Raw genomic sequence first — 230,686 nt, forward strand, 5'->3', positions numbered from 1 at the left:
TTCGCCATCGGCGTAGGTGCTGGACTGGCCGTTGCCGCCCGCTGCGCTGTTTGCATCGGTCGTATCGCTTGCATCGCTCGCATCGCTGGCCGAGTCCGGCTGCTTCTGGCCAATGTCGATCCAGCCCGAGAAGTCGTACAGGAACGGCACGATGAGCCGGTTCGGAAGGTCCGCGGCCGGGACCGTCTTCGGGTCCGGAAAGACTTGCGCGAGCTTGCTGCTCTCGGTCATCAGCAGCATCGCGTTGATACGGGTGTCGTTGCCGGGGCTGAGGATCGGCACGCCCCCGCACGAGTAAGCCGGCTGCCTGAGCGTGGCGTTGGGGTAGCAGCCCATGTCGCCGCTTGCCCAGGCGGGGGCGGCGGGCAGCAGGGCGAGCAGGCTTGCCGCCAGCGTGGCGGCCGGCAGCGGGCGCAGCAACGGGGTTCTTCGCATTGTTCTTGTGCCGGAGTGGAGTTGAGCGAATTCGCTTGTTCCAGCCACCGGCGCGAAGCGGCCCGACACGCCTGGCCGTTGGGATTGCCGTGGCGGGAAAAACGGCGCTCCGTACTATAGCCAAACGGCGAATCGCGCGGCTGCAAATAGCCCGATGTGGGCCGAACGGCGGCCGAGTGCCGGTCAAATGCGACGATTCACGTCACGTCTCGTCTCGCACGGGGACCGCGCGCCCGGCACGCGCGTCCTACACCGCCGCAAACTCGATCCGGTCGCGTCCCGCACGCTTCGCGTCATAGAGCATCGCGTCCGCGCGCAGATACATGTCCCACGGGCTAGCCAGCGCTTCGGGACTGCGCCCATCGTTGCCGCGCCATGCCACGCCGAAACTGATCGTGAGCGCTCGGCGCGCCATCTCGCGTTGCGGCAGCAGCAGCGCCTTCACCGCGCGCTGCATGCGCTTGACGATGCGCAGCGCCTCGGGCGCGGCGTTCACGAACAGCAGCACGCAGAATTCGTCGCCGCCCAGCCGGAAGAGGAAGTCGTCTCCGGCGCGCAGGCATCGCATGACCGCTCGCGCGACGGCGCGCAGCACCTGGTCGCCGGCGCTATGGCCGTAGGTGTCGTTGAAGGCCTTGAAGTTGTCGATGTCGAAGACGCACAGCGCGGCGCTATGCGTGCGCTCGCGCAGGCGCGCGTCGCTCGCCAGCACCGCTTCGAGATGGCGGCGGTTATAGGCGCCCGTCAGCGAATCGGTAATCGTCAGTTGCGCAAGCGCCGAATTCTCGGCCTCCAGCTCGCGAATGCGCCGGATCAGGCGCAGCCGCTCGCTGCGGGCGAGCGGGCGCGGCGGCACGCGAATGGCGCGCGCCTTGCGGCCGATCATCGGCGGGGAATGCGATCTTGCGCGCGCAACAAAGCTCGCGCGCCTTGGCTGGGCGTTGTTGTTGGACATGTGGTCTCAGCATGTGGCGATGAAGCCTGTTTCGGCCATCCGGCCAGCCCTGTTGTGACAGCGGGGCCTCGGCGGACGGTCCGTCTTTTATCTCATTATGTGTCGGTATTTCGTCGGCTACTGTCAGACATTGTTAATTTTGCGTTGACGATTCCCTGACGCCCGCTTGAGACCCGGCTGAGACACGGCCGACACCCACGCTCACATCGGAATCTCGGAAGTGAGCTTGATTTTCTGCATCGGAATATCGGTTTTCACGCTCTGCACGCCGGGAATGCGCGTGAGGTACTCCATCTGGAAGCGCCGGTATTCGTCGAGATCGGCGGCCACGATGCGCAGCAGGAAATCGCAGTCGCCGGCCATCAGATGGCATTCGACCACGTCGGGGAACTGACGCACGGCCTCGGCGAAGCGGTCGACCGTCTGGGCGTCCTGGCCCTTGAGCCAGACGCGCGCGAACACGGTTAGCGCCTTGCCCACTTTGGCCGGATTGAGCACGGCCACGTACTTCTCGATCACGCCCGCTTCCTCGAGCAGACGCACGCGCCGCAGGCACGGCGAGGGCGAAAGACCGACCTGCTGCGCGAGGTCGACGTTCTGCAAACGCCCGTCGCGTTGCAGGGCGTTGAGGATGCGCCGATCGATGGCGTCGAGCTTCATTTGGTGTTCCATACCGAAATCCGTGGGGTTATTGGCACCGAATGCCAAATTCTCTTTACAAAATGGCAACAACGCAACCCGATTCGAACGCATTGGGCAGAAAATAGGCGTCCTTTGCAGGAGTCGTAAAGTCAATGAGCAGTATCCCTGGACAGTCCGCCGGCGCGCGGCAATCGTATAACTCGTCGGAAGTCGCGCGCGGCATGCGCGCGGCGCTGCCCGTCATGATGGGCTTCGTCCCGTTCGCGCTGGTGCTGGGCGCGCAGGCCACCCAAAAGGGCATGAGCCTGCTCGAGGTGCCGATGATGACGGGCATGAACTTCGGCGGCGGATCGGAGTTCGCGGCGATCCACCTGTGGACGTCGCCGCCGCATATCGCGCTGATCGTGGCGATGTCGTTTCTCGTCAATGCCCGCCATATCCTGATGGGCGCGGCGTTCGCGCCGTACCTCCGGCACGTGCCGTTGCGGCGCGCGCTGGCCTCGCTCTTCCTGATGTGCGACGAAAGCTGGGCGATGGCGATGGCCGACGCGAAGGCGCGCGGCGCCGATCGCATCAGCATGGCGTATTACCTGGGCGTCGCGATCAATCTGTGGCTCACGTGGGTCTCGTTCACGGCGCTGGGCGCGGCGCTCGGCCCCGTGCTAGGGGACGTGCAGCAGTATGGCTTCGACATGGCGTTCACGGCCGTCTTTCTGGTGCTGCTGAAAGGCATGTGGAAGGGCGCGCGTGCGAGCCTGCCGTGGTTCGTGAGCCTCGCGGTGGCGGCCGTCACCTACCTGTTCGTGCCGGGCGCCTGGTACGTGGCGGCGGGCGCCTGCGCCGGTTTGGCGGCTGCCGTGCTGATGGAGCCGCGCGATGCTTGACGCCAGCACCGTGGCGATCATCGTGCTGATGGCGGCCACGACCTACCTCACGCGCATTCTGGGCTACGTGGTGCTGCGCGATCGAACGCTGAGCCCGCGCATGCGCGCAGTGATGGAAAACGTGCCGGGCTGCGTGCTGATCTCGGTGATCGCGCCGGCTTTCGTGTCGCGCCATCCCGCGGACCTGCTCGCGCTTGCGATTACACTGTTTGCTGCGACGCGGTTCTCGCTGCTGCCGACGGTGATCGTCGGCGTTGCGTCAGCGGGCATCCTGCGGCACCTGATCGGATAAACCATCGAGCACTGAACGAGCATGAGCGAGACGCAAGCCACTACCCAGAACCCGCAGGACCATTGGATCGAGACCGCAACGGGCCGGCTGTTTGCACGCAGCTGGGAGCCCGATGGTTCGCGGGACCTGACCGACGACGCGCTCGCGCACCGTGCGCCGATCGTGCTGCTGCACGACTCGCTGGGCTGCGTCACGCTGTGGGGCACCTTTGCGCAGACGCTTGCGCGCGCAACCAAACGGCGCGTGATTGCCTATGACCGCGCCGGCTTTGGCGCTTCCGACGCGCGCACGGACCGCGTGGGCGCCGAGTTCGTGCGCGACGAGGCGCAGCATTTCTTTCCGGCGCTGTGCGAGCAGATGGGGATCGACCGCTTCGTGGCGTTCGGTCATAGCGTGGGCGGCGGCATGGCGATCGAGTGTGCCGCGCAGCACCCGCAGCGTTGCGTCGCGCTCGTGACCGAGGCGGCGCAGACCTTCGCGGAAGACCGCACGCTGGCGGGCATACGCGAGGCGCGCGAGCAGTTTCGCGATCCCGCGCAGTTCGCGCGCCTCGCCCGTTACCACGGCGAGAAGACGCAATGGGTGCTCGACGCGTGGATCGAGACGTGGCTCTCGCCCGAGTTCGCCGACTGGTCGCTCGATGCAGTGCTGCCGCGTGTGCAGTGCCCCACGCTCGCGATCCACGGCAGCCTGGACGAGTACGGCACGCGCGTGCATCCCGAGACGATCGCGGCGCGCGTGAGCGGCCCGGCGCGCGCGGCGATCATGGAAGGCGTGCGCCACGTTCCGCACCGCGAGCAGGAGGCGAAGGTGGCGGAGATGGTGGCGGAATTCCTGCGCGAGGTTGATGGCTGAGGGCGCATGCGGGGCACGTTTGCGTGTGTGTCATTGCACAGGTGCTTGCGTGGCCGATGTGCCGCGAGATAGCGGTGCCAGATCGATCGGTGCGAAGACGCTTCACGAGCCTGAAAATTTTTTCGATGCAGGTCTTCAAAAATCTGCAATGAGTCGCTACAATCCCGTTCCTCTTGCTCAGGTGGCGAAATTGGTAGACGCACTATCTTGAGGGGGTAGCGCCGAAAGGCATGCGGGTTCGAGTCCCGCTCTGAGCACCAAGATCTGTTCCGGCATCCTCCGCCGGAATCCTGAAACCCGCGTTGGCGTTAGGCCGCGCGGGTTTTTTGTTGCTGGGGTGGGCGGCCCCACTTTCCTCAGACGGCGACCCCGATATCAGGGTGCGCCTGACGATTGCAGCCGTGCCGTTGTGCCTGCATCTGTCGCGCAGGTCTTCATATCGATTCAGGTCTGCCCGGTAGCGTGTTCTTGCCAAAGCGCTGTCGATCGACCTGGCATCAATGGCTGATGTCGACGAAGCGTCCCTGCGCGGCAGGCGCAATCTAGAATTTCATCTGTAGCCCGACTCGTGCAAGCACCTGGGTCTGGTTGCTCGAACCGCCGTCTGGCTGGTTGAGTCCGTTGATCCATGCTTGCGCGGTCAGACCGTCGCCGGCCGCTCGTTGGTAGATACCTTCGACATAGGCGAGGGTGCGCTTTGAGAAGTTGTATTGCAGCGCTGTCGTGACCTGCTGGGCCCGATTGTTTTCGAGTACCGCATTGCCTTGCATGTACTGATAGTCGAGCCCGAGTGTCCACGGCCCGGCCACGTGCCAGAAGGCTCCGGCTTTATAGACATTGATTTCGGCACCGCTCGCGGTATTCTTCGTATTCGTGTAGAGCAGCATCGCCAGCACGCGCGCAAAATCGTAGTGCGCACCAAAGCCGAAATTCCGGATGCCGTCGTGGCCATTGCCCAGTTGTGGATATTTCACTTCGACGTAGGCCGCCCCCACGCCTAGCGGCCCGCGCTCGTAATTGACACCGGCACTGACCGTGGAATCCTCGGAGAAGGAGCCCGGGACGCCGCCGAACCCGTACAGCAACCCGAACGTCAATCCCTCGATATCGGGACTACGGTATTTGACAGCGTTCGGCACGCGAGTGGCCCCCGCCATGCGGTCGAAATCGAACGCACCCGTGGGGTTGTTCGGCACGCCGAGTGCCGCGAAAGGCCCTTGCCGGAAATCGTAGAGGCCACCGAACAGCAAAGCGCCGTCGTATCGTCCGAGTGCCAGCGTCTCGAACATGAAGTCATACTGGTTGCCTAGCGTGATCGAGCCGAACTTCGTGCTGGATAGTCCGACATAGGCGCTGCGGTTGAAAATCTCGCCGCTCGCCGGTATCGTCGCGCCGCTCCCCAGGTCGAATTGCGATGTCAGTTCGAACAGCGCCTTGAAGCCGTCCCCGAGATCTTCACCACCACGAAGCGTCCACGTCGTGGGGGTCAAGATGCCGCTATCGAACAGCGTAGTCGCACCGCCATGCTGGTTGCTCACATAGGTCATACCGCCATCGATCACGCCGCTCAGGCTCACACTGCTTTGAGCCAGTGCGCAGCGGCTGGCTGCTTGAGTAACGGTCCAGATCACCAGAATGGCTGTACGTGCGGCGGTTTTGTTCATGACGACCGGTCTTGACACATTGAGGTTGGGATTTCCGTGCGCAGTTCGAAACCTGCCCGGTATCGGCGCTTAGTGGGCCTGAAGCCATCGCGTGAGAAAAGGCAGAAGGATCGGCACGACGATCGCCGTGAACACGCCGTTCAAGCCCATTCCGAGCCCTGCAAAGGCGCCCATTTGCTCACTGACCTGGAATGCACGTGCGGTCCCTATGCCGTGCGACGCCACGCCGAGTGCAAAGCCGCGAACCTCGGCCTCCGTGACGCGAAGGAGGTTGAGGATAGGGCGCGCGGTGACCGCGCCCAGCACACCGGTGGAAATCACCAGTACCGCGGTCAATGAAGGCAGGCCACCGAGTTCGGATGCCACCGCCATCGCAATGGGGGTGGTCGCCGATTTCGGAGCCAGCGAAGCGATCGTTTGCGTGGAGGCGCCGAGTAGTTTCGCGATGGCGACAGCGGAGACGATCGCCGTGAGGGATCCCGCAACGAGGCCAGCAAGCAGGGGCCATGCCGCTTGCTTCAGGTTCGACCACTGCCGATAGAGCGGCACTGCGAGGGCCACGGTTGCGGGGCCGAGTAGAAAGTGAATGAACTGCGCCCCCTGGAAATAAGTGGCATAGGGGGTATGCGTGACTTCAAGAAGCGCGACGACGAGCGCAACGGTGATCAATACCGGATTGGCGAGCGGGTTGTAGCGTGCCTTCGCGTACACCGTCATGGCGAACAGGTAGGCCAGCAGCGTGAGCGTCAGGCCAAGCAGAGGCGTTGCCTCGAGGTAGACCCAGATGGCGCCGATCTTTGGGATCGAGGTCATGGCGCGACTCCGTTCGTGGCGGCGGTGCGTTGCTTCCGGCGCAGGAGGGCGCGGGTCACCAGCGCGGTTACGACGATCGCGAGCGTCGTGCTGATCACGATAGCGGCGACGATCGCAGTGACCTGCCCGCTCACCGATCCCGCGGAAGCCATGATGCCGACTCCAGCAGGGACAAACAGCAGAGACAGATGACGCAGCAGTTCGAGCGCGGTGGGTTCAATGACGCCAGCCGCTCGCGGGCGAATCGACAGAAAGCCGAGCAACAGGAGCATGCCGATGACGGGACCGGGTATGGGCAGGTTGAGCACGTACGACACGCCCTCACCGAGGCACTGAAATACCAGCAGCGAAGCAAGGGCACATAGCGTGTCCATGATCGGACTCCAGGATCGATGTGAAAGCCAGAGCCCACGTTTGAATTGAACGCGTTCTCCTGGTTGAGGTCCGCAGACTGCGTTGACCGAGTCGTCGAGCCAATAGCCAGTGAGCCAGCTCTTCGCAAAGTCATTGTATTGAACCAGTTCTAAAAAATCCTTAGGAAAGCTGAGCGGACCCAACTTGTTTTCGAGTGCAACCGACGCCGGTCGAAGGGGGCCGGACGGCTCGAAGACGCATGCTTTGAACGAAAGAGATCAAGATGCCGCGTTACATCCGGTTCCTCGACGAGCTGCCGATGACGGTAACGGGGAAAGCGCAGAAGTTCGTAATGCGCGAGCGGAGGATCGAAGCGCTGAAATGGTGCGATCAGAAGACCGCATGAACAGCGGATTTCGGTAGCGCAATTCAGAATAAAATCGTCGACCAGCAGTGGGTCAATCGATCTCGATCCGGCAAATCATCATAAAAGTCCCAGATCAATTTTGATCGAGAGAAATTATTCTCCGGGTGCAGGATAGTCCAGTGGGCCGGCACAGGCAGATTGAAAGCGATGAACACTGTCACCAACGTGTTATATCGCTATTGTATAAACCCCGTTCGGTGAGTTCCAGGGCACATTCATGACATCAGCGACTGAAAACAAGACGACGTTGAAGCCGGGCGTGCATGCCCAGACTAAAACCGTCCAGGAATATATCGACGAATTGCCGTTGTGGGCTGACGGAACCCGGCTCAAAACCAAGCCCATGACAGGCATGCAGTGGCTGATCTGGACGCTCGCCGCGTTCGGTAAGTTTTTTGAAGGGTTCGTGGTGTTCATGGGCGGCGTTACCGTGCCGCTGATCACGCGTCAATTCCATCTCGACGCTTCGCAAGCGGGCCTGGTGACTTCGGCCAGCCTCGCGGGCATTCTGGTCGGTACGATCCTGCTCGGCGGACTGTCGGACTATTTCGGCCGCAAGCGCATGTTCATTGCCGAAATGATCATCTTCTGCCTGTTCCTGGCACTGCTGATCATGGTGGGCAATTTCCTCTCGCTGGTGATCTGCCTGTTTGGCGTGGGCATGGCGCTCGGCTGCGATTATCCGACCGCGCACATGATCATTTCCGAGAGTATTCCGAGCGCCTCGCGTGGACGCCTCGTGCTCGGCGCTTTTGCCTTTCAGGCGATCGGCGCCATGTCGGGCATCATGGTCGGTGCCGTCGTGCTGATGGTTTACCCGAGCCTCGACGCCTGGCGCTGGATGTATGCCACTGCGCTGGTGCCGGCCATCCTGATCACCGTGGGCCGCTTCTTCATCACGGAAAGCGCCAACTGGCTGGCCATTCGCGGTCATCACGAGAAAGCGGAAGAAGCTGTCGCGCGCCTGCTCCACCGCACGCCGGCCTATCCGGCGAAGATCGCGCTGAAGCGTCATGAGGCAGCCAGTCACGCCGCACGCAAGCCGACGCTGCTGGCGCTCTTCAAGGGCAAAAACCTGCGCGCCACGCTGTTCTCGTCGTTGCCGTGGCTGTTGCAGGATCTCGGCACTTACGGGATCGGCGTGTTTACGCCGACCATGATCGCCACCGCGCTCGGCAAAGGCCCGGACAAGATCCGCAGCCCCGCCGACCTGATCGCGAGCGGCATCCATTCCGCCCAGGCCGCAGCGCTCACGACGTCGCTGCTGATCGTCGGCATCATTTTCGCCATCGCACTATCGGACAAGCTGGGCCGCATCAAGCTGCAGATCTTCGGTTTCATCGGCTGCGCGGTCGGCCTGGCTATCGCGTCGATGTCCATCGGCGCACCCGAAGCGCTCCGGCTCAATCTGATCATGGCCGGCGTGATGCTGTTCAACTTCATGACGAATCTGGGACCCAACGCACAAACCTACCTGCTGGCGGGCGAGGTGTTCCCCACCGAGGTGCGTGGCATGGGCGCCGGCTTCGCGGCCATGATCGGCAAAGTGGGCGCAGTCGCCACCACCTATGGCTTCCCGCTCCTGCTCGTCAGCATCGGTACGAAGTCGCTGCTTTATGGGCTTGTCATTTCCGCGCTCCTGGGCGCCGTCGTGACGTGGGTGTTCCGCATCGAGACGAACGGCGTCAACCTTGACAGCATCGGCCACTAAGCCAGTCAGCGAGAAGACTCCTTAACATGACGAACCCATTTTTCCGCGGTCTCGCCGGTGGCGTCCTCGCCCTGGCGCTGACTGCCCCCGTCGTGCAGGCGGGCACGATCGCGCTGCCGGAAAGCGGCTCGACCCTGCTTTATCCGCTGTTTCAGTCGTGGATCACCGGTTACAAGAGCGTCGCGCCCGATACCGCGTTGACCGCGTCCGCCACCGGCTCCACTGCCGGTATCGAAGCAGCGATCAAAGGCACGGTACGCATCGGGACGTCCGATGCCTACCTGTCCGACGAAGAGGCGGCACAGCATCCGGATATCCTGAACATCCCGCTGGCGATCTCCGCGCAGACGATCAACTACAACCTGCCGGGCGTGAAGGCCGCGAACCTCAAAATCGATGGCCCGACACTGGCTGCGATTTATCTCGGCAAGATCACCGCATGGGACGATGCGGCGATCAGGGCCATGAATCCCGGCGTGGCGCTCCCGCACCACGCAATCATTCCGGTCCGCCGCGCCGATGGCTCGGGCGACACCTTCATCTTTACCCAGTTCCTCGATTTTTCCGCCGATACCTGGGAAAACAGTCCTGGCTACGGCACGACCGTCGCGTGGCCGAACGTCGACGGGGAAAAGACCGCGACCGGCAACGAAGGCATGGTGCAGACGCTGGCGACCACGCCTTATTCGATCGGTTACGTCGGGATCAGTTACGCTGACAAGATCGCCAGGGCAGGTATCGGTACGGCCATGATCAAGAATCAGGACGGCAAGTTCCTGCTTCCCACGCCGCAGTCGATTTCGGCCGGCGCGACCGAACTGGGCAAGCGTACGCCGGCCTATGAGCGTATCAGCCTGATCTACGCGCCGGGCGCCGGGAGCTATCCGCTGGTGAATTACGAATATGCGCTGGTCGCGGCATCGCAGCACGACGCCGCCACGGCCGAAGCACTACGTTCTTTCCTGCGCTGGGCGATCTCGGCAACGGGCGGGAACGCTGCAAACTATCTGAAGCCGGTCGGCTTCATTCCGCTGCCGGATTTCATCCGCGGACTGAGCGAGGCGCAGATCGAGACGATCAAGTAAGTCGCTTTGTGGACGGCTGACGAACCCCATGCGCTTCGGTGCATGGGGTTTTGTTTTTCGGGCGAAGCCGCTATCTGCGCGCGCGCATGGGTAGCTTGAACGGCCCTGTATTGAAACGTCATCTCCTGATGCACAGGATAGCTGATCATCAAGATTGCGCTAGGGTGCGCTCGGACAGGTCTTGTCGCCGGTCTCCTGCGCCGCCGGTTTTCGTGCCGGTGGCAAGCTGAAGCTGAAAGTCGCGCCGCAGTCCGCATTATTGGCTGCCCAGATGCGTCCGCAGTGCGAGACGACGATCGAACGGCAGATCGAGAGCCCCATGCCCATTCCCGCCGACTTGGTTGTATAGAAAGCCTCGAATAGCCGCTGCAGATCATCGGTGTGAATGCCCGGTCCCGAATCCCGAACTGCGACCGTTACGTGGCCGCTGTCGTCCAGACGCGACTCGACCATAATGTTGCGCTGTTCGCCTGCTGATCCGGACATTGCCTGCATGGCGTTCACGAGCAGATTCATCAAGACCTGCTGCAACTGGATGCGGTTGGCCAGTATCGGAGGAAGGCTCTGGGCGAGTTTGAACTGCAACTCGATGCCGTGGCGGGAAAGCTCCCAGCTGAGCAAGGCGGCCATTTCGTCCGCCACGTCATTCAGGTTCAGCAGTTCGCGCTGTGCGGTGGTGCGCGAAGTCATGTCGCGCACGCGTTGCACAATGGAGGACGCACGCGTGGCGCTCGCAATGACGCCATCAAGACATCCGTGCACTTCATCGAGCTCCGGCGGCTCACGCACGATCCAGCGCTGAGCGGTTTGTCCAAATGTCATGATCGCAGCGAGCGGTTGACCTACCTCGTGCGCAATAGACGCACTCAGCACGCCGAGAACGGTCGCCCGCGAAATACGCTCCAGTTCGGCCTGAGTCGAGCGAATCTGCTCCTCGGCCCGCCGTGCGGCGCTGACGTCCATGACCGCACCGATGTACTGCACGCCAGCCGGTGCGGTCTCCAGCGCGTGCGCCACGACGTGCACATGCTTGATCGCACCATCGGGCATGAGCAATCTCGTATCGAGGTCGAGGTGGCGCTTCGCTGCCACAGCGGTTGCGAATGCGGAACGAGCCGATGTCGCATCCTCGGGGTGCAGTCGAGCAAAAAACAGCTCGATCGACGGGGGCACCGTTGCGTCATACTCGAAAATACGGAACGTTTGCGCTGACCATGAAACCGCTGAGGTTTGGGTGTTCCAGGCAAAACTGCCGGTCTGGCTCAGCCGTTGTGCTTCAGCCAGAAATTCGGCTTCGCTGCGACGCAGCGCCTCTTCGGCCTGTTTGCGGCGGGTAATATCCGTATTGCTTTCGAGTATCGCGCACAACTTGCCATTGGCGTCGATTTGCACGGACCAGCGGCTCGCAAGCACGAGCTTCGCACCGTCGCGTGTCGTATGAACGAGTTCCCCTTCCCAGTGGCCCGTTTGGAAGAGAGCGTGGTTGATCTCTTCCAATGAACAAGGAAAGACTGTCGCAAGAAGGGTGTATGCGTGCTTGCCGATGGCTTCCGAGCGTTTCCAGCCGTAGAGGGATTCGGCAGCGCGATTCCAGTACCGGATAATGTCGCCGTCGTCACGAACGAAAATACTGTCGTTCGTGAGGTCCAACAGGCGGGCCTGTTCACGCTGCACGTTCCCAAGCAGACGGATATAGCGGATGAGCGCGCTGACGACGAGCGTGGTTATCGTGAAAGTCAGGAGCGCGACGACATCTTCCCGACGATAGACACTCAGATGAAAGAGCGGCTTCGTGAAAAAATAGTCGAGGAGTGTCGCGCCGAGGATGGCGAATAAAAATGACGAAAAGAAACTGGTGAACAATGCCAGCACGACGACAACCAGCCGCAAGATCAGGCTCGCGGTAGAGATATCGACGTGCGACTGAAAGCATACCCACGTTGTGCCCGCAAGCGCCAAGCTGCCGGCGATCCAGACTAGCGCCGTGTACGCAAATTGCGTGCGCGTAATGTGCCGCCGCTTCCAGTAAGGATGTGCGTGAGCAAGAATGTGTGGCAAGCGTGCCGGGCGATATTCTGGCCCCAGGAATGAGGTCATGTTGGACGAGATGCCCTGTCGAGCGCAATGCAGAGGTCAACATGCGACGTGTTCAGGGGGACGCGCATGAGTATTGGCCCTGCGGGTTATATGAGGACGTGGGGTGACCGGGTGTCCGTTGGATTTTCATCATACCCCCGTGATCCGGCTTTTGCTCCAATCATATAGTTTTATCGATCGGCGCGTCGTGAATCGTTCTGAGTGGAGGAAGTTAAATGGCGTATTAAGGATTTTTAATAACTTGCCTTGTGTTCAAAAGATGAAAGCCGGATATTAATCTTTATGAAAGCGCCTTTGATTCACGCCGCCCGCCTCGGCTTTGCACCAGAATGAGTATTCAGCGCTGACTGCCGATAGCCGGACAGCGGGACACATGAGCGCCAGGCACGGTCCGGATCCCAGGCCGACTTGTGTTTAGACTTAAGCATAATGGTTCAGGATCCGTTTGCGCATTAGCATACGCTTGAGCCCGGATGCAACGTCGCCTTCCGATGAACGGCGTGGCGAACCTGGCAGGATGGCCGTGCCGCAAGGCGCCGGTGGACGTGTGGAGAGCGAGGCAAATGTACAATTTTCGAGGCAGCGGACATTGCGTGCGACCATCGGGCAATGGCGGCCGCCCGGCGATCCTTGCCGATGGCGTGACACTATCGGCACCGCCAACCGCGAGCTGCATGTAGTCGGCGCCGTATCGCGACCCACATCTGGTTTAAATTAAATGGCCATTGTCTGCATCATTGACGACGACGCATTGATTCGCAAGAGTTTGTCGAGCCTGCTGAAATCCGCGGGACATATTGCAGCGCCGTTTGCTTCCGGGGAGGACTTTCTCGCCACTGGCCAGCCGGACGCCGCCGCCTGCATCCTGCTGGACCTGGAGTTGAAGGGAGTGAATGGGCTCGAAGTGCAGCGCAAGCTGCTCGAGCGGGGCGTCGCCGCGCCCGTGGTTTTTATCTCGTCGCATGGCGACGAAGAGTCCGTTGAGCGAGCGCTTGAACAGGGCGCGCGTGCGTTCTTGCACAAGCCCTTTTCTTCCGATGAGATTCTCGAGTTGATCGAGGGCTTCTCTACAGGTACTGCTTCCTGATGTGGGAGCAGGCGTGGCGCCGAGGATGACCGATCACACGATCGCCGCGTGGTCGCCCGCCGGTGTTTCGTCGCGTGACGGCGCCGGGCTGCGCCGGCGCGGGAGCGAAGCCGTTGCCGGCCTCATGCAGTCTTGCGTCGAACGCTAGGACGCATTCGGGCGTGCGATCTTCGCGCCCGCCCACAGACCGCGCTTGCTGCGTTCATATTGAGGCGGATAGGACACCGAATCCTCAGCGCCAAGCTTCTCGGCGGCATGCCATACCCAGCGTGGATTGTCGAGCAAGGCGCGGGCGAGCGCGACCGAATCGGCGTTGCCTTCGGCCACGATGGCCTCTGCCTGCTCGGGCTCGACGATCATGCCGACCGCGCGCGTGTGCATGGCCGTGCCCGCTTTCACCGCGGCCGCGAAGGGCACCTGGTAGTTGGGCGCGACCGGAATGCGGGCGTGCGCGATGCCGCCCGTGCTCACGCAGACGTAGTCGGCGCCGAGCGCCTGCAACGCCAGCGCAAGGGTGGTCGTTTCCTGCACGTCGATGCCCTCGGGCAGCCAGTCCGATCCCGTGATTCTCAGGCCCAGCGAGACCGAGGGCGGCAGCGCCTCGCGCACGGCGGCCGCCACTTCCAGCGGAAAGCGCATGCGATTGGCCAGGTCCCCGCCGAACGCGTCGTCGCGATGGTTCGCCACGGGGGAAAGGAACTGGTGAAGCAGGTAGCCGTGCGCCGCGTGGATCTCGACGACGTCGAAGCCGAGGCGCGCGGCGCGTTTCGCCGCCGCCACAAAACTGTCGCGCACGCGCGTCATGTCCTCGCGCGTCATCGCGGCAGGCGTGTGCCAGCCTTCGCCCCCGGCCAGTGCGGAGGGCGCTTGCGTGGGCCACGGATCTTCGTGTGGCTGTAGCGCGCCGCGGCCTTCCCATGGGCGCTGCGCCGAGGCTTTGCGGCCGGCGTGATTGATCTGTATGCCCCAGCGCGTGTCTTCGGACGCGACCTTTCGCGCCGCGGCCATCACGCGTGCCAGCGCGGCTTCGTTGCTGTCGTTGTACAGGCCAAGACATCCATGCGTGATGCGCGCGTGACGCTCGACGGCGCTCGCTTCGAGTACGACCAGACCCGCCCCGGAGATGCCGAGCTGCATGAGGTGCATCAGGTGCCAGTCGTTCGCGCAACCATCGTCGGCGCTGTATTGGCACATCGGTGAAACGACGATGCGGTTCGCAAGGCGGACCGGGCCGACAGATACTGGCGAAAAGAGCATGGAATTCATTTCGTTTTCCTTCGGAGGGACTTGGGCGGGACGATTCGCGCGCTCGTTCAGGAGATTGTGGTTTTACGGCAGGCGCGACACAACTGAAGAGATGTGAAGAGATCTGGCCAGAACGCGTTGACGAACTCAAAGGCGAGACCGCATTGAGTGCGACGCAATGGGGAACGTTGGGGCGTTTGAATTCCGTTCAGCACTCGTCAGACCGATTAATCCGGCCATTGACGACTTTTCAGGTATTGCCGCGAATAATGCTCTCAGGTCGCTATGTGCCACGCACCACCGCTCTGCGGGCAGGGTGCGGGAACCGAGGCGTGCGGCCTTGACCTGAAACGGAGCACGATCATGAATCTGGAAGACATTCAACCTGCCTTGACTGGCGACACCAGCATTCCGGATTTCGGGAGCGCTTTGAGCGCCTATGCAGAGCCGCTTCGTACCCATAGCGCGTGGAAATGGAACTGTGTTCCACGGCTGCTTATTCTCGCCGTGTGCATGTGGTCGCTGGCACTGGCATGGATCGAGCTGAACATAGCGAGCCCGGATTCGACTGCAATGTGCGCGGTCGTTGTTGCGAAAGCGATATGGGTCGGTGCGGGCATCCTCGCGATCCTCGCCAAGCGATATTGGCGAGGGATTTTTGCGTTTCTTTGCTGCGCGAGTGTGCTGGCGGTGGGGCCGGCGCTCCCTTCGGCCCTTGCGATATCCAAACCGATTTTTATGGTGTTGCTCACCGAGTGCGTGCTCAAGACGCTATGTCTGATCTCGCTATTGAGCAGGCGCTTCGCACGGCAGGCAAGGAATTAAGAACAATTCAGACAGGCTTTGGCAAACGGGCATTCTGATTCGCCATACGCTATGGCTTTCGCGCCGTGCAGGGTGCGTTTCGACAGGCTTGTTTTCAAGGAGAGGGAAATGTCAGGGCAAACGATCGCAGGATATCTCGCGCGAACCCTCGCGGCGGCTGGCGTAGAACGCATCTGGGGCGTGACCGGCGACAGCCTCAATGGACTCGCCTACAGCCTCGACCAGGTGGGCACGATCCGCTGGATGCATACGCGCCACGAGGAAGCCGCGGCTTTTGCAGCAGGCGCCGATGCGGCGGCAAGCGGGCGCCTCGCCGTGTGCGCGGGGAGTTGCGGACCCGGCAATCTGCATCTGATCAACGGGTTGTTCGACTGCCATCGCAACCATCAGCCTGTACTCGTGATAGCAGCCCATATTCCGTCGACCGAGATTGGCCTGGGCTACTTTCAGGAAACGCATCCGCAGGAGCTGTTCAGGGAGTGCAGCCATTTCGCAGAACTCGTGACCAACGCGTCGCAATTCCCACGCGTGCTCGAACGCGCGATGCGCACGGCCGTGGAAGAGCGTGGCGTGGCGGTCATCGTGCTGCCCGGCGACGTTGCCTTGAGCGAGGCCGCCGATGCGGTGCCGCGATGGAGCCCCGGCGGCACGTCTGCCATCGTGCCCGCGGACACGGAAATCTCCCGGCTTGCCGCGCTGCTCAACGGCAGCGAAGCAGTCACGCTCATGTGCGGAAGCGGCGTGGCAGGCGCTCACGATGAAGTCGTCGCGCTGGCCGATGCGCTCGGGGCGCCGATCGTCCATGCCCTGCGCGGCAAGCCCTTCATCGAGTACGAGAATCCGTTCGACGTCGGCATGACGGGACTCATCGGCTTCAGTTCCGGCTATCACGCGATGATGTCGTGCGACACGCTGCTGCTGCTCGGCTGCGATTTTCCGTACCGTCCGTTCTATCCACCCAACGCGAAGATCGCGCAGATCGACCGCAAGGGCGGCCAGCTCGGACGCCGCGCGCCGCTCGATCTGGGGCTCGTGGGCACGGTCAAGGAGACACTTGCCGCGCTGCTGCCGAAGCTGCAGCGCAAGACCAGCCGCGGCTTCCTCGAGAAGGCGCTGGCGCACTATGTGTCGGCCCGCCAGGGCCTTGACGACCTGGCTCGACCGTCTGCGCCGGGCGAGCCCATTCATCCGCAGTACCTCACGAAGGTGATCGACACGCTCGCGGCCGAGGATGCGATCTTCACGGCCGACGTCGGGACGCCGACATTGTGGGCCGCACGCTACCTCACGATGAACGGCAAGCGGCAGTTGCACGGATCGTTCAATCATGGGTCGATGGCCAACGCCATGCCGCAGGCGCTGGGCGCGAAGGCGGCCCAGCCGCAGCGCCAGGTGATCTCGCTCTCGGGTGACGGCGGCTTGTCGATGCTGCTCGGCGACCTGCTCACCGCGCGTCAGCTCGACTTGCCGATCAAGGTGATCGTCTATAACAACAGCCTGCTCGGATTTGTCTCGATGGAGTTGAAATCCGCCGGCTATCTCGACACCAATGTCGACCTGAGCAAGACCGACTTCGCGGCCATTGCGCAGGGCGCCGGCATCTACAGTTTTCGCGTGGAAGAGTCGGAGCAACTCGAAGCGGCCCTCGAGAGCGCGCTGGCTCACCCCGGCCCGGTGCTTGTCGACGTCGTGACCGCGAAGCATGAGCTCGCCATGCCCCCGAAGATCGAGCTCGCCCACGCCAAGGGGTTCAGCCTGTACATGCTGCGTGCCGTGCTGAACGGCCGGGGCGACGAGATCATCGAGCTCGCGAAGACCAATCTGCGTTAGACCCGGAGCGGGCGATCGTTCACGGAGGAGCGAACATGCATTTCATTGTCTATTGCATCGATCATCCAGGCATGGTCGAAAGGCGACTCGCCAACTATGACGCACATAAGGCGTGGCTCGAGACTTCGCCGTTGCGCACGCTGATATCGGGGCCTTTGACCGAACTCGACGGCACGATGATCGGCAGCTTTTTTCTTTACGAGGCGGACGATATTGAGAACGTCCGCGCATTCGCTTCCCGCGACCCGTTCAACGTGGCAGGCATCTGGGAGACGGTCGATATCCGGGCGTTCTTGAAGCGTGTTGACAACCGCTGATTGCGGATCATTGACTCAAGGCGCCAGGCCGCGCATGTTCGCGCGACCGCGACCGCGACCGCGACCGCGACCGCTGGCGATGTCCTTCTGCCTTTTAAGAACGATTCAGGCTTTAGCCAAGACTCTTATGAACCCACATCCTATGATCGATACTGGATGTGCAGGGTGAGCATCGGATCTGACGAATGACGGCCAGGCGCAGGGAGGCCAGAGTCTTGCCGAAAATCGATCGGGATCACCCCGAGCCACTTGCAAGCGGGGAGTTTGTTTGCAATGGCGGTGCGTAAGCCCCTGAATGTCCAGAAAGTAGTGTCGAGCAGTGTCTCCTCGTCTTGTCGGTCGCTTCGGCCTCCCCCGCCGGAGTGACCGATTTTTTCATGAGCATGGCTCGGCCAGGGCGCGCTCCCGTTTCAACAAAACCGGTCAATTTGGTAAGTGACGCGATTGATCGTCAATAACGTAAACGTATCCTTATCTTAAGCTTCTCTTAAGCTCCACTTCACCGGAGCAGAGGAGGCGGGTCAATGAGGAGAAGCGCATCGGCGCGGTACGCAATCGCGCTTGCATGGGGCACGGCTGCGGTGCTCGCATCACTTGCGGCCATGGTGACGAACGCGCGTGCCGACGAAATGCAGGCTCGGGTACACGACCTCGTCGTGAACCGGTGCGCTGCATGCCACGGCGTGGACGGCAACAGCGTCGCTGAAATCTACCCACGGCTTGCCGGACAGTATCCCCCCTACCTCTACAAGCAGCTCACGCAGTTCAAGGGCGGGCCCGATCTCAAGCCGTTGCGTCACAGCGCGGTCATGCAGGCCATGGTAACGGATCTCAGCGATGCCGATATGGAGGCGCTCGCGCAGTATTACGCTGCTCAAACGCCCACCCAGGGCGCGACGTCACATACGGATTTGGCCGAGGCCGGCAAGGAGATCTATACCCACGGCGGCGCGGGAGGCGCACCTGCGTGCATTTCGTGCCATCGGGCAACGGGCGGTGGTATCGCGCCGGACTTCCCGCGCATTACCGGGCAGCACGAAGCGTACGTCAACGAGCAGCTCCACGCCTGGAAGGACGGCCAGCGCGGAGGCAAGGGCAAGCTGATGAGCCTGATCGTGCCGCTCCTGAGCGACGACGAGATTGCTCAGGTCTCGGCCTATGTGGCCTCGCTCAAGCAGTGACCGCGAAGTACGCCGAAGCCGACTATCGGGGACCTGGGCGCAGCTTGCGGCCAGGTCCCGCACGTAAGCGCCACGTGTATTAGGTCCAGTCGAAACACAAAGTTTCGACAGATTGCTTGGAAAATAATCAGGAATACGAATTTACTTAACTATTTGAACGCCCCGTGCGAAATCGCGGGCAGTGTTCAAACACGCTCAGAAATGGAGACCATTGATGTACAAGAAGGTATTGGCTGCCTCGGCCCTCTCGCTCGCGCTTGTGGACGCGCATGCGCAATCCAGTGTGACGCTCTCAGGCATTATTGACAGCGGCATCAGCTACAAATCCGGTGCGAACGCGGCTAACAACAGTCAATGGGCGTTCGGGTCGGGCAATCTCGTGACGAGCCGCTTCATTCTTTCCGGCGTGGAAGATCTGGGCGGCGGCACGCAGGCACTGTTCAGGCTCGAGTCGGGCTTTCTGTCCGGCACGGGCGCGATGACGAACGCGCGCCTGCCCGCCACGGCTGGCAGCTATCTGTTCGACCGCGGCGCGTGGGTCGGGCTCAAGCAGGCGAACCTCGGGCAGTTGTCGTTCGGTCGCCACTACACGCCGTTCGTCGAGGTGCTCTACCAGTCGGACGCGAGCGGTTTCGAGAATTTTGCTTCGGTCGCGAACACGATCTATCAGACGCTCACGGGCTTTACCGGCGTGCAATACACGTGGGCCAACAATTCGGTGAAGTACACCTCGCCGACGTTCTATGGCTTGACGGCGAGTGCGCTGGAAAGCTTTGGCGGCGTGGCTGGCGACTTCGAGAACCAGCGCGTGCGCTCGGCGGCGCTCTACTACACACTCGGACCCTTCTCGCTGAACGGCGGCTACATCGACGGCAACGACCCGACCGGGCTGACCAACAAGACTGTCGCGCGCGCCTATACCGTATTCGCCGACTACACCTTGTCGAAATTCAGGGGCAGCCTGAACTTCATGAACTTCAAGAACCCGGCGACGGGCTCGAGCCAGGACTACTACTCGGTTGGCGCGCAATACCGGATCACGCCCGCCGTCCAACTGGTTGCCGACTATACGTATCTGTCCGATCGCGTGAACAGCGACCGCAACGGCTATTTCTACAAGCTCGGTGTGCATTATTTCCTGTCGAAGTCCACGAATGTTTATAGCGAAGCCGGCCTCTCGCACAACAATGCGCTCGGCACGACCGGCGTCGCGAGCGTGTTCCCGTCGGCGCCGGGCCTCAAGCAGCGTTCCGTCGTAGTGGGGATGGAGCACTTCTTTTAACGAGCGCTGGATCACTCGACTTTGAGGATCGAGTTCATTATCTCCATCTGACCGGGTGAAGTGCGCGCATAGCGGAAATCCTCGAAACCCGGCTTAGGCCGGGTTCGGCGCCTGGTCGCGAGCCTTTACGATCTCACGCAAATGCGTTCCGATTCGCCACCCGAAATCGGCAACGCTCGGCGCAACACGTAGCGTTTGCTGCTGTGCGATTTTCTGCTATCGCGGTCATTCCATCAGGACATGACCCGGTGCCAAATCATCTCTGTTGCGCCCGAATCTGAATCGGTATGCTCCTCAACGAGCATACCGCTATCGCGCCACGTCATATCGTCGTACGAACCGCGTGCAGCGCATTTTCGTCCAAGACGCCTCTTTTTACCTTGTGTAGACTGCGCGCTGCGCAAGGTCGTAGATTAGATACGAGTTATCGAAGTCACTGCGATCTCGCCAAGTCTTTGGGAGAGGACCATGATTCGGATCGGCTCATTGCTAGTCAACTTCGAGCAGCGAAGCATTCAGCAAAATGGCCTTTCGAGGCGGGTCGGCGCGCGCGCATTCGATATCCTGGAGGAGCTTTATCGTGCCGAGGGCGCCATCCTGTCGAAAGACGAGATCATGGATAACGTCTGGCCTGGTCAGATCGTCGAAGAGAATTGCATTCACGTCCATATCGCATCGTTGCGCAAGCTCCTTGGCGCGGATCGCGATCTGATCAAAACCGTACCTGGCCGGGGCTATCTTCTTGTTGTCAGGCACGCCAGTACGGTGGAGGAGCGTGCGCCTGTCAATCCGGCGCCCCAGATCGAAATGCGGGCGCCGCCCGTTTCGCCGCTGATCGGACGCGACGCCGAGATCGAACAGCTCATCAACCAGATCGATCGGAATGTGGTCACGACGGTCGTGGGTGCTGGCGGTATCGGCAAAACGGCGCTGGCCCTTCACGTCGCAAACGTTACGCGCGGCCGTTATGGTCGTTCGGTATGCGTCGTCGATCTGACTAAATCGTCCTCGGACGAGGCAGTCCTCGCAGCTCTCGCCGATGCGCTCAAAGTGCCCCCGGAGGACGCACAGGGGGATGCGCAGCGCTGCACGGACGCGTTGTTCGATGTCCTCGCCGCGTCGCAGTGTCTCCTTGTGCTCGATAACGCCGAGCATGTGATCGACGCCGTGGCGCACCTCGTGGAAACGCTCGTCTCGCGCATTGCGTCGGCGCGCGTGCTCGTGACCAGCCGCGAAGCCCTGCACATCCGGGCCGAGTCGGTGCTGCGCCTCGAACCGCTCTGCGTGCCCGAGAGCGGGCTTTCGGCCGGCGCGATGCTTGAGTATTCGGCGGTTGATCTGTTCCTGAGCCGTGCCCGATCGCTCGCCACGGACTGCGCAACCGACGGCAATAGCATCGCAATGGTCGCCGATATTTGTCGGCGACTCGATGGCCTGCCGCTCGCCATCGAGCTCGCCGCCGCGCGGGTGGCGACCCTCGGCGTCGAGGGTGTCGCCTCGCGGCTCGACGACCGCCTGAACCTGCTCACGGGCGGATTGCGCTCGGCGTTGCCGCGGCACCAGACCTTGCGTGCGACGTTCGAGTGGAGCTACGGGCTGCTCGACGAGCCTTCGCGCGTTCTCTTCAGGCGCCTCGGGTGCTTTACGGGAACGTTCATGTTCGACGCCGCCTTCGCTATTGCAACCGAACCTGGCATGTCGGTCGCAGCGGTGGTATCGAGCCTCGGGGAACTGGCCAAGAAGTCGCTTTTGAACGTAATGTTCGACGGCCCCATTGCGACTTATCGGCTAACCAAAAGCACGCGCGCCTATGCGTTGGAGAAACTGCACGACGAAGGAGAGTTCCATTTCGTCGCGGCCCGGCACATGCGCTACATGAAAGAGCGGATCGAGGAGAATGGCCTCGTCCTTGCCGAAGCGGGCCGTGCCGGCGCCCCCTTCGACGCTCGCCTTTCGCTGGACGACGTCCGCACCGCATACGATTGGGCGTTCTCCGAGAACGGCGACCCTGCACAGGGTGTTGCTTTTGCGGGGGCGCTGGTGGGGACGCTGCTCGACGCATCGCTCTTGTACGAATGTTGCGAGCGCGCGCGACACGCGTTGACCGTGCTCGAAACCCTGCCTGCCGGATCTGTCGATGCCCTTTGCGAAATGCGGCTCTGCGCGGCCTATGCCTCCACGCTCGTCCATGTAGGCGATAACGTGGATGCCGCGATCACGCATTGGCAACGCGTATTGCGCCTGGCGCAGCAAACCCGTGACGACACCTTCGCGGCGCGCGCCCTGTGGGGACTCTGGAACACCACGTTGGCCACGGCCGACGTTCACGCATCGCTGCGCCACGCAACGCGCTTCGAACAGGCGGCGCTGCGCAGCGGATCGAACTGGAAGCAGCAGCTGGCGGGTGCGATGGTAGCCATTTCGCTCCATTGCTTCGGCGAGCACGAGCAGGCCCGCGCGCGCCTCGAGGAAGCCGTCACGGCGCTTGGCGAACTGGACGCAGCGGACGCCTCGCGCGGCATTCTGTACGCCGAGCCACGGGCGTTTTGCAACTGCACGCTCGCGCGCATCGCCTGGCTGCAGGGCAAGCCGGCGCAAGCCATGCAGCTCGTCGAAAGCTCGCTCGACCCTATCCGCAGGGACGTGCTGGAGCCTTCGCTGAGCCATCTGCTTGCTGTCGTGGCGGTGCCGGTCGCACTGCAATGCGGCGATCTGCAAGCTGCGTCGTGCTATCTCGCTCTGTTGCGTTCGCAGGTGGCGAGCCACCGCTTCGCCGTCTGGGAAGACTACGCCGAATGCCTCGCCGTCCAGATCGATTTTCACTCGGGCGAGGAAGCATCGGTGCTCGCCAGATTGGAGCCGGCGCTCCAGCGGCTCGCTGCGCGCGGCTTGCGGCGCGTGATTGCGCCGTTCATCGTCCTGTGGGCCGAAGCGCTCGCACGAGCCGGCCGTTTCGCGGAGGCGGGCGCGAGACTCGACGCTGCGATTGCCTGCAGCAAGGCGCATGGCGAACATTACTTCGTGCCTGAACTTCTGCGAGCCAAAGGCTGCGTGGAACTTCAACAGGCCCGCGCGCATGACGGCGGCGCACCTGAGCTGAGCACGCATTGCGAAGCGCAAGGCCGGCGTTTTCTCAACGACGCCATGGCGCTTGCAAGCGAACACGGCGCTTCGATCTGGGAACTGCGCGCCGCGCTCGATCTCGCCACACACTTGCTGGAACGCAACGAGACAATCGAGGCTGCGGCGCTAGTCTCGCGTTTCGATGGCCGCTTCGACCTGAATTCGCAGGCTCCCGATATCCGGTCGCTCGCCGGAATCCTGCGCAGACTGAAAGGCGCAACCGCGGCGAGCACCCATGCGGACGCGCTCCCCGGCAATGGCCGCTTCTAACGCTATTCGTCAATCCATCACGTCGTATCTGTGGCCCTAAAGCGCTTGCGCGGCCAATGCTTCGGGACTTTCCAGGACGCAAGCGAGAATCGAGTGCTCGGCGTTGACGGGGCGAAGCCCGCGTACACAGGGGCGGTAGATCGCGTCTCCGCGTTCGACGGGCCTGCCCGACAGGGAGCAAACCGTCTTGCGGCGAGAGTGGGAGCGCCTCCAGATCTGATCGGCGTAATGGCCGCATGTGGCGTCGTACCAGCAGATCGAGACAGCGGTGCTCGAAAGGCGCTCGAGTACGTGAACATAGCCGGGATGTGCGCTAACCGATGCCGACTGCGACGTTCTCATCAACATCGACGCTGGCGTTGCGCGGCGTTTTCTGTTCCCCAGCTGCGAGGCATCCGCGGCCGCAGATGAACACGAAGCATGCTGCAGCGCGATGATGGTTTGCTTCCACGCCTCGTTGTTTGCACGAGAATCCATTGAGTCGCTCCTTGGCAAATGGGCGCGACAGGCTCCAGGCGCTGTCACGCGGACACGCTTGCTCTTCGGGGAGGTGCATGAAAGAACATCGCGTCGGGGTCGAACGGATGCTTCCATTGTTCATCGTGCTTCCTGAAACGTCCTTAGTTTGAGGATGAAGTTTCCTGAACGAAGCGGGTCGGGAGGCGTCAACAAAGCGAAAGTGACCTTTTCCCGTGCGTCGCCCTGGCTTTCATGATGATTAAGGTGGCGGTCAGGACTTTCAGCTCATGCCTGCGTAAACTGGGCGCTCTGCGGTGCCGGGCCATTTCCCCATGCGCGCGGCGGCGTCGCCGTGCGCGATTCCGAAGCGACCGGCGCAAGCAAACAAGGCAAGGAGAGCGAGGACATGAGCGCGCCCATCGAACCGGCCCGCATTGCCGATCTGGTGATTTACAACGGCAAGATTGCGACTCAGGACGAGCAGCGCTCGTTCGTGACGGCGCTCGCCGTCGCCGACGGCCGGATTGTCGCGAGCGGCAGCGACCGCGATGTGATGCAATGGACGGGCACAGGGGCACGCTGCATTGACCTGCATGGGCGCACCGTCATTCCGGGTCTCAACGACTCGCATCTGCATATCATTCGCGGCGGCCTGAATTTCAACATGGAACTGCGCTGGGACGGCGTGCCCTCGCTTGCCGACGCGCTGCGGATGCTCCGCGAGCAGGTTGCGCGCACGCCAGCGCCGCAATGGGTGCGGGTGGTGGGCGGCTGGAACGAGTTCCAGTTCGTGGAGAAGCGCGGCCCGACGCTCGAGGAAATCAACGCGATTGCGCCGGATACGCCCGTCTTCATTCTTCATCTTTACGATAGTGCGCTGCTCAATGCGGCGGCGCTGCGCGCCGTCGGCTACACGAGGAACACGCCCAACCCGCCTGGCGGCGAGATCCAGCGCGACCGCCGCGGCAACGTGACGGGCATGCTGATCGCCAGGCCGAACGCGGGAATTCTCTACGCGACGCTCGCGCAGGGGCCGAAGCTCCGGTTCGACGATCAGATGAATTCCACGCGCCAGTTCATGCGCGAACTGAATCGTCTCGGCGTGACGAGCGCGATCGATGCGGGCGGCGGATACCAGGCGTATCCCGACGACTACTCGGTCATCATGGAACTCGCGAAGCGCAACGAGATGACCGTGCGCATTGCCTATAACCTGTTCACCCAGAACGCGAAGCGCGAGATCGAAGACTTCGCGAAGTGGGTGAGGGACACCCGGCCAGGCGACGGCGACGACTTCCTCAAGGTCAACGGCGCCGGCGAGATGCTCGTATTCTCCGCCGCGGATTTCGAGGACTTTCTGGAGCCGCGGCCGGATTTGCCAGAGGACATGGGGCGCGAGCTGGAAGCCGTCGTGCGGCTGCTCGTGCAGAACCGCTGGCCGTTCCGCCTGCACGCGACCTATGAAGAATCTATCAGCCGTTTTCTCGATGTCTTCGAGCGTGTGAATCGCGATACGCCATTCGACGGGCTGCGATGGTTCTTCGACCACTGCGAGACGATCTCCGAGCGGAACATCGAGCGGGTCGCGGCGCTTGGCGGCGGCATTGCGATCCAGCATCGCATGGCGTTTCAGGGCGAGTACTTCATCGCCCGCTATGGCATCGAAGCCGTTGGCCGCACGCCGCCGGTGCGCAAGATGCTGGAGGCCGGCTTGCCGGTGGGCGCCGGAACGGACGCCACACGCGTTGCGAGCTACAACCCGTTCGTGGCGCTTCACTGGCTCGTGTCGGGGCGCACGGTGGGCGGCACGCCCATGTATGCGCAGCGGGATCGCCTCGACCGCATGGAAGCGTTGCGGCGCTATACCCTCGGCAGCGCATGGTTCTCGAATGACGACGGGAAAAAGGGCGCGCTCGTGCCGGGACATCTCGCGGATTTCGCAGTGCTGAGCGAAGACTATTTCACGATCGACGAAAGCGGAATCAAGCAGCTGACTTCTGTCCTGACGGTGGTGAACGGTCGCGTGGTCTACGCCGATGCGGAGTTCGAGGCGCTCGCGCCGCCCGCGTTGCCGGTCAGCCCGGACTGGTCGCCGGTCGCGCAATTCGGCGGCTACGCCCGCTACCGTCCGGCAGCAGCGCTGCAACAGTCGTGCGGCGATGCCTGCGCGAATCTGTGCGGCATCCACCGGCATGCGCATGCGTGGGCCTGGCGCAGCGCGGCACCCGTCAGCGATGCGAACGGTTTCTGGGGCGCGCTCGGATGCAGTTGCTTTGCAATTTAGGCTGCATGTCAGCAGCGATCATACGGAGTACGCAATGAGACCTGCACTTGCGGCGTCGTCGGACGAAGTGGCGGGCGTGCGGATTCCAAAGACCGCGTTTGCGACGCGCGCCGCCGAATATGCCCGCGCTGCGCTCGAGCCCGTTCTGGTCGGGCACGCCCACCGGGTCTTCGTGTTCGCGGCGCTCGCTGCCCGCCGCGAGAACCGTGCCTGCGACGCGGAAAGGCTCTTTGTGGCGGCGATGTACGCGAACATGGGACTCAGCGCGGCTTATGCCCGCTCGACGGAGCGCTACGAGGTGGACAGCGCCAATGCGGCGCGCTCGCTGCTTGCCGGCGCCTCCCCACGGGTGGCCGAAGATGTGTGGCGGGCCATCGCCTTGCACACCACGCCCGGCGTTCCGGTGCACGTATCCGCGCTCGCGCATTTGCTGGCGCAAGGGGCCGGGACCGATCTCATCGGCATGGACTACGACGCGTACACATGCGCCGAACGTAATTCGATTCTCGCGGCCTGGCCGCGCGGCGAAACGTTCGACGAAGACATGATCCGCGCGATAGCCAGAGGGGTCGCGCATCGTCCGCACACGACGAGCGGAACGTGGAGCGCCGACATTCTTGCGCGCACGGATCCCGACTATTGCCGACTGAACTTTTGCGGGCTGATTCTCGGCTCGCGCTGGAACCAGCCGGGCCAGGGTAGCGCTTTTCACGGCTGAACGACGACGGCCGCCCGGCTTCGGCGATGGCCGAATCGCCGAGCGGCTGCTCACGCAGGCCACGTCGCGTCAGTCTGACCAACGTCGAGCGGCAGGCATTGGGCTAGGGTCTGTTCACATTAGAAACAGGCTTGCGCTGGCCACCAGAAGGGCCGAGCGCGAGGATTGCGACGAAGCGAATACTCGATGTATTCGTGAGGAGCATGACGCGGCGATCGGCCCTTCTGGTGGCCAGCCCCTGGATGGAAATGGTAAAGATTGGGGAACGTACCTTGCCGGGCGCATTGCGGCGTCGCGCGTCGCTTGTTTGGCTCGGCCAAACGGCGCGCCGCCCTCCTTGCACTGCACCCGGCAAGGCACGTTCGCAAGCCTGTTTCTAATGTGAACAGACCCTAGGGCGCCGCGTGCTTCGCGGGATCGGCATCGTAGTTGAGCGGTATCCACCGGTAGCCACCCCCTTCCGGCCGCACATGTCCGAGGCCGGGAAACGCAATATGCGCCGCCGCGACGAGATAGTGCTGCTTTGCGGCGAGCGCCAGCATGTCATAGCGCGTTTGCTGCGCGGTGGCCTCGTTCCAGTCGTACTCGACGGTCACGGACGGATCGCGCAACTGGATCGACGCCACATGGATCACGTCGCCCCACACGAGCAGCGTCTGGTTCCCGCTTTGCACGACATAGGCCGTGTGCCCAGGGGTATGGCCAGGGGCCGCAAGGGCGTGAATGCCGGGCGCGAGTGTTGCGTCGCCGTCGAACGGCTGGAAGCGCCCGGTGGCGACGTAGGGCGCGACGGACTGCACCGCCGCGTCGAAGAACGAGCTCAGGAAGGCCGGCGCCGTGCTCTTGTTGCGCGAGTCGAGCCAATAGGTGGCGTCCTCGCGCGAGACGCGCACGACCGCGTTGGGAAAGGCTGCCTTGCCGTTGACGTTGACGCCGCCAACGTGGTCCTTGTGCATATGGGTGAGCAGCACCAGGTCGACCTGCTCCGGGCGATAGCCGGCCGCGCGAAGATTCGCGAGGAGGCGGCCGCAGCAGTCGCCGTACAGCACGCCCGCGCCCGTGTCGATCAAAATGAGCTGGTTGCCCGTATTGATGAGGTAGGCGTTGATCGATCCTTGCAAGGGCAGCGAGAGGTCGTCGCTGGCCAGGTCGCGATCGATCTCGTCGCGCGTCACGTGGGTCATCACCGTGTCGACGGGGAAGTCGTGCGTACCGTCGAGCAGGGCGGTGACTTCGTAAGAACCCAGCATCACGCGGTAGAAGCCGGGACCCTGCGTACGGATCTGCGGTGCGGCCGCGTGCGCCGACGAAACGTGCACGAGCAGCAGCGGCACTGCCGCCGCAAGGAAAATCGCACATGCCGCGAGCCTGCGCAGCGGCGTGAGTTGGCGCACAACGGGATGGCTGATCTGCATGGCGGACATGGGTCGGGGCATCGTTGAGGGAAGCGGGTCAGGCCAGGAGAACCGTGGCAAGCGTGCACTGATCATTTTGGCGTCCGTTGACGCCCGCACCTAGTGAAGCGTTCTTAAAGATTCTGTCGAACGCATTCCGCCACTTCAATTATTCGCAAATCCCGAATGGCGTAATCGCCTTCGGGCCGGTTGTGTCGAACGTCAGACAATCTCTAGAATCGCTACCCTAAGCGCAGACGCATCGCCGCGTCGTTATGGCGCGCCGTGCCCGAGCGATGCTCTACCGTTTCTTCGACAACAACCTGCTGGCTCGACCGGCGTACGGAGACATCCGCATGCATCCTTCCCGCGTGCTCGACATCCAGAAGTTCATCGACGCTCAGCGCCTTTCTCCCTGTCAATGGCTGATCTTTTGCCTCGGCTTTCTCGTGATGGTCGTGGACGGCTACGACACGGTCGCGATGGGTTTCATCGCGCCGTCGCTCGTACGCGAGTGGGGTATCGGTCGATCCGCGCTAGGGCCGGTGATGAGCGCAGCACTGGTGGGGGTCGCAATCGGCGCGCTCATGACGGGACCGGTCGCGGATCGTTTCGGGCGCAAGGCCATGCTTGTCCTGTCCGTAGCCTGGTTTGGCGCGTGGACCCTGGTGTCCGGGCATGCACAGACTATCGGCGAATTAACGGCGTTTCGCTTTCTGACCGGGCTAGGCCTGGGTGCCGCGATGCCGAACGCGGTGACCTTGATGTCGGAGTACGCTCCCGCGCGGGTGCGTAGCCTGGCGGTCAACGCCATGTTCTCGGGCTTTTCGTTCGGGCTGATGGCCGGCGGCGTGGCGGCGGCCTGGCTCATCCCGCATGTCGGCTGGCGCAGCGTGCTGGTCGTTGGCGGGGTCGTCCCGATCCTGCTCACGGTGCCTCTCGCGCTTCTGTTGCCGGAGTCGGTGCAGTTCCTGGCTGCACGTCCGGGTACGCACGCAAGGGTGGTCCGGATTCTCAAACGTATCGCACCGCAAGCGTCGATGGACGATGGCACGTCGTTCGACGCCGCTGCGCCGGGCGTGACCACACCGAAAAATGCCGCTCTGGGCCTCGTTCTCTCTGCCCGCTACCAACGGCCGACGCTGATGCTGTGGGTCGCGTACTTCATGGCGCTGCTCACGTGGTATCTCCTGGCCGGCTGGATGCCGATGCTGTTTCAGGACTCGGGCTTCGGCGTAAAGAACAGCGCGTTGATGGCTTCGCTGTTACCGCTCGGCGGCGTGCTCGGCAACCTGTGCGCCGGCTGGTTGATGGACCGCTGGACCGCTCAGCGCACCATCGTCGCTGCGTTCTTGCTGACGGGCGTACTCGTGCTCATCGCGGGGCGCTGCGCGGGCCATCCGGTGCTGTTGGGGGCACTGTTGTTCTGCTGCGGCATTGTCGTCACCGCACCTGTCACGTCAATGGCCGCCTACGCCGCCATGCTGTATCCCACCGAAGGCCGCGCCACGGGCGTAGCCTGGATGTTTGGCATCGGGCGCTTCGGCGGCGTCGCGAGTGCCTTCGTGGGCGCTGCCTTGCTGGGACTCGGCTGGCATATCGACGCGGTCTTCAGCCTGCTCGTCGTGCCATCGCTGGTCGCGGCGGGCGCGCTGTGTGCGATCAAACCCAATCGAGCCGATCGCACCGTAGGCGCAGAGACGACTCAGGAGACGGCCGGGCAACGCTGACCTCGCATTCCCGCGCGACCCTTATGGACTGCCATAGATTCCTTCCTCAGATTTCTTGCGGGAAATTGAATCTTTGAATCTCCTGTACAGGTCGGTGTTTATATATCTTCAGATTCGGAAAAGGAATTCGAGGCACATATCTTGTACTCTCGACTCACGCACCTTGCGCATGTCATGAGGTGAAGTCACCGGGTCATGCACTCTCGACTCCATGCTGCGTTGCTGGAAACCGGCGTGCTTTCGGGAAATGGATGAACCCTCTTCTTAAGTTAAAAAGGAGAAGTACATGAGCTTCCTCGAATCCCTGGACGGGACCCGCCTTTACTACAAAGATTGGGGCGCGGGTCGTCCCGTTGTCTTTATTCATGGCTGGCCGCTGAATGCCGACATGTGGGATGCCCAGATGCTGCATTTCGCGGAGAACGACTTCCGTGCAGTCGCATACGATCGCCGGGGATTTGGGCGTTCGGATCAACCCTGGGACGGCTACGACTACGACACGCTGGCGGACGACCTCAATGCCGTCATGACGCATCTGGATCTGGAAGACGCCGTGCTGGTGGGCTTCTCGATGGGCGGCGGCGAAGTTGTCCGCTACCTCTCGAAGTACGGCAGCCGTCGCGTGGCTGGCGCGGTGCTGATGGGCTCCGTTACGCCCGGGCTGATTAAAAACGGTGTGCCCCCGAGTGTCTTCGAGGGCATGCGTGCCGGCGTTCTCGGAGATCGACCGACCTTCCTCGAAAACTTCAATCGTCCCTTCGCAGGCGCGAACCGGGAGGGTTCGACCGTCACTGCGGCGACGCTCGGATGGCTCCAGACCATGGGTCTGCAGTGCAGCCTCAAGGCCATGGCCGAATGCGTCACCGCGTTTTCAGAAACGGACTTCGAAGAGGATCTGCGAAAGATGTCGGTTCCCGCACTGATCATTCATGGCGGCGACGATCAATCCGCGCCTTTGGAGCTGACTTCACGTCTCGCGGCGCAACGCATTGCGGGTTCAACGCTCGTGGTTTATGACGGTGCGCCGCATGCGCTCACGTTGACGCACGAAGAGCAGTTGAATCGCGACCTGTTGAAGTTCGCGCAGGCATTGCGCAATCGCGCCGTTTAGCGGCAAGACAGGGCAAGTGACTCAGGAGCCGGTGGCCGCCACGCCCGTTGATCGGGCGTGGTGGTCATCCCGGCCGGCTCGCTCGAAAAAGACCGTGGCGCAAGCAGCTACGGTCCCGTGCCGGCTTTAGCCCTTCCACCCTTTCAGGAAATCGAGCAGCAAAGCGTTGACGCGCTCGGGCTGCTCTTCTTGCGGAAGGTGTCCGCATTGCGCGATGGGTTCGGCGCGCAAATTGCTCGCCATGCCTTCCCAGACGGCCTTCATGTCGAACATTTCGCCGACCGCATAGAAGTTCTCGCCCCAGATGGCCATGGTCGGGCAGGCGATCTTCACTTCAGCGTCCACGAGATCCTGCTGCACGTCTTCGGCATTCGCCCGGTAGTCCGCCATCGCACCGCGAACGGCGCCAGGCCGCTGATAGGCCCTGACGTAGGTGTCGAATGCTTCGCCCGATATCGCGTGTGGGTTGTAGCACCAGTCGGTGAAGAAGTGCTGCAGCCATTGCGCCTCTCGTCCCTGAATCAGGACTTCCGGCAGGTCGGGCACGAGGTGAAAAAGAAAAAACCAGTACGCGCGCGCGGTTTGCGGATTCAGGTTTTGGGCCACCACCCGCGTGGGCACGTTGTCGAGGACGACGAGCCGGTCGAGGCGCGCGGCGTGATCCTTCGCGAAGCGCGTCGCCACGCGGGCGCCGCGATCGTGACCGACGAGTGCGATTTTATCGATGGCGAGATGGTCGAGCAGCGCGACGAGGTCTTGAGCCATGTTGCGCTTGTCGTATCCCGATGCGGGCTTGTCGGTTTCGCCGTAACCCCGCAAATCGGGTGCGATTACACGATACTGCTGCGCAAGCACCGGTATCTGATACCGCCACGCATAGTTCGTTTCCGGAAAGCCGTGAAGCAGAACGACGGCCGGGCCGGAGCCGGCGTCGAAATAGTGCTGGCGTATGCCGTTGGCTCGAACGGTATGACTGGTCGCCGACTCAACGATGGTGTTCATATGCGAGTCTCTTGATGGGTTTGAATTGCGTGGGAACAAGGCGCGGATCTGGCCCTGGGAGAAAGGCTGCGTTGACCATTAACAGTCCAAAGGAACCGTATCAAACCTGCATAGGGCATAGTGCTGTCGGTCGATGCCTCCGTCCAGTAAAGCGTTCTTAAAATTTCTGTTGAGCGGATTCACTACAATTCAGCCGTTGTTAATGCCAACGGGTGCCAACCGTGCCACGATGTATCAATGCCACGTCGGTATTGGAACGCACTCTGGATTGCTGGTACGAGCAACGGGAAACCGCACATGAAAATGCCTGCCGTCAATACGTCGCTCATTCAACGGCGCGAGTCGATCGCGTCCATGCTGCGCCAGATTGTTGGCCACGAATGGGTGCTCGATGACGAAGCCGAGCGGCGCCCTTACGAAAGCGATGGACTCGCGGTCTATCGCGCGCTGCCGCTGCTGGTCGTGTTGCCGCAAAGCACCGAAGAGGTCCGGCAGGTGCTGGCGTACTGCCACAGGTCGGGCATCAAGATCGTGCCGCGCGGTTCGGGCACGTCGCTATCGGGCGGCGCGTTGCCGATCGAGGACGGCATCGTGCTCGGCACGGCGCGCATGAACCGCATCGTCGAGATCGACGAGCACAATCGCGTCGCGCGGGTTCAGCCCGGCGTGCCGAATGTGCGCGTGACCGAGGCGGTCCGGCATCTGGGGCTCTGCTACATGCCCGATCCATCGAGCCAGGTCATCGCCACCGTAGGCGGCAACGTCGCGGAGAATTCCGGCGGCGTGCATTGCCTCAAATACGGCGTCACGGCCAATCATGTTGTGGGCGTCGAGGCCGTGCTCATTACCGGCGAGGTGGTGCGATTCGGCGGTGGCTTCGTCGGCGCGAACGACGGCGAGCTCGATCTCTTGGGAGTCCTGATCGGCTCGGAGGGGCTCCTCGCCATGATCACCGAGATCACGGTGCGCCTCACGCCGCTACCTCCTGTTGCGCGCGTGCTTTCAATGGGCTTTGCGAGCGTGGATGACGCGAGCCGCTGCGTCGGCGCGATCCTTGCCGACGGCATCATTCCCGCGGGACTCGAGTTCATGGACCGCAAGGTGGTGGACGCCGTGGCGTCGATGCTGGGCGAGCCGCACGCCGCGCAGGTCGACGCGCTGCTGCTCTGCGAGCTGGACGGCACGACAGTCGAGGTCGATATGCTCGTCAAGCGGGTCGAGGCGATCGCAGCGCGGTTCAATCCTGTCGAGGTGCGCGTGAGCGAGAGCGAAGCGGAGCGCGAAAGGCTATGGCGCAGCCGCAAGGTCGCATTCGGCGCGATGGGCAAGATCGCGCGGGACGTCTATGTGACGGACGGCACGATCCCGCGCGCGCAACTGCCGGAGATTCTGCGCCGCGTCGACGCGCTGTCCCGGCAATATGGGCTCCAATATGCGAACTGTTTTCACGCCGGGGACGGCAACCTGCACCCGATGGTGCTGTTCGATTCGGCGAACCCCGGCGAGCTCGAGAGGGCCGAGCAATTCGGCGCCGATATTCTCAAGGCCTGCGTCGACCTCGGCGGTGTGCTGACGGGCGAACACGGCGTCGGCGTGGAGAAGCGCGACTTGATGCCTTATCAGTTCGGGGAGTCGGATTTGGCCCAGCAGCAGCTGCTCAAATGCGTCTTCGACCCTGACGAACTGCTCAATCCAGGCAAGATGTTTCCCACGCCTTGCCGATGTGTGGAGACCGGGCGCCTGCGCATCAGCGGCGGTCACCTTCGCTTCCCCGATATTCCGCGTTTCTGAGGCGCTGCGATCATGTCGACTTCCATCGAAAGGAGCCCGCCGGCGATTGCGCTGCGTCCCGCCAATCCGGCCGAGCTGGCCGGGCTCATCGTCGATGCCAATCTGGCGGGTCATACGCTGGAGATTGTTGGCGGCGCAACGAAGCGCGGCCTGGGCGACCCGGTCAGCGCCGACGCCGTGCTCGATCTTTCCGCGCTTGCCGGCATCGTGTTCTACGAGCCGGAGGAGCTGGTCGTCAAGGTCCATGCGGGCACACGGCTCGCCGAGCTGCGGGAGACGCTGGCGGCACAGCGACAGCATCTGGCTTTCGAGCCGCCGGGCTATGCGGCTTTTTTCGGTGCGGAGCCGACGCTAGAGACCGTGGGCGGTGTTGTGGCCTGCAATCTCGCGGGGCCGCGCCGCGTGCTCGCCGGCTCCGCGCGCGATGCCGTGCTCGGCGTCGAAGGCGTCAACGGCCTGGGCGAGCCGTTCAAGGGGGGCGGGCGCACGGTCAAGAACGTCACCGGGTACGACATTCCACGGCTGATGACCGGCTCATTCGGCGTGCTGGCGGCGCTGACCTCGGTGACGCTGAAGGTCCATCCGATGCCGTCGTTCGAATCGACGGTCGTGGTCGAAGGGCTCGACGACGCGCAGGCGCTTTACCTTTCCAGCGAGCTTTTGCGCGCGCCACTGGAAGTGAGTGGGGCCGTGCATCTGGGTGGCGCGCGCGACACACCTTCGCACACGGCATTTCGTCTTGAAGGGTGGCGCGAGTCGGTCGCCGCGCGCCAGCAGGAGATCGTTCACCGCGTGGGCAGCAGCGCGGCGATGCGCGTGATCGTCGAGGACGAAAGCCGCGCGTTCTGGACAAGGCAACGCGATCTTGGCGACTTTGCCTCCGTTGCACAGACCTGCGTGTGGCGTCTCGCGCTGCCGTCCAACTACGCGGCGCAAGTCGTGGCGGGCCTCGGTGCCGAAGCGCTTTACGACTGGGGTGGCAGCCGTGTTTTCGTCGCGATGGCGGCCGATGCGGCGCGCGAGTGCGCCGCCGGTTTGCGGGAAGCGGCGCGCGACGTGGGCGGCACGGCAACCCTGCTGCGCGCGCCCGACGCCTTACGCCGCGAAACCGGCGCTTTCCAGCCGAAATCAGGGGGACTCGACGGGCTTGCCGAGCGGGTCCGCCATGCATTCGACCCGAACGGCGTGCTCAACCCAGGCAAGCTGGGCCGGGCCGCCAGTGGAGACACCTGAAGTGAGAACTGATCTCTCTCCGGAAGCGCTGGCTTCCCCGGACCTCGCGCTTTCCAACGACATCATCCGCACCTGCGTGCATTGCGGCATCTGTCTATCGCATTGTCCGACCTATCAGGTCCGTCACGACGAAAACGACAGCCCACGCGGGCGCATCGTGCTGATGCGCAACATGCTCGAGAAGGGCGGCACGCCCGACGAGATGACCGTAAAACATCTCGACCGCTGCCTGAGCTGTCTCGCGTGCGAGGCGATTTGCCCTTCGGGCGTCAAGTACTCGAAGCTGATCGGGCAGAGCCGGGAGCATATCGAGGCGCACTACCCGCGCCCCGCGGTGCAGCGGGGCATGCGTCATCTGCTGGCGAAGCTGGTCCCGAGTCCCGGGCTCTTTCGCATGGCGCTGATTGCGGGCCGTGCCGCGCGCCCGATGCGCAGCCTCTTTCCCGGCACGCTGCGCGCCATGCTCGATGCGCTTCCCGGTCATGCGGCGCGCCGCCCGAGTGCGGTGGACCGGCCGCAGGTCTTCCCGGCGCAAGGGCCGCGCCGCGCGCGCGTCAGCATGCTGAGCGGCTGTGTGCAGAAGGTGCTCGAACCCGGCATCAACGAAGCGACGATCCGGCTGCTGCAGCGCCACGGCGTGGAAGTGGTCGTCGCGCGCGGCGCCGGCTGCTGCGGCGCGCTTTCGGATCACATGGGCATGGCCGAGCAGGCGCAGCCGATGATGAAGGCGAATATCGAGGCCTGGCTGCGCGAAGCCGGGGCGGGCGATTCGATCGATGCGATCATCATCAACGCGTCGGGATGCGGCACGGCAGTCAAGGCCTATGGCCATGCGCTGCGCCACGATCCGGCATGGGCGGAGCGGGCCGCGCGCGTGAGCGCGCTGGCGAAGGACGTGACCGAGTTCATGACGGATATCGGCCTGAATGCCGATCTCGTGCGTCCCGAGCGCACGGCCTCGATGCGCGTCGTCTATCACGCGCCGTGTTCGATGCAGCACGGCCAGCATATCGTGCACCAGCCCCTGGATCTGTTGCGCAAGGCGGGCTTCGAGGTCGCCGAGCCGCCCGACAGTTTCATGTGCTGTGGTTCGGCGGGCATCTATAACCTGCTTCAGCCCGAGATTGCCGGCGAGCTGAAGCGGCGCAAGGCATGGTCCATTCGTTCGGTCGACGCCGCCGTTGCCGCCACCGGCAACATCGGCTGCATGACCCAACTGGCCGACGCCGTGGGGATTCCTTTCGTTCATACCGTCGAATTGCTCGACTGGGCGACGGGCGGCCCGGAGCCGCAAGCCTTGCGCGGCTCGAAGCCGCCGGGCAGCGCCCAGCTCGAAAAGGCCGTGTCCGAAAGTGCGTCCGGACCGGTAGCGGGCAGCAATCCAACGATCTGAAGTCCTAACATTCATGCTGAGGAGAATGTCATGCGTTTTGCCGCATTTGAACTGAATGGACGCCGCGGCCTCGCGGTCGAGCGCAACGCCCACTGGACCGGCCTGTTTGCCGACGAGGAGGGCTACCCAGGGAATCTCGATCGGCTGATCGCAGACGGGGCCAATCTCGAAGCCGTCGCGAAAACGGTGGAGCAAGGGCATCCGGTCGATATCGCGAAGGTCCGCGTGCTCGCGCCGTTGTCGCGGCCCGGGAAGATCGTTTGCGTCGGGTTGAACTACCGCGATCATTCGGCTGAAGCCGGCTTCGAAGAGCCCGACTATCCGACGGTCTTTGCGCGCTTCGCCACCAGCCTGACGGGCCCCTACGATGCGATCGCCGTGCCGCCCGAGTCGTCGCAGCTCGACTACGAAGGCGAACTGGTCGCGGTCATCGGCAAGGGGGGGCGGCATATTCCCGTCGAATCCGCGCTGGACCACGTCGCCGGATACAGCGTTTTCAATGACGCCACGCTGCGCGATTTCCAGTTCCGCACGCCGCAATGGACGATGGGCAAAAACTTCGACGGCACCGGCGCGCTCGGACCGTATTTCGTGCCTTCCGTGGCGCTGCCGCCGGGCTGCAAGGGCCTCAGGCTGCAAACGCGCCTGAACGGCGAGATCGTGCAGGACGCCGACACCGCCGACATGGTGTTCGACGTGGCGACGCTGGTCTCGCTGCTGAGCGTGACCTTCACGCTGGAAGCTGGCGACGTGATCGTCACGGGCACGCCCGCGGGCGTCGGCATGGCGCACAAGCCGCCGCTGTGGATGAAGCCCGGCGACGTGTGTGAGGTGGAAATCGAAAAGATCGGCATCCTGCGCAATCCGGTCGTTGGCGGCAGCACGAACGCACGCTGACATCTTCGCGATGGCGTGGCCGGTTTGGCTTTTCTGACCGAGCCCATGCCATGGACATCCACCTTTTGACGAGCGCCATTCTTTCGGATCGACGGCGATCCGCAAGAATGGCTGCCGTCACTTTCGCAGTCGAACGTTTCCAGATACCTGCCGGATGGGATGGTTAGATATCCGTAGCAAACGGCTTAGCGCCACGACGCCATCGTCCGGAATACGCCGTCGCGCCTGACCAGCGCGTGAAGCAAGGCCGCCGCGATATGGAGGACGATCAACGCGAAGAGGCTGAATGCGAGGAAGCGGTGTGCGTTCCACAAAAGCGAATGCAGTGCGTTGCTATGCGGCAGGATCGACGGTAGCCGCACGCCGCACAGCACGACGGGGTAGTCGGCAGCCGACAACATGCCCCAGCCGATCAGCGGGAGCGCGATCATCAGGAAATAGAGCACGACGTGTGATAGATGCGCGGCCAGCTTCATCGCTTCAGGCATCTGCGCCGGCAGGGGCGGGGTGCCGCGCAGCAGCCTGAGCATCAGGCGAAGCAGGGCGAGCGCGAGGATCGCGACCCCGAGCGCTTTGTGAATCGACACTAGCCGAAGATAGTCGGGTCCAATGGTCGACACCATTCCAACGCCGATGAACAGCATCGCCAGGATGCCGGCCGCCATGAGCCAGTGCAAGGTACGCTGGAGCGGCGTGAAGCGACTGGACTTTGCACTCATGGTTCGGCTCCTTTTTCCGCTGCGTGTGGGTAGTACCGGTCTTCTGCCGCCCTTCGATTGAACGACACCGAGTAGGCGGCCGAGCGTGCCGACGGGAATGGATCGTCGGAGACGCTGATGCCGGAGGGCAGTACGGTGGGGTCGAAATTGATGTCGCGGCACGGCCCGCCTGGCTCGGGTTCGATGGCTTTGACCACCAGCGTGCCGGCGTTCACGGTGTATCGATCGTCCGGCCAGGGTTTGCTCGGGTCCGCAGTGGGGTCGCCTGAATTCGCGACCGTGACGATCATCGTCCAGCGTTGTGGTGCGGCGCGCACGCGCTCGGTAATGTCAGTCTCGAGGAAATCGGGCGCCCGTTTTCTGATTGCTTCGGCGCTTAGCGTTTCTGCCGGAACGGTCGGCAGAAAAGACCAGCGCACCGTGCGAGCGCGTCCCGCAGCGTTGGTGAAGACAAAGCTGTTGAGACTGTTGTAGCGATCCTCGGAGAAGGACGCGCTGTACGGCGCGTGAGACGCCCACGCGACGTAGTTGGCGAACTCGGGGTGAGCGGCGGCAAACGCTTTCATCGCGTCCGGGTCGTCCTTGCGCGCAGCCGCGCTCAGCAATTCGTAGAGAGCGTTTGGCGTCGACACGGCGAAGAAGGGCGCGTTGATCATCGCGGAGCGCCATTCGCTTCCACCCGGTGTGACAACGCGAATGCTGAACCCCCGCACGCGAACAGCCGGGTCGGGCGTATGCGGGTCAGGCGTAGACAGGTTGAATCGACCGGTGACCTGCCAGGAGCCGGCCGCGAACATCGGCGCTTTTGTGAGCGCCGCTGCGTTGCCGTTGGACTCGAAGCGGCCCGTGAAGCAGATGCCTTTTGCGTGATTGCGCCGGAAGCCCGGTATTGCGCCGCCGGGAGGCGCCATTTTGTCGACGAGCCTGGCGGGCGTGAGCCGTTCGGAAGAAAGCCAGCCGGCAGTGCCCGCGAACGCCACGATGAGTGCGAGCACGACGACGGCAATCAATATGAGAGAGCGGACGGGGTTAGTCGCACTGTCTGGGCGGTCTGTCATCGGCCCCTCCTGTAGCTGGCATTCGTCATGCGGCCAATCTAGCAGCAGTCGTGGAATCTTGCCGGTTGGCTGCTGATGGTGCGCCTGCTTCGATCCGTGCTCTTAGTTCTGAGAACAAATATTCACGCTCGCTTCAAGACTTTTCAGGCTTAACCGGGGCAGGCTGTCTGGTATTCGCTCGTGAATGCGTTATCCAATCAATCAGGAGAAGTCTCATGAAGATCACTGGCGAAATGCCGGTTGGGAAGCGTTCGCGCTTCGGCGGTGCCGGTACGTTCAAGGCGTTCGATCCGCGTCGCGGCGCGGAAATCGAGCCGCCGTTCGGCATCGCGTCGCACCAGGACGTGGACGATGCATGCAAGCTAGCGCTGCAAGCCTTCGAGTCGTATCGCGAGACATCGCCGGCCTCGCGTAGTGCCTTCCTCTCATGTGCAGCCGACAATCTCCTGGCGCTGGGCGACGTGCTCTACGAACGCGCAGCCAGCGAAACGGGACTGTCTGTCGAGCGCATCAAGGGCGAGACCGCACGCACGGCCGGTCAGCTGAGACTGTTTGCGGAGGTGGTGCGCCGTGGACACTGGCGCCATGCCACCATCGACTCGGGCGACGTCGATCGCCTGCCGCTTCCGAAGGCCGACCTGCGCATGCAGAAGGTGCCGCTCGGTCCGGTTGCCGTCTTCGGGGCGAGCAACTTTCCGATCCTCTATTCGGTTGCGGGCGGCGACACGGCATCGGCGCTCGCGGCCGGTTGTCCGGTTGTCGTCAAGGCTCACGGGTCACACCCGGGGACCTCGGAACTGATCGGCAAAGCGATACAGGCGGCGGTAGCGCAATGCTGCCTGCACGAAGGGGTATTTTCCATGTTGATCGCGGCGGGCAACGCGGTTGGCGAGGCGTTGGTCGATCATCCGGCCATCCGGGCGGTTGCGTTCACCGGTTCTGAAAGCGGCGGCATGACACTGGTGCGCCGCGGCGCGGCGCGTCCAGTGCCCATCCCTGTGTTCGCCGAAATGACCAGTGCGAATCCGAACTTCGTACTGCCACACGCGCTGCGCAAGCGGGCGCATGATTTCGCGGCGATTTTTGTCGAGCGCATGACGGCCGGTGTCGGCCAGATGTGCCTGAAGCCGGGACTGATCGTGGCGATCGAAGGAGAAGGATACGGCGCGCTGCGCGACGCATTGGGGGAGGCACTAAGCGGCGTTGCGGCGGAACCGATGTTGAGTCCGGGTATCCACGACCATTATTGCAGCGAGGCCGAGCGCAGCCGCGTGGCCCCTTCGAGCACGTCGATTGCGAAAGGACGTGCACCGCAAGCACGCTTTGAAGGGCAATCGGAAATTTTCGAGCTCGCCGCGGCGGAAGTGCTCGCCACGCCCTCACTCGCGGGCGAGATGTTCGGACCGGCTGCCATGCTCGTGCGCTGCCGGGATGCCGAGCAGATGCTGGCGGTCGCTGCGAGCCTGCGGGGGCAACTCACTGTCGCATTGCATCTGGAACCGGAAGACATGGACCTGGCGAAGCGATTGCTGCCCGTCGTCGAAGACAAGACGAATCGCATCCTCGCGAATAAATTCTCGAACATGGTGGAGATTGGCTACGCCACCGTGCACGGCGGACCTTTCCCCGCGACGTCCGACCCGCGTTTCACGTCGGTGGGCGCGACGGCAATCGACCGCTTCCTGAAGCCCATCTGCTACGAGAATCTGCCGGAGGCACTGCTGCCGCCTGCCTTGCGTGACGACAATCCGCTCTCGCTATGGCGTGTGCGGGACGGAGAACTCGAACTGCGCTAAGCGGATCGGGGGCCATTCTTGCGGCCCCCGATCCGCGCAGACGGACCCGACACTGCGCGGTGCAGCATCGGGTCGTGCCTGCTTAGTTGCCCGCTTCCTTGACGCTCAGGGCATTCGCTACCGATTTCACACGCGGTACGCCTTGTGCGGTGTCTTGCGCGAGCTGGATCTGCGAAGCGTCGGGGACCGTCCCATCGAGTGTGACCGCACCATTCCTGGCGACGACGACAATGTTGGCCGCGTCCAGGCCCTTGGTCCTGCTCAGTGCCTTGTGGACGGCATTTTCCGTTTGCCAGTTCTGCTTGTGCAGCGCCTTCTTCGTCGCGGCCGTGGCCGGCGGGGTCGCGTCACTGGCCTGTTGTGCATAGACCGGTGCGGCGAGAAGCACGGTGGTCGCGATGATTGCGCTGAAATACTTGATGATCTGCATGATGCTCTCCAGAAGAAATCGGTTCGATGTGAGTGGATGGAAAAAGCATGGGCTCGCTGACGTGATCTCTTTTTTTTTGCGGTAATGCTAAGGAGGGCAGCGCATGAGGCGCAACTTAATCGATCTAAAAATCGCCTGAGGACAATCGCGGCTTTGATTGGCGCAAAGCGCCTTTTTGAAGGGCTTTCGAAGGTCTTGCCGGCCTATAAGAACGATTCAGGTCTGGCCCAAGACCTGACGGGATCGAGGCGCTATGATCGGACATCGACTCCACTAATGAATTAGCGGGTGGACTCGGAAAGCGTCTCCTTTCTCGGTCACGCCGGACCGTCCTCCCCGGTGTGACCGATTTTTTTCGCGCTATGCGAATACCGCCTCGCGTGCGCGAGGGCAGGGGTACGCGCCGCGGCGCTCATCCCCTTCCAGACTGTCGCCCTGGCGAACAGCTCGCCTGCCGCATGGAACGCGGCGTCCGAGCTGGCAGCTTGCTATTTCCGCTTCGCGGGGCGCTTGCGGGCGGTCCCGGCCACTCGCTTCGGCGGCGAAGCCGGCGGCGCGGTTGCATCGCCGGTAAAGGTTTCGACGATTTCCATCGCATTGGCTAGCGCCGGCGAGAGCGTTGCGCGCAGATGCTCGAGCAGCGTACGGACCTTCGCATCGAGATAACGCCGCGAAGGGTAGACGGCGAACACGGTGAACGGCCGCAGATGATACTGAGGCAACACCCGCACCAGCGCACCCGAGGCGAGGTCGTCGGCCACCGTGTACGTCGGCAGCGTGCCGATCCCGACGCCTGCAAACAGTGCTGCGCGCAGTGCATCCGGCGTATTGACGCGGAACGGCGTGCGCGTGATGGTCCACAGGTGCGTGTCGTCTGCGCTCTGCAGATGCCATTCGTCGGCTGCGGAGACGGGGCTTTCGAGTTGCAGCAACGCGTGATCGGCGAGATCGGTCAGCTTGCGTGGAAGGCCGTGGCGTGCGATGTAGTCCGCCGAGGACACCAGTACCGAGTACGCAGCGCCCAACGCCTGGGAGATGTATGCGGAGTCGGGTAGTTGCGTCGCCGAGACAACCGAGAGATCGTAGCCTTCCTCCACGAGACCCGGCATGCTCTGCTCGATCTTGAGCTCGACCGAGACAGCAGGGAAGCTTGCCTGATAGCTTGCCAGCGCGGTCGCCACTTCGCTGTAGGCGAGTCCTGGAGAGGAATGCACGCGGATGCGCCCCACGGGCGATTCGGTGGCGTTGCGTGCTTCGTCGGTGGCACTGTCGATGTCGGCGAGAATGACCTTGGCCCGTTCGTAAAACCGCGTGCCCACATCGGTCACCGACAGGTGACGCGTCGTGCGGTGCAGGACCAGGGCCTGCAACTCCTCTTCGAGCGAGGTCACCGCACGCGAAACCTGACCGGGCGTGCAGTCGCTTTCATTCGCGACAGCGGTGAACGAGCCCGCTTCGACCACGCGGACGAAGGTACGGAGATTGTTGAGGAAGTCGGCCATGGTGTTTGCGGCCCCCTCGCCGCCCGGTAGATGCCTGTCGGTTAGCCAGTCCCGGACACGCTAGATTCCCTGCAGCGCGAGGTCCAGAGCGAAGTACGTGAAAATCAGGTCTGCGCCGGCACGCTTGATGGCGCCGATGCTCTCACGCACCACATTATGCTCGTCGATCGCACCAGCCTTCGAGGCAAATTTGATCATTGCATATTCGCCGCTGACCTGGTAGGCCGTGAGCGGAAGATCGGAAGCGTTGCGAATGTCGCGGATCAGGTCGAGATACATGCCGGCTGGCTTGACCATCAGTGCGTCCGCGCCCTCGGCTTCGTCGAGCAACGATTCGCGCAACGCTTCGCGGCGGTTCATCGGGTCGACTTGATACGCTTTGCGGTCGCCCTGCAGCGAGGATCCCCCCGCTTCGCGGAACGGGCCGTACAACGACGAAGCCAGCTTGGTCGAATACGACAGGATGGCGGTCTCGTGCAGTCCCTCGGCATCGAGGGCCTGGCGTATCGCGGCGACCTGACCGTCCGTAGCGGAAGACGGCGCGATGAAGTCGGCGCCGGCGCGCGCGGCCTGAACGGATTGTTTGCCCAGGTTGACGAGCGTGGCGTCATTGTCGATCGCGTGATGATGCAGTACGCCGCAATGACCGTGATCCGTGTACTCGCAGAAGCAGGTATCGGACATCACGATCATCTCGGGCACCGCCTCCTTTGCCGCGCGTATCATGCGGCTGACCAAGCCGTTCTCCTGCCAGGTATCGCTGCCCACGGCATCCTTGTGATGCGATACGCCGAAGGTCATGATCGCTTTGATTCCGGCTTTGGCGTAGCGCTCGATTTCGTACGGAAGTCGCTTTTCCGCGATGCGCATGACGCCGGGCATGCTCGAAATCTCCACATTTTCGTCGATCCCTTCATCGACGAAAATGGGCAGCACGAGATCGTCGATACCGAACGAGGTTTCTCTGAATATCGAGCGGGTAGCCGGAGTGCGTCGGAGACGCTTCAGTCTGATAGTCGGGATGGGGTTGGGCACTTGGGGTTCCAGCGTGGATGATGGGATCCCGCGCGATTCTATTTCTTTGCTGGGCGCCGTTATAGAGAGCGAATCGCAAAACAGACTTCCTGTGTGTCCCGGAATGCCCTGATCTACCTGACGGCGGCCATGTCAATGCAAAGCTCTCTCGCGTATGAATCGAGTTGACACCCTACGTGCATTTTCAGCGCATCCACAAAGCACTTGATTTTCGCATCCACGAACAGGCGGGACGAATACACGGCATAGACATTGCGCTGATGGGTGTGATATTGGGGCAGGACCCGCACAAGCGTGCCTTTGCGCAGATCGTCGATCGCGGAGAAGGCCGCTAGCAGCCCAATACCCGCGCCGTCGCGCAATGCGACGGCCATGGCGTCCATGTCGTTCACGATGAAATGCGCGCCCGCGTGCTGATACTCGACGCTACCCGAGGAACATACGAGGTGCCATTCGTCCGGAGCATAGTCCACTGTACTGAGCAGCACACAGGTATGACTGGCGAGATCTTCGGGCCGTTCGGGCGCCGGGTGCTGCGCCAGATAGGCGGGCGAAGCGACCAGCACGCAATGGCTGGCGCCGATCATCTGGCTCACATAGGCCGAATCGGGCAGCGTGCGGGCGATCACCACGGCAATATCCAGTTGCTCTTCGAGCAGATTGGGCATGCGCTGCGAGAGCATTAGCTCGACGCTGACGTCGGGATAGGCGTCGCGATAGGCAAGTATCGCGCGCGTCACCAGGCTGCGCCCGACGCCGGGCACGGCATGGACGCGAAGCTTTCCGCGCGGCTCGAGCAGTGCGTCGCGTGCCTCGGCTTCGGCTCGCTCGATGTCGGCGAGAATCGAGATGCTGCGATCATAGAAGCGGCGCCCCGCATCGGTCACGAGGAGGCGCCGCGTGGAGCGATGCAGCAGGCGGGCATTGAGCGCATCTTCGAGGATCGATACGGCCCGCGAGACATTGCCGATCGTGGTGTCGAGATGATTGGCGACGGCGGTGAAGCTGCCCATCTCGACGACCTTGGCAAACACCTGCATGTTGTAGAACTTGTCCATTAGCTCGATCTCAGATCATCCCTTCGTTCGTCGTTCAATCGGCACGGACGACGTACCACATGATGACGATTTTCCCTCCGGCGGAAAGAGTCATTCTCTGGCGCGCATCTAAAAGCGCGGGGCCTTCGAGGCTAGACTTTATTTCGTATCCGAACCGGACCATTCTTTACCCATTCTAGCGACGCAATTCCGGGGTATCCGACTCCACAGAACTATTCACATCGTTTCAGAATAGACGACGAAAGAACGGGTGACCGATGCCTTGGCGCGCGGCGCGAAGGCGCTCGCAGGGGGAGACGCTGGATTGAGGGCGAAGGCTATTTATTCGAGCTGGCGTCAGGCCGCGCGTTTTTTTTATTTCTGGAGCGGTGCTGCTTCAGGCGACATGGCGAGCGAGTATCCAGTACGGCCGGCCGGTAATCTCTTCAAAGCACTGCCGCTCTTCCACGAAGCCAAGCCGATGGTAGAACGGCAGGCTCAACCGGTTGAAGGTCTCCAGGAAGCAGGTGGCGCCCTGTTGATCGGCACGGTTCAACGTCAATTCGAGCAGATCGTGGGCGAGTCGCCGCCCCCTTGCGGCAGGCCGCACACCTAAAATCGACAAATACCAGGCGTTGGCTAGACGAGCGGGAACGCGTGCCGCCATCGCATCGCAGATGCAGGTGTAGTTTGCATAGCCGTTGGCCCCGAGCAGTGCCGCGAGAGCTTGATTCCTCGCGGCGCCTTGCAATGCGACCTCGGTGTCGCTGGCCTGGCCGGTTATCCAGATGGCTGCGCCGTCTGTCCCGGCATACTGAACCTCGCCAATAACGTTCCCTTCCGCGATCGCCAGCTCGAAGTATCGGGCGAGCACTCGTTGCCGCCGTACCTCGTCGAGCGCCGATTCGATCGTGACCGCTCTATAGAATGGGTCGTCAATGAAGGCCTGCGCAAGGACGACGCAAACGGATGCAGAGTCCGCTGGGTCGCGCGACATCGGGTGGGGCGAAGCAGATGGACACATGATTCAGGAACAGGTCGAGTTCGCGAGCGAAAGCGTTAAGGTACTTGACGCCGGCGCAAACGGCTAGTTTCTCTGAGCAGTCGTTTTCACCACAACCGTCTTCAACCTTCCTTCGCGGATGACTTCCGCCGTTCGCGCTGCGCCAGCACTGGCATTCCCGCTTCAACACCGATCCGGCCAATGTATGGCTGCGCCATCTCATCAAAGAGACGTTCGAGCACTACCCGGATTTCCCGGTGCACGAATGAGCGCCGGCGGCCCCGGCGCAGGGGTGCCTTTCCCCGATGATTAGGTGATCTGGCGGACCGCTATTGCAGACCGGTCCCAGGCAGCACGAGCGCGAACAGCTGCTTGTGATCTCGCACGGACAGTTTCGCGTACGCATTCTTGCGATGCTCGGCAACGCTCGTCGGCGCAATGCCCAGCTCGCGCGCAATTTCCTTGGCCGTGAGGCCTTGCACGATCCTGCAACAGACCTCGAACTCGCGTTTGCTGAGCCTCGGACCCAGGCGGGCGAGGCGCTCCGCCACCGTCGCGGCCTCGATCCGTGCGCTTGAGGGCGGGGAGCCGATCGCGCGGATGAGCTGCAAGTGCTTGCAGGCGGCCGTGGTCAGCACCGGCGCGATGGCCATCAAGCGCGAATACTCCCAATGGTCAAAGCACCCCTGGGATGCGTCCCGGTATAGATTCACGGCGATCCAGTGGCCGTCGTCGAACGAGCGCGACAGCGATACGCGATCGACGATGCCGGTCGTCTCGTAGCACGAGGCGCGGTACTCGGCGTCCTCGACCTCTTCGGCACGCTGCCGCTGGACGTACACAAGACCATCCCATTGGCGCGCCGAAGCGCCAATTCGGCAGACGGGATCGGCTTGATATTGTCCGCCGATATACCGTGACGACACCTTGATCACCAGGTCACGAGCGATCAGGCTTTCGGTCCCTATCAGTTGCGGCGGGGAATGTCTCGAGAACGACAGCAAACCGACGTGCGCATATTTGACGACCTCCGCCACCGATTCGCGCAACCGCTCCACGTAGAGCGCATCGCCAATCTGCTCGATCAGTTGAACGGACAGCAGGGTAGCGGGGGACGGGTCCTGACGAACGTCGATGGTACGAATTTCCATGTCCCCTCCCAGGGCAGCCCGGTTGCACGACCGCATTATGCGCCGGATCAGCGGCCCCCGGGTTACGCCGCCGCGCTACGGGTTTCCCCAAATGCCTCCTGCCGAGGGAGGGGGTGGGCCGATGCCTGCCTCCGGCCATGAGGGGGTGTTGCGGGCTGTTTTGCAGCGATAGCCTGTAGTCACCAAAAAGTGCCCCCGAGGGCCGATCTGGAGACAATCCCCATGTGGAATCACCCTGCCGGCTCTCCCGAAAGCGGCGCCCGGCTCCCGGCCGGAGCGATCGAGCGCTTGACCCGCGCGCTTGGCTCGCCCCGATTCGGCCAGCAGATGCTCGATGCGCTGGGCGCGTTTTCCCGTGTCGATCACTGCTCGGTGTTCATCCGGTCGGTGCAGGGCGCGCTACGGACGCTCGCAACGGCCAGCCGGGTGCAGCAGCGCAACGGTGCGCGAGCCGCACTTCGGTACATGAGCGAGATGCATTGTTATGACGTATCCGCAAGCATCGGCGCTGCCGGTCAGGGCCGCGCGATTGTCGCCGAACGCGATAACGGTACGGTGCGCGTGACTTACCGAACGCGCGATCAAATCGTCAACGCAGCCTATCGCCTGGCCTGTTACGAGCAGGTCGGCATCGAAGATCGCTTGTCGATCATGCGCAATCACCAGAACGGAACCGCGACCGTCATCAACTGCTATCGCGATACGAATACGGGACGCTTTTCCGCGGCCGACATCGAGACGATAGCGGATGTGGCATCGCTGTTCCTGGCGTTTGCCGATGTCCACGCGCGACTCTCCATTCCCCGATCCACGTCGGCTTCGGATTGGAAGGAATCGCTCGATGCAATCAGCGTCACCGAGCTGTCGGCACGCGAGCGAGACGTATGCGCGAGTCTGCTAAGCGGCATCACGCTCGCGGACACGGCGCGCAAATTCAATCTCAGCCTCAACACGGTCGTGACTTATAGCCGCCGGGCGCACGCCAAGCTGGGTGTCAGCTCGACGCGTGAGTTGCACACGCTGCTGATCGACGCCGGCACGCAGGCCACACTCGACTGACCGGGCGGATTCCCCTGCGAATCCGCTCGTCCCGATCACACCCGTGCAGCTTTCCCGAAAGCGGTCCGCACACGCAGGGTAACGCGCGTGCGCCGGTTGCCGCCGGACTCCTCAAACGTCAGAGACAAAGGATGGCATGAAACTCAAATTAGTCGGACTACTGATCATCATCCCGGCGGCAAGCCATGCCCAGAGCAGTGTCACGCTCTACGGCCTGGTTTCGGCGGGCATCGAAGTCGTCAACAATACGGGCGGCAGCCACGCGGTAGAGATGCTCGGCGGTGCGCTGCAGCCGAGCAGATTGGGTTTTCGCATTCGCGAAGACCTCGGTGGCGGCAATGCCGTGGTCGCGGTTCTGGAAAACGGCTTTGACAATGTCACCGGGAGCCTGGGGCAGGGTGGAAGGCTGTTCGGCAGGCAGTCGTGGATCGGCATTGAAAGCGCCCGATGGGGGACGCTCAGTGCGGGCCGGCAGTATGACGCAATGTGGGACAACTTCACGTCGACGACGACGGCGGTCGGCAATATCGGCTTGCTCGATCATCCCGGTGACGCGGACAACCTGGTCGGAACCTGGCGATACAGCAATGCGCTGAAATATCGGTCGCCCAGCATCGGAGGCTTCAGCACCGAGGCGATGTACGCAGCAAGCAATGCAGCCGGGGAGTTCTCGTTCAATCGCGCCTTCAGTTTCGGCCTCAGTTACCAGCAAGCACGCTGGCGGCTTGCGGCGGCCTATGTCCAGCTCGATCATCCTGGAACGGCGAACGAGAACGGTGCGGTGTCCAACGACTACGGCGGCGCACCATTCCTGCTGTTTCGCAACAGTCCATTGAATGCGAACGTGGGCGTACGCCAACAGCGGAATTACGGCGTGGGTGCGTACTATGACGTGTCGTCGAAGTTGCGCTGGTCATTGCTCGTCGACCAGGCCCGCTATAGCTATCTCGACAGCACGGGCTTCACGCTCACCAACTACGATACGGCGCTCGTTTACCGGATCACGCCGGCGATAGACGCGACCGCCGCCTACATATACTCGCGCGGAAGCTACAGCGGCATCGTGGAAACCGATCACTGGAACACGGCATCCATCGCGCTGGGTTACCACCTCTCCAAACAGACCGACGTGCGCATTATTGAAGCCTTCCAGAAGGGCTCCGGACAGCGCGCGGCGGCGAGCTTGTACCTGAACGCGCCCTCCACGTCATCCACGCAGAACGTGGTGATGGTCGGCATTCGCCACCTTTTCTGAAGCACACCGAAGTTATCGTCCGCCATCAAGAGGCACTTGTCACCAACAGCAGGTGACATGGGTTGACGTTCAAACCGATAACCTTCAAACGTCGTCAGCACAAACAGAATCGGAGACTCCATGAACGAACCGGAAACGCGGGCCACGCCGCCGGCGCTCACCCTCTATTACAGCCCGAAGGCCTGCTCGCTGGCTTCTCACATCGCGCTCGAAGCGTCCGGCCTGGCCTACCGCGCCGTATCGGTCGACATACGCGCGGGACAGAACAGGCAGGCCGCATATCTGAAGATCCATCCCGGTGGCATTGTTCCCGCGCTCGAGGCGGGGGGCGAGGTCATTACCGAATCGCAAGCCATCCTGACCTATGTGGCGGACCTGGCGCCGGAAAGCGAGCTGATTCCGCGTCCCGGCACGCGGGCCAGAGCGAGGGCGCACGAATGGATGAACTGGATTTCCAGTACGTTGCATGTTCGCTACCGCTCGATTTTCCGTCCGCAGACCTACGCGGGCGAAAGTGCGGCTGCTGCCGACGCCGTGCGCGAGCATGCACGCCTGAAACTCGCCGATGCGCTGATCGAAATCGAAGCGCGGCTCGGCCAGCAGCCCTACGCGCTGGATACGCAATTCTCGGTTGTCGATGCCTATCTGTTCGTGTTCTATCTGTGGAGTCACGACGAGCGTATCGCCACCGAGCTGCCGCAACGGCCCCGCTACCAGGCTCTCGCCGCGCGTCTGTTCGAACGGCCGGCGGTGCGCACGGTGCTGGCGCGCGAGCGAGCGGTGCGCGCGTACGACCTTCCGCCTGAATTTTCGATTGCGATTCCGGAGTGAACATGAGCCTCTACGCGTTGCAGAAGGCGATCTATATCCTGAATCGCGATCCTGCGGTCATGAAGCGATATCTGAGCGACCCGGCCGAGTTTTCCGGGCACTACGCGCTGACCGACGAGGAGTCGCGCGCGTTGCGATCGACCGACATTGGCCTCCTTTACGTTCTAGGCGTAAACGGGCAGTTGCTGATGCATTACGCGGCGGCCTGCGGCTACGAATGGAATGCCTATATCGAAGCGATGAAGGAGGGCATCACCCATTACGGTCCGGTGCGAGCGGGTCTGTATGCCACGATTGGAGAGCCGCGATGAGTCTCGTATTCCTGGGCGTTTGCAGCCATGGCCCCGGCATCACCGCACGCAGCGAGCGCGCCGATCCACAACAGTATCAACGCGCGATGGAGGCTTACGGCCGCATGCGCGACGCCCTGCATGCGGCAAAGCCCGACGCGCTCGTGGTGATCGCAGCGGAACACTTCGCCAACTTCTTCATGAACAACATGCCGTCGTTCGCGATGGGCATGTCCGATGGCTACGAAGGTCCGATCGAAGATCCCGAATGGCTCAGGATCGCGCGCCGGCGCGTGCCCGGCAGCGCGGCGATCTCGCGCAAGCTGATCGATGGCGTGATGCAGCAGGCCGACATTGCTTATTGCGAGGAATGGAAGTTCGACCACGGAATCATGGTGCCCTTGCACCATCTCACGCCCGCGTACGACCTGCCGGTCATCCCCGTCAACATCAACTGCCAGTGTCCGCCGATGACGCCCTTGCATCGGGCCTACGCATTTGGCCAAGCGCTGCGCGAGGCCATCGACCGGATGCCGGAGCGCATCGCGGTGGTCGGCACGGGAGGGATTTCGCATTGGCCGTGCACGCCCGATTCGGGAACCATCAACGTCGCCTGGGACCAGGCGTTCCTCGCGCGCTGGTGCGAGAACGATCCGCGCACGCTGCTCGACTATACCGACGAGCAAACGTATCGCGACGGCGGGCAGGGCGGCTATGAGATTCGCACGTTCATCGCGGCGGCGGGCGCGGGCCATGGCGCCCGTGGCGAGGTCTGGTGCTATGAGCCGATTCCGGTTTTTGCCTGCGGCGTGACCGTGGGCGTGATGGATGTTCAGCCCGTTTTGCGCAAACCAGAAGGCGTCGTCGGGTGACGACCGATTCATGCATAAAGGAGATCAAGCATGTTCATGAAGAATTGTTGGTACGTTGCGGCGTGGAGTCACGAGCTTATCGACGACAAGCTGCTCGGCCGTACGTTGCTCAACCAGAAGGTGCTGCTGTACCGCGGCGTGGACGGACAGGTCTGCGCCATCGAGGACCGCTGCTGCCATCGCGGGGCGCTGTTGTCCAAGGGGCGTCTCGAAGGCAACTGCGTGCGCTGCATGTATCACGGGCTTTTGTTCGACGCTAGCGGCGCCTGCGTGGAAATTCCGGGCCAGGAAACCGTGCCGCCGGACCTCAAGGTGAAGACGTACAAGGTCGTGGACACGGGACGACTCGTCTGGATCTGGATGGGCGAGCAAGCGCTCGCCGACGAGTCGAAGATTCCGCCGTTCCCGTATCTGCACGACCCCGAATGGCATGGCTATCCCGACTACCTGCATTACCAGTCCAACTACCAGCTGATCGCGGACAACCTCGCCGACATCAATCACATCGCCTACGTGCACACCAACACGCTCGGCGGATCGGAGCGATACGTGCTCGAGCAGAAGGCCAGCCCGCTCGAACGGCTCGACGATGGATTCCGGCTGACGAAGTGGCACATGAACAGCGATCTTCCGCCGTTCGTGCGCAAGATCGAGAAGAAGATGGGCAAGGTGGACCGCTGGAATACCGTCGAGATGAAAGTGCCGGCGTTCTTTATTCTCGAGTCGGGCTTTTCGCCGGCCGGCACGGGGATCCGGGAAGGCAACAAGGCGGGCAGTCTCGAGTTTCACAACTTTCAGGCGATGACGCCCGAGACGGAAGATACGACGCACTTCTTCTGGGTGTATATGCACAACCAGAAGACCGACGTCGAGCTCATTTCCCATTCGCTCCACGACAGCATTCTCGAAGGCTTTCACGAGGACAAGGACATCATCGAGGCGCAGCAGCAGGTGCTGAAGGACGATCCTGAATTCCGGCTGCGCGCGATTGCGTCGGATGCGCCGCTGTCCCATCTGCGCTGGCTCGTTGCGCAAAAGATCAAGGAGGAGAACGAACGGGTCGCCGTGCAGGTTTGATACGCACGCTTGAAACGCATTGGCGCTTTCATGTCGGCTGCCTGTACGCGCTAAACGCGCCGCAGGCGCCGCCAGACAATTTTTCCGAAGAGGTATGGCGTGGCAGAAGTGCTCAAAGTCGTCGTAACCCGACGCACTGAGGAAGCGGCAGGGATAGTCGGACTGGAATTGCGCGCAGCCGACGGCGAGCGCTTGCCGCCGTTCGCGCCCGGCGCTCATATCGACGTCATGCTTCCAAACGGTCTCGTGCGCCAGTACTCGCTGGTCAATGACTGCGAGGAACGCGACCGGTATGAGATTGCGGTCTCCAACGTGGCGAACGGCCGTGGTGGATCCGCGTGCGTGCATTCCACCCTGGTCGTGGGCACCGCGCTGGAGATAGGCATGCCGCGCAATAATTTTCCGCTCAGGAGCGAGCACGCGCGTTTCTTCTTCATTGCTGGAGGCATTGGCATTACGCCCATTCTCTCGATGATCCGGTACTGCAATCGCCACGGGCTGAACTGGAATCTGCTCTATCTGGCGCGCAGCCGCGCTCATGCCGCGTTTCTGGAGGAATTGAGCGAGTACGGTGCGGATCGCGTGCGCATTCACTTCGACGCCGAGGCCGGCTGCAACTTCGACATCGGTAGCTGCAGTGGCCTGATTCCAGCGGGCGTGCCGATCTACTGCTGCGGACCGGCGCCGTTGATGCAGGCTGTCGTGGACTTTTCGTCCCGCCATCCTGAGAACCCTGTCTTCCTCGAATGGTTCGCTCCAGCGCCGGAGAACGCCGACCAGCCGCCAGCGGAAGGATTCGAAGTCGTGCTCAAGCGCAGCGGGAAGGCGTTTTACGTCGAAGAGGATCGATCGATTCTCGAAGTGCTCGAGAGCCACGGCTATAACATCCCGTGCTCCTGCCGTGAAGGCATGTGCAGGACGTGCGAAACTGGCGTGGTGGACGGCGTTCCCGACCACCGGGATTATGTGCTTTCGAAGGCGGAGCGCGAAGAAGGACGCACGATGATGATCTGCGTGTCGCGCGCGCGAAATTCAACGCTGGTACTCGACATCTGAGGGCTTGCCTGGGGCATTCATATGGAATTCGACTACGATCTCTTTGTCATTGGCGCTGGCTCGGGCGGCGTGCGATTGAGCCGCCGGGCGGCCGCGTTTGGCGCGCGGGTCGCCGTGGCGGAAGAGGGCCGCATTGGCGGCACCTGCGTCGTGCGTGGCTGCATACCCAAGAAGTTGCTGGTCTACGCGTCCCGATACCGTGACGAACTCGAGGATGCCGCCGGATACGGCTGGCGGTTCGGCGAGGCGCGCTTTTCGTGGAGCGATTTCAGGCGCGCCAAAGACCAGGAAGTGGCACGCCTTGTTTCGATCTACGCGAATCTGCTTGCCCAGGCCGGCGTCGAGGTCGTCCAGGGCAGGGCGGTCGTTGTCGACCCGCATACGGTGGAGGTGGCGCATCGACTCTATACGGCGCGGCACATCGCCATCGCTACCGGTTCGACCCCCACGCTGCCCGCCATTCCCGGCATCGAGCATGCGCTTACGTCCAACGCGATGTTCGAGTTGCCCGAGTTGCCGCAGCATATGGCCATTGTCGGCGGCGGGTACATCGCAGCCGAATTCGCCTGCATTCTCGAGGGGCTGGGCTGCCGTGTGGACATGTGGTATCGCGGAGACCAGATATTGCGCGGCTTCGACGACGACGTGCGCGACGCCGTCGCCGCCCAGATGTCCGCCAGAGGCATAGGGATCCATGTCCGCAGTGATATTTCGGCGCTCGAAAGACACGCGGGTGGCGTCGCGCTGAATTCGCGAGAGGGCCTGCTCGGTCAATACGATGCCGTCCTCTATGCGACCGGACGTATTCCGCAAACGCGTGGTCTCGGCCTGGAGGAAGTGGGGGTGGCACTCGATCAAGACGGCGCCGTCGAGGTCGACGCCTGGTCGGCAAGCTCCGTGCCGTCGATTCACGCGATTGGCGACGTCACGGCGCGGCCGCAGTTGACGCCGGTGGCTACCCGCGATGCCGGTCTGCTTGCGTTGAGGCTCTTCGGGGAGACGTCGCGAGCCGCCGATTACGACTACGTCCCTACGGCGGTATTTACGACGCCCGAAGTGGCCACGGTCGGCATGACCGAAGCGGAGGCGAAACGGTGTTACGGGCAGCCGGAAATATTCCGGACTTCATTCCGGCCACTGTTGCACACCTTGTCCGGCCGGAGCGAGCGGACGTTCATGAAGCTCGTGGTCGACCGCGAGAGTCAACGGGTCGTAGGGGCCCATATGGTCGGCAAGGACGCGGCGGAAATCATTCAAGGCATTGCGATCGCGGTCGGCGCCGGTGTTACGAAAGCGCAGTTTGACGCAACCATTGGGATACATCCGACGGCAGCGGAGGAGTTTGTCACCATGGTTTAGCGGGTTGACGGTGGCCTGCTTAATAGAATCATAACTAGCGCTTAACGGCGCATAAGGCATCCGTAATCATTACCGCGTTTGACATTCGTTTCGCACGACGCGCACGCCGGAGCGCGTCACGCCTTTATCAGCAGGATTTTACAGAATGTGACAGCAAACGGATCAAGGGTTTCTGGTCCGTTGAAGCCATTTGTAAATTCGATGCATAGACAACGTTATTATTACGCGCACACCTTGCCGAAATAGCCGGTAAACACCGCCGTTGCATATTACCAACTGAGCAGATATTGCGCCGTGTCTTAATGGCGAATCCCGTTTTCACCAAGAAATTGAACGACGGGATAACGGAAATTTGAGCGATATCTGTGGAGAATTCAGATGAAAAAACTCGTTGGTAAAACGCTTGCGGCAATGGCCTTGCTCGGCATGTTCAGTGCCGCGGCGCGAGCGCAGAGCAGCATCACCCTGTACGGCATCATCGACGAATCGATTCAATACACGCACAACGCCACGCCTACGGGCGGCAATCAGATCGGGCTCTATTCCGGCAATATTTCGGGTAGCCGTTGGGGCCTGAAGGGTTCGGAAGATCTCGGTGGCGGCCTGAAAGCGATCTTTCAGCTCGAAGATGGTTTCGACGTCAACAACGGCAAGATGGGCACGTACAACGGCACGTCGTCGCTGTTCGGGCGGCAGGCCTATGTCGGCCTTGAAAGCGACCGGTATGGCACCGTCACGCTCGGGCGGCAGTACGACCCGCTCGTCGACCAGGTGCAGGGCCTCACCGACGACGCCTACTTCGGCAGCTCGTTTGCCACGGCCGGCGACGTAGACAACTATGACAACAGCTCGCGCACCAATAACGCCGTGAAATATGTCTCGCAGAACTATGCGGGGCTGCAGGTCGAGGCCATGTATGCGTTTGGCGGCGTCGCGGGGCAGACGGGTTCCGGGCAGACATGGTCGGCAGCCGCTTCGTATAACAATGGCCCGTTCTCCATTGCCGCGGGTTACTACGTGGCCGACAACACCAGCACCACGGCAGCCGTGCGGACCGGCTGGTCGTCGACTTCGGATGGCACCTTCGACGGCCCGGTCAACTCGGGTTACGACACGGCGAAGTCGATCAACATCGCGCGTGTTGCTGCGAACTTCAGGACTGGACCTTACACCTTCGGCCTGTCGTATAGCAATTCGAATTACAAGGCGGATGCACAATCGGCGTTCCTGTCATCGGAGATCTTCAACACGGGGCAGGGCTTCTTCAACTACCAGGTGAATCCGGCGCTGCTGCTCGGCCTTGGCTACAGCTATACGCACGCGAGCGGCGACACCAACGCCTCCTATAACCAGATCTCGCTGGGCGCCGATTACAGCCTCTCCAAGCGCACGGATGTCTATCTCGTGGGCGCGTGGCAGCACGCGAGCGGCTCGCAACTCAACGCCGACGGCACAGTCTCGAGCGCCGAGGCATCGATTGGCTCTTATGGCGTAGCAGGAACGAGTAGTCAGGATATTGTCAGTCTGGGCATCCGGCACAAGTTCTGATTGAGTCATTCACCGGCCGTTGCTTAGGGAGCCACGGCCGGTTTTTCTTCGACTGGAAATCTGGTTGCCCAAGCAGCGGCTTTTAACACGTGGAAATAAACATGAAATTCGGATCTGATCAGTATGAACTAACCTGTCAATACGGCGTGTGTCTGAATGACATAATGCGGCTGGCATTTCAGCTGTCGAACGAAGAAAGGTTTGCTCATGTATCACGCGTTGCAACTGGATGTCACTAGCGAAACCGGAACAACCGTAGTCAGATTCACGATTGCCGGCGAATCGTCGATACTCGGCGTGCAGGATATCGAGGCGATGATCGAACAACTGGCCAACATTCGCGCGGCGATGCAGCCGGCCCGGCCACTGACTCCGCCCTCCGGCACGTATCCCATGGAACTCGACCCTTGCTGGCGCGTGGACCGCCTGAGGGACTTTGACGGCGCGGTATTGTCGCTGCGTCACGTCGGCAAGGGATGGACCGCCTTCGCCCTGCCGGCATCGAGCCTCGCCAGCCTGTTTGAAGCGCTTTCAACGCTGCCCCATACGATGCCCCACGGGGAACGGACCCTGCTCAACTAACGCACGGTCCGGTTGCACGTCTTTCTGTTCCGGCAATGCGCTTCCTCTACGCAGATTAATACGCATTACTAAAAATATAAAAACGCATGCACCGTTCCAGCTAGCCGATTTAACTCTCAATGCCTGATTCAGGAGAACCTGAGCAATGGAAAATACTTATCTGGACACCACCAGCGCGTGGTGCAACTCGTCACCCGAAACGACTGACGAGGACTTTCGCTCGGCCGGTCTGCCGCATATCGAACACGATTCTGGACAGCATCCGGTCGCGCGCGCGCTGACGCGATCGCAATGGACCGCACTGCGGTATCGGACGAGATTCTCCGTCTGCTCTCAGGGCCGTTACGCGGCGGCTTTCCCGCCTGCATCGTCCCCAGTGGGCGGCTATGCTTCGGTTCATCAGATCGCGGCCTCCCATGTTTGCGCGGTGCTGAGCATGCCAACGGTGGCTTCGTGCGGGAAGGCATGGCCGAATTCCGCGGTATTCGGCCCGATCGTGAATTGGGATCGCGCATGCGCGCGTTGAGGTTGAGGCTCCGCGGGTTTGCCAGGCTCAGCCTGGCGGCGCCGGTGATGCTTTCGCTCAACGCACCTGTCATCGCAGTCGCCCAGACGTCGGCAGGCGTGGTGATTCGCGACATCCGCGTCGACGGACTGCATCATATCGAGCCCGGCACGGTGTTCGCGAATCTCCCGTTCAAGCCCGGTGACACCTTCAACGACGACAAGGCCTCCGAGGCGATTCGCGCGCTCTATGCGACAGGCTTTTTCAACGACGTGCGCGTCTCGATTGAGGGCGACGTGGTCGTGGTCAGCGTGGATGAGCGGCTCGCGGTCGGTTCGATCGATTTTGCGGGCATTCACGAGTTCGACAAGGACAACCTGACGAAGGCGTTGAACTCGGTGGGGTTGTCGATTGGGCGCTACTACGACAAATCGCTGGTCAGCCGGGCCGAGCAGGAGTTGAAGCGGCAGTACCTGACGCGCGGCTATTACGCCGCCGAGGTCAGCGTGACAGTGTCGCCGATCGACCGCAGCCGCGTTGGCCTGCTTTTCTCGGTTGTGGAAGGGCCGAGCGCAAAGATTCGCCAGGTCAACTTCATCGGCAATCACGTGTTCGACGACGCGACCCTGCACGAGGAAATGCAGTTGTCCACGCCGAACTGGTTCTCGTGGTACACGAAGGACGATATTTACTCGAAGGACAAGCTCACCGTCGATCTCGAGCACTTGCGCTCGTACTATCTCGATCGCGGCTACCTGGAGTTCAACATCGATTCGACACAGGTATCGCTTTCGCCCGACCGCAAGGACATGTATCTGACGCTGACCGTACACGAAGGCGAGCAGTACACCATTACGAGCGTGGGCTTGACGGGTGACTTGCTGGGCCGCGAGGTCGGGCTACAGAAACTGGTCGGCATCCGCGCGGGCGAGCTATTTTCCGCTGCGAAACTGAAGTCGACCACCCAGGCGCTGGTCGACAGACTGGGCGAATACGGCTACGCGTTCGCGGCGGTCAACGCGGAGCCGCAAGTCGATCAGGTCCACCACACGGTCAAGCTGACGCTGCGCGTCGACCCGGGCCGACGCGTGTATGTGAGACGGATCAACGTCATCGGCAACACGCGTACGCGCGACGAGGTGGTCCGCCGCGAGATGCGTCAGATGGAGAGCGCGTGGTTCGATTCGCAAAAGCTCGCGCTTTCGAAGGACCGCATCAACCGGCTCGGCTACTTTACCGACGTTGAAGTGTCGACGGTTCCCGTTGAAGGCACCAAGGACGAGGTGGACATCGACGTGAAGGTCACGGAGAAGCCCACCGGCACCATCTCGCTCGGGCTCGGCTACGGCTCGGGGGAAGGCCCCATCATCTCCGCGGGCATCTCGCAGGACAACGTGTTCGGCACCGGCAACACGCTTTCGCTGAATGCGAATACGTCGACCACCGCGCGCACCTTGAGCGTGACACAGATCGACCCATACTTCACGATCGACGGCATCAAGCGCATTACCGACGTTTTCTACCGCACGAACGAGCCGCTCTATTATTCGAGCACGACCGACACCAGCTTCCGGATCATTTCGTACGGCGCGGACATGAAGTTCGGCATTCCGTTCTCGGAAGCGGACATGGTGTACTTCGGTCTGGGCATCGAGCAGGACCGCCTGGACGTCGACGCCTCCACGCCGCAGAGCTATATCGACTACGTGAACACGTTCGGCCGCGTCTCGAACATCGTGCCGTTGACGATCGGGTGGTCCCGCGACGCGCGCGACAGCGCACTGGTGCCGAGCCGCGGGTATTTCGCGCAGGCGAATGCGGAATATGGCACGCCTGCGGGCGGCGTTCAGTACTACAAGACCGATATTCAGGCTCAGTACTACTACTCGTTTTCACGCGGCTTTGTTCTGGGGCTCAACTTCCAGGGCGGCTATGGCAATGGCATCGGCAGTGCGTATCCGATCTTCAAGAATTACTTCGCGGGCGGCATAGGGACCGTGCGCGGGTACGAGCCGGGTTCGCTCGGGCCTCGCGACGTGACGACGGGCGACCCGATCGGTGGATCGAAGATGGTGGTCGGCAACATCGAATTGACGATGCCGCTGCCCGGTACGGGCTATGACAAGACGCTGCGCGTGTTCACGTTCATCGACGGCGGCAACGTCTGGGGAACGGAGGGCAACAGCGTCGGCGCGAACGGATTGCGCTACAGCTACGGCACCGGGCTCGAATGGATCTCGCCAATCGGCCCGCTCAAGCTCGACTTCGCGCTGCCGATCGTCAGGCACGCCGGCGACCAGTACCAGAAGTTCCAGTTCCAGATCGGGACATCGTTCTGATTCCCTGAGCGATCCGGCAGGAAGCGGGCGCCTCCCGCCCGCTTCGCTCTATCAACCCGCATCCGCGTATTTCACTTTGCAACCCACGACTGCACGATTCGGCCGGCTCAAGGCGCGGACCATCACGTTGACCGTCTATCTGATGCTCTCGCTGCCGCCAGGCGGGCGCGGCTATGCCCAGGCGCAGGAGCGGGGAGCGGCGGAGCAGTCTGCACAGGCCGACGACGTTTGGGCGCTGCAACTCGCCCCCCAGCTTGACGAACATCCGCTCACCAACGGCCAGGCGCCAGCGGTGTTTGGCGAAGGCGACTCATCAACGGGCACGGCGAATCAGGATCTCGCGCTCAAGGGCGCAGCGCAACTGCGCCGGGCCCAGTCGGTCGTGAAGGCCGACGCGATTCACTACGACGCCGATACCGACATGGCCGACGCCTACGGGCACGTCGAGCTGACCAACGACGGGAATACCTTCATCGGTCCGGAAGCCCATTACCAGCTCGATAGCGGCACGGGCACGATGACATTGCCGCACTGGCATTTCACGGTGACGAACGGCTCCGGGAGCGGCATGCGGGCCGACCTGCTCGGCGACCAGCGGGAAACGGTATACGACGGGACCTACACGACGTGTTCCTGCACCGCCTCGCCCACGTGGTATCTGAAAGCCTCGCGGCTGGATCTGGACAGCGGCGCCAACGAGGGCGTCGCACATGACGGCGTGCTGTTCTTCGGCGGCGTGCCGATCTTCGCTTCGCCGTGGCTCTCGTTTCCGATGAACGGAGACCGGCGCAGCGGACTGCTGCCGCCGACATTCTCCATCAGCTCGACGAACGGCTATGACCTTGCCGTGCCGATCTATTTCAATCTCGCGCCCAACTACGATCTGACGCTCACGCCCCGGCTCCTCAGCAAGCGCGGCGCCATGCTGACGACCGCATATCGCTACTTGAGTCCGACCTATGCGGGTTCGTTTTCGGTGGCCTTCCTGCCGGATGACGCGCAGACCCATACCAACCGGTACTCGATTTCGTTCCAGCACCGCGAGACCCTGGGCGACGGATTCGCGGCCTACGCAATCTACAATCGCGTTTCGGACGCTTCGGTGACCACCGATCTCTCGGATGCTACAGCCTTCGTCAACGGCTCGCAGACGCTGTTCCAGCAGGAAGCCGGCGTGACCTACAGCCACGGGCCGTGGTCCGTGCTGACGCGCGTGCAGAACTGGCAGTCGTTCACGACCGCGCCACCGTACAATCGCGAGCCCGAAGTCGATGTGAAATACTCGCGCTACAACGTGGACGGATTCGATTTCGGCGCCGACCTGAATGCCACGCGTTTCACGATCCCCACCGCCGATTCGACGGAAGGGCAGCGCCTCACGTTCGATACCTACCTGGCTTACCCGATCGTGGCGCCGGGATGGTTTGTGACGCCCAAGGTGCAATGGCATGCCGCGTCGTACGACTTGTCCTCGATCGGCAGCGACGCACCGGCAGGGCAGCCGCGTACGTTCAACTACAACGTGCCGACGCTGAGCCTCGATACAGGCGCGGTATTCGAGCGACCGGTCAAGCTGTTCGGCATCGCCATGACCCAGACGCTCGAGCCGCGGCTGTACTACGTCTACACGCCTTACCGCAACCAGACCTACGCGCCGATATTCGACACGGCGCCCGAGGACTTCGGGCTGGCCGAGATCTACACGAGCAACCGCTTCGTGGGTGGCGACCGCGTGAGCGACATGAACCGCGTGACCGCCGGTGTCACCTCACGCTTCATCGATACAGCGAGTGGCGCGGAGCTGGCACGTTTCGTCATTGCTCAGGATTACTACTTTCGTGAGCCGCAAGTGACGATGCCCGGCGACACGCCGCCTTCGGTCGGCCCCGCCGACCTGATCGTGGGCGCGAGCCTGCACATCGGCCGCGACGCGCAGATCGAGCAGGCGCTCGAATACAACCAGTCGAGCGAGGTGCTGACACAGGCCACGACGGGTTTCAGCTGGAAGCCCGCCGAGGGCAGGGTGATCAATGCGGCGTACCTGTATGCGCGGGCGGACGCGACGCTCGACGACGAGGCGATGAACCAGATCATCTTGTCGCTGCAATGGCCGCTCACGCGCCGGCTATCGGGCGTGGGGCTGATCGACTACGACGTGGTGAGCCACCGGATCATTTCCGGACTCGCCGGATTCCAGTACGACGCGGATTGCTGGTCGGTCAGCCTCGCGTTCGAGAAGTACACCAACGACACGGGTACGACCACCCCCAGTACAGGCACGCGCTTTTTGATGCAGTTGCAGCTCAACGGCGTGAGCCGGATCGACAATGGGCTGCTGCACCAGTTCCAGGCGAATGTGCCTGGCTACTCGACACCTGAACCGCCATCGCTGCCTTCACGGTTTTCGGACTATCCCTGAGCGGCACGTCGCTATTGGGCACGCCAATTTGCAGCCGCTTTTAATGCGAGCCAGCGTTGGCGTAATGCCGCGTAAAACTCGGCTTTCCCCGCCATTTTTCTTTGTTGGCACAATCGCCGCATGGGCAGACTTCACGGCAGGATCATCGTCTTCGCGCGCGCGTTGCCGAAGCTCGCTTTCAAGGCGCTGCGGCGCAAACCTGCGCAGCCGGCGCGCATTCTGATCGCGCATCAACTGTTGCTCGGCGACGCGTTGCTCCTGACCGCGTTGATTGCGAAAACGCGCCGGCAGTATCCGTCTGCGCAGATCGTGCTCGCCTGTCCAAAAGGGATTGCGCCGCTCTATGCGGGTCGGCCGCTCGGTGTGACCGCGCTCGCATTCGATCCGCGCGACAGGGCATCCATCCAGCGGCTGACCGATTCCGGGCCGTACGATCTTGGCATCGTCGCGGGCGACAACCGTTACAGCTGGCTCGCGCTAGCCGCAGGGTGCCGCTGGATCGTGGCGCACGGCGGTGACCGGCCGGCATGGAAGAACTGGCCGGTCGACGAGCGCATTGCCTATCCGGATGCACCCGCCGCGTGGGCAGAGCTCGCGGCGGGGCTGGTGGAAGGCGCGGCGCCGCCGCCATACCGTCTTGCCGACTGGCCGACACCACCGGCGAGCACACCGTTGCCTGCTGGATTACGCGAGCGGCGGTACGTCGTGCTGCATCCCGGCGCAAGCAGCGCCGTCAAGCGCTGGCCGGCGCAGCGCTGGCGCGAGCTTGCGCAGCGAGTCGAGGCGCAGGGCTACACGATCGTCTGGAGTGGCGGGCAAGGTGAGGCCGCAGTGGTGGCAGAGGTCGCTCCCGGTTCGGCCCACCTGAATCTGGCGGGCCGCCTGGACCTGGCCGGGATGTGGCATCTGTTGGCGGGGGCGCACGCGGTCGTGTGCCCGGATACCGGTATCGCACATCTCGCCCGTCTGGTGGGCGCGCCAACTGTCGCGCTGTTTGGCCCAGGCAACCCTGCCATTCACGGCGCGGGCCGCTACTGGCAGGATGCGCCGTTTGTTGCGCTGGCTGTGGCGGACCTGCCGTGCCGCGATCAGACGACGCTGTTCCGCCGTCGTGTGCCCTGGGTGCGCCGTTGCAGCCGTAGCGCGGCGACCTGCGTCGCCTGGCGAGACGGTCACGCGGACTGCATGACCGCCCATTCAGTGGATGCCGTTTATCGTGCGCTACAAAGCGCTATGGCGCTCGCGCGAGCGCGATGAGGGGTGGCAGCAGCGCATGGATAGGCGGGCTATTTTCAGGCGTCGTGCTTGACTGCCGGCGCCTTGCTCGCCCGCGCCAGCTCCTGCGCGAGAAAAGGCGCGGTTCGGCTACCGGACGCCCGCGCCACCTGATGCGGCGTGCCGGTCGCCACCACGCGGCCGCCCGCGTCGCCCGCGCCGGGTCCCACATCGATCACCCAATCGGCTTGCGCCACTGCGCGCATGTCGTGCTCGATCATCACCACCGTATTGCCCGCATCGACCAGACGCTGCAACTGCACCAGCAGCCGGTCGGCGTCCGACGCATGCAGTCCCGTCGTCGGCTCGTCGAGCACGTACAGGTTGCGGCCGCGCTGGCTGCGCTGCAACTCCGTGGCCAACTTGATGCGCTGCGCTTCGCCACCGGACAGCTCGGTGGCCGGCTGCCCGAGGCGCAGGTAGCCGAGCCCGATCTCTCGCAGCAATTGCAGCGGGCGCGCGACCACGTCCTCGTTGGTGAAGAAGTCGCGGGCTTCGTCCACGGTCATCCCGAGCACCTCGGCGATATTGCGCCCGTTCCAGAGCACCTTCAGGGTGGCTTCGTTGTAGCGTGCACCGTGGCAAGTCGGGCAGGGCGCATACACGCTGGGCATGAACAGCAGCTCCACGCTCACGAACCCTTCGCCCTCGCAGGTTTCGCAGCGCCCCTTGGGCACGTTGAACGAAAACCGGCCCGCGTCGAAGCGGCGGCGGCGTGCATCGGGCGTGGCGGCAAAGAGCTTGCGCACGTGATCGAACAGGCCGGTATAGGTGGCCAGATTCGAGCGTGGGGTTCTGCCGATCGGCTTCTGGTCCACCTGCACCACGCGCTGTACCGCGTCCACATCGCCAGTCAGGTGGCCGCCAGTGGTTTCGATCACGGCCGGACCGTCGCTCGTGGCTTCGGAGGCATCGTCCTCGGGCTCGTGGCCCAGATGCAGCAGGACCAGCTCGGGCAGGGCTTGCGCGAAGAGGCTGGACTTGCCGGAGCCCGAGATACCCGTGACTGCAGTCAACACGCCCAACGGCACGCGTGCGTCCACGCCGTGCAGATTGTGGCGATGAATCCCCTGCAGCTCGAGCCATCCCGTGGGTTCGCGTTTGCGGCTGAGCGGCGCGGGAATCTCGTCGAACAGGTAGCGCGCCGTGCGCGATTCGGCGATCTCGCGCAGGCCCGCCGGTGCGCCGCTGTAGAGCACGCGGCCACCGCGCTCGCCGGCTTCCGGTCCCACGTCGACCAGCCATTGCGCGCGGCGCATCAGGTCGAGGTCGTGCTCCACCACGAACACCGAGTTGCCCGCGTCACGGAGCTTGTCGAGCGCGTCGTACAGGGCATGGCTGTCCGAAGGATGCAGGCCGGCCGAGGGCTCGTCGAGGACGTACACGACGCCGAACAGCATCGAGCTCAATTGCGTGGCCAGCCGCAGCCGCTGAAGCTCGCCGGCCGAGAGGGTTGGCGTGGCGCGATCGAGCGTCAGATAACCGAGGCCCAGCCCTCGCAATTGGCGCAGCCGCGCAACCACACCTTCGGCGAGGCGTTGTGCGGCCAGGCGCTTTTCCTCCGACAACGCGGAAGTGCGGCGCACGTCCGGAGTGATCGCGTGCGTGGCGCGGCCCGATGCGGCGCGCTCGGCGCGGTCGCGCTGGGTCGCTTGCTTGTCGGTGCCGGCGCCGGCGGCATGGGCGCGGAAATCGCCTTGAGCGATCGGTTCGAGCAGGCTCGCCAGGCGGTCCAGCGGCATCTGCATGAATTCGCCTATGTCCATGCCCGCGAAGGTCACCGAGAGCGCCTCGGGCTTGAGCCGCTTGCCGTGGCAGGTCGGGCATAGCCTGCCTTCCATGAAGCGCGACACGCGCTTTCGCATCAGCGCGCTTTGCGTGTTGGCGAAGGTATGCAGCACATAGCGCCGCGCGCCGGTGAAGGTGCCCATGTAGCTCGGCTCCAGCTTGCGCTTGAGGGCGAGGCGGGTTTCAGCGGGCGAGAGGCCCGCATAGACGGGCGCCGTGGGGGTTTCCTCGGTGAACAGGATCCAGTCGCGGTCTTTCTTCGGCAGGTCCTTCCACGGCCGGTCGACGTCATAGCCCAGCGTCACCAGAATGTCGCGCAGGTTCTGCCCATGCCAGGCCGGCGGCCAGGCGGCGATAGCGCGCTCGCGGATGCTCAGCGATGGGTCCGGCACCATGGTGGCTTCGGTCACCTCATACACGCGGCCCAGGCCATGACAGGTCGCGCACGCGCCCTGCGGCGTGTTGGGCGAGAAGTCCTCGGCATAGAGCATCGGCTGGTTCGCCGGATAGGCGCCCGCGCGCGAATACATCATGCGCACGAGGCTCGACAGCGTCGTCACGCTGCCTACCGACGAGCGCGCATTGCTGGCGCCGCGTTGCTGTTGCAGCGCCACCGCCGGTGGCAGGCCGTCGATGGCATCCACGTCCGGTACGCCCACCTGGTCGATCAGGCGCCGCGCATACGGCGCCACCGACTCGAAGTAGCGCCGCTGCGCTTCGGCATAGATGGTGCCGAAGGCCAGCGAGGACTTGCCGGAGCCGGAGACGCCCGAGAACACCACGAGCGCGTCGCGCGGGATGGAGACGTCCACGTCCTTGAGGTTATGCTCGCGCGCACCGCGCACTTCCACGAAGCCGCTGGCCGCAGCGGTACGAGCAGATTCACCGGAAGACTTTCTTGGCATTATTTTCCCTGCAGTTCTTGATGGCGCTGATCCCGCGCGAATTCCAGACAGATCGTACAGGACGCGCTCGTCTGCAAGGGCACGAGCGCGTCGAGCGTGACGGCGCGCGGCTCGCTCAAGCCCTCAACTGTCGTCCACGTTGTCGGCGTAATGATCGACCGCGACTTTGCATTCGTCGACGACGACCTGGAGCGCGTCCGGGTCGAGCGATTCCACCCAGCGCTCCACATGCAGGAAGCGGTCGGTGCCGAGGTCGGCGATGCGCGCGGCGTCCGTGGTGGTGATGGTGACCGTTGCGAGCCCGCGGTTGTTCGGGAGCGGCGCGAGCGTCGTGGCGATCTGGAACCGGCGGTACATTGTGCTGGGAGACATGGCGATGGACCTCGTGTACGGAGTTTGCGGGAGCGCGGCAGGGGCATTGCCTGCCGCCGCTGCTTGCCACGATGCATGCTTCGCTCGAAGCGCTGTGCCAGTTTAAGATAGGCAATGGCCATGCACATGCCAGCACGAATCGTCCGATATTAACTATCGGTCCACGCCCGGCCGCAACGGCCAGGCATGATTGATGCAGCTATCGCAGTGAAGACGAAGACAACGAGTCTTTCTGCGCGCTTCAAGTGGCTGGCCCGCCAGTGTCGGGCAGGCCCAACGTCGATGTCACTGGATGGAGGAACATGATGTCTGATCAGAGTGCGGGTCTGGGCGAAGCCTTCATTGCGAAGCAGCGTGATCGTCTCGAAGCGTTGCAGCGCGCGTTGCTGGGCGGCGAGGAGGGCACCATAGCGAACGAGCGCGCGTTCGAGGAAGAGCACGGCGAAGAGGCGCACGAGTACGAAGACGAAGGGCAGAGACTGGAGCAGGACGTCGCCAACCAGGCGCTGCGCAATACGAACGACCAGCGCATCGCCGACATTCAGCGCGCGCTCGAGAAGATCGCCGAAGGGACTTACGGCTACTCCGACGAAAGCGGTGACCCGATCCCCGTCGCACGGCTCGAGGCCGTGCCTGAGGCGATTTTGACCGTGCAGGAGCAGGCGGCGCGCGAAGCGCATCGTTGAGGCGCGGGCAGCGTTGCGCGGCGGCGCTTTCCCGAGATTGCGCGACCCGTGATAGAGCGGCTCGCGCTGAAGGCGGGCGCGGTGTTCGCGGCGCTCGCGAAGCCGCTGACTTGAGTCAGGACTCAGCGTATCTCCACCTCGATAAAGACCACCTCATGGTCGGTCGCGTTGACGACGTTGTGTTCCACGCCCTTCAAGCCAGCGTAACTGCGCCCGGCGTGCAGTTGCGACTCCCGGTTGCCCTGCGCCGTCTCGATGAGCAACTGGCCGTCGGTTTGCGGCACCACGACATAGTCGTGCCCATGAACATGCCAGCCGGTCTCGGCACCGGGTGCGAATCGCCACTCGGTGACGATCACGCGTTCATTGATGAGTTGCTGCGTGGGCACTGCCTGCGGGCGATTCATGGGTGTTTCCTGAGCGAAGTGGCGATAGGGCGAGTCGGGAGCTATTGGGCCGCATCGAGGGGCGCGCGATCGCCCGTTTGTGGCGACTCTGGCGCGCGTCAACGGGCCTCGATGCATCGATCAGGCATTTTGCCGGCGCAGCCCTTCGTTTGACATGGACAGTGCCCTTGCTTTTGCCAGCACAGTTGACGCGTCTCACGGAGGCAGGCAGCGTCGGCGTCAACGTCGAAGAAAGGCCACGCGTCGCATCGAACGCCGCGCACGCCTGCGCGCCTGCCCACTCACTGTGGCTTCGCGAGGACGTCCAGCGGCGCCGGCCGCGTGAGCGTCTCGGGCCGCAGGATCCGGTCGAGCTGCTCCTTCGAGAGCAACCCCTTGCGCAACACGATCTCATAGACGCTGCCGCCGGTGGCGTGCGCTTCCTGCGCGACGGCTGTCGCGTTCGCGTAGCCAATGTACGGATTGAGCGCCGTCACCACGCCGATCGAATTCTCCACGGTGGCGCGCAGTTTGTCCGCATTGGCCGTGATGCCTTTGACGCAGCGTTCGGCCAGCGTCAGGCAGCCGTTGCGCAGGTGGCTGACGCTCTTGAACAGGCTGTGCGCGATGATGGGCTCGAACGCGTTGAGCTGAAGCTGCCCGGCCTCGGCCGCGAAGCTGACGGTGACGTCGTTGCCAATCACCTCGAAGGCGATCTGGTTCATCACCTCGGGTATCACGGGGTTAACCTTGCCGGGCATGATGCTCGAGCCGGCCTGCATCGGCGGCAGGTTGATCTCGCCAAGCCCGGCTCGCGGTCCGCTCGCCAGCAGACGCAGGTCGTTGCAGGTCTTGGAGAGCTTGACCGCCACGCGCTTGAGCACGCCGGAGAGTTGCACGAACGCGCCACAATCTTGCGTAGCCTCGAACAGGTTCGGCGCGGTCTCCAGCGCGATACCGGTGATGTCGCGCAGGCGCCGCAGCACCACCGGCGCATAAGACGGATGCGCCGTGATGCCGGTGCCGATGGCGGTCGCGCCGAGATTGATCTCGCAAATCAGCATCGCGGCTTCACGCAGGCGCTGCTCGTCTTCTCCCAGCATCACCGCATAGGTGCTGAACTCCTGGCCGAGCGTCATGGGCACGGCGTCCTGCAACTGCGTGCGACCCATTTTGATGATGTCGGCAAACTCGTCGGCCTTCGCTTCGAAGGCGCGTCGCAGTACCGCCATGGCATCCACGAGGCCGGCTATCCCGAACCACGTGGCGATCTTCAGTGCGCTCGGATAGACGTCGTTGGTGCTCTGCCCGATGTTGACGTGCTCGTTGGGGTGCAGATGCTGATACTCGCCCTTCTGGTGGCCAAGCAACTCGAGCGCGCGATTGGCGATCACCTCGTTGGCATTCATGTTGGTCGAGGTGCCGGCGCCGCCCTGGATCACGTCGACGACGAACTGCTCGTGGAGCTTGCCCGCCATCAGCTCCTGGCAGGCCGCCACGATTGCGTCGCAGCGCGGTTTGTCGAGCAGGCCGAGCTCGTGGTTGGCGAGTGCGGCCGCTTGCTTGATGGCGGCGAGGGCCTTGATCAATTCCGGGTAAATGGAGATCGGTGTGCCGGTGATCGGGAAATTCTCGATCGCACGTAGCGTGTGTACGCCGTAGTAGGCCTCGGCAGGGACCTCGCGATCGCCCAACAGGTCGTGCTCGCTTCTGAAGTGTCCGGCTTGCATGGCTACGCTCCTCGTGTTGTGGGTCCCGGCATCGCCCGTGCTTCGGGCGATGCAAAGAACGTATCGGCGATCACGATCAGGCCGGCGGCTGCCCCGGCGTGCCGTCCAGGATGCGGAGCTTGTCGGTCATATCGGGAAAGTTGTGACCCGCCGCGCGAAGCTCGCTCACGAGCCGGTGTGCAACCGCCCTGCAGTGCGCCAGCGTCTCGTGCAAGCGGGGCTCTGCCTGCAGGCCGGTCACCGCCTTCTCCAGCTCGGCCGGAGACTCGCTCAGCAGCGCGGGCACCACTTCCTCGGGCGGTATCAGGGAGCCGTGACTCAACAGTTGAGCGGTCCAGTCGCATCCGAACAGCAGGGCACGCCGCTGGGCTTTGCGCGCTTCGTCCTGATCGAGCGTGGCGAGGCTGTGCCGGTTCTTCTGAATCTCAGCGCGCCACGTCGCGAGAACGTCCGCACGCAGCGCCGCTATCGCGTCGCCGAGCGACGCGTTCTGCCCGGCCGCCACGAGGCGACGCTCATCGAGTCTGTCGAGATGGTCCAGATAGTTTTCGAGGTACGACTGCCAGTTCAACGGCAGCGCCGGCTTTTCGAAGAACGCACGGCTGACTTCATTGAGTTCGTTGCGAATATCCTGCAGCGCCTGGTTATCGGCAAGACGCGCTTCATGAACGTCGTGGGCCGTCACCATCTGCCGGTGCAGCGGGAACAGCGGATTGCTGTGGCGGCGTTGCAGATGTCGTTCCGCCGCGCCTGGCCGGCTGCTCCATTTCCAGTTCGGCAGCGATTTCGCGTCGAATTCGACCGCCTCGATCATCGGCCGGAAAACCGCTAGCGCTTCCTCTGTGGCATGGCGAAAGCAGTCTGCCAGTTTGTAGTCATTGCCTTGCAGGGAGACGTCCGCATTCCCCGCATAAGGCGAGTCGGGCCTCAGCCTGAGGGCGCCGGTGGCCAGAAAGAATTCCATCGGGAGTTCCACGGACAGCCCTTCCTGCCTGTAGGTGCGCTGCTCGGCGGAAATGGCCTCGACAGAATGCGCGAGGCGGTTTTCGAAATCGAGGAGCTCATCGATGGCGTCCCCCGACGACGGCTGCGCCGCATCGGCAAGCAGGCAAAAACTTTCGCGTGTCATCCTCGCCGCGATGGTGCCGTGCTTCTCGGCAAACAGCCAGAACCACAGGGCGAGCTGGTAGCCCTTGACCACGTTTTGGGCGGTCGCTTCGACCTCGGGCGCGAACGCAATGCCGGGCGCGGCCCAGCGCGCGAACGGCGGGGCTCCCGCGCCCTGGTACATGCCCAGCAGTTGCCGTATCGACTCATGCGTATCGCTGGGCCAGTTGCGCGCCTCCTCGGGGCGCTTCTCTGTTTTCCAGAACCTCCAGTCCATTCTCTACCTCGCAAGAGAGCCAGCGTATTGGTGCAACGCGCTGCGAGGGATACTTGCACACTCCGCTGAGGGCGTAAACCGGTGATGTCCTTCGTCGCCTGCTGTGTCCCCAATGGAAAGGCAGAACCGATAGCCCGCCGCCTTGTGCGCCGTCCATATAACAAAGCGGCCAGGCGCGCCGGCCGGCATGGATTATTTCATCTGACCTGATTTCGGCTGGAGCCGACCGCGCATGATCGCAATGACCGGAGGCGCAGTGTGCCGCGCGTTGTTCACCAAAGGCTTCGCATAGGTCTGCGAGTCTCCTGTGTCAAGCCGAATCAGCAAGAAATTGGCGCCTGTGGAACTCACGCCGATCATGTCGCCGTGGTTGTTCAAGTCCGAGATTAAATACAGGTCTTGTCCCGCAGGAAGATTCACGACCAGACTGCTCAAATCCAGACGCACGCCAGGTTGCGGAACCAGGTAACTCACATACGTGGCGGATATGGCTGTTATGACAATCAAGTTATTGTCATTGAAAAGCAGGAGATTGCTCGAGTCGCTCTCCACCAGCCAGGTATAAAAAACGCCATTGGCTCCCCACACGCCGATGCGCTCATGGTAAGGCGACCCCGCGGTAAATGAGTAGCCGAGAACATTGCCTGCCTGATTAATGGCCTGGCCCCACGCGAGCGTTTCACTCGGATCCCCTGGGAACGGCGCGAGTATCGTTGCGTTGCCATTGCGCGGGTCGAAACGGAACCCTCTGGCGCCGTTGTAGAGACCCGGGCCCTCGATTCCCTCGATCAACCCGGTGTTGTTGATGCACCTGCAACTTCCAAAGAACGTGAAGAAGGGATTCGAAATACTCGAGCCGAAGTTAATGGGCGCAGCCGTGCCGTTGCGATATAGCACGTAGGTTAAGTTACCTGACGCATCGATTGACGCCACGAGCGCCGTGTCGTTGTCATTGAGCGCGAGCACCGATGCCGACACCTCTCCGGGCTGAGGCGGAATGACAGTGACGCGGTCGCCCTGGAATAACGCGGCGCGAAAGTAGAAATTGACGGGATCGACCAGAATGCTGCCGCCAATCGTGCCGCGTGAGTTGACGGGACCGCTGAAACTGCCCGCAGGGGAGGGCAGCACCGACAACTGCCCGTCTTTGACATAGGCGAGCTGGGTTACGCCGCACACTGCATCGCAAAGCGTGCCGTAGACCCGGCCGTTATCCGCGATCGCGCTGGGAAGAAACTGCGTAAATCCAGCGGGTAGCGCAATCTGGTCCAGCGAGACATAACGGAAGCGCGCTGCTTGCGCATGGCCTCCCACTTGCCAACAACTGAGGATTAGCGCCAGCACGATTGCGCGCCAATTCGACAGTCGAAATATCGAGGCTCGGCATGCACCGGCAATGCCGACCTGCGCGAGCCGATTCCACATAGGTGCGTTTTTCATTGCTTCACTCCTTATGACCTGGGCCTGCGCGGTCACAGGACGGCTTCGAGCCGGCCGTGTCCGGGCAGAAGGCACATCGCGTCAATGAGGCTGGGGATAAAGCGCTTACGGGAAGAAAGTGTTATTGCAACCGTTTTAGTTTTTCTTCTCTTGGTAAATTAACAACTATCCCCGGACATAAAGGAGGTCCCACCACTGTGAGTGGGAAGGTCGTACCTGTGATTATTGATCGAAGATAGACGGACGCTTCGCGGATTACAAGCTAGGAGTAATGGCGCACGCTCTCATTGCCTTGTTTGCGTCGCAAGAATCTGCGCAGCACCCACGCGGCCGCAAGCCCTGGAAAGAGCACGGCGAACGGCGGCGCCAGCACGAACAGCGCATCGCGGCCGATGGGTGCGTACGAGGTCTTGAGGTCGTCCTCGGTAAACTGCCTGTGAAGCTGGTCCGCCACTTCCCGCGCGCTGACGTTGCGCGGCACCCCTTCAATCCGCTCGCCATCGCCGAGGCTCAACGTCAGCGAGCCGTCGCTGGCGGTCTGGATGGCGATATCGAGGCGCGCGTCTTGACCAGGTGAACTGGCGCTGGCGGCGCACGTCCCTTGAGGCCGCGGCTCGACCGCGCTCCCGGCGTCGCCATGGCCAAGACAGTCGAGCTGGTTCTGGACGGCCCGCTGAATCTCAATCGCGCTCGGCGTTAGCGGGGCGGTGAAATAATGAGGCACCAGGACCCATAGCGTGCCGACGATCCAGAATAGTGTGGCCACGGCCCAAAGGCGCAGCAGCGCGCGTCCCCATGCGATTCGTCCTGGCATTGGTCTGTCTCCTGGCTCCATTGCCGCCGCGCCCGCCGTCGATGAGCCGTCGCCCAGCGCAATGCGTCCAGGATGGCATAGCGCCGGGGACGAAAATTCCGTCCTCTTTCGCACACTCATTCCCGCAACGAGCAACTACAGTTTAGGTGTTGGGGACAATCCTGCACGTTGGACCAGCCGTCATCTGATCGCTGTCCCACGGTGTAAACGCCATGAAAAATCTCGTCAGCGCGCTTGTGCTCGCGTCTGCGCCGTTCGTCGCGTGGGCGGATCCGCCATTCCTCTATTCACACAGCGCGATTGTCTACGATGTCGGGCGCGGCCAGGTCCTGCTGGAAAAGAACGCCGACGACGTCCAGCCGATCGCCTCGCTCACCAAGCTGATGACGGCGATGGTCGTGCTGGACAGCGGCCAGTCGCTGGGCGACACGGTGAGCGTCGACGACGACGACATCGACCGGCTCAAGCACTCGGGCTCGCGCATCCCCATTGGCGCGTCGCTCGAACGGGGCGAGATGCTGCGCCTGGCGCTGATGGCGTCCGAGAACCGCGCGGCGTCCGCGCTATCGCGTGCGTTTCCGGGCGGCCAGCCAGCGTTCGTCGAGAAGATGAACCAAAAGGCGCGCACGCTGCATATGGCCGATACGCACTTCGACGATCCGACCGGGCTCTCGCCGGACGATCGCTCGAGCGCACGCGACCTCGTGAAGATGGTGGGCGCCGCGTCGCACTATCCCTTGATCAGCGAATACACGACGCTGCCGCGCTACGAAGAGGAGATCGGCGCGAGGACGAGGTTCTATCACAACACCGACCCGATAGTGCGCTCCACCGATTGGAACGTGCTGGTCGCCAAGACCGGCTATATTCGCGAGGCGGGGCGCTGCATCGTGGTCGATGCCTACATGCCGAATGGGCAGGTGATGATCGCGCTGCTCGGCTCGCAAACATCGTGGGGGCGCTCGACCGATCTCGTCACGATCCGGCGGTGGTTGAACGGCGACGACACGCCGGTTGTCGCGCCGCCGCACTATTACGCCAGCACCCGGCTGCATCATCACCATGCGGTGCTCGCGCATTCGCATCGCGTCAAGGTGCGGCTCGCCTCGTACCGGACAGGCTCGGCGTCCGGCGCGCACCGGCAGACCGTCAAGCACCATGCCGGCAAGCGGGAGCACCACACGCCTGTTGCCGCCTGAGCTGAACCTGGGGAGGCATTGTGAGCACTACCCCGACACCCGGCGCGGACCCGTGCGCCGAGCCCGCGCGCAGCGGCCTGGGCATCGACGCGCTGCGGCGCGGCGTGCTCGACAATCTGGTCTGCCTGCAGGCCCGCACGCCGGGCATCGCAACGCCGCAAGACTGGTACATGGCGCTGGCCTACAGCGTGCGTGACCGCATGCTGGCGCGCTGGGCGGCGACGATCCAGACCTATGCGGCACGCGATTTGCGCGTGGCGTGCTACCTCTCCGCCGAGTTCCTGATCGGACCGCAACTGGGCAACAATCTCATCAATCTCGGGATCGAGGACAACGCGCGCGCCGCCATGCGCGCGCTCGGCCAGGATCTCGACGAACTGCTCGCGCTCGAAGAAGAGCCGGGGCTCGGAAATGGCGGCCTCGGCAGGCTCGCGGCCTGTTATCTGGATTCGCTCGCGACGCTCGAGATTCCGTCCGTGGGCTACGGCATCCGCTATGAGTTCGGGATCTTCAATCAGGTCATCCGCGATGGCTGGCAGGTCGAAGTCACCGACCTCTGGCTGCAAAACGGCAATCCCTGGGAGATCGTGCGCCCGAACGTGAACTACTACGTCTCGTTCGGCGGGCGTACGGAAATGTGGCACGACGAGCAGGGGCGCCTTCGCGTGCGCTGGCTGCCCGCGCGCATGGTCAAGGGCGTGGCGTGCGATACGCCCATGCCCGGCTTTCGGGTCAATACCTGCAACACGCTGCGTCTGTGGAAGAGCGAGGCGATCGAGTCCTTCGATCTGCAGGACTTCAACGCCGGCGACTACTACCAGGCCGTGCAGGAAAAGGTGATCTCCGAAACGCTGTCCAAGGTCTTGTATCCGAATGACGAGCCCGAAGCCGGCAAGCGCTTGCGCCTTGCGCAGCAATACTTCTTCGTCTCGTGCTCGCTGCAGGACATGCTGCGTCTGCTCGATCTCAAGGGCGAACCCATTGCGCGTTTCGCCGACATGTTCACCGCGCAACTGAACGATACGCATCCGGCCATCGCCGTTGCGGAATTGATGCGCCTGCTCGTGGACGAGCGGCTGCTCCCCTGGGACGAGGCATGGGACATCACGCGCCGCACGCTCGCGTATACGAACCACACGCTCCTGCCTGAAGCCCTGGAGACGTGGGGGCTGCCGCTCTTCAGCCGGTTGCTGCCGCGTCCGCTCGAGATCATCTACGAGATCAATCGCCGCTTTATCGACGAGGTGCGGCAGACCTTTCCCGGCGACGAGGCGCGTGTGGCGCGCATGTCGATCATCGACGAAGCGGGCGAGAAAAAAGTGCGCATGGCCAATTTGTCGACCGTCGGCTGCCACGCGGTGAACGGCGTGGCCGCGCTGCATTCCACGCTCCTCACGCAGACCGTGCTGCGCGACTTCGCGCAGATGTGGCCCGAACGTTTCCACAACGTCACGAACGGCGTCACGCCGCGCCGCTTCATGCTGCTCGGCAATCCGGGCCTTGCCCGGCTGCTCGACGAAACGGTGGGCGAGGGCTGGGTCACCGACCTCACGCGGCTGCGGAAGCTCGAGGCGCATCTCGACGATCCGGCGTTTCTGGAACAGTGGCGTGCGGTCAAGCGTGCGAACAAAGCGGTGCTGGCGGAGCGGATTCGTCACGTCACGAATGTCATCGTCGATCCCGACACGCTGTTCGACATTCAGGTCAAGCGTATTCACGAGTACAAGCGGCAGCATCTGAACGCGCTTTACATCATCACGCTTTACCAGCGTCTGCGCCGCAATCTCGAGCAAGGCAGCGTGCCGCGCTGCTTTATCTTTGGCGGCAAGGCGGCGCCTGGCTACACCATGGCGAAACTGATGATCCGACTGATCACGGGCATCGCCGAAGTCGTGAATAACGATCCCGTCACCGAGGGCAGGCTCAAGGTCGTGTTCTATCCCGACTTCAATGTCAAGAACGCGCAATGCATCTATCCCGCCGCGGATCTGTCCGAGCAGATTTCAACGGCCGGCAAGGAAGCGTCCGGCACCGGCAACATGAAATTCATGATGAACGGGGCGCTCACGATCGGCACGCTGGATGGCGCCAATGTCGAGATCCGCGAAGAAGTGGGGGATGAAAACTTTTTTCTGTTCGGCCTGACCGCGGAACAGGTGGAACGCGTCAAACGCGAAGGCTATCGGCCCGCGCATTATGTCGAAGGCAATGCGGAACTGCGCGAGGTGTTGGACCTGATTGCCGGCGGCCACTTTTCGCGTGGCGACTCGCAGGTGTTTCGTCCGCTCGTCGAGAACCTGCTGCACGCCGATCCCTTCCTCGTGCTCGCCGATTACGCCGACTATGTGGCGTGTCAGGCGCGCGTGAGCGAGGCCTGGACAGACGCGGCGCGCTGGACGCGCATGTCGATTCTCAACACGGCGCGCTCGGGGAAGTTCTCGTCGGATCGCGCGATTGGTGAATACTGCGAACGGATCTGGAACATCGATCCCGTAAGCATTGGCCTTGATCGCGAAAGCGCGGAGTGACACCGCCGCAGCGATGCTCGCTGGCCGGCGAGCGAGCGCTCGCCGCTTGATGCGTTCACGCGCGAAGCGCTTCTATGCCGAACCACGTGGGCACGCACGCCATCGCCTGATCGAGACTTTGAAGCATCGTCATGCTCACGCCGATGACCTCTTGCGTCGGCGGCTTCAGGTCGGGCACCGTCACGACGCGTATCCCCGCGCGATGTGCGGCAAGCACGCCGTTCTCACTGTCTTCAAACGCGAGGCAATCGCCCGGCGATTTCCCCAGACGCGAAGCCGCAAGCTCATAGACGGCCGGATCGGGCTTGCCGCGGGCGACTTCATCGCCCCCTGCAATCGCATCGAAGAAGTCGAGCACGCCAACGCGTGCAAGCCGCGCCCGAATCTCCTGCCCGCCCGATGACGACGCCACGGCGCAGGGGATACCGGCATGGGTCAGCGCGCTCAGCAGGCCATGGACGCCCGTCTTCAGTGGGTACACCGGCGGATTCGCTGGAGAGTGCAAGCGCTCGCGAACGCGCACGAGCGCTTCCTGAAAGAGCGGCTCGGCGCCGATCATTTTGGCCAGCATCGCGTGGCACTCGGGCAGCGACCTGCCGATGATCTCGGCATAGTCGACAGGGCGGATCTGCACCCCAATTTCTTGCGCGACGGCGATCCACGTGTTCATGATCGTTCGCTCCGAATCGATCAGTAGCCCGTCCATGTCGAAGATTGCAGCAGAGAACATAGTCAAAGAATCGAAGTGCTTGAGTTAGCTGCCACTATAGCCGCACGACGGAGCGCCATGTGGTCAATTACGACGGGAATCTGCCTTGCCGCGCAAGGATCGCCGACACGCCGAGGAACGCCGGATAGTCGGCGGTGATGACATAGGTGGGCACGTTCGCGAGCCAGGCGTCGAAGCGGCCCTTGGCCTCGAAGCGCTGGCGAAACGACGAGCGCATGAATAGCTCGCCGAGTTTTGGCACAACCCCGCCGCCGAGGTAAATGCCGCCCTGCGCGATGAGCGTCACCGCGAGGTTGCCCGCGAAGCTGCCGAGCATGCCGCAGAAGCATTCGACGGTCTCCGCCGCGAGCGCCTCGCCGTCGTGCGCGCGCTTGACGATTTCGGCCGGGTCGATGGTCGCGGCCAGCTTCTTCTCGTCGCGCGCGGCGAGCGCACGATAGATCAGCTCGATGCCGGGGCCCGCGCACACGCGCTCGAACGACACGTGCGGCCACTGCTTGCGCGCGAACTGCAGCACGATGTCCTCGCGCTCGTCCTGCGGCGAGAAGCTCGCGTGGCCGCCTTCGCTGGCGAGCGCGATCCAGTGGCCGTCGGCGGGAATCAGGCCCGAGACGCCGAGGCCCGTGCCCGGCCCGAGCAGGCCGATCACGCTGTTCTGGCGGCGCTGCCCGCCGCCCACCTGGGTGCGCTGCGTGTCGGTCAAGCCCGGCAGCGCCATCGCGAGCGCGGTGAAGTCGTTCACGACCAGCAGCGTGTCGAAGCCGAGCGCGCGGCGCGTGGCCTCGATCGAAAAGGTCCAGTCGTGATTGGTCATGCGCACCTGGTCGCCGTCGACCGGGTTGGCGATGGCGATGGCCGCGTGGTTCACGCGGCCGACCTTCGTGTCCTGCAAGTACTGCTGGATGACCTTGGCGACGCCCGGATAGCCGGCGCACGGATACACGCGCACCTGACCGATCGCGCCCGGGCCCGTCTCCAGCGCGAAGCGCGCGTTGGTTCCGCCGATGTCGGCGAGCAGCCGTGGTCCGTCGGCGTGCGGGCCCGCGCCAGGGGCGGGATTGTCAGGTGCATCAGAAGACATCGAGTCTCACTCCTTCGTCGTTCGCCAGCTATGAAATGGCGTTGTCCCGTTCAATCCCTTGCTTCGAGGCGGCAGGTGCCGCGCAGCCTTGATGGCTGCGTAGTGAAAGGCAAAATAAGATTGACACTGCGATGTAGTTTAACTACAGTCGAGCGCCATGAACAGGACCGAGGCGAAGAAAAGCTGAGCGATGCCGCTCACCTGACCATTCGCCCCCCAGGAGACAAGACTGTGGCCGATATGATTTCAAGCAGCGCGCGCGCTGGCAGCCGCCGCCCGGCAATGGCGCGCAGCTACACGACCCCGCTGGTTATTCTGACTTCACTGTTTTTCATGTGGGGTTTCATTACTTCGCTCAACGACATCCTGATTCCGCATCTGCGCGCCGTCTTTACGCTCAGCTACGTGCAGTCGATGTTGATTCAGTTCTGCTTCTTCGGCGCATACCTGATCATGTCGTTTCCCGCAGGCTTCCTGGTCGAGCGGCTTGGATACAAGGCGGGCATCATCCTCGGCCTGTCCACAGCGGGGACCGGCTGTCTGCTTTTCTACCCCGCCGCGGAGCACGTGTCGTATCCGTTCTTTCTGGGCGCGCTGTTCGTGCTCGCCTCGGGCATCACGCTGCTGCAAGTGGCGGCCAATCCCTATGTCGCGATCCTCGGGGCGCCCGAGCTGGCATCGAGCCGCCTCAACCTGACCCAGGCCTTCAATTCGCTGGGCACCGCACTCGCGCCGTTTTTCGGCTCGGCGTTGATTCTCTCGGTGGCCATCAAGACGTCCGAGGAGTTGCAGAAGTTGAATCCCTCGGAACTGGCCTCCTATGGCGTCTCGCAGGCCAGTGCGGTGCAAGCCCCTTATATCGCGCTGGCGGTGGTGTTCTACGTGCTGGCTTTCGCGATTGCGATGCTGAAGCTGCCGACGATCGCCGAGCCCGAAGCGCCGGCTGAGGTGTCAGAGGCCCATGGCGTCTATCGTGCCCACACGAACGTCTGGGGCTATCGCCACCTGGTGCTGGGCGCGCTCGGCATCTTCCTGTACGTGGGGGCCGAGGTCAGTATCGGCAGCTTCCTCGTGAACTTCATGGGACAGCCGCAGATTGCCGGCCTGCGCGAGGAAATGGCGGCCCGATATCTGTCGCTCTACTGGGGCGGTGCGATGGTGGGGCGCTTCGTCGGCTCGGCATTGCTGAGCCGGATTCGCCCCGGCTACTTGCTGGCCTTCAATGCGGTCGTGGTCGGCGCGCTGCTCGTGATCGCCATGCTGGCATCGGGCGCGATGGCGATGTGGGCCGTGCTCGCGATCGGCCTGTTCAATTCGATCATGTTCCCGACGATCTTCACGCTCGCGATCGACGGGCTGGGCAAGCATACGAGTGAAGGCTCGGGGATCCTGTGCATGGCGATCGTGGGCGGTGCGATCGTCCCGCTCATCCAGGGCTTCATGGCCGACCACATCGGCATACAGCTTTCGTTCTGCGTGCCGGTCGTGTGCTACCTGTATATCGCCTGGTTCGGGCTGAAAGGTCACTACGCCGACTTTGCGGCCCGCTGAGCATCAGGAGGCGCGCGATTTTGCGGCTGAATTGCGCGCGGCGGGCGCCAGCACGTTCTTGAGCGCGGCGGGCGAGCCGTTGAGGAAGGCATCGACCTGCAGCGCCACATGCGCGTCCAGATCCTTCGGCACCGGCAGGCCGTATACCCATTTACGCACGCCGATATAAAAGATGCTCGCGTGCAAGCTCCAGATCAGTTCGAGCTCGGCTTCCTTCGCGGCGGTCGTTGAAGGTATCGGGAGACCATAGGCATCGCGTATTTCCGCCATGACCGGGCGGAAGATGCGCTCCCGCAATTTGTCCAGATAACGCCGGTTGATGCCCTCGCGCGTGAGGCCCGCAAAGATGAAAGTGCGAATCCATTCGCGTTGCAGGATCACGTGAGAATAGGCCGTGTAGAGCGCGCAAAGACGTTCTCGCAGCGGCACACTGCGGTCGGTGATCAGCCGCTCCCAGGCCGGATCCCACCGGTAGACCTCGCTATAGACGCGATCGATGAGGGCTTCCTTGCTGGGGAAATAGCGGTATAGCAGCGGCTGCGTGACGCCGATCTGCTTGGCGAGCTCGCGCGTGCTGCCCGAGAAGCCATGCGTTGCAAAATGCTCGATGGCCTTTTCGACGATTTGCTGCTCGCGCTCTTCGGGGGCCAGGCGCCGGGCCGTGGGCGGGGCGTCGGCGGGCGTGTCCTTTTTTCGCTCGGCCAGTGGCGAGGTTGCAGGGCGCTTCGGCGGTGGCATGCGGGGTCTCTTAGCGGGCGATAATGGTCGATCGATAAATTATAGGGGATCGGCGCATGAACGCGGGCCACGGGGCATCGGTGTTTACCCGCCTACACGCCCATCGCGGGAAGCGGCTGCGCGGCGCGCGCGAGCGGGCGTCTATCCAGCGCGGTCGCGCCGGTGGGCGGGGCGAGCAACTGTCCGCCGACGTAAAGCGCGTGGCGTTCGGCTATGACGCGAATTTCGCCGGCCGCGAGCAGCTTTTCACGGCCAAACGCACGTGCCGGCGCCGACAACGCGTATTGCAGCTCCGCCCGGTCGAATCGCATCTCGACCAGCGACTTGTCGACGAGCTCGCTGACACAGTCCATCACGGCCGTGCTGGAGAGCACCGCATCGCCCGCGATCTGGCAAGCGGCCACGCGAGAGAAGGGGCGGTCGAAGATGCAAAGGCGTCTAAATACGGTCTGCTCGCGATTGTTCAGGATATCGAAGCTCCAGTCGAGCGTGGAGCGCAGGTTCTGATGTCTGGGCTGTGCCGTTCTATAGCCGCTGCCGAGGTACAGCAAAGGCTCGTCGAGCCCCTGGCGGATCCCTTCGAGGCCGAGCACGGCGGCGCGGCTCGCAGCCAGCTCGAGGGCCAGCGGAACGCCTTCGAGGCGGCGGCAAATCTCCCTGACGACGCTCAGCCGCTCGCCGTTCATATCGACATGCTGACCATTCGAGAACAGCCGCCGCAGGAACAGGCGCACGGCGGCCGAGTACAGCGTGGTTTGCGCGTCGCTGTCCGCATCGGGGAGCGCCAGCGGGCCGACTCGGTAGACGACCTCGAAAGACACGCGCAAGCGGAACCGGCTCGTGACGAGCATCCGGACCTGGGAATGGACGGCACGGCTGATCGAGCCGACGATCTCGGCCACGTGCGCGCTGACATGCTCCGCGTTGTCGATCAGCAGCAGGCCCGGCATGGCGGCAAGCGTCTGCGCGAGACGCCGGACATCGGGCCCATCACGTTCGTCGAACTGGAGGCCGCAGCAGCGGGCGAATGCGCGGATCACGGCAGCGCGCGTGCAATGCTCGGCCAGCTCGACCACGCGGACCTCGAGCGCCTGCTCAGTGGCCAGCCGGTGCGCGACTTCCCGCGCAAGCGAGGTCTTGCCGATTCCGCCGGCGCCCACGAGCGTGAGCACACGCGTCGAGTCCATCAGCGCGCGAATTTCGGTGATCGCGGCTTCGCGGCCGATCAGGGCGTCATGAGCGAGCTGCGTGAGGCCGGGCATGGCCTCGGCTTCGCGCTGCGGGGCCGGGACCCGCGCGCTCGTGGCGTCACGGCGGGAGACGGCCAGTTGATAGCCGCGTCCGGGCACCGTCACGATCAGCTCGCGGTCGGCGCCCAAGGCCTTGCGGATCGCCGAAAGCTGAACGTGAATATTGTTCTCCTCGACGACCGTATTGGGCCAGACGGCCTCCATGAGCTCGCTTTTCGACACGAGCCTGCCGGCGGCCTGGGCGATGGTCGCGAGGACATCGAACGCGCGCGAACCGAGTTCGAGTGCTTCGCGGCCGCGGCGCAGGGCGCGCCCGCCGAGATCGACCTCGCATTCGCCAATCGGGATGATTTGCGCGTGGGAGGCGAACGTTGCGAAGTCGGCTGTCGCTTGATTCATGGCTGTCTCGTCCGACGTTAATCTGTGGGCAGTGCGCGCCAATGTGTTGTGGCTTGAGCGTTCTGGTCGCGCGGGCACGGTGTTGAAACGCATAATAGCCAGGCCGTGTTATCCCCCCGTTACCCGCAAATTAACTTTAGTTAATCTGCCGCTGCCGTAGTATCGCGGGGCGCGGCTTGGCAAGGGCCGGCGGGAGGAAAGCCGTATTGAAGCCCGGCGCCGAAGCGAACATTAATTAAATTTAATGAGCCGCGAAAAACGGATCGCGGTCTGCGGGCGGATAATTGGAGGCTATTTGCCAGGGGTGGGGGGACAGGGTGATATGCGCCGCGCTCCTTGCATATCGCGTAGGTCGGGAACCGTGAGCAGCTTAGATGAAGATCTTGTTAGTGGAAGACAACCAGCAGGTCGCCAGTTTCCTGAGGAAGGGACTCGCGGAGGCGGGGCACGTGGTTGACTTCGCCGATAACGGCCGCGACGGCATGTACCTGGCCATGGGCGGCGCCTATGACGCGATCATTCTCGACCGCATGCTGCCGGGCGGCGTAGACGGCCTGAGCATCGTGGCCGCGCTCAGGGCAACGGGGAGCAAGGTGCCGGTGCTGATCCTGAGCGCGCTCGACGCCGTGGACGAGCGCATTCGCGGGCTGAAGGCCGGGGGCGACGACTATGTCGTCAAGCCGTTCGCGTTCGGCGAAGTGCTCGCGCGGCTCGAAGTGCTGATGCGCCGCTCGCAGAGCGACACATTCGAGACCACGCTCAAGGTGGGCGACCTCTGCATCGACCTGCTCTCGCGCCGGGTGACGCGTGCCGGCAAGGCCATTGCCCTGAAGCCGCGCGAGTTCAAGCTGCTCGAATACATGATGCGGCATGCCGATCAGGTCGTGACGCGCACGATGCTGCTGGAGAATATCTGGGAATACCACTTCGACCCGCAGACCAATGTGATTGACGTGCACGTGAGCAAGCTGCGCCAGAAGATCGATGCGGGCTTTGACCGTTCGCTGCTGCGTACCGTGCGTAACGCCGGGTACATGCTGTCGGCCGACACTTGAGTTGCGATTGCTCGTGAAGCCGCGCATGGATACGACTGCCGCCATGAACCTCGAAGTATCGACCACTCAAACGCTCTGGGACGACGGCGCCTTCGTCCTTGCGCGGATCGCGACGCGGGACGCGGCGAAAACACGCCTCGCGGTGAGTCCTTCGGCCAGTCAGCCCTCCGCCGACGCCCTCGCCTGGCTCGAGCAAGCCTATGGGCTGCGCGCGCGGCTCGACAGCCCGCGCTTCACGCAGCCCATTGCGCTCTTGAGGGAGGAACGCCGCACGTCGCTGATCCTCGACGATCCAGGCGGCGTGGTCCTGTCCTCGATCGAGACGCAGAGCTTGCCGCTCGCTCAGGTGCTCACGCTCGCGGCAAGCATGGCGGGCGCGCTCGATGCCTTGCATCGGCGCGAGCTCATCCATCACGACATTCGGCCCGCTCATTGGCTGGTCAACCTGAAAGCCGGCTCGGCCGCGCTCACGGGCTTCGGCCTCGCGTCGTCCCTCGCGCCGGAAGGCAGCGAGATCGGCCAGCCCGTGCTGTTCGCGGACGCGCTGCCCTACGTCGCGCCCGAGCGCACCGGGCTCGTCAACCGGCGTGCCGATGCGCGCTCGGATCTGTATTCGCTCGGTGTCGTGATCTACCGGATGCTCAGCGGAAAGCTCCCCTGGCAGGCCAGCTCGGCGGCGGAATGGCTGCATTGCCATACCGCGAGGCGCCCCGTCCCGCTCAGCGAATATGTGCCGGCGATTGCCGCGCCGCTCGCCGCCATTGTCGAGCGGCTGCTCGCGAAAGCCGCCGAGGACCGCTACCAGAGCGCGCGTGGCGTCGAGCACGACTTGCGCCTGTGCGCCGAGGCATACCGGCGGCGCGGCCGCATCGAGCCATTTGCGCTCGGCGCGGCGGACGGCCTCGACCGCCTGCTGATTCCCGACCGGCTGTACGGGCGTGAGAAGGAACTGCAGACACTGACGAGCGTCTTCGAGCGGGTCGCGCGCGAGGGCTCAACCGAATTCGTCCTCGTGTCCGGCTATTCGGGCATCGGCAAATCGTCGCTCGTCGAGGACTTTCATCAGGCGATGTCCTGGGCCGGGGGCCGGTTTGCGTCGGGCAAATTCGACCAGTTCCAGCGCGACATTCCGTACGAGACGATCGCGCAGTGCATGCAGACGCTCGTCCAGCAGATCCTCGACGAAGGCGAGCCCGAGATCGGCAAATGGCGCGCGCGCATGCAGGACGCGGTGGGCGCGCACGGCCGTCTGGTGCTCGATCTGATTCCTGAGCTCGCGCTCGTGATCGGCCCGCAGCCCGACGTGCCGGACCTGCCGCCGCAGGAAGCGCAGACCCGCTTTGTCGCCGTGCTGACGCGATTCGTGGGTGCGTTCGCTCGTGCGGAGCAGCCGCTGGTGCTGTTCCTCGACGACCTCCAGTGGCTCGATTCGGGCACGGCGTCGGTCCTCGAGGCGCTGGCGAAAGGGCCGGACGTAAAGCATTTGATGCTGATCGGCGCCTGGCGCGACAACGAGGTCGACGCCACGCACCCATTGACGCGCGTGGTCGCCGCGATCCGCGCGGGGCAGGTCCGCGTTCATGAGTTGTTGCTGGCGCCGCTCGGCGAGCGCGACGTGGCGCGGCTCGTTCGCGACGCCACGCACGGCTTGATGGAGCAAACCGTGGAGCAAGCGGCGCAGCATGGCGCGCAGCTCGCGCGGGTCGTGTTCGACAAGACGGGCGGCAATCCTTTTTTCGCCGTGCAGTTTCTGCAGATTCTCGCCGACGAAGGCTACCTCGCCTTCGATCCGGCGCGCCGCGAATGGGCATGGAACGCGGACCGGATCGCGCGGCGCGGCTTTCCCGATAGCGTCGTCGACCTGATGGTCGGCAAGCTCGGCCGCCTGTCCGGATCGACGCGCGAGGCGCTCGCCGATTTCGCGTGCCTCGGCGCCAGTGTCGCGACCTCGGTGCTGGCGCGCGTGAGCGGCCAGCCGGCCGAGGCCGTCGACGCCGCGCTCGCGGAGGCGGCGGCGCAAGGCATCGTCTACCGGCGCGCCGATGGCTACGCGTTCGTGCATGACCGCATCCAGGAGGCCGCCTACGCGCTGATCACCGAGATGGCGCGCGCGGCAGCGCATTTGCGCATCGGGACGAGGCTCGATGGCGGCGATGGCGACCCGGCGCTGGCGCCCAATATCTTCGAGGTCGTCAATCAATACAATCGCGCGCTGCACGTGATCGGCGATAGCCAGGTGCGCATGCGCGTGGTCGCGCTCAACCTGCGCGCCGGCCGCCGTGCGCGCGCCTCCGCCGCCTATGGTTCCGCGCTCGCGTATCTGAGTGTCGGCAGCGACATGCTCGGCAGCGCGGCCTGGCAAACGCATTACAGCGAAAAATTCTCGCTCGAGCTCCTGCGCGCCGAATGCGAATTCCTCACGGGCAACGCCATGCAGGCCGAAGCGCGCCTGCGCGATCTTGCCGAACGCGCCAATACGATCCCCGACCGGGCGGCGGTGGCCTTTTTGCGCGTCACGCTGCATACGGCGCTCGACCAGATGCAGGCGGCGATCGATATCGGCCTCGGCTATCTGCGCCATGTGGGCGTCGAATGGGTCGCGCACCCGGCTCGCGAGGCCGCCAAGGCGGAATATGCGAGCCTGCTCGGCCGGCTTCAGCAACGGCCGATCGAGTCGCTCATCGAGCTGCCGCTGCTGCAAAACGAGGCGCTGGAGGCCACGCTCAACGTGTTGACCGCGGTCTTGCCGCCGGCCTTCTTTACGGACGAGAACCTCGTTTGCCTCGTGCTGGCCCGCATGGCGAACCTGAGTATCGAGCATGGCAACGCGGATGCCTCGTCGCTGGGCTTTGCCTACCTCGGCATGGTGGCCGGCCCGATTTTCGGCGACTACCGCGCGGGCTTCGAGTTCGGCCGGCTGGGGCTTGCGCTCGTGGACGAGCGCAAGCTGGCGCGCTTCAAGGCCCGCGTGTACATGTGCTTCGCCTATCACGTGATGCCCTGGACGCAGCCGATGCACGCGGGGCTGCCGCTCTTGCGGCGCGCCTTCGAGGCGGCGCAGCAAAGCGGGGACCTCACCTATATCGGCTTCAGCAGCTGCTGTCTGGTGACGAGCCTGCTGGCGGCGGGCGAGCCGCTGGCCGAGGCCGAGGACCAGGGCGTCGAGCGCCTGCGCGTCGTGCGGGCCGCGGGGTTCGGGCTGATCGTCGACATCATGACCGCGCAACTGTCCTTGATTCGCGGGCTGCGCGGCTTGCCGCCGTGGCTCGGCTCCGCCGAGGCCGATCACGCCGACGAGCGCGCGCTCGAACAGCATCTCGAAGGCAATCCGGCGCTCGCCATCGCGGCGTGCTGGTACTGGATCCGCAAGCAGGAGGCGCAGTATTTCGCGGGCGACTTCGCCGGCGCGCTGAAGTCGGGGGAGCGCGCCGCGCCCTTGCTATGGACGTCGTCGGGCCATTTCGAGCTGGCCGAATACCATTTCTTTGCCGCGCTCACGCGCCTGCAAAGCCATGACGCGCTGGCGCCGGACCTGCAGGCCGCCAACGAGGCGGCGCTGGCGGAGCACATCGAGAAGCTGCATGGCTGGGCCGGGCATGGCCCCGCGAACTTCTCCTCGCGTGCGGCCCTGGTGGACGCCGAACGGGCTCGCACGCAGTCGCGCGAGTTCGAGGCAATGCGCCTCTACGAACGCGCGATCGAGCAGGCCCGCGAGCAGCGGCTGCGGCATATCGAGGGACTCGCCAACGAGCTGGCCGCACGCTTCTACCTGGCGCGCGGGTTTGCGACCATCGGCATGGTTTATGTGCGCAATGCCCGGCAGGCTTACCTGAGCTGGGGGTGCATGGCCAAGGTCCGCGCGCTCGACGCGCGGCACCCCGAGCTGGCCGTGCAAGCCGCGGCGAGCGCGCCGCACGGCCCGGTGGCGCATCGACTGGATGCGGAGTCGGTCGTGCGGGCCTCGCAGGCGATCTCGAGCGAGCGCGTGCTCGAACGCCTCATGCATACGCTGATGTCCATCGTGCTCGAGCACGCGGGCGCGCGGCGTGCCGTGCTGATCCTGCCGCATGCGGAGCAACTGTGCATCGAGGCGGAGGCCAGCGCCGCGCGCGAGGGCAGTGCGGTCCAGGTCGGCCGCCGGCCGGGTTCGCCCGACGCCGTGCCGCTCGCGATGCTCCATCACAGCCTGCGCACGCACGAAGCGGTCCTCGTGGACGACGCCTCGATCGACAACCCGTTTGCCGCCGATGAGTACTTCATCGGCCGGCACGCGCGCTCGGTGCTGTGCCTGCCGCTCGTCAAGCAGACCCGTTTGATCGGCGCGCTGTATCTCGAGAACGAACTCGCGCCCGGCGTCTTCACGCCCTCGCGCATGGCGGTGCTCAAGCTGCTCGCCTCGCAGGCCGCGATCTCGATCGAGAATGCCAGCCTGGAAGAGATCGAGGCGCTGCTCGAAGAGAAAGAGGCGCTGCTGCATGAAGTGCATCATCGGGTCAAAAATAATCTGCAGTTGATCAGTAGCCTGCTCAGCTTGCAGGCGGCGCGCGTGGACGACGCCTCGGTGGCGGAGCTTTTCCTCGACAGCAGAAACCGCGTGCGCTCCATGGCGATGGTTCACGAGAACCTGTACCGGGCCGGCAATTTCGCCCGCATCGACATGGCGCCGCATATCCGCAATCTTTGCGCGCATCTCTCGCGCGCCTATGAGTTGAGCCGGCTCGACGTGTCGCTGGACGTGCACGTCGACGACGTGCAGCTCGACATGAATCGGGCGGTCGCGTGCGGGATGATCATCAACGAGCTCGTCTCGAACGCGTTGAAGCATGCGTTTCCGCAGGGGCGCAGCGGGCGGCTGCGTGTCGAGCTGGTGTCCAATGGCGAGCGCGCGTGCAGGTTGAGCGTGTCGGACGACGGTATCGGGCTGTCGCCCGAGTATTCGATCGAGCAGGCCGAATCGCTCGGACTGCAAATCGTTTCCGACCTCTCGCGCCAGCTCCACGCAACGATCGCCCTCGGCCGGGACAGCGGCACGAGTTTCGACATCCATTTCAAACTCTGAAAATCGGACAGGCTTGAACATGGCGCCGGCACGCATACTCATAGTGGAAGACGATCGGGTGGTCGCGCGCGACATCGCCCAGCAAATGGTGCGTTGCGGACACACGGTCGTGGGCAACGTCGCGAGCGGCGAAGAGGCGCTCGCCATGGCGTCGCGGGCGCTGCCCGACCTCGTCCTCATGGACGTGCGCCTCGAAGGCGAGCTCGACGGCATCGACGCGGCTCGCCAGTTGCGCGAGGTGCTCAATCTGCCCGTGGTGTTTCTCACGGCCTACGCGGACGAAGAGACGGTCCGGCGTGCGACCGTGACCGAGCCGTTCGGCTATCTGCTCAAGCCCTTCGACGACCAGCAACTGCGCACGGTCGTGGAGATGGCGCTGTACAAGCACGGCGCCGAGCGCCGCCTGCGCGAGAGCGAGCAACGCTATGCGGTCACGCTCGCGAGCATTGGCGACGGCGTGATTGCGACGGACTGCGATTCGCGCATCACGCTGATCAACCCCGTTGCCGCGGCGTTGACCGGCTGGACGCGCGAAGAGGCCGTGGGCCAGCCGCTCGACAAGGTGCTGGTGCTGATCGACGAGGACACGAATACGCCCCTCGGCGACGTGGGGGCCGCCGTCCTGCGCAATGTCATCCCGGCGGGCTCGCCCGCGCGGATCCGGCTGGTTGGCAGACAGGGCCGCGAAGTGCCGGTCGAGAACCGCGTGACGCCTATCGTCGACGAAACGGGGCAGGTGGTGGGCGTGGTGCTCGTGATCCGCGACGCCACCGAGGCGCGGCGCGCGGCCCAGGCGGAAATCCTGCGCGAAACCAACGAGCGGCTCGGCGTGGCGATGCGCGGATCGAACGTGGGCGTCTGGGAGCTGGAGGCGTCGAGCGTGGCGGGCCGCCAGGGAACGCTGCGCTGCTGGAATATCCGCGAATGGCTCGGCTACGGCGAGCATGCCGGCGCGAGCGGCTTCGACCGCTTCATGGAGCTGATCCACCCCGACGACCGCGACCGCTTTGACACGGCGTTCAAACGACACTGCACCGATGCCGGCGGCGTGTTCGAGGTCGAGCACCGCGTGTTGCACCGCGACGGCTCGTACCGTTGGGTGCTCACGCGCGGCACACCCCAGCGCAACGCGTTGGGCGCGCCCGTGCGCATGAGCGGCACGCTCGTGGACATTACCGAGCTCAAGCGCGTGGAGCAGGCCTTGCGCGCCAGCGAAGAGCGCTTTCGCGGCACCTTCGAGAATGCGGCAGTCGGGATCGCGCACTGCGGCGTCGATGGGCGCTTCTTGCGCGTGAATCAGCGCTATTGCGAGATCGTCGGCTATACCCGCGAGCAACTGCTGACGATGACGTTCAGGGACGTCACGGAGGAAGGCTTCGTGCCCGGCAGCGAGAGCCGGTTCAAGCAGCTGTTCGACAAGGAAATCGCGCACTACACCGAGGACAAGCTGCTGATCCGCGGCGACGGCTCGCGCGTGTGGGTCAACGTCTGCGTGGCGATGCAATGGGATTCCAGCGACCAGGTGCACCATACGATCGCGATCTTGCAGGACATCTCCGAGCGCAGGGCGCTCGAGGCCACGGTGCGCATCGCGCGCGACGAGGCGCAAGCCGCGAACAAGGCCAAGGATCAATTCCTCGCCCATATCAGCCACGAGCTCAGGACGCCGCTGAACGGCATTCTCGGCTACGCGCAGATCCTGCGCCGCGACGACGAACTCGCCACGCGCCAGCGCTCGCATGTGGCGGTCATCGAACAAAGCGGGACGCACCTCGTCACGCTGATCGACGACCTGCTCGAGTTTTCGCGCATCGGTGCGGGCCGGGTCGAGCTGCAACTGAGCGACGTCCTGCTCGCGCCGTTCCTCGAAATGCTGGCCGAGATGGTGGGCGTGCGCGCGCGGGAGAAAGGCCTCACGCAGACCTGCATGGTTTCGCCTTGCCTGCCGGGCATGATTCGAGTCGACGAAAAACGTCTGCGCCAGGTGTTGCTGAACCTGCTTTCGAATGCGGTGAAATTCACCGATGAAGGGCAAGTGACCTTCGCGGTGACGCAGGTCAGCCAGGGGACGTTGCGCTTCGAGGTGCGCGACACGGGCCTCGGTATCGCGCCCGATCAACTCGAGCGGGTTTTCCAGCCCTTCGAGCAGGCCGGCGACTCCGAACGGCGCAGCGCCGGGCTAGGGCTGGGGCTTTCCATCAGCCAGCAACTGGTCCGGCTCATGGGCAGCGAGATCCATGTGCAGAGCGAGTACGGGCGCGGCAGCCGGTTCTGGTTCGATCTCGACGTGCCCGGCGAATTCGCGGCGCAGGTGCTCGTGTGCGCAGACTCGACGCCGCAACCGGAGGGCGCAGGCGAACCGCAAGCCGCGGCGACGGTGGTCGTGCCGGGGCACGAGGACATGGCCTTGCTGCATCGCCTGGCGTTGCGAGGGCAGATGCGCGATGTCATGCGCCATGCCGACGCGCTGCTCGACGACGACGAGCGCTATCAGGCATTTGCATCGAGGGTGCGCCGGCTGGCGGAGAATTTCGAAACCCGTGAATTGCTCTCCTTCATCGAGCAACAATTGAATGGACGATAGTTGGCATGTCAGACGAGTTCGACAGTAATCCCCCGCTCGTTCTGGTCGTGGACGATACCGCCTCGAATCTGGGGCTGGTGGTCGACTTTCTGGAAGGCAACGGGCTGCGCATCTCCATCGCGCGCGACGGCGAGGAAGCGCTCGAACGCGCGGAGCTCGTGTGTCCGGACTTGATCCTGCTCGACGTGATGATGCCGGGCATCGACGGGTTCGAAGTGTGCCGCCGCTTGAAGCATCGTCCGGCCACGCGCGAGATTCCCGTGATCTTCATGACCTCGCTTTCGCGGACCGAAGACAAGACGGCGGGCTTCCACGTGGGCGGCATCGACTACGTGACCAAGCCGCTGCAAATGGAGGAACTGCTCGCGCGCGTCAAGACGCACCTGAAGCTGCGGCGCCTGCAGCAGGCGCTGCAAGCGCAGAATGTGCGCCTGCAGGAAGAAGTGCACAGCCGCGAAGTGGCGCAGGAAGCGTTGATCGAGATGATCAACAGCGTGCGCAACACATCGAATGCGATCGCGCACGATCTGCGCACGCCGCTCGCCGAGCTTCGCGCGAGGATGGAGGTGATGATCTTCGACCTGAAGAGGAAGGTCGATGGAGAGACGCTCGAACGGCTCGAAACCGCATTGACCGACATCGACCGCGTCATCGGCATTTTCAATGCGCTGCTGCGCCTCGCCGAAATCGATGCGGGCGTGCGCAAGGCCGGCTTCGTGACGAGCGATGTGGCCGATATCGTCGCGGAGGCCGTGGAGTTCTATCAGCCGCTGGCCGAGCTGCGTGGCCTCAGCTTGACGCTGGCTTGCGCGGACAGCCTGCCGGCGTGGGTGGATCCCTTGCTGATCGCGCAGGCCGTCGGCAATCTCATCGACAATGCCATCAAGTTCGCCCGGACCGAGATACTCGTCTCGGTGAGCGACCACGTCGGGCTGATCGAAGTCATCGTCGCGGACGATGGCCCAGGCGTGCCCGATTCGGAGAAGACCAAGGCGACCGAGCGCTTCTATCGCGGCGACGCGAGCCGCGGAACCCCGGGCGTCGGTCTGGGGCTCGCGCTCGTCAAAGGCGTGGCCACCTTGCATCGCGGCGAGCTCCGGCTGGAAGACAACCATCCGGGACTCGCCGTGAAGCTCACGCTGGCGCGCTAGGGCCGGTGAGTCGCTCGAACAGGATTTAAAGCACGGTTTCGGCTAAAGCGTCGTGCGCTTCGGCAGGGCTCGACGCGCGGCGCTTGCCCTGCAGCGAGGGGATCTCCGTGAACAGCGCCGTGAGCCACTCGACGAATATCCTGAGCTTCTGCGGCATATGGCGGTTGGGGGGATACAGGATCGAGACCGGCCGCGGCGCGACGTTGAAATCCTGCAAGACCTCTTGTAGCGTGCCGGCCTCCAGCATCGATTCGACGAGATAGAGCGACGTCTTGACGAGGCCGAGGCCCGCGAGCGCGCAGGCCGTTTGCGCGTCGGCGTCGTTGACGGCAACGGCGCCGCGCATCTGCACCGTGCGCAGCTTGCCGTCCACCAGATAGTCCCAGGCGCGGTGCCGCCCGGTATCGGATGAGATGTAGTGCACGGCGGTATGTTGCGCGAGGTCGTCGATCGTCGCCGGTATGCCGTGCTGCGCGAGATACGCGGGCGTGGCGCAGGTGCAGGTCGACATGCTGCCGATGCGCTTGGCGACCATGGCCGAATCCGCGAGCTCGCCCACACGCACGACGCAATCGACGCCTTCGCTGACGAGATCGATTTGCCGGTCGGTCATGCTGATCTCGATCGCGATCTCGGGATATCGCGCCACGAAATCGGGCAGCGCGGGAATCACGACCGGTTTCGCCATGGCGGGCGGCATGTTGACCTTCAGTTTCCCCTTGGGCGCGATCTTGGCGCGCGAGAGCGACGCTTCCATATCGTCGATCTCGCACAGCACGGCGATGCACCGTTGATAGTAGGCGCTGCCGTCTTCGGTGAGCGAGACGCGGCGCGTGGTGCGATTGAGCAGACGGCAGCGCAGGTGGTGCTCGAGTTGCACGAGCAGCGCGGAAACGCGTGGCGTGGTCAGGCCGGTCAGCTCGGCTGCACGCGTGAAGCTGCCGGTTTCGACAATGCGCGAGAAGACGCGCATCGAAAGCAAGGTATCCATGTACGGGCGCTGTCCCAGGCAGCGGGTTGAAACTAGTCTTTGGCTTCGTTGTGGGCCGGCCCGCCCGATGTCTGCGAGTCGATCTCACCCACGAGCTGGCTGTCCATGTAGCACCAGACCCAGTGCTCGCCAGGCTCGATCGAGCGCATGAGCGGATGGCCGGTTTCGTGAAAGTGCTTGCTGGCATGCCGGTTCGGAGAGGAGTCGCAGCAGCCGGCCTTTCCGCAAATCAGGCATAGGCGCAAATGGACCCAGCGTCCTCCGGACTTGACGCATTCTTCGCAGTAGTCCTTATCGGTGTGCAGGATGCGTGCTTGATCGAGATGAGAACAGGTCGTGGCCACCTTTGACTCCCGTGGTGAAGCATGGGCGAATGAACTGAAAGCCCATGCGTTCAGGCATGACAGGGCCATTCCATTATGCAGCGTTAGCGGCGTGCGAATCTTAATCGTTATTAATGGCAGGCATGAACGCTTCCTCTATGGGCCCCGACGCGCCACCATAGTGCGCAGCAGAGGGGCGAATCGCGGAACGGCCCCTCTGCGCCGGCAGCGCGACGAACGCGCCGCTGCCCATGAGGAGGCACTTATGGCTCAGTCGCAACACGTCAAGGTAATCGGGGCGCCGCATAGCCGCGAGGCCTACGAGATTCGCGACTTTCTGAAGCGCGGCGTGGTCGAGTACGAATGGTGCGAAATGACGCCCGACCGGGACTGCATGCGCGAGTTCGGTGTGGAGTCGCTGCGCGATATGCGCTTGCCAGTCGTGCTTTTTCCGGACGGCTCGTGCTTCCAGCAACCCACGCTGGCCGAGATCGCGGCGAAGCTGGGCTGGGTCACCCGGCCGCGCTTGCGCGAATACGATGTGTCGATCTACGGTGCGGGACCGGCTGGGCTCTCGGCTGCCGTGTATGCGGCATCGGAAGGCCTGAAGGCCGTCGTCATCGAGCGCAACGCGGTTGGCGGCCAGGCGGGAACGAGCTCGCTGATCGAAAACTATATGGGCTTTCCGCAGGGCATTCCCGGCGCGGAGCTTGCGGAGCGCGCGCGTCAGCAGGCGGTGAAATTCGGCATCGAGCTGCTGATGATGCGCGAAGGCGTTCATGCGACCTTCGCCGATGGCAAGATCCGCGTCGATCTCGCCGACGGCTCGCTCTTGTGCGCGAAATCGAATATCTGCGCGACGGGAATCGAATATCGGAGCCTCGGACTGCCGCACGAGGATAAATATCTGAACGCGGGCCTGTTTTACGGTGCGGGCGCGAGCGAGGCGCCCATGTGCGTCGGGCAACCGGTGTGCATCGTCGGCGGCGGCAACTCCGCGGGGCAAGCCGCCATGCACTTCGCGCAACACGCAAGCGTTGTCACGATGATCGTGCGAGGCGCGTCGCTGGCCGCCACCCTTTCGCAGTATTTGATCGAGCGTCTCGAGCGGGAAGCCAACGTCAAGGTCCGGTTCGAGTCATCGGTGAGCGCGCTGTATGGCGACGGCAAACTCGAGGCGATCGAGATTCAGTCGAAGAACGGCGAGCGCGAAGTGCTCAAGACCGGTCATCTGTTCGTCTGCATCGGCGGCTCGCCCAACACGGAGTGGGCGAAAGACACCCACATCATTCGCGACCCGAACGGCTATCTCGTCACCGGAAGCGACCTCTACGAGCATCCGGCGTTCGAAACCGTGTGGCCCCTCGAAAGACGGCCTTATTTTCTGGAGACCAGCGTGCCGGGCTCCTTCGCGGCGGGCGACGTGCGCGCCGGTTCGGTCAAACGGGTGGCCTCGGCCGTGGGCGAAGGCGCGATGGCCGTGACCTTCGTGCACAGGTATCTCGCCGAGAGCAGACCAATCGCTTCAGGATGCCTTAAGAACGATTAAGGCGCGATTGCGTCGCCGCTGCCGGATTTCCGAAAAGATCGGACTCGCTGGTAAGTGACGGGGCAATTCGGCTAAGGCGAGTCGTCCCCCGGAACTTAAGGTGTCACCTCGAATCGGCTTCCCCGGAGTGTTGAATGTTCCAGTATTTCCCCAACAACCACATGTGGTCGCTCGCCGTCATGCGTGCAGTCGCGAGCGGCGCGAATTTCGGCGAAATCGATTGGGCGTGCAGCGGATTGCATGAAGCGTCGGCGGTGGACCCGGACGGCGATATCGATGCCTGGTACCGGGCGTGGATGGGGCTGGGCGAGCAAGTGGAAGGGCAGGCGGCACAGGCCGCGCAGCGCGGCCATGACGTGAGCGCCCGCCATGCCTACATGCGCGCGGCGATCTACTACCAGTGGGCCGAAGCGTTTCTCGACCCCGACGACGCGCGCGCGCCGCAGGCGTTCGATCGCCACCTGACGACCTTCGCTCAGGGCGCGGCGCTCATGGAGCCGCGCGTCGAAGTGTTCGAATTGCCGTTCGAAGGCTCGTCGCTCACCGCCTACTTCGTGCCCGCGCGCGGCGTGCATGGCAAAGCGCCCGTCGTCGTCCTCACGGATGGCCTCGACGGCACCAAGGAAGAAATGTTCTATGTGGCGCAGGCGCTCGCCGAGCGCGGCATGGCCTGCCTCGCCTTTGACGGACCGGGCCAGGGCGCTACGCTGCGCTTGCACAAGCTTGCCGCGCGCCACGATTCCGAGGCCGCCGTGGGCGTGGTGTGCGACTACCTCGAAACGCGCGACGACATCGACGCGAGCCGCATCGGCCTGATTGGCGTGAGTCTCGGCGGCTACTATGCGCCGCGCGCGGCGGCGTTCGAAAAGCGCATCAAGGCGTGCGTGGCCTGGTCCGCGATCTACGACTATCACGCGAGCTGGGTGCGGCGCACGGGCTATACGCCCGGCGGCGCCGTGCGCGAGCCCGGTCGTGCCGCGCCGCGCGGCACGACCGGCAAGCATGTCCTGCGCATCATGGGCACGAGCGACTGGGACACGGCCTTCCACAAGCTCGAAGCGTTCCGGCTGGCGGGCGTGGCATCGCAGATCACCTGCAGCGTCTTGCTGGTGCATGGCGAGCGCGACATGCAGACAGCGGAAGCCGAAGTCAAGCAGCTGCTCGAGGAAATCGGCGCGAAAGACAAGACGCTGCGTATCTGGCGCGCGTCCGAAGGCGGCGCGTCCCACGTTCAACTCGACCGCCAGGAGCCGGCGCTCAGCGAGATCTGCGACTGGTTCGACGATCGCCTGACGCTGCGGCGCCAGCACGACCGGTAACCGGCAATCAGCCATCAACAAATCAACAACGCAGCACTCAACAATCAAGAAGGAGATCTGGACATGATTCGAAATCGCGTGGTCCCGGCCATGATGGCGGTGGTCGCAGTGGCCGGCTTGACGCTGGCCGGCGCACAAGTTGCCGTTGCACAGGAAGAGGCGCAAACCGCCACCGTGCCGACTAGTGCGTCGACACCCAAGCAGGTCCGCAAGGCGCAACGCAAGGCCGCGCGCAAGGCGGCGCGGGCCAAGAAGAACGCGGAATTGAGCACGCTCGAGAAGAACGGCTATCACATGTCGGGCGGCAAGCAGACCGACTATCCGGAGAATCTGGAGAGCGCCGAGCGCAAGGCGCATGCTGGCCAGGCCGGCACTGGCGCGGCGCCCGCGGGACAGTGACGCGCTGAGCCCGGCGCTGCCGGCCATCGCCTCCGGGGTCGGATCGTACGGCTTGTGGGCCAGTTTTATGCATACGTTTGCCTGGATGTTTCGGCCCTCCAATGAGCATTTCTACCGCTTTTCAGGGTTAACGAGGTTTTCATTGGGTCGGGACAGTCGGTATATTTGCATCACTTTATGCAAACGGTTGCATTGGAGCTAGCTCATGACTGAATCGCTTCGGCCAGACAGCGTCATCGACGACGCCGCAACGGTCACCGGCATCGTGAAGGCGGCGATGGCCGGCACGCAGAACCCGCGCCTGAAGGAAATCGTCGACGCCCTCGTCGAGCACGGGCATGCGTTCCTGAAGCACGTGCGCCTCACCGACGCGGAATTCGAACAGGGGCTCGCGTTCGTGCGCGCGGTCGGGCAGGCATGCAACGACCGCCACAACGAAGTCGTGCTGCTGGCCGACGTGCTCGGCTTTTCGACGCTGGTCGCGCTGATGAACAACGCCGACGCGAGCACGCGCACGCCGGGCGCCCTGCTGGGGCCGTTCTATCGCGGCGGCTCGCCCGAGTACGAGAACGGCGAGTCGATCGCGTGCGAGGACTCGCCCGGCGCGCCGCTGTTCGTGCACGCGCGCGTGCTCGACACGAGCGGCCGGCCGGTGGCGGACGCGACGGTGGACGTGTGGCAGGCGTCGCCGGTCGGCCTCTACGAGAACCAGGACGAAAGCCAGCCCGAGCACAACCTGCGCGGGCGCTTCCGCACCGGCGCCGATGGCGCGCTGAGCTTTCGCAGCGTGCGCCCGGCCGGCTACCCGGTGCCTACCGACGGTCCGGTCGGCGCGTTGCTCGCGGCCCAGCAACGCCATCCGTATCGCCCCGCGCACCTGCATTTCGCGATCTTCGCCGAGGGGCACGCCACGCTCGTCTCGCAGGTATTTGCCGACGATTCCGAGCATCTGGACACCGATGTCGTGTTCGGCGTGAACCGCCGCCTGATTGGCCAGTTCGAGCAACACGCCGCCGGCACGGGCCCGCATGAGGACCAGCGCGACGCGTACTACACGCTCGATTTCGATTTCATTCTGGCCGAGGGGACGCCCACGTACCCGACGCCGCCCATCCAGTGACGAGGGGTTTGACCGTGTCCAGCTTGCTGCAGGGAAAAGTGGCCGTCGTGATCGGCGGCACCGGAGGAATTGGCGCCGCGACCGCGACGCGCTTCGCGCGCGCCGGCGCGCGCGTGGTGGTGGTCGGGCAACGCGACGAAGAGAAGGCACGGCGTGTCGCGGCGTCGTTGCCGGGCGAGGGGCATCGCGGCGCGGTGGCCGCGATCACGGACAGCGCCGCGCTCGATGCGCTCGCCGCCGATGTGCGCGCACGCGAAGGGCGCGCCGATATCCTCGTGAACACGGCGGGCTTCACGAAGGCGATCCGCCATGCCGATCTCGACGCGCTCACCGACGAGATCATCGACGACATCATGAAGGTCAACTGGCGCGGCCAGTTCGCGGCGATCCGCGCGTTTCGGGCGCTGCTCGACGCGTCCGGCGACGGCCTCGTCGTCAACGTGTCGTCGATCGCAGGCACCACGGGCGCGGGCAGCAATATCGCGTACTGCGCGGCGAAGGCCGGCCTCGACGTGATGGCGGCCTCGCTCGGCCGCGCGCTCGCGCCGCGCATCCGCGTGCTCAACGTCTCGCCGGGCGTGGTCGATACCGGCTTCGTGCCGGGCCGCGGCGAGGACTTCAACGACAAGGCCGCCGCCACCACGCCGCTTGGCCGGATCGGCGCGCCCGACGACGTGGCCGCCGCAATCGAAGCCTGCGCGACGCAATTGACCTTCAGCACCGGCGTGACGATCGTCGTCGACGGCGGCCGGCGGCTGAACTGAACACCGTAGCGGGGAACCCCGACATGCATGCACGCAAGACCCTGATCACCTGCGCCGTCACCGGCAATATCACGCGGCCGGACCAGCATCCCCACCTGCCGATCACGCCCGAGCAGATCGCCAATGCGTCGCTCGAGGCTGCGCGCGCGGGCGCCGCGGCCGTGCATATCCATGTGCGCGATCCGCAAACGGGGCGTCCGTCGATGGACGTGAAGCTCTACCGCGAAGTCATCGAGCGCATTCGTGCCGTTGACGACGTGCTCATCATCAATCTGACGACTGGGCCTGGCGGCCGCTTCGTCCCGAGCGAGGACGACCCGAAGATCGCCGCGCCCGGCACGACGCTGCTGCCGCCCGAGAAGCGCGTCGAGCACATTCTCGAGCTGAAGCCCGACGTGTGCAGCCTCGACCTGAACACGATGAACTCCGGCGCCGAAGTGGTCATCAACACGCCGAAGAACGTCGCGCGCATGGCCCATGTGATTCGCGAGGCGGGCGTGAAGCCCGAGCTCGAGATCTTCGATTCCGGCGATATCCATCTGGCGCGCGACCTGATCAAGGACGGCGTGCTCGAAGGCCCCGGCCTCTGGACCTTCGTGACGGGCGTGAAGTACGGCTTCGCGGCCTCGCCCGAGACCCTCCTCTATGCGCGCGGCCTGCTGCCGCCGGGGGCGATCTGGTCCGCGTTCGGGATCGGCCGCTTCGAGTTTCCGATGGTCGCGCAGGCGTGGCTGGCGGGCGGGCATGTGCGGGTGGGGTTCGAGGACAACCTGTATATCGGCAAGGGTGTGCTGGCCGAGAACAATGCCCAGCTCGTCGCGCGCGCCAAAGAGATCGTGACGATGCTCGGCGGCGAGATCGCCACGAGCCGCGAGGCCCGCGACATGCTGGGGCTCGCCTGAGGCTTGCCGGCCAGCGTGCGTGCCTGAACAAACGTAATGAATCAACGAGACCACAACATGAAGAACGTGCGCGTTCTGGAAAAGAGCCGCGATATCGATTCGCTGGCGTTGCACCTCGATGTGCAGGCCGAGCCCGTATTGGGCGAAGGGGAATGCCTCGTCGAGGTCGCGAGTGCAGCCGTCAATCCGAGTGACGTGAAGGCGGTGCTGGGCTTCATGCCGCACGCCGTGTGGCCGCGCACGCCGGGCCGCGATTACGCGGGCCGCGTGATCGACGGGCCGGCGGCGCTGCTCGGCAAGCAGGTGTGGGGCTGCGGCGGGGAGCTGGGGATCCGGCGCGACGGCACGCATGCGCGCTACCTCGTGGTGCCCGCGCACAGCGTGCGCGAGAAGCCGGACAACCTGACCATGGACGAGGCCGGCGCGGTTGGCGTGCCGTTCATCACGGCCTACGAGGGCTTGCGGCGCGCCGGCGGCGCCAAGCGGCGCGACGTCGTGCTGGTGCTCGGCGCGAACGGCAAGGTGGGGCAGGCGGCCATCCAGCTCGCGACGATGGCGGGCGCAACGGTCATCGGCGTCGGGCGCCAGGGCGAGCCGTATATCGGCCATGCGAGCGACAAGGTGCTGATGATCGACGCGTCGACGCAGAAGCTCGACGAAGTCGTGCGCGAGGCGACCGACGGCCATGGCGCCGATATCGTCTACAACACCGTTGGCAGTCCGTACTTCGAGCGCGCGAATCTGGCGATGGCGGTGGGCGGCACGCAGATCTTCATCTCGACTATCGAGCGGCCGGTGCCGTTCGACATCTTCACGTTCTATCGTGGCCAGCACACGTATGTGGGCGTCGATACGCTCGCGCTCGACGCGCAAAAAGGCGCGGCGGTTCTCGAGAAGCTGCTGCCCGCGTTCGAGCGCGGCGTGCTCAAGCCGTTCCCGATCGACGACGACCACGTGTTCAGTCTCGATGATGCCGCGCGCGCGTATCAGGCCGTTTATCGTGGCGCGTCGCGCCGCGTGGTGCTGAAGCCATGAACGTGACCCGCTTCGACGACGCGCCGCAGTACTTCCCCAGCGAGCACTTTCTGATGCGCTGCGTGCGCTTGCAGGGCTACGAGGCCGGGCCGGCCGAGTCGCTGTGGCTCGGCGTGTCGACGATCGAGCCGGGCGGCTATACGTCGATGAGCGCGTCGCTGGTCGAGAAGCACTACGTGGTGCTCGACGGGGAGGTCTGGGTGGAGACGAATGACGGCGAACGGGAGTTGCGCCGCTTCGATTCGTGCCGTCTCGCGCCCGGCGAGCCGCGCGCGCTGCACAACCGCTCCAGCCGGCCCGCGATGATCCTGCTCGCGATGCCGCTGCCGCGGCCCGAGCCGCAGTAACGCAGGCCGACGGTGCGCCAGTGGATCACGCTGCCTTGTCCGCTTCGCTGCCCAATTCGCCGCCCATGAGCGACGACGTCTGCCGGCTTTCGGACCTGCGGCTCGGACCGGGCACGCGGCACGACATCGCGCCCGATACCGGCGGCCGCTTCGTGCAGGTGCAAAGCGGCGGCGTCTGGATTGCCAGCGCGCGGCGCGCGTATTGCGTGACGCTCGGCGGCGGGATGTGGCTGCCCGCGTCGATCGCGCATCGGCTGTACGTGCCTTACGGCGCGGCGCTGCGCGAGTTGCGCATCGCGCCCGCGTTCAGCGACGGGCCCGTGCACTCGGCAAGAATCGCGCGCTGTTCGGCCATGCTTGCGTCGCTGTTGTCCGAGAGCGCGAGCCAGGCGCTCGCGCGTTCTCCGGCTGCGGTCGCCTCATTGCTGTTCGGCGAGCTCGAGGCGGCGCGCGAGGGCGCGTGGGAGATCGCGCTCGACATGCCGTCGTCGAGCAGCCGCATCGCCGCGCTCTGCGACGCGATGATCCTGGACCCCGGCCGCGACACGCGGCTCGAGGCGCTTGCGGACCGTGCCTGCGTGAGCGTGCGCACGCTGCACCGGCTGTTCGTCGACGAGCTGGGCGTGGGTGCCGGCCGCTGGCGCCGAACCGTGCTGACCGGCGCCGCGATGGGCGCGCTGGCGCTCGGGATGCCGGTCTCGGTGGTGGCGCGCGAGCTGGGCTTTACGCCGAGCGCGTTCTCGACGTTCTTCAAGTCGCATGTGGGCTGGGCGCCTAATCACTGGCTGGCGAATCAGGGCGTGAAGGCGGGGCCGCGGCCGGTGTGAGCGGGCCGCAGGTGGCCCTCAGATGGCCCTCAGCCGGCCCAACTATCCCAATGGCACTCTCAAGCGGCGCCCTCAGGCGGCGCCAACGCCAGCAGCCTTGCGCGAGACCGCGCGCGCCGCCGCAGTCGAGCCGCGAATCACCAGTTCCGGCGCCAGCGTGATGCGCAGCGGCGCGGCGCTGGGCGTGGCGATCCGCCCGAGCAGGAGCCGCGCCGCCTGGCGGCCCATCTCGCGATGCTGGATCCGCAGCGTGGTCAGCGGCGGATTGAGCATGTCGAGCAGCGGCATGTCGTTGTGGCCGATCACGGAAATGGCGCCGGGGCACGCGATCCGGCGCGCCGCGAACACCTCGTAGCAGCCGAGCGCGATCAGATCGTTCGCCGCGACGATGGCCGTGACGTCGCGATGCGCGTCGAGCAGTTGCTCGCACGCGGCACGCCCCGCTTCGCGCGTGAATTCCGCGGCCTCCGCGACCACGCTCCCCGCGACGCCATGCTGCTGCGCGGCGATCTGGAAGCCCTGCAGCCGCGAGAGGCCCGTCGCGATCCGCTGCGGGCCCGCGAGGTGGGCGATGCGCGTGTGGCCGAGCCCGACCAGATGCGCAACGGCCAGCCGCATCGAGAGGAAATCGTCGTTGACCACTTCCGGCACCTGGCCGCCGTCCTCGCCGCGATTGACGAGCACGAGCGGGACGCCGTCGAGGATGCAGCGGCGCACGAGCGGGTCCTGGCGCGCGGCCGTCGCCAGCACGAGCCCGTCGACGCGGCGCTCGAGCATTTGCTCGATCAGGCGTTCCTGGTCCTTGACCTTGCCGACGATGTTCGCGATCAGCACCCCGTAGCCCTCGGCTGCGAGGGCCTCCGTGATGCCGCAGACAATGGGCGGAAACACCGGGTTCTCGATATCGGGCAGGCACACGCCGATCACGCGCGACTGTCCGCCCCGCAGCGCCGCGGCGAGCCGGTTCTGCCGGTAGCCGAGCGTCTTGGCCGCCGCCAGCACGCGGCGCACGACCTCGTCGCCGATCAGGTGGCGCGTGGCCGGGTTCAGCACGCGCGAGACGGTCGAGGCGTTGACGGATGCGGCCGCCGCCACCTCGCGGATGGTCACGCGGGTCACGGTGCGCGTATCGGATTTCGTAGTCATGGAATGGGTCGCTGGATGTGATCCGATTCTATCGATGCAAAGGATTGCTTTCAACGTTGCAGTGGAAAACCCTAGTGTTTTCAGCGGCAACTACGCATTGACAACAAATTGTTCGGCAGTAGCATATGCATACGTTTGCATAGAGTCTGGTCGACTGCAAGATGGCATACATACCAGGCCGAAAAGCGTACGAAACGCAGCGACGCGAAACGCCGGGTGAGCAAGCCCGGAACGCGCCGAAATATGCAAACGGTTGCATGAAAATCGGGCTGCTCGACGAGCCGGCAGCGCCAGGCATGGCGTTCGCCGGTGCGCGCGCGGCGGCATGGGAAGAGCCGGCGAACAGGTGGAAGGAGACGAACTTGAAACGGAAACAGGCATCCTCGGGCAAGTGGAACGCAGTGCGCATGATCGCGGCGTGCGTGGCCGCATTGGGCCTCTCCAGCGGTGGCGGCGCCTTCGCCGCGAACGAGACGATCGCGGCGTTCTACAAGAACCAGGTGGACCCGCACTTCGCGCTCGTGCATGCGGGCGTGGACTCGGCCGCGAAGCAGCTCGGCGTGTCCGTCACGCACTATGCGCCCACGCGCCCGAACGATCTGGGCGAGCAGTTGAGCGAGCTCGAGGACGTCAGCGTCAAGAAGCCCGGCGCGGTCCTGTTCATGGGCGTCAACCCGCGCGGCGTGGTGCCGGAAATCGAGAAGCTCAACGCCATCGGCATCCCGGTCGTCAACTACAACGATCGCGTCGCGGGCGGCAAGTTCGCCTCCGTGGTGGTGGCGGACGACTTCGACCTCGGCCACGACGTGGCGCGCTATCTGTTCACGAGCATGGGCGGCAAGGGCAACGTCGTGATCCTCGAAGGCGTGAAGGGCTCGACCACGAGCGACGAGCGCGTGCGCGGCTTCAAGAAGGCGCTCGAGGAATTCCCGAACGTGCACCTGCTGGCCTCGCAGCCCGCGAACTACCAGCGGCTCCAGGCGCTCCAGGTGACGGAGAACCTGATCCAGTCGAATCCGAAGATCGACGGCGTGCTGGCGGCGGCGGACGTGATGGCGATGGGCGCGATCGAGGCGCTCGAAGCGGCCGGCCGCAAGGACACGAAAGTCGTGGGCATTGGCGGCGTGCCGGAATCGGTGAAGGCGATCAAGGACGGGCGCCTGCTCGCAACCGCCGAATTCAACGGCTTCAAGATGGGCTGCATCGCGACGATGGCGGCGGTGCGCACACTGCGCAAGGAGCCCGTGCCGTCGAACATCCTGATCAAGGGCGTGGTGATCGACAAGACCAACTACGCGCCGTTCGAGCTGCCGGGCGACCAGCGCCAGTGTCCCAAGTGGGGCGACGTAGTCAGCAACTGACCTGACGATGCACGGGCGACGCGGCTTTGCGCATCGCCCGTGTGTCGCTTGTGCACCGGAAACATCTAGTTCGCACTGCAGAGGTAACCATGGAAACCACGACTTCGGCCGGCCCCTTGCCGCGGCTCGAACTGCGCAAGATCTGCAAGAGCTTTCCCGGCGTGCGCGCCCTTACGGACGTCGACCTGGCGCTGTATCCCGGCGAAGTGCATATGCTGCTGGGCGAAAACGGCGCCGGCAAGTCGTCGCTGATGAAGGTGCTGTTCGGCGCCTACCGCGCCGACGCCGGCGAATTCTTCTACGACGGCGAGCCGGTCTCGATCGCCTCGCCCGCCGATGCGAAGCGCCTTGGCATCGCGGTGATCTTCCAGGAATTCTCGCTCGTCCCGCATCTCTCGATCGCGCAGAACATCTATCTCGGGCGCGAGCCGCGCAACCGCCTCGGCCTCGTCGATCATCGCCGCATGCATGCCGATGCGGCGGCCACGCTCGCTCAATTGGGGCTCGCGTACGACACGCGCCTGCAGGCCGCCGAGCTGGGCGTTGCGCAGCAGCAGATGGTCGAGATCGCCAAGGCGCTCTCGCACGAGGCGCGCGTGCTCGTGATGGACGAGCCCACTGCGGCGATCTCGGACCGCGAGGCCGACGCGCTGTTCGCGGTCGTGCACAAGCTGCGCGATGCGGGCGTCGCGATCGTCTATATCTCGCACCGGATGAAGGAGGTGTTCGACCTCGGCGACCGCGTGACCGTGCTGCGCGACGGACGTCTCGTGAAGTCGACGATGGCCGCCGACACGACCCCGGACGAGTTGATCGCGCTGATGGTCGGCCGCTCCGTGGGCACCGTCTACCAGCGCCGCTACGTCGGCACGCCCGGCGAGATGGCGCTGGAGGTGAAGCAGTTGCGCACCGCGAGCGGCGTGAATGGCGTCGACCTGCACGTGCGCTGCGGCGAGATCGTCGGGCTCTCGGGCCTCGTGGGCGCGGGGCGCTCGGAGGTCGTGCGGGCCGTGTTCGGCGCGGACCCGATCCAGAGCGGCCGCGTCGAGATCTTCGGCGCCCAGGTGACGGGCGGGCCGCACAAGGTGGCGGCGCGCGGCGTGGGCCTGATCCCCGAGAACCGCAAGCAGGAAGGGCTCGCGCTCTCGCGCTCGGTGCACGAGAACCTGCTGGCCGCGAGCCTGTGGCGGCTGTTCCCGAAGGGCTGGTACCAGGCGGAGCAGGCGCGCCGCGCGACGCGCGAGTTGATCGAGACGCTGCGGATCGCCCCGGGCGACCCGGGCAAGCGCGCGCAGTACCTGAGCGGCGGCAACCAGCAGAAGATCGTGATCGGCAAATGGCTGAGCGCCGGCTGCCGGTTCTTCATCTTCGACGAACCGACGCGCGGCATCGACATCGGCGCGAAAACCGAAATCTTCGCGCTCATCGAACGGCTCGTTGAAGACGGGGCCGCGGTGCTGCTGATCAGCTCGGAACTTTCGGAGATCGTGTACGTGTGCGATCGCGCCTACGTGATGCGCGAAGGCACGATCTCGGGCGAGCTGCCGAAAGAGCGGCTCAGCGAGCGCAACATTCTGGCCCTGGCCATGCATGAGGAGGCGTGATGATAGCGAATTTTGTAAGGCAAGCACTGCGAAGCGAATCGGGCGGGCGGCGGCGCCGGCCGCTGCCGTCCGTCGTCTGGGTCAGCGTTGCGCTCGCGGTGCTGGCGGCGATTGGCGTGCCCGGGTTCGCCACGCGCGGCAATGTGTCGGACATCGGCTTGCAGATCGCCATGCTCATCGTGATCGCGATGCCGATGACGCTCGTGATCCTGAGCGAGGGGCTCGACCTTTCCGTGGGCGCGGTGCTGAGTCTTGGCGGTGTCGTGTTCGCGCAGGCGCTCGCGTTGGGCGCGGGCATCGTGCCCGCACTGCTCGCGGCAGCCGCCGTTGGCGTGCTGGCGGGTGGCGTGAACGGCGTGCTCATCGCGCAACTGGGCTTGCCGCCGTTCGTCGTCACGCTCGCGATGCTGGGCATCGCGCGCGGCATTGCGCTGGTGCTCACCGACGGCAACGCCGTCGCGGTCATGACGCCAGCGGTCGCGCAGCTCTATGCGATGTCGATTCTTGGCGTGCCGTTTCCGATCGTCTGCGCGCTGGCCGCCTGGGCGTTCACGCACCTCGTGCTCTATCACACGAAGTTCGGCGCCTACGTGTTCGCGATCGGCGGCAATCGTGAAGCGCTCACGCTGGCCGGCGTCAAGGCCAGGATCTTCCACGCCGCGATCTACGTGCTGAGCGGCTTGTTCGCGGGCCTCGCCGCGCTGCTGCTGGTCGGCCGGATGAACGCGGCCGAGCCCAATGCCGCCATCGGCATCGAGTTCGACGCGATCGCCGCCGTGGTGCTCGGCGGCACGTCGTTCGAGCGTGGCGACGGCTGGCTGACCGGCACGGTGCTGGGCGTCGTCACGATCGGCATGCTGCGCAATGCCCTCAACCTGCTGGGCATTGAATCGTCGCTGCAGGTCGTGTCCGTTGGCGTGCTGGTCCTGCTCGTGATTCTCGTCGACAGCCTTCGCAAATCCCGTTTCGTTGGAGCCCATGCATGAGCATCCAGAATCCTTCCCGGTTCTTGCTGAACCACGTCGGCCGGCTCGATGTCCGCCGCCACGCGAGCGCCGAGACCGCCGCGCTCGTCTACCGGATCCTGCTGATCGTCGCGATCGCGCTGGCGCTCACTGTCGCCACCGACGGCTTCGCGACCTCCGCGAATCTGCTCAACGTGCTGCGGCAGGCGAGCCTGATGTTTCTGCTGGCCTCCGGGCTCACGCTCGTGATCCTCTCGGGCGGTTTCGACCTGTCGATCGCGGCGAACCTGACGCTTTCCGCCTGTCTCGCCGCGGGCGCGATGAAGTCGGGCGGCTCGCCCATGCTGGCGGTCGCGACCGCGATGGGATGCGGCGCCTCGATCGGCCTGCTGAACGGGCTCGCCGTCACGCTGCTGCGCCTGCCGCCGTTTCTCGCGAGCTACGGCATGTTGTGGATCGTCCAGGGGCTCGCGTTCCACTACATGGGCGGCAACGAAATCTTCGGTTTTCCCGCGGGATTCCGCGCGCTGGGAACCGGGTTCTGGCTCGGCGTGCCGCTGCCGGTCTACATGATGCTGGCCGTGCTGATCGGCGGCACTCTCCTCACCGCGCGCCTGAATTTCGGCCGCGAGATCTACGCGATCGGCGCGAACGCCGAAGCCGCGCGATTGTCGGGCATCCCCGTGCAAGCGCGCCGCATCGCGGTCTACACGCTCTGCGGCCTGATGGCGGGCATCGCGGCCATCGTGTATCTGGCGCGCGTCAATGCGGCCGATTCGGCGATGGGCGAACCGGTCCTGCTGCCGGCAATTGCCGCGATCCTGATTGGCGGCGCGTCGCTGTTCGGCGGCACGGGCACGCTGCTCGGGACCTTGTTCGGATGCGTGACGCTCGCGCTCGTGATCGACGCCATGAATCTGCTGAACCTCGACGCCAACTGGCAGCCTATGGTCGTGGGCGCGATCCTGCTGCTCGCCGTGCTGGCCGACGCGCTCGCGCGGCGCCAGCGCGGCCGTACGCGTTAAGTGCTGATGGCGCGCATAACAAAGAGACGATTTGACAAGCGGCGAGACTGATCGACGAAGGGTTCCTGACCGATCCCGCATAACATCGAGTCAACGATGCGGTGGCGCAGTAAGGGTGGATTCAGACAGGGCGAGGGGGCGAAAAGGTGGTAGCGCCCCCGTCCCGGTTCCAGCAAGCGGCGCACGAAGGCCGATCGATTCACGCGATGGAAGCGTCATAAAAATAATTCGTAGTACGGATGGTCTGGAGTTCGATTGCGATCAACGTCCGGTCGACGGCCGGCAACATGGAGGGGAAGGTGGAGATGAAGAAAAGAATGATAGCTGCGCTGGTAGGCGCCGTGATGAGCAGCGGCGCGCTGGCACAAAGCAGCGTCACGCTGTCGGGTCGCCTGGACGAAGGCATTACGTACGTCAACAACGAAGGCGGCCACTCGAACGAGAAGATGGACAGCGGCGTGCTGTTTCCGAACCTGTGGATTCTCTCGGGCCATGAGGATCTGGGCGGGGGCTACGCGACCCTGTTCAAGCTCTCGTCGCTGTTTAACCTGAGCAACGGCCAGCTGAACCAGCAGAACACGCTGTTCGGGCAGCAGGCCTGGGTGGGCATCCAGTCGCCGTACGGCACGATCTCGCTCGGCAACCAGTTCGATTTCAGCGCCGATTACTTCGGCCAGTTCAACGTCAGCTCGGCGGGCAGCGGTTACGCCATTCACCAGGGCGACTTCGACCACACCAACAACGACCGCCTGAAAAATTCGATCAAGTACGTGAGCCCGGAGCTGTTCGGAGGCCTGACGTTCGGCGGCATGTTCGGCTTCAGCAATACGCCGGGCAGCTTCCACGACAACAGCGGCTGGAGCGCCGGCGCGCAATACGCGAACGGCCCGTTGACGATCGCCACGGCCTACACGTATGTCGCGACGCCCACGATCGACCCGTACGCGCAGATCGGCGTGCACTCGTTCTTCGGCCAGCAGGTCGCGAGCGTGACGGACAACACGGCGACCGATCTCGCGCCGGCATTCCAGATCCGCTCGCTCGGCACGCTGGGCGTCGGCGCGTCCTATGCGATCGGCAACGTCACGCTGTACGGCAACTTCAGCGACACGGTCCTCAAGTATCTCGAAGAGAAGTCGGTGATGCATGTCTGGGAAGGCGGCGCGACCTGGCAGGTGACGCCCTCGATCCAGCTCGTCGGCGGCTATCAGCACACGGGCTTCGAGGGCCACACATGGAACCAGGTGACGGCTGCGGCGCTGTATGCGCTGTCCAAGCGCACGCAGGTCTATATCTCGAGCGATTACCTCAAGGCTTCGGCCGGCGTGGACGCGGTGATCGGCGCGAGCTTCGAGCCGTCGCTGACGGGCAAGCAGGCGGACGTGCGCCTCGGTATCTATCACAGCTTCTGAGCGCGCACAGCAGTAAGCGATATCCCATCCCGGCACGGGCCGGACACATCAACACGAGGTTTGGAGGAGTCGAAACATGAACAAAATTCTTGGTGCCGCCATGCTGACGAGCGCCATTGCCGCCGCCGCGATGGCATGGGCGAGCGATGCGCCCAGCAATGGGCCGAAGCTCATCACCAACATTCCGATGACGAGCGCGAAGCCGTTCGGCTTTGACATCAGCGCGGCATCCGACGGCAACTACTATCTGGCCGACGGTTCGAACGCCACGCTCGACGTTATCGACGCGAAGACCTTGACGGTGCGCGACCGCATCTCCGCGGACTTCGCGGGCATCGGCCCGAACCACGACAAGTCGGGTCCGTCGGGCGTGATTCCGATTCCGGGATCGTCGCTCGTGTACGTGGGCGACGTGAACGCGGTCAAGGTGATCGACGTGGCGTCGAAGCAACTCGTCAAGCGCATCGAAGTCAGCAACTCGGGCATTCGCGCCGACGAGGGCTGCCTCGATCCCACGCACCACGTCGTGATGTTCTCGAGCGGCGCCGAAGAGCCGCCGTTCGCGACCTTCATCAACACCGACACGCAATCGGTCATCGCGAAGCTGCCGCTCAAGGATTCGACCGGGCTCGAAGCCTGTGCCTACGATCCGAAGGGGCAGAACTTCGTGCTGAACAACGACGGCACGAAGGCGAACCCGAAGGGTGAAGTCGACATCATTCCGGTGAAGACGGTGCTCGCGGGCCAGCCGGAAATCTCCGCTGTGTTCAAGCTCAACGGCTGCGATGGCCCGAGCGGCCTCGCGCTCGGACCGGGCAACGATGCATTGATCGGCTGTGATCCGGACGAGGGCGGCAAGCAGACCACCGTGATCATCGACCGCACCAACGGCACGACGCTCGCCGAGCTGCCGTTCGGTGGCGCCGACGAGGTGGTCTACGACGGGGTCTCGAATCGCTACTTCGTGGCCGCCGGCCATCATTCGGCCGACAACGTCTCGCAGGTAGGCAACAAGGCGGCCAAGTTCGATCCGGCGCTGGGCATCGTCGACGCCAGCACGCGCAGCCTCGTCGCTATCGTGCCGACGGGCACCGGCGCGCACTCGGTCGCGGTCGACGGCGAATCGCACCACGTGTTCGTGCCGTACGCGAAAGGACCGAAGCCGGAATTCGCCGGGACTGGCGTATCGGTGTTCGGTACGGAGTAACGGCCAGCAGTCTCCAGTGTAGCGATGCGGGTTGCCCGCGAGACGTTTGAGCGAACGTCTCGCGGGTTTTTTTGCTGTAGCTGGGGTTGGACGGTGTGGGTCAGCGGGGCTCAGCCCGTGTGCGCGTCATGCGAGTCCGGTGCGGGGCGCGTGGCATTGCCGGGGTCCTGCGGCGGCGGTGGGGGTGGATGGTAGCGCGGGTAAGTGTGCTCGTGGTTGACGTGAAAGTGCTCGTGCGCAGTGGACGTTGCCGTCGCGAATGCACCTAGCACGAGTGCGGTACAGAGCATCCAGGTCTTCATGGCGATTCTCCAGGTGCCGGAACGCGGGCACCTGCATCTAGCCTAGGCAGCGCCAGCGGACCGCATTGATACGTGAATACCCTGGATCGTGACCGGAAATGAAAACCCATTGCTCAGGGATTCGATTGCCGGTCGCGATAGACAGGGAAAGGAGCGCCGCGCAAGGCGGTTTTTTTCGGACTTGCCGGTAAGCGCCCGGGCTTTGCGGTCATCAAGATTCGACCGCCTGCCCGTACGCTGTGGTGTAACGCAAACGGTTGGTGAGAAGGAGGAACAGAAGTTGAACGTCAGGCTCTGGGTTTATCGGGCGGCAGGCGCGGCCATCGTTTCAGCCGTGTGCGCCGGGGCGGCATTGGGCACAGCGGGCGCGGCGGCAGAGGAACCGGCGCCGCTCGCGCCGACGGCCACCTACACGCTGAGCTATGCGCAAACGCAGAAGCTGCTCGGCATCGCGGTGGCGGCCGCCAATGCGCGGCATCTCGCGATGAGTTTCGCGGTTGTCGATCCGGGCGGCCATCTGCTCGCGGCGGTGCGCATGGACGGCGCGCCGTTCGCGACGGTCGATTTCGCGCGCGGCAAGGCGTTCGCGTCCGTGGCGCTGGGCGGCCAGTCGGGCGTGACGCTCGAGCAGCGCTATCGCGACGATCCTTCGGAGTACAGCAATGTTTCCGGCGCGGGCTACTACGCGCCGTTTTTACCCGGCCGCGGCGTATTCCCGGTGTTCCAGAACGGGCACCTGCTGGGCGCGGTGGGGGCGGGCGGCGCGCCGTCCGCAGTCGACGACGAAGTGCTCAAGCAGGCCATCGAAGCATTCGGCGCGAGCACCTCGCGGTGACGAAACCCGGTTATTGAAATCATGTCAGGACGACTTATGAAAAATATCAGCGATACATTCAACCCGCGCGACGCTGCGGCAAGCGGCATGGAGACACCGCGCGCGAGTACCGAGGATGCGACCGCGCTGTGCCGGCGCACGATGCTCAAGCTCGGCTTTGGCGCGCTCGCGGCAGGCGCCGTGGGCATCGCACGTACCGCCTCGGCCGCCACGCCGGCCTCGGGCAGCGCCGCGATGCCGGCTCTGCCGGGCGGCAAGGTCGTGAAGCTCGTGCCGTCGTGGGACACCGTGCAGGTCGGACAAATGGATCCGGGCCGGCCGGCCGCTGTGACGATCCGCTCCGGCGACACGGTCTGGTACGACGGCACGTGGACCAACTGGGGCAATGAGCCCAAGTATGGAATGGGTTTCAAGGAGCGCGAGCCGATCCGCAAAAAGTATCCGAACGGCGCCTTCTCGCTGATCGGGCCCGTGGTGGTCGAAGACGCGGAGCCGGGCGACCTCATCGAGTGCCGCCTCATGAAGATGCGGCCGATCGATTGGGGCTGGAACTCGGCGCCGCCCGGAGTCGGCGCGCTGCCGCACGACTTCCCGCCGTACCTGCGCTATCTGAAGTTCAACGATGCGCGTACCTACGCGGACTATGTGCCGGGCGTCAAGATTCCGGTCAACCCGTTCCAGGCCTACCTGGGCACGCAACCGCCCGGCGACAAGCCGGTCAGCGCGAACTTCGCGGGCAGCTACGGCGGCAACCTCGACTGCGCGGTGCTGAACCCCGGCAGCTCGGTGTTCCTGCCGGTGCAGCAGAGCGGCGGCCGCGTATGGACCGGCGGTTCGATGGGCGCGTCCGGCGAGGGTAACGTCGACCAGACCTCGATCGAGACTGCGTTCGAGGAAATGCGCATCCAGTACGTGCTGCACAAGAACAAGGCGCTCGACGGCCCGATGGCGGAAACGCCCGAGCATTGGATCGGCTTCGGCTTCGCCGACAGCCTCGATAGTTCGCTCGTTGCGTGCCTGCGCCAGATGATCGGCTGGATGTCGGCCGCCACCGGCATCGCGCCGGTCGACTGCTACGGCATCTTCAGTGTGGCGGGCAGCTTCCGCGTGACGCAGTTCGCGGACCAGACCCACACCGTCTACGCCACCAAGCCGCCGAAGGGCATTCACTGCATGCTGCCCAAGCGCATTTTCTCGGCGGATATGCAGCGTCGTATTTCCGCTTACGTGCGCGCCTGACGCGCGCGGTTCCGGGTGGTTGAGCGTTGTTCAGTATCAATGCGGCCGCGCTGTCGCTCGTGCCCCGGGCACGCGCGCGCCGCAAGGAGGCAAGGTCATGAATATGGAAGAGTCGAGGCCCGTTGCGGCCGCTGATGCGATCCCCGAGGCTGGCCGTACTGGCTGGCGTCTCGCGCTGTTCGTCTGTTTTCTCGTCGTGGTGCTCGATGGTTTCAATACCACGTCGATTTCGTTCGTAGTGCCAACACTCGCGCACGACTGGCAGTTGAGCGCGGCGGCTTTCACGCCGGTCTTCGTGGCGACGAACGTCGGCGCCGCGATCGGCTTCATCATCACGGGGTCGCTCGCACAGCGCTTCGGGCACCGGCTCGTCGGCCTCGGGAGCGTCGTGCTGTTCGGCGGCGCCACGTGGCTCACGATGTACGCGGGCAACGTCGCCGCGCTCTCGGCGATGCGCCTGTTTTCGGCGATCGGCCTCGGCGCCGCGCTGCCGATCGCGATTTCCGCGTCGGCGTCGATTATCGGCGCGCGGCACAAGGTGGCGGCGTCGTTGCTCGTGACCACGGGCATGTCGGTGGGCGCGGTGATTGGCGGCGTGGTCGGCGGTCCGCTGATGCACCGCTTCGGCTGGCAGGCCGTGTTCGTGCTCGGCGGCGCGCTGCCGTTCGTCGTGGCGCCGGCGTTCTACCGCATCCTCCAGGCGGGTGCGACTCCGCAGGCCGGGCAGGCGGCGCACAAGCGCGCGAATCCGGTGAAGGCGCTGTTCGGCGAAGGCTTTGCCGCCTATACCTGCCTGCTGTGGCTGTTCTCGTTCCTGATCTTCATGGACGTCTACGCGCTGCTGTTCTGGCTGCCGACGTTGCTGCTCTCGTTCGGCTTCTCGCTCGAGCATGCGCCGGCCGGCATGGCGGCGTTCAGCATCGGCGGGCTCAGTGGCAACCTGCTGATGACCGCGGCCGTCACGGCGATGACGCTGGCCGGCAACGTGCGCGTGAAGACGGCGTTGACGGTGGGCATCGTGGCCGTGATCGCGGGCATCGCCACGCTCTCTCATGCCGCCGTGCCGCCCATGGTCGTGCTGCTGCTGATCGGCGCCATCGGCGCGGGGCTCGTCAACGGAATCATGGGCCAGACCGCGCTCGCGGTCGCGTTCTATCCCGAGCACCTGCGCGCAACCGGCGTGGGCTGGGGGCATGCGCTGGGACGCGTCGGCTCGTTCGTCGGCCCCGGCATTGGCGGCGCGCTGCTCTCGCTCGGCTGGGCGCCGCGCGACATCGTGCTGACCGCGATCGTGCCGGCCTGCCTCGCGATCGTCGTGCTCGCCGCACTGTCGGCCGCTGGAAAGCGCGCCGCTGCCCGTTCGGTGCCGGCTGCCTGAATTGAATTGCCCGGGCGGCGCGCTGCCGCCTGGCTCACTCCACTCGACCTTACCTGTACCTTTACCGATGAAGATCATTGCCTATCTGGACGCCGGCCGCATCGCGCTTGGCGTCGTCACCAGCCCGACGCATTTCATTGCCGTCGCCGACGTCGCGCCCGATTTGCCGACGGACCTGATCGAGATTCTCGAACGCGAAGACGGCATGGACCGTTTGCGCGAAGCGACCGCGGGCCGCACGGGCGACCGCCTGCTCGCCGACGTGACGCTCAAGCCCTTCCTGCATCGCCCGAACGCCATGTGGGCGCTCGCGCTGAACTTCAAGAGCCATATTGCGGAGACGGGCCTGCAGACCAACCCCGACTTTCCGCACCTGTTCCTGCGCACCGAGGCGTCCTATGTCGGGGCGGGCGAGCCGATCTTCGCACCGCCGTATTCGGTGGCGCGCGCCTTCGACTACGAAGGCGAGCTGGGCGTCATCATCGGCAAGCCCGGGCGCGATATTCCGGTCGAGCGTGCCCTGGAGCATGTGGCGGGCTATACGTGCCTGAACGAAGGCTCGGTGCGCGAGTATCAGATGCACAACCGGCAATTCGGACTCGGAAAGAATTTCGAGGCGTCGGGCTCGTATGGGCCGTGGCTGATGACGCCGGACGAGTTCGGCGACCCCGCGCGCCATAGCGTGCTCACGCGCATCAACGGCGTGGTGCGCCAACGCGCGCCGCTCGACGACATGCTGATCGACGTCGCGCACACGGTCAGCTACCTGAGCCGCGGCTACCGGTTGCGGCCCGGCGATCTGATCGCGATGGGCACGCCGGGCGCGCTCAAGCCGCAGCCCGACGACCTCGAAGGCCAGGACCTGTCGCGCCAGTTTGGCCCCTTCCCGACACCGGGGCTCGTGCACATGCGCGCGGGAGACGTGGTGGAAATCGAAATCGACGGCCTCGGCGTATTGCGCAATTCCGTGATTACCGATCCCGCCTTCGAGGGTGATCTGTAATAAGCGGGTGTCGTGGGCCCGGCGTGCGCGCCGGACCCGTGCGGGCGAGGCGCACCGCTTCGCCCGTTTCTTTGCCTGGTTCTTCGCCAGGTTTTCAGCTCAGTTCCCCGCTCAGTCTTCCGCCTGATTTTCCGGCTGGTTCAGCACGACCGAGTGGCGGCGAAACTCGCTGGGCGGCACGCCCATGTGCTGCGAGAAGAAGCGCGTGAAATGGCTATGCTCCTCGAAGCCCAGTTCGTCGGCAATCTCGGCTAGCGGCCGGTCGCTAGCGCCCAGCAACTGGATCGCGTGCGACATGCGCACCCAGTCGATGTAGTGCTGCGGCGAGATCCCCATGCAGCGGCGGAACTGCTCGAAAAAGCGCGAGCGCGAGAGGCCGACCTGCGCGGCCACTTGCGCGACGCTCGGATTCGGCTCGGGGGAGCGCTTGATGAAGTCGAGCGCCTTGCGGATGCGGAAGTCCACCGGACGCGTGGAAGGCGCGAGGCCCGAGGTCAGCGCCGGATCGGCGAAATCGCGCCCGAGCGCCGAGACGAGGTCTTCGAGTATCGGCAGGCCGCCGTCGTCGTGCGCGACAAGGTGGTGGGTGATCGCGGCCGCGAGGCGTTCTACATGATGGCGCACGTCCGGCGTGACGACCACCACGGCTTCGGGAAAGATGCCCGCGGGACCGAATTCCGCGAGCTGCAGCCGTGCGCGCAGCCACTGCGGCTCGACCACGAGCGAGAGGATCATCGAAGGCATCTCGTCCGTGCCGCTCTTCGCATGCTCGATCCAGGGATTCATGCAGATCGCGCGCTCGCTAGTGAGCATGCAATCTTGTGCGCCGATGCGAAAGCCGCAATCGGCGCCGCCGAGCTTGAACAGGAATTGGTATTGCGCGTGCGCGTGCGCGACGAGCGGACGGCTGATGAAATTGACCGTCGCGCGGCCAAACTCCCCTTGCAGGATCCAGACTGGCTTTTCCGAATCGATCGTCATGGTGGGCATACCGGAACCTTCTTGTTGCGGTGCGCTGCCTTCGCGGCATGCGCAGGGTCGTTGGCGGTGCGGGGCCGCGCGATTGTACGGTGGCGCGGTCGAAAGCACATCGAAACATTCTCAGGCTTGACACTAAATCAAATGAACGACGGCAAGTCAATGGGTACAAGACACAGGCCCGTCTCGCGCGCGATACGGCCCCGCAAGTCCCGCTTGCCCGGCGGGGGGCGCATGGACATGCTGCAATTTCTGGACGATAAGGCAAGTGAGCGCTTCATTCGATCACCGCGCCGCGAGCGAAGCGCTTCATAGTGAGACCGGTGCGCGATATCGCGTGCACGACAGCAGATCGCAGACGATGAGAGGGAGCGAAATGGCATGGTTTGAACGCGAAGGCATCCGCATTGCCTACGAAGAATACGGTCCGCCGAACGGACCCGTCGTGGTATTCAGCCACGGCTTCCTGATGGACTCGGAGATGTTCCTGCCGAACATCGAGAACCTGCGAGACATCTTCCGCTGCATTGTCTGGGACCAGCGCGGCTTCGGCGCAACGGGGCCGACCGACCGGGCATTCAGCTACTGGGATTCCGCGCGCGACCTGATTGGCCTGCTCGATCACCTGGAGATCGCGACGGCGTCACTCGTCGGCATGTCGCAGGGCGGCTTCGTGTCGATGCGCGCCGCGCTGCTGGAGCCCGACCGGTTCCGCGCGATCGCGCTGATCGCCACGCGCAGCGACCTCGACGACGCGTCGGTCACGGAATCGTTCGAGCAACTGAAGGCGGAATGGGCGCGCAACGGCGCCGCAAACGTTGCCGGACACCTGGCGTCGTTCCTGCTGGGCCCCGAATATGAGGAATCGGTCTGGACTGCGAAATGGCGGCGCTTGGCGCGCGAGCATTTCGATCACCCGGTGGATGCGCTGACTACGCGCGACGACATCACGAGGCGGCTCAGCGACATCACGCATGCGTCAATCGTCTTCCACGGCGACGCCGATGCGGCCATCGATCCCGGTTGCGGCGAGGCGCTGGCCGCGCGGCTGCCGAACTGCAAAGGGATGGTGAGCGTGGCGGGGGCCGGGCATACGCCGAACCTGACTCACGCGCACGACGTCAATCCGCTGCTGAGGGACTTCTTGCTGCGCTATGGGCGCTAGGGCCTGCTACTAGCGTGAGCAGGCTCGGGTTGCAACGCCGTGCGTGCGTTGACGATCGCGCCGTAACCGACGGGGCTCGCGTGAATCCTCACGAGCCCCGTTCGGCCGCCCGTTCAGGCAGGGTTGTGGATCGCGGAGGACCGGTACGCATGAGCGCCTAGCACGAGCGCGAGAATCGACATCACGGCCGCCAGACCCGCAATGGCGAGGTCGAGACCGATTCGGTCCGCAAGCAGGCCGAGTCCGACGATGGGCACGATGCCGCCCAGATAGGCGATCGAGAAGAACGAGGCGATCGAGCGTGCGCGATGCTGCGGCGGCGTGATCTGATTGATCACGGCCAGCGCCGACATGAACGCGAGGCCTTGCCCGAATCCGCCGATCAGATCGCTGGCCATGAACAGCGCGCCGGCATGCAGCGGCAGCGAGGTGGCCATCAAGGCGACGCTGACACCGGTCGCGATGGCGCCGGCCGCGAGGCCACGGCGTGCGTCCACCTTGCGCAAGGCGAACTGGGCGATGGCCGAGCCGATGAAGAGCGTGGCGACGCCTGCACCCGCGATGGCCGGACCGTGCCATGGCAGCAGCGTGCCGAGGACCGCGGGCGCGAGCGAGGCGAACAGCGAGAACAAGGTGTAGCCCGTAAAGGTCGTGAGCGAGGCGAGTGCGAACGGACGCCAGGCGGACGGATCCGGCGCCTGGAAGCGCAGGGCCGGACGGAAATGCCGGATCGGGGTTACCTTGGCGTCCGCGGGATGCACGACGAGCGCAAGCAACGCGAGCACGGCTGCGATGCCGAACACGAGGTAGGGCGTGAGGAGCGGGCGCGGCAACAGCTGCGCCACGACCCCGCCGGCGAACGGCCCGAGGCCCAGGCCGACGATGTTCATGATCGAGCCGACCAGCTGGGCGCGCTTGACCTGGCCCGCGGGCTCGAGCGCAATCAGGCCCGCGGTGGCGGCACTCGACGCAATGCCCGCCGCGATGCCGATGGCGAAGCGGCCGAGCGCGAGCACCGGCAAGGAATGGGCGGCCGCCGAGGCGAGCAGCCCGGCAATCAGCAGCAGGACGGAAATGCGCAACGCGTGCACGAAGCCCACGTGATCGCTCAAGTGGGAGAGCACGAGCAGGGCCAGCAAGGCGCCCGCCATATAGCTGGAATAGACGATCGTGACGCCGCCCGCCGAGATGCCGAGCGCCTGCTCGTAAAGCGGATACAGCGGGCTTGCGAGCGTGGCGCCCGCCATCGTGACACCGAGTGCGAACGCGATGGCGACGAAGCGCGTGGCCGCGCTGCCATGCGCCGTGGACGTTTGAGTATGGGAGTTCATGGTAAAGCCCTCAACGAGAGGAGTTGCGTCGAGGATAGCGGCGGGCGCCGGCGCGGAGAATCGGGCCGCCGCGCAAAGCTGCTTTGCACGCGCCCGGGCGCCTGGCGGCGGGGGACCAGGTCGACCCCGCATTACACTCATGGATAATGGTGCCGCGTTGGCTCGCGCACTAGCATACGTTCAAGCCCTGCGGTAATCCCTGGCGCCTGAGCGCGCGAGGCGCTACTCGCAGGTTGGCCGTGCCGCACAGCGGCGGCGGACGTGTGGAGAGCGTGGGAAATGCACAACTTCGGTCGAGTGGCGGTCTCTCTGGAATGCCGCGAGGTGTTCGTGGACGGCGTGGCCCAGCCTGTCGGGACGCGGGCGTTCGAAATCCTGGAATTGCTGATCGGTGCCGCGGGCGAACTGGTGACGAAAGACCAGATCATGCGCGCCGTATGGCCGAAGACGATCGTCGTCGAAAACAACATCCAGGTGCACATTTCGACGCTGCGCAAGCTGCTCGGCGGCAAGCGCGGCTGGATCCGCACCGAGGCGGGCAGGGGCTATCGACTTGCGCCGCCCGCGGACGGACCCGCGCGCGCGACGCAAGTCGATGCCGCCGCTGCGCCGGTGCCGGTGCGAGCGAGCGCGGCGCAACGCACATGGCCCTTGATTGGCCGGGAACGCGAAGCGGCCGAGCTGCGGAGCCTCGTCGAGCGGGAGTTGCTCGTGACGTTGGTGGGCCCCGGCGGCGTGGGCAAATCGCACCTTGCGCTCGAAGTGGCGACGGCCTGGGCCTGCTCGCGCGGCGTGGAGGCGTGCCATGTCGATCTGGCCTGCGTGAGCGGCCACGGCTCGCTCGTGGCCACGCTGCTGGGCGCGCTGCGCGGCGCGAAGGAGCCGGGTGCAGGCGACATGGGTGACGTGTTGCGCGAGATCGGCGCCAGCGAGGCGGTGCTCGTGTTCGACAATGGCGAGCGTTGCGTGGACGCGCTCGCGGCGGTGTGCGAGACGATAGCCGCGTCGAACACCGGGGTCTCGATGATCGTGACGAGCCGTGAACCGCTGCGGGTTGCCTGCGAGCGCATCTACCGGGTTGGCCCGCTAGCCGTGCCGGACGCACAGGCGGGCGGCGGCGATATCGAAGCGTCCAGTGCAGTGAGGATGTTCGTCGCCCGGGCGCGCGCCATGGGGACCGAGTTCCCCGCCGACCCGAAGACGCTCCAGGCGATCGCCAACGTATGCCGCCGGCTCGACGGCTTGCCGCTGGCGCTGGAGCTGGCGGCCGCGCGTGCCGCATCGCTCGGTGTAAAGGGGCTTGTTGCGGATCTGGAGCGCTCGCTGCTGTCCCTATCGGGCGGCTTGCGCACTGCGCCGCCGAGGCACCGGACGCTGCGGGCGAGCATCGAGTGGAGCTACGTGCTGCTCGACGAGGCCGAGCGCATCGTGTTGCGGCGTCTTGCGGCGTTCCCCGGCATTTTCACGCTCGAAGCGGCCTGCGCGCTGGCGACGTGCGATCAATTGAGCCGCGACGCGGTGCTCGACTGCGTGGTCAATCTTGCGTCCAAGTCGCTGCTCGTCGTGCATTCGGCGGGCCTGTCGAAATGCTATTCGCTGCTGGAGTCGGTGCGCGCGTATGCATTCGACAAGCTCGAGGAAGCAGGGGAGTATGTGCCGTTCGGCGAGCGTTATGCCGTGAGTGCGGAAATGGACAAGCCGGTGCGGCTGGCCCCGCGCGCCGCTTCGATTGCTGCTGCAACGCCGGTTCCGGCGAGCGCGGCGTACGTCTGACCGCATGCGCGAGTGTGCCGGATTGGATTCCACATCGGGTTTGAATTCAATGGCCCTGGTCTGCATCGTCGATGACGACGTCCTGGTACGCAAAAGTCTCACGAGTCTGCTGCAATCGGCCGGGCATATGGCGGCGCCGTTTGCTTCCGGGGAGGAATTTCTTGCTTCGCCGCGGCATGAGTGTGCCGCTTGCATTTTGCTCGATTTGAAGCTCAAGGGGATGAGCGGGCTTGAAGTGCAGCGGCGGTTGAACGAGGAGCATGTGGCCGTGCCGGTTGTGTTTATCTCGTCGCAGGCCGATGATGAGGCCGTTCGGCGCGCGATCGAGCGTGGGGCTCGGGCTTTTTTGCATAAGCCGTTCTCGTCCGATGAGATGCTTGAGGTGGTGGAGAGTATCGCTATTGGGCAGGCTGGTAAGCCTGCGGGCAGTTAGGCGGGGTAGCTCTATCGCTCGAGCGTATTTGTGCGCTTTTAAGTTGGCCTTAACTTGTTTTCGCGGCGGGCCCGCAGGCGTTGCCCCTGTGCGGGGCGGCACCTACTTTTCTTTGCAGCCGCAAAGAAAAGTAGGCAAAAGAAAGCGGCTCACACCGCTAGTGTGACGCAGTCCACCACTGCCCTGTCCATCGGAGCGGCTCCGGGGCATCCGTCTTCCCGCACACTCCGCCTTAGTGACAAAGGACTCATCCTTCCCGCCTCGCGCTACGCGCGGGCGGAAGGGTCTGCAAGGAAAACCGGGTGGGCCCGCCGGCGAATGCGTGAAGGCGCCGCCCGGTAAGTGCGCGAAGGTGCTGACCCGTAAATGCGGGAGAGTGCTGACCGGTAAATGCACGGGAGTGCTGATCGGTGAATGCGCCGGGTGTTGAGCGGTAAATGCGCTGAGGTTCTGACTAGTGAATGCACGGGCGTGCTGGCTGGCGAATGCGTGGGCAAGCCACTGATCAAATACGCTGGAGTCCTACGAAAGCGCGTGCATCCCCTAGTTCTGGTTATGCCCCACGGCGCGCGGAGCGTCGCCGGATGGATGAGCCCTTAGTCACTCCGGCGAGTAGCAAGTGGTGGCAGACGCTCCGGAGCCGCTCCGATGTACAGGGCAGTGGTGGACTGCGTCACACTGGCGGTTTAAGCCGCTTTCTTTTGCCTACTTTTCTTTGCGGCTGCAAAGAAAAGTAGGTGCCGCCCCGCACAGGGGCAACGCCTGCGGCCCGCCGCGAAAACAAGTTTAGGCCAAAGCCGGGCCTGGAATCACGCTCTAAGCGCTATGAGCTGCCCGCGCCCGCACGGAGCGCTCACTGCTCAACCGGCGTCGCAAACGACCAAGCCGCTGCACATCAGGTACTGAGGAATCCAGATCGAATTCCTTATCGATCCCAGCAATCAACGCGGCCGCTTGGCGTGCCTCGTCCCTATCGATAAGATGCTCCGCAAGATCAACCGTGGCCCGCAACCGCCAGATCACGGCACCGTGCTCACCCGCAACCGCAATTGCGCCGCACAGAAATCGGCGGCCATCCGCCTCATGCCACCCGCGCACATCAGGCCCCGCGCCGTCCTGCACGCGCGCCCGCTGCAACGCCACCCAACCGCGCGCCCGCATAAGCTCAGGTAAAAAGCACTGTTCGCCGTGCGTTTCACCGAGAGATATCGCCTCATCGAGCCTTGCAGCAGCGGCCTCGAAGCGCCCCGCCTCCACGAGCAACTCGGCCCACGAGACGATAAACGGCGCCATCGCCCCACGAATCCCACGCGCCACCAGGCGCAGCAACGCAGGCTCGAGCCGCGCAAGCGCCGCCGCGCTATCACGATCGCCATCCCGCAGTCCGCACTGAACCGCCAGACACTCGGCGTAATCCTCCCAGATAGCGAATCGATGCGTCGCCACCTGCGAACGCAACAGCGCGAGATACCGCGACGCCGCCTGCATGTCGCCACATTGCAGCGCAACTGGCACCGCAACCGTCGCAAGCAACTGACTCAGCGAAGGCTCCGGCATCTCGCCACGCGCGTGCGAGAGCGCCTGCTCGATGAGCTGCATGGCGCGCGCCGGCTTGCCCTCGAGCCACGCGATTCGCGCCAGCGCGCCATGGCAGAAAACCAGCGGATCAACATCCAGCGTGGCGCACGAGCGCTCCGTGCAACCCGCCTCGCCCAGCACCGCAACGGCATTTTCGAGGCGCTCGCGGGCCTGCTCGTGCTCGCCGAACGCATGTAGCGAGACCGCCACCATCGCGCCGGCAAGCGGCTCGTGCCAGCGCGGTTCCGCGCGCCGCGCGGCCTGCTCGAAGCGCGTGGCGTAGCGGATCGACGCGTGAACGTCCGCTGTGGCCAGCGCCGCGTTCCAGAGCCCGCATAAGGCTCGCGCTGCAAAGGCGTCGTCCTGGGCCGACTGTGCGAGCCGCCACACGCGTTGCCAGAGCGACATCGCACGCTCGATGTCGTCGCCCGCGTGCATGAGCGTCGACGCATAGGCCGTGCACAGCCGCATTTCGCAGACGATGTCGACCGAGCCGGCCGGCAAGGTGTCGAGCACGGCAAGCGCGCGCTTCGCCCGCTCGCAGCATTCGCGCACGAGCGAGGCGTCGAGCAGCGTGCCCACCAGCGCCCCCGCAAGCGCCACGCCCTGGGCGGGGTCGCCGTCGTCGGAGAACGCCCATTCGTAGGCGGTGCGGGCGTCTTCCAGCGAAAAGCGCGCGGGAATCTCCGCGCCGGCACGGGCGTCGTGCGCGAGCACGAGGCCGCTTTCCTCGATCCGCGTTTGCATGTAGCGCATATGCCGCGCCGAAATCACATGGAGCTCACCTTCGTCGCGCAGCTTGTCCAGCGCATAGGCGCGCGCGCATTCGGTCAGCCGGTACGTCGCAATGGGCCCGTGAAACTCGACATTGAGGAGCGACTTCGTCGCCAGATCGCCGAGGCCCGATACGATCACCGGGATCGACATGCCCGGCTCCGTGCCAACCGCGCAGACGGCGTCGAAGGTGAATGTGCCGGTAAAGCACCCCAGCCGCCGGTAGAGGACCCGCGATGCCGTGTCGAGCAGCGCGTAGCTCCACTCGAACGTCGCGCGCAAGCTCTGGTGCCGCGGCACCGCCGAGCGCGATCGTCCGGCAAGCAGATCGAGCCGGTGATCGAGCCGCGCCGCAACGCCCTCGACACCGAGCGTTGCCACCCGCGCGGCGGCAAGCTCGATGGCGAGCGGCAGGCCATCGAGCCGGCGGCAGATCTCGGCCACGAGCGCAATGCTGCTTTCGTCGGTCGCGCAATCGGTCGCAAACGCGCGGGCGTGGCACAGGAACAACTCGACCGCCGGATGCGCGAGCAGCGCTTGCGTCGACAGCCCGCTGGCGGGCGCGCCAAGCGCTTCGAGCCGCAGCACGGACTCGGCGCGGATGTGCAGGGCTTCGCGGCTCGTCACGAGAATGCGCGCCGATGGGCTGCGTGCCGCCAGCGTCTCCACGAGCCCGGCCACGATGTCGATCACATGCTCGGCGTTATCGAGCACGAGGAGGCAGCGCGATGCAGCGAGCGCATCGGCGACAGCATCGGCGCCTGGTTGCGCGTCATCCACGCGCGGCGCGAGCGCGTGCGCAAGCGCCGCAAGGACCTCCTCATGCGATGAGGCATTCGCCAGTTCTACGAAGCATGTCGGCAGACCGTAGCGGCTGTGCATCTCGCTCGCGACGTGAAGCGCGAGCGCGGTCTTGCCGATGCCGCCCGCGCCGACCACGGTGGTGACGGGTTCGCGTTCGAGCTGGGCGATGACCTGTTCGATCTCGGTTTGCCGTCCGATCAAGGGCGAGACGAGCGGGGGCGCCGCCGCGTGTTGCGGCGCGGGCTCGGTGTGCGCCGGCGCTTCGACGGCGGGCGTGCGCTGCGCGACCAGCACATAGCCCCGTCCCGGCACGGTCTTGATCAGATCGCGCTCCGCGCCCAGCAGCTTGCGCAGCGACGCGATATGCACTTGCAGGCGATTTTCTTCGACGATCAGACCCGGCCACACGGCATCCATGATCTGGTCTTTCGACAGGATGGCGCCATTGGCGCGATACAGCACGTCGAGAATATCGAATGCGCGCGCGCCAATGCGCAGCGAAACGCCGTTCCGCTGGATGTTTCGCTGGTCGAAACTAACCTGCAACGAGCCTATTTGAACCATGGTCGTCTCCAGGGCGTTGGCGGGATCGCAATGCCTGGAGTGTAAGCACACGACCTCGGGGCGTCTTGTACAAAAGTTCACTACGCCCGGCCAACGCAGGCCGGGAGACAGAGGCCTGCGTTGGCCGGTTTGGTACGAATGTCACTTCGCATGGGCGGCAAAGCGATGCCCGTCTAGGGCTGCAGGTCCGCCGTGGTCGTGACGAGCTCAATGAACGCGCTGATGCGCCTCGACCCGCGCTGGTTGGGCAGGTAGAGCGCCGTGACAGCGGATCGCGCGTGATTCGGATTCACCTCGTAGCCTTCGAAGAGCTTCGTCAAGCGCCCGCTTTGCACGTCGGGGGCCACGAGCCAGCTCGGCAGCAAGGCGATGCCCGCGCCGCTCCGGGCCGCTTCGCGAAGAATATCGGAATTGTTGGTCTTCAGTCTTCCCGTGACGACAACCTCGGTCTGCACGCCGTCCTTGCTGAATATCCAGACCTGGCGGTCGGTTCCATAGGAGAAACGCAGCGCCTGATGCGCACTCACGTCGGCGGGTTCGACGGGCGTGCCGAACTCGCTCAAATAGGCCTCGCTGGCAACGACATAGCGCTTGAAGGTGCCGATGTGCCGGCTGATCACGCCGGCGTCGGGCGGCGGTGTGCCGAGGCGGATGGCGAGGTCGATGCGCTCGGTGACCAGATCGGAGAACGTGTCCGTGAGCGTGATGTCGAGGTCGAGCTTGGGGTAGCGCGAGAGAAACGCGCCCAGATGCGGGCTGATGCACTGGCGCGCGAATTCCACCGGCGCCGAAACCCTGAGCGGCCCGGACGCTTCCTCGCCGCGGTCGCCGACGGCCGCGTCGGCTTCGGCGAGGTCTTCGAGAATTTGCCTCGCGCGCGCGTAATAGGTCTTGCCGGCGTCGGAGAGCGTGACCTGGCGCGTGGTCCGGTTGAGCAGCGCGGTGCCGAGCGCTTCTTCGAGCGCGTCGACCGAGCGCGTGACCGACGAAGTCGCCAGTCCGAGTGTTCTCGCCGCGCCCGAAAAGCCGCCGCTCTCGGCCACCACGACGAATGCGCGAAGCGCCTGAAGCTTGTCCATTGCGTTGCCTCCCATGCAAAGCGCCGTTGCGTGCCGTTGCCATTCTAGCTTTGGGTAAGCGGCCCTATCTTCGGTGCAGATCCCCCTGAAGGAGAAGTGTGATGGAACCGCTTGAAATGCGTATCACCCATGATTTCATTTGCCCGTGGTGCTGGATCGGCGAGGCGAAACTCGATGAAGCCATCCGCGAGGAAGGCGTCAAGGTCCGCTACGTGTTCGTCCCGTACGAACTGAATCCGGACATGCCAACGGAAGGGCTGGACCGCAAGGCGTATCGCACCGCCAAATTCGGCAGCTGGGCGCGCTCGCAAGCCATGGATTCTCACGTGGTGGACGAAGGCCGCCCGCACGGGCTGGCGTTCGACTATGAACGCGTGAAGCGCACGCCGAATACGCTGGCCGCGCACAGGCTCGTCTGGTTCGCTCAAAACGAGGGACGCGATGCGCGCGCGCTCGTCGACGCCATCTTCCGCGCCTACTTCGCGGAAGGCCGGGACATCGGCGACACGGGCGTGTTGACGGACATCGCGATTGCGGCGGGCCTCGACGGCGCGCGTGTGCGCGAGCTGTTTGCCTCGGCAGACGGGCGGGCCGAAGTTCGCGCGCTCGAAGCCGCCTCCGGGCTCGAAGGCGTCAACGCGGTGCCGTTCTTCAAGATCGGCGCCGAAGCCGTGAGCGGTGCGCAGCCTGTCATCGTGTTTCGCCGGGCCTTGCGTGCGGCCACGCGGTCGGACATGGAGGCGCATGCGCTGAGCGATTGATGCTTCACGCGCGCCGCATGGGTTCGTCTTCGCCTTCGGCCTCGCGGGCTTCCAGGGCCGAGGCGAGAATCGAGCGGTCCGCGTTGCCCGGGCGATGACGACGCCGTCCGCCCGGGCGGTAGACCGCGTCGCCCCGGTTGATGGGCTTGCCCGTGAGGCTGCAGATCGCCTTGCGGCGGGCCAGCGTGCGCGTCCAGAGCTGATCCGAATAATGCCCCGACGTAGCGTCGTTCCAGCACAGCGAAATGGCGGTGCTGGAGAGGCGCTCGAGGATCCGGATATAGCCGCAAAACGGCACGGCCGGTTGCGTACGCGAGGCTTTGCGCACCGGGAGCGCGGGGTAGTCATGGAGCAGCACGCCGCTCGGGCCCGACACCTGCATATCCACTGGCGGGCACGACGCGCGCTCGAGCCAGTCGATGGTTTGTTGCCACGGTCCGTTGTCTGCAAAGTATTCCATCGCGCTGCTCCATGATGCATGCATGGGGGCGGCGCCGCGCGCCGTCATGCATGGGCGTTCGAGTGTCGGGCGTGACGCACAGGGGCGCCGCGCTACGCTGGGACTCAGGCTTGCATTGTGGAGCGTCGCGACTAAAACGTCCTTGGGGCGGGCGTGAAAATTCCTGAAACGTACGAAACCGGGAAAGATGAGCGAGCGCGTGCGCCGGCGCAAAGCAAAGGGCGGCAGGCAATTTTGCCTGCCGCCCTTTGCACGTCGCCTGCTGCCGTCGCGTCAGTCGGAAATGGCAGCGAATTCCGGATAGTCGATGTAGCCTTCGGCGCCGCCGCCGAAGAACGTGCTGGCGTCGGCGTTATTGAGCGGCAGCGCGTCGCGCAGCCGTGCCGGCAGGTCGGGGTTCGCAAGGAACGGGCGGCCGAAGGCGATGAGATCCGCGCGGCCGCTGTCGAGCGCCTGGGTCGCGGATTCGAGCGTATAGCCGCCCGCGAGCATCAACACGCCCTTGAACTCCCGGCGCATGAGCTCGATGATGGCGTCCCAGCGCGGGTCGAACTGCTCGTCCTTCACCGTGCCGACGATCGCGGGCTCCACGAGGTGCAGGTAGGCCAGCTCCCAGTCGTTCAGGCGCCCGGCGATATGGCCAAAGGTGGCTTCGGGCGTAGCGTCGCCCATGCCCATGAAGCGGCCCATCGGCGTGAGGCGCACGCCTACGTTGATCGCGCCCACTTCGTCGCTGACCGCCTGCACGACTTCGAACAGCAGGCGCGTGCGGTTTTCGATGCTGCCGCCATAGGCGTCGGTGCGATGGTTGCTGTTGCTGTTGATGAACTGATCGAGCAGATAGCCGTTGCCGGCGTGAATCTCGACGCCGTCCATGCCCGCATCCATCGCGTTGCGCGCGGCGGCGCGAAAATCGCTCACGACCTGCGCGATGCCTTCGAGCGTCAGCTCCTGCGGCACCGGCACTTCGGCCCAGGCGCCGTTGCCGTTGTCGTCGACGATAAAGGTCTTGCCCGGCACCGGCATGGCCGTCGGCGCGACCGGCAGGCCGCCGTCGGGCTGGAACACCGGGTGCGAGACGCGCCCGACGTGCCACAGTTGCAGGAAGATTTTCCCGCCCTCGGCGTGGACGGCTTCGGCCACGGCGCGCCATCCTTCGATTTGCTCCGCGGTATGGATGCCGGGCGTCCAGGCGTAGCCCTGGCCTTGCTGCGAGATTTGCGTCGCTTCGGTCACGATCAGCGCCGCGCTGGCACGCTGGCGGTAATACTCGACGTTCATCGGCGTCGGCACGTTGCCGGGCTGGCCGGCGCGCGAGCGGGTGAGCGGGGCCATGACGATGCGATGCGCGAGCAGGAAGCGGCCGAGGCGAACGGGTTTGAAGAGGGCGTCAGACATTGAAATCTCCATCAAGAGGGGAGTGGGATGTCTGCAACGATATCGATGACCGGCACGGGAGAGAATCCATCGCCTGCGCTATGCAGTTTTGCGTCGGACGCTACGGCGCGCTTCGCCATGCTCGCGTTGCAGGACCTCTCAGAGCGCTTGGCCGAGGCCGAACGATGCGGCGAGTTGCGGGCCGCGTGCGAGCAGCGAGGCGACCTCCTCGCGCCGCTGCGCGGACCATTGCGCCAGCCGCCCGGCGACATCGGGCGCAGCGGTTGCATTGGGCGCATCGGCTGTGGCTGGCGCCAGCGCTTGCGCGAGCGAAACGGCGTCGTGCGCGGCCTTCGAGGTGCCCGATGCCGTATGCGGGCGCAGCGTGCAGGCCGCATCGCCGATCAGGGCCACGCGGCCGTGCGCGAAGTCGGGGCTCAGGGAGTCGAAGATGGCCTGGACAAAGGGCGCGCGCGTGGCCAGAACCAGTTGCGACAGGACCGCCGGCAGCCGCTCGCTGGCGAGCTGGCGCAGCGTCGCGACCGAACTCTCCGAAAGCTCGCCAGGATGGACCGACGCGTGATGGACGTTTCCCGCACGATCGGTCAAATGGCGGCGCAATGCTTCGGAGTCCGTCTCGTTTCGATACCAGAGCCAGTTGAAACGCCGCGCGCCAGGCGCGAGCGAGCCGTCGAGCGCGGGGATCAGGAAGGCCATGAAGAGCTCGCCGGGCGCCTTGTGCAGCGTCATGTACTCGACCAGCGTCTCGATCGCGGCGGCGTCGAAATCGGCTTCGTCGACGATGCCGCGCCATGCGATGTAGCCCGCAAACGACGGTGCGTAGCCGGGAAAGATCTGCGTGCGCAGCGCCGAGCCCGTGCCGTCCGCGGCGACGAGCACGTCGGCGCGCTCGGTGTGGTCGCCGACATGGACATCGACACCGTCGGCATCCTGCGAGAACCCCGTGACCTGACGGCCATAGCGAATGCGCTGCGGCGGCAGCATGCTGCACAGCGAGCGATAAACGGTGTCCCAGGACGAGAACGGCAGCATCTCCGGCTCGTCGCGCGCGAGCGCGCCGTCACGGTCGATCCAGTGTCGGCGGTGCGTGGGCACGCTGATCATGTCGCGGCAATGATGGCCATGCTGCTCGAGAAACGCCATCATGCGCCGCAATACGGCCACGCCGCCGCCCTGGCCGCGCAGCGGGGTAGCGGAACGTTCGTAGATCTCCACATCGTGCCCGGTGCAATCGAGCGTCAATGCGGCCGCAAGGCCGGCGATCGAGCCTCCGGCAATGATGATTTTCATCCAGGCTGACTCCCTTGTCTGGCAGGCGCGAAGCGTTCCTGATATTGCCTCGTTTCGCGCATCGCGTGCGGCCGCTTCATAACATTTCAGATTTTCACGGGAGGGCGCGCGGATTTTCCGCCGAGTTTTCCGGCGGATTTTCCGCTGATTTTCCGCCGAGTTTCCGCTATACCGCGCGCCGTCCCGCGCTAGATGCGAAGCAGCTTGCCTGCGTTGCCGCCCAGGATCATCGCGCGCTGGTCCGCGCTCAGGTCGAGACGGTCGAGAAAGCGCACCGGCTGCTCGTAGCCCATATCGAAGCAGTAGTCGCTGCCGAGCACGAGACGATCGACGCCGATGTTCTGCATCAGGTAGTCCAGCACCGGGCCGGAATGCGAGATCGTGTCGTAGCTGAAGCGCCGCAGATAGCTGCTCGGCCGTTGCGCGAGGCGCCGCGTTTCGGGCCGCACGGTCCAGCCCGCGTCGAGGCGCCCGATGAGGATCGGCAGCGCGCCGCCCGCGTGCGGCAGCGTGACCTCCAGAGTCGGATAGCGGTCGAGGACGCCGCCCAGGATCAGGTGCGACCCGGCGATTGCCGTATCGAAAGGATTGCCGAGCAGGTTGCTCAGGTAGTAGTCGCCGAGTCTCGCGCCGCCGACGGTCTGCTGCGGGTGCAGAAAGACCGGCAGCTTCAGTTGCTCGATGCGCGCGAAGACGGGCGAGAACAGCGGGTCGTCGAGGTCGCGGTTGTCGATGTTCGTGCCCATGTAGACGCCGCGAACGCCCGGCAGTTGCGACGCGCGCTCGAGTTCGTCGATGGCGTCGGCGGCATTGAGCATCGGCAGCGTGGCAAGCACGACGAAGCGTGTCGGATGCTGCTGGTAGACGCGCGACGCCTCCGAATTCCACTCGCGGGCGAGCTTCGCGTTGAACTTGCGGTCGCCCCAATACGCCATCGGCACGCTCAGCGAGAGCGCCTGCACATCGACGCCCGACGCGTCCATGTCCTTGAGCCGCTCGTCGACGTCGATGAACTTCATCGGCAGGGGACCGAGGCCGCCTGCGGGCGACTTGAAGGTAAAGCTCTTGTCGTCGCAGACAAACGAGCCGCCGAACTGCTTGCCCTCGCCGCCCACCAGGTTGCAATAGCTTTCTGGATAGTAGTGCGCGTGGATGTCGATCGAGCGGACGTTGCCGGGCAGCGAGCCGGTGGCCGCGCGCTGGGGCTCGCTTGCCGAGGCGGTGCGTCCGGCCACGGCCGCGCCCGCCAGCGCGGTGAGCGCGCCCAGCATACGGCGGCGGCCGGGTGAGGTGCAGCACGAGCAATTCATCATAGGTCTCCGGAGTTTTTTTGGGGTTGATTCGTCGTCTTGAGTGTTTTATCCATGGCGGGCCGTGCCGAGTTCGCACTCCACGAGCTGCGGGTCGAACTGTGCGCGCTCGCGCGCCGCGCGGGCCGAGCTGTCGGTGAGGGAGAACACGACGATGCCGACGAAAGCCGCAGCCATCGAGAAGAGCGCGGGGTACTCATACGGATAGACCGCATGGGCGTGGCCGAGCACCTGCACCCAGACGGTGGGGCTCAACACGGTCAGCGTCACGGCGGTGCCGAGGCCGATCATGCCGCCCACGACCGCGCCACGCGTGGTGAGGCCGCGCCAGTAGACCGAAAGCAGCAGCACGGGGAAGTTCGAGCTGGCCGCGATCGAGAACGTGAGGCTCACGATGAAAGCGATGTTCTGCTTCTGGAAGGCGATGCCGAGCAGGATCGCCAGCACGCCCAGCACGAGCGTGGTCACGCGCGCCACGCGCATTTCCTCGCGGTCCGACGCCTTGCCGCGGCGCAGGACGTTCGCATAGAGATCGTGCGAGATCGCGGAAGACCCGGCCAGCGTCAGGCCGGCCACCACGGCGAGGATGGTCGAGAACGCGACGGCGCAGATGAAGCCGAGGAAGACGTTGCCGCCGACCGCGTGCGCAAGATGGATCGCCACCATGTTCGCGCCGCCGATCAAGGCCCCCGAGGCGGTGTGGTACTGCGGGTCGGTGGCGACGAGCGCGATGGTCCCGAAGCCGATCACGATGATGACCGCATAGCCGGCGCCCACGATGCCCGTTGCGTACAGGATGCTCTTGCGCGCGGCCTTGACGTCGCCGACGGTGAAGAAGCGCATCAGGATGTGGGGCAGGCCGGCCGTGCCGAATATCAGCGCGAGGCCGAGCGAGACGGCGGAAACGGGATCGGAAACGAGTCCGCCGGGGCTCATGATGGCGAGGTGCTTCGGATGCGCGAGTATCGCCTGGGCGAACAGCGCATTGAGGCTGAAGCCGAAATGGGCCAGCACCATGAACGCCATGAACGCGGCGCCCGCGAGCAGCAAAACGGCCTTGATGATCTGAATCCACGTGGTCGCGAGCATGCCGCCGAAGAACACATAAACGACCATCAGCAGACCGACGATCACGACCGCGAGCGTGTAGTTCAGGCCGAACAGCAATTCGACGAGCTTGCCCGCGCCGACCATCTGCGAAACGAGGTAGAGCAGGACGATGACGATCGAGCTCGATGCCGCGAAAGCGCGAATCGGCCGTTGCGCGAGCCGGTAGGACACTACGTCCGCGAGCGTGTACTTGCCGAGATTGCGCAGCGGCTCGGCGATCAGGAACAGGATGATCGGCCAGCTCGCGAGAAAGCCGACCGAATAGATCAGGCCGTCATAGCCGCTCGTGAACACGAGCGCCGAGATGCCGAGCAGCGAGGCCGCCGACATGTAGTCGCCCGCGATCGCCCAGCCGTTCTGCAGCGCGGTGATCTTGCCGCCGGCCGCGTAATGGTCGGCCACGCTGTTGTTCTTGCGGGCGGCCCAGCGCGTGATGAACAGCGTCGAGGCGACGAACAGCAGGAACATGCCGATGGCGATCGGGTTGTGTCCGTGCGAAATGGCAGAGGGCGGCGACGAGGCTTGCGCCGCGAGTGCGGGCAGGGCGTCGAGCGCGAGCGCGGCCGTTAGCAGAAGGCGTTTCATTTGCCAGCTCCTTGCCGGATGGATTCGACGATGCCGTCGTGGACCGAGTTGGCGCGCCAGACATACACGGCGACCAGCGCGAACGTGACCACGAACATGCCGAAGCCGACGGGGATGCCCCACGTCATCGGCTCGCCGGCCACGATCGGCTGCCCGAGCAGCTGGGGCGAGAACGCGAGGGTGAGGATGAACGCGAAGTAGATCGCGAGCATGAGCAGCGTGAGCGTCCAGGCGAAGGTCCTGCGCTTTCTGACCAGATCGCGAAAGCGCGAGTCGCTGAGTAACGGATGCGGTGCGATGGCGGACGGCGCCATGCTTTCCATGACGGCGCTGGCGGCCGCCGGGGCGGGTTGTTCCACGATGTCTCCTTCGTGTCGGGTGTGTCGAATGCGTGGCGATTGGTGCGATCGGGGCGATGGGACTGGCGGGGGACGCCAGGACCCATCCGGGATCAAAGCGAAATCAAAAATGGGTCGGCACGGCGGTTTCGCGCATCACGGCTTCCGGCGTGCGATACAGCTCGGCCATTTCGCGCTCCGTTTCGTCCTTGAGCTGCGCCTGCATATAGGCGCCGAGGTGGCGCGCATGCTGGACGATCGCGGTGCCGAACTGCGTGCGCACGTCGCTGTATTCCGCCAGGGCATCGAGCGGGTTGGCGTGCCGCGCGAGCGCCGTGACGAGCGCCATCGCGTCGCCGGCCGCCTTGGTCACGCCCATGCCGCAATGCGGCCGCGCCACGAAGGCGGCGTCGCCGAGCAGCGCGATCCGGCCGAACGCCATCTGCGGGACTTCCAGATCGAAGATCGGCTGAAACAGCGGCTGCGTCGTGCGGGTGACGACCTCGGCGAACTGCGGCGCCAGCAGGGTGCGTGCGGACGCTTGCATGTCGGCGAGCACGTCGCTGCGGATGAGCGTCGGCGGGATGCCGCCGGACCAGCGCTTGCCCGTTTCATCGGTCAGCAGATTCGGCAAGTCCTCGTCTTCGCTGGTGGCACGGTACCAGACGAAGTTGTAGCGGCGCTCGCCGGGCTGGGTGCTATTCCCCTGGCCCGCGACCGGGTAGCCGATCATCTGCTCGCGGGGCGGCAGGCAGAAGGCGAACTTGTCGAACAGGGCGGCGTGCGTGTCGCCCGAGAGCGCGAGTTCATCGACAAGGCCGCGCCACGCGACATAGCCCGCGTACTGGAGCTGAACGTCGGGCAGGAACTTCTCGCGCACAGCCGAGCGGAATCCGTCCGCCGCGATCACGAGATCGGCCTGCACGCGCGAGCCGTCCGAGAGCGTGAGGGTGGCGTGTTGCGGGCCATCCTCGATGTCGGTCACGACCGCGCCGGAGTGGTAGTGCTGATTCGGCAAGGCCGCGCGCAGCACGTGATACATCTTGCTCCACGCCGTGAGCGTCTGGGGCAGCTCGCGCGTGGAGAGCACGGCGCCGTCCTGCGCAAAGGTCACGCGCGATTGCACCGGAACGCCGATCGATTCGTCGACGCGCACGCCCGCGGCATGCATCACGTCGAATAGTTCGGGATGCGTAACGATGCCCGCGCCCCGGCCAGCAAGCTCATCGGGCACGCGCTCGAATACGTCCACGTCCCAGCCGCTGCGCAGCAGGAGATTCGCGGCGAACAGGCCGCCAAGGGAGCCACCGATGATGGCCGCTTTACGGTTGGTCGTTATGGGGTTCATGTCAGTCTCCGAAGGCTGCTGCGTTTTGCGTTTGAGCTGCGTCCGGGAGCGTCAGACCGGCCACTTCGGCAGCGGGGAAGTTCAGTTCGACCGTCACGCCGGACGGATCTTCGATAAAGACCTGGTGCAGACCGAGGCTGGGCACCGTGCGGTCGCGCCATGCGATGTTCTCGGCGCGCAGCGTGTCCCACATCGCCTGAACGCCGGTGGCCAGAAAGGCGATGTGGTCGACGGTGCCGGTGCCCGTGGCGGGCACCGCCTTGTCGCCGAGATAGGCGTTCAGGCCGTCCGGATTCTCGGGGTCGACGCCGATGATGTGGACCGTGCCGTAATCGCCTTCGTCGCCGCCCATGTAGAGCCAGGCACCCGGAAAGTCGAAAGGCGGGCGGTAGCCACGCTTGAAGCCGAGCACACGTTCGTAAAACCGGCACGACCGTTCGAGATCGAGCGTGCGGATCGAGTAATGCGCGAGTTTGCTAACAGGCATGTTGCGCTCCTGGTATTTATCGAGTGATCATTGATCGGTTGATAAACTATAGAGGAAAGATTTCGCCCGGAAAAGCAGACCCCAAACGGTGTTAACCCTGGAGAGGCACGGTCGCGAGCCGCGGCGAGAGCCGGGAAAGCCGCGCAAACAGGGGCTCTGCGGGATTTGGCGAGGCGCCCTTGTGCGCGACGCAACGCAGCTTTGCGTGCGGCCCCTGTTCTGCAACGCCACGCGCGCGCCTACGCTATGCACCAATCCAAACAATAAGGAGCAGTGTCATGGCTGATCAAACATCGCATCGCGCAATCGTCATCGGCGGGTCGCTGGGCGGCCTGTTTACTGCGGCGTCCCTGCGCGCAATCGGCTGGCAGGTCGACGTGTACGAGCGCTCGGTGAACGAGCTGGACAGCCGGGGCGGCGGCCTCGTCATGCAGCCCGATCTGCTCGAGGCCTTCCGCTTCGCCGGCATCGCGCATGCGCCGCAGCTCGGCGTGCCATCGCGCGACCGGCAGTTTCTCGACGCGAGCGGCGCCGTGCTGTTTCGCCAGCGCATGCCGCAGGCCCAGACGGCCTGGAGCGTGCTGTACAACACGTTGAGGGCCGGCCTGCCCGACGACATCATTCACCCGGGCATCGCGCTATCGGACTTCACCCAGGACGGCGACACGGTCGAAGCGATCTTGTCGAACGGCCAGCGCGTGCGCGCCGATCTGCTGATTGGCGCGGACGGCCCGCATTCGGCGACGCGCTCGCTCGTGCTGCCCGACGACCATCCCGACTACGCGGGCTATGTGGCGTGGCGCGGACTCGTGCCGGAGCGCTCACTGGACGCGGCCGCCACGGCGCAGCTCGTGGACGCGTTCACGTTCCAGACCGGCGATGCGCACCAGTTGCTGACCTATCTGATACCGGGAGAGGACGGCTCGACGGAACCGGGCGAGCGGCGCTGGAACTGGGTCTGGTACCGGCCGTTGGCCGTGGGGGCGCCGCTGGACGCGGCGATGACCGACCGTGCGGGGGTGCAGCGCACGCTCTCGGTGCCCCCGGGCGCGCTCACGGACGAGAACCGCGACCGCCTGCGTGCGGACGCGAGCAAACAGCTCGCCCCCGCGCTGGCGTCGCTCGTGCATGCCGCCGACGAGCCCTTCCTGCAGATCATCCAGGACTATCGCGCGCCGCGTCTCGTGTTCGGGCGGGTGGTGCTGCTTGGCGATGCGGCGTTTATCGCGAGACCGCACACCGGCGCGGGCGCTTCGAAGGCCGCCGCGAACGCCGTAGCGCTGGCGCAGCGGCTGCGCGGCGCGGATGGAGCCATCGACGACGCGCTGGCGCAATGGCAAGCGCAGGAGTGGCGCAACGGCATGCGCCTGTACGAGCTCGGGATCGGGCTCGGGGCGCAGGTCATGGGCAAAGTCGACCGGCACGCGGCCGCATGAGCGCGGCTTGCGACGCCGTCAAGGCGAGCGCACGCCGTTGACGGTGCGGCGACCGTTCTTGCTTCAGCCCGCCGGCCGGCGCCGCCACGCGCCGGGCGGCGCGCCGACGAGCTTGAGAAATACGCGGCTCAAGTGGCTTTGGTCGGCGAAGCCGCAACTCTGCGCGATAGCCGAAAGCGTCATGTCCGTGGTTTCGACGAGCTGGCGCGCCTGCTCGGTGCGCTTCTCGAGCAGCCATTGATGCGGCGTGCTACCGGTGGCCTTGGCAAACGCGCGTATGAAATAGCCGCGCGAGAGATTGCATTCGCGAGCAACGTCGGCAATCGACAGGCTCTCTCGCGCGCGATCGAGCAGCATGTCTTTTGCGCGCGTCACGCTGGCGGCCGACAGTGCGCCCTTGATGCGTTCGTCGGCGGGCCGCAGATCGCCGTAGCGGCGCGCGAGATGGGTGCCAATCGCGAGACCGAGCTGCTCGATCAGCAGCGTGTCGAGCGAACCGGGTGCCTCGATGCTGGCCGCGAGCGCGCCCGCGAGATGGCCGAGCACGGCATCCTCCTGTTCAGTACGGCAGATCAATCCGCGCACCGCGGGCACGTTGTGCTCGTCGGCGAGCCGGGTCAGGAACGTATGGGGGAGCTCGACCAGCAGAAAATCGAAATTGCCATACAGATCGGCGCGGTAGTCCTCGGAGAAGTCGCGGATGTAGATCGAATGGTCATGAAAGCGCCTGTCGATCGACTGTGCTCCGCGAAAGATCTTGCGGCGATGACCGCTGTTCAACGACACGCCCACCAGAAAGCCGCGTTCGCAAGCGGGCATGGCGATGCGCTCCAGCTCCGGCTGGTCCATGCATTTTCGATAGAACGTGATGTCGCCGCTCTCGACCTGAAGGTCCTTGCGCAGCAGGTTGGAGGGACACCCTAAAGAGTCTTTCTTCATGGTTGCGGGGCGCGGTGTGGACACGGGCGAAGTCATCAAGACCACCTCGGGCCAGACGCGGCCCAACAAGAAATTTGCAAACCCCTTACATGCGGGCTTGCTGCGCTGTAACGCAGCGTAATTATGACTTAGATCCGCGATGCGCGTGAGCGGCCGAATCTTCTGCCGCGGTGACTGCCTTCAACCATCGAATTGTTTTATTGGACGAAACGTCATCCGTGATGGACGCGTTCCATCGCTCATGCGACTCACCAGAATATTTAAGGCTATTTAAGCGTGCGCAAAGGATATTTTACGGCGCCTTGAATACGCTTGAAGGCGATGCGAAGCCTTGCTTTTTTTGCATCGCGGACAACGACAACGCGCATCTTGCGGCATATGAGCATGCCACACGGAGAACAACGATGAGTATGGAACAGCAACAAACGAATGCGCCGTCGCCGGCGCGACGCCGGATGCTATCGGTCAGCGCGGGCGTGGCCGGCGTGGTCGCCGCGGCGAGCCTGCCGACGGCAGCTGCCGCGTCGGCGGGCGGCGGGGTGGCCGGGCACAGCGGCGGCGACCATCGTCGCAGCGGCAACTACGTGAAGGCCAAGGACGGCACGGAAATTTACGTCAAGGATTGGGGCACGGGTACGCCGGTCGTGTTCTCGCACGGCTGGCCGCTTAGTGCGGATGCGTGGGATCCGCAGATGATTTACCTCGTGAACCAGGGCTACCGCGTGATTGCGCACGATCGCCGTGGGCATGGGCGTTCGGGTCAGCCTTCGGGCGGCAACGATATGGACACCTATGCGGACGATCTGGCTGCCGTGCTCGACGCGCTCGATGTGCGCAATGCGATGCTGGTTGGCCATTCGACGGGCGGTGGCGAGGTCGCGCATTACATTGGCCGTCATGGTTCGAAGCGGGTGGCCAAGGCCGTTTTGATTGGCGCGGTGCCGCCGCAGATGGTCAAGAGCGCGAACAATCCGGGCGGCCTGGCCATGTCGGTGTTCGATGGCATTCGTGATGGCGTGGCTGCCAATCGATCGCAGTTCTATATCGATCTTGCGACGCCGTTTTATGGCTTCAATCGTCCGAACGCGAAGGTGTCGCAGGGGCTGATTCAGGAGTTCTGGCGCGAGGGGATGCAAGGGTCGATCAAAGGCCAGTATGAGTGCATCAAGCAGTTCTCCGAGGTCGATTATACGGAGGACCTGAAGAAGATGGATGTGCCCACGCTTATCCTGCATGGTGATGATGATCAGATCGTGCCGATTGATGATTCGGCGCGGTTGTCGGCCAAGATTGTGAAGCATGCCACGCTCAAGGTTTATCCTGGTGCTCCGCATGGGATGTGTAGTACGCATTCGGCGCAGGTGAATGCTGACCTGTTGGAGTTCCTCAAGGGGTAATGGTTTTGCCGGCTGTTAAAGCCGGTGCTGATCGAGATCGGGGGCTACTGCTTGCCGGCGCGTTTGGGGTTACTTTGGGGCCAATTGTTTGCTTTGGCCTTAACCTGTATTCGCGGCGGGCCGCAGGCGTTGCCCCTGTGCGGGGCGGCACCTACTTTTCTTTGCCGCGGCAAAGAAAAGTAGGCAAAAGAAAGCCGCTCAAACCGCCAGTGTGACGCCGTTCACCACTGCCCTGTATTTCGGAGCGGCTCCGGAGCGTCTGTCACCACGCGACGTCAACCGGAGTGACTAAGGGCTCATCCATCCGGCGGCGCTACGCGCGCCGTAGGGCATATCCAAAACCAGTGGGATGTACGCGCGTTTGTATCGCTCAAATATATTCGCTCAGCAGCTCGCCCACACATTCGCCAGTCAGCACGCCCGTGCATTCACCGGTTAGCACCCCAACGCATCCACCGGTTAGCACCTCAACGCATCACCAGTTTGCACCTCAACGCGTTCACCGGTTAGTCACCTAAACGCATTCACCAGTTAGCATCCCAACGCATTCACCGGTTGGCACCCCAACGCATTCACCGGTTAGTCACCTCAACGCATTCACCAGTTAGCATCCCAACGCATTCACCGGTTAGCACCTCAACGCATCCACCAGTTCGCACCACAGCACATTTACCGGTCAGCACCGCCGTGCATTTATGGGGCGGCACCCTTAACGCATTCGCTGGCCATCCCGCCTGGTTTTCCATGCAGACCTTTCCGCCCGCGCGTAGCGCGTGGCGGGAAGAATGAGCCCTTTGTCACTAACGCGGAGTGTGCGAGGCGACGGATGCCCCGGAGCCGCTCCGATGGACAGGGCAGTGGGGGACTGCGTCACACTAGCGGTGTGAGCCGCTTTCTTTTGCCTACTTTTCTTTGCGGCTGCAAAGAAAAGTAGGTGCCGCCCCGCACAGGGGCAACGCCTGCGGCCCGCCGCGAAAACAAGTTAAGGCCAAATCGCAGGGCCCTGGCACCAGAAAGAAATTCGCCCCAAACCCCGGGGCGCCCCATCAAACTTCAATAAGCTTCCTCAAACCATCCCCCGCAAGGGGCATCTCTCGCAACCGCTTGCCAGTTGCATCAAAAATGGCATTACCGAGCGCACCGGCCGTAGGCCCCATCGACCCTTCAGCGACTCCAAGAAACGGCGCCCCCGGCCGATCGATAAGATGCACCTCGATGCTCTTGGGCACCGACGAATACCGCAAAATCGGATAAGTACCCCAATCAAAACTGCGCACACGGCTAGTGTCATACCGCAATTCTTCATGCAAGGTCCAACTAGCCGACTGCACGATACCGCCTTCGATCTGGTTGCGCACGCCGTCGGGATTCACGATCTGGCCTGAATCGATGGCGGCCACCGCGCGTTCGAGCGTGACCTGTCCCGTCTCCGGCTCGACCGAGATTTCCACGGCAATGGCCACATAAGCCATCAAATTCTTGTACTTCGCAAACGCGAATCCCACCCCCCGATTGCGCGCCCGTGGCGGCCGGGGCCATCCAAACTGCTTCGCCGCCAGCGCAATCACATCGCGAGCGCGCGGATCATCCATATGGCGCAGCCGGAACTCAACCGTATCGATACCGGCCATGTGCGCGAGATCGTCCATCGTGCTCTCGATCGCAAACACGTTGGTATGCGCACCCAGCGAGCGCATCGCCGAAGTCTGCAAGGGCATCGTCGGCGAGAAGTTGTTCATCACCTCGATATTCGGCAGCGTATAGAGCGGAATCCCGTTGCGGTCGCCGCCACCCTCAGGCTGCAGCATCGGCGTAGAGGGCGCGGGAACGAAGGGCTTTTCGAGCATGCGCGCAGGCAACAAGCGCCCCGCGTTGACAATGCGCTCGTTGTGCGAGCTGCTCCAGAGCGCATACTGCCAATCCACGATGTGCCCGCCCGCGTCAATCGACGCCTTCACCTCCGTCACCATCGCCGGCGTGAAGTGGTCCCACGTATGCTCCTGCTCGCGCATCCATTGCACCCGGATCGGACGCCCCGGCATGGCGACGGCGATCAGCGCGGCGTGAGCGGCAACGTCATCGGCGCCATTGTGGCCGTAGCAGCCGGAACCCTCCGTGTGAACGCAGCGGACGTTCTCCTTGGGCATGGAGAGCATTTCGGCCAGCGCGTCGCGCAGCGGGTAGACGCCTTGCGAGTGGGTCCAGACCGTGAGCTGGCCGCCGTCGAGGTGCGCGACCGAGCACGACGGCCCAATCGAGCCGTGCATCAGATAACGCTTGATGAATCGCGCGTTGAGCGTCTTCACGGCCGGCGCGGCAGGCGCATGGTGGTCCGCGATCTTGATCTGCTGCGTGCAAAGCGGCTTGAGGTCGCGATGCACGGTGGCCGGATCGGGCAGGGCGCGTCCCGCCGACCACTGGCTGCTGGCCGCCAGCGCGCGCTGCGCGAGCACGGCCTGCCATTCGCCTTGCGCCACCACGGCCAGCATGCTGCCGTCGCGCACGATCTTGAGCACGCCCGGCATCTTCATGATCGCGGCTTCGTCGAAACCCAGCAGCTTCGCGTCGTACACGGGTGGCATGACAACGCGCGCGTGCAGCATGCCCGGCAATTGCATGTCGTGCACATAGCTCACGCCGCCCGTGACCTTCGACGGGATGTCGAGGCGCGGCATCGGCGTGCCGATCGTGCGGAACGTCTTCGGGTCCTTGAGCGGCGAGGTCGGCGTCGCATTGCGATGCAGATCGACAAGACCAACCGCCTCGCCGTAGCTCATCGTGCGCCCGTCCTGCGCGCGGATCACCGCGTCGTTGGCGCTGAGCGTGGCGGCGTCCACGCCGAAGTGCTGCGCGGCGGCATCCACGAGCAGCCCGCGCACCTGCGCTGCCGCGTTGAGCAGCGCGCTACCGCTGTCGGCGATCGTATGGCTGCCGGCCGTGAGCCCTTCGTCGGGCGAGGCGCCCGTGTCGGCCGTGAGGAAGGTGATCAGTGACGGCGCCATGTCCAGCTCTTCGGCCGCGACCTGAAGCAGCGCCGTGCGCACGCCCGTCCCCAGCTCCACCTTGCCCGTGAAGACGGTGACCTTGCCCGCGGGCGTGATCTTGATCCATGCGTCCAGCAGCGGATTGGTCTTGAGGCTGCCCGCAAGCGTCTCGGTGGCCTTCGCGACGTGCACGGCCGCGCCTTCGTCGGCGATCACTTCCTGGGCCAGCGCGTCCGCGCCCTTGACCATGCTGAACGCCACGAACAGCGCGCCCGAGATCATGAAGCACCGGCGGCCTGCGTCGATGAAATCGTCTTGTTCGCTCATGATGCGCTCTTGGCGGCGGTGACGGGTTGCGCGGCCACCGAGGCGGCCGCATTGGCGACCTGCGGCGCGGGCATGCCCGCTACTTCGCGGATCGCCGCAAGGATGCGCATGTGCGTGCCGCAACGGCAAAGGTTGGGCTCCATGTGCGCGCGCAATTCCTGCTCGGTGGGATGCGGGTTGCGGTCGAGCAGCGCCTGCGCGCGCATGATCATGCCGGCGATGCAGTAGCCGCACTGGGCCGCCTGATGCTTGATGAACGACTGCTGCAATGGGCCCGGATGCTGGGCGTTGCCGAGACTCTCGAGCGTGCGCACGCGCCGTGCGCCAATCGCGCTCACCGGTACGAGGCACGAGAACGTCGCCTCGCCGTCCACGATGACGGTGCAGGCTCCGCATTGGCCGAGCCCGCAGCCGAACTTCGCGCCGTGCAGCTTGAGGTCGTTGCGCAGCGCATAGAGCAGCGGCGTTGACGGATCGATGTCGAGCGCGTGCTGCACCCCATTGACGTTCAGTGTGATCATTGCGCGCTGTCCTCCTTTCTGAGCGTGGCGACCAGCGGCTCCGCGTCGGGCCAGGCGGGTCTTGTCGAGTACGCGCCGCGCACGTAGGCCACGAGGTCGGCGATCTCGCGGTCGTTGTAGATGCCGGAAAACGCGGGCATGTAGTTCATCGAATCTTCGCCGTGCCAGGTAATGCCGTTGAGGATCATCTGGACCGCGTTGCGCGGCGTCTGCCCGTTGACCGCCGTGCTGAACGCGAGCGTGGGGCGCTCGCCGATCACCTGCATCGGCGAGCCGGTGCCGTGGCATTGCGCGCACGAGGCGTTGAACAGCACCGCGCCGCGCTGCTCGGCAGGCGTGGCTTCGCGCGCCGCGACGCGCTCGACAGCGGCGCTGGCGGGTGGTGCGCCCTTTTGCAGCGAGAGGATATAGGTGGCAATCGCCTCGACATCTTCCGGCGGAACCGTCGCGAGGTCGCGTGTGACCGGCAGCATCGGGCCCGCGGCCGCGCCGTGCTCTGAAGCGCGGCCGGTGCGCAGGTAGGTGACGAGCTGGTCCTTTGTCCACGGCTTGGCCGCCGCGTCGAGCTGGTTCAGCGGCGGGGCCTCCCAGCCGTCCACGACGCCGCCGTCGAACGCGTGGCCCGCCTTCTCGCCGCCGATCGCATTGAGCGGCGAATGGCACGACGCGCAATGGCCGAGGCCGTCGACGAGCAGCTTGCCGCGGCTTAGCTGCGCGTCCTGCGAGGCGTCCGCTTCGCGCGGGCCCGAGCGCAGGAACAACAGGTTCCAGAAGGCGAGCGGCGGCCTGAAGTTCAGCGGAAAGATCAGCGCGTTGTCCGGCGCGCGGGCGTGCACGGGTTCACGGCTCATCAGGTACGCGTAGGCCGCGGAGATGTCGTGGTCGGAGATGCGCGTGAAGTGAATGTAGGGAAACGCGGGATAGAGCAGATGCCCATCGCGCGAGACGCCTTCGCGCACCGCGCGCGCGAAGGCCGCTTCGGACCAGGTGCCGATGCCCGTCTCGGGGTCGGGCGTGATGTTGGTCGCGTAGATCGTGCCGAACGGCGTCCTGAGCGGCAAGCCGCCCGCGAACGGGCGGCCGTCCTTCGCGGTGTGGCACACGATGCAGTCGCCGAGCGCGACCACGCGCGCGCCTTCGCGCTTGAGGCTGCCATCGAAGCTGTCCGGCGACGGCGGGGCGATGGGCGCGATGGCGGGCTTGTAGATGAGGGCCGTGGCGACAGCGAGGCCCGCGATCACGACCCCCGCCGCGCCGATCCAGATACGTCTTCGATTCATATGTGCTCCCGAGGCGGGATCAGGCCTTGCCGTGCGCGTGCGGCCGGCCGATCAACAGAAAATGCACGAACGAGATGAGCGGGAAGGCCAGCGCCACGCTCGCCACGAGGGTCCAGCCGCCGTGCTCGTACAGCGTGCTCGCGAGCGCCGAGCCGATCGCGCCGCCCACGAAGATGCTCGTCATGTAGAGCGCGTTGAGGCGGCCGCGGCTAGGCGCATGCAGCCCGTAGATCTCGCGCTGGCCGAGGACCATGTTCATCTGCACGGCGAAGTCCAGCACGATGCCCGTGACGACGAGGCCATACACGCCGAAGGCCGGATGGATGAGCGCGGGTGCGAACGACAGCGCGCCGGCCACCAGAGCGATGAAGGTGGCCCGCACGGAGTGGCCTGCATCGGCGAGACGGCCCGCGACCGGCGCGGAGGTGGCGCCGATGGCGCCCACCAGCGCAAACAGCGCGATGGCCGACTGCGACAGACCGTAGTGGCGCGTGAGCTCGATCGGCACGGCGGTCCAGAACAGGCTGAACGAGCCGAACATCAGGCCTTGATAGAGCGCGCGATGGCGCAGCACCGGCATCGTGCGCACGAGATGCAGCAGCGAGCCGATCAGCTCGGCATAGGTCGCCTTGTGCTCGGGCTGGCGCGGCGGAATCGTCAGGGCGAGGATGCTCGTGACGAGCGCCATCAGCACGGCGGCGGCGGCGAACACGAAGCGCCAGCCGAAGTGGTCCGCCACGAGGCTCGAGAGCGGGCGCGCGAGCAGGATGCCGAGCAGCAGGCCGCTCATGATCGTGCCGACGATACGCCCGCGCGCATGGTCCGGCGCGAGGTGCGCGGCCAGCGGGATCAGGATCTGCACGGCCACGGAGCTGAAGCCGATCAGGAACGACAACGCGAGAAACATGCCCGGCGCGTGCGCGAGCGAGGCGGCCCCGAGGCTCGCGATCGACACGAGCGCGGTTGTGACCATGAGCTTGCGGTTTTCGAGCAGGTCGCCGAGCGGCACGATGAAGAACAGGCCCAGCGCATAGCCGATCTGCGTGAGCGCGACGATCAGGCTCGCCGAGCCGGCGGACATGTGCAGCGACGGGCCGATCAATTCGGTGATCGGCTGCGCGTAGTACAGGTTCGCGACGATCGCGCCGCAACTGAACGCGAACAACGCGATGAGCCCCTGGGTGAGCTTGACGGCGTGCTTCTTGTCGTCAGCCGTGCTCGAGGGAGTGGACATGATGGCTCCTTGAACGATGAGGTCACTGTGGCGGGGTGGCCCGGCCGATGCTGCGGCGCGCCGGCTTGTTCGGCTGCGGCCGCGACCAGGGTCCCGCCCCCGCGACATCGGAAACGCTGTGGCGATGTCGACAGCGCAAAGCTTAGGGATCGTCGAACGCGGGCGGAATCCATCCGCGGCGCAATCGCCCGTTGCCTGCTGCGCAACGCAATGAAGATCGTGCGTCCAGCGCTGCCTTGCGCGAGCCCTTGCCGTGGCCCCGTGGCGGCTCGCTTTGCGGTGCCTGGCCTTACGCCGGGCTTGCTGGTCCGCATGCTTTGCAATGCTGAAAGAGTGTCATGGCGCGCCTGAAAAGTCTTGAATTCGGCCCTTAATTTGGGGGACGGTCTTGCACCACGGGCCGCGCTGGCATAATCGGGCTCATGGACAAGCTTCTCGCGCTCAATACGCTGCTCGAAGTCGCCGATGCGGGCGGCTTCGCCAAGGCCGCCCAGCGCCTCGGTGTCGCGACCTCGTCGGTCACGCGCCTGATGGACGCCCTCGAAGCCTCGCTCGGCACGGCGCTGCTCACGCGCACGCCGCGCCGCGTGAGCCTGACCGATGCGGGGGCGGCCTACGTGGAGCAGATCTCCAAGGTGCTCGACGACCTCGCGGAAGCCGACGAAAGCGTGCTCGACAGCGGCGACGCCCCGGCCGGCGCGCTGCGCATCACCGTGCCTTCGGTCTATAACCGCATCGTGCTCGCGCCGCATCTCGCGGCGTATCTGCGCGAATATCCGCGCGTGGCCCTCGACGTCGTGGTCACGGATCAGTTCGTGGACCTGGCCATCGAGCGCATCGACATCGCCGTGCGCATCGGATTGCCGTCGGGCGACCCCAATCTCATCGTGAAGAAGCTCGCCGACAACCCGCGTTGCATCGTTGCGAGCCACGACTATCTCGAGCGCGCGGGCATGCCGCGGCAGCCCGCCGAGCTGGCGGACCATGAATGCGTGCGCATTGCCTATGGCGGCAGCTATCGCGCGCGCCAGGTCTGGACGTTTTCGCGCGCAGAGGTGGAGGAGAAGGTCAACGTGCGCGGCCGCCTCATCTCCAACAACCTCGACATGTTGCTGGAAGCGGTGCTGGCGGGCCAGGGGCTCGCGTTGCTGCCCGCCTGGCTCGTGAGCGCGCAGATCCAGTCGGGCCGCCTGATGCATTGCTTTGCCGACTGGCGCGTGACGCCGCATAACGCCGACGCCATCGCCTATGCAGCGTATCTTCCCAATCGACGCCACTCGACCAAGGTGCGCGCCCTGCTCCAGTTCCTCGAAGCACGAGTGGGGCAGACGCTCGCCTAGTTCGCTCAGTTTGCTTAGGCCCGCGCGCGAATTCAGAACAATTCAGAAGCGCTTAATGTGCACACGCGCCGCGTGCTGTCACTATGAAGGGCCGCGTTGCATGTGCGCATCGAATGATCCCATTGCATGACGCGATGGCATGACCCCATGCCGCGCCGCGTCAGCCGCCGGGCTTCTTCGCGAGCAGCAGCGCGAGCGCGATGCCGGCCATCGCGCAGGCCGCGGCCAGCCGGTAGTTGTCCGCGAGCGCGAGGGTCACCGCCTGGGTCCGCACGGCATGGTCGAGCAGCGCGAGGCTGGCGGCGGGCGCGAGCGCCGGATTGCTCGCGAGCCAGGCGCCGCCCGCAGACGGCAGCGCGAGCAGCCGCTCGAGCGTGAGCGGATTGAGCGTATCGACATGCGCGCCGAGCAGGTTCGAATGGGTGGCTTCGAAGATGCGTTGCGTCAGCGCGAGCGAAGTCGTGCCGAGCTGGCCGCTGAAGAGGCGCGTCGTCTGCACCACGGCGCCGAAGGTCAGCGCGTGCTCGGCGGTGATGTGCTTGCCGAGGAAGTAGATGACCGAGGTGAGCACCATGGTCTGCCCGAGCGCCTGCAGTAGTTGCGAGGGAATGAAGTCGGGCTCGGCCCAGGCGCTCGTGATGGCCGTGCCGAGCGCGAAGGCGAGCGCCACGGCGGCGAAGCCGATCTTGATGAGGCGGCGCGCGTCGAAGCGCAACAGCAAGAACGCGACGGCGGGCGCGAACAGCGCTTGCGGCACGGCAATCCAGCGCAGCGTGTCGCCGACCTGAAGCGGCCGCAAGCCGTGAACGCTGGCGAGAAAGACGGATGGAATGAAGCTCGTGTTCAGCACGCAGAAACGCACGAGCCCGACGAGGACGATCAGGATCGTGATGTTACGCCGCAGGAACCAGTCGAGGCGGATGGCGGGGCGCGCCGAGCACAGCTGAATGGCGATCGAGCCGCCGAGCAGCAGGGCGCCCGCCCCCAGCATGAAGACGATAAAGGGCGACTGGAACCAGAACAGCCGCTCGCCCTGGTCGAGCGCGATCACGAGCGCCGTGAAGCCGCAGGCGCCCAGCAGCAGGCCCGCATAGTCGGGCGGCGCCTCGCGCTCGTGGGTGGGCTCGTCCTGCATCGCGAGGAGCAGGCAGAGCATGAAGGGCACGCAGAGCAGCGCGTTTTGCCAGAACAGCCAGTGCCAGCTCAGGTGCTCGCTATACCAGCCTTCGAGCGTCGCGGAGAGGTTCAGCGACGTCTCGAGGTTCATCGCATAGGCCGCGATGCCGAACGGAATCAGGCGCGGGGGCAGCGCGCGCGCGATGAAGCTCACGGTGGTGGGCACGAAGGCGCCCGAGGAGAGTCCCGCGCAGGTTTGCAGCAGGATGAAGACGCGAAAATGCGTGGCGAGCGGCAGCAGGAGTTCGGCGGCGAGAAAGATCGACGCGGCCACGAGGAGCACCCGCCGCACGCCGAAGACGAAGGCGGCCCACACGGCGATGGGCCCGACGAACATCTGCGCGGCGGTGAACGCGGTGTTGATCCATGAGCCGTCGTCGAAGCCCACGCTCAGCGCGCCGCGAATGTCGGCGAGACCGAGCGAGGTGATGCGCGAGGTCAGCGTGGAGATCATGGCGCCGAGCAGCACCGCGCCGATGGCCGCGAACGAGCGCCACGTCGGAATGGGCGCGCTGTTCGCCGGCGCGGCAGCGGCCGGGGCGAGAACGGCATGGGAGGAAACGGTGTCGGCCATCGCGGGGAAGAATCGGAAAATAGTAGTAGTACGAAGCAGATGTCGATCGATTATAGCCAGCCTTACCGGAGTGTGATGTGGAATCCGTACCGCCGAACGATAGCGCCCTGACGAAAAAGCATCTGCTCGTCATCGTCGGCTTTGCCGTCTTTGCGCTGCTGGTCGCGGCGCTGATGGTGCTCGCGTTTTCGGAAAACAACCACAGCACGGACGATGCCTATGTCACCGGGCACGTCCATCTGATTTCGCCGCGCGTGAACGGCACGGTCGAGCACGTGGTCGTGGACGACAACCAGTTCGTGCACGCGGGACAGGTGCTGGTCGAACTCGATCCGCGCGATTTCGACGTGCGCATTGCGCTCGAGCGCGCGCGCATTCTGCAGGCGCAGGGGGCCCAGCGCGGCGCAGAGGCCGCGATTGCCGAAGCGGAGGCCGCCATCGTCGCCGCGACGGCCGACGCGCGCAAAGCCACGCTCGACTACGAGCGCGCGAAGTCGCTCGTCTCGCAGACGCCGCGCGCGCTCTCGCAGCAGGAGTTCGACAACGCCAACGCGGCGTGGATAGCCGCGCGCTCGCAGGTGGACGCCGCCAACGCGCGTCTTGCGGCCGCGCGCGCCGCGCTGGTCGCGGCGCAGGCGCAGGAGGCCCAGGGCCACGCGAATCTGCGCGATGCGGACCTGCAGCGCGAGTATGCGTCGGTGGTCTCGCCCGTGGACGGCTATGTGGGGCGCAAGACCGTCGAGTCCGGGCAGCGCGTCTCGCCGGGCCAGCCCTTGCTCGCGATTGTCGAGCCCAACGTGTGGGTCGTCGCGAACTTCCGCGAGACCCAGCTCAAGCGCATCGCCGCGGGCGACCCCGCCGACGTGACGGTGGACGCCGAGCCCGGCGTCACGCTGCACGGCCGCGTGGACAGCCTCTCGCCCGCGACGGGCGCGCAATTCGCGCTGCTGCCGCCCGACAACGCCACCGGCAATTTCACCAAGGTCGTGCAGCGCCTGCCGGTCAAGATCGTCTTCGACCAGCCGCTGCCCGTGCGCCTCGCGCCGGGCCTGTCCGTGCACGCGAGCATCCTGCCTGCGGAGCACGCGCGATGACCCGCGGCGCAAAGGCCGCGGCGCTGGCCGTGCTGCTTTGCGCGTGCAGCGTGACACGCCACGAGGATCTGTCCGTGCCGATGGCGCCCGGATCATTCCGGCACGCCGCCCCGGCGAGCGGCGCGCAGGCGCTCGATAGCGGCTGGCCGGCCATGTTCGGCGACCCGGCGCTGGCGCGGCTCGTCGCGAAGGCGCTCGAACAAAACCTCGACATCAAGCAGGCCAACGCGCGCATCGATCTCGCGCGCGCGGCCGTGACCGCGAGCCGCGCGGACCTCATGCCGTCGATCGATGCGGGCGGCGGCTACTCGCGCAGCCGCGTCTCGGGCACCGTCGACAATGCGTTGCCCAAGCGCACGATGCGCACGTGGGCGGTGGCCGCCGACGTGAGCTACACGGTGGACTGGACCGGTGCGCTGCGCGGCGAAGCGGCGGCGGCGGAATCGAACGCGGTGGCCGCCGAAGCGGACGCCGACGCCGCGAAGCTGCGCGTGGCGACGGAAGTCGCGGCCGACTACCTGACGGTGCACTACGTGGACGAGGACATCGCCGCGCTCGAACGCAACGTGGCGCTGCGCGAGACGGCCTTGAAGCTCGTGGAGGCGCGCGCGCAAGTGGGCCGGTCGAGCGACCTCGACGTGCTGCGTGCGCGCACGGAATGGCAGACGACGCGCGCCGAGCTCACGGAAAGCCGGCGCTTGCGCGAGAACCTTGTCGATGCGATGGCGGCATTGCTCGGTCAATCGGCGGCGTCGTTCGTGCTGACCGGCGCGAGCAGCGCCGAGACCGCGCCGGCGCTCGCGCCCGCGACTGCGACTGCGACTGCACCTGCGACTGCGCTGGCGATGCCGGCCGTCCCCGTGGGCCTGCCGGCGGACGTGCTGGCGCGGCGGCCGGATCTCTATGCGGCGGGACGCCGACTCGACGCGGCGGCGTGGACCGTTGGCGTGGCGCGCACGGCATGGCTGCCCCAGTTGACGCTGACGGCCGATGGCGGATTCGCGAGCCGCAGCCTCGCCGATTTTCTCGAGCGCAACAGCTCGCTGTGGGGGCTGGCCGCCTCCGTTGCGCTGCCGTTCTTCGATGGCGGACGGCGCGACGCGGCGCTGGCTTCCGCGCAGGCCCGCTACGTGCTGGCCGAAGCGTCGTACCGCAGCGTGGCGTACGACGCGCTGCGCGAAGTCCAGGACGCGCTCAACGATATCGCGGCCGAGCGCGAGCGCATCGCGGCCTACGACGACGCGGTCGCGACCTCGGACCAGGTCGCGAGCCTGTCACGCCGGCGCTATGCGCTTGGGTATGTCGACTATTTCGAAGTCGTCGATTCGGATCGCGATGCGTTGTCGATCGAACGCGATGCCATCCATGCGCGCCAGGCGCTGGCGGTGGCGACGGTGGGCCTCGTGCGCGCGCTGGGCGGCGGCTGGTCCGCGCCCGCTCGGGCAGGGGTGGCCGAAGCCGATGCTGCTTCGGCTCGCCCGACTTCGCAGTGAGACTACGCGCGAAGCCACCGCAATAGAAGCCGCAGCGAGCGCAAGCGCGCCTTGCGCGGCACGCAACGCATCGCGAGGAACCGGCACGGTGCGCCTGGCATCGAACCGGCGTTCTCTTCAGAACAATTCAGTCTTCGGTAACACTTTTCACGCAAGAGGTGGCTACCATCGAGACTGCAACTGAACATGGCCGGCGGGCACGAGCGTTACCCGTGCGGCAGGCGAGGTATCAAATGAAAGACCCAGGCAACACCGGCGCAAGCCCCCTCGAATCCGAAGCACCGTTTTCGTCCCTTGAGCACCGGCAGCACCAGATGTTTCCGCGACTTTCCCGTGCGGAGATCGAGAGCGCGACGCGCTTTGGACGCCCGAGATCGTTCAAGGCGGGCGATTTGATATTCCAGACGGGGCGCGTTTCGGAAGGGTTGTTCATTCTGTTGCGCGGCTGCGTGCGGATCTATTCACGCGACCCGCAAGGGCGCATGACGCTCGTGACGGAGCACCACGACGGGCATTTCATGGCTGAAATGGCCCAGCTCACGGGCAAGCCCTCGCTCGTGGACGCCATTGCGGTGAGCGATTGCGAGACACTGGTCCTCCAGCCGGACCAACTGCGCTCGCTCATCATCGCGGATGCACAGCTTGGCGAGCACATCATGCGCGCATTGATCCTGAGGCGGCTGGGGCTCATCGAGCAGGGGCTTGGCCCCATCATCGTCGGACATGGCGACGACGCACGGCTGGTTCGACTGCAGGGGTTCTTGCGCCGCAACGCCCATCCTGCCGCGGTGATCGACGCCCGAAACGATTCGGAGGCCGTACGGTTGCTTGCGGGTTTGACCTCGAAGCCCGACGATTTCCCGCTGGTATTTTGCCCTGACGGATCGGTCCTGAGGGCGCCGGACGAAGCGGAGCTTGCCACACGGCTGGGCTTGATGCCGACCTTTTGCGCGTCGCAGTGCTATGACATCGCGATTATCGGGGCTGGCCCTGCGGGCCTGGCGGCGGCGGTTTATGCGGCCTCGGAGGGGCTATCGGTGGTGGTGTTCGACCGGCGCGCACCGGGAGGGCAGGCGGGCGCGAGCGCGCGCATCGAGAACTACCTGGGCTTTCCCACTGGGATATCGGGACAGGCGTTGGCGGCGCGTGCGTTTCAGCAGGCATTGAAATTTGGTGCTCACGTGGCGATACCGACTGAGGTCGCGTGTATCACGCGATCAGAGGACCGCTTCACGCTGGAGCTTTCCGATGGGCAGCGCGTGCGTGCGCGCACGGTTGTGGCCGCGAGTGGTGCGGCGTACCGGAGGCCTTCCGTGCCGGGATTCGAGCATTTCGAAGGGTGTGGGCTCTATTATTGGGCTTCGCCTATTGAGGCGCGGCTCGTTAAGGGGCGTGACATTGTGCTTGTGGGGGGCGGTAACTCTGCAGGGCAGGCTGTCGTGTTTCTTGCGAACTTTGCGAAGAGTGTGCGGGTGCTGATACGTGGGCGTGGTCTGGAGGCTACGATGTCGCGCTATCTGATCGATCGGATTAGTGCTCTGCACAATGTATCGGTTTGTCCGGATTGCACGCTTGAAGCGCTTGAAGCTGATGAGGGCGGGCTGGCTCGTATCCGGATTCGGCATCGGGAGACGGGTAGTGAGGTCGTTGAGACGCGGCATCTCTTTTTGTTTATCGGTGCGGATCCCAAGACCGACTGGCTGGCGTCCAGTGGCGTTCAGTTGGATGAACGCGGGTTTGTGATTGCCGGGCCGGCTGCTGACGGTGATGGTTCTGGGCGCTTTCCGTTGGAGACTAGCGTGCCGGGGTTGTTTGCTATAGGGGATGTCAGGGCTGGCGCGCCCAAGCGCGTGGCCGCCGCCGTCGGGGATGGCGCCGCCGTGGTGGGGCAGATCCATGCCTGGCTGGATAAGGTGGATTCATGTAAGTAGGAATCCTGTCGGTTTACTTTTTTTGCGCTTTCGCGCTCTGGAATGTTGGCCTTAACTTGTATTCGCGGCGGGCCGCAAGCGTTGCCCCTGTGCGGGGCGGCACCTACTTTTCTTTGCCGCGGCAAAGAAAAGTAGGCAAAAGAAAGCCGCTCAAACCGCCAGTGTGACGCCGTTCACCACTGCCCTTTCAATCGGAGTGGCTCCGGGGCATCCGTCACCTCGCACACTCCGCGTTAGTGACAAGGGGCTCATCCTTCCCGCCACGCGCTACGCGCGGGCGGAAGGGTCTGCAAGAAAACCGGGCGTGCTGGCTGGCGAATGCGTGGTCGAACGCCGATCGAATACGCTGGAGTACTACGAATACGCGTGAATTCGGCTGGTTTTGGATATACCCCACGGCGCGCGGAGCGCCGCCGGATGGATGAGCCCTTAGTCACTCCGGCGGGTAGTACGTGATGACAGACGCTCCGGAGCCGCTCCGATAAACAGGGCAGTGGGGGACTGCGTCACACTAGCGGTGTGAGCCGCTTTCTTTTGCCTACTTTTCTTTGCGGCTGCAAAGAAAAGTAGGTGCCGCCCCGCACAGGGGCAACGCCTGCGGCCCGCCGCGAAACCAAGTTAAGGCCAACGGCCAAAGATCAAAGCTCAAAGATCAGCCTAAAAAAGGCCAGCCCGCTTCAGGGCTCAAGCAACGTCACCAACCTCAACTCTTCAAAATCGAGCTCAGACTCAATACGATGCAACACAGCATCATCAACCTTCCCATCGCGATGCAACCCCAGCAGCGCCTCCCGCGACACTCCAACGAGCTGAAGCTCGACCTTCAAGAATCTCGCACGATGCTCGACCCTTTCCGCACCGGAAGCATGCGCGTTCTCATTAGCGGAAACCCGAATCCGATACTCAGCAAACAGCCGGTCGAGCGTCGTGCGCTCCACCCCGGAAGCCCGCTCGCCAATCCCCTCGAGCGCAGCAAGCGACGCCCCAAACGTATGCGCCCGCGCCTCATGCTCCGACATGGTATGCCGCGCAGCAGGCCGCAACTTGAGCACCTTGATCAACGTCGCAAGACTCCCGCCCTGCAACACCAGCGTAGCGATAATCAGCAAGAACGTACTGAAGATAATCAGGTCACGCCCAGGAAACGCAGCCGGCAAAGCCAGCGCCGCTGCAAGACTCACGACGCCGCGCATGCCGGCCCATCCCAGCACGACAGCCTCGGCGAACGACCACGCCCGCCTTCCCGCGCGTTTCGCCCTGAGGCGCCCCGGCAGCCATATCGCCGCGAACACCCACACGAGCCGCGCAACAACAGCCGCCAGCGTAGCCGGCAACGCAACCCACAAGCCCGCAATCAACACGGTGCTTTCATGATTGACGCGCGCAAGAATCCCATGCAACGCCAAACCGATCAAAATGAAGACGAGCGCGTCGAGCACGAATACGATCGCTTCCCAGGTCGCCTTCGCCTTGATCCGCATGCCCGCATCGAACACACGATGCTGCCGCACGCCAAGCACGAGTCCGCACGTCACGACCGATAGCACGCCCGAGCCGCCAAGCGCTTCCGCAATGCCGTAGCTCGCCCACGCCATCAGGAAGGTCACGACAATGCCGAGCATCGTGTCGTGCAGGCGCGGCAGCACCCAGCACATCGCCTGGCCGCACATGAGGCCGAGCGCAATGCCAATCAGCGTCAGCGAGAAGAACGTGCCCGTCGCGCTCGCGACCGTGATCGTGGTGGCCAGCGCGGCCGAAACCGCCATCTGGTAAAGCAGCAGGCCCGATGCGTCATTCACGAGACTCTCGCCTTCCAGCACGGCCACGAGCCGCGCGGGCAGCGGATAGCGCTGCAAGATCGCCTTCGCGGCAACGGCATCGGGCGGCGAGACGATCGCGCCCAGCGCAAAGCAGGCGGCCCAGGGCAAGCCCGGGTTGCAGGCATGCACGACCACGGCCACCGCGACCGTCGTGAACACCACCGCGCCCAGCACGAGTGAAACGATCGTGCCAATCTCGTCGCGGAATTCCTTCCACGCCGTATAGAACGAACTCGACATCAGCAGCGGCGGCAACACCGCCGCAAGCAGCAGGTTCGGGTCCATGTCCGGCACGCGCTTGCCCGCCACGGCAATCACGCAGCCGCCCAGCAACAGCACGACGGCGGGCGGGATGGCGATGCGCTCGGCAAGCCAGGTCAATGCGCCCGCGCCGCAGATCAGGAGCAGCAGGTAATGAAACAGCTCGACGTTGCTCATCGGCGTGCGGACAAATTACGCAACGCGTCAACCGGTGATCGAGGATGCCTCACGATGAGTGCTCGTCCCGTCGGGCGACATCGGGCAGGTGCGCGCCCGGCAGCGAGCCGAACATGTGCTGGCTGCACTTGGCCTCGCGCCACGCTGCGCCGAGCTTGAGGCCCGATAGCATGCGCCGGATGAGCGGCAGGATCTGCTCTCCGGCCAGCATGCCGAGCAGGCCCACGAGCGCAATGGTGGGCGGGGCCGGCGATTGCACGCTGATCGCGGCGTAGACGACGCCGGCAAGGATGCCGGCACAGAGCGAAAGAATATACGGTTTCATGGTGCGGGCTTCGTTGATGACCTAAGCGTGACAGACACAACACGGCAATTTTGCCCAAAGCGTATCGGGTTTCGCTAATTAAGAATAGGCGAATTCAGGTCTTTTAAGGCGATTTAACGGATAACTTTTGGAATCGTATTAATTCCATTTCTTGGGTGTTCTTTCGCCGTATTTCCGTGTCAAATGGCGGCAGCTGGATGAGCACTCCCCCCAGCGCAATGCACTATGGACCCGGCGTCGTCATTGCGACGACACGGTCTCATTTCTTTTCGACTCATAGGACATACGCGTCATGAGCAATCCGAAGCTTGAAGTACTCACTCCGCAAAACAGCCAGCTGATCATCATCGATCAACAGCCGCAAATGGCCTTTGGCGTGCAGTCGATCGACCGCCAGACGCTCAAGAACAACGTCGTCGGTCTGGCCAAGGCGGCCAAGGTGTTCGAGATCCCGACCACGATCACGACCGTCGAGTCGGAAAGCTTCTCGGGCTTCACGTATCCCGAGGTGCTCGACGTGTTCCCGAACCAGAAGACGCTCGAGCGCACCTCGATGAACTCGTGGGACGACCAGAAGGTGCGCGACGCGCTCGCCGCGAACGGCCGCAAGAAGGTGGTCGTGGCAGGTCTGTGGACCGAGGTCTGCAATACGACGTTCGCGCTGTGCGCGATGCTCGAAGGCGGCTACGAGATCTACATGGTCGCCGACGCGTCGGGCGGCACGTCCAAGGACGCGCACGACTACGCGATGCAGCGCATGATTCAGGCGGGCGTCGTGCCTGTCACCTGGCAGCAGGTCCTGCTCGAATGGCAACGCGACTGGGCGCGCCGCGAGACCTATGACGCTGTCATGGCGATCGCCAAGGAACACTCGGGCGCCTACGGCATGGGCATCGACTACGCCTACACGATGGTCCACAAGGCACCGCAGCGCACGGCCACGACCCATGAGTCGCAACCGGCGGTCCCCGCGCGCTAAGCGCGTGTCTCGCTTCTGCACGAGCCGTTGCGGCGCGTTCCTCGCGAGCGCGCCGCAACAGCAGCCCCACACGGCACGCGGCCGCGTGCGCTCAACGCTCGGACATGGCCCACGGAGCGTCGGCCAGATGCTCGACGAGATAGTCGAGCAGCGCGGTCACGCGCGCGGTGCGCAACATGCCGGGCGGGGTGAGCAGGTGTACATCGATGTCCGCAATGGCCCAGTCGCGCATGACGTGCTCGAGCTCGCCACGCTGGAGCGCCTCCCACACGAGAAACTCCGGTTGCAGCGCGAGGCCGTGGCCGGCGATCAGCGCGGGCACGATGGCGTCCGCATTGTTGGAGCGGATGCGTCCGCGCACCGGCACCGCATATTCTTCGCCCGAGGCCGCGTTGTGGAAGCGCCAGAACTCCGGCGTCGGCGTGTTCATGTAGGTGAGGCTCGCATGGTGCTCGAGATCGCGCGGGTGAGTTGGCCGCCCATGCCGTTCGAGGTAGGCGGGCGCCGCCACGAGTGGCCGGCGCACCGCGCACAGGCGGCGCGCGCGCAGCGTCGAATCGTCGAGCTCGGCAATGCGGATCGCCACGTCGAATCCGCCCGCCACGACGTCGATCAACTGGTCGGTGAGCGTGAGCTCGACGTCCACGCCCGGGAAGCGCTCGATAAAGGCGGGCAGCAACGGCGAGAGATAGCGCAGGCCGAACGACATCGGCGCATTCATGCGGATCACGCCGTGCGGCTCGATCGCCAGCGCCGACGCCTCGCTCTCGAACACTTCGGCATTCGCGAGCAGTTCGACCACGCGCTCGCGCAACAGCTCTCCGGTAGGCGTGAGCGAGAGTTTTCGCGTCGTGCGGTACAGCAGCATGGTGCCGAGCCGTTGCTCGAGTCGGGCAATGGCCTTGGAGACGGTGGGCTGCGAGATGCCGAGCAGCTCGGCGGCTTTCGCGAACGAGCCGGTTTCGGCGACGCGCGAAAAGATGGCCCAGGCTTCAAGGTCAGGAAGATTTTGCATGTTGGCAATCGAGTCGACAGAACGTCTGATGGGCCTGCCGCGGCACTGGGGAGAACCCCATGCCGGCGGGGGCGAGCAGATGGACCCGGAGGCGCAAACCGGGATGCAATGACCTGCATTCTAATCGTTCGGAGACCGATCGTATGCAAGCGTATTTGGTATCACTCGGCGCGGGCGTGCTGATAGGCGTGATCTATAGCGTGATCAAGGTCCGCTCGCCCGCACCGCCGCTGATCGCTCTTGTCGGCCTGTTCGGCATGCTGGTCGGCGCACAGGCCGTGCCGCTAGTCAAGCAGTGGCTCGGCTTTTAATCGAATTCAGAGAATCTGGCGAATTGAGCCTCTTTAGCCCAGGAAGGAAACGCACATGAGCGCAACCGGCACCCAACCCGATCTTATTCTGCATAACGGACGATTCACGACACTCGACCGTTCGAACCCGATCGCCTCAGCCGTGGCGATCGCCAATGGCCGCTTCGTTGCCGTGGGCAGCGATGCCGACGTCATGCCGCTCGCGGTCGACTCGACCCGCGTCGTCGACCTGGGCGGCCGGTCCGCTATGCCGGGTCTGATCGACAATCACTTGCATTTGATCCGCGGCGGCCTGAACTACAACATGGAGCTGCGCTGGGACGGCGTGCGCTCGCTCGCGGTGGCGATGGAGATGCTCAAGCAGCAGGTGGCCATCACGCCCGCGCCGCAATGGGTGCGCGTGGTGGGCGGCTTCACCGAGCATCAGTTCGAAGAGAAGCGCCTGCCGACCATCGAGGAGCTCAACGCGGTCGCCCCCGATACGCCCGTGTTCATCCTCCATCTCTACGATCGCGCGCTGCTCAACGCTGCCGCGCTGCGTGTGGTCGGCTATACGAAGGACACGCCGGAGCCCCCGGGCGGCAAGATTCTGCGTGACAGCTCGGGCAATCCCACGGGCCTCCTGCTCGCGAATCCGAATGCATCGATCCTGTACGCGACGCTCGCGAAAGGGCCGAAGCTGCCGTTCGAGTATCAGTACAACTCGACGCGCCACTTCATGCGCGAGCTGAACCGCCTGGGCGTGACCGGCGTGATCGATGCGGGCGGCGGCTCGCAGAATTACCCGGACGATTACGAAGTCATCCGCAAGCTGCACGAAGCGGACGAAATGACGGTGCGGATCGCGTACAACCTCTTTACGCAGAAGCCGAAGGCAGAGAAGGAAGACTTCCTGAACTGGACCAGCACCACCAGGTATCACGACGGCACCGATTACTTCCGCCACAACGGCGCGGGCGAGATGCTGGTGTTTTCGGCGGCCGACTTCGAGGACTTCCGCGTCGCGCGTCCCGAGCTGCCGCCCGAGATGGAAGGCGAGCTCGAAGGCGTGATCCGCGTGCTCGCGCAGAATCGCTGGCCGTGGCGTCTGCACGCGACCTATGACGAGACCATCAGCCGCGCGCTGGACGTCTACGAGAAGGTCAACAAGGACATCCCGCTCGAAGGGATCAACTGGTTCTTCGACCACGCCGAAACCGTTTCCGAGCGCTCGATGGATCGCATCGCCGCGCTCGGCGGCGGCATCGCGGTCCAGCACCGGATGGCCTATCAGGGCGAGTACTTCGTCGAGCGCTACGGCGCGGAGGCGGCGCAAGCCACGCCGCCCGTCGCGAAGATGCTGGAGAAGGGCCTCAAGGTCTCGGCCGGCACCGACGCCACGCGCGTGGCCTCGTATAACCCGTGGGTCTCGCTCGCGTGGCTCGTGAGCGGCAAGACGGTCGCCGGCATGCGCCTGTATCCGCAGCGCAACCTGCTCGACCGCGAGACGGCCCTGCGCATGTGGACCGAGTACGTCACCTGGTTCTCGAACGAAGAGGGCAAGAAAGGCCGCATCGCGGTCGGTCAGCTCGCCGACCTGATGGTGCCGGACCGCGACTTCTTCGCGTGCGCCGAGGACGATATTCCCCACACCACCGCGTTGCTCACGGTGGTGGGCGGCAAGATCGTCTGGGGCGCGGGCCCGTTCTCGCAGCACGATGCGCCGATTCCGGCCGCGATGCCGGACTGGTCGCCGGTGCGCACGTATGGTGGCTACGGCGGCTGGGGCGCGACCCAGCGCGAGGGCGCGCCGCTTCAGCGTGCCGCCGCGGCAGCCGCGTCGTGCGGCTGCGCGAGCGCTTGCAACGTGCATGGCCACGCGCACGCAACCGCATGGAGCAGCGCGTTGCCGACCGCGGACGCGAAGGGCTTCTGGGGCGCCTTCGGCTGTGCCTGCTGGGCCGTTTGAGATGGCGGTATCGACCGGCCGCCGCGACCCGGCGTGGGTCCGCGCGCTCCTCGCGCAGCCGTGGGTCGCGCCGCTCGTGCGCCTCGCGCTGGTGTCCGCCTGGCTGATCGGCGGCATCGACAAGGCGCTGCACTTCGATCAAGCGATCGCCGAGCAGGCGCATTTCGGCCTGCATCCGCCCGCGCTCTGGGCGGCGTTCGCGGTCGCGGTCGAGATCGGCGGTTCGCTGTGCGTCGTGTTTCGCCGCTTCACGTGGATCGGCGCGGGCGGCCTCGGCGTGCTGACCGTCGTCGCGATGCTGGTCGCCAACGACTTCTGGAATCACACGGGCGCCGCCCGCTTCATGGCGCTCAACAGCTTTTTCGAGCACCTGGGCTTGATCGCGGCACTCGTGCTTGCGACCATGCTCGGCGATGCGAACGGCGCGGCCAGCGACAGCCTCGCCTGATCGATCGAACAATACAATGAATCAACAAGGAAAACCCGTTATGAAAGCCTTTCGCTCCGCACTGCTCGCCGTGATGATCGCGAGCGGTCTCGTCGCCGCGCCCGCCGCGTTCGCGAAGCCGCCCGTGCCGGCAGTCGAGGCGCCCTATGTCGCCGTTGCCGCGCAGTACGACACGACGCACGTCTATGTCGCGCCGGAGGACTTCGACAAATTCACCGATAGCTTCGTCGCGACGTTCGGCGGCAGCAAGTCGAAGGAAGGCGTCTTCCAGGTCACGCCGACGCCTAGCCAGACGATGTCGCAACTCGTGTTCACGCCGTCGGGCACGATCTCCGTGTTCGGCTTCAAGACGCCGATTCCGTATCCGTTCGGTGAGGAGCGCACGGGCTACCTCGTGACCGACATGGACGCGGCGGTGAAGTCGGCGCGCGCACTGGGCGCCGATGTGATCGTCGACACCTTCCCCGATCCGATCGGGCGCGACGCCATCGTCTCGTGGCCGGGCGGCCTCAAGATGCAGCTTTACTGGCATACCCAGGCGCCGCACTACGACGCGCTGCAGACCGTGCCCGAGAACCGGGTCTACGTGTCGGCGCAGAACCTGCACAAGCTCGTTCATGCCTTCGTGAAGTTCTCGCACGGCAAGGTGGTGTCCGATGTGGCCAACGCGCCTGGCGTCGAAATCGGCCGGCCGGGCGACACCTATCGCCGCGTCCGTATCGAATCGGGCTTCGGCAAGATGACCGTGCTCGTGACGGACGGCCATCTGCCCTATCCGTTCGGGCGCGAAGTGACGGGCTACCAGGTGCCCGATCTCGCCGCGACGCTGCAAAAGGCGCAGGCGGCCGGTGTGAAGGTGCTCGTGCAGCCGTTCACGTCGGACGGCCGCGATGCGGCGATCGTCGAATTCCCGGGCGGCTATATCGCCGAGATTCACGCCATCGCAGCGAAATGAAATCGGAGGACACGATCCTCGCCGCGATCGCCGGCTTCGTCGACACGCTGAGCTTCGTCGCGCTGTTCGGGTTGTTCACCGCGCACGTGACCGGCAACTTCGTGCTGATCGGCGCCGGCGTCGCGGGCTTTGGCCGCGGCGTGCTCCTGAAGCTCATCGTGTTTCCGGCGTTCATCGGCGGCGTGGTCGTCAGCAGTTTGCTGGTCCGGTCGTTGTCCGCTCGACATGCGCGCCACGGCGCGCGCCTGCTCCACACGGTGCAGGCCCTGCTCATGCTCGGCTTTTGCCTCACCGGCGTCTGGGCCGAGCCGGTTGGCGAGCCCGACAGCCTGCCGGTCATCCTGGCCGGCATTGTCGGCGCATTCGCCATGGGCGTGCAGAACGCCCATCCGCGTCTGATCCCGCGACCGGGCGTGCCGAATACCGTGATGACGGGCAACGTCACGCAAGCGATCCTCGACGTGGTCGACATGCTCAGCGCCAGCGTTGCCGAGAGCGTACGCGCGGCGGCGCGCGCACGCTTCACGAAGATGATGCCGGCCATTGCCGCATTCGCGCTCGGCGCGGCGGCGGGCGCGCTGGGCTGGCGCTACGCGGGATTCTGGGCGCTGCTCGCACCGGCTGGCGCGCTCGCGGGTCTCGCGCTGGGCACGGGCGAATGCGAGCGCGCAGCCAACGCGGGGCACGCATGAAGCGCGATGGCGGCAAGGGGGAGCGCGCGCGCCGCGTCCGCCACACAGGCAGGGCGCGCGCGGATAAACACAGGCCGATAACGGCCATTGCAAGGGAATACACGGTGTCGATGACGATACACGGGAGACGATTCGAAAAAGCCGCGCGCGTCACGGCCATCGCCGGATTGATGTGGACGGCCGCCGACGCGGCGTACGCGGATACGCCTGCGCAAAGCGCCGCCGGCGTGAGCGTCGTGGCGGAGGGTGCCAACGCGGCCGCGGGTATGCCCACGAACACGGCAACGAACACGGCAACGAATGCGGCCGCCGATACGGCCGCCGATACGGCCGCGAGCACAGCAACGAATGTGGCCGCCGATACGGCCGCGAATACCGCAACGAATACCGCAGCCGCCACGGCGGCGCCCGCGAGCGCCAGCACCTGCAACGCCAAGCGCCCCGCCGTGATGTTCAACCGCTGGCAGGAAGACTGGTCGGTGCTCGCGAATCCGTGCGTGCCGCGCAAGCCGCTCGACAGCCTCAAGTACATCCCGCTCGGCGGCGATCCCTCGTCTTACCTGTCGCTCGGCGTGAACCTGCGCGAGCGCATGGAGACCAATAACGCGGCGCTGTTCGGCATCGGCTCCGCACAGTCGGACACGTATCTGATCCAGCGCGTCGAGGTCCATGCCGATGCGCATCTCGCCGAGCACTGGCAGTTCTTCTTCCAGCTCGAGGACGCGCGCGCGTGGGGCAAGAACGTCATCACGCCGGTGGACAAGAACCCGCTCGACATCGAGCAGGCGTTCGTCACTTACACCAACTCGGTCGGCGGCGGCACCTTCAAGTTTCGCGTGGGCCGCCAGGAGATGGCCTTCGACTTGCAGCGCTTCATCTCCGTGCGCGACGGCCCGAACGTGCGTCAGGCCTTCGACGCGCTCTGGGCCGACTACGAGTACCACAAGTGGCGCTTTATCGCCTACGCGACCCAGCCCGTGCAGTACCGCTATGCGACCCCGTTCGACGACGTGTCGAACCGCGATCTCACCTTCAGCGGCGTGCGCTTCGAGCGCCAGTCGGTGGGGCCGGGCGACCTGTCCGGCTACTGGTCGCGCTACAACCGCAGCAATGGGCAATACCTCGACGCGCACGGCCCCGAGCGGCGCGACGTCTGGGACCTCCGCTACACGGGCACGCATGGGCGCTTCGATTGGGACGTCGAAGGCATGTTGCAGACGGGGACCGTCGGCAACAGCACGATTGCCGCGTGGGCAATGGGCTCGATCGCGGGCTACAAGCTCGACACCGCATGGTCGCCGCGCGTTGCCGTGCAGATCGACGCGGCCTCGGGTGACCCGCATCCGCATGACGGCCGGATCGAGACTTTCAATCCGCTGTTTCCGAACGGCTACTACTTCACGCTCGCGGGCTACACGGGCTATACGAACCTCATACACATCAAGCCGTCCATCACGCTCAATCCGACCAGCAAGCTCGCGCTGCTCGGCTCGCTCGGCTTCCAGTGGCGCGAGACGACCGGCGACGCCGTGTACCAGCAGGGCATGCAGGTCGTGCCGGGCACCGCGGGCAAGGGCAGTTTATGGACCGGCATGTATGTCCAGTTGCGCGCCGACTGGACGATCGCGGCGAACCTGATCGGCTCGGTCGAAGCCGTGCACTTCCAGGTGGGGAACTCGCTGCGCCAGGCGGGCGGCCACAATGCCGATTACGCCGGCGTCGAGCTCAAGTACGGCTGGTAGCAAAACATGTGACGTGTGACAGGTGACCGGCGATGGCGGAAAGCGAACTCTATCCTGCTGAGGACGGCGCAGTCTGGAACGAAGCGCGCTATGCGCGGGCGAAGCCGCGCTTTCTCGGCGCGTTGGGCAACGTCGCGGAGTTCAGCCTGGTCGAGCCCGCCACCGGAGCGCAATGGCGCGCGCGGCAAACCACATGGGCGTTCGGCGCCCGCTGCCGGCAGTTCGAGCTCGAGTACACCCTGCGCGACCAGCTTGGGCCGGACTGGGCCGTGAGGCCATGCGCGCTGATCCGCGCAAGCGACGGACCGGTGCTGATCTACGCCGAGCCCTTCGGCTCGACACTCGACGAGCTCGCACGCGGCGGACTGTCGATTGCGCAGGTGCTGCGCTTCGCAGCGGGCATGGCGCACGCGCTTGCGCACCTGCACGCCCTTTCGTTCGTGCATGGCGACGTGCGGCCCGCCAATTTCGTGCAGGCCGCGAATGGCGCCATTCTCATACGCTCGTTCCTGAACACGCACTCGCCGCACGAGAACGTGCCGGCCGAGCAGTCGCTCGACGGCGTTGCGGCGCCCTACGCGGCGCCCGAGCGTACGGGCACCGGGCAAACCTACGTTGACGAACGCAGCGACCTCTATTCGCTCGGCGTCGCCCTCTTCGAGCTGCTCGCGGGCACGCTGCCGTTCAAGGCCGACACGGCGGCGCAATGGCTGCATGCGCACCTCGCGATCCAGCCCGCGCCGTCGTGGCAGTTCCGCGCGGGGGTGCCGGCCATGCTCGACGAGGTGATCGCCAGGCTGCTCGCGAAGGAGGCCTGCGAGCGCTATCAGTCGGCCGAAGCGCTGCGCCAGGACCTGCTTCACATGCAGGCGCAATGGGACGCGGCGGGCACCATCGCGCGCTTCGAGGTCGCCCGCGGCGAGCGGCTCGTGCGCGCGGGGAACGAGACCTCGCTGATCGGCAGGCAGGCCGAGGTCGCGCAACTGCTCAAGGCCTACAGCGCGGTGGTGCAGTCGGCCCAGCCGCGCATCGTGCTGATCGAAGGCGCGCCCGGCGCGGGCAAGACCGTGTTGGCCACGGAGTTCAGAAAGCGCTTGCTGCCCGCGTCATGGTGGGCGGCGGCGAAGGCGAATCCGTACCAGGCCGCGCAACCTTACGCGCCGGTCGTGCAGGCGTTGAAGTCGCTCTGCCTGAACGTGGTCGGCAAGGGCGGCGCCGCGCTTGCCGAGTGGAGCGCGCGCCTGAGCCGCTACGCGGGCGACTACCTGAACCTGCTGGTGCGGCTCGTCCCCGAAGTGGAGCTCGTGGTGGGCCGGCGCCACGCCGGCGGCGATCCCGGCGACGATGCGCCGGCGCGCCGCGTTCAGCTCGCGCTGATCCAGGCGTTGCGCGCGTTCGCGTCCGAGGCCGCGCCGCTCGTCGTGATGCTCGACGACCTGCAATGGGCCGACGAAGCCACGCTCGACTTTATCGTGACCGTGGCCGCCGAACGGCCGCCGAATCTGCTGCTCGTCGCGATGTGCCGTAGCGAAGATCCGACCCAGAGCGGTCCGTTCCGGAACTTCGTCGCGTGCACCAGGAGCCAATACTCGCTAGTCATCACGCTCGCGCCGATGACCGCGCAAGACGTCGCGCAGATGATCTCCGCGCTGATCGGCGAGCCGCTGGCGCGCGTCGAGCGCCTTGCCCGCATCGTCCAGGCGCGAACGGGCGGCAATCCGTTCCATGTCCGGCAGCTCATGCGGGCGCTGTTCGACGAGCGCCTCATCCGCTTCGACGGCATGCGGCGCGAATGGACGTGGGACGACGCGGATATCGAGGCGCTGCGGCAAACGCAGAGTGTCGTCGACCTGATCTCGGCGCGGCTCGATCGGCTCGCGCCGGACGTGCGCGAGATCCTGACCTGGCTTGCCTGCATGGGCGCCCAGAACGACGAAGCCCTGCTGCGCCGCGTGTGCGGGCTGCCGGCGGTGGAGCTGCATTATCGGCTCGATGTGGCGCGCCGCGCAGGCGTGCTCGAGCCGCGCGACGGCGGCTGGTCCTTCGTGCACGACCGCGTGCTCGAAGCGGTGCAGACCCAGGCCGATCCCGCTGCGTGGCCCGCGCGGCATGCGGCGGTAGCGATGGCCATGATCGATCTGCATGCCGATCGAATCGGGCCGGCCGCACTCGAGATCGCCGCGCAGATCGAGCTGGCCAAAGGGGCGCCGCTGAGCCGCACCGAGGCGCAGGCGTTTGCCGGCGTGCTGGCCGAGGCGGCCGGGCGCGCCATCGTGGCCGCCGCGCGCGATCGCGCGCTGGCTTTTCTCGCACTGGCCGGCGAGCTGCTTGGCGAGGACCGCTGGACCACGCACTACGAACTGGCGAGCAGGATCGCGCTGCTGCGCAGCGAGAGCCTGCTCGCCGTGGGCTGCCTCGACCAGGCGGCGCCCGAGATCGACGCGCTCATGGCGCACATGCGCTCGGACATCGATCAGGCGGAGGCGCATCGTCTCAAGGCGGCGATGTACACCGTGCGCTCGGACTACGCGGCGGCGGTGGACGTCGCGCTCGAGGGACTCGCGCGTCTGGGCGTGCATCTTCCGCGGTGGCCTTCGGCGGACGACCTGCTCGCGGCGCGCGATGCGGTCAGGGATGCGCTCGACGGCCGCCCGATCGCGGATCTCGTGCATCTGCCACGCATGGACGATGCGCGCATCGAAGCCGTGATGGCCTTGCTGACGGCACTGGAAGCCGCGATGTTCGAGCCGAGCGGCCTCGCGTTGCTGCATTTCGCCACCGTGGTCCGGCTGACGTTGCAGCACGGCGTGACCGGCGCTTCCGTGCAGGGCTTGTCGTGGTTCGGCGTCTATATCGCGCAGACCTACGGTGACTACGAGGAGGGGTTCGAGTATGCGCAGGTGGCCCTTGCGCTCGTGAACCATCACGGCTTCGAGCGCTATCGCGCCGCGACGCTGATCGCGCTGGACCAGGTGAGCGTGTGGACTCGGCCGCTGTCCTGGGCGCTCGCAAGGGCGCGCGAGGCGAAGGCCGCCGGCAACCTCAGCGCCGAGCTGCGCTGGATGTGCTACAGCTGCAACCACATCGTGTCGGATCTGATCGCCTCGGGCGAGCCGTTGCCGAAGATCCGCGAGGAGATCAAGCCGCTGCTGGACGTGGCGCGCGGCGCGGCGTATCGCGACATCGTCGACCTGCTGGCGACGCAAGCGGAATTCGTCGCGTCGCTCTGCAAGGGCAAGGGCGTGCCGATCGGCTCATGGCAGGCCGCGGACGTCGAGAGCCGCGCTGCGTTGAACGCGCCGGCCCCGTCGGCTTCATCGACACAAGCGCCGGCGCGCATGCCGGTGCTGGCCTTCTGGACGCTCGTGCTGCGCGGGCAGTCCGCATTCCTGTTCGAAGACCTCGAGGTGGCGCTGGCCTCGTTCCGGGAGGCGCGGGACTACGCATGGTCGACGCCCGCGCACATCATGCTCTCGGATTACCGGCTCTACAGCGCGCTCACGCTCATCTACGCGCATCCGGACTCGGCAGGCGAGGCGCCTTTGACGGCCGCGCTCGCGGACCATCGCGACCAACTCGCGATCTGGGCCGCGCTCAACCCCGGCACGTTCCAGAACAAGCTCACGTTGATCGACGCCGAGTTCGCGCGCATCGCCGGCAATCATCTGGAAGCCATGAAGCAGTACGAAGCATCGGCGAACATGGCCGCGGCGGCGGGCTTCGTGCACGAACAGGCGCTGGCGCACGAGCTGGCGGGACGCCACGCGGCCGGCCTCGAGTTGACGGGCGTGGCGCGCTATCACTTGCGGCTAGCCAATGCCTGCTACAAGCGCTGGGGCGCGCTCGCCAAGGCGGCCCAGCTCGAACAGAAGTACGCCTTTCTCGCCATCGACGACGTGACCGCGCCGCGCCTGCATGCCGCCTACGGACGGGACGACCTCGATTTCATGGCCGCGATGCACACGGCGCAGTCGCTCTCCGAGGAGATCATTCTCGAGCGGCTGATCCAGAATCTGATGAAGGGCATGATCGTGCATGCGGGCGCCCGTTACGGGCTGCTCCTGCTGATGCGCCGGGGCGCATTGCAGATCGAGGCCACGGGCAGGGTGGTGAACGGCGAAGTGCTCGTCGATATCGGCACGGCGCCGCCGACCGACCGGCACATTCCGCTCTCGATCCTGAATACGGTCGTGCATACGAAGAAGCCGCTGGTGTTCGACGATGCGCAAACGGAGGGCGAGGCCGCGCATGCCGAGAGCCTGGCCCTGCACCCGGCGCGCTCGGTGTTCTGCTTGCCGCTGCTGAAGCAGGGCACGCTGATTGGCGTGCTCTACCTCGAGAACGCTCTCGTGCATCGCGTGTTCACGCCCGCGAAGACGGCCATGCTCGAAGTGCTCGCGCCGCAGGCGGCCAACTCGCTCGAAGCCGCGCGGCTCTATGCCGAGCTCGTGGAGGAAAACGCGCGCCGCCAGGCAACCGAGGCGGCGCTGGGCCGTGCGCGGGCGACACTGTCGCGCACGGCGCAGATGACGGTGCTGGGCGAAATGGCGGCCTCGATCGCCCATGAGATCAATCAGCCGCTCACGAGCATCATTTCGAGCGTGGGCGCCGGTGTGCGCTGGCTCAAGAGCGGCAAGCCCGATTGCCTGGAGGCGGTGTTGTCGAACCTCGAGGACATCCGCACCGCGGGCCTGCGCGCCGCCGACATCGTGCGTGCCTTGCGGTCGCTCGCCAAGCAGTCGCCGGTGGCGCTCGTGCCCCTGAAAATCGACGACGTGCTGCGCGAGATGCTCGAGCTGACCGCGATGGAAATCGACACGAAGCGCGTGGTGCTGCACACCGAGCTCAACGCCGATCTGCTGGAGGTGCTCGCCGACCGCACGCAGATCCAGCAGGTGGTCTTGAACTTGATCACCAACGCGCTCGACGCGATGGACGGCGCGCGAGACACGAAGGGGGTGCGCAAGCTGCAAGTGAGGTCGCAATGCGAAGGCAGTTGGGTCGTTGTCAGCGTATCGGACAGCGGCTGCGGCATTGCCCCCGACATTGCCGAATCCATTTTCGAGCCGTTTTTCACGACCAAGGAGCGCGGCATGGGTATGGGCCTCGCCATCTGCCAGTCGATCATGGAGGCGCATGGCGGCACGCTGCACGTGCGCGATCACGTGCCCGCCGGATCGACATTCGTGTTCAAGCTGCCGATCGCGTATTCGGGTTAGGGCGCTGAATCAGGGTTCCGCCGGGGGTGGCGCGCGCGACGGCACGCGGATGCGTTCACGTGCCGTGCGGCTTGATCCCCAGGGCCTCGGCCTGGCGAACGAGGTCGGGCAGCGTGCGCGCCTGCATTTTGCGCATCACCTGAGCGCGGTGCACTTTCACCGTGATCTCGTGGATATTCAAGTCCGCCGCGATCTGCTTGTTCATCTTGCCGGTAATGACGAATGCCATCACTTCGCGCTCCCGGGCAGTCAGCAGTGCATATGCACTGCGCAGGCCGGCGAGCGAGCGTTGCGCGTCCAGACGCTTTGCGTCGGTGCGTAGCGCTTCGGTGACGGCATCGACCATGTCCTCCTCGAGATACGGCTTGGTGAGGAAATTCATGGCGCCGCGCTTCATGGCCTTGACCGACATCTGCACGTCGCCATAGCCCGTCATGAAGAGGATGGGGATCGAAAGGCCGACGCTCGCGGCTTCTTCCTGAAACGCGAGACCGCTCTCGCCGCGCAGGCGCACGTCGAGCACGAGACAACTCGGCACCTCGGGCCGCTCGAACGCGAGGAACTCACGCGGTGAGGCGAACGTCTCGACCCGCAGTCCCTCGGAGCGCAGCAGCGATCCGAGCGAGCGGCGTAGCAATTCGTCGTCGTCCACGACGTAGACGATGCTATCGCTGGGCACTGAGCTGTTTGTCGCGTGCAATTCGCTTGCGCCATTCATACGGTAATCCTTTGCCAGGACCCAGCCGCGCTGGACCCCATCACATTGACGTTCTGGAATTCTAAGTCAGTTCGGCGACGAGCGGATGCGCTCGCGCGTGGAATCCGCTATCGGATTCAAGCGATTTTACGGGGTTAAAGCGTATTAAAAAAATCATCGTCATATTATTGGCCTGAATTAAGAACGATTTACTACGGGATACGGGATCTGGCTGCCTAGACTCAGCGTTACGGTGGACGCGCGCTTTACGCCAGGTTCGCGCCAATCCAGTCCGCCGAATACCGCGCGACGCCACGATGAACGGCATCGTCGGGTTCCTCTGTGAGTGATTCGTTGAATTGGGGTTGAGTCATGCGTAATCCGAAACTGGAAGTTTTGACGCCGCAAAACAGTCAGATGATCTTTATCGATCTGCAGCCGCAGATGGCGATGGGCGTGCAATCGATCGACCGCCAGACGCTGAAAAACAACGTCGTCGGGCTGGCCAAGGCCGCGAAGGTATTCAACATTCCCACCACCCTCACCACGGTCGAAACCGAGAGTTTTTCCGGCTATGCCTTTCCGGAGCTACTCGATGTGTTTCCCGATCATCCCGTGCTCGAACGCTCGTCCATGAACTCGTGGGACGACCAGAAAGTGCGCGACGCCCTCGCGAAGAATGGCCGGAAAAAAGTGGTCGTGGCCGGCCTGTGGACCGAGGTGTGCAACGACACGTTCGCGCTGTGCGCCATGGACGAAGGTGCCTACGAGATCTACATGGTGGCCGACGCTTCGGGGGGCACGTCGAAGGACGCTCACGAGTACGCGATGCAGCGGCTGATTCAGGCCGGCGTGGTGCCCGTGACGTGGCAGCAGGTGATGCTCGAATGGCAGCGCGACTGGGCACGCCAGGAGACCTATGCTCCGGTGATGGATATTGTCCGCGAGCACTCGGGCGCGTACGGTATGGGTGTCGACTACGCGTACACGATGGTCCACAAGCGGGACCAGCGCACCAAAGTCAGGCACGAGGTGCTCGCACCCGTGCCGGCCCCGATCGCGAATAAATAGCCTGCGCTCAGTAGTACACCCAGCGGCCATACTGCGGCGACCAGTACACCCAGCGAGCGGGCGGCTGTGGCTGATACCGCGCGTCCCATGGTGCGGGGGGCGCATAGTAGGCGGGCCGGGGCGGCGCGTAGGCCGGTTGTTGCGCATACACGGGCTGCTGCGCGTAGTCGGACCGTTGTTGCGGATACGCGGGCTGCTGTGCGTAGTCGGAGCGTTGTTGCGGATACGCGGGCTGCTGCGCGTAGTCGGAGCGTTGTTGCGGATACGCGGGCTGCTGCGCGTAGTCGGACCGCTGTTGCGGATACGCCGGCTGCTGCGCGTAGTCGGACTGTTGTTGCGGATACGCCGGCTGCTGCGCGTAGTCGGACCGCTGTTGCGGATACGCCGGCTGCTGCGCGTAGTCGGACCGTGGTTGCGCGTACGCCGGCTGCTGCGCATAGCCACCCGGCTGGGGCGGCGGCCGCGACGCCACTGGCGGCGGCGCGTACTCGCCCTGTGGCTGGGTGTATTGCAGATCCTGTGTCGAATACGTCTGTGCGGCGCGGGGCGGCGGCGCGTCGTCAACGGCTTCGTCGTTCGCCATCGACTCCTGCGGCGCAATCTCCTCTTTCGCGGGCGGCAAGGCCTGCGCCTTGACGGCGGCAGTGGCGGGGACGGGGGCGTCCTGAGCGTCGGGTAGTGGCTTGACCGTGATCGGCAACGTCACGACCTGCTGGACATCGCCTGCATCGCTATAGACGTGCTTGATGTCGAGGATGGGCTGGGCGGCGGCCGGGCTGGCAGCCTTCTTCTTCGCGGCGGCTGGCGCACCGGCGGGCGCGTTGGCGGCAACGGTGGTGCTCGCCGCCGCCGTGTGCGCCATCTCCTCCCTGGCGGCCTGATAGCCACGGTCGTAGGCCGCTCGAACTTCCTGGTTCTGTGCCTCGGCGTCGTCTGCCGCGCTATAGGCGTGAGACGCAGCCGAAAATCCACAGCCCACCGTGAGCAGTGCGATGGCCGTCGCGTGCCGTACGCTCGTGTCCATGGTGCTACCTCTATTCCTGTTCATTCATGCTGTGATCGTACACCGCAAGCCGTGACATTCAAGCGGCGGCATAGCGGATTAGTTTGCCGGCGAACGCAAGCGGGCTCCACGATTCCGGCCAGGCGGCGTTTCGGCTTTCGGCAGGGTGGGCGCCCGCGCCGTGGTTCGGGTTCACCCCAACACAAATGCTTCCGGCCAGGTCGTCGCGTCCGCCGTTTCCTGCGCACATGCCTTCGCAATCGCGAGCACATCGTCCACCGCGCGATTGTCTTTCAGCAGATGCTGGTGGACAAGATAGAAGTTGAACCACTGGCTCGAATCGAACGCCCGCGCCACGAGGTCCGGCGCCGAGCACAGGTCGGCGGCAGTCAGCGCGTTCAACAGGCTCACGCCGTGCGTCAAGCGGATCACCTCGCCCAGCGAGCTCATGCTGACCCGCAGCTCGTAGCCGAGCCGACGCCGCTCGCTCGAGTCGTCGTAGATCAGATGGTCGGACTGGATCGGCTTGATGTACTGCTGGTCCGCGAGGTCGTCGTACGTGAGCACTTCGCGGGCCGCGAGGCGATTCTTGCGCGTCAAGAGCGCCATCATCTTCGCGCTGAAGACGGGCACGAAAATGAGGCCCGGCTCGTGGACCTGATACGAGACGATCGCGAGATCGAGCCGGCCGCCCTCGACATCCGAAATCAGCCGGCCACTGGCGGCGACGTCGAGCGCCACCCCGGTGCCGGGATGCGTCTGCGTGTACTGCTGCGCGAGCCGCGGACCAAACCGGTGGCAAAGGCCCGGCGCGACGCCCATCCGCAGCGAGGCGACGCCATGGTCCTGCAGCAGTGAAATCTCTTCTTCAATGCGATTGAGCCGGTCGAGCAGTTGCACGGCTTCGTCGAGCATGTAGCGTCCCGCGGCCGAGATCTGCAGGCGCTGGTTCTCGCGCGCGAACAAGCGGATGCGCAGGCTGTCCTCCAGCCGCGCGAGCGCATGGCTGACCGCCGACTGCGTAAGCCCGAGCTGCGCCGCCGCCTGGCGTGTCGATCCCGCGGTCGCGATCGCATGGAAGATCTCGATGTCGCGCAGGCTGAAGTCGGTTCGCATGTATTCTCCGGCGATTCAAGTGATTAAAAAAGATCATATATTGACCAAAAAAATAATCAAAGCGAGACTTCTGGCCATGACAGCAGCGCGCCAAGGCCCGTCAATTGGAGGCCTGACGCCCGAAACAGACCTATGAATCAAATCGTTCAATTCTAAAAAAGGAGGCCTCCGCACGCGCGGTTTCATGGGGTACGCGAAGCGCGCAGGCGGCTCATTCAATGTTCGACTTTCATATCGTTTTCAAATACCTGCCCATGCTTTTCGAGGCGGCCGGCGTCACCGTGGAGCTGACCTTGCTGGCCACGGTGTTCGGTCTCGCGATCGGGCTGGCGGCGGCGCTCGGCAAGCTCTCGCGCCACCGCGTGATGCGCGACGCGATGAGCGCGTATATCTGGCTCATCCGCTCGACGCCGCTGCTCGTGCAGCTTTTCATCATCTACTTTGGCTTGCCGCAGTTCGGCATCGAGCTCTCGCCGTTCACCTCGGGCGTGATCGGCCTTGCGCTCAACGTGGGCGCGTACAACGCGGAGACGATCCGCGCGGGCATCCTCGCGATTCCGCACGGCCAGATCGAGGCGTCGCGCTCGCTCGGCTTCGGCGCGGCGCGCACGATGCGCCTCGTGGTGCTGCCGCAGGCGCTCAAGCTGATCGTCCCGCCGCTCGGCAACAACCTGATCATCCTGACCAAGGACACGTCGCTCGTGTCGACCATCACGCTCGCCGAGCTGTTCATGCGCACGCAGCAGCTGGTGGGCGCGACCTTCAAGCCATTCGAACTCTACTTTGCCTGCGCCATGATTTACGCGGTGTTGACGACTGTCACGAGCCTCGTGCTGCGCCAGATGGAGCAGCGCCTGATCCTGAAAGGAGGACGCTCATGAGCCGCGCCCAAGCGCAGATCGCCTTGCGCGACATTCACAAGACCTACGGGTCGCTCGAAGTGCTCAAGGGCATTTCGCTCGACGTGCACAAGGGCGAGGTGGTCGTGCTGATCGGCCCCAGCGGTTCGGGCAAGAGCACCTTGCTGCGCTGCGTGAACCAGCTCGAAACGCCCACGCGCGGCGAGGTGCATGTGCTCGGCAGCCTTGTCAACGACGCGCGCCGCGGCCACCGTGCGCAGGAGCGCTACCTGAACGCGATGCGCATGAAGGTGGGCATGGTGTTTCAGCACTTCAACCTGTTTCCCCATCTCACGGTGCTCGAGAACCTCACGCTCGCGCCGGTCGAACTGCTGGGCCGGAGCGCAGCCTCGGCACGCGCCGAGGCGCGTGAGCTGCTCGAGATGGTGGGCGTGCTCGACAAGCAGGATGTCTACCCCGGCAACCTCTCCGGCGGCCAGAAGCAGCGCGTGGCGATTGCGCGCGCGCTCGCACTCAAGCCCGAGGCGATGTTGTTCGACGAGCCGACTTCGGCGCTCGATCCGGAAATGGTGGGGGGCGTGCTCGCCGTCATGGAGCGGCTTGCGAAAGCGGGCATGACCATGATGGTTGTCACGCACGAGATGCGCTTCGCCGAGCGCGTCGCGGACCGCGTCGTCTTCATGGCGGACGGCCGCGTGATCGAGGAGGGGAGTCCGGCTGAGATCTTCTATCAGCCGTCGCACGAGCGCACGCAGACTTTTCTCGCCGATATTCGCTAGTTATGGGCCACCAGCAACAGGCATTACCGAAAGGACGTCAATGAACGACTATCTCTTCTACCAGTCCGCCGTGCAACTGCCGACCGTCGCGCGGGCAGAAGGCATCTACGCGTGGGATACGGACGGCAAGCGCTATATCGACGCGTGCTCGGGCGCGATCGTCGCCCAGCTCGGGCATGGCCATCCGGCGATACGCAAAGCGATGATGGCGCAGCTCGACTCAGTCGCGTTTGCGTACCGCACGCAGTTCGAGAACCAGCCCGCGCTGGAGCTGGCCAGCAAGCTCGTGGAACTCGCTGGCGGCCGCTACGACCGCGTGTTCTTTTCGAGCGGCGGCTCGGAGACCGTCGAATCGGCGCTCAAGCTCGTGCGCCAGTACTGGGTCTGCAAGGGCGAGCCGCAGCGCAGCGTGTTCATTGCGCGCAAGCCCTCGTATCACGGCTCGACCATGGGCGCGCTCGCGATGACGAGCTATACGCCGCTCACGCAGCCGTTCCAGCCGATGTTCCAGCTCTATCCGAAGATCTCGTCGCCCACGCAGTATCGCGTGCCGCAAGGCAAGAGCGCGGAGCAGCATGCGCTCGACTGCGCCGACGAGCTCGATGCAGCGATTCGCGAAGTCGGCCCACAGAACGTGGCGGCATTCATCGCCGAGCCGATCGGCGGAGCGAGCACGGGGGCCGAAGTCCCGCACGACGCGTACTTCGCGCGCATCCGCGAAATCTGCTCGCGGCACGACGTGCTGCTGATCCTCGACGAAGTGATGACGGGGGTGGGCCGCACGGGGCGCTGGTTCGGCTTCCAGCACTGGAACGTGGAGGCCGACGTGCTGTGCCTCGCGAAGGGCCTGGGCGCGGGCTACTACCCCGTGTCCGCGCTCGTGACGCGCGCGGAGCTGACCGATCCGATCATCGCCTCGGGTGGCTTTCAGCATGGCTATACCTATGCGGGCAATCCGCTCGCGAGCGCCACGGCGCTGGCCGTGATCGACGTGATCGAGCGCGAGCGGCTTGTAGAGAACGCGGCCACGAACGGCGACTACCTGTTGGGCCTGCTCAGGCAACTGGCCGCGCGGCACGAATGCATCGGCGACGTGCGCGGCCGCGGCTTTCTGCTGGCGATCGAATACGTGGCCGACCGGGCGACGAAGACGCCGTTTGCGCCGGCGCTGAAGTTCGGCGAGCGCGTCACGCGCGTGGCGCGCGAGCACGGCGTGATCGTCTACCCGCGCAAGTCGCTGATGGGCGAGACCGGCGACCATACGCTCGTCGCTCCGCCGCTCATCACGACGCGCGCGCAATGCGACGAGATCGCCGAACGCCTCGACACGACCTTCCGTGCGCTCGAACGTTGAGGAATACAGATGAACAAGCTGATGCAACTGGCCGACGCGATCGAGCCGATTCCCGATGGCGCGTCGATCATGGTGGGCGGCTTCGGCTCGCCCGGCACGCCGTTCACGCTGCTCGCCGAGTTGAAGCGCCAGGGCAAGCGCGATCTCACGATCATCAAGAACGACGCGAATCAGGACGGCTACGGCGTCTCGCGCCTGATCGAGGCGGGCGTCGTGCGCCGCCTGCTCACGACGCATCTCGGCCTGAGCGGCGCCGCGCGGCGCGCACATCTGGCCGGCACGCTGAACGTGGAGTTCTTCTCGCAGGGCCTGTTTGCCGAGCGGATCCGTTGCGCGGGCGTCGGCTTGCCCGGCGTCGTGAGCGACATCGAGTTGCCCGAGGAACTGGGCGCCTCGCGCGAGCCGGTGTCCATTGCGGGACGCACGCTTTTTTTCGAGCCCGCGCTGCACGCGGACTTTGCGCTGCTCTACGCGGACGAGGCCGACGCATTCGGCAACCTCAGCTATCGCGGCACTGCGCGCAACTTCTCGCCCCTGATGGCGATGGCGGCCGAGCGCGTGCTCGTGGAAACGCGCAAGGTGAGCGCAACCCCAATCGCGCCCGACTGCGTGCATACGTCGGGCGTGCACGTGCACGGCCTGATCGAGATCCATGGAGACTCCGATGAATACCAGCCCATCCTCCCCGCCTCGCGTTGATCCGCGCCGCGTGATCGCACAGCGCGCCGCGCGCGAAGTCGCGCGCGGCCAGGTCATCAACCTCGGCATTGGTTTGCCCACACTGATTCCGGCCTATCTCGACGACCCGGCTTCCGCCTGGGTGCATTCGGAAAACGGCATTGTCGGCGCCGGGGCGCTCGCGCGGCCCCAGGATCTGGACAGCCAGCTGATCGACGCGGGCGGCGGCTATGTGTCGGTGATGCCGGGCGGCGCGATCGTCGATAGCGCGACCTCGTTCGGCATGATCCGGCGCGGGCTGATCGACATTACCTTCCTTGGCGCGCTGCAGGTGTCGGCGCACGGCGATCTCGCGAACTGGCTCGTGCCCGGCAGTCTCATGGCGGGCATCGGCGGCGGCGCGGAGCTCGCACAAAAGGCGCGCCGTGTGATCGTGACGATGCCGCATGTCGACAAGCACGGCCGCCCGAAGATCATGACGCGCTGCACGCTGCCGCTGACGGCACGCGGGCGGGTGGCGACCATCATCACCGAGCATGCGGTGTTCGCGTGCGGCGAGGGCGGGCTCCGGCTCGTCGAGCGGCTCGGCGCGCTCAGCGTCGCGCAAATACGTGAGATCACGGAAGCGGAATTCAGCGTGGCAGAGGGGGCGGCATGACAGCAGGGCAAGGCAATGCGTGGATTACGGGCTATGCGCGCACGCCGATCGGGCGGGCGTTCCGGGGCGCGTTCAACGACACCACGGCGCCCACGCTCGCGTCCTTTTCGCTGCAGGCCGCGGTGGCGCGCAGCGGCCTCGATCCCGAGCGCATCGACGACGTGATCCTTGGCTGCGCGCTGCCCGAGGGCACGCAGTACTACAACATCGGCCGGCTCGCCGCGTTGACGGCGGGCCTGCCGCTCACCACGCCGGGCATGACGGTCGACCGGCAATGCTCGTCGGGCCTCATGTCGATCGTGCTGGCCTCGGCGCGCGTGGCGGGCGGCGAGGCCGACGCGATCCTCGCGGGCGGCGTGGAGTCGATCAGCCTCGTGCAGAACGCGCATATGAACCGGTATCGGCAGCACGACGCGCGGCTGCTCGAGATCAAGGGCGATGCGTACATGCCGATGGTCGAGACCGCGGACGTGGTGGCTTCGCGCTATGGCGTCTCGCGCGAGGCGCAGGACGCGTATGCGGCGCTCAGTCAGCAGCGGGCGGCGCGCGCGGCCGCGGCTGGGCTCCTGAATGACGAGATCGTCGCCGTGGAGGTGCGCAAGATCGAGCACGACAAGGCGAGCGGTACAGGCGTGCCCTGCGCGCTGCGCGTGGCGGCGGACGAATGCGGCCGGCCCTCGACGACGATCGATGCGCTTGCGCAACTTGGCCCGGTGCGCGAAGGCGGCTCCGTGACGGCGGGCAACGCTTGCGCGCTCGCGGACGGCTCGGCGGCCTGCGCGGTGGTCTCCGACGCGATACTCGATACGCTGGCGGCGCCGCCGCTCGGGCGGCTGATCGCTTGCACGGTGGCCGGGTGCCGCCCCGACGAGATGGGCGTCGGCCCCGTGCCGGCCGTGCGCAAGCTGCTCGCGCGCACGGGCTTCTCGAAGGCCGACATTGGCCTCTGGGAGCTCAACGAGGCGTTCGCCTCGCAGGTGGTCTATTGCATCGACACGCTCGGGCTCGATCGCGAGGCAGTCAACGTCAACGGCGGCAGCATCGCGCTCGGTCACCCGTACGGCATGACCGGCACGCGCATGGTCGGCCATGCGCTGCTCGAAGGCGCGCGGCGCGGCGTGCGGCACGTGGTGGTGACGATGTGCATCGGCGGCGGACAGGGGGCCGCTGCGCTCTTCGAGGTGGCGCGCCGCTAGCGGGCGGTGCGGGCCCGGTTCGTCGCATTCACTCTACTCACACTCATTCAATCCATTCCGGAGACGACAGATGACTTTCTTCAAGCGATTCGCGATGGCCGTTTGCGCGGCGATCGTCGGCGTAACGAGCGTCGCGGCCCACGCCGACGATCTCGACAAGGTCAAGCAGACGCGCACGCTCACGTTTGCCTTGACAGGCAAGTACCCGCCGTTCAGCTTCATCGACGAATCCGGCAAGCTGCAGGGCTTCGATGTCGACATGGGCGGCGAGATCGCGAAGAAGCTGGGCGCGAAGCCGGTGCCGGTGTTGACGGCGTGGGACGGTATCATCGGCGGTTTGCTGGCCGGCAAGTACGATGCGATCATCGGCAGCATGGCCATTACCGACGAGCGCCTGAAGGCAGTCGATTTCACGCAGCCGTACTATCGTTCGGGCGCGCAACTGTTCGTGCGCAAGAACAGCACGGTGCAGGGCATCGACCAGCTCAACGGCAAGGTCGTTGGCGTGACGCTCGGCGAGACCTATGAAGCGTGGCTGCGCAAGAACCGGCCCGGCGTGCAGATCAAGACCTACAAGGGCCTGCCCGATATCCTGATCGATCTCGCGAACGGACGCATCGACGGCTTCGTGACCGACAAGATCGCCGGCATTCTGACGATCCGCGAGAAGCAGATCGACGCGAAGCCCGTCGGGCCGCTGCTGTATCCCGAGAAGATCGGCATCGCGGTGCGCAAGGGCAGCCCGAAGCTGCTCGAAGCGATCAACGCGGCGCTCGCCGACATTGCAAGCGACGGCGAGTATGGATCGATCAGCAAGAAGTGGCTCGGCGAAGACGTGCGTTGATCGATGGAGTTTGTTGAAGCAAGCCTGGATGGCGCCGGGATCGGCGCTATCCAGTAGAGGGATGGCTCCGTCAATGACTCAACGACGTCACCTCGCTTGAAACCTCATGAATGACATGGGGCCGCGCCGCATGCTTGATCAAGAGTGCGAAGCATGCCAGTCCTCCCGCCACCGCGATCACGGTGAAGATCTGGGCGAACGTGAAATGCCTGCGGACCAGCTCGGCGACGAGAAACGAACCCGCAATGCCGCCAAACCGGCCCACGCCAAGCATCCATGCCACGCCGGAGCCGCGTCCCTCGGTTGGATAGAACGTAGCGGCGAGCGCATTCATCGATGATTGGGCGGTATTCGCGAGCACGCCGGATATCAGCACGATTGGGACGAGCAACGCGACTTTGCCCTCCGTTTGCCCGATAAAAAACAGGCTGATAGCGGCCAGCGCATAGCAGCCCGCGATGACGAGATTCGCGTTGAACCGGTCCATGAGCGCGCCGCACAGTACCGCGCCGATACCGCCCAGCGGAAACAGCGCGGAGATCAGCGCCGCGCGGCTCGCACCGAGCCCTGCGTCCTTGAGGAGCACGGGCATCCAGTTGATGGACGCATAGCAGATCACGAGGCCCATGAACGCCGCGAGCCACAGCATGAGCGTGCCGACGAGGTAGCTGCGTGACATGACGAGGCCAAGCCCGCTCTGGTCGGTCTGCCGCGCGCCTTCGACGAGCGCGAACCCGCGCGCGTTGCTTGAGTCGTGCGAAATGCGCAGCAGAACCGCGCGAATCTGCTCGGCCGGTCGCTCCTTCTTGACGAGAAAGCGCACCGACTCCGGCAGCCTGAAAAACAGCAACGCGCCGTGAAGGACAGGCATCACGCCGCCGAGCAGGAGGACGGCGCGCCAGCCCGCGTGCGGAATCAGCCACGCCGCAATGAGTCCGCCCAGCGCGGCGCCGAGGGGAAAGCCACAGCACATCAGGCTGGTGACGGTTGCCCGGCGCGAGGTCGGGCAGAACTCGTCGATCATCGTCACCGCATTGGCCATGGCCGCGCCGAGTCCCACACCCGTGACGAAGCGCAGCAAGCTCAGTTGCCCGATGCCCGATGAGAACGCCGACACCGTACAGGCTGCGCCGATGACGAAGACCGACCCCACCACGAGGGGCCGCCTTCCGACGCGGTCCGACAAGGGGCCAAACAGGAACGCGCCAAACGCAATGCCGAACAGCGCGGCGCTCAGGACCGGCGCGAGGGCGGGCTTGGCGAGGTGCCATTCGGTCAGCAGCGACGGCGCGATATAGCCGATCGCCGCGGTGTCGAAGCCATCGAGCAGCACGATCACGAAGCACATGAAGAAAACAAACCGCTGGAACCGTCCGAACGGGTGCGCATTGATGAACGCCTGGACATCGGCAATGGGGTGATCTTGCACTGGTCGTCTCCTGCCATGGGTGAAGCGGCACATCACGGAGAGGCATCCACCCCTCGCGAACGCCTCGGGGAATCTCCTGGCATCCCTGCAATATCGATTCGATATAGCATGAATTGATGACGTATGATTGGCGATAAAATCATATAAGTCAAGCGCGTTGTACTGATGCGATGGACCCGATCATCACCAAGGAGACGCTTCACCATGACGTTTGCACAAACACCTGCCGCGGCACGCGAGTTCGTTTCAAAGGTCTATGCAACGATTGATTCGATGGACGAGCAGGGATTCGCGCGCTGTTTGACGGAGCACTGCACCTTCGTCTATGCGAACAGCGAGCCGGTCGTCGGCCGTGCCAACGCGGCTGCGGCTTCGCAGAACTTCCTGAATCTGCTCGGCGGCATCGAGCATCACATCCTCAACGTATGGGCGATCGAGGATGGCGTGCTTTCGCAACTGCGCGTGACTTACACACGCAAGGATGGATCGACGCTGACCATTCCGGCCGTGACGATCTGGAAGCTGCGAGACGGGTTGATCGACGAATGCCATATCTATGTCGATATTTCTCCGCTGTTCGCGCGTTGACCATAGGGAGAACCAGGCAATGAGCGGCGATCTTGAAGACAAGACCATCATCGTCACCGGTGGTGGCTCGGGTATCGGCCGTGCGGCGGCACTGGCGTGCGCCGTGGCGGGGGCGAGCGTAGTGGTCGCCGATATTGGCGTGGCGGCGGGAGAGGAGACCGCCTCGGCGATCAGGCAGGCTGGCGGCAACGCGATCTTCGTGGCCACCGACGTGGCCGACGAAGAGCAGGTCGAAGCGCTCGTGAATGCGGCCGTGGGCAAGTATGGCCGGCTCGACGGCGCATTCAACAACGCCGGTCTATCGCAATCGAACCTCCCGCTGCACGAGCTGACCGCCGCGCAATGGCGTCGCGTTCAGGCGGTCAATTACGACGGCGTGTTCTTCTGCATGAAGCACGAGATTCGCGCGATGCTGCAAACGGGCGGCGGCGCCATCGTCAATACGTCGTCCACGCTGGGCCGCGTGGCCGTGCGCAGCGCGGCGGACTACTGTGGTTCCAAAGGCGGTGTGCTGGGACTGACAAAGGCCGCCGCTGTCGACTACGGCGACAGGCAGATCCGCGTCAACGCGATTCTCCCCGGCGCCGTGGACACGCCGATGGTGCAGGCGCTGGTGTCCGATCCGCAATTCGCCGATTTGATCGAGAAGCTTCGAGCCAGCCACCCGCTGGGCAGGATCGGCGCGCCGCAGGAGATTGCCGCCGCCGCCGTCTGGCTGCTCTCGGAGAAGGCGTCGTTCGTGACGGGCGCCGAGCTGGCGGTCGATGGCGGTTTCCTGGCGACTTAGAGCCTGATATTTAGCGGGAGCAGGTCCTGATGTAATGGCTTAATGCAATGACGGCGGGCGTGCACCCGCCGTCCATAGAGGGCATACAAAGACTGCGGTATCATTTCACCTTGGCTGATTCGATTTGCACCGATAGTACCGATAGTACCGACCGATGGCCCGGTCCCATGCCAAGGAATGAGTGAATGCCCAAACCCAATTCGTCCGCAGTCAAGGCAGCCGCCGCCGCTCCGAAGGTAGCGGAAGCATCAGAGCAACGGCTATCGGATGTATTCGATGATCGCGGCAGGACCGTTCCGTGGATCGCGCGAACCCTGCACCGGCTCTACGATGCGCAGGGGCAAAAGCTCCTCGACCGGGAGAGCATTCCGATCGCGTACTGGTACTACCTGCGCGTGCTGGCCGAACGCGGCGAGATCAACCAGCTCGAGCTCAGCAAGCGCGTAGGCATCGCGTCGACGACCGCGGTCCCCGCGCTCGACTATCTGGAGAAGCGCGGCCTCGTGAAAAGGGTGCGCGATCCCAACGACCGGCGCAAGTACTTCGTCCACCTCCAGGATGAAGGCAAGCGCCTCGTCGACGAATTGCTGCCCGAGCTCACCGACATGATTGCGGCATCGCTCGACGGCATCTCGCAGAAGGACATGCGCGTGTTCTGGAAGGTCATGCACCGGATCGAAACCAACCTGGTGCAGATCGCCCAGGGCGACACGGTCGTCGACTGATTCGTCCACGGCTTGATCGCGCGCCGCGACGGCCGCGTCCTCCATTACGTTGAAGAAGCGGCCACGGAAGCCTGGCTCGCTTGCGCCTGGCCGCTGCCCTTTGCCAGCGCCATGGCCGCCAGATAACCAAACGTGATTGCCGGTCCCAGCGTGATGCCCGCGCCGATGTAGTGGCCGCCAACGGGCGAATTCATGTCGTTGCCGCAGGCAAAGATGCCGGGAATCGGACGGTCGTTGCTGTCCAGGACTTCGCCGTTGGGGCCCGTCACGAGACCGCGGCTGGTGCCGAAATCGCCCGGCATCAGCTTGACGGCATAGAAGGGCCCCTGCGTAATCGGACCGATGCACGGGTTCGGGGTGTGAGCGGGATCGCCCTTGTAGGTGTTATAGGCCGATGAGCCCTTGCCGAAGTCCTCGTCGACGCCAGTTTGCGCGAACTGGTTATTGCGCACGACGCTGCGCGCGAGGCCGGCGGCATCGATACCCGCCTTCGCAGCGAGCTCCGCGAGCGTCTTGCCGCTCAAGAGGTAGCCCGACGCCTCATAGCGGCGCAGCGACATGCCCGGCAGGATGACGCCAATGCCGTATTTCTTCACGGCGGCCGCGTCGGCGACCAGAAACGCGGGGATCGCGCCCGCATCGAACATCCCCTGAGTGAAGGCGTGATAGGACGCCGCTTCGTTGGTGAAGCGGCTGCCTGCCTTGTTCACGGCAATGAAGCCTGGCTTGGGCCGATCGAGCATGAAGTGGCCCCACAGCGTCGTGCCTTTCTCATTCTCGTACTGCGAAATCGGTACGTAGTAGCCCGTGTCGAGCCCGTTGTGGTCGAGCCGGCCACCGGCTGCAAGGCCGAGCCGAATGCCTTCGCCCACGTTGCTCGGCAAGCCGAGGCCGAGTTCGACCGTTGGCTGACGCGAATGCTCGCGCCGCATTTCGAGGTTGCCGTTGTAGCCGCCCGTCGCGATAACGACGCCACGGTGCGCGCGCACGCGAGACGTGCGGCCATCGCGCGTGACTTCGGCACCGATCACCGCGCCGTTTTCGGTGATGAGCCGCGTTGCGTGAGCGCGTCGCCAAACCGGAATCTGCTCGTCGAGGATCGTCTTGTACAGACGCCCGATGAGCGCATTGCCGCCTACGAGGCGGGTGCCGCGGTGATGGCTCAGGCGGTCCTTGCCGTAGCGCGCGAAACGCTTCACGACGTGCGCGAACGACTTGAACGAGCGCGTGAAGGCCAGGAAGTGGTTCAAGTCCAGCAGGTCGAGCATCATGCCGCCAAAGGGCGCGAATGCGGGCAGCGGTGCGCGCAGGTCCCGGAAATGCGCGCCGAGTTCTCGCCCGTCGAACTCGAGCGGGGCGTGAGCCCGCCCGAACATGCCGCCATCGGACTCCGGATAATAGTCTGGATAATCGACCGCCATGACCTTGAGCCCGGAATGGCGAACCAGGTAATCGAGTGCGACTCGCCCCTGGGTGATGTAGCTTTCCTGGAGCGGGCTGGCCACGGTGGTGCCGACGGTCGCCGCAAAGTATCGACGCGCTTTTTCGAAGGAATCCTGAAAGCCGGCCTCCTGCATCGGCGCGCTATCGACGAACCACATCATGCCCACCGACCACGCGGAGGTGCCGCCGACCTGGTCCGTTTTTTCGAGGAGGAGCGGCTTGAGGCCCTCGTTCTTCGCCACGATGGCCGCCGACATGCCGCCTGCGCCAGCCCCCAGAATAATGACGTCGACTTCGAGATCCCAGCTTGCCGTCGTATCAGTGCCCATAGCGCTTGTCCTGTTTGCACATGCATTTTTCACATGCTGTATGATCGTCACGAAACGGATTATCTTTTAAGAGATGATTCCGATTAAGATCGATTCATGTAGGATGATGTGTTGCGGGATAAACAATGTCAAGCGTTCCAGGGAATGTCCTGTATCGGGCGCGTGGCGCCTGGCCCGTGTGCTGACGGCTGGATGACTCCAGTTGAGGAATGGTTATGTCAAAGTTGAGTTCGAATCAAGTGGGCGACGCGTTCGAGGCGCTGGAAGCGGACGATAGCCGCCGCGCAGCCGTTTTTGACGACCGCGGCCGCACCGTGCCGTGGATGACACGCACGCTGTACCGCCTCTACGAGACCGAAGCCCAGAAGGTGCTGGAAAAGGAGGGGATTTCGGCTGCGCACTGGTTCTATCTGCGGGTGCTGGCCGAACGTGGCGAGATGAACCAGCTCGAACTCAGCAAGCGGGTTGGCATTGCGTCGACCACGGCCGTGCCGGCGCTCGACAGCATGGAAAAGCGCAAGCTCGTGCAACGCACGCGCGACCCCATGGACAGAAGGAAGTACTACGTCAGCTTGCAGGACGAAGGACGACGCGTTGTCGAGGCATTGCTGCCCGGGCTCACCGAGATGATTGTCGCTTCGCTCGAAGGTATCCCGGAGAAAGACCTCCAGGTCTTCTGGAAGGTCATGCACCAGATCGAAACGAACCTGACCCTGATGTCCAAGGGCGACGCCGCAATCGACTAGGCGCCGGCCGGCTCTCGCCACGCCGGCGCGTGGCTGCGCTCACACCACGCGCATGGCCGGGCGCTCCCGGCGTGGCGGGAAAATGGACCAGAGTCCATCCGTGTGACGAAAGAAGAACATGGCGGCGGTGCCGGCGGCCCTGCGTGCCTCGACACACACGTAGCATTGCCGCCGCGCACGCTGGTTCTTGAATTCGACCACATGCACCGTGTCCATCGAGGTGGGGGCCAGCCAGTGCTCCACCATCGCGTGCAACGACTTTCCTGCGCTAGCCATGATCCTCTCCTTACCACGCGCATGGATCGCGTGACGACAACCCGCCAACCGGCCCCGCGCACGCCAGGAACACTCGCGTGCGCGGCGAAGCCGAACTACGCGTTCACCTTGACCCGCTTACCCGTTTCGCTCGACTGCTCGATTGCATGGAGCACTTCGTGAAGTGCGCAGGCGTGATCGAAGCTGGGCGCCGTGCGCGTGCCATGACGCAGATCGTCGGCGAGCAAGCGGTACACGCCGGCGACATTGCGCGCCGCAACGGCATCGCCGGCATCGATGGGGAACGGATCGGGGACATCGAGCTCCTCCCAGCCGTCCTGGCCTTTGCGTCCGAACTCGACACGCAAGGGCGAGATGTTGATCGCCGGGACATATTCATTCCTGGCCGTGATACGCAGATCGCCCTCGCTGCCGTTGATTTCCCACAGCAGCTTGGTCCCGCGCGGCACGCCACCGCGAAGCTGGAACGAGACCGGCGCACCGGAGCGCAGAATCGCGTTCGCCATGAGGTGGTCGGGCGTCTTCATCTCGAGGGCTTCACCGGTCTCGATGACGCGCACGGTTGGCCTGCGCTGCGAGAGCACGGCGTCGATCTGATCGATAGGGCCCAGCACGGCATCGATTGCCGCAATCGCATGGCCGCCGATCACGGAAAGCAGGGTGGCGCCGTTGCGGTTGTCCATGGCGTAGGCGTCGCCTTGCAGGACCTCGTCGCCCCAGCTGACGCCCGAGCCGACATAGGTCGAAGACAGGACATTGCCGATCTTGCCGTCCGCGACGAGCTGGCGGATGAACTGCACCTCGGGGGAGGCGAGCGCCTGCGCGCCAACTACGGCCAGGGCCTTTTGCTCGCGTGCGAGTTCGGCGAGTGCGAGGGTCTCTTCGAGCCCATTGCCGAGCGGCCATTCGCTGTACACGCTCTTGCCCGCCCGCAGGGCGGCGGTGAGGACGTCCTTGTGGTGCTGAACCTTGACGGTGACGACGACGATGTCGATGTCCGGCGAAGCGGCCATCGCCGCGGCGTTTTCGAACGCGTGCGGGATGCCGAACGCGGCCGCTGCGGCCTGCGCGCTCGCGAGGCTCGTATTCGCCACGCCGGCGAGCTCGAAGACGCCGGACAAGGCCTGCAAGGCCGGGATATGGGCCATCGCCGCCCAACCGCGCTCGGGGCTCAGGCCGACGATGCCGACACGATATTTCTTTTCCATTGCTTCCTCTAAGCTTCAGATGATTGCCGTAACCTCGAGCGCCTGAATTCGACGGCCGGCTCACTGGAGCCGGCACGCGTCATGCGATCCGGTATTGATACGACGGGTCTTGCTTGTCGCGGCGCCCGACCGTGAAATTTTCGAGCGGCGCGAGATCATCGGGAACCGGGTCCGACCGCTGGGAGTCGAGCACGACCACGCGATCGGCAATGCGCCATTCGCCGTTGCGCCGCTCCATGCGGTCCACGTAGCGGATGTTCACGACCCAGTCCATCGCGGGCTTGTCGCCATCGGGCTTCGTGCGATGGAATGCCTGCGCATAGTGCTCGGCAAACGCCGCATCGCCGTGGACCTCGACGTACTGGTTGCCGGTGAAGTGCTGCGTCGATTCGAAGCTTGGCAACAATTCGGCGGCCCAGTCGATGAAGCCTTCGACACCGCCGTTATACGCGCCGTGCCGGTCGATCGCATCCGGGTGATAGCACGAGCGCACGAGATCCCAGTCCATCCGGTCGATGCCGCGGCAATAGCGCAGATGCACGCGGCGAATTTCCGCTTCATCGAGTAGCTGCTGAAGTTTCGCTTCCAACTTAGGTCTCCTTGATTGAATCGTCTGGGCTCAAGCCGATGGCTGCCTTGTGGGTGCCATGCCTGCGCCGCTTTCCGTCTGCGCGGGCATGGCTGGGCGCGCGTTTCAGTTGCGGGCCGGCTTGCCGACCAATGCCCGGTACTCATTGGCCGAGGCTGGCGTGCGGCCGAGCAGGCCGGCGATGTCGCGCGCCATGTTGAACATCTCCAGATTGTCCTTGAGGCGCTCGTCGCTGTTCGGATACTTCCACGGCGTGTCTTCGGTGCCGATGCGGATATGCAGGCCCATCATCGTGGCGAGCGTCGTCATGTAGAGCGTTGCGCGGCCGGCGGCGCAGACGCTAATGACTGAAGTCGGATCGATCTGGCGGATCTGGTCGACCATCAGGAACAGGTGTTTGGTCATGTCCTGGGCGTTGCTGACCCAGGTGCCGGACACGAGGGTGCGGCCGACGTTGAACGGCAGGCCGTAGAGGATCAGCCAGTTATAGGGCTTCTTGAGGATGCCGGTGTCGATGAGCTTGCGCTTCGCGAGCTCGATCTCGCCGGAGCTGTGGACGGCCAGTTCAGGCTTGACGCCGGTGGCTTCGAGTTCGGTGATGGCGGGGACCATGAAGGCGTCGGGGTGGCCTGGCGCGCACGGAGCGACTTCGGTCAGGCCGGCGCGTGCGGGGCTCACGCATTCGTCGAAGGACGAGCCGTTGAGGACGTTCAGATTCGGCACGAAGTCGTTGCCAAAGCGCGCGCGCAGCGGTTCGAGAACGGCGGAGTAGGCCTCGACGGGGGGGATGTCGCGGTCGAGGCGGCGACCCTTCTCGTCGGTCATGAAGGAGAAGTCGATGTGGACGCCGCAGGCGCCGGCTTCGATGACGCTGGATGCCGCGTCTACGTACTCGGCGAGTGAGGTGGTGCTTTCGAAGCGGCCTGATACGGCGGCATTGATCGCGATTTTCTCCGATACGTCCCATTTGGGTTGGAGTTCGGCGCCGGCTATGAACTGGTACTCCTCCATCTCGCGTTTGGCGGCTTCCCAGAGTGAAAGTTTTTCGGTCATGGTGATCCTCGATACAGGTGGTGATGGCAGGGGTGATGTTCTTTCGAACCGGGGTGATCTGCTTGATCTGAGATCGTGTTTGCATGAATCGATTTATATCGAATGATGCGTCGTGGGATTAGCTAAGTCAAGATAATCAGGGAATCCCCTGGGTACGGGCGCTTTGGCGGCGGTTTTTAGGGCCACCGCGTGGCCTGCTAGCGTTTCTGCGCTCGAGCGCTATCAGGCGTTGGCCTTAACCTGTTTTCGCGGCGGGCCGCAGGCGTTGCCCCTGTGCGGGGCGGCACCTACTTTTCTTTGCAGCCGCAAAGAAAAGTAGGCAAAAGAAAGCGGCTCAAACCGCCAGTGTGACGCCGTCCCCCTCTGCCCTGTCCATCAGAGCGGCTCCGGAGCATCCGTCTCCTCGCACACTCCGCGTTAGTGACAAAGGACTCATCCTTCCCGCCGCGCGCTACGCGCGGGCGGAAGGGTCTGCAAGAAAACCGGGCGGGCAGGCCGGCGAATGCGTTAGGGGTGCCGCCCGGTAAATACGCGGGGGTTCTGACCGGTAAGGGCGCAGAGGGCTGACCGGTAAATGTGCAGGGGTGCTGGCAGGTAAATGCGCAGGGTGCTGACCGGCAAATGCGCTGGGGGTGCTGACCGGTAAATGCGCAGGGGTGCCGCCCGGGAAATGCACAGGGTGCTGACCGGTAAATGCGTTGGGATGCTACCCGGTGAATGCACGGGCATGCTGGCAGGCGAATGCTTGGGCGAGCAGCCGATCGAATACGTTGGAGTCCTACGAAAACTCGTGCATCCCACTGGTTTTGGATATACCCGACGGCGCGCGAAGCGCCGCCGGATGGATGAGCCCTTAGTCACTCCGGGTGACGTCGCGTGGCGACAGACGCTCCGGAGCCGCTCCGCAATAAGGCGAGTGGTGAACTGCGTCACACTAGCGGTGTGAGCCGCTTTCTTTTGCCTACTTTTCTTTGCGGCTGCAAAGAAAAGTAGGTGCCGCCCCGCACAGGGGCAACGCCTGCGGCCCGCCGCGAATACAAGTTAAGGCCAACATCCAAAGGCGCGAAAGCGCAAAAAAGTACATCCACCATTAATGCTCAAACACAGCCTTGAGCTTCTGCGGCGGAAGCGCAGAAGTAAGATCGGCATCAGGCGGAGCCGACGGATCACACTTCGGATAAAGCCCTTTAGTGCTATCCGCATAAGCATAAGGCAGAATCGACGGCGACTCCTTATCCGACGTACCCTGATAAGCCGCCACCCCCTGCCGCACGGCAAATCTCACATAAGTGGTCGTCCCATCGAGCGTGTAATACGGATACGGCTTCCCCGCCTGCTTCGCAGCGATGAAATGACAATTCACCTGATTGTCGCTAGCAATCGTCGCAATGGCAGGCACAGGAAGATTAGCCTGCTCGAACGCCTTGACGGCGGCCAGCGCCGTCTCGCCCCCATCGGTCACGATGGCATCAATCTTCGGATACTGCGCAATGAGGCCGACCGTAGCCTTCTGCGCATCAACGGGATTCCAGTTCGTCACAATGTACTGCTGGTTAAGCAACTTCAGCCCCGGATACTTCTTGAGCCCGTCTCTCAGACCGTCCATGAAGTTCTGCGAAGTGGTCGCCCCCGGCGATCCCCCCATAAAGACCACATTGCCCTTCTTCAGCGTCGTGCCGAGCCAGTCGGCCCACAACACACCGATCTGCTGCGTATCGCCCACCACGTTCACGACATAGTCACGCCCCGGCGTGCCCGCGAGCTGCGCCGAATACGGCACGACCGCAACGCCCGCCTTCATGGCCGCCCGCATCGCCGGAAGCTGCACCGCACCAAAGTCAGGCAGCAGAATCAGGACGTTGATCCCCTGCGCGACCATGCTGTTGATGTCCGAATTCGCCTTCTGCGGATCGCCGTTGGCATTGCTGTAGATGATCCGCGTGACGTTCTTGCACCGGCTCAGCTCGTCCCTGACTTCGGCAAGCCCGGTCTTGCGCCACGTGTTGCCGCCGTAGCCGTCCGACACGCCGACGATCATCGGCTTCGTGCCGCACAACGGCGTGATGTCGCCTTGATGGTTCGTGACGGAGTCTTGCGCCGCATGGGCCGCAGTACAGGTGAAGCCCGCGGCAAGCAGCAGGCTCGCGCACAGTTGCATCGCCGAAGCGAGCAGCTTCCCACGGCGGTGGCGCAGATGGCGCCGGTTCTCGAGACCGCATGGATGAGCGGCCGCAGTCTCTTGCGCAATAAGCGGACTTTGCAGTTGTTGCACCGCAGGCGATACGCGAAGCTTGAAGAACATGGTGATCCTCGTCGTGGGTGGTGGTGAGTCGTGGAATGAGCCGATCAGGAAAATGGCGCTTCCTGAAGCTGAATTGTTACGGCATCCTAATCGCAACAGTGCGTTGCAAGATCGATTTATATCGAATAATGTGTTTTGGAATGAGTGAAGTCAAGACCCCTGGGGAAAGTCCCTGGCAGGGCGCGCGTCACGGCTACGGGGGAGCAGCGCGAATGCGCCGCGCGGGCAAAGGCGAGGAGGGCGCGCGAGTGGCGCGCCTGTCCGCAGGCTGAGAGCGGGAGAGAGGGAGTGGGGGAGGCGGGATCAAGAAAACCACGATGCCCCCGTCCGCAGACGGGGGCACGCGTGCCACCGGAGACACACTGTGGCTAGTTCAGCGGGTTACCGCTTGCTCCCCGCCTTGGCGTGTTCCCCGAGTCGTCCTCAGGGCACCCGGCTCGCCTGCGACACGAACTTGGTGACGAGGTAGCCATCGAACGTCTCGATGCCGCCTTCGCTGCCCATGCCGCTTTCCTTCACGCCGCCCAGCGGCGTTTCGGCCAGCGCCAGGCCGAAATGGTTGATGCCGACCATGCCGGCCTCGATACGGTTAGCCGTGTATTCGGCGGTCGCGATCGAGTTCGTGAACACGTAGGAAGCCAGGCCATAGGGCAGCGCGTTGGCGCGCGCCAAAGCCTCGTCAGTGTTGCTGAATGTCGTGATCGGCACAACAGGCCCGAACGGTTCCTCGACCATCAGGCGCGCGTCATCGGGTACGCCGGTGAGGATCGTCGGGGGAAAGAAGCAACCCGTATCGGTCAGACGATTGCCGCCGCACACCAGCGATGCGCCGCGCTCGCGCGCGTCCGTCACCAGGGACTGCATGGCTTGCACGCGTCGCTCGTGCGCCAGCGGGCCCATCTGGGTCTGCGGATCGAGGCCGTCGCCCACCCTCAGCGATGCGTATTCGGCAGCGAAGGCATCCACGAACCGCTCATAGGCTTTTTCGTGCACGAAAAAGCGGCTCGGCGCCATGCAGACCTGGCCGGCATTGCGTGTCTTCGTGCGCGCCAGAAAACGCGCGGCCTGCTCGACGTCGGCATCGTCGAACACCAGCACCGGCGAGTGGCCACCCAGCTCCATCGTCATGCGCTTCATCTGCGCGCCGGCCATCGACGCCAGTTGCTTGCCGACCGTCGCGGAGCCCGTGAACGAAATTTTTCGCACCGCCGGGGCGTTGATGAGATGGCTGGAAACCTCGGATGGCACGCCCCAGACCACGTTGAGGCATCCCGCCGGCAAGCCCGCATCGTGGAAGATGCGCGCCATCGCCACCACGGCGCTCGGCGAATCCTCCGGACCCTTGAGGACCAGCGTGCAGCCCGCGCCCAGCGCGGCGACCACCTTGCGCAGCGACAGGTTGAAGGGAAAGTTCCAGGGGGTGAATGCCGCGCACACACCGATGGGCTCACGCGAGACCGTCTGCTGAACCCCCGGCGTGCGCGCCGGGATCACGCGCCCATAAATGCGCCGGCACTCTTCCGCATGCCATTCCGCGTGCTCGGCGCAGCTTTGGACTTCCAGCACGGCTTCGGCGAGAGGCTTGCCCTGGTCGAGCGTAATGTTGCGGGCGATCTGCGGCGCGCGCTCGCGGATCAACGAGGCGACGCGGCGCAGCAATGCCGAGCGTTCGATCGCCGGCGTGTGTCGCCAGGTCTGGAACGCCTCCGACGCTGCGTTCACGGCGTCGTCGAGATCCTTGGGCGTGGCGTGCGGCAAGCGGGCGATGGCCTCGCCCGTCGCCGGGTTGATCACATCCTGCTCGGGCCGCCCGTTGGCGCCCAGGAAGCGGCCACCGATGTAGAGGGCGAGGGTTTCGTATTGTGCGGTTTTAGTGTCCATGGCGGGCTGACTCAAAGAAATACGCTGCCGCCGTCCACGGCGAGGGTTTGGCCGGTGACAAAACCCGCACCGTCACTAACGAGGTAAGCCAGTGCCGCGACGAGGTCGCCAGGCACCTGATCGCGTTGAATGCACCGGCCCGCAGTGCGCGCGTTTTCACCAATGCGCTCTTGCAGATCGGTCTGCAGCACGCCGTCGCTCAGCGTGAAGCCCGGGGCAATCGCGTTGACCGTAATGCCGTCCTTTGCAAGCTCCCGCGCCAGGGCGCGCGTGAACGCAATGACGGCGCCCTTGCTGGCCACGTAATGCGCCATATTCACCGGCCCCTTCATCGGCACATTGGAAGCGATGTTGACGAGGCGCCCGCGGCCGCTCTCGCGCAAATGCGGCAACACCGCTTTCGCACAGTTGAACGGGCCCATCGTGTTGACTTCCATCACCCGCATCCATTCCTGATTGGTGATCTGGTCAAAGGGCTTCAGCGTCAGCGTGGTGAACAGTGCGGCGTTATTCACGAGGCCATCGATGCCGCCGAACTCCGCGACGGCCGCGGCCGCCATGTCGGCGACATCGGTTTCGCTGACCACGTCCGTGCGCACGCCGATGGCTTGATGTCCGGACTCGCGCAGACGGGCGGCGGCTTCGTCCGCGCCACGCAGGTCGGCGATGACGACACGATGCCCCAGCTGTGCAAGGTGTTCGCTGAAAGCGTAGCCAATGCCGCTGGCGCCGCCCGTGACGATAATGCGCTTGGGTGATTCGGGTTTCATGGTTTCCTTCGCACGTCAGAAGACTTCAGGTGACAATGAGTGATCGATGTTCCTGTGGGTCGCTTGCCCGGGGTATGAGGCGCAATATCAGCAAAGGCCGATCGGGTGTCAACGATCGTGGCTACAATGTCCGGATACCGGACTTTTGTACGAATTCCGATTATCGCGAGGGTCTATGGCGGCGGATGCGAGCGAGCAAGAAGCGCGGGAAAGCGAGCCCGAATACGTGATGGGCCTCGAAAAAGGGCTGTCCATCATCGAAGCATTCGGTATGAAGAGAGGGCCGCTGACCGTGACGCAGGCGGCCGAGATAACCGGTCATACCAAGGGTTCGGTACGACGCAGCCTGCTGACGCTGTGCAGGCTCGGCTATGCCGCGCAGCATGGTCACACGTTTGTGTTGGCACCACGCGCGCTGCGGCTCGGCTATGCCTATGTCGTCTCGGATCCGTTGACCAAGGTCGCGCAGCCGATTCTCGAGATTACCAGCGAGCGCACGCAGGAGTCCGCGTCGATCGCTGTGCTCGATGCGCAGGACGCCGTTTTCGTCGCGCGCTCGACGCATCGGCGCAGCCTGTCGAGCGGGTTGGGGGTGGGCTCGCGCTTGCCCGCTTATTGCAGCGCCACCGGGCGCGTTCTGCTAGCGGGGCAGCCAGCGGCAGAGGTGAGATTCATGCTGAACAGGATGGCGCGCCCCGCGCTGACGCCTCACACTCTCACGGCGACCGCCCGCATCATGAAGGAGATCGAATTTGTCGGTAAGCACGGGTACGCCATCATCGACGAAGAACTGGAGATTGGTGTTCGCTCGATCGCCGTGCCGATCCGCAACGCGCGCGGCGAGATGGTTGCGGCCATGAGCCTTTCGGTGTCCACGAGCCGCATGACGCGCGAGGGTGTAGTGGAGCATCTGTTACCGGAACTTGAAAGCGCGCGCCGCCACCTTGCGGCGCTGCTATAGCGCTGTGCCTGTTGTGCGATGCATCGCCAGCGTGCCCGCGTGGCCGGATATGTGAATCGCCAGCCGGTCTGCAGCGATTTGCTGCGAGCCGAAGTGACCCGTAGCGACCTGCCGCGACTCGCGTGACCCACAGTGACCCGATGTGATCCGCCGTGACCTACAGTGAACGTTGCAGCCGCCCGGCGGTTTCACGCAGCACCGGCAGGAAATTTTCCCGCAACGTCTCGACGCTCACGCGCCCCGAAAAGACGCTCACGCTCAGCGCCGCCTCGATCTGCCCGGCGCTGTTTTTCACCGGCACGGCCATCGCGGACATGCCGATTTCCAGCTCTTCGTCGCTGAGCGCGTAGCCGTCCTCGGCCGCGCGCCGGATCGTCTTCAGCACGCCTTCGAGATTGGCCACCGTGTGATCGGTGAAGCGCTTCATGGGCACGCTTTCGAGGTGCGCGCGCACTTGCTCTTCAGGCAGGCCAGCGAGCAGCACGCGCCCCGTGGCCGAGCAATAGGCGGGCAGGCGACCGCCGAGCTTCACGCCCGTCGACACGATGCGGACTGCCTCAGCGCGTGCGATGAACACCGCATAGCCCTCGTCCAGCACGGCCAGCGAGACCGACTCCTGGAGCTTGTCGCGCGTGCTCGCGAGCAGCGGCTGCGCAATCTGCGGCAGCGACGACGTGCTGAGGTAGGCGCTGCCCAGCCGCAGCATGCGCGGCAGCGGCGTGAAGAACTTGCCGTCGTGGGCGAGATAGCCGTGCTCGACCAGCGTCAGCAGGCAGCGCCGCGCCGCGGGGCGGCTCAGATCAGCCAGATGCGCCGCATCCGAGACGGTCATGCGCGTGGTGTTCGGGCCGAACGCCTCGATGATGGCCAGCCCCTTGGCCAGCCCTCCCATGCCTTCCTTCGCGTGGGCAGGGCTTGCCCCAGCCTCATCCTTGACGGACTCGACGGGCTCAATGGACGACGAGGCGCCGTCCTCTCTATTGACAGGGCGTTTGGTGGGTGTCATATTGGGTCGTATATCGAACACTGTACGGTATTCGAACACACCCGGGCGGGGCTGTCAACTGCAGTGTCGCCGAGGTTTCCGGTAACCGGCGTTAGGCAGACGCCCCCCACGGAGTCAGCAACTTGAACATCATCCCCATCCAGCCGGCGCGTCGCGCCAGCATCGAGTGGCCCGCCGAGGGCGTCACGCGCGTGCCCTATACGCTGTTCCAGAGCGACGAAGTTTACGCGGACGAGCAGGACGCAATCTTTCGGGGTCCGAACTGGAGCTATCTGTGCCTCGAAGCCGAGCTGCCGAACCCGGGCGACTTTCGCAGCACATTCATCGGCGATGCGCCCGTGGTGGTCACGCGCGACACGGACGGCGAGCTCTATGCGTTCGAGAACCGCTGTGCGCATCGAGGCGCGATGGTGTGCCTCGAGGACGCGGGCAACGCGAAGGACTTCAGCTGCGTCTACCACGCCTGGACCTATAGCCTGCAGGGCGACCTCCTCGGCGTCGCGTTCCGGGATGGCATCAACGGCCAGGGCGGTATGAAGGAAGACTTCTGCCTCGGCGATCACGGCCTGCGCAAGTTGCGCGTGGCGACGCTGCACGGTCTGGTGTTCGGCAGCTTCTCCGACGACGTGCCGCCGCTCGACGAATACCTTGGCGAGGAGATTGTCGAACGCATAGCGCGCGTGCTCGAAAACCGCACGCCCGTCGTGCTCGGCCGCTTCACGCAGATGCTGCCCAACAACTGGAAACTTTATTTCGAAAACGTTAAGGATTCCTATCATGCGAGCATCCTGCATCTGTTCTTCACGACCTTTCAGCTGAACAAGCTCTCGCAGCGCGGCGGCATTATCGTCGACCCCAGCGGCGGGCATCACGTCAGCTATTCCGCCGTCGATCATGCGGCCGAAGCGGCGGCGCAGACGGCCACGAAGGACTATGCGGCCCAGAACATCCGCTCGGAGAGCGGCCACCGCCTCGAAGACACCTCGGTGCTCGCGGGCGCCGACGAGTTCGGTGACGGCATCACGCTGCAGATCCTCTCGGTGTTTCCGGGCTTCGTGCTGCAGCAGATCCAGAACGCCATTGCGGTGCGCCAGATCCTGCCGCGCGGTGCGCGTGAGACCGAGCTGAACTGGATCTATCTCGGCTTCGAGGACGACACGCCCGAGCTGCGGGAAATGCGCCTGCGCCAGGCGAACCTCGTGGGCCCGGCCGGCTATGTCTCGATGGAGGACGGCTGCGTGGGCGGCTTCGTGCAACGCGGCATCGACGGCGCAAGCGACGCACGCTCGGTGATCGAGATGGGCGGCGATGGCACGGCCAGCAGCGCGAGCCGCGTGACGGAAGCCTCGATTCGCGGCTTCTGGAAGGCCTACCGTAACGCAATGGGATATTGACGATGACGCAGGACATTCACCAACTGATCGCCCGTGCGCAAGCCGACTACGTGCGCTGCATCGACGACGGCGACCTCGGGCAGTGGCCCGGCTTCTTCACCGCATCGTGCGTCTACCGGGTCACGACCGCCGACAACCATCGGCGCGGCCTTGTGGGCAGCATGATCTACGCGGCCTCGCACGGCATGCTGGTCGACCGCGTGGCGTCGCTGCGCGACGCCAATATCTATGAACGGCACGCCTACCGGCATCTGCTCGGGCAACCGTACGTGATCAGCGATGACGGCACGGAGGCGCGCAGCGAAACCGCATTCATGGTCGCGCGCATCATGCGCGACGGGACTACTGACTTGTTCGCGACCGGCCGCTATTGCGACGTGTACGTGCGCGACGAGGCGAGCGTGCGCCTGCGCGAGCGGGTTGTCGTGTGCGACAGCTCGCGCATCGACACATTGCTCGCGCTACCGCTATGACGCGCGCACACCGGCCATCGACCGACATCGGCTGACAACGCCTCGAGGTGATATCGTGGACTTTCGCATTTCCGTCGCCGAGAGCGACATAACGTTTCCCTGCGCGGACGGTGAAACCGTGCTCGACGCGGCCGAGCGCGCCGGCTATGCGGTGCCGTACTCGTGCCGCAAGGGCGTTTGCGCCTCCTGCGAGGGACGCCTCGTGGCGGGCGAGGGGCGCTCGCCGGTGCAGGGCGCCGTGGCCGCGCCCGCCGAGCGCGCGTTGCTGTGCTGCCTGCGGCCCGACACGGACCTGACGATCGCGCCGCGTCGCATCGAGAAGCGCGACCCCATCACGCGCAAGACGCTCGAAGCTGCCGTATACCGCATCACGCAGCCAGCCAGCGACGTCAGCGTCTTGCAATTGCGGCTGCCCACGGGCGTGCGCGCGAAGTTCGGCGCCGGCCAGTATCTGCAGGTCGAGCTGGAGGACGGCACGCGGCGCAACTACTCGATGGCGAACGCGCCGCACGAAAACGACAGCGTGCAGCTGCACGTGCGCCACGTGCCCGGCGGCCGTTTTTCGGAAGCCGTGCTGGGCCGCCTTGTGAAGGGCGACCGGCTGCGCATCGAACTGCCGTTCGGCGAGTTCATGCTGCGCGAAGGATCGGACAAGCCTGCCGTGTTGCTCGCGACCGGCACGGGGTTCGCGCCGGTGAAGTCGATTGTCGAGGATGCCATCAAGCGCAAGCTCGAACGGCCGTTGCATCTGTACTGGGGCGCGCGCTGCGCCGAAGACCTCTACCTCGCGGCGCTCGCGCAGAAATGGCATGACAGCGGCCGCGTGAAGTTCGTGCCGGTGCTCTCCGAAGCCGACGAGGCATGGACGGGCCGGCGCGGCTTCGTGCACGAGGCGGTGCTCGAAGACTTCGGCTCGCTGGCGGGATATGAGGTGTACGCATGCGGCAACCCTTCGATGACGACCGCCGCGCGCGAAACCTTCGTGAAGGCCGGCTTGCCGGAAGACGACTTTTTCAGCGATGCGTTCGTGCATACGGGCTGATGCACCTGCATCGGTGTACTTGATCCCCTAACCCCTGACGTTCCCACATTTTGCGTTGAAGCCATGGCCGGAAGCTGGGCCGGAGTTTTGACAAGAATTTCCCATATTTAACAGGATACCTAACAGTGAAAACATTTCTCAGTATCGGATCTGGTCCCGGCATCGGAATCGCGACGGCCGGGCGTTTTGCGCGCGAAGGCTTTCGTGTGGTTCTAACCTCGCGCAATCCCGGGCAGCTTGCCGAAAGGGCCAAGCAACTGTCCGACGAGGGCTACACCGTCAGCACCAGGACGGTCGACGCCGGGAATCTGGAGAGCGTGCTTCAGCTCGTGCGCGAGACGGAAGCGGAGTTCGGCGCAATCGACGTGCTGCATTTCAATGCGGCGTCCATGCATGGGGATTCGATCGAAACGCAGCCGGTGGAAACCTTCGTGCCCGATCTGACTGTGAATATCGGTGCCGCGCTCGTTGCCACGCAAGCGGCTTCGCGAGGCATGCTGGCGCGCGGCAGCGGCACGATCCTGCTGACGGGCGGCGCGCTGGCAACGCACCCGCATCCCGACTACCTGCTGCTTGGCATTGGCAAGGCGGCGATTCAAAACTTGACGCATGCGGTTTTCGACAGCTTCAAGGAGCGTGGCGTACACGTTGGTTCCGTCAACGTGGCGACATTCGTTGCGGCCGACTCGCCCGAAGCGCGCGGCGTCGCTCAGGCGTTCTGGGAGTTGTATGCGCAGCCGCGCGAAAGCTGGACGCCGGAGCTTGTCTATCCGGCGCAATCCGTCTGAACGAACGTAGTCATTCAACTGAGGTATTGGCCCGCCGGTCAGTGATGTCATGGCCCTTGACTTGAGTAATCCATAGTAGGATCATGCGATATAGGATGAAATCGCCGTGATCTGATCAGGTTCCCAGCCTGCGTGGCTGGCGCGTGCCAACGCTTTCGTTTCTATCGTTTAGCAACAAGGAGAAGAGGTAATGGGAAATCACAAACTTCGGCTGTCGATAGCCGTTGGGAATTACGACCGCATGCGGCCGCTTGTCGATGGGGATGTTCAGGTCGACGGCGTCGATCCGGTGTTCATGCTGCAGGAACCCGAGGAGATTTTCTTTCGCGCGTTTCGGCACGCTGACTATGACATTTGCGAACTGTCGTTGAGCAGCTATTCGGTGAAGGTGGCTGCGGGCACGTCGCCGTATACGGCTGTGCCGGTCTTTCCGTCGCGGGCGTTCCGGCATACGTCGATCTACGTGCGTGCGGACCGGGGGATCGAGAAGCCGGAGGACCTGAAGGGCAAGCGCATTGGGGTGCCTGAGTATCAGCTTACCGCCAATGTCTGGGTTCGGATGCTGCTCGAGGAAGAGTATGGGGTGAAGGCGTCGGATGTGACGTGGGTGCGGGGTGGTTATGAAGATCCGACTCGGGTCGAGAAAATCTCGTTGAACTTGCCCGACGATATCAAGGTGGAAGACGCGCCTGAAGGTGAGACCATTTCCAGCCTGCTGGCGGCTGGGAAGATCGATGCTGTTATTGGGCCGCGTGCGCCGTCGTGTTTTGATCAGGGGCATCCGCAGGTTCGCTATCTCTTTGAGGATCCGCATAAGACTGCGGCGGAGTGGTATTCGCGGACCAAGCTGTTTCCGATTATGCATACGCTTGGGGTCAGGAAGGCGCTTGCGGATGAACATCCTTGGCTGCCTGGGGCGCTCGTTAAGGCGTTTGAGAAGTCGAAGGCGCTTGCGCTTGCGCGGCTTAGTGAGACTGGTGCTACTAAGGTGACGCTGCCGTTTGTTGAGGATCAGCTGCGCGCTGCGCGGAAATTGATGGGGTTTGATTTTTGGCCTTACGGCTTCAAAGAGAATGAGAAAACCGTTGATCGGTTTCTTGAGCGGCATTATCAGGAAGGGCTTTCTAGTCGACGGTTGCAGCCGCATGAGCTGTTTCATCCTGCTAGTCTTGAGAGTTTTAAGATTTGAATTGGGGCGCCGCGAGTGTCGGCGCTTTCGCGCGGTGGCCTTAACTTGTATTCGCGGCGGGCCGCAAGCGTTGCCCCTGTGCGGGGCGGCACCTACTTTTCTTTGCCGCGGCAAAGAAAAGTAGGCAAAAGAAAGCCGCTCAAACCGCCAGTGTGACGCAGTTCACCACTGCCCTTTTTATCGGAGCGGCTCCGGAGCGTCTGTCGCCACGCGGCGTATAGCGGAGTGACTAAGGGCTCATCGATCCGGCGGCGCTCCGCGCGCCGTGGGGCATAGTCAAAACCAGTGGGACGTACACGCGTTTGTCGCGCTCAAATATATTCGCTCAGCGGCCCGCCCACACATTCGCCAGCCAGCACGCCCATGCATTCACCGGTTAGCACCCTAATGCATCCGCCGGTTGGCATCCCAACGCATCCACCGGTTGGCACCCCAATGCATCCACCGGTTGGCATCCCAACGCATTCACCGGTTGGCACTCCAACGCATCCACCGTTTAGCACCTCAACGCATTCACCAGTTAGCACCGCAGCGCATTTACCTGTCAGCTTCGCCGCGGATTTAACGGGCGGCACTCGTAACGAATTCGCCGACCTGCTCGCCCGGTTTTCCTTGCATACCCTTCCGCCCGCGCGTAGCGCGTGGCGGGAAGGATGAGCCCTTTGTCACAAACGCGGAGTGTGCGAGGAGACGGATGCCCCGGAGCCGCTCCGATAAGAAGGGCCGTGGTGGACGGCGTCACACTAGCGGTGTGAGCCGCTTTCTTTTGCCTACTTTTCTTTGCGGCTGCAAAGAAAAGTAGGTGCCGCCCCGCACAGGGGCAACGCTTGCGGTCCGCCGCGAAAACAAGTTAAGGCCAACGCGCGAAAGCGCAAAAAACGCAAAACGCCGCAACGCTGCCATTAACAAACCAGCGTCCCAAGGTTCACGCTCCCCGAGCGCTCCCGTTCAACGAGAACCTTCTCACCGCCATCCTTCCTGACCCGAACAGCGATCATGGAGGCCGCCGCCTTCAACCCACTAAACCGAAAGTCCCCAAAATGATCGGTCCGAACAACACGCTCGCTGCCATCGTCAGAATCAACCAAAACAACTTCGACATCCTCAAGATTCCGCAACTTCCCGCCACCCAGATCCTCACAAACATTGCCCGCCACCAGATGACTTAAAGCCTCCTCCAGATTCTTATAAAAAACCCGCGGCTTAGTCCCGAAATCAGCCCGAATAACCGACAGCTTCTCCTTCTCCACCATCTCCGCCAACTGAGCATCCGCGACATTCACCGCCCGAATCGCCTTGGTCGGACAAGCCTGCGCGCAACGCGGCTCTTTCCACCCCGCATCGAGCAAATGCGCATCGAAATTCCAGTTCTGCGGAACCTGCTCCTGCTCGTTCCACTCGATCATCCCGTAAGGACAGGTCCCAACCAGATCGCGCCGCCCATGCGCCTTAACCGGATCAATCACAACAACCCCATCCGCACGCTTGTAAATCGCCCCATCCGATGCCGCCTTGACACAAGGCGCGTTATCACAGTGATTGCAAGTCTTCGGTATATAGGTGACATCGACGAGCGAACCCTCTCCGCGAACGTGACGCTCGATCCGGATCGTCTCCAGCCCTTCCGGCGGCTGAGGTGCGGCATACCCAGGAAACGCATTGCCGCTGTACTCGTCCTTGGTCGCAAGAACGCAGTTTCTGCAGTTGATGCAGAGCGATACATCAACAACCAGCGCCCAGCCGTTCACGCTGCTTTCTCGAGTTTCGCGTCCCATTTCTCCACCTCCACCCAGCAAGTATTAGGCATGATCCCGTCCGCGGTCGGACTCATTTTTCCACCCGGCGTCAGCAGATTGAGACAGCCGCCGCGATCCACCAGGCCCACCGATGTCTCGATCAAGTCGAGCTCGGCACACGATTCGTTGCCGCGTGTGACCCCCGCCTTGACGAGCTGGGATACGTCCACGGCACAGATGACCGACGCCTGCGCGTTGTAGACCCGAACCAGGTCGCCACGCTGGATGCCTCGCGCTTGCGCATCCTGCGCGCTCATGCGCAAGACCCAGTAGCGATAGCCGCCAACGTTCATCCGGTGCTCGTCGATCGTGCTCACGTGACTGTTCTTCCCGTCCGCGTGCGTATGGAAGCTGTAGACCGGATGGTTGGTCACGAGCTGCAGCGGAAACGGCTGTTTCGTGGCGCTCGCGCGGTTGATGTAGCGGTTGACCGCCGGCCGTGCGGGATCGACTTGCTCGATGCGGCGCAGGCTCGACGGCACGAACTCGAACTTCCCCGACTGCGTCGGCAATCCGTCGCCGAAGCCGGTCGAATACGTGCCGGGTAGCGGATTCGCTTCAGGCAGATCCTTCGGCCGGCCTTGCGCAAACCAGCGCATGTCGACAGGCGGCTGGTCGTCGTCCTTCGGCGGCGGCACGACGTGATAGCCCTTTTGCAGGAACTTCTTCCACGTGGTCTGCTTGGGCAGGTCGGTGGAATTGAACATCCGCTCGCACCAGGCCAGTTCCGAGCAACCGCCTTCCGAGAACATGCCGCCGTAGCCGAGCCGCGACATGATATCCAGGAAGATCTGGTAGTCCGACTTCGATTCGCCGAGCGGCTCGATGCACTTGTGCTGCATGATCACCATGCGGTGGTTGAGCTGCGTCTGCGCATGCTGGATGTAGCCGCCGCAATTGGCCCATTCGGAAATGTCGTCGCGTTCGAGCGCGGTGCACGCGGGCAGGATGATGTCGGCAAACTGCGCTTCGTTCTCCATCCAGATCGACTGGTTGACGATGAATTCGAGCGATGAATGCCGATACGCTTCTACGAGCCGGTTCGATCCCGGTGTGGTGCCGAACGACGACGAGCCGTAGCGGTACAGCATGTGGATGCGCGAAAGGCCCGGCTTCGGATACGTGTATTCGGCAAACTGTCCTTCGATCGAAAAGCCATCCCACGCGTAGCCTTCCGAGTGTCCCTCCACGATGGCTTCGGCCAGGCGTTGCCGGGGGACGGCCTGCTTCACCGGGTTGATCGTGATGATGTGAGGCATGCGGCAGTAATTGTTGGCCGCGCTCGCCGTGTTGTTCAGATCGCCCGAGATGCCGCCCTCGGCGTAGCCGGGGAAGTAGAAGTTGAGGTCCTGCGGTGCGCCAATCTGCAGGTTGCCGAAGTTGATCCCCGGCTTCCCCCAGCCCTGCATGGCCATCATCATGACGACGCTGCGCGCCCATTGCGCGCCTGTCTCCGTGCGGCATGCGCCGCCAAAGCCCGCGCCGAGGCCGCCCGCCGCGAGATACGTCTTCTTCGACGCCCACAGGCGCGCCAGGCTGCGCACGTCTTTGGCGGGCACGCCGGTCTCCGCTTCCTGCCACTCCGGCGTTTTCGGTATGCCGTCTTCTTTGCCGAGGACGTACGCGCTCCATTCGTCGAAGCCCGTCGAATTCGATGCCACGTACTCCTTATCGTAGCTATCGTCGATCATCCATTCGTGCATGATGGCGATCGCGAGCGCCGAGTCGGTGCCGGGTTTGATCGGCAGCCACTTCCCGCCGAGGAACTGGGCGGAATGCGTCAGATAGGGATCGATATGCACGAACTCGATGCCGAGTTGCTTGGCCCACAGCCGCCGCTCGGTGCCTTCGAATCCGCCATAGACTCCGCTGGTCGATTCGGGATCGCTCGACCAGAACACGATGACCTCGGCATGCTGAAGGCAATCCTCGGTCGTGCCGTAGAAGCTCGGCGTGCCCAGGCGCAGGCTGTTGCCGTAGTGATGCATGGCCCCCCAGTACCAGCCTTCCCAGCTGATCGGGCTCGGTTCGATGCGGGTAAAGCCGATCAGGTTGCCGAAGCGCAGCATCGCGCTCAGGTAGTAGTTGATGTTCCCCCACTGGTGGTGCGCGCCCGTGACCATGCCGATGGCGCCGGGGCCATAGTCCTGCTTCATGCGGCGGATTTCGCCGGCCACGATGTCGAGCGCTTCGTCCCAGCTGATGCGCTCGTAGCCCGAGATCCCGCGATTCTGCGGATTGCGCTCGCCATGGGGATCGAAGTCGACGCGCTTCATCGGATGGAGGATGCGCTTGTCCGAGTACACGAGCGACTTGAGCGAGAGCGCGTGCGGGCTCACCGTCGCGCGCCGTGCCGGCGTAAGCCGGCGGCCTCTCGCCGTGATGCTCCAGCTCGGGCCGTCTTCCTCTTCGAGATCGATGGGCGTGGTGCGGACGATCTTGTCGTCCTTGACGAAGACGAACACGGGCCCGCCATTGGTGAGCGTGGTGTAGCGCGTGGTGCCGTCTTTCATCGGCAGGCCCTTGCGCCACGGTGCCGTCTTCATCGTGTTGACGAGCTGGCCGAACCACACGAGCTTCTGGTCGCTGCCGCCCTGCGTGATCTTGAAGTTCTTCAACGCATCGATCAGGAATGCATGATCGGTCTTCGGCGCGAGCATCTTGTGCGCGGTCGCGACATCCATGAAGACGAGCTCGGCGTCGGGATTGGGGCACACGCCCCAGCGTCCGGTCACGCTGCCGTCCTTGAAATGTAGCTGCCGCGCGAGACTGTTGTCTCTGAGCCGTAGCTGGATGATGCCACTGCCGCCGGCGAGATGCGCGCGCATGGCTGGAAACCGGCGGGCCGCGATGCGCAGGACGGTTGGCATGAGCCAGAGGATAAGTACAAGGATTTTGCGCTGCATGAGATGTCATCCCTGAGCAGAACTGCACTGTGATTGGACGTAACGACTGCACGTCAGGTATCGCTCGATCCACGGCCACGCCGTTGCGCATTGCGCCCCGAAGCGCGCATGCTGCGAGGCAGCACGACGCAACGGTCGATCGCGTTGTATGATCGCGCCTGTAACGGATCATTTGCAGGACAATGATACGTCAAAAAATCAACCTATATCGAATGATGTTATGTAGTATAAATAAAGTCAAGGGTTCCGATGGTGGGGTGTGCCCTGACTACCTGTTCGTTCGCGGCCCGGAAATTTGCCCGGTTTGCCCATACACAGAGGAATGAGGGAATGTCCAAATCGAACTCCGGCGTCGCCCATGCCAGTCTGGATCACGCGCCACCCGGCGAAGCATCTAACGACGCATCCAGCAAGGCATCCAACGTGGCAGCTGCAAAGCTGTCGCCCGAACTATTCGATGAGCGTGGCCGGACGGTGCCGTGGATGGCCAGGACGGTGCGCCGGCTCTATGATGCGCTTGGCCAGAAAATTCTCGATAGGGAAAACCTGGCCATTGCGTATTGGTATTACCTGCGCGTACTGGCCGAGCGCGGCGAGCTGAATCAGCTCGAATTAAGTAAGCGTGTGGGGATTGCCTCCACGACCGCGGTGCCCGCACTCGACAACCTGGAGAAGCGCGGGCTCGTGCAAAGAGTGCGGGATCCTAAAGACCGGCGAAAGTATTACGTCAGCTTGAAGGACGAGGGCAGGCGCCTTGTCGACGACATGTTGCCGGCAATCGCCGAATTGCATTCGACCTCGCTCGACGGCATTGCCGCGCGCGACATGCAGGTGTTCTGGAAAGTCGCGCACCAGATCGAGAAGAACCTGATCGAGATGTCGAGAGACGATGCGGCGCTCGACTGACTTCGCACCGGCCGCATCGGCATAAAACCCTGCCGTGCGGCCAGAGCGTGGCTCGGGGAATTCCCTGGCGCTCTTGACTTGATTTGTTCTACAACACATGATTCGATATGAATCGATAACGTGTGTGCGATGCACAACCTCGAACCCAAGGAGGTGGACAAATGAGTGCCAAGCCACAAGACGCAGGCGCCCCCCCGGTGCAACTCTGGAGCCGTGACGGCTTCCAGGGGGCGCTGTCCGTTGTGACGCGCCAGACCTATGCGCCGGATTATCTTTCCGTGCAGGGGCCGCACGCGCCGCGACGGGCTGTCCTCGAGCGCTTGACGCCCGACGATCAGGACGACCCCGAGGCGCTGCCGACCACCGTGGCGACGTCGAGGCTCGGCGTCAAGCTGCACGTCTCGGGACGGCGCACGCCCATGCCCTACGTGGTGCGCAATGTCGAGGCGGACGAGATTCATTTCATCCAGTCCGGCACGGTCAAGTTCGAAACCGACGTGGGCTGTCTCACCGCCACGGAAGGGGACTTCGTCTGCATTCCCCGCTCCATCGCGTATCGCTATGCGCCCACGGGCGACGCGATGCGCAGCGTCATCGTCGAGAGTCCTTCGGTCCTGAAGCTCGCGCCGCCCGCGCCAAGCGGCCTGCTCAACGTGGCGCGCGATCTGAAGCATGCGGAGGTCGACGCCACGATGCCGGCCGGCGGCCCGACGCGCCTCGTGCTGAAAACCCTCGACCCCGAGAACACGGTCTTTATGCTGCCGCACGATCCGCTTGCGCTTGGCGTGCACTTGTCGGAGTCCGTTCCGGTGTGGAAGCTGAATCTGGCCAATATCCAGGTTCACGCCTATCTGCCGGAAGGCGGTCCGCCCAGCCAGTTTCTGCAATCGGGCACGGGCGACCTGCTGATGTTCAACCTCAGCGCGCGTCCCGGGGGCCGGCCGCCGGTTCACATCAACGCCGACTTCGACGAGCTGATTTGCTACGTGCGCGGCCCCGGCGCGTGGGGCGGGTGCACCGAGCCCGGCACGTTGACCTGTGTGCCCAAGGGGGTCATCCATCACGGGCCATCGGAGGACGTTCCCGAGGGCTATCAGGCCTGGCTGCTGGAAACCCGCGCGACGATGCGCTGGACACCGAAGGCTCTCGCCGTTGCGGAGCTGATGGAGACGGGCCAATACATGCCGCATCCGGGCGCGGGGAAATGACCGGTGTGACCCGCTGTGCCGTGGCCGTGCCTGAAAAGGGCCGCGGCCCGAATAAACATGACTGAATGGTTTCGAGGAAGCAATGAATAAACGTTTTCGAGTGGGTATCGTGGGCGTGAGCACGGCGCGCGGCTGGGGGACGAGCGCGCATCTTCCTGCGTTGCGTGCGCTGTCCGACGTCTACGAAATCGCCGGCGTCGCGAACACGAGTCTCGCGAGCGCCAGGGCGGCAGCCGATGCCTTTGACATTCCCCGCGCGTTCGAGAACGTGGCGGCGCTCGTGGCCTCTCCCGATATCGACGTGGTGGCTGTCACAGTCAAAGTGCCCCACCATCGCGAGGTAGTTGCCGCGGCAATGGCGGCGGGCAAGCATGTCTACTGTGAGTGGCCGCTCGGCAACGGCCTGGCCGAAGCGGTCGAGCTCGCCGAACTGGCGAGGCAGAGCAAGGTGCGGGCCGTGGTGGGGACGCAGGCCACCGCGTCGCCCGAAGTCGAGGTGGTGCGCAAGCTCGTGGCCGATGGATTCGTGGGCGAGGTGTTGTCGTCGACTTACCTCGGATGCGGTCCTACCTGGGGTGATGAAGTCACGCGCGGCGACTCGTACGCGATGGATGCGAGCAATGGCGCCACCTTGCTGAGGATTATCGGCGGGCATGCGCTGGCTGCCGTGCAAAGTGTGCTGGGTCCTGTCGAGGAAGTGGAGGGCGTGATATCGCAGCGCCGCAAGACCGTGCGCGTGGTGGAGACGGGCGAAACGATCCCGATGCGTACCCACGATCATGTGATGGTCAATGCCGTTTTGAAGTCGGGCGCGCCGTTGTCGCTGGAGCTTCGCGGTGGGTTGCCGCGTGGCACGCAGTTGCTGTGGGAGATCAATGGAACGCTGGGTGATTTGCGCATGACTGTGGCACATGGGCAGTATCCCGTCATCAATATCGCGCCGTTGCGTGTGGAGGCGGGCCGCAGGGGCGAACAGGGGTATCGCGAGGTCGAGGTGCCGAAGGCCGATTTCGCGGCGCCGGTCATTGGGCGCAATGTGGCCGCTATCTATCGGCAGATGGCTGAGGACCTGATTCATGGAACTCGTACGGCCCCTGACTTTGATGACGCCGTCGCTCTTCATAAGGTAATTGATGCCATCGAGCGCTCGGATCAGACACGCACGCGGGTGCGAATCGACTAGGCGATGGCGGGACGCGGCTGCTTGTCCCGCCGTCGCCGGAGATCAATCAGAACAGGTGGCGAATGCCCACCGCGGTGGCGAAGGTTGTCCCCGCCACGCCGAACAATGCGCCGTTCGTCGACAGCCCGGTGTCCATCTTGCCGTGGTTGTCGACGTACCCGAATTGGCCGTAAAGCAGCGTCGCCTTCGACAAGCTATACGTCAAACCGGTGGCGGCCAAAATCGAGTGGTTGTTCGTATCGTTGCCGTCGCTCGTGTACCAGACACCCGCATCGACGGTCGTTACCGGCGTGAACCGGTAGCTCAAGCCGCCGCCGTACACGCGGTTATCGAACGATCCCGCCACCTTCAGATTGATGAACACGGCCTTCACGGTCAGCGCATCGTACTGATAGCTCGCGCCGATCGTGCGGCCCGTGAACGCCACGGTGCTCGGTATGGGTGTGGTCGCGGCGGTGCCGCCCGCGTTGCCGTCGTACATCGAGGCGGTGATCAGCAACGGGCCGTATGTGTAGTCGACGCTCGCCGAATACTGGCGGCCCGCCTGGAAATTGCCGGCGATGCCGCCCAGTGCGAGCAGCGCGCTGCCCTGGAAGCCCGCGATTCTCGGGCTCGTGTACGAGATCGAGTTCGAATTGAATGCGCCGGTGACGAATACGGCGCCGGTGTAGATCGGCACGCCGCTGCCGAAGTAGGACGCGCCGCGCGGATCCGACGCGATCAGCGAGAGCACGAACGGCGATAGCTGCACGCCGCCCTTGACGGTGCCGAAGCGGCTATCGATCCCCACCCACGCCTGGCGGCCGAACAGGTTGCCGTTCGAATCGTTGAGGCCGCCGTTGGTCATGTCGATGCCGCTTTCGAGCGCGAAGATTGCCTTCATGCCACCGCCGAGATCCTCGTTGCCTTTGAGCCCGAACAGCGACGGTGTCAGGCCGCCGGTGAGCAGCGAGAACTGATGGCCGGCGTTCTGACCGGTGGTCGGGTTGAGCGTCTTGCTCGTATAGAGAATGCCGCTGTCCACGACGCCGTAGAGCGTGACGTTGCTTTGCGCGTGCGCCGAGAGGCCGACGCTGCCGAGCAGCGTGCCGGCGACGATTGGAAGGCGCTTGCGGAAACGATTCTTGATCATCAGGTATCCTTATTGTTTGAGTCATACCACGGTCTTGCGCATGCCGCATCAGCAATCGGCGATCGGCGTCGTGCCCTGTTGAGGTCAGCTTCGGCTGCGTTCGATCTCCGAGATCGCGGCGGCGTCGGCATCGTGCTCGAGGATCCATCGGACTTCCTTCGTCCAGGCGCTCATCGTCGCGTCGCGCTGCGCCGCATCGCTGAAGTCGGTGCGATAGAACTGGCCCGCCTGCCGGGCAACGGCCTGGACGCGAGTGGTGCGCTCACGCCGCAGGCGCTCGTAGCTCGCGAGGCGCCCGGACAGGGTGTCGGCGGATGCGCCTTTGAGCACGATACCAAGCGTGTATGCGTCTTCGATCGCCTGACCGGCGCCTTGACCGAGATGAGGAACCATCGGATGCGCGGCATCGCCCATCAGCGTCACCCGCTGGCTAGTCCAGCGCGGCAGCGACGGCCGATCGTAAATGCCCCAGACGTAGGTCTCGGTGAGCGCGGCGATTGTCTGCCCGACACGCTCATCCCAGCCGCGATACTCCTGCGCGAGGGCACCAAGATCGCCAAGCGCCGACCACGACTCCGCGGAATCACGGTCCGTCGGCACAAACGCGACCATGTTGATCATCGTGCCCGCCGAAACCGGATAGCAGAGGAAGCTGCGCCCGGCGCCCATCCACAGGTACAGGCCTTGGGCATCGCTTGCCCACGGGAGCTTCTCCACGGGCACGAGGCCCCGATAGGCCATCACACCCTCGCTGGTGGCCGCCACGTCGAGTCCGATGCGCTGGCGCACGACGGAGCGAATGCCGTCGGCCCCGATCACGAGATCGCAGGTCACGCGCGCGCCGTTCTCGAACGTGAGCGTCACGCCGTCATCGTCCTCGATCAGGCCGGTGCAACGGTGGCCGAGCCGGAAGTTCGACGCGGGCACGGCACGCGCCAGGATGTCGAGGAACTCCGCGCGGTGGACGTTGTAGCCCTGGCCGGCATCGGATAACGGCACGCCGTCGCGCGCACCGCCAGTCTCGATCGGCGCGCCGGCGGCGCTCATCAGCCGGACGCCTGCGGTCGGCGAGCCGATCTTGCGCAGCGCGTCGCCGAAGCCCAGCTTCTCGAGCAGCCGCGTCGCGTTCGGATGCAGCGTCACGCCCGCGCCGATTTCCCTGAACGCGTCGGCCTGTTCATAGACGCACACGTCGTGTCCCGATTCCCGCAGCGCCGCGGCGGTCACCAGCCCGGCGATCCCGCCGCCTACGATTGCAATGCTCAATGTGTCTTTCATGTCATACCTCATATGTTCTCTTTGCCTGCGCGTCGTCGCGTCATGCCGAAGGGGTGGGCGGCGCGAACAATCCGAGCGGACCTTCCGCCAGGTTCAAGACGACGCTCTTTAGTTGCGTGTAGTGGGACAACGTCTCATGCGTGTTCTCGCGCCCGAAGCCGCTTTGCTTGACACCGCCAAGCGCCATTCCCGGCCGCGTGTTGTAGTAGCGGTTGACCCACACGGTGCCCGTTTCGAGCGCGCGGGCAATCCGGTGAGCGCGGTTCAGATCGCGTGTCCACACGCCGCCTGCGAGGCCGTAGAGGCTGTCATTCGCGGCGCCGATCATGTCGGCTTCGTCGTCCCAATCGATCACTGTGGTGACGGGGCCGAAGATTTCATCGCGGAAGATCGTCATCTCGCGCTGCACGCCGGTGAACAGCGTCGGCTCGATGAAGAGGCCGTTGGCGAGGCCGGGGACGCTTGCGCGGCCGCCTCCGAAGGCCACCTGCGCGCCTTCGCGCTTGCCGGCCTCGATGTAGCCCATCACGCGGTCGAACTGCACCTCCGACGACACGGCGCCAATCTGCGTCGCCGGGTCCAGCGGGTTGCCGTAGCGGATGCGCGCGAGCAGCGCGGTCACTTTCTCGAGCAGCGCATCGCGCACCTTGCGATGCACGAACACGCGGCTGCCGGCGAGACAGACCTCGCCCTTGTTCAGCACGGTCGACATCACGACGGATTCGGCGGCGGCGTCCAGATCGGCATCGTCGCAAACGATATTGGCTGACTTGCCGCCCAACTCCATCGTCTGCGGAATGATGGACTGGCTCGCATATTCGATGATCTTCTGGGCGGTCGCGCGGGAGCCGGTGAAGGACACCTTGCGCACGTCCGGGTGCGTGACGAGACGCTCGCCCACGTCGCGCCCATAACCGGTCACAACATTGACGACGCCGGCCGGCAAGACATCCTTCAATTCCTCGGCGAGCGCCATCACGGAGAGGCAGACGGTCTCGGCGGGCTTGAGCACGACCGTGCAGCCCGCGGCCAGCGCGGGGGCGAGCTTGATGGCCGCCATCAGCAGCGCGACGTTCCACGGAATGATCTGCGCGACCACGCCAATCGGTTCGCGATGCGTGAGCGCGATGCTGCCGGGGAAGTCGAGCACCTCGCCGCGCAGATGCGTGAGGCCCGCGTAGAACTCGAATTGCTCGATGGCGTTTTGAACGTCGAGCAAGCCTTCGATAAGCGTCTTGCCGTTGTTCAGCGACTCCATGACCGCGAATTCGGCCTGGCGCTTGCGCAGCCGGGCCGCGATTTCGAGCAGGAGCCGCTGGCGTTCGAGCGGCTCGGTGCGCGACCACGCCGGAAAGGCGGCCTTCGCCGCGCGAACGGCCCGATCGACGTCGAGCGCATTGCCGGCCTGGATCTTGCCGACGACTTCGCGTGTCGCGGGGTTATGTAACTCGATCAACTGCCCGCTGTCGCCGCCGACCCATTCGTTGCCGATCAGGTGTCCGTAGACACGGCCGTGGTCGATCTGCGCGGCAATGGCCTTGCTTTGCTCAAAAGACGGTGGAATGAACAATTTTTTCTCCTCGATTACTGAATCAATAAATCAATAGTCCTGATGGTTTCTCATGCGAGCAGATGCGCCGCTAGCGATGGCCCGCTATGCCGCGAACCGGATCACGGGCTTGATGGTGTCCCCTCGGGCGACGTCGGCGAACGCCTCGTTGATCTCCGACGGTTCGTAGAAGCGAATCAGCTTGTCGATCGGAAACGCGCCGGCGCGGTAGAACTCGATGAGACGCGGGATGAAGTCCTGAGGCGTGGCGTCGCCCTGGATGATCCCTTGCAGGCTTTGCCCGGCGCTCAGGCGCGACGCGTCGAGCAGCGCGCCCGCAGCGGGGCTGAAGAAGACGAAGCCGAATTTCCCCATGATCGCGAGCGCGGCCACGCCGGCTTCGAGGCTCTCCTTGCGCCCGCTCGTGTCGAGCACGAAATCGACGCCGCGCGGCGTGACGCTGCGGATCTCGGCGGCCACGTCCGCCGATCGGGCGTTGATCGTGACATGGGCGCCCAGCTCGCGCGCGAGCTGCAGCCGCTCCTCGTTGACGTCGATGGCGATGATCGTGCTGGCGCGCGCGATCTTGCTCGCCATGATCGCCGCGAGCCCGACGGCGCCAACGCCGAAGACCGCGATCGATGCGCCTTCTGGGACGTCGAGCGTGTGCAGCACGGCGGCCGCGCCGGTCTGAAAGCCGCAGCCGAGCGGAGCGAGCACGGCGAGCGGCAGGTCGCGCGGGACCTTCACGACATTGCGCTCGTTCGCGAGGCTGAAGGTGGCGAACGACGACTGGCCGAAGAAGCGACCGCGGATCGGGGTGCCGTCGGCATCGGCGAGTCCCGGCGTGCCGTCGGCGCGGGTGCCCGCGAAGTTCATCTGCACGAGGTGGTCGCAGTAGGCCGGGTGCCCGGTGCCGCAGGCGTCGCAATGGCCGCACGAGTTGAACGACAGCACGACGTGATCGCCCGGCGCGACCGACGTCACCGCGCTGCCGACGCGTTCGACCACGCCCGCGCCCTCATGGCCGAGCACGGCCGGCAATTGGATCGGCATCAGCTGGTCGCGGAAATGCGCGTCGGTCTGGCAGATCCCGCTGGCGGCCATCCTGACGAGCACCTCGTCGGGGCGCGGGTCGTCGAGCACCAGATTCTCGAGCGTGAAGGAGCCATGCGGTTCCCGGAGGACGGCCGCGGACGTTTGGGTGGTCATGTCGATTTCCTGTCAGGTTAGGGGAAGCGCGAACAACAGCGCCAACGGTCCGGCCCCGCATTCCGGCCGGTTCGTCGTCGCCTTTTTTATAACGTACACTTGTACGGTTTAACGAATTAGTGGTGAAAACCCTGGAGTGAAAGTGCGCCTGGATGACCGTGATAAAATGAACGTCCGTACGGTTTATGTTTCGAGCAGGCAGACTGGCCCGCCGGGAACGTGCAAGGAAGCGTGTATGAAAGAGACGTCTGAATCGGCTCCGAAGAAGGAGCGCGCGGTCCGCTCAACGCGGGAAGAGGCGGCGGGCGCCGCGTCTGTGTCCGCGCCGTCCGAGGCTGGAAAAACCTCCGGCGAGCCGCGGCCGGCTGGCAGATTGCGCCGGGAGCAGCAGCGCTCGATCGATACCCGGCGCGCGATCATCGAGGCGGCGCTGGCCGAGTTCGCAGAGAAGGGCTTCGAGGCCGCGAGCATCCGGGAGATTGCGGCGCGGGTGAATCTGCCTCACACCACGGTCACGCATCACTACCGGAGCAAGGATTTGCTGTGGCAGGCGGTGGCCGAGGATCTCTTTTCGACCATCCGTAGCCTGTGGGAGCGCAACACCGACCGCTCGCAAGCGTCAGGCGTGTTCGACCGCTTGATGAGCGAGTACGTGAGCTTCCTGCAATTCACGATCGAGCATCCGCTGTTCCATCAATTTCTCGCCCGCGAGAAATGGCCCGGCAATCCGCGTCTGCCGTGGCTGGCGGAGCACATTCTGACGCCGCTGCTGGCGCACTTGCTGCCGGAGATTCGCGATGCGCAGGAGGCCGGATGCCTGCCGCCGGGCAATCCGATCCTGATCCACTACCTGTTCCTGGCCCTGATGTCGGCGCCGGCGATGTTCGGAGCGGAGATGGAATATACGGCTGGCATGAAGAGCAGCAATCCGCTGATGGTTTCGGAATACGTAGCACTCGTGAAGTCGATTTTCGCCGGAAAATACGCGCCCGACGCGCAATGACCGGCCGCCTCCCGCCGGGTCCGTTGCGCTAACCTCGCCGTTCTCAGCCGCAGCCACAGCCGCTGCCGCTACTGTCTTGAGACGACATCCATGTGACATCCGTCGCGCGCGGCACGGGCCCTAGGGAGATTCCCCAGGGCTCTTGACTTTGGTCATTCCAAAACACATCATTCGATATAAATCAATCGTGCATAGCATCATCGTATTTGAATGATGTATCGGCAAGTCACCCCTCGACCTGCATTCGTCTGTTTATTTTCGCTCTATCGCATTGCGCTGTTCAAGCTGTCGATCCGCATCCATCGCGGGAATTAAGGCTTTATTTAATCGATCCGGGCGCGGACAGAGCAGGCGGGAAATCAGGCGGTACATTCGTTTGACAATGTTTCGTACACCATAGCAATGCATGGAATCGGCGCATTGCTCATATTTCACCACGACATCGATGATCAACATGTACGACTCGCTCAAGTCCTTCGATCCGAAGTGCGATCCGTTCGCGCCGCCCGATGCCGATCTCACCTCCGCACTTCCTGCCGCCAGGTTCAAGGAAGTCTTTGCCCAGTAATCGTTCGAGACGAATCATGAATGACCAGAAAACGCTGCTGCAGATCGATGGTGTCACCAAGATCTTCCCCGGAGTCCGGGCGCTCGACAACGTGACGTTCTCGGTGATCGAGGGCGAGGTGCACGGGCTCGTCGGCGAGAACGGGGCGGGCAAGTCTACGCTCATGGCCGTCGCGTCCGGCGCCCTCGTGCCGGAGACAGGGCGCGTCGTGATCGACGGCAAGGAGACGCGCGGCGACACCGAAGAGGCACGCCGCCTGGGGCTGGCGATCGTGCGCCAGGAACCGGCGCTCATGCCGGACCTGACCGTGGCGGAGAACCTCTATCTCGGCGTGCCCGTCGAGCAGCGTCCTTCGTTGATCGAAGTGGCTGCTTGGGCGCGAGGGCTCTTGAAGCAATGGAGCGGCGATGTGGCGATCGACGCGAACGAACGCGTGGTGAGCCTCGGCCCCGAGCAGCGGTTCATCGTCGAGATCGTCAAGGCGCTGGCCGCGAAGCCCAAGGTGCTGGTCCTCGACGAGCCGACCGAGCATCTGTTGACGGACGACGTCGACCGTCTGTTCGAGCGCATCCGCAAGATCACGGCTTCGGGGTGCGCGGTCGTCTACATCTCGCACCGGATTCGCGAGGTGCAGAGAATCGCGCATCGCCTCACGGTGCTGCGTGACGGCCAGGGGCAGGGCACCTATGAGGCCGCGGGCCTCAGCGAGCAGGAAATCGTCGAGCTGATCGTGGGCGGCGCGCTCGACCGCGACTTCCCGGCCAAAGGCAACACGGGCGACGCGGGCGTCATGCTCGACGTGGCGAAGCTGCGTGGAGCCGGCTTTACCGACATCTCGGTTCGGGTCAAGCAAGGCGAGATCGTGGGACTCGCGGGAATCGACGGCAACGGTCAGCGCGAGTTCATGCGGGCGCTCGCGGGACAGACGCGCAGCCGCGGCAGCGTCACGGTGGCCGGCGTGGCCGCGAAGCTCCACAACTCGCAGGCGGCGGCCGACGCGGGCATCCGCTATTTGCCGGGCGACCGCCATCGCGAAGGCATCTTCGGTGAGTTGTCGGTGCGCGAGAATTTTTCGATCCGCAGTTTGCCATTCGACGCCATCAAGGGGTGGGTGAATCCGCGCAGCGAAGCGAGGCGCGCGCGAGACGCCGTGACGCGATTCGCTGTGAAGACGCCTTCCATCGACACGCCCATTCGCAGCCTCTCGGGCGGCAATCAGCAGAAGCTCGTGCTGGCGAGCGTGCTCGCCAGCCATCCCAAGGTGCTGCTCGTCGACGAGCCGACCCAGGGCGTGGACATAGGCGCACGGATGGAAATCTACAAGGTGCTGCGCGAGGCCGCGGCGGCCGGCACCGCCGTGATCGTGGTGTCCTCGGATGCGCACGAGGTGGCGGGACTCTGCGACCGCGTGCTCATCTTCTCGCGCGGTCACGTGGTGAAGGAGCTGGGCGAGAACGCCGTTAGCGAGAACAACATCACCCAGGCCGTCCTGACCGCAACGACGGAGCGGGAGAAGGGCGCCTCCACGATCTCCGGGCTCTGGAAGTGGGCGGCCGGCGATTGGGCGCCGCTCGTGATGCTGGCCGTTGCAGTCTGCGCGCTCGGCCTCTATGCGGCGCACGTCAATCCGGCCTACCTCTCCGCGCGAAACCTGAGCGGCATGCTGGCACTCGTGGCGACGCTCGCCATCGTCGCGTACGGGCAGCAGACGCTCATGCTGGTCGGCGGCATCGATCTCTCGGTCGGGCCGCTCATGGGGCTGATCGTCGTGATCCAGTCGTTTTTCCTCAACGATGGCGCCTCATTGGCTCATCAGTTCTCGGGATGGGGGATCGTGTTGCTCGTCGTCCTCGCGGTCGGGTTCGTGAACTGGATGCTGGTCGGCCCGTTCCGCCTGCATCCGATGGTGGCGACGCTCGCGACGTATATGGCGCTTCAGGCCGTGTCGTTGCTGCTGCGTCCGGTGCCGGGCGGCCTGATCGCCGATCCCATCGTGGAGGCCATCGGCAGCCAGCTCGGCTTCGTGCCCGTTGTCGCGATCGTCGCAATTGTGATGGCCGTCGTGCTGGAGATCGCCCTGTACAAGTCGAGGGCCGGTCTCACGCTGCGCGGCGTGGGCTCCCGCGTGGAAGCGGCGCGCATGTCCGGCGCCCGCCCGCAGTTGACACAGCTCGCGGCGTACATGGGGTGCTCGTTCCTTGCCGGTCTCGCTGCCGTGCCGATGATGGCCCAGGTGGGCTCCGGCGACCCCAGCGCCGGCATCAACTACACGCTCGGCAGCGTCGCGGCGGTCGTGATCGGCGGAGCAAGCCTCTTTGGCGGACGCGGTTCCTTCGTGGGTTCGCTGCTGGGCGCGCTGCTGATCATTCAGGTAAACGTAGTGACCTCGTTCCTCGATATCGGGGACTCGTGGCAGTCGTACCTCCTCGGCGGGATGATCCTCGCATCGGTCGCGCTCTATTCGAAGAGCAGAGAAATGGTGGTGGCGAAATGAGACATTCAATGCACAATCAGGCGGAAGTCATGTCGGAATTCCTTGAGCCTTCTAAGTCGAAATCGAAAGCAAAGCCCGTACGGCTGCCCGCCGTCGATGAATTCTCGTGGATCTGGATCGGGCTGGTCCTGCTCTTCGTCTGCAGCTCGATCGTCGCGCCGGGCACGATGACGCGAGGCTCGATACTCGCCATGCTGCCGTTCGCCGGTATTCTCGCGATCGTCGCGACGGGCCAGACGCTGGTGATCCAGCAACGCGGGCTCGATATGTCGGCCATCGGCATGGTCTCGCTTGCCGGCATCGTCATGGCCAGAACGGGATTCGCGTTCAATTCCGTTGTCCTTGCCGTCGTCTTCACGGTCTGTATTGGTGGGATCGTCGGCATCATCAACGGTGCGCTGATCTCGCGAGTCGCGATCACGCCGCTGGTGGCGACGCTCGCCGTCAACGCGCTGCTGATCGGCTGCGCACGCTCGTTGACCGGCAACGTTCCGGTGGACGTTCCAACCGTCGTGCAAACCATCTCGCACGCCCAGTTCCTGGGCCTCCCCGCGAATGTCTGGTTCGCCTTCGCGTTCGTGACGAGCGCGTGGATCATCACCCGCAAGACCACCGTGGGGCGCCGGTTCGTTGCCGTGGGCGTGAACCCGCGCGCGGCCGAAGCCGCTGGCGTCAACGTGCTGAAGTACCGGATTGGCGCGTACTTCGTCTCGGCCGTTTGCTTTACCGCGGCAGGCATGCTGCTCGCCGGGTTCATCGGCAGCGCGTCGCAAACGTCGGGCAACGACTATCTGCTGCCGGCAATCGCGGCCGTCGTGGTCGGTGGCACGCCGTTCACGGGCGGCAGGGGCAGTGTCGTCGCAAGCGCGGCGGCCGCACTGTTCATGGCGCAACTCGGCCAGCTCGTGCTGGCGCTGGGCGCGGGCCCCGCGGTTCAGCTCCTCGTTCAGGCCAGTGCGATTCTGCTGGCGACGGTAGTGCGTCATCTTCCAGAGTTTCTGCGCACGCTGCGCAAGTCGAGGGGGTAGCGGCTGACGCGAATTCATTAGCGCTTGGAAATGTCGGTTTGTAATTAGTAGTGCGATGTTCAGTACGGTATGGCCCGCAAAGAGGCCTCCGCAGGGTTCATGGAGATTAATTTCGTTGAGGATGACAAAATGAAAAAACTGGCATTGTTTGTGGCTTTGGCCACCATCGGGATCTGCAATGCGAACGCGCAGAGCTCAGTGACCTTGTACGGGCGAATTGCCGCTGGCTTCGACTACGTGACCAACGTGGCGACCCCGGACGGCCAATCGAAGAATAACTTCCGGTTCGGCAGCAATCAGTACGGGTATAGCTGGTTCGGCCTGAAAGGCGACGAAGATCTTGGCGGCGGCCTGCATGCCGTCTTCAAGCTCGAGAGCCTCTTCACATCCGGTACGGGGGAGACTCCGCCGGACCTGATCTTTACCCGCGATGCGTATGTGGGGCTGTCCTACGACAAGCTCGGCAGCCTCTGGTTAGGCCGCGCCATGAGCCTGACCGACGAAACCGGCTGGTACATTGACCCGCTGGGCGAGCAGGTGGGCACCGGCATCGCCAACTTCGCGTACGGACGCGCGTGGGGCCCACGGCCGAACGTGGTCACCTACAATTCGCCGAAGTGGGCGGGCTTCTCGTTCCGCGTGCAAAATGGCCTGGGTGGCGAGGCGGGCAACTTCCGCGGCGGCCGCCAGTTCAGCGTGAGCGCGCAATACACGCTCGCGGGCTTCGCGGCGTACGGGGTCTACGAGGAAATCCGCGATGCCAACGGGAAATTCTCCGACCTCTACTCGGCTTCGCGGGAGTACATGATCGGCGGCACCTATACGCTCGGGCCCGTCAAGTTCTTTACCGGCTATCAGCAGCTGGTGTCGTCCGGGCAGGATACGGTGGCGACCACGTTCAATCCGTTTGCGGCAACGCGCAGCCAGCAGGAGTGGTTGGGCGCGTCCTGGCAGGCCACGCCCGCGCTGGCGTTCCAGGCCGGCTGGTATCACGGCAACGTCAATCACGGCGGCGGCACCGGCAATCTCGGTGCGCTCGGGACCACCTACAACCTCTCGGCACGCACCTTCCTCTACCTGACCGTCGGAGCCATGTTCAACGGCAAGCAGTCTTCGTTCCCGGTTGAAACAACGGACTCCTTACCGCTGCCGGGGCACAACCAGCAAGGCGGATACGTTGGCGTCATGCACTTCTTCTGAGCGCAAGCGAAGACTTCGCGGCGCGGCCGGCGGTCGAGCGGCGCGCCGTTCTTGAGGTCAGGAGGTTACGATTGGGGGCGCCGTTACGGCCTGTCATCTAGCGGCGTCCCCAGTCGATCGATTCCAGCGGTTTTACGACTCGCTAGCCGACTGCAGTCTCGCGGCAAGAAACGCGCCGATGTCATCGAGCGCCTGTGTAGCGGCCTTCAACTTCCCGACGCTGCCGTGGAATCCGTGCGGCATGCCCAGCCAGACGTCGACTCGCGCATCGACGCCTGCGGCGACGGCGCGCTGAACATACAGGCGCGAATCGTCGAGCAGGACTTCATCGTCTCCCACGTGCACGAGCACGGGCGGCAAGCCGGTCACGCTTGCGTAGAGAGGCGAGGCCAGCGGATTCTTGGGGTCGGCGTCCCGCAAGTAGGCCTGGACGAGTTCCGATGCTTGTGCGCGCGTGAAAAGCGGATCGGCGTCCGCGCGCGTTTCGTACGTGGGGCCCGAGAGCGTCAAATCCGTAACGGGTGACAGCGCAACCGCGCCTGCGAGTCTGGCCTTCGTGGCGACTTCTCCACCGGCGATGCGCGAAACGAGGCCCAGGGCGAGATTGCCGCCCGCCGAGTCGCCCGTCACCGCAATGCGGGCAACGCCGCTCGCGTCGAGCCCAAGGTAGCAGGCGAGCACGTCGCTCACGCCGGCCGGAAACGGATGCTCGGGCGCCAGCCGATAATCCGGAACAAAGGCTTTTGCACCGCTCCTCGCGGCGATCTGGCCGACGAGGTGGCGGAATGCGTGAGCGGATCCAAAGTTGAACCAGCCGCCGTGCAGATGGAGGATCACTTCGTCAGGCCGGCTATTTTCGGGCGTGATCCAAAGCCCGGGAATACCACCGACCGTGCCGGATTCGACCGTCACGCCTTCATGAGGCGTCACGCTTTCCATGATCGCGTCGAACGCGCCGCGCCACTCGACGCCCTGGCGCAGGCCTTTGACTGGACGGGTCATCTCGCGCATGGCCCCGGTGATTTTCCCGTCTTCAGGGTCGAGCGGGTGTGTCACGACAAAGGCGCTCGATTGATCGCCGGTGGATGAATCTTGCATCGTCAGCTCCAGCAGATTAACGAAAATCGCACACCTCATTTGACCATTGGGGCTGCCAGGCAACAATGCGCGAAAACGTGATGCTCCGTTTCGCGTATAGAACGATGAGTTTCCGTCGGGCGATGGTGCAAATAGCGCTGCGCCCGCGTCACCAAATCGCCAGCCTTGCTTTCGATCTGAAAAAAGCTTGGTTCCCTCGCCGGCGTCGCCCCGATAGGCTGTGTGCTCCGCCCGTGCCTATGCTAAGTCGCAGCACACGGGCGCAACCAATGAGGAAACTCGACAATGAAAAACAGACCCTGGGGCACAGTGCGGGCCGCACTGTTGACGGCATTGCTGGTCGTGGTGTCGAACGCCGCGCATGCGGATCGTCTGGACGACATCAAGAAGGCAGGCGTGCTGCGCGTTGCTGCGTTCGACAGTAACCCGCCGTTCGGCTTCGTCGATCAGAAGGACAACCAGATCGTCGGGCTCGATGTCGATTATGCGCGCGCCGTGGCCAAGCGGCTCGGCGTGAAGCTCGAAGTCCAGCCGACCAATCCCGCCAACCGCATCGCATTTCTGAAGTCGGGCAAGGTCGATCTGGTATTCGCAAACTTCACGATCACTGACGAGCGGAAGAAGGAAGTGGATTTCAGCACGCCGTACTTCGCATCGGGCACGCAGTTCATCGCGAAGAAGGGCGTGCTCAAGTCACCGGAGCAGTTGAACAGCTTGCGCATTGGCGCAGACAAGGGCACGACCAACGAGCAGCAGGTGCGCGCGAAATTCCCGAGCGCGACCATCGTCGCCTACGACGACACGCCTTTCGCTTTCGCCGCGCTGCGCACGGGCAACGTGCAGGCCATTACCCAGGACGGTCCGAAGCTCGTTGCATTGCTTGCGCGCGTGCCCGACAAGGCGAACTACGAGATCTCGCCTTTCACGATATCGAACGACTACGAAGGCGTGGGCGTGCCCAAGGGCGAGACGCGTCTGCTCGATGTGGTGAACAGCACGCTGACGCGCCTTGAAGCCGATGGCGAGGCCGCGCAGATCTATGACAAGTGGTTTGGCCCGAAGAGCGCGGCGCCGCTGCCGCGTCTCTTCAAGATTGGCGACGCGGAAAAAAGCAGTTGAGCGTGGCGATCCTCTTCAGCGCCCGCATCCTGGCGGGCGCAATGCTTTCCTGCGGCTGATCCATGCATAACTGGCTTGAACCGAAATATCTCGCGTGGCTCGAACACGGCTTCTTCGTGACGCTGATGCTGTCCGCGTGCGCGGCCTCGTGCGCGACGCCGATGGGCTTTGCTCTCGCGGTTGCGCGCACGGCGCGCAGCGGTGCGATCGCACGCGGGGCGGCGGCCTACGTTTTCGTCTTCCGCAATTCGCCGTTGCTCGTGCAGTTGCTGTTCTGGTACTTCGGCGTGGCAGCCGTTTTGCCGTCCGGCTGGATGGCATGGCTCAACACGCCGCACGCGGCAACGCTCGGCCCGCTAACGCTGCAGTGGCCGAGTTTCGAGCTGTTCGCGGGCTGGGTTGGCCTGACCTGCTACACGACGGCGTTCATCGGCGAGGAGTTTCTAGCCGGCATGCGTGGCGTGAGCCAGGCACAAGAGCAGGCGGCGGCCGCGCTCGGCATGGGCCGCTATGCGACGCTGCGCTATGTGATCCTGCCACAGGCGCTGCGCATTGCGACGCCGCCCCTTGCGGGCCAGTACATGAACCTCGTCAAGAACTCCTCGCTGACGATGGCAATAGGCGTTGCGGAGCTGTCGTATATGTCGCGTCAGGTTGATTCGGAGAGCTTCAGGACATTCCAGGCATTCGGCACGGCCACCGCATTCTATGTGCTGGCCATCGCGGCTATCGAAGTGGCGCTGGTGCTCTGGCAACGCACCGGCACGCGCGCCTTGCAGCGAGGCCGGGCGTGAACGGATTCGAATGGCTTCCGACGCTGCGCTATCTGCTGCTCGGCGCGTTTCCCGCTGGCCCGCTGGGCGGCGTTGCGTTGACGCTCGTGCTTTCGGTTGTCTCTGCGTTGCTCGCCGCGCTGATCGGTCTCGCGGGCGGCATTGCGCTCGCCATGACGCGCGGCTTCGTGCATCTCGCGCTAACGGTCGTGGTCGCGTTCTTTCGCGCAATCCCCGTGCTGATGCTGATTTTCTGGACGTTCTTCCTGATGCCGATCCTGCTGCACATAGACGTCCCCGGCCTCGCGACCGTCGTGTGTGCACTGGCACTGATCGGCGGCGCGTACCTGTCGCATTCCGTGCATGCGGGCATTGCGTCGATCGGCGATGGCCAGCGGCAGGCTGCGCTCTCGCTTGGCTTGACGCGCTGGCAGGCGTTGCGCGCAGTGATCCTGCCGCAAGCCGTGCGCGTGATGATGCCGTCGTTCGTTAACCAGTGGGTCTCGCTCGTCAAGGATACGTCGCTGGCCTATATCGTCGGCGTGCCGGAATTCACGTTCCTCGCCAATCAGCTCAACAACCGGCTGATGGTGTATCCGGCGCAGATCTTCCTGTTCGTCGGGCTGGTTTATCTGCTGTTGTGCGGCGCGCTGCAGTGGATCGCGAATGCGCTGCTCGCGCGGCGCAAGTCCTCACGCGGGCGCGGCAGCGAAGCCCGGGCTGACGGGCCTCGCAAGGGGCGCGACACGCACTCGCCGTGGGCCAGCCCGGTGGCACCGCGCGGCGCGCGAGACTGACGCGCCTTCGGTGAGCGCTAGCGCTCGCGATCGGCCGTGCCCTAGCGCAAGCGCACGATGGTGGACTTGAGCTCCGTATATTTCTCCAGCGCGTGCAATGAGTTGTCGCGCCCGTTACCGGACTCCTTGAAGCCGCCGAACGGGAAGTTCATGTCGTCGGTTTCCTCGTAGCCATTCACCCACACCGTGCCCGCGCGCAGCCGCCGGGCGGTTTCGTGCGCCGTCGTGAGGTTGGAACTCCAGACGGCGGCCGCGAGCCCATAGGGCGTGTCGTTGGCGAGCGCGATGGCCTCGTCGAGGGTCTCGAACGCCGTCACCGCGAGCACCGGGCCGAAGATCTCTTCGCGCACGATCGGGCTTTGCGTGTCCGCGCAATCGAACACCGTCGGCTCGACATACTGGCCGCCGGTTTCGCTGCGCACGCGTCGTCCGCCGCGCAGCAGCCGCGCCGTCGCGCGGCCCTGCTCGACATAGCCCAGCACGCGGTCCACCTGGGCCGCGTCGATTAGGCTGCCCATGCGCGTGGCCGGCGAGAGCGGGTCGCCCGGCGCGTACTCCGCCGCGATGGCCAGCACACGATCGAGGAAGGACGTCTTGATGTCGCGATGCACGAGGAGACGCGAACCGGCCGTGCACATCTGCCCCGTGTTGTAGAACACGGCATGGGCGACGCTACGGGCCGCGCGCTCCAGATCGGGGCAATCGGGCAGCACGATTTGCGGCGACTTGCCACCGAGCTCGAGCCAGACGCGCTTGAGGTTCGAGTCGGCCGCGCTGCGCGCGATCTTGCGCCCGACCGCGGTCGAGCCCGTGAACGCCAGGCAGTCCACGTCATTATGGAGCGCGAGGGCTGCGCCCGTGTCGCCGAAGCCCGGCACCACGTTGAGCACGCCGGCCGGCAGGCCCGCTTGCGCGGCCAGTTCGGCAAGACGCAAGGCCGTGAGCGGCGACTTCTCGGAGGGCTTGAGCACGACGCTGTTGCCGCTCGCGAGCGCCGGGGCGCATTTCCACATGGCGATCAGCGCCGGAAAATTCCACGGCACGACGGCGCCCACCACGCCCACGGGTTCGCGCGTGACGAGGCCCAGAAACTCCTCGCCGACTGGCGCGACTTCGCCGCCCGTCTTGTCGATGGCCTCAGCGAACCAGCTAATGCAGTACGCGGACGAAGGAATGTCCACGCTCGTCGTGTCCGCGATGGGCTTGCCCGTGTCGAGCGTTTCGAGCAGCGCGAGCTCGTCGGCGTGCTCGCGCACGAGCTCGGCCCAGCGCAGCAACACGGCCTTGCGCGCACGCGGCGCCTGGGTGCGCCAGACGCCGCGCTCGAAGGTGCTGCGCGCCGCCTTCACGGCGCGATCGACGTCCGCTGCGCGGCAATAGGCGACCTCGGTCAGCGTGCGGCCGTCGATCGGGCTGGTGCACGGGTACGTCTTCGAGTTGTGCGCGGCGCAATAAGCGCCGTCGATCCATGCGCGGCCTTCGATATCGAGCGTTGCCGCTCGTGCGGACCAATCCTGCACTGCTTCGGTCATGCGTGGTACTCCTCAATGTCTGGAATGAGATGATGCGGCCGTGTCGTCATCCGCGATGCGTGACCGTGCGGGCTGCTCAGGCTGGCGCGGTACGGGCTTCGGCTTGCGCGTCGCGCCGCGCAATGGCAATCACGCGGCCCGAGTCGGCGGGGCGCGCGGCGCGGCTATGGGCGGCGTGGATCGCGGCGAGGCGCTGCTGGATCTCGGCAGGAAAGGGCGCGGCGCGCCCCGCCCGCATGTCGACGTGCATGAGCATCTGCTCGGCGCTCGCCAGCAGCGTGCCGCTTTCGGCATGGAACATCTCGTGAAAGATGTGCAGCCGCTTGTGATCGAAGTCGAGCAGGCGCAGCGTCAGCCGCAGCGGCTCGCCGAGCGCGACTTCACGCCGGTTGCGGATATGCGTCTCGACCGTGTAGACGGAATGACCGCGCTCGCGGTAATCGTCGTCAATGCCGAAGTAGCGGAAGAACGCGTCGGTATTGTCGCCGAACACATAGAGGTAGCACGACTCGCTCATGTGCTGGTTGTAGTCCACCCACGCCGGCTGAACCGTGCAGCGATGCAACTCCAGTGGCGTGGCAACCGGTGCGCTCAGGTCGAAGGGCTGGGACTTTTGGCCTTCGTATGCCGAACGCAATTGATGCGGATTCAAGGGATCGTGTCGATTCATACGCATGGCGCTCCGTTCTCTGGCTGTCCGCTCCGATGGTATGGCTAATTGAACAATTTTTCAACATCGGTCGGCATACGGGAAAATACGGGTAAAACAACCGGCTTGCGCGGCTTTGTCCTGGGTTGAACATTCATTCAGCAAATTTTATACTCGCCCACGATCGCTGATCAACAAAAGAGCAACACTCAGGTTTGGAGACCTCGACGATGAAGAAACAAGTATTGGCAGCGGGCGTGGCCTGCGCAGTGGTGGCTGGACCGGCATTCGCGCAGAGCAGTGTGAGTCTGTACGGCATCATCGATGCCGGCATCACCTATGTGAGCAACACGGGCGGCGCGCACGCCTGGCTGTTCGACGACGGCGTGTCCTACGGCAACCGGCTCGGCTTCATGGGCGAGGAGGACCTGGGCGGCGGCAACAAGGCCGTCTTCAAGCTCGAAAACGGCTTCAGGCTGGGCACCGGCAAGCTCAACCAGGGCGGCGCGCTATTCGGGCGCCAGGCCTACGTGGGGCTCGGCAACGAATGGGGCACGCTCACCTTCGGCAACCAGTACGACTTCGCGTTCGACTTCACGGAAGCGTTCAACGTGAGCGCGTTCGCGAGCGGCTACGGCGTGCACCAGGGCGACTTCGACCGGCAAAGCGGCGACCGCCTGCAGAACGCGGTGAAGTTCGTCAGCAACAGCTACCACGGGCTCGTGGTGGGCGGCATGTACTCGTTCAGCAACACGGCGGGCGACTTCCACGACGGCAGCGCCTGGAGCGTGGGTTCCACGTATTCGATCGGCGACTTCTCGGCGGGCGGCAACTATACGCGCCTGAACAAGCCGCAGGGGCTGGCCGCGGTCGATCCGTACGCGCAGATTGGCGTGAGCACGATGCTGGGCCAGACGGTTGCGACTGTCGACCCGCAAACCGGCGCCGTCACCGACCTGTACGCGGACAAGCCGTTCCAGGTCGATTCGCAATCGATCTTCGGCATTGGCGCATCGTATGTCTTCGGCAAGCTCACCGTGAGCGGCGATTTCACCAACACGACGATGAAGGGCTACGGGCAGTCGTCGACGATGCGTGTCTACGAAGCGGGCGGCATCTATCAGCTGAGTGCGCCGCTTTCGTTCGTGGCAGGCTATCAGTACACCACCTTCGAAGGGCATCACTGGCACGAAGTCGCGCTGGGCACGCATTATCTGCTCTCGAAGCGCACCGACATTTACGCGGCCGTGGACTGGCTGCGTGCGTCGAATGGCGTGGACGCGGTGATCGGCTATAGTTTCGAACCCTCGTCGAGCCGGACGCAAACGGCTGCGCGCGTGGGCATTCGCCACAACTTCTGAACGGACGCGGACCCGGGCGGCGCCAGCGCATGAGGATCATGAATCAGCCTGAAGAAACTTACTCGTGCGCGCAGGCGGTCGAGCGCCTCGTGCACGTGCTCGGCGCGGACTGCGTGAGCCGCGGCGCCGCGATTGGCGAGCGCTATTTCACGAACTACGGCGAGGCGCCGGGCGAGCGACCGGTCGCGCTCGTGCGTCCGCGCAGCGTCGAGGAGGTGAGCCGCACGCTCGCGCTGTGCAATGCACTCGATATGCCGGTGGTCGTGCAGGGCGGCATGACAGGACTTGCGGGCGGCGCTGCGCCGCGCGCGAGCGATGTGGTGCTATCGATCGAGCGGCTTGCCGGCATCGAGGAGATCGACCGCGAAGCGGCAACGGTCACGGTTTGGGCCGGCACGACCTTGCAGGCCGTGCAGGAAGCGGTGGAAGCGGCCGGCTTTACGCTGGGCGTGGACCTGGGTGCGCGCGGCTCGTGCCAGATTGGCGGCAATGTCGCGACGAACGCGGGCGGTAATCGCGTGATCCGCTATGGGACGATGCGGGAGCAGGTGCTTGGGCTCGAAGTGGTGCTTGCGGACGGCACTGTGCTTACCTCGCTGAACAAGATGTTGAAGAACAATGCGGGGTACGATTTGCGGCAGGTGTTTGTCGGCAGTGAGGGGACGCTTGGCGTGGTTACGCGGGTTGTGTTGAGGATGCATCCGCGGATGGCGGCGCCTGTTACGGCGCTGTGTGTGACGGCGGGCTTTGGTCAGGCGCTTGCTTTGCTGCATGTCGCGCGGGCTGCGTTGCCTGAGCTTTCGAGCTTTGAAGTGATGTGGCCGCGCTTTTGTGGGTATGTGACGGCGCATACGGCTGATTTGCGTGTGCCGTTTGCTGGCGATGCTGGGCTCAGGGTGCTGATCGAGTGCGCGGGTCGCGATGAGCAGGAGACGGCGGAGCGCTTTCAGGCGGCGCTGGCTGAGTGGCTCGAGCAGGGGCTCATCGAGGATGCTGCTCTGGCGCAGAGTGAAGCCGATACGAGGGCGTTCTGGACGCTGCGTGAAGGGCTTGCTATTGATGCGCTGCCGGATTTAATTAATTTTGATGTTAGCTTGCCGCATGGGCGTATGGAGGCGTTTGTCGCTCAGTGCGAGAGTGCGATTGATGCGCGATGGCCAGGCGCGCAGGTGCTTTTCTTCGGGCATCTCGGGGATGGGAATCTGCATCTGTGTGTGTCCGTGACCTATGCGAGGGGGGAGAGCGCGCATGATGTTGAGGCGCTCGTGTATCGGTTTGTCGGCGAGGCCGGTGGGTCGATTTCTGCCGAGCATGGTGTTGGGGTTTATAAGCGCGATTGGCTTGGGGTTTCTCGGAGTCCCGAAGAGATTGCCGCTATGCGGCGGGTTAAGGACGCGTTTGATCCGCGTGGGATTCTGAATCCTGGTAAGGTTTTCTGAGTCAATGGATTGAAATCGGATTTCTGCGTTTAAGGCGTTGGCCTTAACTTGTTTTCGCGGCGGGCCGCAGGCGTTGCCCCTGTGCGGGGCGGCACCTACTTTTCTTTGCAGCCGCAAAGAAAAGTAGGCAAAAGAAAGCGGCTCACACCGCTAGTGTGACGCCGTCCCCCACTGCCCTGTAGATCGGAGTGGCTCCGGGGCATCCGTCGCCCCGCACACTCCGCCTTAGTGACAAAGGGCTCATTCTTCCCGCCACGCGCTACGCGCGGGCGGAAGGGTCTGGAAGGAAAACCGGGCGGGCTGGCGAATGCGTTGGGGGTGCCACCCGGTGAATGCAAGGGCGTGTTGGCATAGCGAATGCGTTGGGGGCAACTCGGTAAATGCGCAGGGAACTGACCGGTGAATGCAAGGGCGTGTTGGCTGGCGAATGCGTTGCGAGCACCGCCCGGTAAATGCACAGGTATGCTAACTGGTGAATGAACGGGCATGCTGGCTGGCGAATGTGCGCGCGGGCCGCCGAGCGAATATATTTGATCGCTACAAATGCGTGTACATCCCACTGGTTTTGGATATACCCTACGGCGCGCGTAGCGCCGCCGGATGGATGAGCCCTTAGTCACTCCCATAAACGACGCGTGGTGACAGACGCCCCGGAGCCGCTCCGATAGTAAGGGCAGTGGTGGACGGCGTCACACTGGCGGTTTGAGCCGCTTTCTTTTGCCTACTTTTCTTTGCGGCTGCAAAGAAAAGTAGGTGCCGCCCCGCACAGGGGCGACGCTTGCGGCCCGCCGCGAAAACAAGTTAAGGCCAACGCCAAAAAAAACCAAAAGCCATTTTGGCTAACTAGCAAACCTAACAAGTGCATCAACGGCCACAGCACCATCCTTGGCCACAAGGAGCGGATTAACATCAAGCTCAAGCAGCGTCTCAGCATGCTCTTCGGCGAACCTGGCAATCGCCATAACATTCCGCACAATCGCATCGAGATCAGCCGCCGCGCCCCCGCGATACCCCGTGAGCAACGGCCCCAGCTTAAGCCCCAGCAGCGCCGCGCGCACATCCTGCTCACTGGTGGGCAACAGCAACGTAGCCGTATCACGAATCAGCTCAACGAGCACGCCGCCGCTGCCAAGCACCAGCGCAAGCCCAAATCCAGCATCGCGCTTGATGCCAACAATCAACTCCATCAACGGCGGGCTAGCCATTCGCTCAACGAGAATACGCTCGACGGCAACATCCGGCGCATAGCGTGCAACGCTCTCAGTCATACGCACGACGGCGCTAGCAACAGCCTCAGGCGACTCGAGCCGCAACGCCACCGCCCCCGCTTCGGTCTTATGCGGCAGATATTCACTCACCACCTTCACACAAACCGGGAACCCAAGCTTCGCAGCGGCGGCGGGCGCCTCGTCCGGCCTCACACAAACGGCAGCAGGCACATCGAGCCCATACTCAGCAAGCCTGCGCTTGCTCTCCCGCTCATCGAGCAACCGGCCGCCGGCCTCATTGGCCGATGCATCAGGCACGCGCAGCACAGGCAGCGTGGAAAGACGGTCCTCAGCCAGCCGCGCCGCGCGCGTCTTCCCGTACCACATCGCCGCGCCAATCGCCGCGATGCCTTCGCGCAGCCCCTGCAGCGGCGCAACGCCAGCGGCGGCCATCCGCAACGCGTGCTCAGGCGGCGTCAGCTCGGGAAACACGGAGATCAGAGCGGCGGGCACGTCGTTAGCGCGTGCGCTGGCCGCAAAGGCGTCAGCAGCGATGTCACATTGCGGGCGCTCGCCGGTATCTGCCTTGGGGTAGTCGAGGATCATCGCGGCCGCACCAGGGCGCTCGCCCAGCAGCGCGTCACAACAGGCGCGCATGGCGTCGGGGCGGCCCCACGGCGTGGTCGTGAAATCGAGCGGGTTGGCGATGTTCGCATAGGGCGGCAGCACGGTTTCAAGCGTCGCGCGGCCCTGCGCGCTCACGGCGGGAAACGCAATGCCCTGCGCTTCCGCGAGATCGGCGACCAGGCCCGCGTCGCCGCCCGAAGTCGCGAGCGCAGCGAGCGTGCTGCTTTTGGGGATGCCCGCAATCGAGAGCAGCTTCAGTGTTTCCACCAGCTCGACCGGATCGCGTGCGCGGATCACGCCAAGCCGCTTAAAGAGCGCGTCGTAGAGCGAATCGGAGCCCGCGAGCGAGCTGGTGTGGCTCAACGCGAGCTGCGCGCCCAGTTCCGAGACGCCGCTCTTGAGCGCGACGATCGGCACGCCGCGCGCGAGCGCGCGCGTGGCGGCCTCGCTGAATGCGCTCACGTTCTTGAGGCCTTCGAGGTGCACGCCAATCGCGCGTACGCGCTCGTCGTCCACGAATGCATCGACGAGGCGCGCCACGTCCACCTGCGCCTGGTTGCCCACGCTCGCAAGATACGCGAAGGGCAGGCCGCGCGCGCTCATCGAGAGGTTGTAGGCGAGATTGCCGCTTTGCGTGATCACGGCAACGCCGCGCTCGACGCGCGTCGCGCCGTGCGCCACGGGCCATAGCGCGCTGCCGTCCAGGCCATTCAGCAATCCGTAGCAATTGGGGC

Annotated in this window: 190 protein-coding genes, 1 tRNA gene and 1 pseudogene (2 of these 192 cut by a window edge); 112 read left to right on the forward strand and 80 right to left on the reverse strand. The window is 64.4% G+C overall.

Going from position 1 to position 230,686, the window contains the following annotated elements; genetic code table 11:
* From E1956_RS32750 to E1956_RS32760, 3 genes are all read right to left on the reverse strand, one after another.
* Positions 1–435: the 5' end (the start) of a PA5441 family protein gene (locus E1956_RS32750; protein WP_134757025.1), read on the reverse strand. Its footprint begins 1,800 nt before the window's first position; only the first 435 of its 2,235 coding nucleotides appear in the window; the start codon lies at positions 433–435; the stop codon falls past the left edge of the window.
* Positions 436–682: 247 nt separating this feature from the next.
* Complete coding sequence (locus E1956_RS32755; protein ID WP_134757027.1) at positions 683–1,390, reverse strand: GGDEF domain-containing protein; 708 nt, start codon at positions 1,388–1,390, stop codon at positions 683–685.
* A gap of 201 nt (positions 1,391–1,591) precedes the next feature.
* A complete protein-coding gene (locus E1956_RS32760) occupies positions 1,592–2,050 on the reverse strand; it encodes an Lrp/AsnC family transcriptional regulator (RefSeq protein WP_028220944.1) in 459 nt (152 codons plus the stop codon).
* Between the two features lie 134 nt (positions 2,051–2,184).
* Between E1956_RS32760 and E1956_RS32765 the strand changes: the two genes are divergently transcribed.
* From E1956_RS32765 to E1956_RS32780, 4 genes are all read left to right on the forward strand, one after another.
* Positions 2,185–2,916 (forward strand): AzlC family ABC transporter permease, encoded by a 732-nt coding sequence (locus tag E1956_RS32765; RefSeq protein ID WP_134757029.1) that lies wholly within the window; start codon positions 2,185–2,187, stop codon positions 2,914–2,916.
* Positions 2,909–3,208: an AzlD family protein gene (locus E1956_RS32770; RefSeq protein WP_028220942.1), complete on the forward strand. Its 300-nt coding sequence runs from the start codon at positions 2,909–2,911 to the stop codon at positions 3,206–3,208. Before E1956_RS32765 ends, E1956_RS32770 begins: the two co-directional genes overlap by 8 nt.
* 21 nt (positions 3,209–3,229) lie before the next feature.
* A complete protein-coding gene (locus E1956_RS32775; RefSeq protein WP_134757031.1) occupies positions 3,230–4,063 on the forward strand; it encodes an alpha/beta fold hydrolase in 834 nt (277 codons plus the stop codon).
* A 175-nt stretch (positions 4,064–4,238) separates the two neighbouring features.
* Positions 4,239–4,323 (forward strand) — tRNA-Leu (locus tag E1956_RS32780).
* Positions 4,324–4,605: 282 nt separating this feature from the next.
* Here the strand turns inward: E1956_RS32780 and E1956_RS32785 are convergent.
* The 3 genes from E1956_RS32785 to E1956_RS32795 form a co-directional block, all read right to left on the reverse strand.
* Positions 4,606–5,727 carry a porin gene (locus E1956_RS32785; RefSeq protein WP_134757033.1) on the reverse strand — a complete coding sequence of 374 codons (1,122 nt, stop codon included), beginning with the start codon at positions 5,725–5,727 and terminating at the stop codon, positions 4,606–4,608.
* A gap of 69 nt (positions 5,728–5,796) precedes the next feature.
* Positions 5,797–6,540, reverse strand: a complete 744-nt coding sequence (locus E1956_RS32790; RefSeq protein WP_134757035.1) for an LrgB family protein — start codon at positions 6,538–6,540, stop codon at positions 5,797–5,799.
* On the reverse strand, positions 6,537–6,914 hold the full coding sequence (locus tag E1956_RS32795) for a CidA/LrgA family protein (protein ID WP_134757937.1): 378 nt from the start codon (positions 6,912–6,914) through the stop codon (positions 6,537–6,539). The genes E1956_RS32790 and E1956_RS32795 overlap by 4 nt, the downstream gene beginning before the upstream one ends.
* A gap of 263 nt (positions 6,915–7,177) precedes the next feature.
* On the opposite strand from E1956_RS32795, the gene E1956_RS47435 reads away from it, so the two are divergent.
* The 3 genes from E1956_RS47435 to pstS all read left to right on the forward strand — a co-directional run bounded on the left by E1956_RS47435 (position 7,178) and on the right by pstS (position 10,117).
* Positions 7,178–7,300, forward strand: a complete 123-nt coding sequence (locus tag E1956_RS47435) for a hypothetical protein (protein ID WP_256377798.1) — start codon at positions 7,178–7,180, stop codon at positions 7,298–7,300.
* Positions 7,301–7,538: 238 nt separating this feature from the next.
* Complete coding sequence (locus E1956_RS32800; protein ID WP_197732932.1) at positions 7,539–9,032, forward strand: MFS transporter; 1,494 nt, start codon at positions 7,539–7,541, stop codon at positions 9,030–9,032.
* A 92-nt stretch (positions 9,033–9,124) separates the two neighbouring features.
* Positions 9,125–10,117: a phosphate ABC transporter substrate-binding protein PstS gene (pstS, locus tag E1956_RS32805; RefSeq protein ID WP_197732933.1), complete on the forward strand. Its 993-nt coding sequence runs from the start codon at positions 9,125–9,127 to the stop codon at positions 10,115–10,117.
* Between the two features lie 159 nt (positions 10,118–10,276).
* Here the strand turns inward: pstS and E1956_RS32810 are convergent, their stop codons facing one another.
* On the reverse strand, positions 10,277–12,214 hold the full coding sequence (locus E1956_RS32810) for an ATP-binding protein (protein ID WP_134757038.1): 1,938 nt from the start codon (positions 12,212–12,214) through the stop codon (positions 10,277–10,279).
* A gap of 718 nt (positions 12,215–12,932) precedes the next feature.
* Here E1956_RS32810 and E1956_RS32815 point away from each other — a divergent pair.
* Complete coding sequence (locus E1956_RS32815; RefSeq protein ID WP_134757040.1) at positions 12,933–13,301, forward strand: response regulator transcription factor; 369 nt, start codon at positions 12,933–12,935, stop codon at positions 13,299–13,301.
* A gap of 25 nt (positions 13,302–13,326) precedes the next feature.
* Positions 13,327–13,449: a hypothetical protein gene (locus E1956_RS47440; protein ID WP_256377799.1), complete on the forward strand. Its 123-nt coding sequence runs from the start codon at positions 13,327–13,329 to the stop codon at positions 13,447–13,449.
* Here E1956_RS47440 and E1956_RS32820 read toward each other — a convergent pair.
* Positions 13,446–14,567 (reverse strand): NADH:flavin oxidoreductase/NADH oxidase, encoded by a 1,122-nt coding sequence (locus E1956_RS32820; RefSeq protein WP_134757042.1) that lies wholly within the window; start codon positions 14,565–14,567, stop codon positions 13,446–13,448. The genes E1956_RS47440 and E1956_RS32820 overlap by 4 nt on opposite strands.
* Before the next feature lie 342 nt (positions 14,568–14,909).
* Here E1956_RS32820 and E1956_RS32825 point away from each other — a divergent pair, with 342 nt between their 5' ends.
* The 6 genes from E1956_RS32825 (at position 14,910) to E1956_RS32850 (ending at position 23,374) form a co-directional block, all read left to right on the forward strand.
* A complete protein-coding gene (locus E1956_RS32825) occupies positions 14,910–15,371 on the forward strand; it encodes a hypothetical protein (RefSeq protein WP_134757044.1) in 462 nt (153 codons plus the stop codon).
* Between the two features lie 108 nt (positions 15,372–15,479).
* Positions 15,480–17,201, forward strand: coding sequence for a ubiquinone-dependent pyruvate dehydrogenase (gene poxB / locus E1956_RS32830; protein ID WP_134757046.1), 1,722 nt, complete (start codon positions 15,480–15,482; stop codon positions 17,199–17,201).
* Positions 17,202–17,236: 35 nt separating this feature from the next.
* Positions 17,237–17,518, forward strand: a complete 282-nt coding sequence (locus tag E1956_RS32835; protein WP_134757048.1) for a YciI family protein — start codon at positions 17,237–17,239, stop codon at positions 17,516–17,518.
* A gap of 524 nt (positions 17,519–18,042) precedes the next feature.
* Positions 18,043–18,699, forward strand: a complete 657-nt coding sequence (locus E1956_RS32840; protein WP_134757050.1) for a c-type cytochrome — start codon at positions 18,043–18,045, stop codon at positions 18,697–18,699.
* Between the two features lie 214 nt (positions 18,700–18,913).
* Positions 18,914–19,981 carry a porin gene (locus E1956_RS32845; RefSeq protein ID WP_134757052.1) on the forward strand — a complete coding sequence of 356 codons (1,068 nt, stop codon included), beginning with the start codon at positions 18,914–18,916 and terminating at the stop codon, positions 19,979–19,981.
* 468 nt (positions 19,982–20,449) lie between these two features.
* Positions 20,450–23,374, forward strand: coding sequence for a winged helix-turn-helix domain-containing protein (locus E1956_RS32850; protein ID WP_134757054.1), 2,925 nt, complete (start codon positions 20,450–20,452; stop codon positions 23,372–23,374).
* A gap of 36 nt (positions 23,375–23,410) precedes the next feature.
* Here the strand turns inward: E1956_RS32850 and E1956_RS47760 are convergent, their stop codons facing one another.
* Positions 23,411–23,722 (reverse strand): DUF3331 domain-containing protein, encoded by a 312-nt coding sequence (locus E1956_RS47760; protein ID WP_418789331.1) that lies wholly within the window; start codon positions 23,720–23,722, stop codon positions 23,411–23,413.
* Positions 23,688–23,975 carry a hypothetical protein gene (locus E1956_RS47090; RefSeq protein ID WP_232071937.1) on the reverse strand — a complete coding sequence of 96 codons (288 nt, stop codon included), beginning with the start codon at positions 23,973–23,975 and terminating at the stop codon, positions 23,688–23,690. The genes E1956_RS47760 and E1956_RS47090 overlap by 35 nt, the downstream gene beginning before the upstream one ends.
* A 264-nt stretch (positions 23,976–24,239) precedes the next feature.
* On the opposite strand from E1956_RS47090, the gene E1956_RS32860 reads away from it, so the two are divergent.
* Together E1956_RS32860 and E1956_RS32865 are read left to right on the forward strand one after the other, a co-directional pair.
* The gene (locus E1956_RS32860; protein WP_134757058.1) at positions 24,240–26,117 is read left to right on the forward strand and encodes an amidohydrolase; all 1,878 of its coding nucleotides are present in this window, start codon (positions 24,240–24,242) and stop codon (positions 26,115–26,117) included.
* A gap of 34 nt (positions 26,118–26,151) precedes the next feature.
* Entirely contained in the window at positions 26,152–26,835 is a 684-nt protein-coding gene (locus E1956_RS32865) for an HD domain-containing protein (RefSeq protein WP_134757060.1), read from the forward strand.
* A 392-nt stretch (positions 26,836–27,227) separates the two neighbouring features.
* Here E1956_RS32865 and E1956_RS32870 read toward each other — a convergent pair whose 3' ends face one another.
* Positions 27,228–28,250, reverse strand: coding sequence for an MBL fold metallo-hydrolase (locus tag E1956_RS32870; RefSeq protein ID WP_134757939.1), 1,023 nt, complete (start codon positions 28,248–28,250; stop codon positions 27,228–27,230).
* 335 nt (positions 28,251–28,585) lie between these two features.
* Here E1956_RS32870 and E1956_RS32875 point away from each other — a divergent pair, with 335 nt between their 5' ends.
* Positions 28,586–29,959, forward strand: coding sequence for an MFS transporter (locus E1956_RS32875; protein ID WP_134757062.1), 1,374 nt, complete (start codon positions 28,586–28,588; stop codon positions 29,957–29,959).
* Positions 29,960–30,245: 286 nt separating this feature from the next.
* Positions 30,246–31,070: an alpha/beta fold hydrolase gene (locus tag E1956_RS32880; protein ID WP_134757064.1), complete on the forward strand. Its 825-nt coding sequence runs from the start codon at positions 30,246–30,248 to the stop codon at positions 31,068–31,070.
* 126 nt (positions 31,071–31,196) lie between these two features.
* Here E1956_RS32880 and E1956_RS32885 read toward each other — a convergent pair whose 3' ends face one another.
* Complete coding sequence (locus E1956_RS32885) at positions 31,197–32,072, reverse strand: alpha/beta fold hydrolase (RefSeq protein ID WP_134757066.1); 876 nt, start codon at positions 32,070–32,072, stop codon at positions 31,197–31,199.
* Between the two features lie 297 nt (positions 32,073–32,369).
* Between E1956_RS32885 and E1956_RS32890 the strand changes: the two genes are divergently transcribed.
* From E1956_RS32890 to E1956_RS32905, 4 genes are read left to right on the forward strand one after another with little or no spacing between them, the layout of a single operon-like run.
* Positions 32,370–33,863 carry an FAD-linked oxidase C-terminal domain-containing protein gene (locus E1956_RS32890; RefSeq protein WP_134757068.1) on the forward strand — a complete coding sequence of 498 codons (1,494 nt, stop codon included), beginning with the start codon at positions 32,370–32,372 and terminating at the stop codon, positions 33,861–33,863.
* 12 nt (positions 33,864–33,875) lie between these two features.
* Positions 33,876–35,096, forward strand: coding sequence for an FAD-binding protein (locus tag E1956_RS32895; protein ID WP_134757070.1), 1,221 nt, complete (start codon positions 33,876–33,878; stop codon positions 35,094–35,096).
* A gap of 1 nt (position 35,097) precedes the next feature.
* The gene (gene glcF / locus E1956_RS32900; protein WP_197732934.1) at positions 35,098–36,489 is read left to right on the forward strand and encodes a glycolate oxidase subunit GlcF; all 1,392 of its coding nucleotides are present in this window, start codon (positions 35,098–35,100) and stop codon (positions 36,487–36,489) included.
* A 30-nt stretch (positions 36,490–36,519) separates the two neighbouring features.
* Positions 36,520–37,386 carry a fumarylacetoacetate hydrolase family protein gene (locus E1956_RS32905; protein WP_134757074.1) on the forward strand — a complete coding sequence of 289 codons (867 nt, stop codon included), beginning with the start codon at positions 36,520–36,522 and terminating at the stop codon, positions 37,384–37,386.
* A 185-nt stretch (positions 37,387–37,571) separates the two neighbouring features.
* Here E1956_RS32905 and E1956_RS32910 read toward each other — a convergent pair whose 3' ends face one another.
* Positions 37,572–38,105: a cytochrome b gene (locus tag E1956_RS32910; RefSeq protein WP_134757076.1), complete on the reverse strand. Its 534-nt coding sequence runs from the start codon at positions 38,103–38,105 to the stop codon at positions 37,572–37,574.
* Positions 38,102–39,163 carry a catalase family peroxidase gene (locus E1956_RS32915; RefSeq protein ID WP_134757079.1) on the reverse strand — a complete coding sequence of 354 codons (1,062 nt, stop codon included), beginning with the start codon at positions 39,161–39,163 and terminating at the stop codon, positions 38,102–38,104. The genes E1956_RS32910 and E1956_RS32915 overlap by 4 nt, the downstream gene beginning before the upstream one ends.
* Positions 39,164–39,378: 215 nt before the next feature.
* On the opposite strand from E1956_RS32915, the gene E1956_RS32920 reads away from it, so the two are divergent.
* The gene (locus tag E1956_RS32920) at positions 39,379–40,959 is read left to right on the forward strand and encodes an aldehyde dehydrogenase (NADP(+)) (protein ID WP_134757081.1); all 1,581 of its coding nucleotides are present in this window, start codon (positions 39,379–39,381) and stop codon (positions 40,957–40,959) included.
* Between the two features lie 82 nt (positions 40,960–41,041).
* On the opposite strand, the gene E1956_RS32925 is transcribed toward E1956_RS32920, so the two are convergent.
* The 6 genes from E1956_RS32925 to E1956_RS32955 all read right to left on the reverse strand — a co-directional run bounded on the left by E1956_RS32925 (position 41,042) and on the right by E1956_RS32955 (position 47,117).
* A complete protein-coding gene (locus E1956_RS32925; RefSeq protein ID WP_134757083.1) occupies positions 41,042–41,389 on the reverse strand; it encodes a BON domain-containing protein in 348 nt (115 codons plus the stop codon).
* 488 nt (positions 41,390–41,877) lie between these two features.
* Positions 41,878–42,891, reverse strand: a complete 1,014-nt coding sequence (locus E1956_RS32930; protein WP_134757085.1) for a LysR family transcriptional regulator — start codon at positions 42,889–42,891, stop codon at positions 41,878–41,880.
* Between the two features lie 60 nt (positions 42,892–42,951).
* A complete protein-coding gene (hemB, locus tag E1956_RS32935) occupies positions 42,952–43,926 on the reverse strand; it encodes a porphobilinogen synthase (protein ID WP_134757087.1) in 975 nt (324 codons plus the stop codon).
* A 113-nt stretch (positions 43,927–44,039) separates the two neighbouring features.
* Positions 44,040–44,984, reverse strand: coding sequence for a LysR family transcriptional regulator (locus tag E1956_RS32940; protein ID WP_134757089.1), 945 nt, complete (start codon positions 44,982–44,984; stop codon positions 44,040–44,042).
* 376 nt (positions 44,985–45,360) lie between these two features.
* A complete protein-coding gene (locus tag E1956_RS32945) occupies positions 45,361–45,960 on the reverse strand; it encodes a GNAT family N-acetyltransferase (RefSeq protein ID WP_167760190.1) in 600 nt (199 codons plus the stop codon).
* A 335-nt stretch (positions 45,961–46,295) separates the two neighbouring features.
* The gene (locus tag E1956_RS32955) at positions 46,296–47,117 is read right to left on the reverse strand and encodes a helix-turn-helix transcriptional regulator (RefSeq protein WP_167760191.1); all 822 of its coding nucleotides are present in this window, start codon (positions 47,115–47,117) and stop codon (positions 46,296–46,298) included.
* Positions 47,118–47,339: 222 nt separating this feature from the next.
* On the opposite strand from E1956_RS32955, the gene E1956_RS32960 reads away from it, so the two are divergent.
* From E1956_RS32960 to E1956_RS33020, 13 genes are all read left to right on the forward strand, one after another.
* A complete protein-coding gene (locus E1956_RS32960; protein WP_134757095.1) occupies positions 47,340–48,176 on the forward strand; it encodes a helix-turn-helix transcriptional regulator in 837 nt (278 codons plus the stop codon).
* A gap of 136 nt (positions 48,177–48,312) precedes the next feature.
* Positions 48,313–49,431: a porin gene (locus tag E1956_RS32965; RefSeq protein ID WP_134757097.1), complete on the forward strand. Its 1,119-nt coding sequence runs from the start codon at positions 48,313–48,315 to the stop codon at positions 49,429–49,431.
* Positions 49,432–49,551: 120 nt separating this feature from the next.
* The gene (locus E1956_RS32970) at positions 49,552–50,262 is read left to right on the forward strand and encodes a glutathione S-transferase family protein (RefSeq protein WP_134757099.1); all 711 of its coding nucleotides are present in this window, start codon (positions 49,552–49,554) and stop codon (positions 50,260–50,262) included.
* A 2-nt stretch (positions 50,263–50,264) separates the two neighbouring features.
* The gene (locus tag E1956_RS32975) at positions 50,265–50,573 is read left to right on the forward strand and encodes an aromatic ring-opening dioxygenase subunit LigA (RefSeq protein ID WP_134757101.1); all 309 of its coding nucleotides are present in this window, start codon (positions 50,265–50,267) and stop codon (positions 50,571–50,573) included.
* Positions 50,570–51,424, forward strand: coding sequence for a DODA-type extradiol aromatic ring-opening family dioxygenase (locus tag E1956_RS32980; RefSeq protein WP_134757103.1), 855 nt, complete (start codon positions 50,570–50,572; stop codon positions 51,422–51,424). The genes E1956_RS32975 and E1956_RS32980 overlap by 4 nt, the downstream gene beginning before the upstream one ends.
* A gap of 30 nt (positions 51,425–51,454) precedes the next feature.
* Positions 51,455–52,501: an aromatic ring-hydroxylating dioxygenase subunit alpha gene (locus tag E1956_RS32985; RefSeq protein WP_134757105.1), complete on the forward strand. Its 1,047-nt coding sequence runs from the start codon at positions 51,455–51,457 to the stop codon at positions 52,499–52,501.
* Positions 52,502–52,600: 99 nt separating this feature from the next.
* Positions 52,601–53,557, forward strand: coding sequence for a PDR/VanB family oxidoreductase (locus E1956_RS32990; RefSeq protein ID WP_232071940.1), 957 nt, complete (start codon positions 52,601–52,603; stop codon positions 53,555–53,557).
* Positions 53,558–53,578: 21 nt separating this feature from the next.
* Positions 53,579–54,916: a glutathione-disulfide reductase gene (gene gor, locus E1956_RS32995; protein WP_134757107.1), complete on the forward strand. Its 1,338-nt coding sequence runs from the start codon at positions 53,579–53,581 to the stop codon at positions 54,914–54,916.
* A 378-nt stretch (positions 54,917–55,294) separates the two neighbouring features.
* Positions 55,295–56,464 carry a porin gene (locus E1956_RS33000; RefSeq protein WP_134757109.1) on the forward strand — a complete coding sequence of 390 codons (1,170 nt, stop codon included), beginning with the start codon at positions 55,295–55,297 and terminating at the stop codon, positions 56,462–56,464.
* A 207-nt stretch (positions 56,465–56,671) separates the two neighbouring features.
* Positions 56,672–57,046, forward strand: a complete 375-nt coding sequence (locus E1956_RS33005; RefSeq protein WP_232071942.1) for a hypothetical protein — start codon at positions 56,672–56,674, stop codon at positions 57,044–57,046.
* 573 nt (positions 57,047–57,619) lie between these two features.
* Positions 57,620–59,890, forward strand: coding sequence for an outer membrane protein assembly factor BamA (bamA, locus tag E1956_RS33010; protein WP_134757111.1), 2,271 nt, complete (start codon positions 57,620–57,622; stop codon positions 59,888–59,890).
* Between the two features lie 142 nt (positions 59,891–60,032).
* Complete coding sequence (locus E1956_RS33015) at positions 60,033–62,309, forward strand: LPS-assembly protein LptD (protein ID WP_134757942.1); 2,277 nt, start codon at positions 60,033–60,035, stop codon at positions 62,307–62,309.
* 120 nt (positions 62,310–62,429) lie between these two features.
* Positions 62,430–63,566, forward strand: coding sequence for a glycosyltransferase family 9 protein (locus E1956_RS33020; RefSeq protein ID WP_134757113.1), 1,137 nt, complete (start codon positions 62,430–62,432; stop codon positions 63,564–63,566).
* Positions 63,567–63,601: 35 nt separating this feature from the next.
* Here E1956_RS33020 and E1956_RS33025 read toward each other — a convergent pair whose 3' ends face one another.
* Together E1956_RS33025 and E1956_RS33030 are read right to left on the reverse strand one after the other, a co-directional pair.
* Entirely contained in the window at positions 63,602–66,277 is a 2,676-nt protein-coding gene (locus E1956_RS33025) for an excinuclease ABC subunit UvrA (RefSeq protein WP_134757115.1), read from the reverse strand.
* Positions 66,278–66,400: 123 nt separating this feature from the next.
* Positions 66,401–66,649: a hypothetical protein gene (locus E1956_RS33030; protein WP_134757117.1), complete on the reverse strand. Its 249-nt coding sequence runs from the start codon at positions 66,647–66,649 to the stop codon at positions 66,401–66,403.
* Between the two features lie 302 nt (positions 66,650–66,951).
* Between E1956_RS33030 and E1956_RS33035 the strand changes: the two genes are divergently transcribed.
* Positions 66,952–67,335, forward strand: coding sequence for a TraR/DksA family transcriptional regulator (locus tag E1956_RS33035; protein ID WP_335930012.1), 384 nt, complete (start codon positions 66,952–66,954; stop codon positions 67,333–67,335).
* A 122-nt stretch (positions 67,336–67,457) separates the two neighbouring features.
* Here the strand turns inward: E1956_RS33035 and E1956_RS33040 are convergent, their stop codons facing one another.
* The 5 genes from E1956_RS33040 to E1956_RS33060 all read right to left on the reverse strand — a co-directional run bounded on the left by E1956_RS33040 (position 67,458) and on the right by E1956_RS33060 (position 73,089).
* A complete protein-coding gene (locus E1956_RS33040; protein WP_134757119.1) occupies positions 67,458–67,742 on the reverse strand; it encodes a cupin domain-containing protein in 285 nt (94 codons plus the stop codon).
* Positions 67,743–68,023: 281 nt separating this feature from the next.
* Positions 68,024–69,451, reverse strand: coding sequence for an aspartate ammonia-lyase (gene aspA, locus E1956_RS33045; RefSeq protein ID WP_134757121.1), 1,428 nt, complete (start codon positions 69,449–69,451; stop codon positions 68,024–68,026).
* A 76-nt stretch (positions 69,452–69,527) separates the two neighbouring features.
* Positions 69,528–70,742 carry a tryptophan leader peptide gene (locus tag E1956_RS33050; RefSeq protein WP_232071946.1) on the reverse strand — a complete coding sequence of 405 codons (1,215 nt, stop codon included), beginning with the start codon at positions 70,740–70,742 and terminating at the stop codon, positions 69,528–69,530.
* Between the two features lie 285 nt (positions 70,743–71,027).
* A complete protein-coding gene (locus E1956_RS33055) occupies positions 71,028–72,275 on the reverse strand; it encodes a hypothetical protein (protein WP_134757125.1) in 1,248 nt (415 codons plus the stop codon).
* Between the two features lie 262 nt (positions 72,276–72,537).
* Complete coding sequence (locus tag E1956_RS33060; protein ID WP_134757127.1) at positions 72,538–73,089, reverse strand: hypothetical protein; 552 nt, start codon at positions 73,087–73,089, stop codon at positions 72,538–72,540.
* Between the two features lie 212 nt (positions 73,090–73,301).
* On the opposite strand from E1956_RS33060, the gene E1956_RS33065 reads away from it, so the two are divergent.
* Entirely contained in the window at positions 73,302–74,288 is a 987-nt protein-coding gene (locus E1956_RS33065; RefSeq protein ID WP_134757129.1) for a D-alanyl-D-alanine carboxypeptidase family protein, read from the forward strand.
* Between the two features lie 20 nt (positions 74,289–74,308).
* A complete protein-coding gene (locus E1956_RS33070) occupies positions 74,309–76,816 on the forward strand; it encodes a glycogen/starch/alpha-glucan phosphorylase (RefSeq protein ID WP_134757131.1) in 2,508 nt (835 codons plus the stop codon).
* 55 nt (positions 76,817–76,871) lie between these two features.
* Here E1956_RS33070 and E1956_RS33075 read toward each other — a convergent pair whose 3' ends face one another.
* Complete coding sequence (locus E1956_RS33075) at positions 76,872–77,546, reverse strand: HAD family hydrolase (RefSeq protein ID WP_134757133.1); 675 nt, start codon at positions 77,544–77,546, stop codon at positions 76,872–76,874.
* 85 nt (positions 77,547–77,631) lie between these two features.
* A pseudogene (locus tag E1956_RS33080) lies at positions 77,632–78,627 on the reverse strand (glucokinase); the annotation flags it as partial.
* A 240-nt stretch (positions 78,628–78,867) separates the two neighbouring features.
* On the opposite strand from E1956_RS33080, the gene fucP reads away from it, so the two are divergent.
* Positions 78,868–80,178 (forward strand): L-fucose:H+ symporter permease, encoded by a 1,311-nt coding sequence (fucP, locus tag E1956_RS33085; protein ID WP_134757944.1) that lies wholly within the window; start codon positions 78,868–78,870, stop codon positions 80,176–80,178.
* A gap of 3 nt (positions 80,179–80,181) precedes the next feature.
* On the opposite strand, the gene E1956_RS33090 is transcribed toward fucP, so the two are convergent.
* Both E1956_RS33090 and E1956_RS33095 read right to left on the reverse strand, forming a co-directional pair.
* The gene (locus E1956_RS33090; RefSeq protein WP_134757135.1) at positions 80,182–80,916 is read right to left on the reverse strand and encodes a TetR/AcrR family transcriptional regulator; all 735 of its coding nucleotides are present in this window, start codon (positions 80,914–80,916) and stop codon (positions 80,182–80,184) included.
* A 92-nt stretch (positions 80,917–81,008) separates the two neighbouring features.
* On the reverse strand, positions 81,009–82,565 hold the full coding sequence (locus E1956_RS33095) for an ATP-binding protein (protein WP_167760193.1): 1,557 nt from the start codon (positions 82,563–82,565) through the stop codon (positions 81,009–81,011).
* 374 nt (positions 82,566–82,939) lie between these two features.
* On the opposite strand from E1956_RS33095, the gene E1956_RS33100 reads away from it, so the two are divergent.
* Genes E1956_RS33100 through E1956_RS33115 form a run of 4 tightly spaced genes read left to right on the forward strand, consistent with a single transcriptional unit; the run spans position 82,940 to position 92,414 of the window.
* On the forward strand, positions 82,940–83,620 hold the full coding sequence (locus E1956_RS33100) for a response regulator transcription factor (RefSeq protein ID WP_134757139.1): 681 nt from the start codon (positions 82,940–82,942) through the stop codon (positions 83,618–83,620).
* Between the two features lie 25 nt (positions 83,621–83,645).
* Positions 83,646–88,679, forward strand: a complete 5,034-nt coding sequence (locus E1956_RS33105) for an AAA family ATPase (RefSeq protein ID WP_232071948.1) — start codon at positions 83,646–83,648, stop codon at positions 88,677–88,679.
* A gap of 43 nt (positions 88,680–88,722) precedes the next feature.
* On the forward strand, positions 88,723–91,263 hold the full coding sequence (locus E1956_RS33110; RefSeq protein ID WP_232071950.1) for a hybrid sensor histidine kinase/response regulator: 2,541 nt from the start codon (positions 88,723–88,725) through the stop codon (positions 91,261–91,263).
* Between the two features lie 5 nt (positions 91,264–91,268).
* Positions 91,269–92,414 (forward strand): ATP-binding response regulator, encoded by a 1,146-nt coding sequence (locus tag E1956_RS33115; protein WP_134757143.1) that lies wholly within the window; start codon positions 91,269–91,271, stop codon positions 92,412–92,414.
* A 25-nt stretch (positions 92,415–92,439) separates the two neighbouring features.
* Here the strand turns inward: E1956_RS33115 and E1956_RS33120 are convergent, their stop codons facing one another.
* Positions 92,440–93,405: a LysR family transcriptional regulator gene (locus E1956_RS33120; protein ID WP_134757145.1), complete on the reverse strand. Its 966-nt coding sequence runs from the start codon at positions 93,403–93,405 to the stop codon at positions 92,440–92,442.
* A 32-nt stretch (positions 93,406–93,437) separates the two neighbouring features.
* Positions 93,438–93,749 (reverse strand): ubiquitin carboxyl-terminal hydrolase 14, encoded by a 312-nt coding sequence (locus E1956_RS33125; RefSeq protein WP_134757147.1) that lies wholly within the window; start codon positions 93,747–93,749, stop codon positions 93,438–93,440.
* A 244-nt stretch (positions 93,750–93,993) separates the two neighbouring features.
* On the opposite strand from E1956_RS33125, the gene E1956_RS33130 reads away from it, so the two are divergent.
* The 9 genes from E1956_RS33130 to E1956_RS33170 all read left to right on the forward strand — a co-directional run bounded on the left by E1956_RS33130 (position 93,994) and on the right by E1956_RS33170 (position 101,990).
* Positions 93,994–95,277, forward strand: a complete 1,284-nt coding sequence (locus E1956_RS33130) for an NAD(P)/FAD-dependent oxidoreductase (protein WP_134757149.1) — start codon at positions 93,994–93,996, stop codon at positions 95,275–95,277.
* 134 nt (positions 95,278–95,411) lie between these two features.
* Positions 95,412–96,596: an alpha/beta hydrolase family protein gene (locus E1956_RS33135; RefSeq protein ID WP_134757151.1), complete on the forward strand. Its 1,185-nt coding sequence runs from the start codon at positions 95,412–95,414 to the stop codon at positions 96,594–96,596.
* A 63-nt stretch (positions 96,597–96,659) separates the two neighbouring features.
* The gene (locus E1956_RS33140) at positions 96,660–96,995 is read left to right on the forward strand and encodes a hypothetical protein (protein ID WP_134757153.1); all 336 of its coding nucleotides are present in this window, start codon (positions 96,660–96,662) and stop codon (positions 96,993–96,995) included.
* 205 nt (positions 96,996–97,200) lie between these two features.
* A complete protein-coding gene (locus E1956_RS33145) occupies positions 97,201–98,115 on the forward strand; it encodes a dioxygenase family protein (protein WP_134757155.1) in 915 nt (304 codons plus the stop codon).
* Positions 98,116–98,129: 14 nt separating this feature from the next.
* Positions 98,130–98,879, forward strand: coding sequence for an SDR family NAD(P)-dependent oxidoreductase (locus tag E1956_RS33150; RefSeq protein ID WP_134757157.1), 750 nt, complete (start codon positions 98,130–98,132; stop codon positions 98,877–98,879).
* A 23-nt stretch (positions 98,880–98,902) separates the two neighbouring features.
* A complete protein-coding gene (locus E1956_RS33155; RefSeq protein ID WP_134757159.1) occupies positions 98,903–99,781 on the forward strand; it encodes a beta-keto acid cleavage family enzyme in 879 nt (292 codons plus the stop codon).
* Between the two features lie 57 nt (positions 99,782–99,838).
* Complete coding sequence (locus tag E1956_RS33160) at positions 99,839–100,816, forward strand: quinone oxidoreductase family protein (protein WP_134757161.1); 978 nt, start codon at positions 99,839–99,841, stop codon at positions 100,814–100,816.
* The gene (locus E1956_RS33165) at positions 100,813–101,163 is read left to right on the forward strand and encodes a cupin domain-containing protein (protein WP_134757163.1); all 351 of its coding nucleotides are present in this window, start codon (positions 100,813–100,815) and stop codon (positions 101,161–101,163) included. The genes E1956_RS33160 and E1956_RS33165 overlap by 4 nt, the downstream gene beginning before the upstream one ends.
* A gap of 35 nt (positions 101,164–101,198) precedes the next feature.
* On the forward strand, positions 101,199–101,990 hold the full coding sequence (locus E1956_RS33170) for a helix-turn-helix domain-containing protein (protein WP_134757165.1): 792 nt from the start codon (positions 101,199–101,201) through the stop codon (positions 101,988–101,990).
* Between the two features lie 72 nt (positions 101,991–102,062).
* On the opposite strand, the gene E1956_RS33175 is transcribed toward E1956_RS33170, so the two are convergent.
* On the reverse strand, positions 102,063–103,136 hold the full coding sequence (locus E1956_RS33175) for a LacI family DNA-binding transcriptional regulator (protein ID WP_134757167.1): 1,074 nt from the start codon (positions 103,134–103,136) through the stop codon (positions 102,063–102,065).
* 257 nt (positions 103,137–103,393) lie between these two features.
* Here E1956_RS33175 and E1956_RS33180 point away from each other — a divergent pair, with 257 nt between their 5' ends.
* The 6 genes from E1956_RS33180 to E1956_RS33205 all read left to right on the forward strand — a co-directional run bounded on the left by E1956_RS33180 (position 103,394) and on the right by E1956_RS33205 (position 110,710).
* On the forward strand, positions 103,394–104,497 hold the full coding sequence (locus E1956_RS33180; RefSeq protein WP_232071953.1) for a sugar ABC transporter substrate-binding protein: 1,104 nt from the start codon (positions 103,394–103,396) through the stop codon (positions 104,495–104,497).
* A gap of 89 nt (positions 104,498–104,586) precedes the next feature.
* Positions 104,587–106,101 carry a sugar ABC transporter ATP-binding protein gene (locus E1956_RS33185; RefSeq protein ID WP_134757169.1) on the forward strand — a complete coding sequence of 505 codons (1,515 nt, stop codon included), beginning with the start codon at positions 104,587–104,589 and terminating at the stop codon, positions 106,099–106,101.
* On the forward strand, positions 106,101–107,087 hold the full coding sequence (locus E1956_RS33190) for an ABC transporter permease (RefSeq protein ID WP_197732936.1): 987 nt from the start codon (positions 106,101–106,103) through the stop codon (positions 107,085–107,087). Before E1956_RS33185 ends, E1956_RS33190 begins: the two co-directional genes overlap by 1 nt.
* A complete protein-coding gene (locus tag E1956_RS33195) occupies positions 107,084–108,091 on the forward strand; it encodes an ABC transporter permease (RefSeq protein WP_134757171.1) in 1,008 nt (335 codons plus the stop codon). The genes E1956_RS33190 and E1956_RS33195 overlap by 4 nt, the downstream gene beginning before the upstream one ends.
* A gap of 305 nt (positions 108,092–108,396) precedes the next feature.
* Entirely contained in the window at positions 108,397–109,503 is a 1,107-nt protein-coding gene (locus tag E1956_RS33200) for a porin (protein ID WP_134757173.1), read from the forward strand.
* Positions 109,504–109,579: 76 nt separating this feature from the next.
* Positions 109,580–110,710, forward strand: coding sequence for a YncE family protein (locus E1956_RS33205; RefSeq protein ID WP_134757175.1), 1,131 nt, complete (start codon positions 109,580–109,582; stop codon positions 110,708–110,710).
* A 110-nt stretch (positions 110,711–110,820) separates the two neighbouring features.
* Here E1956_RS33205 and E1956_RS33210 read toward each other — a convergent pair whose 3' ends face one another.
* On the reverse strand, positions 110,821–111,012 hold the full coding sequence (locus tag E1956_RS33210) for a hypothetical protein (RefSeq protein WP_134757177.1): 192 nt from the start codon (positions 111,010–111,012) through the stop codon (positions 110,821–110,823).
* Positions 111,013–111,292: 280 nt separating this feature from the next.
* Between E1956_RS33210 and E1956_RS33215 the strand changes: the two genes are divergently transcribed.
* From E1956_RS33215 to E1956_RS33230, 4 genes are all read left to right on the forward strand, one after another.
* Positions 111,293–111,847 (forward strand): GlcG/HbpS family heme-binding protein, encoded by a 555-nt coding sequence (locus E1956_RS33215; RefSeq protein ID WP_197732937.1) that lies wholly within the window; start codon positions 111,293–111,295, stop codon positions 111,845–111,847.
* Between the two features lie 36 nt (positions 111,848–111,883).
* Positions 111,884–113,086 carry an acetamidase/formamidase family protein gene (locus tag E1956_RS33220; protein WP_134757179.1) on the forward strand — a complete coding sequence of 401 codons (1,203 nt, stop codon included), beginning with the start codon at positions 111,884–111,886 and terminating at the stop codon, positions 113,084–113,086.
* 97 nt (positions 113,087–113,183) lie between these two features.
* Positions 113,184–114,464 (forward strand): MFS transporter, encoded by a 1,281-nt coding sequence (locus tag E1956_RS33225; RefSeq protein ID WP_134757181.1) that lies wholly within the window; start codon positions 113,184–113,186, stop codon positions 114,462–114,464.
* 67 nt (positions 114,465–114,531) lie between these two features.
* Positions 114,532–115,467, forward strand: a complete 936-nt coding sequence (locus E1956_RS33230) for a fumarylacetoacetate hydrolase family protein (RefSeq protein ID WP_134757183.1) — start codon at positions 114,532–114,534, stop codon at positions 115,465–115,467.
* Between the two features lie 111 nt (positions 115,468–115,578).
* Here E1956_RS33230 and E1956_RS33235 read toward each other — a convergent pair whose 3' ends face one another.
* Positions 115,579–116,448: a helix-turn-helix domain-containing protein gene (locus tag E1956_RS33235; protein WP_167760195.1), complete on the reverse strand. Its 870-nt coding sequence runs from the start codon at positions 116,446–116,448 to the stop codon at positions 115,579–115,581.
* Positions 116,449–116,821: 373 nt separating this feature from the next.
* Between E1956_RS33235 and E1956_RS33240 the strand changes: the two genes are divergently transcribed.
* On the forward strand, positions 116,822–117,610 hold the full coding sequence (locus E1956_RS33240; RefSeq protein WP_167760196.1) for an alpha/beta fold hydrolase: 789 nt from the start codon (positions 116,822–116,824) through the stop codon (positions 117,608–117,610).
* A gap of 113 nt (positions 117,611–117,723) precedes the next feature.
* On the opposite strand, the gene E1956_RS33245 is transcribed toward E1956_RS33240, so the two are convergent.
* A complete protein-coding gene (locus E1956_RS33245; RefSeq protein ID WP_167760197.1) occupies positions 117,724–118,941 on the reverse strand; it encodes an MFS transporter in 1,218 nt (405 codons plus the stop codon).
* A gap of 279 nt (positions 118,942–119,220) precedes the next feature.
* Here E1956_RS33245 and E1956_RS33250 point away from each other — a divergent pair, with 279 nt between their 5' ends.
* Both E1956_RS33250 and E1956_RS33255 read left to right on the forward strand, forming a co-directional pair.
* Positions 119,221–120,714 carry a winged helix-turn-helix domain-containing protein gene (locus E1956_RS33250; RefSeq protein ID WP_232071955.1) on the forward strand — a complete coding sequence of 498 codons (1,494 nt, stop codon included), beginning with the start codon at positions 119,221–119,223 and terminating at the stop codon, positions 120,712–120,714.
* 22 nt (positions 120,715–120,736) lie between these two features.
* Positions 120,737–121,147 (forward strand): response regulator transcription factor, encoded by a 411-nt coding sequence (locus E1956_RS33255; RefSeq protein WP_232071957.1) that lies wholly within the window; start codon positions 120,737–120,739, stop codon positions 121,145–121,147.
* Positions 121,148–121,963: 816 nt separating this feature from the next.
* Here the strand turns inward: E1956_RS33255 and E1956_RS33260 are convergent.
* Together E1956_RS33260 and E1956_RS33265 are read right to left on the reverse strand one after the other, a co-directional pair.
* Positions 121,964–124,867, reverse strand: a complete 2,904-nt coding sequence (locus E1956_RS33260) for a winged helix-turn-helix domain-containing protein (protein WP_134757192.1) — start codon at positions 124,865–124,867, stop codon at positions 121,964–121,966.
* A 173-nt stretch (positions 124,868–125,040) separates the two neighbouring features.
* On the reverse strand, positions 125,041–125,946 hold the full coding sequence (locus tag E1956_RS33265; protein WP_134757194.1) for a LysR family transcriptional regulator: 906 nt from the start codon (positions 125,944–125,946) through the stop codon (positions 125,041–125,043).
* Positions 125,947–126,047: 101 nt separating this feature from the next.
* On the opposite strand from E1956_RS33265, the gene E1956_RS33270 reads away from it, so the two are divergent.
* Positions 126,048–126,707: a DsbA family oxidoreductase gene (locus tag E1956_RS33270; RefSeq protein WP_134757196.1), complete on the forward strand. Its 660-nt coding sequence runs from the start codon at positions 126,048–126,050 to the stop codon at positions 126,705–126,707.
* A 4-nt stretch (positions 126,708–126,711) separates the two neighbouring features.
* Here E1956_RS33270 and E1956_RS33275 read toward each other — a convergent pair whose 3' ends face one another.
* From E1956_RS33275 to E1956_RS33310, 8 genes are all read right to left on the reverse strand, one after another.
* Entirely contained in the window at positions 126,712–127,167 is a 456-nt protein-coding gene (locus E1956_RS33275; RefSeq protein WP_232071959.1) for a DUF3331 domain-containing protein, read from the reverse strand.
* A gap of 273 nt (positions 127,168–127,440) precedes the next feature.
* Positions 127,441–128,565, reverse strand: coding sequence for an alkene reductase (locus tag E1956_RS33280; RefSeq protein WP_134757198.1), 1,125 nt, complete (start codon positions 128,563–128,565; stop codon positions 127,441–127,443).
* A gap of 138 nt (positions 128,566–128,703) precedes the next feature.
* The gene (locus E1956_RS33285; protein ID WP_134757200.1) at positions 128,704–129,855 is read right to left on the reverse strand and encodes an FAD binding domain-containing protein; all 1,152 of its coding nucleotides are present in this window, start codon (positions 129,853–129,855) and stop codon (positions 128,704–128,706) included.
* Between the two features lie 188 nt (positions 129,856–130,043).
* Entirely contained in the window at positions 130,044–131,165 is a 1,122-nt protein-coding gene (locus tag E1956_RS33290) for an amidohydrolase family protein (RefSeq protein ID WP_134757952.1), read from the reverse strand.
* A 48-nt stretch (positions 131,166–131,213) separates the two neighbouring features.
* A complete protein-coding gene (locus E1956_RS33295) occupies positions 131,214–132,860 on the reverse strand; it encodes a cation acetate symporter (protein WP_134757202.1) in 1,647 nt (548 codons plus the stop codon).
* On the reverse strand, positions 132,857–133,219 hold the full coding sequence (locus E1956_RS33300) for a DUF485 domain-containing protein (protein ID WP_134757204.1): 363 nt from the start codon (positions 133,217–133,219) through the stop codon (positions 132,857–132,859). Before E1956_RS33300 ends, E1956_RS33295 begins: the two co-directional genes overlap by 4 nt.
* Before the next feature lie 103 nt (positions 133,220–133,322).
* Positions 133,323–134,546, reverse strand: coding sequence for an FAD binding domain-containing protein (locus E1956_RS33305; protein ID WP_134757206.1), 1,224 nt, complete (start codon positions 134,544–134,546; stop codon positions 133,323–133,325).
* A 1-nt stretch (position 134,547) separates the two neighbouring features.
* Positions 134,548–135,033, reverse strand: coding sequence for a VOC family protein (locus E1956_RS33310; protein WP_134757208.1), 486 nt, complete (start codon positions 135,031–135,033; stop codon positions 134,548–134,550).
* Between the two features lie 278 nt (positions 135,034–135,311).
* Here E1956_RS33310 and E1956_RS33315 point away from each other — a divergent pair, with 278 nt between their 5' ends.
* Positions 135,312–136,469, forward strand: coding sequence for an FAD binding domain-containing protein (locus E1956_RS33315; RefSeq protein ID WP_134757210.1), 1,158 nt, complete (start codon positions 135,312–135,314; stop codon positions 136,467–136,469).
* Between the two features lie 63 nt (positions 136,470–136,532).
* Here the strand turns inward: E1956_RS33315 and E1956_RS33320 are convergent, their stop codons facing one another.
* On the reverse strand, positions 136,533–137,444 hold the full coding sequence (locus tag E1956_RS33320) for an AraC family transcriptional regulator (RefSeq protein ID WP_134757212.1): 912 nt from the start codon (positions 137,442–137,444) through the stop codon (positions 136,533–136,535).
* 374 nt (positions 137,445–137,818) lie between these two features.
* On the opposite strand from E1956_RS33320, the gene E1956_RS33325 reads away from it, so the two are divergent.
* Complete coding sequence (locus E1956_RS33325; RefSeq protein ID WP_197732984.1) at positions 137,819–138,805, forward strand: alpha/beta fold hydrolase; 987 nt, start codon at positions 137,819–137,821, stop codon at positions 138,803–138,805.
* Positions 138,806–139,851: 1,046 nt separating this feature from the next.
* Here E1956_RS33325 and E1956_RS33330 read toward each other — a convergent pair.
* Genes E1956_RS33330 through E1956_RS33345 form a run of 4 tightly spaced genes read right to left on the reverse strand, consistent with a single transcriptional unit; the run spans position 139,852 to position 145,151 of the window.
* Complete coding sequence (locus E1956_RS33330) at positions 139,852–142,116, reverse strand: xanthine dehydrogenase family protein molybdopterin-binding subunit (protein WP_134757214.1); 2,265 nt, start codon at positions 142,114–142,116, stop codon at positions 139,852–139,854.
* Positions 142,113–142,637, reverse strand: a complete 525-nt coding sequence (locus tag E1956_RS33335) for a (2Fe-2S)-binding protein (protein WP_134757216.1) — start codon at positions 142,635–142,637, stop codon at positions 142,113–142,115. The genes E1956_RS33330 and E1956_RS33335 overlap by 4 nt, the downstream gene beginning before the upstream one ends.
* Positions 142,634–143,917, reverse strand: a complete 1,284-nt coding sequence (locus E1956_RS33340) for a c-type cytochrome (protein ID WP_134757218.1) — start codon at positions 143,915–143,917, stop codon at positions 142,634–142,636. Before E1956_RS33340 ends, E1956_RS33335 begins: the two co-directional genes overlap by 4 nt.
* Before the next feature lie 19 nt (positions 143,918–143,936).
* Positions 143,937–145,151: an MFS transporter gene (locus E1956_RS33345; protein ID WP_134757220.1), complete on the reverse strand. Its 1,215-nt coding sequence runs from the start codon at positions 145,149–145,151 to the stop codon at positions 143,937–143,939.
* A 422-nt stretch (positions 145,152–145,573) separates the two neighbouring features.
* Here E1956_RS33345 and E1956_RS33350 point away from each other — a divergent pair, with 422 nt between their 5' ends.
* Entirely contained in the window at positions 145,574–146,491 is a 918-nt protein-coding gene (locus tag E1956_RS33350) for a LysR family transcriptional regulator (protein ID WP_134757222.1), read from the forward strand.
* 160 nt (positions 146,492–146,651) lie between these two features.
* Here the strand turns inward: E1956_RS33350 and E1956_RS33355 are convergent, their stop codons facing one another.
* Positions 146,652–148,241 (reverse strand): MFS transporter, encoded by a 1,590-nt coding sequence (locus E1956_RS33355; RefSeq protein WP_134757224.1) that lies wholly within the window; start codon positions 148,239–148,241, stop codon positions 146,652–146,654.
* A 77-nt stretch (positions 148,242–148,318) separates the two neighbouring features.
* Here E1956_RS33355 and E1956_RS33360 point away from each other — a divergent pair, with 77 nt between their 5' ends.
* The 3 genes from E1956_RS33360 to E1956_RS33370 all read left to right on the forward strand — a co-directional run bounded on the left by E1956_RS33360 (position 148,319) and on the right by E1956_RS33370 (position 152,759).
* Positions 148,319–149,335: an HlyD family secretion protein gene (locus E1956_RS33360; RefSeq protein WP_232071964.1), complete on the forward strand. Its 1,017-nt coding sequence runs from the start codon at positions 148,319–148,321 to the stop codon at positions 149,333–149,335.
* Positions 149,332–150,828 carry an efflux transporter outer membrane subunit gene (locus tag E1956_RS33365; RefSeq protein WP_134757226.1) on the forward strand — a complete coding sequence of 499 codons (1,497 nt, stop codon included), beginning with the start codon at positions 149,332–149,334 and terminating at the stop codon, positions 150,826–150,828. The genes E1956_RS33360 and E1956_RS33365 overlap by 4 nt, the downstream gene beginning before the upstream one ends.
* A 233-nt stretch (positions 150,829–151,061) precedes the next feature.
* Positions 151,062–152,759 carry an FAD-dependent oxidoreductase gene (locus E1956_RS33370; RefSeq protein WP_134757228.1) on the forward strand — a complete coding sequence of 566 codons (1,698 nt, stop codon included), beginning with the start codon at positions 151,062–151,064 and terminating at the stop codon, positions 152,757–152,759.
* Positions 152,760–153,436: 677 nt separating this feature from the next.
* Here E1956_RS33370 and E1956_RS33375 read toward each other — a convergent pair.
* The gene (locus E1956_RS33375; protein WP_134757230.1) at positions 153,437–155,017 is read right to left on the reverse strand and encodes a Na+/H+ antiporter; all 1,581 of its coding nucleotides are present in this window, start codon (positions 155,015–155,017) and stop codon (positions 153,437–153,439) included.
* Between the two features lie 49 nt (positions 155,018–155,066).
* Positions 155,067–155,342 (reverse strand): XapX domain-containing protein, encoded by a 276-nt coding sequence (locus tag E1956_RS33380; protein ID WP_134757232.1) that lies wholly within the window; start codon positions 155,340–155,342, stop codon positions 155,067–155,069.
* Positions 155,343–155,634: 292 nt separating this feature from the next.
* Here E1956_RS33380 and E1956_RS33385 point away from each other — a divergent pair, with 292 nt between their 5' ends.
* The gene (locus E1956_RS33385; RefSeq protein WP_134757234.1) at positions 155,635–156,321 is read left to right on the forward strand and encodes a hydrolase; all 687 of its coding nucleotides are present in this window, start codon (positions 155,635–155,637) and stop codon (positions 156,319–156,321) included.
* A gap of 91 nt (positions 156,322–156,412) precedes the next feature.
* Here the strand turns inward: E1956_RS33385 and E1956_RS33390 are convergent, their stop codons facing one another.
* Entirely contained in the window at positions 156,413–157,336 is a 924-nt protein-coding gene (locus tag E1956_RS33390; RefSeq protein WP_134757236.1) for a LysR family transcriptional regulator, read from the reverse strand.
* 143 nt (positions 157,337–157,479) lie between these two features.
* Between E1956_RS33390 and E1956_RS33395 the strand changes: the two genes are divergently transcribed.
* The 7 genes from E1956_RS33395 to E1956_RS33425 all read left to right on the forward strand — a co-directional run bounded on the left by E1956_RS33395 (position 157,480) and on the right by E1956_RS33425 (position 168,651).
* Positions 157,480–157,647 (forward strand): DUF1427 family protein, encoded by a 168-nt coding sequence (locus E1956_RS33395; protein ID WP_134757238.1) that lies wholly within the window; start codon positions 157,480–157,482, stop codon positions 157,645–157,647.
* 55 nt (positions 157,648–157,702) lie between these two features.
* The gene (locus E1956_RS33400) at positions 157,703–159,595 is read left to right on the forward strand and encodes an amidohydrolase (RefSeq protein ID WP_134757240.1); all 1,893 of its coding nucleotides are present in this window, start codon (positions 157,703–157,705) and stop codon (positions 159,593–159,595) included.
* 1 nt (position 159,596) lies between these two features.
* The gene (locus E1956_RS33405; protein WP_134757242.1) at positions 159,597–160,043 is read left to right on the forward strand and encodes a DoxX family protein; all 447 of its coding nucleotides are present in this window, start codon (positions 159,597–159,599) and stop codon (positions 160,041–160,043) included.
* Between the two features lie 40 nt (positions 160,044–160,083).
* Entirely contained in the window at positions 160,084–160,998 is a 915-nt protein-coding gene (locus E1956_RS33410) for a VOC family protein (protein WP_134757244.1), read from the forward strand.
* A complete protein-coding gene (locus E1956_RS33415) occupies positions 160,995–161,690 on the forward strand; it encodes a YoaK family protein (protein WP_134757246.1) in 696 nt (231 codons plus the stop codon). The genes E1956_RS33410 and E1956_RS33415 overlap by 4 nt, the downstream gene beginning before the upstream one ends.
* Before the next feature lie 110 nt (positions 161,691–161,800).
* Complete coding sequence (locus E1956_RS33420; protein ID WP_418789332.1) at positions 161,801–163,432, forward strand: alginate export family protein; 1,632 nt, start codon at positions 161,801–161,803, stop codon at positions 163,430–163,432.
* A gap of 32 nt (positions 163,433–163,464) precedes the next feature.
* On the forward strand, positions 163,465–168,651 hold the full coding sequence (locus E1956_RS33425) for a trifunctional serine/threonine-protein kinase/ATP-binding protein/sensor histidine kinase (RefSeq protein WP_134757248.1): 5,187 nt from the start codon (positions 163,465–163,467) through the stop codon (positions 168,649–168,651).
* A gap of 55 nt (positions 168,652–168,706) precedes the next feature.
* Here E1956_RS33425 and E1956_RS33430 read toward each other — a convergent pair whose 3' ends face one another.
* Complete coding sequence (locus tag E1956_RS33430) at positions 168,707–169,369, reverse strand: response regulator transcription factor (RefSeq protein ID WP_134757250.1); 663 nt, start codon at positions 169,367–169,369, stop codon at positions 168,707–168,709.
* Between the two features lie 351 nt (positions 169,370–169,720).
* Between E1956_RS33430 and E1956_RS33435 the strand changes: the two genes are divergently transcribed.
* Positions 169,721–170,419, forward strand: a complete 699-nt coding sequence (locus E1956_RS33435; protein ID WP_134757252.1) for a hydrolase — start codon at positions 169,721–169,723, stop codon at positions 170,417–170,419.
* Positions 170,420–170,426: 7 nt separating this feature from the next.
* Here the strand turns inward: E1956_RS33435 and E1956_RS46740 are convergent, their stop codons facing one another.
* Positions 170,427–171,443: a hypothetical protein gene (locus E1956_RS46740; protein WP_134757254.1), complete on the reverse strand. Its 1,017-nt coding sequence runs from the start codon at positions 171,441–171,443 to the stop codon at positions 170,427–170,429.
* A gap of 171 nt (positions 171,444–171,614) precedes the next feature.
* On the reverse strand, positions 171,615–172,538 hold the full coding sequence (locus E1956_RS33445) for a LysR family transcriptional regulator (protein WP_134757256.1): 924 nt from the start codon (positions 172,536–172,538) through the stop codon (positions 171,615–171,617).
* 218 nt (positions 172,539–172,756) lie between these two features.
* Between E1956_RS33445 and E1956_RS33450 the strand changes: the two genes are divergently transcribed.
* The 7 genes from E1956_RS33450 to E1956_RS33480 all read left to right on the forward strand — a co-directional run bounded on the left by E1956_RS33450 (position 172,757) and on the right by E1956_RS33480 (position 178,907).
* The gene (locus E1956_RS33450; RefSeq protein WP_028223367.1) at positions 172,757–173,419 is read left to right on the forward strand and encodes an amino acid ABC transporter permease; all 663 of its coding nucleotides are present in this window, start codon (positions 172,757–172,759) and stop codon (positions 173,417–173,419) included.
* Positions 173,416–174,177, forward strand: coding sequence for an amino acid ABC transporter ATP-binding protein (locus tag E1956_RS33455; RefSeq protein ID WP_134757258.1), 762 nt, complete (start codon positions 173,416–173,418; stop codon positions 174,175–174,177). The genes E1956_RS33450 and E1956_RS33455 overlap by 4 nt, the downstream gene beginning before the upstream one ends.
* Before the next feature lie 40 nt (positions 174,178–174,217).
* Positions 174,218–175,531: an aminotransferase family protein gene (locus tag E1956_RS33460; RefSeq protein WP_134757261.1), complete on the forward strand. Its 1,314-nt coding sequence runs from the start codon at positions 174,218–174,220 to the stop codon at positions 175,529–175,531.
* A gap of 9 nt (positions 175,532–175,540) precedes the next feature.
* On the forward strand, positions 175,541–176,230 hold the full coding sequence (locus E1956_RS33465) for a CoA transferase subunit A (protein ID WP_134757263.1): 690 nt from the start codon (positions 175,541–175,543) through the stop codon (positions 176,228–176,230).
* Positions 176,196–176,867 carry a 3-oxoacid CoA-transferase subunit B gene (locus tag E1956_RS33470; protein WP_134757265.1) on the forward strand — a complete coding sequence of 224 codons (672 nt, stop codon included), beginning with the start codon at positions 176,196–176,198 and terminating at the stop codon, positions 176,865–176,867. Before E1956_RS33465 ends, E1956_RS33470 begins: the two co-directional genes overlap by 35 nt.
* On the forward strand, positions 176,864–178,063 hold the full coding sequence (locus E1956_RS33475; RefSeq protein ID WP_134757267.1) for an acetyl-CoA C-acyltransferase: 1,200 nt from the start codon (positions 176,864–176,866) through the stop codon (positions 178,061–178,063). The genes E1956_RS33470 and E1956_RS33475 overlap by 4 nt, the downstream gene beginning before the upstream one ends.
* Before the next feature lie 70 nt (positions 178,064–178,133).
* Entirely contained in the window at positions 178,134–178,907 is a 774-nt protein-coding gene (locus tag E1956_RS33480) for an ABC transporter substrate-binding protein (protein WP_232071967.1), read from the forward strand.
* 70 nt (positions 178,908–178,977) lie between these two features.
* Here the strand turns inward: E1956_RS33480 and E1956_RS33485 are convergent, their stop codons facing one another.
* The gene (locus E1956_RS33485) at positions 178,978–180,336 is read right to left on the reverse strand and encodes an MFS transporter (RefSeq protein ID WP_134757270.1); all 1,359 of its coding nucleotides are present in this window, start codon (positions 180,334–180,336) and stop codon (positions 178,978–178,980) included.
* A gap of 204 nt (positions 180,337–180,540) precedes the next feature.
* Between E1956_RS33485 and E1956_RS33490 the strand changes: the two genes are divergently transcribed.
* From E1956_RS33490 to E1956_RS33500, 3 genes are all read left to right on the forward strand, one after another.
* Complete coding sequence (locus E1956_RS33490) at positions 180,541–180,924, forward strand: nuclear transport factor 2 family protein (protein ID WP_134757272.1); 384 nt, start codon at positions 180,541–180,543, stop codon at positions 180,922–180,924.
* 19 nt (positions 180,925–180,943) lie between these two features.
* Positions 180,944–181,711: a glucose 1-dehydrogenase gene (locus E1956_RS33495; protein ID WP_134757274.1), complete on the forward strand. Its 768-nt coding sequence runs from the start codon at positions 180,944–180,946 to the stop codon at positions 181,709–181,711.
* Positions 181,712–181,896: 185 nt separating this feature from the next.
* Positions 181,897–182,436, forward strand: coding sequence for a MarR family winged helix-turn-helix transcriptional regulator (locus E1956_RS33500; protein ID WP_134757276.1), 540 nt, complete (start codon positions 181,897–181,899; stop codon positions 182,434–182,436).
* A gap of 44 nt (positions 182,437–182,480) precedes the next feature.
* On the opposite strand, the gene E1956_RS33505 is transcribed toward E1956_RS33500, so the two are convergent.
* Positions 182,481–184,208 (reverse strand): FAD-binding protein, encoded by a 1,728-nt coding sequence (locus E1956_RS33505; protein WP_134757278.1) that lies wholly within the window; start codon positions 184,206–184,208, stop codon positions 182,481–182,483.
* A gap of 215 nt (positions 184,209–184,423) precedes the next feature.
* Here E1956_RS33505 and E1956_RS33510 point away from each other — a divergent pair, with 215 nt between their 5' ends.
* Positions 184,424–184,954 (forward strand): MarR family winged helix-turn-helix transcriptional regulator, encoded by a 531-nt coding sequence (locus tag E1956_RS33510; RefSeq protein WP_134757280.1) that lies wholly within the window; start codon positions 184,424–184,426, stop codon positions 184,952–184,954.
* Between the two features lie 39 nt (positions 184,955–184,993).
* Here the strand turns inward: E1956_RS33510 and E1956_RS33515 are convergent, their stop codons facing one another.
* From E1956_RS33515 to E1956_RS33545, 7 genes are all read right to left on the reverse strand, one after another.
* The gene (locus tag E1956_RS33515) at positions 184,994–185,230 is read right to left on the reverse strand and encodes a hypothetical protein (protein WP_028223634.1); all 237 of its coding nucleotides are present in this window, start codon (positions 185,228–185,230) and stop codon (positions 184,994–184,996) included.
* 95 nt (positions 185,231–185,325) lie between these two features.
* Complete coding sequence (locus E1956_RS33520; RefSeq protein WP_134757282.1) at positions 185,326–186,438, reverse strand: Gfo/Idh/MocA family protein; 1,113 nt, start codon at positions 186,436–186,438, stop codon at positions 185,326–185,328.
* 79 nt (positions 186,439–186,517) lie between these two features.
* Positions 186,518–187,027 carry a nuclear transport factor 2 family protein gene (locus E1956_RS33525; protein ID WP_134757284.1) on the reverse strand — a complete coding sequence of 170 codons (510 nt, stop codon included), beginning with the start codon at positions 187,025–187,027 and terminating at the stop codon, positions 186,518–186,520.
* Between the two features lie 105 nt (positions 187,028–187,132).
* The gene (locus E1956_RS33530) at positions 187,133–188,080 is read right to left on the reverse strand and encodes a 3-keto-5-aminohexanoate cleavage protein (protein ID WP_028223637.1); all 948 of its coding nucleotides are present in this window, start codon (positions 188,078–188,080) and stop codon (positions 187,133–187,135) included.
* A 1,090-nt stretch (positions 188,081–189,170) separates the two neighbouring features.
* Positions 189,171–190,478 carry a substrate-binding domain-containing protein gene (locus E1956_RS33535; RefSeq protein WP_232071969.1) on the reverse strand — a complete coding sequence of 436 codons (1,308 nt, stop codon included), beginning with the start codon at positions 190,476–190,478 and terminating at the stop codon, positions 189,171–189,173.
* Positions 190,479–190,805: 327 nt separating this feature from the next.
* Complete coding sequence (locus tag E1956_RS33540; RefSeq protein WP_134757286.1) at positions 190,806–192,263, reverse strand: NAD-dependent succinate-semialdehyde dehydrogenase; 1,458 nt, start codon at positions 192,261–192,263, stop codon at positions 190,806–190,808.
* A gap of 11 nt (positions 192,264–192,274) precedes the next feature.
* Positions 192,275–193,033, reverse strand: coding sequence for an SDR family NAD(P)-dependent oxidoreductase (locus E1956_RS33545; RefSeq protein ID WP_134757289.1), 759 nt, complete (start codon positions 193,031–193,033; stop codon positions 192,275–192,277).
* A gap of 175 nt (positions 193,034–193,208) precedes the next feature.
* On the opposite strand from E1956_RS33545, the gene E1956_RS33550 reads away from it, so the two are divergent.
* Positions 193,209–193,994 (forward strand): IclR family transcriptional regulator domain-containing protein, encoded by a 786-nt coding sequence (locus E1956_RS33550; RefSeq protein ID WP_134757291.1) that lies wholly within the window; start codon positions 193,209–193,211, stop codon positions 193,992–193,994.
* A 157-nt stretch (positions 193,995–194,151) separates the two neighbouring features.
* Here the strand turns inward: E1956_RS33550 and E1956_RS33555 are convergent, their stop codons facing one another.
* Entirely contained in the window at positions 194,152–195,000 is an 849-nt protein-coding gene (locus tag E1956_RS33555) for an IclR family transcriptional regulator domain-containing protein (RefSeq protein WP_134757293.1), read from the reverse strand.
* A 122-nt stretch (positions 195,001–195,122) separates the two neighbouring features.
* On the opposite strand from E1956_RS33555, the gene E1956_RS33560 reads away from it, so the two are divergent.
* From E1956_RS33560 to E1956_RS33580, 5 genes are all read left to right on the forward strand, one after another.
* Positions 195,123–196,394 carry an aromatic ring-hydroxylating dioxygenase subunit alpha gene (locus tag E1956_RS33560; protein ID WP_134757295.1) on the forward strand — a complete coding sequence of 424 codons (1,272 nt, stop codon included), beginning with the start codon at positions 195,123–195,125 and terminating at the stop codon, positions 196,392–196,394.
* Positions 196,395–196,396: 2 nt separating this feature from the next.
* On the forward strand, positions 196,397–196,867 hold the full coding sequence (locus E1956_RS33565) for an aromatic-ring-hydroxylating dioxygenase subunit beta (protein WP_134757297.1): 471 nt from the start codon (positions 196,397–196,399) through the stop codon (positions 196,865–196,867).
* 55 nt (positions 196,868–196,922) lie between these two features.
* A complete protein-coding gene (locus tag E1956_RS33570) occupies positions 196,923–197,909 on the forward strand; it encodes a 2Fe-2S iron-sulfur cluster-binding protein (protein ID WP_134757299.1) in 987 nt (328 codons plus the stop codon).
* Positions 197,910–198,034: 125 nt separating this feature from the next.
* Complete coding sequence (locus E1956_RS33575) at positions 198,035–198,697, forward strand: SDR family oxidoreductase (RefSeq protein WP_134757301.1); 663 nt, start codon at positions 198,035–198,037, stop codon at positions 198,695–198,697.
* 190 nt (positions 198,698–198,887) lie between these two features.
* Positions 198,888–199,886 (forward strand): ABC transporter substrate-binding protein, encoded by a 999-nt coding sequence (locus tag E1956_RS33580; RefSeq protein ID WP_134757303.1) that lies wholly within the window; start codon positions 198,888–198,890, stop codon positions 199,884–199,886.
* Positions 199,887–200,788: 902 nt separating this feature from the next.
* Here E1956_RS33580 and E1956_RS33585 read toward each other — a convergent pair.
* Positions 200,789–201,661, reverse strand: coding sequence for a 4Fe-4S dicluster domain-containing protein (locus E1956_RS33585; protein WP_134757305.1), 873 nt, complete (start codon positions 201,659–201,661; stop codon positions 200,789–200,791).
* Positions 201,631–204,588: a molybdopterin-dependent oxidoreductase gene (locus tag E1956_RS33590; RefSeq protein ID WP_134757308.1), complete on the reverse strand. Its 2,958-nt coding sequence runs from the start codon at positions 204,586–204,588 to the stop codon at positions 201,631–201,633. The genes E1956_RS33585 and E1956_RS33590 overlap by 31 nt, the downstream gene beginning before the upstream one ends.
* A 330-nt stretch (positions 204,589–204,918) precedes the next feature.
* On the opposite strand from E1956_RS33590, the gene E1956_RS33595 reads away from it, so the two are divergent.
* The 3 genes from E1956_RS33595 to E1956_RS33605 all read left to right on the forward strand — a co-directional run bounded on the left by E1956_RS33595 (position 204,919) and on the right by E1956_RS33605 (position 207,885).
* Entirely contained in the window at positions 204,919–205,494 is a 576-nt protein-coding gene (locus E1956_RS33595; protein WP_134757310.1) for a MarR family winged helix-turn-helix transcriptional regulator, read from the forward strand.
* Positions 205,495–205,655: 161 nt separating this feature from the next.
* Complete coding sequence (locus tag E1956_RS33600) at positions 205,656–206,702, forward strand: homogentisate 1,2-dioxygenase (RefSeq protein ID WP_134757312.1); 1,047 nt, start codon at positions 205,656–205,658, stop codon at positions 206,700–206,702.
* Positions 206,703–206,784: 82 nt separating this feature from the next.
* Positions 206,785–207,885: a Gfo/Idh/MocA family protein gene (locus E1956_RS33605; RefSeq protein WP_134757314.1), complete on the forward strand. Its 1,101-nt coding sequence runs from the start codon at positions 206,785–206,787 to the stop codon at positions 207,883–207,885.
* A 46-nt stretch (positions 207,886–207,931) separates the two neighbouring features.
* On the opposite strand, the gene E1956_RS33610 is transcribed toward E1956_RS33605, so the two are convergent.
* From E1956_RS33610 to E1956_RS33625, 4 genes are all read right to left on the reverse strand, one after another.
* Complete coding sequence (locus E1956_RS33610; RefSeq protein ID WP_134757315.1) at positions 207,932–209,017, reverse strand: porin; 1,086 nt, start codon at positions 209,015–209,017, stop codon at positions 207,932–207,934.
* 84 nt (positions 209,018–209,101) lie between these two features.
* Positions 209,102–210,295: an FAD-dependent oxidoreductase gene (locus E1956_RS33615; protein WP_167760198.1), complete on the reverse strand. Its 1,194-nt coding sequence runs from the start codon at positions 210,293–210,295 to the stop codon at positions 209,102–209,104.
* A 40-nt stretch (positions 210,296–210,335) separates the two neighbouring features.
* Positions 210,336–211,865, reverse strand: a complete 1,530-nt coding sequence (locus tag E1956_RS33620; protein ID WP_197732938.1) for an aldehyde dehydrogenase family protein — start codon at positions 211,863–211,865, stop codon at positions 210,336–210,338.
* 84 nt (positions 211,866–211,949) lie between these two features.
* Positions 211,950–213,056, reverse strand: a complete 1,107-nt coding sequence (locus tag E1956_RS33625; RefSeq protein WP_134757320.1) for an NAD(P)-dependent alcohol dehydrogenase — start codon at positions 213,054–213,056, stop codon at positions 211,950–211,952.
* 136 nt (positions 213,057–213,192) lie between these two features.
* Here E1956_RS33625 and E1956_RS33630 point away from each other — a divergent pair, with 136 nt between their 5' ends.
* A complete protein-coding gene (locus E1956_RS33630) occupies positions 213,193–214,059 on the forward strand; it encodes a TetR/AcrR family transcriptional regulator (RefSeq protein ID WP_134757322.1) in 867 nt (288 codons plus the stop codon).
* A 252-nt stretch (positions 214,060–214,311) separates the two neighbouring features.
* Here the strand turns inward: E1956_RS33630 and E1956_RS33635 are convergent, their stop codons facing one another.
* Positions 214,312–214,515 (reverse strand): hypothetical protein, encoded by a 204-nt coding sequence (locus tag E1956_RS33635; protein ID WP_134757324.1) that lies wholly within the window; start codon positions 214,513–214,515, stop codon positions 214,312–214,314.
* A 128-nt stretch (positions 214,516–214,643) separates the two neighbouring features.
* Here E1956_RS33635 and E1956_RS33640 point away from each other — a divergent pair, with 128 nt between their 5' ends.
* The 3 genes from E1956_RS33640 to E1956_RS33650 all read left to right on the forward strand — a co-directional run bounded on the left by E1956_RS33640 (position 214,644) and on the right by E1956_RS33650 (position 219,349).
* Complete coding sequence (locus tag E1956_RS33640; protein ID WP_134757326.1) at positions 214,644–217,121, forward strand: ATP-binding cassette domain-containing protein; 2,478 nt, start codon at positions 214,644–214,646, stop codon at positions 217,119–217,121.
* 29 nt (positions 217,122–217,150) lie between these two features.
* Entirely contained in the window at positions 217,151–218,149 is a 999-nt protein-coding gene (locus E1956_RS33645) for an ABC transporter permease (protein ID WP_232071971.1), read from the forward strand.
* Between the two features lie 69 nt (positions 218,150–218,218).
* Entirely contained in the window at positions 218,219–219,349 is a 1,131-nt protein-coding gene (locus E1956_RS33650) for a porin (RefSeq protein WP_335930013.1), read from the forward strand.
* 132 nt (positions 219,350–219,481) lie between these two features.
* Here E1956_RS33650 and E1956_RS33655 read toward each other — a convergent pair whose 3' ends face one another.
* Positions 219,482–220,447, reverse strand: a complete 966-nt coding sequence (locus tag E1956_RS33655) for an alpha/beta hydrolase (RefSeq protein WP_134757330.1) — start codon at positions 220,445–220,447, stop codon at positions 219,482–219,484.
* A gap of 285 nt (positions 220,448–220,732) precedes the next feature.
* Between E1956_RS33655 and E1956_RS33660 the strand changes: the two genes are divergently transcribed.
* The 3 genes from E1956_RS33660 (at position 220,733) to E1956_RS33670 (ending at position 223,136) form a co-directional block, all read left to right on the forward strand.
* Entirely contained in the window at positions 220,733–221,566 is an 834-nt protein-coding gene (locus tag E1956_RS33660; RefSeq protein ID WP_134757332.1) for an ABC transporter substrate-binding protein, read from the forward strand.
* A gap of 62 nt (positions 221,567–221,628) precedes the next feature.
* Entirely contained in the window at positions 221,629–222,360 is a 732-nt protein-coding gene (locus E1956_RS33665) for an amino acid ABC transporter permease (protein ID WP_134757334.1), read from the forward strand.
* Complete coding sequence (locus E1956_RS33670) at positions 222,357–223,136, forward strand: amino acid ABC transporter permease (protein ID WP_134757336.1); 780 nt, start codon at positions 222,357–222,359, stop codon at positions 223,134–223,136. The genes E1956_RS33665 and E1956_RS33670 overlap by 4 nt, the downstream gene beginning before the upstream one ends.
* 41 nt (positions 223,137–223,177) lie before the next feature.
* On the opposite strand, the gene E1956_RS33675 is transcribed toward E1956_RS33670, so the two are convergent.
* Together E1956_RS33675 and E1956_RS33680 are read right to left on the reverse strand one after the other, a co-directional pair.
* Positions 223,178–224,668 carry an aldehyde dehydrogenase gene (locus E1956_RS33675; RefSeq protein WP_134757338.1) on the reverse strand — a complete coding sequence of 497 codons (1,491 nt, stop codon included), beginning with the start codon at positions 224,666–224,668 and terminating at the stop codon, positions 223,178–223,180.
* A gap of 76 nt (positions 224,669–224,744) precedes the next feature.
* Complete coding sequence (locus E1956_RS33680; RefSeq protein ID WP_134757340.1) at positions 224,745–225,338, reverse strand: thioesterase family protein; 594 nt, start codon at positions 225,336–225,338, stop codon at positions 224,745–224,747.
* Positions 225,339–225,547: 209 nt separating this feature from the next.
* On the opposite strand from E1956_RS33680, the gene E1956_RS33685 reads away from it, so the two are divergent.
* Positions 225,548–226,678 (forward strand): porin, encoded by a 1,131-nt coding sequence (locus E1956_RS33685; protein WP_134757342.1) that lies wholly within the window; start codon positions 225,548–225,550, stop codon positions 226,676–226,678.
* Between the two features lie 38 nt (positions 226,679–226,716).
* Positions 226,717–228,117 (forward strand): FAD-binding oxidoreductase, encoded by a 1,401-nt coding sequence (locus E1956_RS33690; RefSeq protein WP_232071973.1) that lies wholly within the window; start codon positions 226,717–226,719, stop codon positions 228,115–228,117.
* A gap of 839 nt (positions 228,118–228,956) precedes the next feature.
* Here the strand turns inward: E1956_RS33690 and E1956_RS33695 are convergent.
* Positions 228,957–230,686, reverse strand: the 3' portion of a protein-coding gene (locus E1956_RS33695; RefSeq protein ID WP_134757346.1) for an acetate--CoA ligase family protein. It continues 406 nt past the right edge of the window; only the last 1,730 of its 2,136 coding nucleotides appear in the window; the start codon falls outside the window, past its right edge; its stop codon occupies positions 228,957–228,959.

Source organism: Paraburkholderia pallida, from assembly GCF_004524855.1.
In the GTDB taxonomy this organism is placed as follows: Bacteria; Pseudomonadota; Gammaproteobacteria; order Burkholderiales; family Burkholderiaceae; genus Paraburkholderia; species Paraburkholderia oxyphila.

Coding starts and splice junctions, on each gene's coding strand:
- E1956_RS32755 (WP_134757027.1), bottom strand. CDS start 1,390: ATGTCCAACAACAACGCCCAGCCAAGGCGCGCGAGCTTTGTTGCGCGC.
- E1956_RS32760 (WP_028220944.1), bottom strand. CDS start 2,050: ATGAAGCTCGACGCCATCGATCGGCGCATCCTCAACGCCCTGCAACGC.
- E1956_RS32765 (WP_134757029.1), top strand. CDS start 2,185: ATGAGCAGTATCCCTGGACAGTCCGCCGGCGCGCGGCAATCGTATAAC.
- E1956_RS32770 (WP_028220942.1), top strand. CDS start 2,909: ATGCTTGACGCCAGCACCGTGGCGATCATCGTGCTGATGGCGGCCACG.
- E1956_RS32775 (WP_134757031.1), top strand. CDS start 3,230: ATGAGCGAGACGCAAGCCACTACCCAGAACCCGCAGGACCATTGGATC.
- E1956_RS32785 (WP_134757033.1), bottom strand. CDS start 5,727: ATGAACAAAACCGCCGCACGTACAGCCATTCTGGTGATCTGGACCGTT.
- E1956_RS32790 (WP_134757035.1), bottom strand. CDS start 6,540: ATGACCTCGATCCCAAAGATCGGCGCCATCTGGGTCTACCTCGAGGCA.
- E1956_RS32795 (WP_134757937.1), bottom strand. CDS start 6,914: ATGGACACGCTATGTGCCCTTGCTTCGCTGCTGGTATTTCAGTGCCTC.
- E1956_RS47435 (WP_256377798.1), top strand. CDS start 7,178: ATGCCGCGTTACATCCGGTTCCTCGACGAGCTGCCGATGACGGTAACG.
- E1956_RS32800 (WP_197732932.1), top strand. CDS start 7,539: ATGACATCAGCGACTGAAAACAAGACGACGTTGAAGCCGGGCGTGCAT.
- E1956_RS32810 (WP_134757038.1), bottom strand. CDS start 12,214: ATGACCTCATTCCTGGGGCCAGAATATCGCCCGGCACGCTTGCCACAC.
- E1956_RS32815 (WP_134757040.1), top strand. CDS start 12,933: ATGGCCATTGTCTGCATCATTGACGACGACGCATTGATTCGCAAGAGT.
- E1956_RS47440 (WP_256377799.1), top strand. CDS start 13,327: ATGACCGATCACACGATCGCCGCGTGGTCGCCCGCCGGTGTTTCGTCG.
- E1956_RS32820 (WP_134757042.1), bottom strand. CDS start 14,567: ATGAATTCCATGCTCTTTTCGCCAGTATCTGTCGGCCCGGTCCGCCTT.
- E1956_RS32825 (WP_134757044.1), top strand. CDS start 14,910: ATGAATCTGGAAGACATTCAACCTGCCTTGACTGGCGACACCAGCATT.
- poxB (WP_134757046.1), top strand. CDS start 15,480: ATGTCAGGGCAAACGATCGCAGGATATCTCGCGCGAACCCTCGCGGCG.
- E1956_RS32835 (WP_134757048.1), top strand. CDS start 17,237: ATGCATTTCATTGTCTATTGCATCGATCATCCAGGCATGGTCGAAAGG.
- E1956_RS32840 (WP_134757050.1), top strand. CDS start 18,043: ATGAGGAGAAGCGCATCGGCGCGGTACGCAATCGCGCTTGCATGGGGC.
- E1956_RS32845 (WP_134757052.1), top strand. CDS start 18,914: ATGTACAAGAAGGTATTGGCTGCCTCGGCCCTCTCGCTCGCGCTTGTG.
- E1956_RS32850 (WP_134757054.1), top strand. CDS start 20,450: ATGATTCGGATCGGCTCATTGCTAGTCAACTTCGAGCAGCGAAGCATT.
- E1956_RS47760 (WP_418789331.1), bottom strand. CDS start 23,722: ATGTTGATGAGAACGTCGCAGTCGGCATCGGTTAGCGCACATCCCGGC.
- E1956_RS47090 (WP_232071937.1), bottom strand. CDS start 23,975: ATGAACAATGGAAGCATCCGTTCGACCCCGACGCGATGTTCTTTCATG.
- E1956_RS32860 (WP_134757058.1), top strand. CDS start 24,240: ATGAGCGCGCCCATCGAACCGGCCCGCATTGCCGATCTGGTGATTTAC.
- E1956_RS32865 (WP_134757060.1), top strand. CDS start 26,152: ATGAGACCTGCACTTGCGGCGTCGTCGGACGAAGTGGCGGGCGTGCGG.
- E1956_RS32870 (WP_134757939.1), bottom strand. CDS start 28,250: ATGCAGATCAGCCATCCCGTTGTGCGCCAACTCACGCCGCTGCGCAGG.
- E1956_RS32875 (WP_134757062.1), top strand. CDS start 28,586: ATGCATCCTTCCCGCGTGCTCGACATCCAGAAGTTCATCGACGCTCAG.
- E1956_RS32880 (WP_134757064.1), top strand. CDS start 30,246: ATGAGCTTCCTCGAATCCCTGGACGGGACCCGCCTTTACTACAAAGAT.
- E1956_RS32885 (WP_134757066.1), bottom strand. CDS start 32,072: ATGAACACCATCGTTGAGTCGGCGACCAGTCATACCGTTCGAGCCAAC.
- E1956_RS32890 (WP_134757068.1), top strand. CDS start 32,370: ATGAAAATGCCTGCCGTCAATACGTCGCTCATTCAACGGCGCGAGTCG.
- E1956_RS32895 (WP_134757070.1), top strand. CDS start 33,876: ATGTCGACTTCCATCGAAAGGAGCCCGCCGGCGATTGCGCTGCGTCCC.
- E1956_RS32905 (WP_134757074.1), top strand. CDS start 36,520: ATGCGTTTTGCCGCATTTGAACTGAATGGACGCCGCGGCCTCGCGGTC.
- E1956_RS32910 (WP_134757076.1), bottom strand. CDS start 38,105: ATGAGTGCAAAGTCCAGTCGCTTCACGCCGCTCCAGCGTACCTTGCAC.
- E1956_RS32915 (WP_134757079.1), bottom strand. CDS start 39,163: ATGACAGACCGCCCAGACAGTGCGACTAACCCCGTCCGCTCTCTCATA.
- E1956_RS32920 (WP_134757081.1), top strand. CDS start 39,379: ATGAAGATCACTGGCGAAATGCCGGTTGGGAAGCGTTCGCGCTTCGGC.
- E1956_RS32925 (WP_134757083.1), bottom strand. CDS start 41,389: ATGCAGATCATCAAGTATTTCAGCGCAATCATCGCGACCACCGTGCTT.
- E1956_RS32930 (WP_134757085.1), bottom strand. CDS start 42,891: ATGGCCGACTTCCTCAACAATCTCCGTACCTTCGTCCGCGTGGTCGAA.
- E1956_RS32940 (WP_134757089.1), bottom strand. CDS start 44,984: ATGGACAAGTTCTACAACATGCAGGTGTTTGCCAAGGTCGTCGAGATG.
- E1956_RS32945 (WP_167760190.1), bottom strand. CDS start 45,960: ATGTCGCGCGACCCAGCGGACTCTGCATCCGTTTGCGTCGTCCTTGCG.
- E1956_RS32955 (WP_167760191.1), bottom strand. CDS start 47,117: ATGGAAATTCGTACCATCGACGTTCGTCAGGACCCGTCCCCCGCTACC.
- E1956_RS32960 (WP_134757095.1), top strand. CDS start 47,340: ATGTGGAATCACCCTGCCGGCTCTCCCGAAAGCGGCGCCCGGCTCCCG.
- E1956_RS32965 (WP_134757097.1), top strand. CDS start 48,313: ATGAAACTCAAATTAGTCGGACTACTGATCATCATCCCGGCGGCAAGC.
- E1956_RS32970 (WP_134757099.1), top strand. CDS start 49,552: ATGAACGAACCGGAAACGCGGGCCACGCCGCCGGCGCTCACCCTCTAT.
- E1956_RS32975 (WP_134757101.1), top strand. CDS start 50,265: ATGAGCCTCTACGCGTTGCAGAAGGCGATCTATATCCTGAATCGCGAT.
- E1956_RS32980 (WP_134757103.1), top strand. CDS start 50,570: ATGAGTCTCGTATTCCTGGGCGTTTGCAGCCATGGCCCCGGCATCACC.
- E1956_RS32985 (WP_134757105.1), top strand. CDS start 51,455: ATGTTCATGAAGAATTGTTGGTACGTTGCGGCGTGGAGTCACGAGCTT.
- gor (WP_134757107.1), top strand. CDS start 53,579: ATGGAATTCGACTACGATCTCTTTGTCATTGGCGCTGGCTCGGGCGGC.
- E1956_RS33000 (WP_134757109.1), top strand. CDS start 55,295: ATGAAAAAACTCGTTGGTAAAACGCTTGCGGCAATGGCCTTGCTCGGC.
- E1956_RS33005 (WP_232071942.1), top strand. CDS start 56,672: ATGTATCACGCGTTGCAACTGGATGTCACTAGCGAAACCGGAACAACC.
- bamA (WP_134757111.1), top strand. CDS start 57,620: ATGCTTTCGCTCAACGCACCTGTCATCGCAGTCGCCCAGACGTCGGCA.
- E1956_RS33015 (WP_134757942.1), top strand. CDS start 60,033: ATGCTCTCGCTGCCGCCAGGCGGGCGCGGCTATGCCCAGGCGCAGGAG.
- E1956_RS33020 (WP_134757113.1), top strand. CDS start 62,430: ATGGGCAGACTTCACGGCAGGATCATCGTCTTCGCGCGCGCGTTGCCG.
- E1956_RS33025 (WP_134757115.1), bottom strand. CDS start 66,277: ATGCCAAGAAAGTCTTCCGGTGAATCTGCTCGTACCGCTGCGGCCAGC.
- E1956_RS33030 (WP_134757117.1), bottom strand. CDS start 66,649: ATGTCTCCCAGCACAATGTACCGCCGGTTCCAGATCGCCACGACGCTC.
- E1956_RS33035 (WP_335930012.1), top strand. CDS start 66,952: ATGATGTCTGATCAGAGTGCGGGTCTGGGCGAAGCCTTCATTGCGAAG.
- E1956_RS33040 (WP_134757119.1), bottom strand. CDS start 67,742: ATGAATCGCCCGCAGGCAGTGCCCACGCAGCAACTCATCAATGAACGC.
- aspA (WP_134757121.1), bottom strand. CDS start 69,451: ATGCAAGCCGGACACTTCAGAAGCGAGCACGACCTGTTGGGCGATCGC.
- E1956_RS33050 (WP_232071946.1), bottom strand. CDS start 70,742: ATGTACCAGGGCGCGGGAGCCCCGCCGTTCGCGCGCTGGGCCGCGCCC.
- E1956_RS33055 (WP_134757125.1), bottom strand. CDS start 72,275: ATGAAAAACGCACCTATGTGGAATCGGCTCGCGCAGGTCGGCATTGCC.
- E1956_RS33060 (WP_134757127.1), bottom strand. CDS start 73,089: ATGCCAGGACGAATCGCATGGGGACGCGCGCTGCTGCGCCTTTGGGCC.
- E1956_RS33065 (WP_134757129.1), top strand. CDS start 73,302: ATGAAAAATCTCGTCAGCGCGCTTGTGCTCGCGTCTGCGCCGTTCGTC.
- E1956_RS33075 (WP_134757133.1), bottom strand. CDS start 77,546: ATGTTCTCTGCTGCAATCTTCGACATGGACGGGCTACTGATCGATTCG.
- fucP (WP_134757944.1), top strand. CDS start 78,868: ATGATTTCAAGCAGCGCGCGCGCTGGCAGCCGCCGCCCGGCAATGGCG.
- E1956_RS33090 (WP_134757135.1), bottom strand. CDS start 80,916: ATGCCACCGCCGAAGCGCCCTGCAACCTCGCCACTGGCCGAGCGAAAA.
- E1956_RS33095 (WP_167760193.1), bottom strand. CDS start 82,565: ATGAATCAAGCGACAGCCGACTTCGCAACGTTCGCCTCCCACGCGCAA.
- E1956_RS33100 (WP_134757139.1), top strand. CDS start 82,940: ATGAAGATCTTGTTAGTGGAAGACAACCAGCAGGTCGCCAGTTTCCTG.
- E1956_RS33105 (WP_232071948.1), top strand. CDS start 83,646: ATGGATACGACTGCCGCCATGAACCTCGAAGTATCGACCACTCAAACG.
- E1956_RS33115 (WP_134757143.1), top strand. CDS start 91,269: ATGTCAGACGAGTTCGACAGTAATCCCCCGCTCGTTCTGGTCGTGGAC.
- E1956_RS33120 (WP_134757145.1), bottom strand. CDS start 93,405: ATGGATACCTTGCTTTCGATGCGCGTCTTCTCGCGCATTGTCGAAACC.
- E1956_RS33130 (WP_134757149.1), top strand. CDS start 93,994: ATGGCTCAGTCGCAACACGTCAAGGTAATCGGGGCGCCGCATAGCCGC.
- E1956_RS33135 (WP_134757151.1), top strand. CDS start 95,412: ATGTTCCAGTATTTCCCCAACAACCACATGTGGTCGCTCGCCGTCATG.
- E1956_RS33140 (WP_134757153.1), top strand. CDS start 96,660: ATGATTCGAAATCGCGTGGTCCCGGCCATGATGGCGGTGGTCGCAGTG.
- E1956_RS33145 (WP_134757155.1), top strand. CDS start 97,201: ATGACTGAATCGCTTCGGCCAGACAGCGTCATCGACGACGCCGCAACG.
- E1956_RS33155 (WP_134757159.1), top strand. CDS start 98,903: ATGCATGCACGCAAGACCCTGATCACCTGCGCCGTCACCGGCAATATC.
- E1956_RS33160 (WP_134757161.1), top strand. CDS start 99,839: ATGAAGAACGTGCGCGTTCTGGAAAAGAGCCGCGATATCGATTCGCTG.
- E1956_RS33165 (WP_134757163.1), top strand. CDS start 100,813: ATGAACGTGACCCGCTTCGACGACGCGCCGCAGTACTTCCCCAGCGAG.
- E1956_RS33175 (WP_134757167.1), bottom strand. CDS start 103,136: ATGACTACGAAATCCGATACGCGCACCGTGACCCGCGTGACCATCCGC.
- E1956_RS33180 (WP_232071953.1), top strand. CDS start 103,394: ATGAAAATCGGGCTGCTCGACGAGCCGGCAGCGCCAGGCATGGCGTTC.
- E1956_RS33185 (WP_134757169.1), top strand. CDS start 104,587: ATGGAAACCACGACTTCGGCCGGCCCCTTGCCGCGGCTCGAACTGCGC.
- E1956_RS33190 (WP_197732936.1), top strand. CDS start 106,101: ATGATAGCGAATTTTGTAAGGCAAGCACTGCGAAGCGAATCGGGCGGG.
- E1956_RS33195 (WP_134757171.1), top strand. CDS start 107,084: ATGAGCATCCAGAATCCTTCCCGGTTCTTGCTGAACCACGTCGGCCGG.
- E1956_RS33200 (WP_134757173.1), top strand. CDS start 108,397: ATGAAGAAAAGAATGATAGCTGCGCTGGTAGGCGCCGTGATGAGCAGC.
- E1956_RS33205 (WP_134757175.1), top strand. CDS start 109,580: ATGAACAAAATTCTTGGTGCCGCCATGCTGACGAGCGCCATTGCCGCC.
- E1956_RS33210 (WP_134757177.1), bottom strand. CDS start 111,012: ATGAAGACCTGGATGCTCTGTACCGCACTCGTGCTAGGTGCATTCGCG.
- E1956_RS33220 (WP_134757179.1), top strand. CDS start 111,884: ATGAAAAATATCAGCGATACATTCAACCCGCGCGACGCTGCGGCAAGC.
- E1956_RS33225 (WP_134757181.1), top strand. CDS start 113,184: ATGAATATGGAAGAGTCGAGGCCCGTTGCGGCCGCTGATGCGATCCCC.
- E1956_RS33230 (WP_134757183.1), top strand. CDS start 114,532: ATGAAGATCATTGCCTATCTGGACGCCGGCCGCATCGCGCTTGGCGTC.
- E1956_RS33235 (WP_167760195.1), bottom strand. CDS start 116,448: ATGACGATCGATTCGGAAAAGCCAGTCTGGATCCTGCAAGGGGAGTTT.
- E1956_RS33240 (WP_167760196.1), top strand. CDS start 116,822: ATGGCATGGTTTGAACGCGAAGGCATCCGCATTGCCTACGAAGAATAC.
- E1956_RS33245 (WP_167760197.1), bottom strand. CDS start 118,941: ATGAACTCCCATACTCAAACGTCCACGGCGCATGGCAGCGCGGCCACG.
- E1956_RS33250 (WP_232071955.1), top strand. CDS start 119,221: ATGCACAACTTCGGTCGAGTGGCGGTCTCTCTGGAATGCCGCGAGGTG.
- E1956_RS33260 (WP_134757192.1), bottom strand. CDS start 124,867: ATGGTTCAAATAGGCTCGTTGCAGGTTAGTTTCGACCAGCGAAACATC.
- E1956_RS33265 (WP_134757194.1), bottom strand. CDS start 125,946: ATGGACAAGCTTCAGGCGCTTCGCGCATTCGTCGTGGTGGCCGAGAGC.
- E1956_RS33270 (WP_134757196.1), top strand. CDS start 126,048: ATGGAACCGCTTGAAATGCGTATCACCCATGATTTCATTTGCCCGTGG.
- E1956_RS33275 (WP_232071959.1), bottom strand. CDS start 127,167: ATGGAATACTTTGCAGACAACGGACCGTGGCAACAAACCATCGACTGG.
- E1956_RS33280 (WP_134757198.1), bottom strand. CDS start 128,565: ATGTCTGACGCCCTCTTCAAACCCGTTCGCCTCGGCCGCTTCCTGCTC.
- E1956_RS33285 (WP_134757200.1), bottom strand. CDS start 129,855: ATGAAAATCATCATTGCCGGAGGCTCGATCGCCGGCCTTGCGGCCGCA.
- E1956_RS33290 (WP_134757952.1), bottom strand. CDS start 131,165: ATGAATTGCTCGTGCTGCACCTCACCCGGCCGCCGCCGTATGCTGGGC.
- E1956_RS33295 (WP_134757202.1), bottom strand. CDS start 132,860: ATGAAACGCCTTCTGCTAACGGCCGCGCTCGCGCTCGACGCCCTGCCC.
- E1956_RS33305 (WP_134757206.1), bottom strand. CDS start 134,546: ATGAACCCCATAACGACCAACCGTAAAGCGGCCATCATCGGTGGCTCC.
- E1956_RS33310 (WP_134757208.1), bottom strand. CDS start 135,033: ATGCCTGTTAGCAAACTCGCGCATTACTCGATCCGCACGCTCGATCTC.
- E1956_RS33315 (WP_134757210.1), top strand. CDS start 135,312: ATGGCTGATCAAACATCGCATCGCGCAATCGTCATCGGCGGGTCGCTG.
- E1956_RS33320 (WP_134757212.1), bottom strand. CDS start 137,444: ATGACTTCGCCCGTGTCCACACCGCGCCCCGCAACCATGAAGAAAGAC.
- E1956_RS33325 (WP_197732984.1), top strand. CDS start 137,819: ATGGAACAGCAACAAACGAATGCGCCGTCGCCGGCGCGACGCCGGATG.
- E1956_RS33330 (WP_134757214.1), bottom strand. CDS start 142,116: ATGAGCGAACAAGACGATTTCATCGACGCAGGCCGCCGGTGCTTCATG.
- E1956_RS33335 (WP_134757216.1), bottom strand. CDS start 142,637: ATGATCACACTGAACGTCAATGGGGTGCAGCACGCGCTCGACATCGAT.
- E1956_RS33340 (WP_134757218.1), bottom strand. CDS start 143,917: ATGAATCGAAGACGTATCTGGATCGGCGCGGCGGGGGTCGTGATCGCG.
- E1956_RS33345 (WP_134757220.1), bottom strand. CDS start 145,151: ATGTCCACTCCCTCGAGCACGGCTGACGACAAGAAGCACGCCGTCAAG.
- E1956_RS33350 (WP_134757222.1), top strand. CDS start 145,574: ATGGACAAGCTTCTCGCGCTCAATACGCTGCTCGAAGTCGCCGATGCG.
- E1956_RS33355 (WP_134757224.1), bottom strand. CDS start 148,241: ATGGCCGACACCGTTTCCTCCCATGCCGTTCTCGCCCCGGCCGCTGCC.
- E1956_RS33365 (WP_134757226.1), top strand. CDS start 149,332: ATGACCCGCGGCGCAAAGGCCGCGGCGCTGGCCGTGCTGCTTTGCGCG.
- E1956_RS33370 (WP_134757228.1), top strand. CDS start 151,062: ATGAAAGACCCAGGCAACACCGGCGCAAGCCCCCTCGAATCCGAAGCA.
- E1956_RS33375 (WP_134757230.1), bottom strand. CDS start 155,017: ATGAGCAACGTCGAGCTGTTTCATTACCTGCTGCTCCTGATCTGCGGC.
- E1956_RS33380 (WP_134757232.1), bottom strand. CDS start 155,342: ATGAAACCGTATATTCTTTCGCTCTGTGCCGGCATCCTTGCCGGCGTC.
- E1956_RS33385 (WP_134757234.1), top strand. CDS start 155,635: ATGAGCAATCCGAAGCTTGAAGTACTCACTCCGCAAAACAGCCAGCTG.
- E1956_RS33390 (WP_134757236.1), bottom strand. CDS start 157,336: ATGCAAAATCTTCCTGACCTTGAAGCCTGGGCCATCTTTTCGCGCGTC.
- E1956_RS33395 (WP_134757238.1), top strand. CDS start 157,480: ATGCAAGCGTATTTGGTATCACTCGGCGCGGGCGTGCTGATAGGCGTG.
- E1956_RS33400 (WP_134757240.1), top strand. CDS start 157,703: ATGAGCGCAACCGGCACCCAACCCGATCTTATTCTGCATAACGGACGA.
- E1956_RS33405 (WP_134757242.1), top strand. CDS start 159,597: ATGGCGGTATCGACCGGCCGCCGCGACCCGGCGTGGGTCCGCGCGCTC.
- E1956_RS33410 (WP_134757244.1), top strand. CDS start 160,084: ATGAAAGCCTTTCGCTCCGCACTGCTCGCCGTGATGATCGCGAGCGGT.
- E1956_RS33415 (WP_134757246.1), top strand. CDS start 160,995: ATGAAATCGGAGGACACGATCCTCGCCGCGATCGCCGGCTTCGTCGAC.
- E1956_RS33420 (WP_418789332.1), top strand. CDS start 161,801: ATGACGATACACGGGAGACGATTCGAAAAAGCCGCGCGCGTCACGGCC.
- E1956_RS33425 (WP_134757248.1), top strand. CDS start 163,465: ATGGCGGAAAGCGAACTCTATCCTGCTGAGGACGGCGCAGTCTGGAAC.
- E1956_RS33430 (WP_134757250.1), bottom strand. CDS start 169,369: ATGAATGGCGCAAGCGAATTGCACGCGACAAACAGCTCAGTGCCCAGC.
- E1956_RS33435 (WP_134757252.1), top strand. CDS start 169,721: ATGCGTAATCCGAAACTGGAAGTTTTGACGCCGCAAAACAGTCAGATG.
- E1956_RS46740 (WP_134757254.1), bottom strand. CDS start 171,443: ATGGACACGAGCGTACGGCACGCGACGGCCATCGCACTGCTCACGGTG.
- E1956_RS33445 (WP_134757256.1), bottom strand. CDS start 172,538: ATGCGAACCGACTTCAGCCTGCGCGACATCGAGATCTTCCATGCGATC.
- E1956_RS33450 (WP_028223367.1), top strand. CDS start 172,757: ATGTTCGACTTTCATATCGTTTTCAAATACCTGCCCATGCTTTTCGAG.
- E1956_RS33455 (WP_134757258.1), top strand. CDS start 173,416: ATGAGCCGCGCCCAAGCGCAGATCGCCTTGCGCGACATTCACAAGACC.
- E1956_RS33460 (WP_134757261.1), top strand. CDS start 174,218: ATGAACGACTATCTCTTCTACCAGTCCGCCGTGCAACTGCCGACCGTC.
- E1956_RS33465 (WP_134757263.1), top strand. CDS start 175,541: ATGAACAAGCTGATGCAACTGGCCGACGCGATCGAGCCGATTCCCGAT.
- E1956_RS33470 (WP_134757265.1), top strand. CDS start 176,196: ATGAATACCAGCCCATCCTCCCCGCCTCGCGTTGATCCGCGCCGCGTG.
- E1956_RS33475 (WP_134757267.1), top strand. CDS start 176,864: ATGACAGCAGGGCAAGGCAATGCGTGGATTACGGGCTATGCGCGCACG.
- E1956_RS33480 (WP_232071967.1), top strand. CDS start 178,134: ATGACTTTCTTCAAGCGATTCGCGATGGCCGTTTGCGCGGCGATCGTC.
- E1956_RS33490 (WP_134757272.1), top strand. CDS start 180,541: ATGACGTTTGCACAAACACCTGCCGCGGCACGCGAGTTCGTTTCAAAG.
- E1956_RS33495 (WP_134757274.1), top strand. CDS start 180,944: ATGAGCGGCGATCTTGAAGACAAGACCATCATCGTCACCGGTGGTGGC.
- E1956_RS33500 (WP_134757276.1), top strand. CDS start 181,897: ATGCCCAAACCCAATTCGTCCGCAGTCAAGGCAGCCGCCGCCGCTCCG.
- E1956_RS33505 (WP_134757278.1), bottom strand. CDS start 184,208: ATGGGCACTGATACGACGGCAAGCTGGGATCTCGAAGTCGACGTCATT.
- E1956_RS33510 (WP_134757280.1), top strand. CDS start 184,424: ATGTCAAAGTTGAGTTCGAATCAAGTGGGCGACGCGTTCGAGGCGCTG.
- E1956_RS33515 (WP_028223634.1), bottom strand. CDS start 185,230: ATGGCTAGCGCAGGAAAGTCGTTGCACGCGATGGTGGAGCACTGGCTG.
- E1956_RS33520 (WP_134757282.1), bottom strand. CDS start 186,438: ATGGAAAAGAAATATCGTGTCGGCATCGTCGGCCTGAGCCCCGAGCGC.
- E1956_RS33530 (WP_028223637.1), bottom strand. CDS start 188,080: ATGACCGAAAAACTTTCACTCTGGGAAGCCGCCAAACGCGAGATGGAG.
- E1956_RS33540 (WP_134757286.1), bottom strand. CDS start 192,263: ATGGACACTAAAACCGCACAATACGAAACCCTCGCCCTCTACATCGGT.
- E1956_RS33545 (WP_134757289.1), bottom strand. CDS start 193,033: ATGAAACCCGAATCACCCAAGCGCATTATCGTCACGGGCGGCGCCAGC.
- E1956_RS33550 (WP_134757291.1), top strand. CDS start 193,209: ATGGCGGCGGATGCGAGCGAGCAAGAAGCGCGGGAAAGCGAGCCCGAA.
- E1956_RS33555 (WP_134757293.1), bottom strand. CDS start 195,000: ATGACACCCACCAAACGCCCTGTCAATAGAGAGGACGGCGCCTCGTCG.
- E1956_RS33565 (WP_134757297.1), top strand. CDS start 196,397: ATGACGCAGGACATTCACCAACTGATCGCCCGTGCGCAAGCCGACTAC.
- E1956_RS33580 (WP_134757303.1), top strand. CDS start 198,888: ATGGGAAATCACAAACTTCGGCTGTCGATAGCCGTTGGGAATTACGAC.
- E1956_RS33585 (WP_134757305.1), bottom strand. CDS start 201,661: ATGGGACGCGAAACTCGAGAAAGCAGCGTGAACGGCTGGGCGCTGGTT.
- E1956_RS33590 (WP_134757308.1), bottom strand. CDS start 204,588: ATGCAGCGCAAAATCCTTGTACTTATCCTCTGGCTCATGCCAACCGTC.
- E1956_RS33595 (WP_134757310.1), top strand. CDS start 204,919: ATGTCCAAATCGAACTCCGGCGTCGCCCATGCCAGTCTGGATCACGCG.
- E1956_RS33600 (WP_134757312.1), top strand. CDS start 205,656: ATGAGTGCCAAGCCACAAGACGCAGGCGCCCCCCCGGTGCAACTCTGG.
- E1956_RS33605 (WP_134757314.1), top strand. CDS start 206,785: ATGAATAAACGTTTTCGAGTGGGTATCGTGGGCGTGAGCACGGCGCGC.
- E1956_RS33610 (WP_134757315.1), bottom strand. CDS start 209,017: ATGATCAAGAATCGTTTCCGCAAGCGCCTTCCAATCGTCGCCGGCACG.
- E1956_RS33615 (WP_167760198.1), bottom strand. CDS start 210,295: ATGAAAGACACATTGAGCATTGCAATCGTAGGCGGCGGGATCGCCGGG.
- E1956_RS33625 (WP_134757320.1), bottom strand. CDS start 213,056: ATGACCACCCAAACGTCCGCGGCCGTCCTCCGGGAACCGCATGGCTCC.
- E1956_RS33635 (WP_134757324.1), bottom strand. CDS start 214,515: ATGTTGATCATCGATGTCGTGGTGAAATATGAGCAATGCGCCGATTCC.
- E1956_RS33640 (WP_134757326.1), top strand. CDS start 214,644: ATGAATGACCAGAAAACGCTGCTGCAGATCGATGGTGTCACCAAGATC.
- E1956_RS33645 (WP_232071971.1), top strand. CDS start 217,151: ATGTCGGAATTCCTTGAGCCTTCTAAGTCGAAATCGAAAGCAAAGCCC.
- E1956_RS33650 (WP_335930013.1), top strand. CDS start 218,219: ATGGCCCGCAAAGAGGCCTCCGCAGGGTTCATGGAGATTAATTTCGTT.
- E1956_RS33655 (WP_134757330.1), bottom strand. CDS start 220,447: ATGCAAGATTCATCCACCGGCGATCAATCGAGCGCCTTTGTCGTGACA.
- E1956_RS33660 (WP_134757332.1), top strand. CDS start 220,733: ATGAAAAACAGACCCTGGGGCACAGTGCGGGCCGCACTGTTGACGGCA.
- E1956_RS33665 (WP_134757334.1), top strand. CDS start 221,629: ATGCATAACTGGCTTGAACCGAAATATCTCGCGTGGCTCGAACACGGC.
- E1956_RS33675 (WP_134757338.1), bottom strand. CDS start 224,668: ATGACCGAAGCAGTGCAGGATTGGTCCGCACGAGCGGCAACGCTCGAT.
- E1956_RS33680 (WP_134757340.1), bottom strand. CDS start 225,338: ATGAATCGACACGATCCCTTGAATCCGCATCAATTGCGTTCGGCATAC.
- E1956_RS33685 (WP_134757342.1), top strand. CDS start 225,548: ATGAAGAAACAAGTATTGGCAGCGGGCGTGGCCTGCGCAGTGGTGGCT.
- E1956_RS33690 (WP_232071973.1), top strand. CDS start 226,717: ATGAATCAGCCTGAAGAAACTTACTCGTGCGCGCAGGCGGTCGAGCGC.